Consider the following 170,313-nt stretch of genomic DNA (forward strand, 5'->3'; position numbering starts at 1 on the left):
CATTAGAAGTCCCACCTGGATTTCATTTAACACCACAAGAAGCAAGAACTGCCTATATGGAAGGTGGAGTAACCTATAATACTACAGTAGAAAGAATAAAAAAAGAATTTGATCCAAAAGTAGAAAAAGCGAAAGAAATAAATGAAAATTTTATAGAGTTGTATGAAAAGGTAAATAAAACCATTGAAGAAATGTTGGCAAATGATGCATATTTAAAAAGGGATTATGATTTATGGATGAAAGAGATGAAATAAAAACAGGAATAAAAGACTTATTAAAAGAATTTAATATAAATAATTTATCAAAATTGATTTAACTAGGAGCTGACTATTATAGTCAGCTTTTAGTTAAAATTGATAAAAAACTGGAGTATAAAAAGATTTCTATTTTTAATATTAATATAATTTAATGCTAGGAAGGTATAAAATGAAAAAGAGATATATTTTTGGGTTGATAATAATTTTAATATTTGGTGTTTTTATGGCTTTTAGTTTAAATGGAAACAGATAAAAGCATAAAGAAGAATTTAGAGAAAGACAAGAGAGGCTAGCTCTATATTTTGTAAATAATTTTGAATTAACAAATGGCGAGGAAATTGAAAAAATAAAAACTACAAGTTATAGAAAAAATTATATGACAGGATATTGGCATTGTGATTTTTTAATAAATGGAAAATATTATGCTACCATTTCAGAAATTTATGAAACAAAAAAATTGGTGTTGTTGGATATGAAGATGATGACTTCAAGGAAATTAAACCTTCAAAAAACAATACAAAATTAGAGGCAAATATAGAATATTTTGAGGATTAGATTATGAGTGATGTAAATATTACAGATTTAGTTTATGTGTATTTTTTTTATGCCTTTTATCTCACGTTAATTACATCACAACAAAAAATAGGTGATTTAAATTAGAATTAGTTGAAAATTTTAAAAAAATATGTTATAATAATTAAAAATATTCTTTCTAAACAAAGAGTGGGGCATCCCACTCTTTCGTTTTAGTTTAATTCATGATTGAAAGGAGACAAAATTGAAAAAAGAAAATGAATTATTAAAAATTATTGAAAAAACTTTTAAAAATATTTTTTTAGAAAATGGAATTTACTTTATAGGTGCAGAATATGTAAAAGAGCCTAAAGGAAATGTGTTAAGAATTTTTATCGATAAAGAAGGAGGCGTTGATTTAGATTCTTGTGAAATGGCAAGCAATATTGTCAGTGATTGGTTAGATGAAGTAGATCCTATAGAAGATTCATATTTTTTAGAGGTTTCATCTCCTGGAGTAGAAAGAGAAATTAAAAATGATGAAGAATTAGAAACATTTATTGGAAAAAGAATTTTGGTAAAATGTTATAAAAAGTTAAATAATGAAAAAGAGTTTATTGGAAATTTAAAATCTTTTGATAAAGAAAATTTAACTTTGATAATTGGAAAGTCAAATGTTGATTTTTTAAGAAAAGATATTGCAATAATTAAATCACAAATTGAAATTTAAGGAGAAAATGATGAAAGGAACAACGGATTTTTTAAGAGCATTAGATGAAATCGAACGTGAAAAAGGTGTTTCTAAAGAGATAATTTTTGATTCTTTAGAAAAAGCACTTTTAAAAAGTTATGAAAAAAACTTTGGAGAATATGAAAATGTAAAAATAAATATTAACAGAACTACAGGAAAAGTTGAGCTTTTTGCGATAAAGACAGTAGTTGAAGTTGTTGAGGATAATATAACAGAAATTTCTTTGGATGAAGCAAAAGGTATTAGTACAAAGTATAAATTAGGAGATGAAGTGCCTATAAAATTAAAAACTATGGATTTTGGTAGAGTTGCTGCTCAAACTGCAAGAAATATTGTTATTCAAAAGATTAAAGATGCTGAAAGAGAAGTAATTTATAATGATTTTCAAGATAAAGAAAGAGAACTTATCTCAGGACAAATTCAGAGAATAGATAGGAATAATTTATTTATTAATCTAGGAAAACTTGAAGCAATTGTAACTCCACCTGAACAAATAAAAAATGAAGTTTATCGTGTAGGAGAAAGATTAAAATTTTATGTTAAGGAAGTAAAGAATACCCCTAAAGGAGCACAGGTTTTACTTTCAAGATCAGATGTTAATTTTGTTTTAAGATTATTTGAATTGGAAGTTCCTGAAATACTAGACGGAACGGTCGAAATTCAATCTATTGCTAGAGAACCAGGAAGTAGAACAAAAATTTCGGTTTTTTCTAAAAATGATGATGTAGATCCTGTTGGAGCCTGTGTTGGATATAAAAGGTCAAGAGTTAGTTCAATTATTAAAGAGTTAAGAGGAGAAAAAATTGATATTATCGTTTATAGTAAAGATGTAAAAGAATATTTATCAAACTCCTTAAGTCCATCAGAAGTTGTAGCGGTATTTACTAATGAAAGTGAAAATAGAGCAAGAATAATAGTTCCAGATTCACAATTATCATTAGCCATTGGTAAAGAGGGACAAAATGCAAGACTTGCAGCTAAACTTACAAATTGGAGAATAGATATTAAAGGTTTAGAAAAATATAGAGAAGATGTTGAAAACGGCTTAATTGAAGTTGGTTTTGATGGAGAACAAGAATTTATAGATAATGGTTATGAGTTATAGGTGTATTTATGAAAATGAAAAAAATTCCTATGAGAAAATGTGTTGCTTGTGGGGAACAAAAGGAAAAAAAAGAATTATTGAGAATTGTTAATAATAAAGAAGAAGGCATTTTATTAGACATAACTGGAAAAAAAAATGGAAGAGGTGCTTACATCTGTATTTCAAATAAATGTGTTAATAAAGCCAAGAAAAATAAGAGATTAAATATTGCATTAGAATCAGAAATTAGTGGTGAATTTTATGATGAATTAACAAATTATGTAGATTCTATTGAATAGCAAAGGGGTGCTAGTATGAGTAAAGTTAGAGTACATGAACTTGCAAAGGGGTTAAATCTTCAAAGCAAGGAATTAATTAATATAATCACTGGATTAGGTGTAGAAGTGAAGAGTCATATGTCTATCCTTGAAGGAAAAGATTTAGAAATTGTAATTGGACATTTTAGAAAAATTGAAGCAGAAAAAAATAAAAAAGATGAGAAAAAAGTAGTTAAAACTGAAAATAAGCCTGATAAAAAGAAAAATAATGTTAATAAAGAAAGAAAAGATAACTTTAATAAAGATAATAAAAATTCAAAAGAAGGTTATAAAAAAGATAATAAATTATTCAATAAAGATAATAAAGGACATAAAGAAGGATATAATAAAGATAACAAACAAAATTTCAGTAAAGATAATAAGACATTTAATAAAGATAAAAAAGGTAATTATAGTAAAGATAAAAAAGAAGGTTTTAACAAGGATAAAAAACAAAATTTCAATAAAGATAATAAACCTTTTAATAAAGACAAAAAAGAAGGATTCAGTAAAGATAATAGAAACTTTGGAAGGGATAAAAAAGATTCCGGAAGAAAGTTTGCTGATAGAAATAAAGAATTTTTAGATGATGTTGTAGAAGTAGTTGATCCAGCTATTGAAAAAAGAGATGCAAGAAAAACACATTTACAAGGTCAAGAAAAAAATAAGAAAAATAAGTCATTAAACGAGCACAAAATGAGGGAAGATAGAAATCCAAATCTTATTTTAAAGCCTGCTAAGAAGAAAAATAAAGCTAATCATAAAACTAAAAGTGATAGTGATCTAGAATTTGAAAACAAGGTAGAAAATGTTGGAGAAATAAAAATACCAGAAAGTATAACAGTAAAAGATTTTTCTGAAAGTTTAGGAGTTAGTAGTTCTCAAGTAATTTCAAAATTAATTGCATTAGGTATAATGGCAGGATTAAATCAAGAAATTGATTTTGACTGTGCAAGCTTGATTGCAGAAGAGTTTGGAAAAACAGTTGTATTAGAAACACCTGAAATAACTGAAGAAAATGAAATTTTATCTTTAGATTATGAAGATAAAAAAGAGGATTTGATAACAAGACCTCCTGTTGTAACAGTAATGGGTCATGTTGACCATGGTAAAACTTCTTTATTAGACTATATTAGAAAGTCTAAAGTTACAACACAAGAAGCAGGTGGTATTACTCAACATATAGGAGCTTATACAGTTAATATTAATAATAGTAAAATAGTATTTTTAGATACTCCTGGACACGAAGCATTTACAGCAATGCGTTCTAGGGGAGCAAAAGTTACAGATATTTCTATTCTTGTAGTAGCTGCAGACGACGGTGTTATGCCTCAAACTATTGAAGCAATTAACCATTCAAAAGATGCGGGAGTTCCAATCATAGTAGCTATTAATAAAATAGACAAAGAAGGAGCTAATCCTGAAAGAGTAAAGACCGAACTTTCAGATAATGGATTACTACCTGAAGATTGGGGTGGAGATGTAATCACTATGCCTGTATCAGCTAAAACTGGAGAAGGAATTGATGAATTACTAGAAATGGTTCTAATGGTTGCTGAAGTTGAAGAATTAAAAGCAAATCCAAATAGAATGGCTATTGGAACTGTAATTGAAGCACAACTTGATAAAGGTAGAGGCCCAGTAGCAACAATCTTAGTACAAAAGGGTACTTTAAATTCTGGAGATATAGTTATTTCAGGAACTTCTACAGGAAGAATTAGAGCTATGTTTGATGATAAAGGAAAGAAAATTAAGAAAGCTACACCTTCAATGCCAGCTGTTATTTTAGGTCTTTCAGAAGTACCAGAAGCAGGAAGCTTTATATATGCAGTTAAAGATGAAAAAACAGCTAGAGGATATGCTCAAAGAATTATAAATGTTCAAAAAGAAAATATGATTTCATCTGGAAACAAAGTTTCTCTTGATGATTTATTTGATAAAATTCAAGATGGTAATTTAAAAGAAATTAAAATTATTATTAAAACAGATGTTAGAGGAACTGTAGACGCTGTTAAGAATTCTTTAGAAAAATTGAGTAATGAAGAAGTTAAAGTTAATATAATACATGGTGCAGTTGGAGGAATTAACGAATCTGATGTAATGTTGGCTGCTGCAAGTAATGCAATAATAATTGGATTTAACGTTAGACCTTCACAAGGAGCAATCGACTTATCAAGACATGAAAATGTTGATGTCAGAACATATAGAGTAATTTATGATGCAATTGAAGATATTAAATTAGCTGTAAAAGGAATGTTAGCTCCTACTTTTGTTGAAGAAGTAATTGGTAGAGCTGAAGTTAGAGCAACATTTAAAGTTCCGGGAATAGGTACCGTAGCTGGAGTTTATGTCTTAAATGGTAAAGTTACAAGAAATGCAAAAGTAAGACTTCTTAGAGATGGAATTATTTTACATGAAGGTGAAATTAGTTCGTTGAAGAGATTTAAAGATGATGCAAAAGAACTTTTAACTGGATATGAAGGCGGATTGGGAATTGCAAACTATAATGATTTAAAAGAAACGGATATAATTGAAGCTTATATTGATAAGGAAGTTGAAAGATAGAGGTTTTTTATGAATACAAAAAGACTTGGGAGAATAGAATCTGAAATTAATAGAGTTTTGTCAGATGCTATTTATAACGGAATTAAAGATAATAGAATAAATCCATCAATAACAAATATAACAAAAGTTAGCGTAACAAATGATTTAGGCATTTGTTACGTTAGCATTGGTATTTTTGGAGATGAAAAAACTAAAGAAAAAACTATGAAAGGTCTTGAAAGTGCAACTGGGTATATGAAAAAAAGAATTTCAGATGCATTAGATTTGAGACATACTCCAAAGTTAATTTTTAAATTAGATGAATCATTTGAAAAAACAGCTTTAATGAATGAATTAATAATAAAAGTTTCTAAAGAGGATAGAGAAAAGAGAGAATTATATGGTAATGTTGATGAAGAATAATAGTCCTGGTGATATTTTAAATGTAATAAAAGAATCTGAAAATATTGGAGTTATTTCTCATAAAAATCCTGATGGAGACAATATAGGATCCACAATATCTGTAATACTCGGAATTAGAGAGAATCTAAATAAAAATATATTTGGAATAAAAGTAGATGACTTTCCAAAAAGCTTGTTATTTCTTGAAACTATTGACAATATAAAAGAAGTTGAAGAACAAGATTTAGACTTATTGATTTATGTTGATTGTGGTGAGATAGACAGACCTGGAGATATTGGTGAACATTTTAGAAAAAGAGCTAAAAAAACTATAAATATAGATCATCATAAGACTAATGATTATTTTGGAGACTTAAATTATGTGTTTCCTAATATGAGTTCAACTTGTGAAATAGTTTATAATTTATTTAAAGAATTTGATTTTAAGATTTCAAAAGATATTGCTGATTCTTTGTTGGTAGGAATAAATACTGATACTTATAGATTTTTATATGAATCATCTACGTCTTCTACTTTAAGAGTATGTGCTAATCTTTATGATTTAGGTGCAGATAAAGATTATATTTATAAAAAACTTTATCAAAATAATGTTTTTGAAGTTGAAATGCTAAAAAACAAATTAATAAATAGAGCAAAATTATACTTTGACAATAAGGTTGCAGTAATAGGAATGTTTGAGTCTGATTTTGAAGGTACCGATTTAACAATGGATATGGTTGATGATATCGTAAATTATTATAGAGATATTAATGGATTTGAAGTTTCTATTCTATTTAAAGAAATGAAAGAAGATTTATTTAAAGGTAGTGTAAGAAGTAAAGAATTTGTAGATGTTTCTAAAATATGTAGTCATTTTAATGGTGGAGGACATACAAGAGCAGCTGGTTGTGTTATAGATGGTGATTTTGAATCCGTTGTTAATTTGTTTTTAGAAAAATTAAAAAGTGAGTATCCAAATGAATTTTAATGGTATATTAAATGTTTATAAACCAAAAGGATTTACAAGTAGAGATGTAGTAAATATTGTTAGAAAGTTATATAAAACTAAAAAGGTTGGTCATGCGGGAACGCTTGATCCTAATGCGACAGGGGTTTTACCTATTGCCATTGGAAATGCTACAAAGATTGTCGATTATATTCAAAGCATGGGGAAATGTTATGTTGGAGAAATGACTTTAGGAATAGAGACCGATACTTTAGATATTTGGGGGCAAAGTCTTAACTCTAAGGAAATTTGTTTAGATAAAAATCAATTTTTTGAAGTTGTAAAAAAATATGATAGCAAAAAAATTTGGCAAATACCTCCAATGTATTCTGCTTTAAAAAAAGATGGAAAAAGATTATATGAGTATGCGAGATTAGGTATTGAAGTAGAAAGAGAAAAAAGAGAGGTTGAAATTGATTCTCTCATAATTCTTAATTTTTATGATAATAAGATACGATTTGAAGTAAATTGTTCCAAAGGAACATATATTCGTACACTATTTAATGATATAGCTTTAGATACTGATAATTTTGCTTATATGAGTTCTCTTTGTAGAAGTAAATATGGAATATTTACAATTAAAAATGCTTTATCATTAGAAAGACTTAAAAAATTTGATGAAATGCAATTAAAAAATTCATTAATTAATGTAGAAGATGTTTTTGAATATGGAAGCATAAATTTTGATAAAAAATATTTTAAACATATTTCAAATGGGCTTAGAAAAACATTTAATATTGAACAAGAAGGAATATTTAAAATATATTGTGATGATATTTTTATTGGTATCGGAGAGCTTATTCCACAAGAAAATGGAAAATTGTTAAAAATGAGAAACATATTCTATAAAGTTGATGATATCTAGTATTTCAAATTTTTAATTGAATAATATTATATAATAAATTGAAAAAATCTAGTGACTAAACACTAGATTTTTTACTATATAATTTCTAATAATTTTCTATTCAGTTTTGAAATTGGAAGTCCAACGATATTAAAATAGTCACCATTTATATGTTTTATTAAAAGACTAGCACCATCTTGTATTCCATATCCACCAGCTTTATCGTATGGATTTTCATTTTTAATATAAGATTCAATTGTTTCTTTTTGAATTTCGTCCAAGTCATAAAATGATACATAACTTTTTTCTGAAAATGTTGAGAAAGCATTATTAAAGTATATTGTAACTGAGGTTTGGACAATATGTTCTTTTCCAGATAAATATTCTAACATATATTTTGCTTCTTCATAATTGTTTGGCTTTCCAAACAAATACATATCATCATAGACAATTGTATCTGCTGAAATAATTAAAGCACTTTTGTAATCTTTAGCTACATCTTTACATTTTTCAAAAGATAGTATATCACATAATTCACTAAATTTTGACTTGTCATCTTTAGATGTCTTACTTAAAAACTTTTGTTCTAAATTTCTCTCATCAATATTAGCAGGAATCACTTTGAATTCATTAAATATGAATTTTAAAAGTTCTTTTCTTCTTTGTGAATTACTAGCTAATATTATATCAAAATTATCCATAAAATTCTCCTAACAAATTTTTATAATTAAATTATATCAAAAATAAAAAAACATCTCAATATTTTACAATAGTAAGATGTTTTTTAATCCAGTATTACTCAACTTTTAATAGAATATAAAATTATTACTTAATAATTTATAATTTATATTAAATCAACTTTCCAGTTACTCCATACATTATCATGAAAAAACAAGACAAAGTGAAAGTTGTAAAAGATAATAGTAATTTCACCATTTCTAAAGTGTTGAACTCTGAATTTCTATTTTTTCTTTTTTGCATAATTCTTTCCTCCAATCAATAAATCACTTTTTAAGTTACTTTTATTATACAACACAAAAAATAACTTGTCAAGCTACTTTTTTTGAAAAAATTAAAAAAATTAGAAAATAAATTGCTTTTTAAGTTATTTTGTTGTATAATTATTATAGAATAGTAGAGGTGATAATATGACAACAGGAGAAAGATTAAAAGAGCTTAGACAAAAAGCTAATCTTACACTGCAAGATGCCGGTGAACTAATTGGCACAAGTAAACAAAATTTATTTAAGTATGAAAATGATATAATAACAAATATTCCAATAGATAGATTATTGAAGCTAGCAGAAATTTATAATTCAAGCCCAATAGAAATTTTAGGATGGGAGCATTATTCAAATACTCCTAATTCTACAAAGGCATCAATATATAATTATTTACCTTATGGTGTTTCTGCAGGGCTACCTGATGGACCTAACTATGATGTTGAGCTTGAAAAAATAGAAATAAGTGATTCTGTTATGGGACCTTATGCAAATGACGATGATATTCTTATAATGCATGTTAATGGAGAGAGTATGAATAAAGTAATACCAAATGGAAGTTATATTGCTGTTAAACTGAATTATCCAGTTTATAATTTAGAAGATGAAGATATTGTAGTCTTTTCTGAAAATGGAGAATATAGTTTAAAATTATTTTTTAGAGATGGGGAAGATATAATTTTTAGACCTTGTTCTACTTATCATTCATTTACGGATTTAAAATTTTCAAAAGATGATGAATTTAGCATTTTAGGAAAGGTTGTTATGTATTGTGTTAATTTATAGTAAAAAAATAATATAAATGTTAAATATAAAAAGTGTAGATATTTTATCAGTTTATCTACACTTTTTTATATTAAATATTAAATTTTTAGAATAGCTATAGCTAACATAAAATATATTATCAAACTGGTTGCATCCACAATAGTTGTTATAAGTGGTGCAGCTGCACTTGCTGGATCCATTTTTAGTTTCTTTGCAATTAATGGAAGTACTCCACCCGCTAGATTCGCAGAAATCAACGAAATTGCTATTGTAAGGCTAACCACAAAACTTATTGCAAAAGTTGTGCTTTTGGATCCGAAAATATATAATCTTATAAAATTAGTGATAAATAATATTAGTCCGCAAAGTAGTCCAACAGTTAATTCTTTTTTTAGAACAACAAAAAAATCTTTTATGTTTAAATCATCGACAGCAATTCCTCTTATTACCATAGTTGAACTTTGTGCTCCTGCATTACCAGCAGTCGACATTATAATTGGAATTGATGCTGATAAAATAGCTAATGCACTTAGTTTATCTTCAAAATATTGTAAAATATATCCAGTAAAAGTTGCAGAAATCATTAGAATTAAAAGCCAAGATATTCTTGATTTTACCATTTCCTTAATTCCTGTTTTCAAGTAAGATCCATCTGTCGGAACAATACCACTCATTTTATGAATATCTTCGGTTGCTTCTTCATTTAAAATATCCAAAACATCATCTGCAGTAACAATCCCAATTAGACAATTTTGATTATTTAATACACAAATAGTTGTTAAGTCATATTTACTCAATAAATGGGCAACTTCTTCTTGGTCTGTGTTTGTATATACATAATGAATATTTTTATCCATTATTTCTGAAATTAACTTATCATTTTTTGAAATAATGATATCTCTTAAATTTACTATTCCAACTAGAACTCTTTTTGTATTAATTACAAAGCAAACATTGACCGTTTCCGCAATTTCGGCTTGTTCTTTAATTTTTTTTATTGCTTCTTCAACTGTATCTTCTTCACAAAGTTCTACAAAGCCAGTACTCATTACAGATCCAGCAGTATTTTCTTCATAACTTAAAAGAGTATTTATTTCTTTTCGATGTTCTGAAGGTACATTGTCTAAAATGTATTTAATAACATTAGCTGGCATTTCTTCAAGAAAATCTATTATATCATCACTAAACATATTATCTAAAATACTTTTTACTTCCATAGATGATAATGCTGATATTAATCTTTCTTGATGCAATGAATCTAAATAAGTAAATAATTCAGCAGAAATGTCTTTTGGTAAGATTTTAAAAACAAAAATTGCTTCATCAAGTTCTAATTCACTAAATATTTCACTTAAATCAACTATATTATATTCATCAAAAATTTCTCTTATTAATAAGACTTTTTTTTCTTTTATTAATTCAGGAAGTAGGGAAGATAATTGTTCTTTACTATATTCTAAAAAATTATATTCCATAAATTCCACCTCCTAAAAATAAAGATGCAAGAGTAAAATATATTGTTAGTGAAATAGCATCACAAACTGTAGTCAAAATCGGGCCACTCATTGATGCAGGATCTTGTCTTAAAGTGCTAGCTAATAATGGTAAAATTCCACCAATTAAATTTGCAATAGTTATAATTATATAAATAGTTGCTGAAATTAGGATTGCTATAGACATAGAAATATTTGGCATAAAAATTAGAATTCTTAATATATTTACAGTAAATAATATCGCTCCTAAAATTAAAGAGTTTAAAAATTCAGTTTTTATTACATATTTAAAGTCATTTATATTTAAATTATCAATAGCAATACCTCTAACCACCATTGCACTTGATTGACTACCAGCATTTCCTGCAGTATCCATAAGCATTGGTATAAAAATTACTAAAGATGGAAATTTTAGTGTTAAGTCAGTATTTTTTGCAAGAATAAATCCAGATACTGTCGCAGAAATCATAAGTATTAAAAGCCAAGTGATTCTACTTTTTACCATTTCAATTATCGACATATTTACATAAGAACCTTCTATAGGTGTGATACCACCCATTTTTTGTAAGTCTTCTGTAACTTCTTCTTGAATAATGTCATACACATCATCAATAGTAATAATTCCAATAAGTCTATGTTGATCATTTACTACTGGTAGTACTAATAAATCATATTTTGTAAATATTTTTGCAACTTCTTCTTGATCTTCATCACATTCAACAGATATAACATCTGTTTCCATAATTTCAGAAATTAGCGTATTTGATGAAGCTAACAATATGCTTTTCATTGAAACAAAACCTAAAAGTATATGTTGATCATTAGTTATATAACAATAAGAAATAGTTTCAGCAAGTCTTTCTTTATCTTTAATCATTTTTAGTGCTTCATCTGCTGTGATTTCTGGATCTAGTTCAACATAATCAGTGCTCATTACAGAACCAGCACTATTTTCTTTAAAATTTAAAATCATATTTATTTCACTTCGTCTTTGATTAGAAGCTGAATCTAAAACTCTTTTAACAATATTTGCAGGAAGTTCTTCTAGAAAATCACTTATATCATCCGTAAACATATAGTCTAACATAACTTTTATTTCATGATCTTGTAATCCATTTATTACTTGTTGTTTCATATTTTGAGGAAGATAAGCAAAAATTTCTGCCGTTTTTTCTTTTTTAATAACCTTAAACATAAATAGAATTTCTTTAATCTCAAAATATTCTTCAAAAATATTTGCAAGGGTTACTTCATTTGTATCATAAATCAAATCTCTTAAATGAAAAATATTTTTTTCTTCTAATGAAATTCTTAATTCATTAGCAATATTTTTGCTTTTTTCTAAAGAATTTTCTTTTAAGTCCATATATCTCCTCCTTAATAAAAATTTGTAAAATACATTCAAATACATTATATCATATTTTACATTTTATAAAAAACTATTTTTAAAATAAAATTATTAATTGAAATTTAAAATAATTAAACTAAGTATTAATTGTATCTTTAAAAACTTCTAATAAAATGTTGAAAATATAATATTTTTATGGTACAATTTATTATGAATATATTTGTATTAATTATATTATTAATTAGTCATTTGATTTAAGTATAATTATTTTAAGATTAAGGTTGAAAAATGAGGATAGTATCTGGAAAAAAGAGAGGATTAAAATTATTATCTCCTGTAGATTATAGAGTAAGACCAACTACAGATAAAATTAAAGAGTCAATTTTTAATATTTTGTTTGAAATAGATGAAAATTCTATTGTGTTAGATTTATTTTCTGGTAGTGGTGCTATTGGAATTGAATTTCTAAGTAGAGGTGCAGATAAGGCTTATTTTTGTGATTTTTCTGATGACAGTATAAAAATTACTAGGCAAAATATTGAGAATGCTGAATTTTTGGAAAAATCAATTATTATAAAAAAAGATTATATGGAATGTTTAAATTATTTTTACAAAAATAATTTAAGATTTGATTATATATTTTTAGACCCTCCATATAGAAATGATTACATGAAAAACACTTTAGATTTCATTTGGAATTACAATATTCTAAATGAGGATGGAATAATCATTATAGAAACAGATAAGGATATAATTATTGAAGACTTTGATGTAATAAAAGAAAAAAAATATTCTAAGACTAGAGTGATATTTTTAGAAAGGAAAAAATAATAATGAAGGTAGTTTTTCCGGGTAGTTTTGACCCTTTAACTAATGGTCATAAAAATATTATTTTAAAAACTTTAAAAATTTTTAATTCTGTAGATATACTTATTTTAAATAATATGAATAAAAAAACACTTTTTACACTTGAAGAAAGACAAAATATTATTTCAAAGATATTTAAAAAGTATGATAATGTTGATATAAATATATATTCTGGGTTATTGAGTGATTATGTTAAAGATAATAATGTCAACATTTTAGTAAGAGGTGTTAGGAATACTTTAGATTTTGAATCTGAGAAGATTAATGCTAAAGTAAATCAAGAGCTTTGTGGGGTACAAACAATTTTATTATTTTCTGAATCTTCGGAAGAACATATTAGTTCAACTGTTGTTAAAGATGTATTCTTTAACGGTGGTAATATTGAACCATATGTAGATAAGGTTGTTTTAGATATATTAAGTGAAAAATTTAGGAGGAATGAATAATGGAAATTTTAGAATTAATTGATCGTATTGAAGACTTGGTGGAAGAAAGTTCAAGTTTACCTTTTTCAAAGAAAGTTATGGTAGACTCTGAAGCATTATTTTTCATACTTAAAGAAATGAGAGAAAATATTCCTGAAGAAATCAAACAAGCAGAGTGGGTTAATGCAGAAAAAGATAGAATTTTAAATGAAGCTACTAAAGATGCAAATCAAATTTTAGAGCAAGCTAATAAAGAAGCTTCTAAAATTAAATCCGTTGCTGAATTAAGATGTCAACAAATGATCAATGAAAGTGACGTAGTGGTTGCTGCTGAAAGTAAAGCAAATGACATATTACTAAAAGCTGAACAAAATGCAAAGACTATAAAAATGCAAACTAATACTTATGTTGATGATGTTTTATCTAAAACACAAGAAAGATTAAGAGATATAATTACTGTTTTAGATAATAACAGAAATGAAATTAGAAAATAATTGGAGAAATAATGAACAAAGTTACTGAAAATTTGATTTTAGATATTGAAGATATTAGGAATTTATTTGGAAATTTAGATTCTAATATAGATTTTATTTCTAAAAAATTTGACGTTTCTATAAAAAATAGTAATGAAGGCTTGTCTATAACTGGAGATGAAAAAATGGTTTTACTATGTATTAAAACTATTGAGTTTTTAGTTAGAGATAAGTCATTAGAAAGTTTGGATAAACAAAAAATTTCTTATGTAATTGAGAAAGTAAAAAGCGAAAATAAGGATATATTAAATGATTGGTTAGATTATGTTATATGTTTAAATGCAAAGTTAAAACCTATCAAACCTAAGACTTTAGGTCAAAGGAAATATATATCTGCAATAGAAGAAAATATAATTACTTTTGGTATAGGTCCTGCAGGAACTGGAAAAACATTTTTAGCTATTGCGATGGCTGCTAAGGCTTTAAAAAATAATTCTGTATCAAAGATTATTTTAACAAGACCAGCAGTTGAAGCGGGTGAAAACTTAGGTTTTTTACCTGGTGATTTACAAGAAAAAATTGATCCATATTTAAGACCATTATATGATTCGTTGTATAATATTTTAGGATATGATAATTTTCTTAGACTAAAAGAAAAAGGTATTATTGAAGTTGCACCTTTAGCTTATATGAGAGGACGAACATTAGATGATGCCTTTATAATTCTTGATGAAGCTCAAAATGCAACTAATGAGCAAATGAAGATGTTTTTAACGAGAATAGGATTTGAGTCTAAAGCTGTTATTACTGGAGATATTACTCAAATTGACTTAGGTAGAAGAAAAAATTCAGGCCTTGTTTCAGTAAGTAAAATCTTGAATAATATCAATGGAATAAATTTTAATTATTTTGATAGTTCCGATGTTGTAAGGCATAGTATAGTTATGAAAATAATAGATGCTTATACAAAATATGAAGATGGTTTAGTGGAGAAGAAATGATGAATGTTCTTTTTGATAATAGACAAGATTCTTTTGTTGTATCAGAAAATCTTAAAGCAAAAATAGTTGAATGTATTAAAACAGCTTTAAGAGTTGAAAATAGAGAAATAAGTAATGTTGAAGTTTCTGTATCATTTGTTACAAATGAAGAAATAAAAAATATAAATTCTGAATTTAGAAATATTAATAAAGAAACGGATGTGCTTTCTTTTCCAATGGATTTTGAGTTTTCAGAAGAAGGTATGCCTTATATTTTAGGAGATATTATTATTTCTACCGAAAAATCTATGGAACAAGCAAAAGAGTTTGGGCATAGTATTGATAGAGAAATATTATATTTAGTTTGTCATTCGGTTTTTCATTTACTTGGATATGACCATATTGAAGAGTCAGACAAATTAGTTATGAGAAATAAGGAAAAAGAAACTATGAAATTGATGGAAGTTTTTAAAAATGAGAAAGAATTCTAATTTTTTTGAAAGTTTTCTTTGTGCTTTCAAAGGAATAATATATATTTTTAAAACAGAGAAAAATTTTAGATTTCATATTGTATTTTCTTTGTTAGTATTGTTGTGTTCTTTAATTTTAAGTTTGTCGTGCGTTGAATTATCTGTAATATTGATTATGATAGCAGTTGTTTTGACTTTAGAAATTATTAATACTATCATTGAAAATATTATGGATTTTTTATGTAAAGAATATAATTTTAAGGTAAAAATTATAAAGGATATGGCATCGGGAACTGTTTTAGTTTCAGCTTTTATTTCTATGATAGTTGGTCTTTTAATATTTGTTCCCAAAATAATAGTTATGATTGGTGGTTAAATGAATATTTATAAAAAAATGATAGACTGTGCTTTAGATAGTCAAAAAAAAGCTTATACACCATATTCAAATTTTAAAGTAGGAGCTTGTGTATTAACTGATTCAGGAAAGTTATATGGTGGCTGTAATATAGAAAATGCATCATATACGCCTACAGTTTGTGCAGAAAGAGTAGCTATATTTAAAGCTGTATATAATGGAGAAAAAAAGATTACAAAAATTGCGGTTGTTGGAAAAGAAAATTCTTTAACATATCCTTGTGGAGTTTGTAGACAGGTTATAAGAGAATTTTGTTCTGATGATTGTGAGATAATTATAATAAAAAATGAGCAAGAATATAAGATAGTAAAATTTTCAGAAATTTTACCTTATAGTTTTGGTCCAGAGGATTTATAATATGGACAATATAAAATCAGGATTTGTTACAATTGTTGGAAGATCAAATGTTGGTAAGTCAACATTATTAAATAGAATAATAGGAGAGAAAATTTCAATTATTTCTAACAAACCACAAACTACAAGATCTAATTTAAAATTAATATATAATTCATTGGATTCTCAAATTATTTTCCTTGATACTCCTGGTATTCAAAATCCTAAAAATAAATTGGGAGAATTTATGTTAAAGGAAGCTAGAAGCTCTCTTAAAGATGTAGATTTAATTTTGTATATGGTAGATGTTAATTTTGAAATAAGAGAATTGGATAATTTAATAATTGATATGCTGAGGAAAATTAATCTTCCAAAACTATGTATTATTAATAAGATAGATACATTAAATGCAGATGAGCTTTGTAAACTTATTTCAAAGTATGAGGATATGGACTTGTTTGAAAAAATTATTCCAATATCTGCTTCAGAAGGTACTAATGTATATAATTTAATAGATAGTATAAAATCTTATTTACCTTATGGACCTAAATATTACTCAGATGATATGATTACAGACCAGTCTGAGAGAGAAATAGTAAGTGAAATAATAAGAGAGAAAGCTCTTAATTTTTTAAGGGATGAAATTCCACATGGAGTTAATGTATTAATTGAAAAATTTTCAATAAGAAAAAATAAGCCAATTATTGATATTGATGCAATTATTTGTGTTGAGAAAAAATCACATAAAGGTATGGTAATTGGTAAAAATGGAGATATGATATTAAAAATTGGAAAGTCTGCTAGACTAGATATAGAAAAGTTTTTAGATTCAAAAGTTAATTTAAAACTTTTTGTTAAAATTGATGACGATTGGAGAAACAAATCATTTAAGGTGAAAGAATTTGGATATTTTAGAAAATAGTATTTATAATAATATAAATGGCTTTGTTATTTCGGAAAATGCTTATTTAAATAATGCTAAAATATTTAGAGTATATACTGATGAGTTTGGACTTATCTCAATTTATACTAAAAATATTGAAATGTATTTATCCATGTACTCTAATTATAATTTTAAATTAAATTACCGAAACGAATTTTTCTATTGTAATGAATATGAACTACTAGAATTTTTTTCTTTTAAATCTAAAGAGCATATTTTGTTTTTGAATATTCTTTCAGAAATAATTTTAAAGACTAGTGTACCTGAATTAAAAAATATAGAAATATATGATTTAATAAATGAGGTATTAAGAATAAAGAAAATAGATTATAAGATAATATTAAGTTATTTTATAATTAAATACTTGCTTTTTAATGGATATCATATACTATTTGATGACGAGAAAAATATAAAAAATTATAATTTTGATATATCTGAATTACTTATAAATTCTAGCTTAAAGTATAAGGATAAATACAACTATATAATTAATGAACATGAATACAATTATATTTATTTGTTATACAATTCTAAAAATTTAGAAAATATTGATTTAAAGTGTATTAACTTGAATTTTTCAAGAATTCTTGGAATATTAATAAATGCATTCTGCTTAAATTTTAATATATATCAATTAAAAAGTTTTAACATAAGGTGATAGAAATGTCTTATATAAAGAAAGAAAAAATTGAAGAAATAAAAGAAAAATTGGATATAATTTCAGTTGTTAGTGATTATGTATCCTTAAAAAAAAGTGGAAGGTATTATATGGGAAATTGTCCTTTTCATAGCGAAAAGACACCTTCTTTTTTTCTTTATCCAGAAACAAATACTTTTCATTGCTTTGGATGTGGTAAACATGGGGATAGCATTTCATTTATTATGGAAATGGATTCATTAGATTATGTTAGTACTTTAAAAAAATTAGCTGAAAAGTTTGGAATTGAATTAGAATATGATAATTCTTTTAATACTAATAACAAAAAAAATCTTGATAAATATTATGAAATTAACGAATTTACAGCAAGGTATTACTATAAAAATATGATGGAAAATTCAGTTCCTAAACAATATCTATCAAAAAGAGGTATTAACCAAAAATCAATTAATCTTTTTTTTATTGGTTATGCTGATGAAAACTGGAAATCTCTTTATAATGAATTAAAATTAAAAAATATGGATATTGAAATCGCCGAAGAGTTGGGACTTATAATAAAAACTAAAACTGGAGATTATATTGATAGATTTAGAAATAGAATTATGTTTCCTATTTTAAATACAAGTAAAAAAATTATAGGTTTTGGTGGAAGGACTATTGTAGACGATAGTGCAAAATATTTAAATTCTCCTGAAAGTGTTGTATTTAAAAAAGGTGATAATCTTTATGCTCTTGATAAAATAATAGAAAATAATATTAGAAATAAAATTTTAATTGTTGAAGGATATATGGATGTGATATCTTTGTATCAAAGTGGTGTAAATTATTCTGTTGCAGGACTTGGAACTGCATTTACTGAAAGCCAAGCAAGACTTATTAAAAGATATTTTAGAAATAATGTATATTTGTGCTATGATGGTGATAACGCAGGAGCAAGTGCAACCGATAAAACTAATGCTGTATTTAATGAAATTTCAGTAAAACCTAATATAATAATGCTTCCGGATAAATTGGATCCAGATGATTATATAAAAAAATTTGGATTAGACGAGTTTAATAAGCTTATAGAATCTCCATATGATATTAATGGTTTTAACTATGAAATATTGAAGAAAAATAAAAAAAATTCTAATTCAATTACAGATAATTCAATTTTTTATGACTCGATATTAGATTTTTTAGTTAAGATTGATACTAATATACTAAGAGATTTATATATAAATAAAATTTCTAATGAATTTGGCTTAGATAGTAATTCACTTAAAGAAGATTTTTTAAACTATGATAAAAAAGAAAAAGTAGTTAAAAAAAAGGATGAAGAAACTGAAATAAATTATAAGACAGAGAATTTATTGTTAAATTCTGACAAAAAAGTTTTAATATTGGGTATCATACTACTAATGAGATGTGAAAATAACGTACTGAAGATTATTAATAAATTGGAAGAATTATCTAAAAATTCAAATTTATTTGAAATATTTAGTTATGTTAAAAATAATGCTGAAAATAATACTATAACTGTTCCATCTGTATTAATTGATGAATTTAAAAATAGTATAGAGAATTTAAAAATTGTAGAATATATAGTTAAATGTTATAATGAAAAGATAAAATTATCAGCATTAGATTATAATAGATTGCTTGATATAACTATTTTAAATTTTGAAATTAGAAAAACAACTTTAAATATTGAAAAATTAAAACAAATGGATAAAACTAATGAATCAGTAATATCGAATTTGAATTACAATATAGAAAAGTTGATGGAATTAAACAGGAATCTTAAAAATATTGAGAAAGGGGTTCATCATGAATAATAAATTAAATGATATTGAATATGATGAAGTAAAAATTCTAATAATAGAGGAACTTACAAAATATGCTAATGAACATGGCGGTTTTGTTAATAACAAGTATCTTGAATCTTTAGATTTGTTTAATTTAATAGATATTGATGATATTGAAGAAATAAAATCAAAATTAGCTGATAATCAAGTGGAGTTTATTGATGAAAGTGAAAATTTGGAGGATCTTGAAATTACAGATGATTTAATTGATTTAGAAGATGAAAAAGAAGATCCTGAAGATGAAGAAATTAAATTAGAAGATTTTTCTGACTTAAAGGGTTTTAATATTGATGATCCTGTTAAAATGTATTTAAAAGAGATTGGTAAAATACCTTTGTTAAGTGCTGATGAAGAAAGAATTTTAGCAGAAAATATGGAAGCAGGAGATATTGAAGCTAAGAAAAAATTAGCAGAAACAAACTTAAGACTTGTAGTTAGTATAGCTAAAAGATATGTTGGAAGAGGAATGCAATTTTTAGACTTGATTCAAGAGGGAAATATGGGTCTAATGAAAGCGGTTGAAAAATTTGATTTTAGAAGAGGCTTTAAGTTTAGTACTTATGCTACTTGGTGGATAAGACAAGCAATTACTAGATCTATAGCTGATCAAGCGAGAACTATAAGAATTCCAGTTCATATGGTTGAAACTATAAATAAATTAGTTAGAATAGAAAGACAATTAGTTCAAGAACTTGGACGAGAACCTACAAACGAAGAAATTTCAGAACACATGGGAATAGAAGTTGACAAGGTAAATGAAATAAGAAAAATTGCTCAAGAACCTGTAAGCTTGGAAACTCCTATTGGGGAAGAAGATGATAGCCATTTGGGTGATTTTATTGAAGATGAAACAGCCATTGCTCCAGATGAAGCAGCAAATTTTTCTATGTTAAAAGAACAATTAAATCAAGTTTTGAGTACTCTTTCAGATAGAGAGAAAAAAGTTTTAGAACTTAGATTTGGACTTAATGATGGTACACCTAGAACTTTAGAAGAGGTTGGTAAAGAATTTGAGGTTACTAGAGAAAGAATAAGACAGATTGAGGCTAAAGCACTTAGAAAATTAAAACATCCAAGCAGAAGCCAAAAATTAAAAGATTTCTTGGAATAGATATATGGCTAGTTTAAGATTAAAAAAGATTTGCAATTTAGTTGATGAAAATTCGATTGTTGCAGATATAGGAACTGATCACGGAATAATACCTATAGAATTATCGAAAAATAATATATCAAAAAAAATTATTGCAACTGATATTAGTAAAAGCTGTCTAGAAAAATTAGAACAAAAGCTAATATATAATAGCAACATAGTAAATATTGAAACTAGAGTATCTGATGGTTTAGATTGCTTTGATGAATTTGAAGTAGATACAATAATTATATCTGGTATGGGTGGAATTCTAATTAAAGAAATTTTAGAAAAAAATCTAAATGTTGCAAAATCTGCAAATAACTTAATTTTATCTCCAAATAATTCATTGGATATTCTTAGAAAATTTTTATTGCATAATAATTTTGTTATAGAAAGAGAAGATGATGTAATAGAAAATAAAAAATATTATCAAATTTTGAAGGTAAAAAGAGGTAAAGATTTTTACAGAAATGATTTTGAATACTTATATGGTAAGTTGCTTATAAAAAACAAATCTGAGAATTTAAAATTATTTTTAGAAAATGAACTAAAAAAATATACAGATATTGCAGATAAAATTAGTAAACAAAGTAAAAATAATGAAAGAATTATAGAAATTACTAATTTAATAAATGAAATTAGAGGGATTTTAGATGAATTTTAAAGTAAGTGATATTATAGAATTATTAGATACCGAATATTCATTTTCCTTACAAGAAGATTGGGATAATTCAGGATTTCAGATTGGGAATCTCAAAGCTGAAGTTAAAGGAATTTTACTAGCACTTGATATTACGATTGATTCAATTAATTGTGCAGTATCAAATAATATTAATTGCATTATCACACATCATCCTTTATTTTTTGAAAAAATTCAATATTTAAATGTGAATTCTGAATATTATAAAAAGCTTGAACTATTGATGAATAATAAAATTAATGTGATTTCTCTCCATACACCTTTAGATATTCATCCAAATGGAGTAAATAAATATTTGGCAGATAAATGTTTATTAAATAATCAAGAAGTTTTTGTTGATTATAAAGATGGTTATGGTTATGGAATAGTTGGAAGTATTGAAAATGATACATTCAAAAATTATCTTACAAAACTAAAAAATAATTTTGAAAATCCAATACTATATTTTGGTAATATTGAAAAAAGTATTTCAAAAGTTGCAGTACTAGGAGGGTCAGGAGCATTTTCTATTAAAAATGCAATTTCAAAGAAAGTAGATTTATTAATTAGTTCAGATTTTAAGTATCATGATATTCAATTAGCTTTAGAAAATAATCTAAATATTATTGACTTGGGTCATTTTGAGTCAGAAATTTCAGGCTTATTATCTTTAAAAGAATTTTTGATAAATAAAAATAGTAATTTAAAAATATTACTTTATAGAAATAATATTTTTAAAAGAAATATATTTTAATCTAATTAAGTAAAACAGATAATCGCGTGAGCTAATCACGAGGAAAGTCCGTGCACCACAGAGCAGGATGCTGGATAACGTCCAGTGGGGGCGACCCTAAGGCTAGTGCAACAGAGATATACCGCCATTTATAATGGTAAGGGTGGAAAGGTGAGGTAAGAGCTTACCAGCATATAGGAGACTATATGGCTATGTAAACCCCATTCGGTGCAAGATCAAGATTGAACTTTTGTAGCTGCTCGCTACGTTCATAGGTAGATTGCTTGAACAAATTGGCAACAATTTGTCTAGATAGATGATTGTCTAATACAGAACACGGCTTATAGTTTTGCTTAATATTTATAATTAAATATAAGGTATTACCTTATATTTTTTTACTTTTACATATAAGGAGATTTTAATGAATTTAGAAAAACAAGTATTAAATTTTATGAAAAAAAAGAATTATATTCCATTAACAAAGGAAGAACTAGCTGTAGCTTTAAATATTTCATTTAATAGTTTGAAGCAATTTTTTAAATTATTAGATTCTCTTGTTAATAATAAAAAAATATCATTAATTGACTATAAATATAGTATTTATCAAAAAAAGGAAATTTTAAAAGGTAAGATTTCTTTTACAACTAAAGGTAATGCATTTTTTATCTCTGAAGATGATATTGATGACGTTTTTATTCCAAAAAAGGAATTAAATCACGCTAATCATAATGATGATGTTGAAATAGAAATAATAAAAGAAAAGGGAATAAACTCGAAAGCTGAAGGTAGAGTTATAAATGTTTTAAATAGAAATAGCAATTTAATTGTTGGTACTTTTACAGAAAATAAAAACTTTGGGTTTGTAGTTCCTGATGATATTAAATGTAATTATGATATTTTTATAAAAAAAGGTGATAAAAACGGAGCTAGAACTGATGATAAAGTAGTTTGTAAATTAATTAAATTTCCGGATAAACAGAAAAATCCTGAGGGAATAATAATTGAAGTAATAGGAAATAAAAATGATAAAAACACTCAAATAATTTCTTTATTAAAAGATATGGAAATTCCATATAAATTTTCCAATAAGATTAATAAAGAACTAGAAGAACTAAAACAAATGGATATAAAAAAAGAAATTAAAAATAGAGTAGATTTTAGAAATTTATTTACTGTTACTATTGATGGAGCTGATGCAAAAGACTTTGATGATGCCATATCTATTGATAAAAAAGAAGATGATTATGTGCTCTATGTTCATATAGCAGATGTATCTCATTATGTAAAAAAAGACAGCAAGTTAGATAGAGAAGCCTATAAGAGAGGTAATAGTGTATATTTAATTGACTATGTAGTTCCTATGTTACCAGAATTACTTTCTAATAATCTTTGTTCTTTAAATCCTAATACTGATAAATTAGCTATTACTGTGAAAATGATAATTGGGGAAAATGGTAATGTTAAAGAATATAAATTTTATGAATCCGTTATAAATAGTAATTATAGGTTAGTTTATGATGATGTAACAGATTTTTTAGAGGGTAAAAAGCATTTTTATAATGATAAAACTTTAAAAGAAAAATTATTAGTTATGAAAGAATTAGATGATATTTTAACTAATAAAAGAATAAATAGGGGAACTATAGATTTTAATTTTCCTGAAATTGCAATTACTTTTGACAAAGATGGTAAAGTTGAAAATATAACAAAGAAAGAAAATGGGTTAGCAAATAGAATAATTGAGTCCTTTATGATATGTACTAATGAAGTAGTTGGAAAGCATTTTGGAGATTGTGATATTCCTATAATATATAGAATTCATTCTAAACCACCAGAAGATAAATTAGAAATCTTAAGAAATCATTTAAATCGTTTAAATATAGAAATGAAACCTATAGATATGATTTCTTCAAAGTATCTAAGTGAAATAATAGATCAATTTAAAGATACAAATAGATCTGATTTTATAAACTATTCTATTTTAAGATCTATGACTAAAGCTAGATATTCTCCAAATATTGATATACATTTTGGATTGGCAACATTTTTATACTGTCATTTTACTTCTCCTATAAGAAGATATGCAGATTTAACTGTTCATAGAACTTTAAAAAATTATTTGCATTCAAATATTGAAATACCAAAAAATTATATAAGCTACTTAGATATAACTTCTAATCATATAAATGATACTGAAGTACTAGCTATTGATGCAGAAAGAAAGTTAGAAGATATCAAAAAAGTGGAATTTATGAAAAATAAAATAGGTCAAGTTTTTAAAGGAATTATCGTTTCAGTTACTTCATTTGGACTTTTTGTGCAATTAGAAAATACTGTTGAAGGACTTGTTAAATATGAAGATATTATGAATGATTACTATGAATTTGATGAACAAACATTAACGGCTATCGGTAGAAGAACAAAAAGTGTATTCGATATTGGAATGGGAGTGGAAGTTATTGTTGCAAAAGTAAATGAAATAACTAATGAAATAAATTTTTATTTAAATAGGTGATATTATGAGAGATAAGACGACTATAAAAACAATAGCGAACAATAAAAAAGCAAGACATGATTATTTTATAGAAGATATCTACGAAGTTGGGATTTCTTTATCAGGAACTGAAGTCAAAAGTATTAGACAGGGAAAAGTTTCTATTAAGGAGAGTTATTGTTCAATTAAGAGTGGAGAAGTTTTTATTCTTGGAATGAATATAACACCTTACGATCATGGGAATATATACAATTTAGAACCTACAAGAGAAAGAAAATTACTTTTAAATAAAAGAGAAATTAATAAATTAATTGGACAAACTAAAGAAAAAGGTTATTCATTAATTCCTTTAAATGTTCATATTAAAAACGGATGGATAAAACTTGATATTGCACTCGCTCGTGGTAAAAAAAATTATGATAAGAGAGACAGTATGCTTGAAAAAGAACACGAGAGAAAGATGCAATATGCATTAAAAAACAAATACAAATAGAGGTGAATTTTTTGAGCAAAAAATATACGATTATAACTTATGGTTGTCAAATGAATCATCATGATTCGGAAAAAATATCATATTTATTAGAAACTTTAGGTTATACAAAAGAAAATGATTTAGAAAAATCAGATTTTATTATTTATAATACATGCTTAGTCAGAGAGAATGCAGAACTTAAAGTTTATGGGCAACTTGGTGCTTTAAAAAATTTAAAAAGAAAGAAACCAGAAATGATTATAGCGGTTTGTGGTTGCATGATGCAAACAGGTGATGCAAGAGCTACTATAATTTCAAAATATAAACATGTAGATATAATTTTTGGAACGAAAAATATCTCAAGATTGCCTTCTCTTATTTCTAGACATAGAAGCACGGGAGAAGTTGTCGTAGATATTGAAGAAGAAGATATACTTGATGATGAAACACCTATAAATAGAGAACATCCATTTATTGCTTATGTAAATATAATGACAGGTTGTAATAATTATTGCACTTTTTGTATAGTTCCATATGCTAGAGGAAAAGAGATTAGTAGAACACCTGAAAGTATTATTAATGAGATAAAAGAATTAGCAAAAAAGGGATATAAAGAAATAACATTACTAGGCCAAAATGTCAATTCGTATGGAAAAACATTAAGACCTAAAGTTACATTTCCAGAGTTATTAAAAATGGTTAATGAGATAGATGGAATAGAAAGAATTAGATTTTTGACAAGTCATCCAAAAGACTGTTCTGACGAATTAATAGATGCAATAGCTAATTTGGATAAAGTATGTGAAAATATTCATTTACCATTCCAGTCTGGTAGTAATAAAATTTTAAAAGATATGCATAGAGTTTACACCAGAGAGCATTATTTAGAATTAATTAGAAAACTAAAAGAGAAAGTACCTTATATTACGCTTTCTACTGATATAATTGTTGGATTTCCAGGAGAAACGGAAGAGGATTTTGAAGATACTTTAAGTATGGTAGAAAAGGTTGGATATGATCAGGGATTTACTTTTCTATATTCTATAAGAAAAGGGACAAAAGCTGCCGAAATGCAAAATCAAATTCCACATGAAGTAAAACAAGAGAGATTTCAGCGATTAATTGATTCTATGTATGAAATATTTTATGAAAAAAATAAAGAATGTTTAGGACAAACTCTTGAAGTTTTAGTTGAAGGAATTAGTAAAAATAATCCAGAAATTCTTACAGGTAGAACAAGAGGATATAAATTAGTACATTTTAAAGGTGGAAAAAGAAATATTGGACAGCTAGTTAATGTTAAAATAACTGGACATAATTCATTTGCACTTGAAGGAGAGATAGTTTAGTAAGGAGTTGTTATGAGCGATTTTACACCAATGATGAAACAATATCTAGAAATTAAGTCTAATTATAATGATTGTATTATATTCTATAGACTAGGTGATTTTTATGAAATGTTTTTTGATGATGCAAAAATAGTTTCAAAAATTTTAGATTTAGCTTTGACTAAAAGAGATTGTGGTGGTGGAAAAACTGCACCAATGTGTGGTATTCCATATCATGTTGTGAATCAATATCTGTATAAGCTAGTTTCTGAAGGTTTTAAAGTTGCTATTTGTGAACAAGTTCAAGATCCAAAACTTGCTAAAGGAATTGTAAAGAGAGAAGTTATTAAATTAGTAACTCCGGGAACTATTGATGAATTTGATGAATTAGCTATTAATAAAAATAATTATATTATGAGTATTTATATGGATTCAACAAATTTAAGTATCACATATTCTGATATATCAACAAGTGAAATATTTTGTACAAGTATTTTTGAAATGAATAGAGAAAATTTAATTACAGCTCTAGAGGAAGAGGTAATTCGTACTACACCTTCAGAAGTAATACTAAACTCAAATATATTAAAATCATTAGAAAAAAGTGTTGTTAAATTATTAAAAAATTTAAGAATTATTTATACAAAAGTAGATATCGATCAAGATTTTAAATCTTTAAGAGATAATAATGAAGAATTTTATTCTAATAATCTTAGTAATAAAATATTACTTTTTTCAATAGATAACTTTTATAAATATGTTTGTAGATTTAATGTTAAATTGAATGATTTTAAAAAGGTTAATTTGTATAAATTAAGCGATTATCTAAGAATTGATGCTAATTCAAGAATTAATTTGGAACTTAAAAAAAATAATTTTAGTAATGATATAAATGGCTCTTTATTATCAGTTATAAATTACACAAAAACTCCTATGGGTTTTAGATTGCTTAATAAATGGTTAGATCAGCCTCTTCTAGAAATAGAAAAAATTCAAAGGAGGCAATCTCTAGTTGAAGATTTAGTTTTAAATTCAAATTTAAGAAATGAATTGGAAGAATTATTAGGAAGTATTTCTGACATAGAGAGAATAAATTCAAAAATTTCTTTTGGTAATTGTAATGCAAGAGATTTAATTTATTTAAAAAATTCTTTATCAGCTATTCCAAAAATTAAAAGATTATTTTTAGATAGTAATACTTTATTTTCCAATATAGCTTTAAATATTCCCGATACCGAGTATATCTATAATCTGATAGATTCAGCAATTCTTGAAGATGTAGGAATTTTATTGAAAGAGGGAAATTTAATAAAGATTGGGTATGATGATGAACTTGATAAAATTAGAAATAATAAAATTGTTGGAAAAGAAAAACTAATTAAATATGAAGTAGATGAAAGAAATACTACTGGTATTAAAAATTTAAGATTAATATTTAATAAGAAAACAGGTTATTTTTTTGAAGTTACAAAGTCATATCAAAATTTAGTTCCAGAATATTTTGTATTAAAACAAACTTTAACCAATGCAAATAGATATAAAACAGATGAACTTATTAGAATTGAAAATATGATTTTTGGGTCTGAAAGTGATATTATAGAAAAAGAATATGAACTATTTATATCTATAAGAAATACTATTAAAATGAATATTAAAACATTGCAAAAATTATCAGACATTATTTCGTTCGTTGATTCAATTTATTCATTGTCCGTAGTTGCATTTAAAAACAATTATTGTAAACCGACTTTAAACTCAGAAGGAATAATAGATATAAAAAACGGAAGACATCCTGTTATAGAAAGTTTTTTAAGTTCTATAAATGAGTTTATTCCTAATGATACAAATATAGGGCAAAATGATAATTTAATTCAGATTATTACAGGACCTAATATGAGTGGGAAATCAACTTATATAAGACAGATTGCTCTCATAGTTATATTAGCTCAGCTTGGTTCATTTGTACCTGCTGATAGTGCAAATATTTCAATAGTAGATAAAATATTTACTCGTATTGGTGCTTCAGATAATCTATATAAGGGTGAAAGTACTTTTATGGTAGAAATGAAAGAAGTTAATAATATTTTAAGATATGCTACAAAAAATAGTTTGCTTATACTTGATGAAGTTGGAAGAGGAACTTCAACTTTTGATGGATTAAGTCTTGCTTGGGCAATCCTTGAGTATATTACAAAAAATATAAAATCAAAAACATTATTTGCTACACATTATCATGAATTGATTGACTTAGAACATACTTTTGCTTGCATTAAAAATAAACATATCCAAGTAATTGAAGACAAGGAAAATGATGAAATAGTCTTTTTAAGAAAAATAATGGATGGTGGAGCTAATAAGAGTTATGGGATAGCAGTTGCAAAGCTTGCAGGGCTTCCAATGGAAGTTATAAATCGTTCAAAAGTTATTCTTGATAGTATTGAAAAGAATGAAATGGAAATGGAAAAAGATATTATTGATAGCTCGAATGAAATAAAATCTAAATTTAATGATAAGATAATTACTAATCTAAATAGTATAAATATAGAAAAAATAAGTCCAATGGAGGCTTTTGGAATATTAAATGATTTAATAAATATCGCTAAAAGTGATAATGAATAGTTAGGAGATTAATATGTCTATAAAATTATTATCAGAAGATACAATTCAAAAAATTGCAGCAGGAGAAGTTATAGAAAATCCTTATTCTGTAATAAAAGAGTTGGTTGAAAATTCAATAGATTCAGGTGCAACTTTTATTAAAGTTGAAATTAAAAATGCCGGTAAAAAAGAAATTATGATTTCTGATAATGGATGTGGAATCGAAGAAGATGATATAGAGTTGGCATTCACCAAACATGCTACATCTAAATTAAATAATTTTGAAGATATATATTCAATTCTTTCTTATGGATTTAGAGGAGAGGCATTAGCAAGTATATCTGCAATTTCAAAAGTTGATATAAATACAAGAACTCAAAATAGTGAATTTGGAATTCACTGTTATCTTGAAAATAATAAAATTATTAGAAAAAATAAGATAGGGATGAACTTAGGAACAACAATTTACATTAGAGATTTATTTTACAATGTCCCTATTAGAAAGAAATTCTTGAAATCAGATGCGTATGAAAACTCAATTATAACAACATTAATGTACTCTTTTGCATTGGCTAATCAAAGAATATCTTTTAAATATATAAAAGATTCAAAGGTTATATTTGAAACAAGCGAAAGAAATACTCTAAAAGATAATATAAAATATATTTTTAAAGATGATTTTTATAAGAATTTAATCTCTATAAATATTGAGGATTCAGATTATAAGATTTATGGATATATTTCAAATAATCACTTTTATAAAGGTAGTAGAACATCACAATTTTTATTTGTTAATGGAAGATACATTTTTGATGAAAAGATTAGAAATATAATAGAAAAATCAATTGCTACATTAATACCAAAAGGAAAGTTTCCTTCTTTTGTAATATTTATAGAAGTAAATCCTAGTTTAATAGATATAAATGTTCATCCGAATAAAAGAAAGATTAAATTTATTTTTGAAGACAAGTTACTAAATTTACTGAATAATAATATTACTGATATTGTTCTAAAAAATACTACAAGTGATTTTATATCTGCTAAGGAAGAACAAAAAGAAAAAATCCTATACAACGAAGAAAAGATTAATAAAAACAATCAATCTTCAGAAGAAGATATTATTGAAACTATAATTTATGATGAAGATTATAATACACAAAATATTGTAAATAAATTTTCTTATGATGATTTATTTAAAGTAAATAAAAATGATATACAAATGATAAATGAAGAAGATAATATTGAAAATTATATTGTTAAGGACGAAAAAGTAGAAAATGCTCCAGTATTAGAACAAATAAAACTTGATGATAATACTGGAACTTCAAAAGACATTTCAGATTATGAAGTTATAGGTAAAATTTTTTCAAAATATATTCTATTGTCCGATAAGGATGAGTTTATTATTATAGATATATTAAATGCTAAATATAGACTTTTATATGAAAATTTATTGGATAATTACAATAATCACACTATTACAAAACAAATACTTTTATTTCCTATAATTTTGGAATTAAATGAATATAAATTGAGTGTGTTTAATACTATTAAAGATAAGTTGAATAATTTAGGTATAGAAGCTGATCTTTTTGATGAAAATTCTATAGCGATAAGAACAATGCCTAATTTATTAAATGATAATTTAGATAAAGAAGATATTAGAGAAATGCTTGATGAACTGTTATTTAAAGATAATAGAGTGTTTGAAGACTCATTATACAAAATGGTTTGTAAAAAACGAATAAATACTAGTTTAACAGATTTTGAAGTAGAAGAATTGTTGTCACAGTTATCAAAAATAAATCTAGATATAAATTTCTATGATAAAAAAATATTAAGAAAAATATCTGAAGAAGATTTTGATAAATTATTTTTTAAGGAATAAAAATGAAAAAAAAAATAATATTTATTGTTGGCCCTACATCTGTTGGAAAAACGAAATTAAGTGTTGACATAGCGAAAAATTTTTCAGGAGAAATTATTTCTTGTGATTCCATGCAAATTTATAAAGAATTTAATATTGGAACTGCTAAAATAACAGAAGAAGAAGTAAGAGGAATTAATCATTATATGATTGACATTTTAGATGGCAATCAAAAATTTAATGTTTCTGAATATAAAAAAATGGCAGAGAAGTACATTGAAGTAATATATTCTCATAATAATATTCCAATATTTGCCGGTGGAACAGGACTTTATGTAAATTCTATATTATATGATTTTAAATTTACCGATGCTGAACAATCAATGGATTTAAGAGAACGAATAACCAAATTTTACGAAAAAAATGGGGCAGATTTGCTTTATGATTTATTATTATATCTAGACTATTCAAGTAGAGAAAAAATTCATAAAAACAATATAAAAAGAGTAATTAGAGCAATAGAAGTTTGTTTAAATACAAAAAAAGGATTTTCTAAGCAATGCAAAGATTATGAAAATAATATTGGAAAATATGATTACTTAATAATAGGGCTAACTTTAGATAGAAAAATATTATATGATAAAATAAATTCTAGGGTTGATATAATGATTAATAATGGACTCATTGAAGAAGCAACAAGTTTATATGAAAAATATGGAGAGTATTCACAACCATTTACTGCTATTGGATATAAAGAGTTTATTCCATATTTCAAAGGAGAAGTTACTCTTGAATCGTGTATTGATAATATAAAACAAAATTCAAGAAAATACGCTAAAAGACAATTTACTTGGTTTAATAGAAATGAAAGTATACATTGGATTGATGTTGAAAATGGATATGATGAAGTTCTACTTAAATCTAAAAAATTAATAAAAGATTTTTTAACTAAGGGAGATTTATAAATTGGAAAAATATTTAGATACTGATTTTAGTTTTGATTCTAAAATTATTAATTTTGTAAACAAATGTTCTAAAGAAATAGAAATAGAATTTGAAAATCTAAAAGAAATTGAAGAATATAATCAATTAAAAATTTTAAATGCATTTAAAAAGCAAAAATTATCTGCTACTGATTTTTCTTGGACAACTGGATATGGATACGGAGACTTTGGAAGAGAGAAATTAGAAAGGATATATTGTGATATCTTTAAAGCAAAAGATGCCATAGTAAGGCAAGAAATAACTTGTGGAACTCATGCAATATCTTTAGCGTTGCAAGGAAATTTATTACCAGGAGATGAATTTATTTATATAACAGGAACTCCTTATGATACACTTTTAAAGGTTATAGGTATTACTGGAAATGAAAGGGGAACACTATTTGATTATGGAATAAAGTATGATAAGGTTGATTTAGTAAATAATGAAATTGATGTAGAAACTGTATTATCTAAAATCAATTCAAAGACTAAATTATTAGCTATTCAAAGATCTCCTGGATATAGCAGTAGAAGATGTATTTCAATTAGTGAACTAGAAACAGTTATAAAAAAAATAAAATCAAAGTTTCCAGATATTATTATAATGATTGATAATTGTTACTGTGAATTTGTAGAAAAAAAGGAACCAATAGAAGTTGGTGCTGATATAGTTGTAGGGTCATTATTAAAAAATTTAGGTGCAGGAATAACTTTAAATGGAGGATACATAGTTTCAAACTCTAATGATATTATAGAATCTATTTCTAATAGACTTACTTCTCCTGGTCTTGGAAAACATGTAGGTGTAAGTTTTGGTACTACAAGAGCAATAATTCAAGGATTATACTTTGCACCTCATGTGGTTTTAGAAGCGGTAAAAAGTGCAATATTAGTATCATATATTTTTGAAAAGTTAGGATATAAAACAATTCCTAAATATAATGAAAAAAGAAGCGATATTATTCAAGTAATTACTTTAAATGATGAGAACAAAGTTATAGATTTTTGCAGAGCTATACAAGAATTTTGTTGTGTAGATAGTCATGTTGTTCCTTATCCATGGGATATGCCAGGATATTCCGATAAAGTTATTATGGCTTCTGGAAGCTTTATAGATGGTTCAAGTATTGAATTAAGTGCAGATGGACCTTTAAGAGAACCTTATAATGTATATTATCAAGGAGGTCTAAATTTTTATCAAACTAAAACAGCATTAATTAATGTATTAAATACTTTTTATGGTAAAAAATACATAAAATTATAGAATTTTTAAAAATATTTTTAAGAATTAGCGTATTTTAAAAAAAATTATGGTATAATAGTTATAGTTTTACACTTTTTACAAAAAACTATAGCTATTAAATAATAAGATATTGGAGTGAATGTTTTGAAATGTTTATCTAAGGAAAAAATAAACATTGTAATGGAAAAATTAGAAAAATTATATCCTGATGCAAAACCAGAACTTAATTTTTCTAACAGTTTCGAGTTGCTGATAGCAACTATTTTATCTGCTCAATGTACTGATGTAAGAGTTAATAAGGTTACTGAAAAATTATTCAAGGATTTTAAGACTCCAGAAGAATTTTTAACTTTAGATGTTGATGGTTTGTCTAAATATATACATAGTTGTGGTTTTTATAATTCAAAAAGTAAAAATATTTTAGAAACTTGTAGAATTTTAGTTGAAAAATATAATTCTATAGTTCCAAGTGATATGGAATCATTAACTTCATTACCAGGAGTTGGAAGAAAAACTGCAAATGTAGTTAGATCTTGTGCTTTTGGTATTCCTTCTCTTGCTGTAGATACTCATGTGTTTAGAGTTACAAATAGAATAGGAATTATAAATGAAGGTAATGTTTTAGATTCTGAATTTGCATTAATGAAGAAGCTAAAGAAAAATACATGGAATAAAGCACATCATTTATTTATTTTTCATGGAAGAAGATTATGTAAATCAAGAAAACCAGATTGTAAAAATTGCATAATAAATTCCGAATGTTTATACTTTAAGAATTTATAGGAGGATATATGAAAAGATATATAAAAATATTTGCTGTATTAGGAATATTTTTAATAGTAACAATATCGGGTTATTTTTTGCTTAATAGAAATCCATTAAGTAATGCTACAGGACATACTAAAAATTTAAAGAAAGAAGAACTTTTAACATATGATAAATTCTATGAAGGAATTTATATTAATAATATTGATTTAAAAGATTTAACTAAAGAAGAAGCTTTAAATAAAATAAAACAAAGTTTAGAAATGGGTAGCGAGTTCACTTTAAAACATGGTAATTATGAAAAGAAGTTTCTTCCTAAAGATATTGACTTTTCATATAATTATGAAAATTTAGTTAATGAAGCTTTTAATATAGGTAGGTCAGGATCCGATGATGAAAGGATTGAAACTTTAAAAAATTTGATAAAAAATCCTAAAAAGTTTGATGTTAAGTCTACTTTTGATTTATCAAAATTAAATAGCATTATTTCAGAAGTATCTAAGAAATTAAATTCTGAACCAATAGATGAAAAGTTTTCTTATTCTAATGAAAAAGTATCTATACTTGATGGTAAAGTTGGTTTAAAAGTTGAAAAAGATAAAATAATAGAAAATTTTAAAAATTCTCCAGTTAAATTTAATTTCGAAATTCCAACTGAAGTCATTGAACACAAGAAAATTGATAAAAGTTTATTAACTTCAATAAAGGGAGTAATAGGGGAAGCTACAACAAAATTTGATAATCAGCCTAATAGAAATACTAATATAAGAATTTCTGCTGGCAAAATTAATGAATTTGTAGTAAATCCTGGTGAAACATTCTCTTTTTCTAAACAATTAGGTGAAATTTCATCAAATACTGGATATAAACCAGCTAGTTCTTTTATAAATAGTAAAATTGTTGATTCAATAGGAGGGGGAATATGTCAGGTTAGCTCTACATTGTATCAAGCTTTAGTAAAATCTGATTTAAAAATAGTTGAAAGAAATCAACATTCAATGAGAGTTCCTTACTGCACTATTGGTCTAGATGCTATGTTTTATGAAGGACAGAGTGATTTAAAGTTCCAAAACACTTTTGATTTTCCTGTAGTCATAATGAGTTATGTTTCTAATAAAGAAATAACTTTTAAAATTTTAGGCGATACTGATAAGAAAAATTATAACATAAAATTATTTACGTCTGATGTATCTAGAATACCAATGCCTATTGAGGAAATAGAAGATCCAAATTTACCTGAAGGCAAGAAAGTAATTGTCCAAAAGGGATTCCCTGGCTATAGAGGTTCTTCATATAAGCAAAAAGATAATGAAGATCCTGTTTTATTAAACAGCGATTATTATAAACCGAAAAAACAAGTTGTTAAGGTTGGAAAAAAGAAAGCCGTTACTGAGGAAACTGAAAAAAAAGATTAAAAACAAACAAAAATATGGATATTTTTGATATAATATGCTATAATATTTGTTGAGTTATTCATAAAATTAGGAGGAAAATTAATGATTTCAGCAGGAGATTTTAGAAAAGGCACTACATTTGAAATGGATGGCGATGTATACCAAATTATAGATTTTCAACATGTAAAACCTGGAAAAGGAGCTGCTTTTGTAAGAACTAAGATTAAATCCGTTAAAAATGGTGGATCTAGAGAGATGACTTTTAATCCAAATGATAAATATGAAGTTGCAAAGATTGAAACTAAAGAAATGCAATATTTATATTCAGATGGTGAATTATATTACTTTATGGATACAGAAACTTATGAACAATTACCATTGAACTTTGATGTTGTAGAGGAAGCTCTTTTATATTTAAGAGAAAATGACAATGCAACTATTAGATTTCATGATGGTAAAGCATTCCAAGTTAATGCTCCAAACTTTGTTGAATTAGAAGTTGTTGAAACTGAACCTGGTGTTAAAGGCGATTCAGCTACAGGTGCTAATAAACCTGCAAAAGTTGAAACTGGAGCAGTTATTACAGTTCCTTTATTCATAAACAATGGAGATAAAATAAAAATTGATACAAGAACAAATGAATATCTTTCAAGAGTTTAATATTAAAAAAAGACAAGTTCAAGCTTGTCTTTTTGCGTTTTTTACAATAAAAACATCATAAAATCCCAATTATCCGCATAAACACTGGAAGCATTACACCCTATCAAGGATAAAACCAATCAAATTACTACTGATTTACTACGTATGAATGAGCTTTGGTACGACGATTTTCCTTGAAAGGTGAAGATTAAAAAGGCACTTCCAATACAAATTGAATATTCAAAAGAGGTAGGCACTTCAAATATGAGGTGTCTATTTTTTTACTCAATTTGAAAGGTCGTGATAATGATGACAAGAAAAACTTATGAAAAGAAATGTCGCTCTCCCACGACAGGCATACTGAAAATATAAAAATCAATATATCACAGAAAGGACGAAAAATATGGAACTAAAATATGTTATTCCCAACATGGAAAAGACTTTTGGAAACTTGGAATTTGCCGGTGAGGATAAGGTCATACAAAGAAGAATCAACGGACAGCTTACCATCTTATCAAGAAGCTATAACCTCTATTCCGATGTGCAGAGAGCTGATGATGTTGTGGTAACACTTCCGGCAGAGGCAGGCGAAAAGAACTTTGCCTTTGAGGAAAAAGTAAAGCTCATCAATCCCCGTATCAGAGCAGAGGGATATAAAATCGGCACACGAGGTTTTACCAATTATATTTTGGAAGCAGACGACATGATAAAAGCATAGAAAGTGAGGAAAAGAAATGAGATTAGCAAACGGTATTGTTTTAGAAAAGGAAGCGACCTTTGGAGAGCTGAAATTCTCCGCACTCCGTCGTGAGGTACGCATTCAAAAAGAAGATGGCACACTTTCGGAAGAAATCAAGGAGCGTACCTATGACCTTAAATCCAAGGGACAGGGACGAATGATTCAGGTAAGCATTCCAGCCGGTGTTCCGCTAAAAGACTTTGACTATAACGCACATGTAGAGCTTGTCAATCCGGTTGCCGATACAGTAGCAACCGCAACCTTTCAGGGAGCAGAGGTGGACTGGTACATCAAGGCAGATGACATTGTTCTGGCAAAGGATACGGGAAATTTCAAAAAAGAAGCTCCTAAAAAAGAGCCTGCCATTGAAAAATAAGAGAAAGAGAAGAAATCGAAAGGAGAAATACGCACATGAAACAGTGGCTTTTTTCCGGTAAACGGATTCGAGTAAGCGATAAAGATTTGGTCTTTCATACAGCCATATCTATACTCCTGCCGGTGTTTATTCTTGTTGTATCCCTGTTTCATGCAAAAACTATCTTAGAGATAAACCGGCAGGATTTTCATTTACTAAAGGTAAGTGAAATCAATACTCTCTACCTTGCTTTAAGCTGTATCTTTTCCGGTATTGTTTGTCTGTCGCTGATTTTTGTGATTAGACGCTATCGTTATGACTGGATAAAACAACTCTACCATCGTCAGAAATTAGCCAGAATGATACTGGAAAATAAATGGTATGAAGCAAAACAGGTAAAATCAGAGGGTATTTTTGAAGATTCTTCCGGTCGGACAAAGGAAAAGATAAGCTACTTCCCAAAAATCTATTACCGCATGAAAGACGGTCTGATTCAGATACGTGTGGAAATTACGCTGGGCAAGTATCAGGAACAGCTCCTGCATTTAGAGAAAAAGTTAGAGAGTGGCTTATATTGTGAGTTGACCGAAAAAGAGCTGAAAGATTCCTATGTGGAATATACCCTGCTTTATGACATGATTGCCAACCGCATATCCATTGATGAAGTACAGGCAAAAAATGGAAAGCTCCGCCTAATGAAAAATATCTGGTGGGAATATGACAAACTCCCTCACATGCTAATTGCAGGCGGTACAGGTGGCGGTAAAACATATTTTATCCTGACACTCATTGAAGCCCTGCTCCGTACAAATGCAAAACTGTATATCCTTGACCCGAAAAACGCCGACCTTGCAGACTTAGGTTCTGTCATGAAAGATGTTTATTACCAAAAGGAAGATATACTTTCCTGCATTGACAGGTTTTATGAGGAAATGACGGAACGCAGTACGGCTATGAAAGAAATGGCAAACTACAAAACAGGTGAAAACTATGCCTATTTGGGACTTCCGGCTCATTTTCTGATTTTTGATGAATATGTCGCTTTTATGGAAATGCTTGGGACAAAGGAGAATACCGCTGTCTTAAACAAGTTAAAACAGATAGTCATGTTAGGTCGGCAGGCAGGTTTTTTCTTAATCTTAGCCTGTCAAAGACCGGACGCAAAATATCTTGGTGATGGTATCCGTGACCAATTTAATTTCAGGGTAGCTTTAGGTCGTATGTCTGAAATGGGATATGGCATGATGTTTGGAAGTGATGTACAAAAAGATTTTTTCTTAAAGCAAATCAAAGGTCGTGGTTATGTTGATGTGGGAACAAGTGTCATATCCGAATTTTATACACCACTTGTCCCAAAAGGACATGACTTCTTGGAGGAGATAAAGAAACTCACAGACGGCAGGCAGAACGCACAAAAGGCGTGCGAAGCGTAAGCCTTGCCGTGCGGACTGTTTGCCGGTTGGTGTGGCGACAGCCACGCCAACCATTCACCCCCCCGTATCTAACAGGGGGGTACAAATCGACAAAAAACAATCAATTTATAAGCGCTTAATCCCTTTTGGGCAAGGGATTATAAGAATCAAGGCATGTGTCAGATGAGCTTTCAAAGTTGACATGTGCTTTTTTAGACAGGAGGGATTTTACTGGAGAAAGAAAATCATATCGAAAAGTTAAAAGAAACCCGATTAGCTTATGGTATTTCACAAAGCCGTCTGGCAAGTGGTACAGGCATTACAAGGCAATATCTAAGCAATATTGAAACAGGAAAAGTATCACCGTCAAAAGAACTTGAGCAGTCGCTTCTTGAAACCTTGGAGCGTTTTAATCCCAATGCTCCCCTTGAGCTTATTTTCGACTATATAAGAATTCGCTTTCCGACAACAAAGGTTAGATACGTCATAGAACATATCCTGCGACTAAAGCTGTCCTATTTTCTTCATGAGGATTACGGATTTTACTCTTATTCAGAGCATTACGCTTTAGGGGATATATTTGTCCTCTGCTCACAGGAGCTTAACAAGGGTATTCTAGTAGAGCTAAAGGGGCGTGGGTGCAGGCAGTTTGAAGCCTATCTATTGGCACAGGAGCGAAGCTGGTACGAATTTTTCATGGACGCTTTATCGGCTGGCGGTGTGATGAAAAGACTGGATTTAGCCATCAATGACCGAACCGGCATTTTGAATATTCCTCTGCTTACCGAAAAATGCAGGCAGGAAGAATGTATTTCCGTCTTTCGCAGTTTCAAAAGCTACCGAAGCGGAGAACTGGTACGTAAAGATGAAAAGGAATGTATGGGAAATACGCTTTATATCGGTTCTCTTCAAAGTGAGGTTTACTTTTGTATCTATGAAAAGGATTATGAGCAGTACAAGAAAAATCATATTCCCATCAGTGAAGCAGAAGTGAAAAACCGATTTGAAATCCGTCTGAAAAATGAGCGTGCCTATTATGCCGTTCGTGACCTGCTTGTCTTTGACAATCCGGAACAGACCGCCTTTAAGATTATCAACCGCTATATCCGCTTTGTGGACAGGGACGATAACAGACCACGCTGTGACTGGAAATTAAATGATGAGTGGGCTTGGTTTATCGGCAATCACCGTGAAAGATTAAAGCTGACGACAAAGCCAGAACCCTATACCTATGAACGCACGCTGAACTGGCTGGCTCGTCAGGTAGCCCCGACCTTAAAGGTGGCACTAAAGCTGGACGAAATCAACCAGACACAGACGGTAAATACTCTGCTTGAGCATGCAAAGCTGACAGATAAGCACAGGCAGATTCTTAAACAACAGTCAGCAAATATCAAAGACGTAATCGTTTAGTATGATTACATTTTCAAAACAAACTTATTTTTTATCAGAGAGGAGAATATTGTAATGAACTTTGGACAAAATCTTTATAACTGGTTTTTATCAAACGCACAATCACTGGTGCTTTTAGCTATTGTTGTGATTGGCTTGTATCTTGGCTTTAAGCGTGAATTTTCCAAACTTATCGGCTTTCTTATCATTGCGATTATCGCAGTGGGACTGGTATTTAACGCAGCCGGTGTCAAGGATATTTTATTGGAGTTATTCAATAAAATCATCGGAGCTTAGAAAGGGTGTGAAGAAATGGACGATATGCAGGTATATATTGCCAACCTCGGTAAGTACAATGAAGGAGAACTCGTGGGGGCTTGGTTTAAGCTCCCCGTGGATTTTGAAGAAGTCAGAGAAAAAATCGGCTTGAATGATGAGTATGAGGAGTATGCCATTCATGATTACGAACTTCCTTTTGACATTGACGAATATACCCCTCTTGAGGAACTTAACCGTCTTTATGAGCTTGTATGTGACCTGCCAGAAGATTTGCAGTCAGAGCTTTCCGCTCTGCTTACGCATTTTTCAAGCATTGAGGAACTAAGCGAACATCAGGACGATATTATCCTGCATTCCGGCTGTGATGATATGGCAGATGTGGCACGTTATTACATTGAGGAAACGGGAATGCTTGGTGAAGTGCCGGCAAATTTACAAAACTATATTGATTATGAATCCTTTGGTCATGACTTGGAGCTTTCAGGAACTTTTATCCATACAAGCCGTGGGATTTTTGAAATCATCTACTGATGTCTGCCAATATCAACATTAATGGCAGATATTTTTATTTAAGGGGGTAGTTTTCGGACTATCCCTTTTCTATGAAAGGATAACAGAAATGAAAAAAATACGAAGCTACACAAATATCTGGTCGGTGGAAAAGGTACTTTATTCTATCAATGATTTTAAGTTGCCTTTTCCCATCACCTTTACGCAAATGACATGGTTTGTAGTGTCTGTATTTGCAGTCATAATCTTTGGAAATTTACCGCCATTATCTTTGATTGATGGGGCATTTCTAAAATATTTTGGAATCCCTGTCATCTTGACTTGGTTTATGAGCCAGAAAACATTCGACGGGAAAAAGCCTTACGGATTTTTGAAGTCGGTATTTTCCTTTTGGTTCAGACCAAAGCTGACCTATGCAGGTAAAACCATACAGCTAAGAAAAAGCAATATACAGGAAGCAATTACAGCAGTTAGGAGTGAATATGATGAAATATCCAATTAAATATATTGAAAATAATCTGGTCTGGAATCATGACGGGGAATGCTTTGCCTACTATGAACTTCTTCCCTACAACTATTCTTTTCTAAGCCCGGAGCAGAAATTACAGGTGCATGATTCTTTCAAACAGCTTATCGCACAAAATCGTGACGGGAAAATTCACGCTCTGCAAATCAGTACCGAATCAAGCATACGCTCCGTTCAGGGACGTTCCAAAAAGGAAGCGGTCGGAAAATTAAAAGAAGTTGCCGAAAAAAGAATTGATGAGCAGACAGAGGCTCTGATTTCCATGATTGGAGAAAATCAGGTGGACTACCGCTTTTATATAGGATTCAAGCTCCTTTCCGGCGAACAGGATTTATCTGTCAAAGGATTTACAAAAGAAGCTAAGAATGCGGCTTTGGATTTTATCTATGATGTCAACCACTATCTGATGGGCGATTTCGTCAGTATGAATAATGATGAAATTCTCCGTTACTCAAAAATGGAAAAATTGCTTTCAAACAAGATTTCCAGAAGATTCAAAATCCGACCGTTAAACAAAGATGATTTTGGTTACCTTATAGAGCATATTTACGGACAGACCGGTATTGCCTATGAAGATTACACCTACCATCTTTCAAAGAAAAAGACAGATGGAGAAACGCTGATTAAATACTATGACCTCATCAAGCCTACCCGTTGCCTGATAGAAGAAAAGCAAAGGTATTTGAAGATTGAGCAGGAAGAAAGAGAAGTCTATGTAGCTTACTTTACTATCAACAGCGTTGTCGGAGAGCTGGATTTTCCGTCAAGTGAAATTTTCTACTACCAGCAACAGCAATTCACCTTTCCGATTGATACCTCAATGAATGTTGAAATTGTAGCTAATAAAAAGGCTTTGGGGACAGTCAGAAATAAGAAAAAGGAGTTGAAAGATTTAGATAACCACGCTTGGCAAAATGACAATGAAACTAGCTCCAATGTTGCCGACGCTTTAGAAAGTGTAAGTGAGTTGGAAAGTAATTTAGACCAAAGCAAGGAATCCATGTATAAGCTCTCTTATGTGGTAAGAGTATCCGCTGATGATATTGATGAGTTGAAAAGACGTTGTGATGAAGTGAAAGATTTTTATGATGATTTAAGTGTAAAGCTGGTGCGACCGTTTGGCGATATGATTGGCTTACAGGGGGAATTTCTGCCAGCCGGCAAACGCTATATGAATGACTATATCCAGTATGTGACTTCGGATTTTCTTGCCGGACTTGGCTTTGGAGCAACACAAATGCTTGGTGAAAAAGACGGAATTTATGTCGGCTACAGTCTGGATACAGGAAGAAATGTTTATCTGAAACCGGCTCTTGCTTCACAGGGGGTAAAAGGCTCTGTAACCAATGCCTTAGCTTCTGCTTTTGTCGGCTCTCTTGGTGGTGGAAAATCCTTTGCGAATAACATGATTGTCTATTATGCGGTACTTTTCGGGGCACAGGCTCTTATCGTTGACCCGAAAGCGGAGCGTGGAAATTGGAAAGAAACCCTGCCTGAAATTGCTCATGAAATAAATATTGTCAATCTGACATCAGAAAGGAAAAACATGGGACTGCTTGACCCTTATGTGATTATGAAAAATCCAAAGGATTCAGAATCTCTTGCGATTGACATTTTGACCTTTTTAACAGGAATTTCTTCCCGTGATTCCGACCGCTTCCCTGTCCTTAGAAAAGCTATCCGTGCCGTAACAAATAGTGAAGAAAGGGGCTTATTAAAGGTCATTGAGGAATTGAGAGTTGAAGGAAGTACCACAGCCATCAGTATTGCAGAGCATATTGAAAGTTTTACCGACTATGATTTTGCCCATCTTCTCTTTAGCGACGGCGAAGTGAAACAATCCATCAGCTTGGAAGAACAGCTAAATATCATACAGGTTGCAGATTTGGTGCTTCCGGATAAGGAAACGGATTTTGAAGAATATACCACAATGGAGTTGTTATCCGTGGCAATGCTTATTGTTATCAGTACCTTTGCCTTGGACTTTATCCATACGGATAGAAGTGTTTTTAAGATTGTGGACTTGGACGAAGCATGGAGCTTTTTGCAGGTAGCTCAAGGCAAGACCCTGTCTATGAAATTAGTGCGTGCCGGTCGTGCCATGAATGCAGGTGTGTATTTCGTGACACAAAATACAGATGACCTTTTAGATGAAAAACTCAAAAACAATCTGGGATTAAAATTTGCTTTTCGCTCCACAGATATCAATGAGATAAAAAAGACTTTGGAATTTTTTGGTGTTGACCCCGAAGATGAAGTGCGACACGAAGTTGCATAATGAATTGCTGTAATAAACAGATACTCTATCCATTTGGAGTAATCCTACCATAGACCGCTTAACTGGTAACGGTTTCGTTGGTGAGCCTATGGGACAATACAGAAAATCTAACAGCCTAAGTTGGACGTACTGTTAGGATAAGAGTGCTATGGTGAACGTAAAGTGATTCATCGTAAGAGTCGTTACAGGGAATAAGTGAAATAAGGCTGATATACTTACACCAAAATGGTGCAGAGGTGGTTGTTGGAACTTTCAGCTTCTAACAACAAATGGACGAAAATCCTCTCGGCTCAAAGATGGCACCTAAGGCATTCATAATTATTCATTATGTAGAACGTGGTAAGCCCTATATGTTCCTTTTATAACAAAAGGTATGAAACTCGTAAGAGTAACAAAAGACATAGAGGGTAGGGGAAAAGATAAAAAGCGAAAGGTACTGCTGTAATGGCGGTGCATAGGGGTTCAAAATTTGCCCTGACTCGAAAGAGTGCAGACTTATCTTAGGTATTTTATGACAAGAAATGGAGGTAAACCTATGAAAGGTAATAATTCAACGACAGCGAAAGCTGAGAGATTGCCAAACAACAAAGAGCTTTCATATCAATGGAAAACTATTGACTGGAAGAAAGCTGAAAAAGAAGTGAATAGGCTACAAGTCAGGATTGTCAAGGCAACAATGGAAAAGAACTATTTCACAGTAAAAAGACTTCAACATTTACTGACACATTCATTTTATGCGAAAGCTATTGCCGTAAGACGTGTAACAACGAATAAGGGCAAGAAAACAGCGGGAGTAGATAAACAATTGTGGACTACACCTGCAATGAAAATGAAAGCAATGCTTTCATTAACGGATAAAGGCTATAAAGCCAAACCATTAAGACGTGTCTATATCGATAAGAAAAACAAGAAAAAGAAACGCCCTCTTGGTATTCCAACAATGTATGATAGAGCAATGCAAGCATTATATGCACTTGCGTTAGAACCGGTGGCAGAAGCAACTGCTGATACTAAATCATTCGGATTTAGAAAAAGTAGATGCTGTCAAGATGCTTGCGAGTGGATTTTTCACGCACTATCAAGGAAAACAAGCCCTAAATGGATACTTGAAGGCGATATAAAAGGCTGTTTTGATAACATAAGCCACGACTGGCTTATTGAAAATATTCCTATGGATAAGTCAATATTAAAACAGTTTTTAAAGGCTGGATTTATTTTTAAAGGGGAACTATTTCCTACAGAAGATGGAACGCCACAAGGTGGAGTAATTTCTCCAATCTTAGCAAATATGGCACTCGATGGAATGCAAAAAGTCTTATCTGACAAATTTCACACAAATAGGTTAGGAAAAATAGACCTAAGATTAAAAAATGTTCATAAAGTGAACTTAGTAAGATACGCTGATGATTTTATTGTTACAGCAGCAACTAAGGAAATCGCAGAAGAAGCAAAAGAACTAATTAAGAATTTCTTAACTGAAAGAGGATTAGAATTATCAGAAGAAAAAACTATTATTACACATATTGATGATGGATTTGATATGCTTGGTTGGAATTTCCGTAAATATAAGGGAAAACTAATTGTAAAGCCATCAAAGAAATCTATTCAAACAGTTGTAAGGAGTTTATCTGATACAATACTAAGACGAGGAAAAGCGTGGAATCAAGATGTGTTAATTATGAAGTTAAATCAACAAATCAGAGGGTGGACAAATTACCATCAATCAGTATGTGCAAGCGAAGCATTTGCTCACTTAGACTATATACTGTATGAATTACTATGGAGATGGGCAAAAAGAAGACACCCTAAGAAAGGCAAATGGTGGATATCTACAAGATATTGGCATAGAAAAGGAAGTCGTAACTGGGTTTTCAGTACGGACAAACACGAGCTTATACGAGTAGACCATACACCAATAGTAAGACACACAAAAATCAAACTTTCAGCCAATCCATACCTTGATACAGAATATTTTACAGAACGAAAATTTAATCAAGGAATGAAACGTCTTTCGGGTCGTTTTAAAATAATATGGAGAAATCAAAAAGGCTGTTGTTATCACTGTGGAATGCCACTTGAGGTTGCGGAAAATAGAGAGATATTCTTTAAAGTTCCAAAAGCTGATGGTGGAAAAGAGGAAGTGACAAACATGGCGTATGTACATGCTGATTGTCAACGAATATACATTGAAAGCCGCTCGAAAGAGTTATAAAATGCTTGAGCCGTATGAGGGGAAACTCTCACGTACGGTTCTTAGAGGAGAAAGCGGTAGTAATACCGCTGACTCACTCGACTATAACCAAAAACGTCTGCGTAACTTGGAAAACGGTCAATGTCTTATAAGTGATTTATATGGGCGTGTTGGAGTGATACAGTTTCACCCTGTATTTGAAGAACTGCTACATGCCTTTGATACCAGACCGCCTGCAAGAATCGAGGTGTAAGCATGGAACAAAAAAAGGACTTAACAAAAATACTCAAATGGATTGGTAAAGTCATACTGACAGCAGGTGCAATTATTATCATCAGCTTACTATTCCTATCTATGGTTGGAACGGTAGCACATGCCGCAGGATTGGTTGATGATACGGTAAACACAGCAAACGAGTACAGCAAATACCCACTATCAAACTACCAGCTTGATTTTTATGTAGATAACTCTTGGGATTGGTTGCCGTGGAACTGGATTGATGGAATTGGAAAACAGGTCATGTATGGACTATATGCGATTACCAATTTTATCTGGACAATCAGCCTGTATATTTCAAATGCCACTGGTTATCTGGTCAAAGAAGCCTATTCTCTGGATTTTATTTCTTCCACAGCGAACGCTATCGGAAAAAATATGCAAACTTTAGCCGGTGTTACTTCAAGTGGCTTATCATCAGAGGGATTCTATGTGGGTTTTCTTTTGATTTTCATTCTGATACTTGGTATCTATGTCACCTATACGGGACTTATCAAAAAGGAAACAACAAAAGCGATTCATGCGATTGTAAACTTTGTACTGGTATTTATCCTGTCCGCTTCATTCATTGCCTATGCTCCGGATTATATTACAAAAATCAATGACTTTTCATCGGACATCAGCAATGCCAGCTTATCACTGGGTACGAAAATTACCTTGCCGGATTCCGAAGCAAAAGGAAAAGACAGTGTGGATTTAATCAGGGACAGTCTGTTTTCCATTCAGGTCAAACAGCCTTGGCTGCTGCTCCAATACGGAACAACAGATATGGATAGTCTTGGAGCTGACCGTGTGGAAAACCTTTTGTCTACCAGTCCTGATTCCAATAATGGTGAGGATAGGGAAAAAATTATCAAAGAAGAAATTGAGGATAATAACAACACCAACATGACCATCACAAAGACAATCAGCAGGTTGGGAACGGTGTTTTTTCTGTTCCTCTTTAATATCGGCATTTCTATCTTTGTCTTTCTTCTGACCGGCATTATGATTTTTTCACAGATACTTTTTATCATCTATGCCATGTTTTTGCCCGTCAGCTTCCTGCTTAGCATGATACCGACCTTTGACGGTATGAGCAAAAGAGCCATTACAAAGCTCTTTAATACTATTTTGACCCGTGCAGGAATTACGTTAATTATCACGGTTGCCTTTAGCATTTCGACTATGCTATATACGCTGTCTGCCGGTTATCCGTTTTTTATGATTGCCTTTTTACAGATAGTGACCTTTGCCGGAATTTACTTTAAGCTGGGCGATTTGATGAGCCTGTTTTCTCTGCAAAGCAATGATTCACAAGGTGTCGGAAGCCGTATGATGAGAAAACCTCGTATGCTTATGCACGCACAAATGCACCGTCTGCAAAGAACACTAGGACGCTCTATGACTGCTTTTGGCGTAGGTTCTGCGGTTGCCGGTAAAAGAAACAGGGATACAGATGGCTCGGTACATTCTCCAAAAACACAGACCGACCACAGCAGACCGCAAAGCAAACAGGCTACTTCACTTGGAGCAAGGCTTGGACAAAGTGTCGGAACAGTAGCGGATACGAAAGATACGATAGCAGAATCTGTCAGCCAATTCAAAGAGCAGGTCGCTGACCTGCCGACAAACGCAAGATATACCATCTTTCAAGGGAAAAACAAAATCAGAGAAAATCTGAATGATTTTACCGGTGGTATCTCTAAAGCAAGAATAGACAGAGCAAACAAGCGTAAGCAGGAGCAAAAAGCAAGACGACAGACCATTGCCGACCGTCGTTTGGAAATGGAAATGGCAAAAATAGAGAAAAGACCTGTTTCATCTGTCCATGAAAGACCAACGACAGCACAAAAGCAAACTGTTCAAGGGCGAGAGTTGCAAAAATCCGTAAGAAAACCTCAATCAACAAATGTACAGGGGCGAACCATACAAAAGTCAGAGAAATCAAGAGAAAATCCACCACAATTTAGAATGACAAGAAAATCTCCTATTATTCAAAGAACGCAGACTGTGAATATTAAAAGCAGACCGTTAAAATCCGCCAGAATAAAAAAAGACCAAGGTAAGCCGTCATGAAATTAAAACATCTTCTCATCGGCTTTTCCGGTTTTTTCGTGTTTATCTTCTCTCTGCTCTTGTTTATCACAATCTTAGTTTCTGATGAACAGGACAGCGAATTTGGGAACGGTCAATTTGGCGGTGCGACCGTTTCTAAAGAGGTTTTGGCACACAAGCCAATGGTAGATAAATACGCAAAAGAATATGGCGTCAGTGAATATGTAAATGTATTGCTTGCCATTATACAGGTGGAATCCGGTGGTACGGTAAAGGACGTTATGCAGTCATCGGAATCGCTGGGACTTCCCCCGAACTCTTTGGATACGGAAAGCTCTATCAAACAAGGGGTAAAATATTTCAGTGAGCTTCTGGCAAGCAGTAAGCGTTTAGACGTGGATTTTGATTGTGTCATTCAATCCTATAACTATGGCGGTGGCTTCTTGGATTATGTTGCCCGTCGTGGGAAAAAATACAGTTTTGAACTGGCTCAAAGTTTTGCAAAGGAACATTCAGGCGGTACAAGGGTGAGCTATTCCAATCCTATTGCCATCTCCATCAACGGGGGCTGGCGATACAATTATGGAAATATGTTCTATGTGGCTTTGGTCAAACAGTACCTTGTAACAGCTAAATTTGATGATAAAACCACACAAGCGATTATGAATGAAGCTCTCAAATATGAGGGCTGGAAGTATGTATATGGCGGAGCTTCTCCCACTACTTCTTTTGACTGTTCGGGACTGGTGCAATGGTGTTATGGAAAAGCCGGTATTTCTTTGCCAAGAACCGCACAGGCACAGTATGACGCCACCCAACATATCTCATTATCGGACGCACAGGCAGGAGATTTGATATTCTTCCATTCTACCTATAATGCAGGAACATATATTACTCATGTCGGAATCTATATCGGAAATAACCGCATGTATCATGCCGGCGACCCGATAGGCTACACCGACCTGACAAGTTCCTACTGGAGGCAACATTTCGCAGGAGCAGGACGAATCAAACGATAAGAAAGGAATAAAAACATGAAATTCATCAATCATAAAAAAGATAAGAAACAGCTTTTAAAAACCAAGAAGCCCCGTATTCATAAGGTGAATCCTCGAAGAAAAATAGTGATTGCATTGTGGATACTCTTAGGAATCAGCTTTGGCTTTGCGGTATTTAAGCATTTCACAGCAATAGATACCCATACCATTCACGAAACCAAAATCATAGAAAAGGAATATATGGATACCCATAATGTAGAAAACTTTGTAGAGAAATTTGCAAAATTCTATTACTCATGGGAGCAAAACAGCTTCTCAATTGATAACCGAAACAAAACACTAAAAAACTATCTGACAGAAGAACTGCAAGCTCTTAACAATGACACAGTGCGAAAGGATATACCTGTATCTTCCGTACTTCAAGACTTTCAGATATGGGTGGTCAAAGATACCGGTAATAATACCTTTGATGTGACATACAGTGTAGAACAGCTTATTACAGAGGGAGAAAGCAAGAAAAATGTGCAATCCTCTTATTTTGTAAGTGTCTATGTGGACGCTTCCGGAAATATGGTGATAATCAAAAATCCTACCATCACCAGCACACCGGCAAAATCTTCCTATCAACCAAAGATGTTGGACAGTGACGGTACAGTTGATTCCGTTACCACAAATGAGATAAAAGACTTCTTAACTACATTTTTCAAGCTCTATCCTACCGCTACGCAAAAGGAATTGTCCTATTATGTAGAGGATGGAATCTTAAATCCGGTCGGTAAAGAGTATATTTTTCAGGAACTTGTCAATCCAATTTATAATCGCAGGGAAAATCAGATTACGGTATCTTTAGCGGTCAAATATCTTGACCCACAGACCAAGGCGACACAGGTTTCACAGTTCAGCCTGACGCTTGAAAAGAATGAGGGAAATTGGAAGATTGTGAAGTAAGTAGTCTTTAGAGTATCTATGTGTCAATCATTTTTGATTGGCACATGGACTACTTATTTTTACTTTTTTTGACAAAATCATATTCTAGTGATAGAATATATATAAAGAAAATAAATATCAAAGGAGGAAGTTGCCCATGGCTTATGACTTTAAAAAAGAATTTAAGGAGTTTTATCCAACTAAGACAAATCCGATGATTGTTAAGATTCCCAAAATGAATTTTTTAGCAGTTCGAGGTAAAGGAAATCCTAATGAGGAAGGTAGCCAGTATAAGCAAGCCATTAACTTACTTTACCCACTTGCCTATACTATCAAAATGAGTAAAAATACAGATTACCGAATGAATGGCTACTTTGATTTTGTTGTGCCACCATTAGAAGGTTTTTGGTGGCAGGAAGGTATTAAAGGTGTTGATTTTGAACGTAAAAGCGATTTTCGATTTATCTCTCTCCTTCGTCTGCCGGATTTCGTAAGTAAAGAAAATTTTGACTGGGCTATCCAGCAAGCGACAACTAAGAAAAAAATGGATTTTTCCAACGTGGAATACTTTACTTATGACGAAGGTCTATGTGTTCAATGTTTGCATGTCGGTTCTTATAATGATGAGCCTATAACAGTTGAACGAATGCATGCTTATATGGAAAATGAAGGCTATCAACTGGATATTACAGATGAACGTATGCACCATGAAATCTATATCAGCGATTTTCGTAAAACAGAGCCTGCCAAACTGAAAACTATTCTCAGACATCCGATTAAAAAGAAATAGGGAGAATAAAAAATGGTTATCAAGACATCATTAACAGAGGAGTTAATCCTCGGTATATTGGCAGAGCAACCGCATCATGGCTATCAGATTGAAAAACTTATTGTTGATAGAGGCATGAGAAAATGGACAGACGTAGGTTTTTCTTCAATTTATTATGTACTTGAAAAATTGGAGAAGAAAGGTCTGGCAAAGAGTGTACCGGCAAAGGGAAAAGATAAAAAAGAGTACAGCATTACAAAGCTGGGATTAACAGTTTTGATTGAAAAAACACGTCAGCGTTTAGTAGAACGACAGCCGACGAACTCACATTTTATGACTGCATTGGCAAATAGTCAGAATATGTCCTCTAAAGAATTATTGCAGGCTCTTATGAAACGAAAATATATTTTGAAAAAGGATTTGCAAGTTTTGAAGAATCAACAAGCAGGAGGACAATGTCTGCCAAGGTCTGCCAGACAGTTATTCAGTTTGGGTCTGACCATGCTTCAAGCAGAGCTAAATTGGTTAGAGTCCGAAATTCAAACTTTACAATCACAATGAAATCCAAAAAAATTTCAGAGGAGATGGTATATGAAGTTAGATATAAAACCGTTCATAGGACAGCACTGTGAATCTACCGCAACAGGAACTCTCTTGAATCAGCTTGGTGTTGAATTAAGTGAGCCGATGTTATTTGGTTTGGGAGAAGGTCTGGGATTTACTCTTTGGAATATGAAATCCATGAATATGCCGTTTATAGGCGGGAGAATTAAACCTGATTTATTAACACAAAATATCACAAAAAATTTAGGATTAAAACTTGATGTGAAGGAAACTTCTTCAAAAGATAAAGCATGGAAATCCGTCAAGGGATTGTTGGATAGAGGTAAGGCAGTTGGTCTGAAATTAGATTGCTATCACTTGGAATATTTTACTAATCCAATTCACTTTGTGGGACACTATGTCGCTATAATCGGATACGATGATAAAAATGCTTTTTTAGTGGATACTGCTCAACAAGGGTGTGAAGTAAGCAGTTCTTTAGAGAGTTTAGAGCAGGCAAGAAGTGAAAAAGGTTCTATGTCATCTAAAAACTTGTTTTATACAATTGAAAAAGAAACAGAAGTATTACCCATAAAAACGGCTGTTTTAACTGCAATACACAATAATGCAGTAACATATTTAAACCCGCCGATAAAGAATCTGACATATAAGGGCATTTATAAAGCAAGTGATGAAATCATCAGGTGGTTTGACAGTTCAAAGAGTATTGAAGAAGATTTTAAAATGACTGCTATGTTAATGGAAAAGGCAGGAACAGGTGGAGCAATATTTAGAAATCTATATCGTGATTTTCTAAAAGAAGCCTTTGACTTAACAAATAATGATAATATTAAAGTGGCTTACTTAACCTTTGTGGAGATTGCTAAGAATTGGGAAGAAGTTATTGCTCTATTTAAAAAAGTATCTGATACCAAAAACAGAAACTATATTTTAGAAGCTTCAAAAAAGATGAAAGAAATCTCGGTACAAGAAAAGGAAGCTATGCAGATATTAGAAAATGTGTACAGCTATAAATAAAGAAAGCATTGACGGATGGGTTGAAAAGTATTTTTATAAAATTCCAAGGAGAATTCATGGAGGTAATAATTGAATGCGACAGAATGGGTATTGTGTCCTATATGCAAAAGTAAAACTCGAATAAAACTACGAAAAGATACTGAATTAAAAAATTTTCCTCTTTATTGTCCTAAGTGTAAATTAGAAACTTTAGTCAATATAAAAGAATTAAAAGTAACCATAATTAAAGAGCCAGACGCAAAGACGCAGAGCCGATAATGTAAGATATAAAATCTTATGTTGTCGGCTCTTTTGTATAGGAGAATTGCTATGAAAAAAATATATTACAAGCCGATTTTACACGGCGATTATTTGCAAGGGTGACACACCACCATCTACACAAAATAATTCTCCGTGGTTTTTCGCTTTTCCCAATAATATAATTAACACTGCCAAGACACATGAACAGAGAGCAATCTGTTTGTGTGTTTTTTATTTATCTGAAAAGTTTTTGACCGGCAATGCAACAAATCCCCCTTTCACGTCGGGACTAAGAGTGAAAGGAGGCAAAGGAGCAAAACTCACTTCCTTTCAATCCAGAGAAAGGAGGTGAGAACATGAAACTATCATCTTTTCAGGCAACGATAGAAAATCAGTTTGACTATATCTGCAAACGAGCTATGGAAGATGAACGAAAAGACTATTTCAAACAGCTTTCCAGACTTGCAAAGCATGAAGTGTCCTTTTCGGAAATTGGCGATTATCTTGTTAGCCAGTTTGCAACAGCAGACAGTTATTCAACGGATTTTCAGATTTTCACACTGAACGGCATATCCATTGGTATTGAGAATGACCTGCTAAGCGAAGCACTGCGGAATTTACCAAGCAATAAACGGAATATTCTGCTCCTGTTCTATTTTATGGATATGAGCGATTCAGAAATTGCTGACATGCTGAAACTTAACCGTTCCACTGTTTACCGACACAGAACCAGCGGACTTGCCATGATGAAAAAGTTTATGGAGGAATTTGAAGAATGAAAAAGAATTATTCTCTTGTTCCCTTTCCTCTCATTGTAAAGGCTACTGACGGCAATGCGGAAGCAATCAATCAGATTATCCGGCACTATCGGGGATATATGACAAAACGCTCCCTGCGTCTGATGAAAGATGAATACGGAAATCAAAGCATGGTTGTTGATGAGGTTTTGCGTGGACGAATGGAAACAAGACTGATTACAAAGATTTTGTCATTTGAAATCAAGTGACACACGCTCTCTTTTCGTGGAAGCGTGATGATGTTTCTGTTTCCACGCTTCCCGACTGGAGAGGTTTGTTATTCTGCCAAAGCATATATCCTTTTATATGTTTTTGCAGGCGAATAAGCCCCTATGTTCTTTGAAAACTGAATAAAGCGGTTAAATACGTTGCGGTAAGAAGCGAGCTGATGGAACCGATACGCCATGACCTGTCAGAAATGACAGCGAGCGATTCCTACCGGCATTCCATAAATCATCATTAGCAAGATGATTGCCATGACTTTCTTATTGACATAATGATACTCCCGTATAGTCACAGTCCGAGCGTTAGAAGCGTCGCAGGCAATGAGTACGGCTACATGAGAACCATGCAGGGGTGAGATTCCCGTGAGCCTTGCTAAGGCTGTTTGACTGCTTGTAAAACAAAATTTGAAAGGAGGACTGATTTCATGAATCAAGTTGATGTTCCAATCTGGGAACGCTACACGCTGACGATTGAAGAAGCTGCTAAATATTTCCGTATCGGTGAAAATAAACTACGTCGTTTAGCAGAGGAAAATAAAAATGCAAGCTGGCTGATTATGAACGGAAACAGGATTCAGATTAAGCGAAAACAATTTGAAAAAGTAATAGATACATTAGATGTCATATAGTGTAAGGGTCTTGAATATGTATGGTATAATAGTATTAAGTCGTATCAAGGCTCTTTCCATACAGGAAAGGAGCAGATAGCATGTCACAAAAAAGGCGTGACCATAAAGGTCGGATTTTGAGGACTGGAGAGAGTCAGAGAAAAGACGGAAGATACTTATACAAATATGTAGATTCATTTGGAGAAACACAGTTTATCTATTCATGGAAGCTTGTGGCTACGGACAGAGTTCCAACAGGTAAACGGGATTGTATCTCATTACGTGAAAGAATTGCAGAAATACAAAAAGATGTTCAAGATGGGATTGATATTGTCGGCAAGAAGATGACACTTTGCCAGCTTTATGCTAAGCAAAATTTCCAACGTCCTAATGTAAAAGCAAATACAAAAAATGGGCGTAAATATCTGATGGAAATTTTGAAAAACGATAAGCTGGGAGCAAGAAGCATAGACAGCATTAAACCGTCTGACGCTAAAGAATGGGCTATCAGAATGAGCGAAAACGGCTTTGCTTATTCAACCATCAATAACTATAAGAGGTCACTGCGAGCTTCATTTTACATTGCGATACAAGATGATTATGTAAGAAAGAATCCCTTTGATTTTCAGCTTAATACCGTTATTGATGATGATACTGTTCCTAAAATGGTATTAACATCAGAACAGGAAACAAGACTGCTTGATTTTGCAAAGACCGATAAAATATATCAAAAGAATTATGATGAAATTCTGGTGCTATTAAAAACTGGACTTCGCATTTCAGAGCTATGCGGTCTGACTGTTTCAGATTTGGATTTTGAAAATCATCTTATCTCAGTTGACCACCAGTTATTAAGAAACACGGAACTTGGATATTACATCGAAACGCCCAAAACCAAAAGCAGTAAGCGACAAATACCAATGGTTGAAGCTACCTATCAGGCATTGAAAAGAGTATTGGCAAAACAAGGTGGCAGAAAGTGTGTTGAAATTGACAGATACAGCAATTTTCTTTTTCTCAACAGAAAAGGCTATCCTAAAACAGCATGTGATTTTAACGGCATATTGAGAAACCTCATTAAAAAATACAACAAATACCATGAGGAAAAATTGCCACATATCACACCGCACACACTTAGACATACATTCTGTACCAACTGTGCCAATGCCGGCATGAATCCCAAAGCCTTGCAATATATTATGGGACATGCAAATATAACTATGACACTAAACTATTATGCACATGCGACCTGCAATTCGGCTATGGAAGAAATGAAACGCTTGGAGAAAGAACAGCAAGCAAGGCATTTAGTCGCTTAGGAGAAATGAATTTACTACCCTTTTACCACTTTTGACCATCAATTCATAACAGATTATACAAAGAAACGTGAAGTATCTTCCTAAAGAAAAAACGCCCGAAAGCCTATACAACAAGGCTTTACGAGCATTTAAGAATATTCAAAATGATAATGGGAAATTTGTAATATGTTTAATTAAAAAATTAAATTTTTAATTTTGAAATTGGATTTTTTGAAATACCTTTTTTTATATCTTCATCATCTAAATGAGTATATATTTGTGTTGTCGCAACACTTGTATGACCTAAAATACTTTGTATTGTTCTTATATCTACATCCCCGTATTTATACATAAGTGTTGCTGCTGTATGCCTTAATTTATGAGGCGTATATATTTTGGGATCAAGTCCTGATAATTGTATATATCTTTTTAATCTTAATTGAATTGATCTATTTGAAATTCTTTTTTTATGTGAGCTCAAGAATAAGGCATTCGTATTTCTTGTAACTGGTCTAAGTTTTAAATAACTATTTATCGCATATAGACAATTTTCATTTAGAAATACAGTCCTTTCTTTATTTCCTTTACCAATGACACTTAATTTATCCTCTTTAATAGAATCGATATTTATTCCTGTAAGTTCAGAAATTCTAAGTCCGCAAGTTAAAAATATTAATATAATAGATAAATCTCTGGCTCTGTTAAACTCATTTTTTTCCTCTTTAATAGAATTTATTACCTTTTCTGACTCAGATAAAGTTAAATATACAGGATTTCTTTTTTCTAACTTTGGCAATTCAAATTTTTCTGAAGGATTTTTATCAATTAATTCAACGGTATTATACAAATATTTAAACCATGATTTTATTGCAGAAATTTTTCTAGCTTTTGTTTTAGTTGAATCGTTATAATTAGAATCACAAAAAGAAATATAAGCATGTAAATCTGTGATATCTATATCAGAAATATCTCTTTTATTAATTGATAATATCGATACAGAGTTTATGTCTGAATTTAAATTATATCCAAATAATTTTTTTCTCATAATAATAAATTTTAAAAATCGTTTTAAATCATAATAATATTCTTTAACCGTTAGATTAGAACGTCCTTTAATAGTTAGCAAATAATTTAAATAGTCATCTAATATAGTAGGGCAATCATCAAAATGTATCATATCATCTCTCCTTAGAAATACACATATACTATGATTAGATATATGTGCTAATAGACTAGTTTAAAAACATATCGTATAAAAGTATTTTTAAATAGTATTTTGTGGTATAATATATTATAACATATAAAAGAGTGATTTATTAATATATATTAAGAATTTATAGAATTAAATACCAAAGGAGATTAAAATGAGATTAAATTTTAGAAAACTTTTTGAATTAAAATCAATCAGATTTTTAGTTTTTATAATATTTTCTATAATTATTTTTGCATTATCACTATTATTTATAAAACATAACCTTCAAAAACGAGAAAAAGATAAAATTGAACAACAAAAACCTACAAAGAATAATGAAGAGGATACTAATAAAATGAATGAAAAAAAAGATAAAAAAACTAAAAATGGAGATAATACAAACTCTGATAGTTTAAAAGATAATAATTCAAATATAGAAAAAAATAAGATTGACCTAGATAAAAGAGAAATAGACAATTTTAAAGAAAATAACCCTAAGTAATAAATTATATAAAACATAATAGAATATAGTTTTGATTATTAAATTAAATATTTTTCTTACACTTATAATATAAAATTTTAAACTATTTTTTTCGCAAAACTATTATTTTGCGAAAATAATTATTAAGAATTAAAGCAAAGGTTAAAATTACACCTCTGCTCTATTTTTGTTTTAAACTTAAATAGTTTTACATATTTTATAAAAATTTTAAATTTACGCTAACTCATCTTTGTATAATTCTTGTAAATATAATATATCATTCATTATCGAATTATCTAAATCTTCGTACAATAACAATTTATCCATATCTTCTTTCGCGTTTTTGAATTTTTTTAGTTTTAATTCTAATATTATCTTATTAAATAGTAATTTTTCATCATCTATATATATAGACAGTCCTTTTTCGAAAATTTCAAGCGATTTTTCGATTTTTTGAGTTTTGTAATATAATAACCCTAATTCTATAAAAATATTCAAAAAATCGGCATTTAAATCCAATGATTTTTCATAATACTCAATAGATTTTTCGTTTTCGTTTAATTTATTATATATATATCCAATCCAATAAGAATCTTCTTTATCTAGATTAAAATTATCAATATTTTCTAATATTTTATAACAGTCTTCAAACTTAAATCTATCTACCAGTTGTAATAGCTCTTCAATTTTAACTTTTACACTAATATCTTGTATTTTTTTATTGATAATATTATCAATTTTCTTGTTTGAATTAGTTATAGCCTTTTTATAAAATATATTAGCTTTAATGTAAAATTTCTCGTTTACATATAAATCACCATAAAGCATATTTAGTAAAAAATCATCTTCATTTTTATTTTCTAGATTAGCCAAGAAAATTTTAATTTCATTAATAAATATATTATAATAACTGTTATCATAATTTAAAATCATTAAAAGATATTTAGTATATAATTTTAAAATAAAATCATCATTTTTTTCTAAATTAATTAATCCTCTAATAATTAATAAATTATATATTATGGTGTCATAATTATTATCATTAAAATCAATTTTCGATTTGACAAAATCTAACAAATTAATATTTTTTGAATTTATAAAATCATTTAAAAATTTAATATTATCAAAATTTGAATCTATTCCATTTAATAATAAAATCCCTTCAAAAAAATATGATAAATTAATATTTTCATTAAATTTATTATTTTTAATATTTTCTAAAAGAACATTTGAACTAATTGGAAAATCAATATTTTCATAAATTTTCTCATTAATTTCAATATTTTTCACTGTAAGAAAATATACTTTATTAGAAAATTTTCTAAAATAATTATATAAATTATCCATATTCACCTACATTTTTTTAGGAGTATCCATACCTAGAAGTCCTAATCCAATTTCAATAAGTAATCTTGTACAATATGTTAGTACAAGTCTAAATTCTTTAATATTCTCTTCTTGATTATTTATAGGACAAGAATTATAAAATTTATTAAATAATTTTGCAACTTCAGTTATATACCTTGCAAGTATTGAAGGTTCGTATTTTTTAGCGGAATCTAATAAAATATCTTCAAATTTATAAATTGACTTTATCAAAGACAATTCATCTATATTCATTTCATAATCTGAAACTTTAGAAATATCGATACTATTTAATTTTGAATAAAAATCATTCTTTTCCAATATACTATTAGCTCTTGCAGCAGAATATTGAACATATGGACCTGTTTCTCCTTCAAAGTTAAGAACATTGTTCCAATCAAAAGAATAATCTTTAATTCTGGTGTTAAATAATTCTTGAAATATAACAGCACCAATTCCTACTTGTTTAGCAATTTCTTCTTTGTTTTCAAGAGAACAGTTTCTTTCGTTTATAATTTCTAGGGTTTTTTCTACACTTTTTTCAAGTACATCATTTAAGAATATAACATTTCCTTCTCTTGTACTAAGTTTTGCAGAAGTTCCTAAAAAATCATCTTTTACACTTACCATGCCAAATGAAACATGAATACAATCTTTTGCCCATTCATATCCCATTTTTTCTAAAACAGCTTTTAATTGTTGAAAATGTAACTTTTGTTGAGTTGCAACTACATAAATATTTTTATAAAAATGATAGTCTTTTTTTCTAGTCAATGCAGTTGCAATATCTCTTGTTATATAAGTACTAGAGGAGTTGCTTTTTAAAATTAATGCTGGAGGCAAATCATATTTATCTAGATTAACAATTTTACATCCATCACTTTCAACTAATAAATTTTTATCTTCAAGTTCTTTAACAACATCATCAATAAATTGAGAATGATATGCTTCACCTCTGTATGAGTCAAATTCAACTTTTAATTTATCATAAACCTTTTGAAATTCCATTAAACTAATGTCTTTAAACCAATTCCAAAGTCTAATGGACTCTTCATCTCCATTTTCTAATTTATTAAAATAGTCTCTAGCAGTTTCTAACATTTTTTCATCAGTTTTGCATAGATTATTAAAATCGACATACAATTTTAATAATTGATTTATAGGGTCAGCATTTATCTCTTCATCATTCCCCCACAATTTGTATGCAGCAATTATTTTCCCAAACTGGGTTCCATAATCTCCAAGATGATTTACACCAACTGTATTATATCCTAGAAAATTATATATGTTTTTAATTACATTTCCAATTAATGTACTTCTTATATGTCCAATATGAAATGGTTTAGCTATATTTGTTGAAGAATAGTCAATAACAATAGTTTTATCTAAATTATCTTGTGAAGATCCATATTTTTCTTTTTTATCAAATATTTCTTTTATAACATTTTTAGAAAATTCTGAGTTTCTAACAAAGAAATTAATATAAGGTCCAACATTTTTTACATTTGAGAATATACTATCATCTATATTAATTCTATTTACCAATTCTTCAGAAATTATATTTGGTGCTTTTCTTAAAGTTTTAGATAATTTAAAACATGGAAATGAGAAGTCTCCCATTTCTGGATTAGGAGGAATTTCTATCAATTCTCTAATTTCTTCTTTATTTAAATTTATATCTAAATCAAAAATAGTATCTATAACTATATCCTTAAAGTTTATCATAATTTTCTCCTATTTTAGTTTTACAATAGTAGCTCCATCGCCACCTTCATTAAATTTAGCAAAGCTAAAAGACTTAACCAATTTATGTTTTCTCAAAAAATCTGAAATATTATTTCTTAAAACTCCAGTTCCCTTACCATGAACAATTGTTACTTCATTTAAATTAGCTATAAAAGAATCATCTAAAAATTTATCAATTTCATAAATTGCATCTTCTGTATTATATCCTCTTACATCTATCTTATTATTATACATTTTATCACTCTTAATAAAAGTAGCTTTAGAATGAGATATTTTTTCTTTAGAATTATCAATAACTTTTTCAATTCTAATAATATCACTAATATTTGCATTTACTTTTAAAATACCTATTTTAACTTGTAAATTTCCATTTTTATCTGGTAATGTCTGTACATATCCATTTTCATTTAAACTTAGAACTTTAACTTCTTCACCTAACATTAAAGGTTCATTTAATATATTAGATTCAGTTTCTTTTTTAATCATTTTAGAATGATTAATTTTATCCATTTTCTTTAATATTTCTTCAGAGATTTTTTTTAATTTAGTAGATTGTTCTTTTGATCTTGCTTTGTTTATATGATTAATTGTTTCTTTGCAAAATTTTTCAGTTTCATATATTGAATTTTCAATATATTCTTCTAATTTTTTTATCTTTTTTTCTTTTTGTTTATTAAATTTCTCAAGCTTTTCTTCATATTCTTCTTTAATTTTCTTATTAAAATTTAATAACTCTCTTTGCTCAATAATAAGCTCTTCATATTCTTTACGTCTACTATCAACACTACTAACTAACTTATCAAAAGATAACTCATTATTGGATATAAACTTTTTAGCATTAACAATAAAGCTTTCGTTAAGTCCTAATTTTTTAGAAATCTCAAACGCATTTGATTTTCCAGAAATGCCAATGATTAATTTGTAAGTGGGTTCTAGCTTTTCAACATCAAATTCCATTGCGGCATTTTGAACATTTTCAGTTGACATTGCATACATCTTTAATTGACTATAATGAGTTGTTGCAATAGTTCTAATATTCTTTTCTAAAAAATAATTTAGTATGGCAATTGACAGACCTGAACCTTCTTCCGGATCTGTCCCGGATCCTAGCTCATCAAATAAAATCAAGGAATTTTCTTTTGCTCTGTTTATTATTTCAATTATATTTTTCATATGAGATGAAAATGTGCTTAAGGATTGTTCTATACTTTGTTCATCACCAATATCTGCAAATAATTCATCAAATACAGCTACTTCTGAATTATCAGCACAAGGTAACATAAGTCCGTATTGAGTCATCAAAGTTAAAATACCAACAGTTTTTAATGTAACAGTCTTACCACCAGTGTTTGGTCCTGTAATTACTAAAGTATTAAAACTATTTCCAAGAGAAATATCAATTGGAACTACTCTATCTTTATCAATTAGAGGGTGTCTAGCCGATTTTAATGAAATTATGCCTTTATTATTTATTATAGGTTTAATAGCTTCCATATCGTATGCCAATTTTCCTCTTGAAAATATAAAATCTATATTGGCAATTACATTTAAGTTTGAAATTAATTCAGGTAAAATTTCTAAAACTCGTTTAGAAAATTCTATTAAAATTCTTTCAATTTCTTTTTCTTCATCAATTTCTAACTTTTTTAAATCATTATTTAAATCAACTACAAACATAGGTTCTATAAAAACTGTTTGACCTGATGCAGATTGATCGTGGACAATACCTTTAAAAGAATTTTTAAATTCACTTCTTACAGGGACTACATATCTGCCATCTCTCAATGTATAAATATTATCCATTAACTTGTCTGATGTTGAAATAAGTTGATTAAGTTTATCTCTAATTAAGTCATTTTTAGATTTTATCATTCGTCTTATTCTTTTTAAATCAGAACTTGCATCATCTGAAATTTCATTTTCAGATATTATAGAGATTTCTATATCTTTTTCTAATTGAGTAGCTATGTTCAAAGAATTTAAAAGCTCAAAAATATTTTTATATTCAGTTGATTCTTCTTCAGAAATTATATTTTTTAAAAATCTTGAAGTATTAAGAAGTTTCCAAACTTCTAAAAGTTTTCTAGGAGTAAAAAATTGTCCTATTTCTAAAAGTTTAAAGTCTTCTTCTAAGTCATCAATATTAGAAATTCCAGGTAATCCATATTTTATTATAAATCTATAGGCCTCGTCCGTTTCATTTAACAGTCTTTGTATCTTTATTATATCAAAAGAAACTTCTGTGTTTTTAATAATTTTTTTACCTATTATACTTTGAGAACGATCCAATAACTTATTTATAATTTTATAAAATTCTAAAGTTTTTAATACCTTATTGTTCATTATTATTTATTCTTCTCCATTTTTAATAATTTTTTTAATGTATTCATTTTTTACTTTTAAAATTTCATTTTGTAATTCTGTGATTGTTTCGTTTTTTACTCTTAATTCATTAAAGTTATCATAAGAAATTTTTTCTACATTTTCATATCTTTTCTCAAGTGTACTTATTGTACGAATTAAAACATTGTTCTTATTAGTTAATTCGTTTATAATCTGATTTAATTTTTCATTCTTACTTTCTAGTTTTTTCTGATTTTTAATAAGCTCTTCTTGCTTTTTAAAGGGATAATCACTATCTTCAGATAACAAAGTCAGCTCTTTTTTTACATCAAAATAGTCACTTGAAATATTTAATGCCACTAAAGTTGCAGCCATAGCTGAGTTTATTAAATAATTTTGAGAAGTAATTTTATTTATTTCTTCATTGACAAATTTTGCAACTTCCTCAACTTCTTCTTTAGTTTTTTCACTTACAATTGTGTAAACATTGCCAGCAATATTTACTTTAATTCTATTGGTATCCATAATATTCTCCTAATTAAAATCTTAAATATGCTCCTAATTCTTTTTTTAAATCAGTTAATATACTATCAATTATAGTATTAATATCCTCATCAACTAAAGTTTTGTCTTTAGATTGAAAAGTCAATTTATAAGCCATTGATTTTTTGTTTTTATCAATTTGATTTCCGGTATATATATCAAAAAGTTCAATATTTTTTAATATATTATTAGAATTATTTTTGAATATTCTTTCAATGCTTCCACTATCTACATCCTTATCAACTACTATTGCTAAATCTCTTTTAACAGCAGGATACTTGATTAATGGCTCATAGATTTTTGTTAAATTTGCTTTATCTCTAATTTTTTCGATATCTATTTCACAAACAAATATATTTTTCTTTATATAGAAATTCTTACAAACACCATATGAAACTTGTCCGATTTCTCCGATTTTTTCTTTGTTTATTAATATATCTGCACATATACCTGGATGAAAATATTCTATTGAACTATTTTTAACAAATTCTAAATTGTAAATGTTTAATGCATATAGTAAATTTACTATAATATCTTTAATATAATAAAAATCATATTTCCCATAACAGCCTATAACCACTTTTTTCTCTTCAATTGGTACTTTATCATTCGTAATAGTGTGAAATGTATTACCAAGTTCATAAACTAATAAATCTTCATTTTTATAATTCAAATTTTTGGATAAAACATCAATTACATTTGGTATTAAGGACTTTCTCATAATACTAAATTCTTCTCCCAGTGGATTTAAAATTTTAACTGTATTTTTAGTATTCATCTTTGCTTTTCCAATAATACTTCCACCAATAAATGAATAAGTTGTAATTTCAGATAACCCCAAATTTAATAAAATACTTTTAATCTTATCTTCAAAAATTCTTTTTTTACTTTTTCTACCAATTGTATTTGGAGCTAAAATAGGTTTAGGATTAAGATTAGAAAATCCATATAATCTACCAATCTCTTCTACAATATCTTCTTGAATAACTAAATCTGTTCTAAAATATGGAATAGTGCAAATAATAGTATTCCCCTTTACCTCCGTCTTTATTTCCAATAATTCTAAGTATTTTACAATATCAGATTTTTTTATATCAACTCCTAATAATCTTTTAGCTAGATTAGAGTCAAACTGAATTACTTTATTGACTGTTTTTTCTTTTTTTGCATCGAAAACAGAATCAATTTTACATTCAACATTTTTTTCAAGTAAACACAAAAATCTAGATAGAACTTTCATTGTATGATTAATAGTCAATCCTTTTTCATATCTTATTGATGCTTCAGATTTTAACCCCAATCTTTTTGATGTAGATTTAATAGCCTTTTTTGTAAAATAAGCAGACTCTATTAAAATATTTTTTGTATTTTCATCAATTTCAGAATTTTTTAAGCCCATAATACCAGCAATAGCAATAGGTTTTACATCATCACATATTAACATATCTTCACTTGAAAGAGTTCTTTCAACATCATCTAGAGTTACTACTTTTTCTCCTTCTATAGCGTTTCTAATAGCGATATTACCTTCTAATTTATCTAAATCAAAAGCATGTAGAGGTTGACCTAATTCCAACATCAAGAAATTTGTTAAATCTACAATATTGTTTACAGGTCTTATACCAGAATTTAATAGATAGTTTTGAACTTTTCTATCTGATTCCTCTATTTTTACATTTTTTACAATACTTGCAGAATATCTTCTACAATTTTCTGAGTGAATATTAATATTTAATTGACTTTTATTTTCAATTTTTTTAATATCAATAAAATTAATTGGCTTTAATTTTTTATTAAGACTTGCAGCTATTTCACGAGCCATACCAACGATAGATAGACAATCTGGTCTATTTGGGGTTATTTCAAATTCTACAATAATATCGTTTAAATCTAAAATATCTCTAATATCGGTACCTAAAACAATATTATCGTCAAAAATCCTAAGTACCCCATCCCTATAATCCTTTGGAATGATAGAATCTGGATAACCTAACTCTTTATAACTACAAAACATACCTTGAGAAATTTCTCCAGCCAATTTAGCCTCTTGAATTTTTGTATTATCAGCAAGAGTAGAGTTAACTTTTGCGACTGGAACAAAATCGCATTGTTTTAGATTTTGTGCAGCTGTAACAATTTGAACTATTTCATTTCCTAAATCAACTTTTGTAATCCATAATTTATTAGAATCCTCATGTCTATAAATATCAATAATTTTGCCTATTACTATATTATCAATGTTAGTTCCTAATTTTACAATAGATTCAACATGTGAACCTGTAAGTGTTACTTTGTCACATATGTCCATTATCTCATCATTAATGTCAACATATTCTTTTGCCCATTTAATTGGTAGTAACATATAATCCCCCTTAAAATTGTTCTAAAAATCTTTTATCATTATCATATAATAATCTTATATTATTTATTTTATGCTTTACCATAGTAATCCTATCAATTCCCATTCCAAATGCAAAACCTGAATATTTTTTTGAATCAATTCCACAAGCTTCTAAAACATTAGGGTGTACCATTCCACAACCTAATAATTCCATACTCCATCCTGTACCATTACAAACTGTACATCCTTTACCCTTACAATTAAAGCAAGAAACATCTACTTCTGCACTTGGCTCAGTAAATGGGAAATAATGAGGTCGATATCTTGTTTTCATATCTTCTCCAAAAAATTCTTTAATAAATGTATTAAGTGTGTCAATTAAGTTACTCATATTAATATTTTCGTCTACTACAAGTCCTTCAATTTGATGGAACATTGGTGAATGAGTATCATCAACTTCGTCAAATCTAAAAGTTCTACCAGCAGATATCATTTTTATAGGTGGTTTTGTTGTCATCATTGTTCTAATTTGAACTGGTGAAGTATGTGTTCTTAGCAATAAATCCTTATTGATATAGAAAGTATCTGACATATCTCTTGATGGATGATCCATAGGAGAATTTAGTTTATTAAAATTATTTTCTACTGTTTCAATTTCAGGGCCTTCAATTACAGAAAATCCCATTGAAATAAAGAAATTTTCTAAATCTTCCATAGTTTTATTTAAAGGATGCCTATGTCCTATATCAATGAATTTTTTGTTTATAGTAACATCAATAGTTTCTTCCTTTATTCTTTTTTCTAATTCAAGTTTATTATACATTTCAATTTTTTCATTTATTATATTTTCAATTTCTTGTTTAGTTAAATTTATAAGTTCTCCTATTCTTGGTCTTTCTACTTTTGAAACATTAGCCATATTTCTTAGAATACTTGTAAATTCACCTTTTTTACCTAAATACTTAATTCTAAGTTCTTCTAAAGAATTTTTATCTATACTATTCTTAATTTCATTTATTATTTTTTCTCTTAAATTACTAATTAATTCTTTCATACTTACTCCTATTTAACCTTGTAATTTTTTATAATAATAGCCTTCTCCCCATTTAGTTTGAATGTAGGTAACATCGCCTATATTTATCTTTTCTCTCAATCTCCTAATATGAACATCAATCTTTCTGTAATCACTAACATGTTCTTCTTTCCAAACGGTTTTTGCAATATCTTCTCTGCTAAAAATCTTTTCTGAGTTTATTGCCATTATATACAATATGTCAAATTCTTTTCCTGTTAAATCAACTTCTTCACCTTTGAGCTTTACAGTTCTACCCACTATATTAAATTCTAGGTCATCAGCAAAAATTAAATTATCAATATCTGTTCTTCTTTGACCAAATCTTCTCATAATAGCTCTAATTCTCGCTTTTAATTCAAGAATATTAAATGGATAAATTAAATAATCATCAGCTCCATATTCAAAAATTAAAATTTTCTGCATATCATCCTTTAAAGTGGTAGTAACAATAGTAGGAATATCACAAAATTCATTTAATTTTCTTTTAAGATCTAATCCTGTACCATCCTTAAAATTCATATCCATAATTATCATATCAAAATTTTTCTGGTCAGCTAAAATAATAGTATCTTCGATATTATTAGAAGTTGTTATTTCATAATTTTCATCTTCTGTCATCGAATACATTAAGTCATTTATTTGTGAATCCGTAGGTAAAGCCATTAATATTTTTAATTTCATAATCTTCTCCTATTTCACCAATATTCTTTCATTATCTTTTCTTAAAGTTATCTTTTCTTTATCTAAAAATTCAAGCAATTCCATAGTTGATTTTCTATTTGAATTTAATAAATCTCTTGCATCTGAAACGGAAATAGTTCCATTTTTTATAATAAATTCTCTAATCATATTTACAGCCAAGTCATAATTATCTTTAAGCATATAACCTGAATCTAATTTCACAACCTCTTTATTACCTATCAAATACAAAATAAGTTCTTTAAAATGTTCAATATTCATATTTAAACTAAAATCTTCAAAATTTACAATTGAAAATTTATTTGAATTAAATGTATGTTTTATATTTTGAACATTTTTAAAATCTTCATCATCTAGTAAAACATTAAAATCTAAAGTAGAAATATATTCATCTGAAACTTTGAATTTATCATAAATTAAGTAATTCATAAATTCATTTTTTGTTTTTCCATTTAATAAATCAAAAAATTTTGATTTTATTGTCTCTTTTGAAATCCCAATTCTTTTAGGATATTTTTCATGAAAATCTTTTATAAATTTAGTTATATTTTTAATTAATTTTTCAATAAATCTATCTGACAAAATTAGTCTATCAGAAGTATTTCCGAATGAAATAACTTTATTTTCATAAATTAGTTCATCAATGAGTTTTGAAATATTTTTATCTGAATCTGATAAAAAGTTATAATAATTTTTTTCAAAATAAAATTTATCACTAAATCTGTCGATATAATTATATATATATTCTTTAAAATTGCAATTATCAAGAGTTTTAATTTGCTCTATATCATAACTATTAAATCTTTTTTTCTTAGTAGCATTAGAATCAATTATATATCCCCCACCAACAGTATAAAGAGGTGAAAATAGTCTTAATATAAATTTATCATTTCTTTTACTAATAATAGGTTCTTCCAATCTTAATTGAACTATATATTCTTTATTAGATTCCAACTCTTCGTTTTCTAATAGGATTGCTCTACATAAAACCTCGCTTGACCCTAAGTACAAATGAAATCTTGTTCTATTAGTTATTTCAAAAGGTAGATTAATTGTCTTTAATTTAACATCTATAATACTACTTTCAGTAAAAGTGTTATTTGGAACTAGTACTGAACCCTTTGAGACATCTTCTTTTTTAATATTTGCAAGATTTACAGCAACACGCTGTCCAGAATAAGCAGTATTAACATTATTATCATGTACTTGTAAATTTCTTACCTTTGTTAATTTATTTGATGGATAAACCCAAATTTCATCATCAAGATTTAATATTCCTGAAATCAACGTTCCTGTAACAACAGTACCAAAGCCAGTTATTGAAAAGGACCTATCAACATATAATCTAGAATTTGTATTTAAATCTTTTTCCGGTAAAGTATCTACAATTCTAATTATTTCCTCTTTTAGTTTATCAATTCCTGTTTTTTCAGTTGAAGAAACTTCTATTATTTTAGCATCTTCTAAAAATGTTCTAGAAACTTCGTCAGCTATATCTAATTTAACAAGCTCTATCCAATCCTTATCAACTAAATCACATTTTGTTAAAGCAATAATTCCATTTTTTATACCAATTAAATTTAGAATATCCAAATGCTCCTTGGTTTGAGCCATCATTCCTTCATCAGCAGCTACAACTAAAATAATCATATCCATACCACAAACGCCGGATAACATATTTTTTATAAACTTCTCATGGCCAGGAACGTCAATAATTCCAACTCTAAGTTCATCAGTTAAGTCAAAATGAGTAAAGCCTAATTCAATAGATATACCTCTATTTTGTTCTTCTTTTAATCTGTCAGTATTTCTTCCAGTTAAAGCTCTTATTAAAGTTGTTTTACCATGATCTATATGTCCTGCAGTTCCAACGATAATATTTTTCTTATTATCCATATTATTCTCCTATTAATGAATTTAATGCATCTTTTATTATACAAAATTCATTTTCAAAAATAGTTCTCACATCAAAAATTAAGTTTCCTTTGTAAATTCTTGTGATTATAGGAATTTTATTATTTCGTAATTTTTCTTCTAATTCATTTTCAGTAAATGACTCTGAAATCAACTTTACAGCCTTAGATGGCAATTTTTGAGTTGGTAGTGAACCTGCACCAACTTCTGAATCAATATCTATAATTTCATAAGAAAATTCATTACTTTTTCCCAAACATTCTATAAGTTTTTGAGCTTTATTATATAGTTTTTCAACTTTTGCAGTTAACATATTTAGTGTTGGTATTTTTGCAATAGCTGATTCTTCGTCAATATAATATGAAAATACAGACTCTAGAGCTGATAATGTAAATTTATCAACTCTTAAAGCTCTAGTTAATTGATTCTTTTTCATCTTTTCTATATATTCTTTCTTTCCAACGATAATACCTGCCTGAACTCCACCCAGTAATTTATCTCCACTGAAACTCACAACATCAACTCCATTTTTAATACATTCTTGTACGGTTGGCTCGTAAGATAATCCATATTTAGATAAATCTATAAGCACTCCAGAACCTAAATCTTCAATAATAGGGATATTATATTTTTCTTTTAAACTATTTAATTCAAATGAAGACACAGATTCAGTAAATCCTAAAATTTTAAAATTACTTTGATGAACTTTAAATAACGCAGCTGTATTTTCATCAATTGCATTTTCATAATCACTAAGATGTGTTTTATTAGTTGTTCCTATTTCCTTGAGCACTGCCCCACTTTCTATGCAAACATCTGGAATTCTAAAAGAACCCCCAATTTCAACAAGTTCACTTCTACTTGTAATTACATTCTTACCTTTTGCCATCGTTGATAATATTAACATAACTGCTGCTGCATTATTATTTACAACCATGCAATCTTCAGCTCCAGTAATTTTCCTTATAATTTCACTTAAATGGGAATATCTTGATCCACGTTCACCTTTTTTCAAATCATACTCAAGATTGGAATATCCAATTGAAACTTTCTTAATATTTTCAAAAATTTCATCATTTAAAACAGATCTTCCTAAATTAGTATGAATTACAACTCCAGATGCATTAACAACATTTCTAAGGCTAAATATTTTTTTGTTCATTAAATTTTCCCTAATATTCTCAATTAAATTTTCAATCTTATTTGATATAATTTTTTCATCACAACCATTTGAAATTTTGCTTCGTATACTATCTAGTTCTTCATGAATTGACTCCATAACTAAATTTTTAGAATTTTCTTCTAAAAGAATTTTAATTAATTCATTATCTAAAATTTGGTCAACTTTTGGTATCATTTTGTATAAATTCATAATTTTCTCCATTATATAAATTATTTAATTATATCACAGTTAAATATTTTTCTGTTTTTTCAACAACTTTACCAACAACTGCAAATCTTGTTGGAATATCTTTTAAGTTATCTAAAATATCTTTAACTTCATTTTCAGGAACTGTAATTAGAAGTCCTCCTGAAGTTTCCGGATTAAACATTACATTTAAAAGTGCTTCATCAATATCATTTTCAACGTTATAATTATTTCCAACAAAGTTTTTGTTATCATAACATCCTTTAGGGATAAGTCCCATATTAGCATAATCAATCGCACCTTTTAATACAGGCAAGTTTGAACTATCAAGAATAAAAGTAGTATTAGATCCTTTGGCCATTTCATAACAATGACCCATTAATCCAAATCCGGTAATATCAGTACAAGAATTAATTGTATAATTTTCTACAGCTCTTTTCGCGTATTTATTAAGAGTTTCCATTGTGTTGACAGCATCTGCCATTTCTTCTTCAGTTGCAACCCCACCTTTTATAGCAGTGTTTATTATACCAAGTCCTAACGGCTTTGTTAAAATTAGAATATCACCAACTCTAGCCGAAGAATTTTTCCAAACTTTATTAGGATGGACAAAACCGGAAACACTTAATCCGTATTTAGGTTCGTCATCTTGTACTGTATGTCCACCAATAAGTAAACATTCTGCTTCTTTCATTTTTTCAAGACCGCCCTTTAAGATTTCTGTTAAAACCTTTGGTGGTAAACAATTTGGAAAACATACAATGTTCATAGCCATAGTTGGTTCTCCACCCATAGCATAAACATCTGAAAGAGAATTAGCAGCAGCAATTCTACCAAAAGTATAAGGGTCGTCAACTATTGGAGTAAAAAAATCTAATGTTTCTATTAATGCCATTTCATCATTTATTTTGTATACTGCAGCATCATCAGAAGTTTCTATTCCTACTAGTAAATCTTTATTATTTATAGAAGTTTTATTATCCAATCCAGATAACACCTCGTCCAGAATATCTGGACCAACCTTGGCAGCTCATCCTGAAGTTTTTGCATATGAAGTCAATTTTATATTTTTTATATCAATATCTTTCATTTATTTCTCCTAATCTACTGTTATATCATTTTTAATCTTTTCAAAAGTTTTCTTTCCTATACCTGAAACCTTTGTAATATCTTCAATTTTAGTAAACTTCTTTTTTTCTCGATACTCTATTATAAGTTTTGCTTTATTCTCCCCTATTCCAGTTAATTTACAAAGCTCTTCTTTACTTGCAGTATTAATATTAATTAATTTACTATTATTTCCGTCAGAGTTATCATCTTTTGATTCATTACTTAAATCACTATTAGTTTCTCCAATTTTTGAAATATGTATTTTCATTTCATCTCTTAGTTTTGTAGCCAAATTTATTCTGCCTTTATCAGCATTTTCAGTTAATCCTCCAGCTGCTTGAATTGCGTCATTAACTCTATCTCCTATTTTCATCTTATATACACCAGGATTCTTTACTTCTCCATCAATATGTACATATATTTCAGAGATTTGTTTGTTGTTTTCTGAAGAATCATCTTCCTTCTGTTGTTTATTCTCACTATTAATATTTTCTACAACTTTTTTCTGGCTATTAAATGTTAGATATTTATAACCAAATCCAAGAAAAGTTAATCCTAAAAACATACATCCAATTAAAATTATATCTTTTTTATTTTTTAACATAACACACCTCAATTATTGCAATTACGAAATAAAAATACATTATAATTATAACATATTATTACAAAAAAATCTAATTTTAATTACTAAAGATATAATATATTAAAAATTTTTAATATATTATATAATTATTATGATAACTATTCTTTATAAAATCATGTTATATAAGATTTATCTTACATATAATTACTAAAAATGAGATGCAAATTGCACCTCATTTCAACAAAATTGTTATATTAAAACTCACATAGACCAACTGTTCTTGGGAAAGGTAATACGTCTCTTATATTTTGCATTCCTGTTAGATACATTAACATCCTTTCAAATCCTAATCCATAACCACCATGTTTTGTTCCACCAAACCTTCTTAAGTCTAAATACCAAGAATAATCTTCAATATTCATATTTGAATCTTTCATTTTTTGTTCTAATATTTCAAGTCTTTCTTCTCTTTGACTTCCTCCTATTAGTTCTCCTATACCTGGAACTAACATATCTGTTGCTGCAACAGTTTTATTATCATCATTCAATCTCATATAGAACGCTTTAATTTCTTTTGGATAATCTGTTAAAAATACAGGACCCTTTACGATTTTTTCACAGATATATCTTTCATGCTCTGTTTTCAAATCAACTCCCCATTCAACTGGGTATTTGAAATTTTCTTTAGATGATTTTAATATTTCAATTGCTTCAGTATATGTCATAACCTTAAATTCTGAATTAACAACAGAATTTAATCTTTCGAGCAATCCGTTATCTATAAAATCGTTAAAAAACTTCATTTCATCAGGTGCATTTTCTAAAACAAATTTAATAATATATTTAACCATATCTTCTGACAATTTAATAACATCTGTTAAATCAGCAAAGGCTATTTCTGGTTCAATCATCCAAAATTCAGCTGCATGTCTAGTAGTATTTGAATTTTCAGCTCTAAATGTTGGTCCAAATGTATAAATATTTCTATATGCCATTGCAAATGCTTCGCCTTCTAATTGACCACTAACAGTTAAATTTGTAGGTTTTGAGAAAAAGTCTTGAGTAAAATCAATTTCTCCACTTTTTGTTCTTGGTAGATCATCTATATCTAAATTTGTAACCCTAAACATTTCTCCAGCACCTTCTGCATCACTTGCTGTTATAATTGGAGTATGTGCATAAACAAATCCTCTTTCAAAAAAGAACTTATGTAGAGCATAGCTTAAAATTGATCTAACTCTAAAAACGGCATTAAATGTATTTGTTCTTGGTCTTAAATGTTGTATAGTTCTTAAAAACTCAAATGTATGTCTTTTCTTTTGAAGAGGATACTTATCAGTGGATTCTCCTTCAATTACTATTTCAGAAGCATTAATTTCAAAATTTTGTTTTCCACCTAGACTTTTAACAACCTTCCCCTTAACTATAATTGCAGAAGGTAATAGTAATTTTGATATAGTTTGAAAATTGTCTAGTTTTGGTTCAATAACAATCTGAATACTCTTGAATGTAGTTCCATCATTAAGCTCTATAAACCCAATATTATTATTAAAACGACTATTTTTTATCCAACCCGCTACTTCAATTTCTTTATCAATATAATTTTCTTCATTTGCAAAAATATCTTTCAGTAAAAACATTCTATTCCTCCTCTAATTTATCAAAAAACTTTTTTTCATATCCAATATTTTTTGGATTATAAAATTTTAAATCTTTAATTTTTTCAGGTAAATATTCTTGACCTGTAACCATATTTTCATAGTTGTGAGGATACTTGTATTCCTCATTTTTCTTAGAGATTGTTCTTGAAGTTTGTAAAAAGCTAGGAACTTCTTCAAGTCCATTTTCTTTAATATATTTTAATGCCTTATCTATAGCTAAGTATGATGTGTTACTTTTTTCACTACAAGCAAGGTAAATAGCACATTGTGATAAAATAATCCTTGCTTCAGGCATTCCTATTTTTTTTACAGATTCTGCACAAGAATTTGCTAAAATTAATGCATTTGGATTTGCATTTCCAATATCTTCCGATGCAAAAATGATCATTCTTCTAGCAATAAAATTGATATCTTCACCAGATATTAACATTGATGCTAAATAATAAACTACAGCATCAGGATCTCCAATTCTCATTGATTTTATAAAAGCAGAAATAAAATTATAATGTTTATCTGAATTTTTATCATAATATACTTTTACCTTATCAAGAATATTCTTGATTTTATCTTCAGAAATAACTTTATCTTCAGATTCAATATTATCAATAATTAGTTCAAGATAATTTAAAGCAGTTCTCGCATCTCCATTTGACATTTTTATTAGATAGCTAATACCATCTTTGGTGTAGTTTATTTTTTTATTTTTTAAAATTTCATCATTTAAAATAGCATTGTCAATTATATCTTTTAAATTTTCAAAACTGAGTGCTTGTAATTCAAAAACAATAACTCTTGATAATAAAGCGTTATTTACTTCATAAGCAGGATTTTCCGTAGTTGCACCAATAAATACTATATCTCCCTTTTCAACAAATTCTAATAAAAAATCTTGTTGCATTTTATTAAATCTATGTATCTCATCTATAAATAATATAGTCCTTTTATTATACATTGATAAATTATCTTTTGCAAGTTCAATTATTTCTTTTATTTCCTTTGTCCCAGATGTAACCGCAGAAATTTTTACAAAATAATTATCAGTACTACTAGAAATAATATTTGCAAGTGATGTTTTACCCGAACCTGGCGGACCATATAATATCATTGACGAAAATCTATTATTTTTTATCATGTTTTTTAGCACAGAATTATTTTTTATTATATTATCTTGACCAATAAAAAAAGATAAATCATTTGGTCTCATTCTTTCAGCCAATGGTTTTGATAATTTAGAAAATAAATTGTAATTCATTTTAAATAAATCCATATTTTCCTCTTTTCTATAAAATTAGTACCTCGAAAACTCGAGGTACTTAATTTTTAATATTTCTTTAATTCTTTAACTTTTGAAGCTTTACCAACCCTATCTCTTAAGTAATATAATTTTGCACGTCTTACTTTACCACGTCTAATTACTTTTAAACTTTCAATTCTTGGTGAATGAATTGGGAATGTTCTTTCAACACCAACTCCTTGTAATACTCTTCTTACAGTAAAAGTTGCTCTTGATCCTTTTCCTTGTTTTTTAATTACAGTTCCTTCAAAAGCTTGAACTCTTTCTCTGTTTCCTTCTTTGATTTTATATCCAATAACAACTGTATCACCAACATTAAAATCAAATTTTTCTTGTCTTAATTGTTCATTTTCAATTTGTTTTATTATATCCACAATAATTCCTCCTAATATCAATGTTCTTAATTTATTTTATATAAACTAGCGGAACATCCTATTTCTTTTTTAAAATGTACTTTTCATATAAGTCAGGTCTTTTTTTCTTTGTATTTTCTAATGAAGATTCTTCTCTCCATTTTTCAATCTCTTTGTGATTTCCACTAAGTAAAACTTCTGGAACTTCAATTCCATTAAAATCTCGAGGCCTTGTAAAAACGTCATATTGTAACAAATTATTATAATGCGAATCCGTAGAAGCACTATCTGAATTACCTAATACTCCATCCACCATCCTACAAACAGCATCCATAAGTAACATAGCCGGAATTTCTCCTCCTGTTACAACATAATCGCCTACAGAAATTTCTTCATCTACATAATTATTTATAATTCTAGAATCAATACCTTCATAATGTCCACATAAAAATATTAAATGTTCTTTTTTAGATAACTCTTTACATTTATTTTGTGTTAAAACTTCTCCCTGCGGAGATAGAAATATAAGTTTAGAATTATCTTTTTTACTAAAGTTTATAGCATCGAAAACAGGTTGAACTGTCATCAACATACCTGCTCCACCACCATATATTTCATCATCAACTTTATTATGTTTGTCTTTAGAAAAATCTCTGATATTTAAAATTTCAAGTTCAATAATTCCCTTTTCAATAGCTTTTCCTAAAACACCATAATTTTTTATTGAATCAATAAACTCTGGAAACAAAGTTAAAATTGTAATTTTAATCATTTAACATACCATCTATTATATTTACTTTCATTATTGATTTATTAATATCAACATCTTTTATAAACTCTTTTACTGCTGGTACATATACATTTTTTCCATTATAATCAATTTCATAAACATCATTAGCCAATGTTGTCAAAACATTTTTTATTTTTCCAATAAATTTACCATCTTGATTATATACATCAATTCCTATTAGCTTGTATATATAATACTCATCTTCAGGAAGAGCTAATAAATCACTTTCTTCAATAAAAAGTCCTTTATTTTTAAATTCCAACACTTGATTTATATTGTCATATTCATTAAAAGTTAATAAAGCAAGATCAGTACTTAGTTCTTTTACAGATTTTATTGTAACAGTTATTTTTTTATCAATATAAAATGTACAATCAGCTTTAAATCTATCAATATCAAAAGTTAATAAATAAATTTTTACAGTACCTTTAATTCCATGAACATTTATAATTTTTGCAACTTCAATAAATTCCATAATACTAATTTATTTCTATTATTACCTTTTTACCTAACTTCATTGCAGAAGATCTAACAATTGTTCTAATAGCTTTAGCAATTTTACCTTGCTTACCTATAATTTTACCAATATCATTTTCATCTGCCTTAATAAAAATCTTCAATACTTCTCCTTCTTCTTCAGTAGTTATAACTAATTTTTCAGGATTATCAACTAAAGATTTTACTATAAATTCAACTAATTCTTTCATATATACAGTCCTTACTTATTCTCAGAATATATATTATTATTTTTAAATAATCTATTTACCGTATCAGTTGGTTTTGCACCATTTTTAATCCAAGTATTTACCTTTTCAGCATCAACTTTAATTTCTTTTGATTCTGTTAGTGGATTATAATATCCGATTTCCTCGATAAATTTACCATCTCTTGGTGCTCTTGAATCGGCAACAACTATTCTATAAAATGGCTTTTTCTTTGAACCCATTCTCTTTAATCTAATTTTAACTGCCATATTGTCCTCCTTAAAATTTATTTAAAAAAAGGTAAACCAAATTTGCCTTTTTTCTTAGCTCCTTTTGTCATGTCTTGCATTTTTTTCATCATTTTTTTACTATCTTTAAATTGCTTAAGCAATTTATTAAGATTTGTAATACTAGTTCCTGAACCTTTTACAATTCTTTGCTTTCTAGAATTGTCAATAATATCTGGATTTTCTCTTTCTTTTTTTGTCATTGATAAAATCATCGCTTCAATTTTGTCAAGTTCTTTTTCATCAATGTTAACATCTTTTAGCATTTTAGAGTTTACACCAGGCATCATTGAAAGCAAATCCTGTAATGGTCCCATATTTCTAACCTGTTGCATTTGACTTAAAAAATCATCCAATGTAAAACTTTGCTTTCTAATTTTTTCTTCAAGTTCTTTTGTTTGCTTCAAGTCAAATTGCTTCTGAACTTTATCTATTACGGATAGAATATCTCCCATTCCTAAAATTCTTGATGCCATTCTATCAGGATAAAATTGTTCTAAATCATCCAGCTTTTCACCTACACCTATAAATTTAATAGGTTTTCCTGTGATAGCCTTAATAGATAAAGCAGCTCCACCTCTAGCATCTCCGTCTAATTTAGTCATTATCACTCCGGTAATATCTAATTCATTATTAAAACTTTCAGCAACATTAACAGCATCTTGTCCTGTCATAGAATCTACTACTAATAAAATTTCGATAGGACTAACTGATGATTTAATAGATTTTAATTCTTCCATAAGTACATCATCTATATGTAGTCTACCAGCAGTATCTAAAATAACTATATCTTTTGAATTAGAATTGGCAAATTTAATTGATTCATTTGCTATTTTAGTAACATCTTTACAATCATCAATAGTAAATACTGGAACATCAACTGATTTACCAACAACTTGCAATTGCTTTATTGCTGCTGGTCTATAAACATCACATGCTACTAGTAGAGGTCTTTTATTTTGTTTTAAAAAGTATCTAGCAAGTTTTCCAGCATGTGTAGTTTTTCCTGCACCTTGTAAACCACAAAGCATAATAACAGTCGGAGGATTAGAGTCAATTTGAATTTTCTCTTCTTTTTTCCCCATAAGAGCAGTAAGTTCTTCATTTACAATTTTAATAACTTGTTGTGAAGGAGTTAAGCTCTCCATAACTTCCTTGCCAATTGCTCTTTCTTTTACATTATTTATAAACTGTTTAACAACTTTGAAATTTACATCAGATTCTAAAAGTGCAAGTTTAACTTCTCTCATTGCAAGGTCTACATCTTTTTCAGATAATTTTCCCTTACCTCTTAATTTATTCAATGCTCCTTGAAGTTTTTCAGATAAATTCTCAAATATCATTCCCATCACTTCCTATAAATCATTTTCTATAATTTCATTATTTTTCTTTTGAATAATATCCAGGATATTAAGCAAAGAGGAATCTTCTATTTTTGAATTTTCAATTAATAAATTAATTTCTTTTAGACTACTATTTATTTTATCGAATTTAGAAATTAATTTTAATTCATCTTCATAGAATCTTAATTTTTTTTCTGCTCTACTTAAAATATCTGATATACCTTGTTTAGAAATTCCATTTAATTCAGCAATTTCCCTAAGAGATAAATCTTCATTACAATGTTGATCAACAACATTATATTGCTTCTCGCTAAGAAGTTTACCATAATAATCAAATAGAACAGCTATCTCAACTATTTTTTCCATAATCACCTCTTAAATGGGTCAAGTTTTTTTCTTGACCTTTATATTATATCATTAAATACATATTTGTCAATACTTTTATTAAAAAATTTTTAAAAAAAATTAACGTATTTTTCAACGTTAATTTTTTTAATTAAATATTGCATTTACAAAGTCTTCATTATTATAATCTTGCAAATCATCTATTTGTTCTCCAATTCCTATTTGTTTAACCGGAATTTCCATTTCAAGTTGAATTGTGAAAACAACACCACCTTTAGCAGTTCCATCTAATTTTGTTAAAATTACACCATCAATATTTGCTGTTTCCCTAAATTCTTTAGCTTGAGTAATAGCATTTTGTCCAGTTGTTGCATCAAGAACAAGTGTTACTTCCTTATTTGCTTCAGGATATTCTCTATCTATTACTCTAGCAATTTTATTCAACTCATTCATTAAATTTTTCTTATTATGAAGTCTTCCAGCGGTATCACAAATTAGAATATCTATATTTTTACTTTTTGCACTTTGAATTCCATCATATACAACAGATGCTGGATCAGCCCCTTCTTCATTTGAAATTATTGGAACACCTGATCTATTAGCCCATTCAGTAAGTTGTTCAGTTGCTGCTGCTCTAAAAGTATCTGCAGCAACAAGCATTACACTCTTACCTTTTGATTTAAATTTATTTGCTAATTTTCCTATAGATGTTGTTTTTCCAACTCCATTTACTCCAACAACCAGTATAATTGTTGGTACACCATCTACAATATTGAAATAATGATTCAAATCTTTTGAAGCTAATTTTGAATTCATAAGCTCAATTAATTTGTCTTTAATTAAAGACGGCTCAGTAATTTTTTCCTTTTTTACAATTTCTTTTAAATCATCTATTAGTTCCATTGTAACATTTGCACCAATATCAGCAGAAACTAAAATATACTCTAATTCTTCAAATAATTCTTCATCAATTTTTTTTGACATAGATAGTAAATTATCTATCTTACTTGATAAATTATTTCTTGTATTTGTTAAGCCTTTTTTTAGTCTTTCAAAAAAACTCTGTTTTTTTTCAACAACTTCTTCTAATTCATTATCTTCTTTTTTCTTTCCAAAAAAATTAAACATATTATTCCTTCTCCTTATTAAAAGTCATAGAAACTATTTTACTAACTCCTTTTTGCTCCATAGTTACACCATAAATCATATCTGCCATTTCCATAGTAGGTTTTCTATGAGTTATCATTATAAATTGAGTTTCTGTTAAATAATTCTTCAAATATTCAACATATCTTAATATATTAGAATCATCTAACGCAGCATCAACTTCATCTAAAATACAGAAAGGTGATGGTCTTGTTTCAAAAATTGCAAATAATAGTGCTACTGCTGTTAGTGATTTTTCTCCTCCAGACATTAAAGATAAAGTCTGCATCTTTTTACCTACAGGTTTAGCTATAATATCTATTCCACAATTTAAAATATCTTCGCTATCAAGCTCAAGTCTAGCTTCACCACCATTAAATAAAATTTTGAAAATATTTGAAAAATTTTCATTAATACTTTTAAATTCGTTAATAAAAGTCTTTTTCATTGTGTTTTCTAATTTTAATATAATTTTATTTATGTCTTCTATAGAATTCTGTAAATCAACTTCTTGATTTCTTTGAAATTCAAGTTCAGTTTTTACTTTTTCAAACTCTTCTATGGAATCATAACTAAAAGAACCTAATTCTCTTAAATCTTCTTTTAATCTTTTTAATTCTTCTTTAGTAAAATGCTCACTCTTATATAATTCCATTTTTCTTTCACAATCTTCCAAATTTAAAGAATATTCATCACAAAGTCTATTGATTAAATTTGAAAATTGATCTTTTAAATTTGATATCCTAAGTTCATTTTTCTCAATTTCTTTTTCTAAAGTTAAAGATTTTTCGCTTAATTCAGAATATCTTTTTGAAATTTCTTCATTATCTAATATCAATTTTTTCTTTAAATCAATATTAAAGCCAATTGAATTAGTTAATTCCTCAATTTTAATATCTAAATCCTCATTAAGTTTTTTTATCAATTCTATTTCAGATAAATTATTTTTTAATTGTAGCTCAAATTCTATTAACTCTGTTTCCTTTAGATTAAGTTTACCTTCATTAGAATTCTTGTTTTCTAATAAAATATTTTTTGAATTACCTAAAATATTTATATCTCTCTCAATTGAATCTAAATTATTTATTACAACAATTTCTTCTTTTTCCAACTCTAAGATAAAATTCTTTAATTCATTTATTTCTAAATTGTATTTATTAATTTCATCATCTATAAGGATACTCTTTTCCTTATAAATAAGCAACTCTTTTTCTTTGTCTGGAGTAAAACCTTGATGATTTTCTTTATAACTATCAATTTCATCAATTTTTTCAGAAATTTTACTAATATCAAATTCATTTAAATAGATAAGTTTTTGTAAAGAATCAATTTTTAATTTTGCATTTTCTTTTTCATTTTTCAAATTATCTAATTTTTCTTTATTTAGCTGTAAATCAGTTTTTATTTCCGAAATTCTATTTTGATTATTACTCAAACTAATTTCTAAAGCTTTAATATCTGATAAAGCATTCTCTAATTGTTGTTTTCTACCTATTATAGAAAATGAGTTCTTACTTGATTTATAGCCACCAGAAATGGAACCCCAACTATTTATAACGTCACCATCTAGCGTAACTATTCTATATTTGTTTTTAAATTTATTAGATAGTTTTATAGCAATATCCATATTTTCGCATATTACAGTATTTGCCAAGAAATAATTAACTATATTTCTATAATCATCATTACAAGTTATTACATCATTAGCAAAGGATAATATGTCAGAATCTGTAATATTACTACGTTCCTTTTTAGATAATATTTTTGAAATAGGAAAGAAATTTAGTCTTCCAATTTTATTAGTTTTAATTTTCTCAATTATTTTTTTAGCTTCTAAATCATTATGAACAACAATACCTTGTAAATTTGAAGACAAAACAGTATCAATTGCCTTTTTATACTTTTCTTCAACAGAAATAAGTTCTCCCAAAGTTCCACAAATCATTGATTTTAATTCAGTTTCTTTTTCACAAAGTTTAAATAAGTCTTGAACTGATTTCCCATACCCTTCATAATTTCTAATATAGTTTTTTAACATAATAACTTCTTTATTTTTATAATTTATCTCATTATTTATATTAGAAATCTGATTATTTAAAGAAATAAGCTCATTTTCTAATTCTGATATAAGTTGTCTCTTTTCAAGGATAGTTAAATCAATATTTTGTACTTTTTGACTATTTGATTCTAAAAGTAATTTATTTTCAGATAATTTCTTTTCTATACTTTCTTTTTCAATATTTAATTTAGCAACTTCTTCAGTATTTTCTTCGATTTTTTTATTTATACTATCAGTTATAATTTCATTAGCTCTTTTTTCGGTTTCTAAATCATTAATTATATTTTCAATTTCCTCTTTTTCAAGAATAAATTTATCTATAATTTGAACCTTTGAATCTAAGAGTTCTTTATTTTTTAACAATTTACTCTTAACCTCATTTTTAGCATCATGATATTTTTTTAAAATCAAACCTTTTTCAGAAATTTTATTCTCTTGATCTGAAATTTCAAGATTTATTTTTTCTAAATTATCAATATACTCTTGTTTTAAATTTAAAGATTGGTCATTGTTTAATTTAATAAACTTATTTCTTTCAATTAAGATATCTTTCTTATTAGTTATATCATTCTTTTTATGGGTTAATTTATTTAATTCAGTGGAATCTTTTTCAATTATATTAGTTATATTATTTAGTTCCTCTTTTAATGGAGCAATTTTTAATTTTACTTCTTCAAATTCTTTATTTATATCAATTATTTCTTCTTTATTAATTTCTAAATTTTCAGAATATTTATTAAAATTACTATTTAAATTGTTATAATCTTTATATGAAATAGAAAATTCGGCTTTTTCAATATTCTCTAATAATGCAATACCTTTTTTAGCCTTAGTAGATTGTCCTTTTAAAAAACCATATCTATTTTCATTTTGGATAATTATATCTCTCAGTCTTGTTAAATTATCTTTTGCTCTGAATAACTTCTTTTGGGACTCATTCTTTTGATACTTAATTTTAGAAATACCTGAAGCTTCTTCAAAAATGGCACGTCTATCCTCAGATTTCCCGTTTATTATTTCTTCGATTCTTCCTTGACCAATTATTGAATAACCTTCTCTTCCTATTCCGGTATCTAAAAATAATTCTCTAACCTCTTTTAATCTAACATTTGATTTGTTTATAAAATAATCACTTTCTCCAGTTCTATATAACTTTCTTGAAATTGTAACTTCCTTAAAATCAATAGGTATTACATTATCTGAATTATCAAAAGTTATACTAACAGTAGAATAATTTTTTTTAATTTTATTATCTGTCCCAGAAAAAATAACATCTTCCATTTTGCTTCCTCTTAAAGTCTTAGCACTTTGTTCTCCTAAAACCCATCTAACAGCATCAGCAACATTACTTTTTCCACTTCCATTAGGTCCTATTATCGCGGTGATATTAGTCTCAAAATCCAATTTTATTTTATCAGCAAATGATTTAAAACCATTTATTTCAATACTCTTAAGTCTCATCAATTCTCCTTAAAATATTTTTATTAAAATAATAATCTATAAAATCATTTATATAAACTATATTTTTATTAAATATTAAAATATTTTTTTCTAAAGTAAGAGTTTTTATTTTTATATTAATATTATATTTTTCTTTAAAATATTTTATATTTAATCGTTTATTTCCTATAATTTTTGAAATTTCTGAATTATTACACTCAAGAATAAAATCATTTTTAATATCAAAAAAACTTATATAATACTCTATAAAATCTCTATAAATTGAACTTTCAACAAGTTCTCTAAAAGCGGGATGATATGGTCCAGCAACAACATCTCCATCTTCTGAAATATTATCACTACTTTGTAATCCAAGTCGGATTATAGGTATACTATAATATTTAAAAAGTATATAAATATGTTTACACAAATAAATAGAATCTTCAAGACTCATTGGCATATATTCTTTAGAATAGTAAAGTCTTTCCAATTCTGTATCTCTTATAGTAAGTGTAGGATAAACTCTAACAAAGTCCGGCTTTATTTTGCATAATTCAAAAGCGGTATTAATTACTGTATCTATAGTATCTCCATAGAGTCCTACCATCATTTGTAATCCTAATTTAATCTTATATTTTTTTATAAGTGAAGATGACTCATAAACATATTCTACATTATGACCTCTGTTATTTAAATCCAAAGTACTCTGAGTCATAGATTGGACTCCTAATTCAATTGTCTGAACTTTGTATTTGATTAAAATATTAAGAATTTCTTTACTAATGTAATCTGGCCTTGTTGATATTCTTATAGAATTTACAAATCCTCTATCAATATAATCATTTGCTATTTCAAGGTAACTAATCATTAAATTCTTATCTAATCCTGTAAAACTACCTCCATAAAATGCAATTTCTATAGGAATAGCTTTATTCTTAAAATATGAAATATAGTTTTCTATATTTTTACGTATATCAACTTCATCTAGAGCATCTTTAAAATTTGTTATTTTTCTTTGATTACAAAATATACAATCGTGTGGACATCCCATATGTGGAACAAAAATTGGAATTATATTACACTTATTCACTTATAGCTCCACTTTTTATTAAGGCATCTCTTGCTGCTTGTTGTTCGGCTTGTTTTTTATTTTTTCCAGTTCCGTAACCTTTGATAATATCATCAATGTTTACACACATATCAAATTCTTTATCATGATCTGGACCGCGTTCAGCAACAAGTGTATAACAGATTTTAGTTGTAGAATTTTTATGAAAATATTCTTGTAAATAACTCTTATAGTCTTTTATAAAAATATTTTTATTAATTTTATAAACTACAGTATCAAAAAAATATTTATTAGCAATTTCAGTAACTATTTCCATACCTCCGTCAAGGTATAATGCTCCAAACAGAGCTTCAAAAGTATCTGCTAATATACTATTCCTATCTCTGCCACCAAAATTATCTTCACCTTTTCCTAATAAAAGATATTTTCCTAAATTAAAAGTTCTAGCAGCATAAGAAAAAGATTCTTCGCAAACTACTTTGCTTCTAATTTTAGTTAAATATCCTTCATCAGAATTTGGAAACTGTTCATATAATTCAACACTAACAATAAAACCTAATACGACATCTCCTAAAAATTCAAGTCTTTCATTAGAAATTTTAACATCTTTATACTCATTAAGATATGATCTATGAACAAAAGCTAAATTTAATAAATCTAAATCTTTAAATTTATATCCTATTGAATTCATAAGTTCTTCAAGCAATTCTTTTCTTTCTTTAGTAATCATAAAAAATTACCCCTTAGATATTTTTTTCAATATATTCCACTAAATCTCTAACTGTAATAATTGAACGAATAGTATCTTCATCTAACTCAAGATTATATTCATCTTCAATATCCATGATAACACTTAGAACTTTAATAGAATCTGCTTGTAAATCTTCTCTAAATCTAGTATCTAAATTTATTTCTTTCCCTTTAAAAGCATTTTGTAAAAATTCTTTTACCTTTTCAAAAACCATCATTATTCTCCTCTCTCAATTTTTGCTTCAATTTTTGTATTTATATCTTTATTTATATAATCAACCATTGAAATTATACCTGAAACAACTGCTCTTTCATCACTACTACCATGTCCTTTAAATACAACTTTTTTTAATCCTAACATAGGACAAGCACCATACTCTTTATAGTCTAAAGTCTTTTTTAATTTTGTCATAGGAGACTTTATTAAAAGACCTCCAATCTTTCCTAAAAATGAAGACATTAAAGTTTTTTTCATATTAGTTAAGATGAATTTAACAGAACCTTCAATAGTCTTAAGCAAAACATTTCCATGAAATCCATCACATACTACTACATCAACTTCACCATTAAAAATATCTCTAGATTCAACATTCCCAACAAAGTTCATGTCCTCATCTTCTAAAACAGAATAAGTTTCTTTTAAAATTTTAGTGCCTTTACCATTTTCACTTCCTATATTTAACAATGCTACTTTTGGGCTTTCTTTATTTAATATTTCTTTAGCGTATATATTTCCCATTATCGCAAATTGCTTTAATATTTCAACAGTACATTCTATATTCGCACCAATATCTAATAATATCATTTTATCTTTATTAGTGGGTAATGTAATGGTTAAAGCAGGTCTTTCAACATTTTCCATTCTTTTTGCAATAAGAAGTCCTGAGACAAGAACTGCTCCAGTACTTCCAAATGAAATTAATCCGTCTGCCTCTCCTTTATCTAATAGTTTCATTCCTAATACTATTGAGGCATCTTTCTTCCTTCTCACTGCAAAAGTTGGTTCTTCCGTATTTAATATATATTCATTTGTATCAATTATTTCTAATCTATTTTTTAAATCACTATCAACATTAAATTTATCTACTATTTCTTTTGGACCAATAACTACAAAAGACAAATCTTTAAGTAATTTACTTGTTTCTATGACTCCATTAAAAATTGTTTCAGCACCTTTATCTGATCCTAATAAATCTACTATTATTTTCATAATTACCTCCAATAATAACACACTTCAGTATATCATATTTATAACTTTTATACAAATTTTTTATTATAATAACTCACTTTTAATATATTATTTAGTAATAACCTTAAATATAGTTTTCTACTATATAATACTAGCAATTATTAATGTTCACAATAAAAAACAGTAAATTTGTTAATTTATTAAAATTTACTGCTTTATTATTAATATGTTAATTAGTATCTAAATATTCTTTTACTGCCAAAATAAATAATTCATTATCCTCAGTATTTCTTACTGCTACTCTGATAAATTCTCTATTTTCTAAATTTATTTTTGAAGTTAAATCTTTTATAAAAATATTATAATGATCTAGCATTTTGGCACAAAACTCTTTAGAATTTCCCTTATTCAATTCAATAGTAAAATAATTTGCTTGAGATGGTATTACTCTGAATTCTTCAATTTTATTTAATTTATCTAAAAATATCTTTCTAGCATTTTTAATTTCTGTTAATGCATGAGTATATGCTTTTTTATATTTGTCATAAATTTGAAGATAATATTCCCCAAATGAATTTATATTCCAAATTGAAACATCTTTTTTAATCATAGAAATTAAATTCGAATTCGAAGTTGCAACAATTCCAAGACGAAGGCCTGGAACTCCATAAGATTTTGAAATACTTTTTACTACAATAAAATCTTCATATAAATTTAATAACTTATCATCTAAAAATGTTGAATTTTCTTCTTCTGCAAAGTCAACAAAACTCTCATCTAAGATAAATTTAATTTTTTTATCTCTAGCCCATTCAATCAAATCAAGAACATCTTTTTTACAAATATAATTACCAGTAGGATTATCAGGATTTATCAAAACTAACGCTTCTATATCTTTGTCAGAATAAAATTCAATTAAATCCTTAGCTGTATATGAAAAATTATCGTTTTTTGGAATGAAAACTATTGACTTTTCACTATTATGTCTATTAGGATATTCTTCAAAAGTTGGTCTGATAAATCCAATATTTCCATCAATTTTTTCGATTAGCGATTTTATTAGTTCAGCAGCTCCGTTTCCAACAACAATATTTTCTTTTTTTATATCAAAAATTTTTGCTACAAGACTAGAATTGACATTAAGTCCTGATGGATATTGTTCAAGTAAAACTTTGAAATTATATTTCAATTCATTTATCATCTTCTTAGGTGGAAAATATGGATTTACTAGATAACAAAAATCTAATAGTTTAGGATATCTCCAATATCCACCATACCTTATTTGATATTTTTCTAGCTTTTTATCTCCATCAGAAAAAATTGAAGAAGCAATATCAAGATCTTGCTCATCATCAATTTCATACCATCTAATATCATCTGAAATTACTTTTGCATATATATGATTCTTTCCTAAATCAATAATTATCTTTAAAACAGCTTCATAATAATCATTTTTTCCGTTTGCACTCATATATGCCTCTAAAAAAGGAAAATATATATTTTTAGAAAATTCTTTTGAAAATTTATATATATTTATAGTTTTATAGTAATCATATGCTTCTTTAAAATTAAAATCTTTTCCCGAGATAAAATCTAATATTTCTTCATCATCATTTATCTTTAGACAAGTTCCATCCATCCAACGTTCATATTTTGCAACTAAAGCTAAATTTTTACGTTTATCATCAATGACTTCTGTAATCATTTTATCATCAAATATTAAATCTGATTCTAATAAAATACTATCTTCTTTAACCATTTCATTTTTAGCAAGAAACATCGAATAAATATTATTAGTTTTATCATAAATTTCATTATTTATAAAAGTCAATTTAGTATTTATGTTTAAAGATTTTATATAATTAATAAAAAATTCACTCTTATATCCTGTAACAACAACTATATTTGAAAGAGATTTTTTATCTAATATCCTTAACATCCTCTCCATTAGAGAAATACCATCCACCTCTACCATAGATTTTGTATTATTTTCAGTTAATTTTTTTAATCTGCTACCAAGACCAGCGGCTAATATAACTGCTTGCATTTAAGCACCTCCTATTTATACTTTTTAAATACTAAAAATGATGGGAATTTTGGAATAAAAAATGTAGATTTTGGTGGTAGTATACAAACTTCATTAGCTAATTCCATAAATTCATCAACATCTAATGGACAAAGTTCAATTAATACATCATTTTTTCCAAGATTTTTCTTAGCAAATAAAATCTCATTATCTCCAATATATTCAACATTTGAAAAGTTTAAAATTCTAAAAGCTGTTGAAATAATTTGAGTATTCATTCTATATACATCATTGTTCCAAAATAAATCATTTTCTGTATCTTTTAACTTTACAAGGAAAGAATCATCTTGATATGATATTCTGACAAAACCTTTTTTTAACTCTCCATCATCAAAAACTTCCAAAAAACTGTCCATAAATAACTTTGCTTTCTCAAAAGAAGTAGCGTCAATATTTCTAATAACTCTATGTATAGGAGAGATTGTGACTTGAGAAAAGCTTAAAAAACAAGAAAAAACACTATCTTTATCTTTTAACATAGAAGAGGTGTATAATCTGTGATGTCCATCAGCTACATACATTTGTTTAACACTTGAAAAATTTTCTATAATTTCCTTAGCTTCATTATCAAAATAAACATATAAATCAATATTATCAAAATGATACTCTTTTATATACTTTTTATTTTCAAGAATTTTTTTGTAATCAATTTCTTCTTTATGTACAATGAAAACTGGAGCAGTTTCAGCATTATAGATATGATAGTTTGCAATCATTCCTTGAATAACATCTGGTAAAACTAATTCGTGGCATTTTATTTTTTCTGAAATATACTCTTCAATAGGTAAATCTGCAAGTAAACCATAAGAGTTAAAATATTTAAAAATATAAATACATTCTCTATTATTTTCTATAGGTTGAGAATTCAATTTATCTTTACTACTTTTAGAAAGAAATAATGTGTTATCATCAAAACATATTTTTTCATTGTTTATCTTTGCCAAATTAATAAAATCAGAATCATATATATTTTTAGAAATATTAACAAAACTGTTTTTTAATAAATCTATTTTCATAAAAAACCTCCATAAACTAAATAATATATTATAATAAAAATTGTAATATATTTTTATGATTTGGGATTAAACTAGACTTATTATATCATAATAATAAATAAAAATCATCTTACTTTATACATATATAAAAAGATGAGTAATTAATCTCATCTTTAATATAATAATATAATTTCTATTCAATAATTAAATCATCTAACAACAATTCTTCTGAGTCTTCGATTTCGTCATCAACCAAATTTGTTGTTTCAATTTCTTCTGGAACATCTTGCTTTTCATATTCAATTCCATAAGATTCATATATTTTTTCTTTTATTTCTTCTAAAAATGCAGGATGTTCTTCTAAATAAACTTTAGCTTTTTCTTTTCCTTGTCCAAGTTTAATATCTCCACAACTATACCATGCTCCTGATTTTTTTATAATATTTTTATCAGCTGCCATATCCACTATAATTCCAAGTTTTGATATTCCTTCACCAAATATAATATCAAATTCACAAGTTTTAAAAGGAGGTGCCATTTTATTTTTAACAACTTTTACTTTAGTTTTTGCACCATAAGGTTCACCATCTGCTTGTTTTAACTGCTCAGCACGTCTTATATCAATTCTAACACTTGCATAAAATTTTAACGCTCTACCTCCTGTTGTAGTTTCAGCTGGACCACCACCTGCATAAGGATTAGTTGAAATATTGGATCTTAATTGATTAATAAATACAACCGTTGTGTTTGATTTTGAAATTATACCAGCTAATTTTCTCAAAGCTTGACTCATAAGTCTAGCATGTAATCCCATATGAGAATCTCCCATATTTCCTTCTATTTCAGCTCTAGGAACAAGTGCCGCAACAGAATCTACTATTACCAAATCAATCCCAGAGCTTCTAACTAAAGCCTCAACAATAGCTAATGCTTGTTCACCAGTATCCGGTTGGGATATAAGTAAATTATCTACATCTACGCCTAGTTTTCTCGCATATTCCGGATCTAATGCATGTTCAGCATCAATAAAAGCTGCCACTCCTCCAGCTTTTTGTGATTCAGCTATTATATGCAATGTTAATGTGGTTTTCCCAGAAGATTCTGGACCATAGATTTCAACAATCCTTCCTTTTGGTATTCCACCAATCCCAAGTGCAATATCTAAGTTCATTGCTCCAGTGCTTATGGACTCTATATTCACTTTAGGAGCGTCTCCCATTCTCATTATTATCCCTTTTCCAAAATCTTTCTCAATTTTTTCAAGAGCAATAGATAAAGCTTTTTTTCTTTCATCCTTATCTTCAATTCTTTCAAATTTATCTGTTTTTTTAATAGCCATCATATCCTCCTATAATTATATATTTTTTAAGTCTAAAACTTTTATATTTTTCCAAATATAATCTACTGCAGAAATAACTGTGAATATAACAGATATATACCAAAGTAAAATATCTAAATTAAATGGTATATTAATTATTTCTGTAGAATTTAAAAGAATAAAACTTATTGCAAAAAGTTGCGTAATAGTTTTAATTTTTCCATAAATACTAGCTGATATAACTATTCCATTAGATGCAGCTACTAATCTGAATCCTGAAATTATAAATTCTCTGGCAAGTACAATACATACCATCCATGCCTCAACCTTACCAAACTGTACAAGCATAACTAGAGCAGAACAAGCTAGTATTTTATCTGCTAAGGGATCCATAAATTTTCCAAAGGTAGTAACTAAGTTACGACTTCTAGCTAAATAACCATCTAACATGTCTGTTAATGAGGCGATAGTAAAAATTAAAAAACCTAAAATATTATTTATTCCAAAAACTAACAAACATACTATAAAAACCGGTACTAAAAATATTCTAAATAAAGTTAATTTATTTGCTATATTCATCGCTATCCCCTTTCAATTTGTCCAAATAATCAAAACCAACTAAAATTTTTCTAGGTTTACTTCCCTCTTGTTTACCTACTATCATTCTACTTTCCATTTCATCAATGATTCTTCCAGCTCTAGCATATCCAATTTTCATTTTACGTTGTAATAGTGATATCGATGCAGAATTTTCTTCTAAAACAATTTTAACTGCATCATAAAATAAGTCATCAACCTCATCATCTTCACTATCCATATTTGAAACTTCTGATTCAATATTTTTAATTATTTCTTCATCATAAAAAACTTCTTGAGTTTGCTCTTTAATATTATTAACTACTGCTTCAACTTCACCATCTGAAACAAAACAGCCTTGAATTCTAATAGGTTTCGATAGCCCAGAAGGATTAAACAACATATCTCCTTTTCCTAATAATGTTTCTGCACCAGAAGAGTCTAGAATTGTTCTTGAATCAATCTGTGAAGAAACTTGGAATGAAATTCTTGATGGAATATTCGCCTTTATTGTTCCTGTTATTACATCAACTGAAGGTCTTTGAGTAGCAACTATCAAATGAATTCCACAAGCTCTAGCCATTTGTGCAAGTCTACAAATATAAGATTCTACTTCATTTGCACTCACCATCATTAAATCTGATAATTCATCTATTACTATAACTAGATAAGGTAATTTTTCTAATTCATCAGTTTTTTGTTTTTCATTATATCCTTTAATATCTCTAACTTGATTATCAGAGAATAAACTGTAACGTCGTTCCATTTCTCTTACAGCCCAGTTTAAGGCGGCACTAGCTTTCTTAGAATCTGTAACTACTGGAATAGCTAAATGAGGAATTTTATTATAGATTTTAAGTTCTACTACCTTTGGATCAATCAAAATCATTTTCACTTCTTCTGGTGAAGATTTGTACAGAATACTCATAATTAAAGTATTGATACAAACCGATTTCCCAGACCCAGTTGCTCCTGCAATTAACATATGAGGCATTTTATCTATTGAAGAAACTATAATTTCTCCAGATATTGTTTTTCCAAGAGCCATTGGCATCTTGGATGTGCAATTTTGATACTCTTTTGAAGATAATATCTCTTTTAGAGATACATTCTCCTTTAGAGTATTTGCAACTTCAATTCCAATTACTGACTTACCCGGAATAGGTGCTTCTATTCTTATGTCTGAAGAAGCTAATGCTAAAGATAAATCATCAGCCAAATTTACTATTTTATTTACCTTAACTCCCATATCTGGTTGTAATTCAAAACAAGTTACTGTAGGTCCTTTATTAATTCTAACAACTTTTGCTCCTACGCCAAAACTTTTTAAAGTTGATTCTATTTTTTTTGCTCTTTGTTTTAAGGTTTGTTCTGATTCTGTTTCTTTAGTTTTACTACCTTTTAATAAATTTAAAGGAGGTATTTTATACTCTATTTTTTTTACATCAGAACCATTCATATTTATATCTAAATTATCTGTTTTTATTTCCGATTTTTTTGACTTTGATTTACCTCTTTCTGAATTCTCATCAGGAAATAAATTAAAACTATCTAATATTTCTTCAATTTCTATTTCTGTATCTTGGTTAATATTATCATTATGATCTAAAACAACAATTTCGCTTTCTTCTAAATTATCAATATTTTCAACAATTGCTAAAGTTTCATTATCATTTTGTATATCTCCAGCTTTTTTTATTTCTTTTTTTTCTTTATACTCAGAATACTTTTCACTAATTTTTTCAAAAGCTTTTAAAATATTAAATTTAACAATTTTTAAGAAATCAAAAAAAGTTATATCTAAAAATGACAATACTAAAAACAACCCTATAATAAAAGTAAAGATATAAAGCCCTATTACTCCAATCATAGTATTGTAAAAATATCCAAATATAGCTCCTATATATCCACTTCCTTTTGGTGCTGTATTTTTAGCAATTTCTAATTTAACTGAGATAATATTTGAAGAATTAATTGCTAAGTCAACAATAGCCATATAGTTAAAAAATAACAATAAAGCCATAATACTACGGTTTCTATTCTTTTTATTTAATTTCCCAAGAAGAACTACTATATATATTATTTCCATAATTAATAAGAAAATAAAATAAGTCCCTCCAAATAAAGTATTAAAAATATTTTTAATAAAATTTCCCAAAAATCCAGTATTAGCAAAAAAAGAAAATATTATAAAAAAAGAATTCAATAAGAATAATCCTAAAATAACATTTTTTAAAATTTTATCGTTTTTATTTATATTTAATTTTTTTGTATTCGATCTAGTTTTTCTCTTATTATTCATTTTTTCCTCTACTAATACCCTGTATGTCCAAATCCACCTTTATCTCTAGTTGTATCAGATAGTTCTTCTACAAGTTTAAACTCTGCTCTCTCATATTTTGTAATTATCATTTGAGCAATCCTATCATTATTTTTGATAACATATTCTTTATCAGAAAGATTAACTATAAGAACTTTAATTTCTCCTCTATAATCACTATCTATTGTACCAACTCCATTAGCCATTGTTATACCATGTTTTAAACTCATTCCACTTCTAGCTCTTATTTGTCCCTCATAACCTAAAGGAATTTCTAAAAATAATCCAGTTGGTACAGCTACTCTTTCCAGTGGTTTAATCATTAAATCTTCATCTAAATTTGCTCTTAAGTCAAATCCAGAAGCACCCTCTGTGGCATAAGTTGGATTCTCATTTTTACTTCTATTTATAATTTTAACTTCCATTAAATTTTCCTCCAAAAAATACATTTTTAACAGTAATAGTATAACAAATTTATTGTATTTAATCAAACTACTTAACATCATTTTTTTCAATTTTCTCTAAGTAAAAATCATCGCTTATCTTTATAAATCTTGCAGTTACATCTAAAACTTCTGGTAAAAATTTATAATCACTTTTTAACTTACTTTTTGAAAATAAAACTCCTTCAAAAGCAAAATCAAACATATCTTTATCTGAATTATTAACAAAAACTCCTTGAACTTTAGGCTTCTTATTAATAACTATAATTTTACTTAAATTATAAATTTTAATATTACTATAAATATCTAATTCTTTATTTAAATCAAAAAATAGTTTATTTTTAACATCTATATTTATCACATTATATTTATAATCTTTAATATAATCTGAACTTTCTAATAGAAATGTTTTAATGAACTCATCTCTTGAACAATTTTTCAAGTTATCTATATCACATAAATTAAGATTATTATTTTTAAATTCAATACCTTTTTCTTCTAAATATTTACTTAGCAATTTTAGATATTGTTCATTATACATAAAGCATATTTTATCTTTATAGTCATATATTCTTAAATCATCAGAATAGGTACTTTGAATTTCATTGCTAAAAATTCTATCATACAATTTAGAAAAACCTTTATTTATGTCAAAGAAAAAATTATCACTTAATATATTAGTATTTCCATCAATAAATTTTTTTAACTGCAAATCAAATAAAAAATTTTCTATTCTATTTTTATCGACAATCTTATATTCAACTAATTCATTATTATTCTTTACCTCAATAAAAATTTCATATTGATTTACATTATACGACATATCACCATTCATTTTATTATTAAAGTTTATTTTTTTCTTGATTTTTTTACTATTTAGGGTTAAACTGTAATTTTCAAATTTTTTAGAATAATCATCAATATTATTAACTTTTAATAATTCTTTCATATTAATATTTAAAGAAAAATTTTCTCTATTATTTAATTTACTATTTATAAAATTTAACGTAGTCTTTGTACTTAGAATTTCTTCTATACTTATCTCTTCTAACTTTCTGGAAATAGATTTCTCTTTTGAAATTTTATGATTGTTTGTATTAAGTGTTCTATGATAAATTGATAAAAATGTAACTACAACTAAAGAAAATATCAATAAACTAATTGGCATAATATAAGATTTACGTTTCATATCAATTTTCTCCTGTCAAATATTTAAATTTCTTATTCTTAAAAAAAATATATTTACTATACTCTTTTCCATTAAAAGAAAATCTTAAAACTAAGTAATTATCAAAACTTTCCACTTCAAAAGAATCTAAATCTTTTATCAACAAATTATTTCCATAATATGTTGAATTTAAAATATCTTTAGATATTCTCCGTATTTCATATTTATCTCCATATTTTACTTTTTTATATATTATTTCATTTACTTTAGATATTGTATGATTTGATTTTTCACTCAAAAAAGAATTATATCTATATCTTTTTATCTCTATTCCATCTGAATTAACTCTGGTATCCGCAGAATCTGATATTTCATTTTCTATATAATCCATTGCATAATTTATCTGTTCTAATTTTGAATAATCCTTCCTTTGATTCAAATTTACAAAATATGTACCATAAAAAATATGTACACAACAAATAATGATAACACTTGAAACTGCAATTGTAATCAAAAGTTCTAACAATGTAAATGATTTTGATTTATTTGGATACATAAAATTCATATAATTTCTCCATATTATCTTTTAAAAAAATCTTTATATTATATAATTCACCTAAATCAGAAACTTTAACATCATATTTATTCATATCCACTTCATTTAAAATCGACCTATTAGTTTTTATATTATTTCTTATAAGTGCTATTGTATTTTCAATATCAGATAATTTTTTCACTTCTTTAATATTTTTATTTTGTATTTGCAAAAAATAATTAATTCCTGATATTATATATATACTAATAATTGATAAAATAAATACTGCAAAAATACATTCTACTAATGTAAATGCCTTATTTTTAAATAAATTAGTTTTCATTCTTAATCACATTAACAAAACCTGTTACCGGTCTTATCCTAATTTCATAATTTTCTTTTTCGTATGAAAATTCAAAAGTCTTCCCCTCACTAGGAATTCCATTAATATTTAATTCCAAATTAGTACTATTTAGTATATTCAAATTTTTACAATGTATCTTTTTTAATACATAGTCTCCTGATGAAATAGTAAAAATTTCATTTTCAGAATCAGATTTTAAAACAACAATTTTTCTATTTTTTATAGAAAAGACTTTTGCATTTTCAATACTTTCTACTATCAAATTTAATTCTTCATTAGCAATTGTTTTTTTATTATTTACAAAATTCACTCTAATAATCATAATCATAACAGAAATTATAGCCAAACATACTATTAATTCTATAAGAGTAAAAGACTTTTTCTTAATCATCTTTCTCCACTGCAGGTGTTACTATAACATCACCATTTTTTATTTCAACTTTATAAGCCGTTCCCTTTATAGACTTTGGCAATTTAGGAATTTCTTTTATATACTTTTTATTTACCAATTCTTCTGTTATATCCATATCAGATTCTACTTTTTCTTCTGATAAGTATCTAAGTCCTGCTACTTCCAAAACTTTAACATTTGCAGAATGTGCTGTTTTATCAGCTTTAACTCTTGAATTATTATATCTTGGTACTGCAATAAGAATTAAAATTGCAAGTATTGCTATAACAACTAAAAGTTCAATCAATGTAAATGCTTTTTTCTTTACATTACTCATAATATTAATCCTCCTAAAATAAATAATATATATTATACAAAAAAATTGCAGGAAAACTCCCGCAATTTTTTTAATTTGACCAATTACCGTTAGTAAATACAGGAATTTCTTCTCCAGATTCAGTTACTCCAACTATATTTAATGTTTCATCTCCAACCATAAAATCAACATGAACCAAACTATCATTAGCTCCTCTTTCTTTTAATTCTTCTTCTGTCATCTTTTCTCCATCCTTTAAACAAGTTGGATAGGCTCTACCTAAAGCTAAATGACAAGATGCATTTTCATCATATAGTGTTTCAAAAAACATTGTATTTGTATTTGAAATCGGAGAATCAAAAGGAACCAAAGCAACTTCTCCTAAAGACAAAGCTCCTTCATCGGTTTCTAATAAAGATTTTAAAACTTCATAACCTTTTTTTGCTTCATATCTAACAACTTTTCCATTTTCAAATTCTAACTTAAATTCATCTATTATATTTCCATTATAATTCAAAGCCTTTGTACTATAAACAACACCATTTATTCCATTTTTATGTGGAAGAGTAAATACTTCTTCTGTAGGCATATTTGCAGTAAAGCTTACTCCTTTAGCATTAAATCCACTACCTGCTGCATTCCAAACATGATTTTTTGGTAATTCAATAGTTAAATTAGTACCTTTTTTACTAGAATATTTTAAATATTTAAATTGCTTTTCATTTAAGTATTTTGCTCTTTTACTTAATTCACTAATATGCTCTTTCCAGCCTTTAACAGAATCTCCTTCCCCAATTCTTGCAGTGTAAAAAATTAAATCCCAAAGTTTTTCAATTGCTTCTTTTTCTGAAAGATTAGGAAATACAACTTTAGCCCACGCAGCAGTAGGCGCTCCTACAACACACCATGAATTTTTATCTGACATAAGTGAAGTTGAAAAATATTTCATTGCTTTTGAGTTAGCAATGCTATTAGCTTTAATTTTTTCAATATCTAGCCCATCAAATTTATTTGGATCATCACCAACTACAGAAATAAAAACAGCATTACTGTCAATATAATCTGTATATTGATCTACTGTCCATTGTTTTACTTCAGAAAGTGTTTCAATACTTGCATATTCAAACTTACGTCTTGTAATAATATCATCTCTCCAAACAACATTAACATCTCCAGCACCAGCTTTATAAGCTTCTTCTGTTAAAGAACGAACTAATTCTTTTGCTTCAATATTTGCTCTTATAACTACTAGTTGACCTTTTTGTACATTTGTTCCAACTTTAATGATTGTCTCAGAATATTTTTTTAATTTTTCATTAAATTCCATAACCTTCTCCTTATATTATACTATAAGTTAATTATACACTATTTTATTAAAAATGCAAACCTTAACAAAACTATCTCTATTTTTAATTAAAAATATATTTTATTACATCTATAATTAGAACTCCATTTATGATTAAATTACATATTAAATGAGCGGTCATGGGTACATAAATATTTCTTGTTTTTATATAAGAAACACTAAATGGTAAAGCCCAAATCATACATAAGAAAATACCCCACAATCTCAAAGAATGTTCTAAAGCATATAAAAACATTGATAAGAAGGTGGTAAATATCAGAATCTTATTATTTTTAAAAGAAATCAAATTCTGTCTAAAAAAGGTTTCCTCAATGATAGGTGGAAAAATAATTACTGAAAATAGAAATAAAATAAGTTTTAACCAATTATCAGCTCTCAATAAAATCATTCCCTTACTAAGATTAGGAAATATATTTTCCAAAATAATAGTAAAGTAAAATGCAATAGAAATAAATACTACTGTTAAAATTACTTGTATAAAAAATTTTTTGCCACTCTTGATAGCATTATACCACTCTTTTATAGAGAAATCTTTTCTTATATAGAAATAGATAGCTAATAACAAATAAAAGAAAAAATTTGTATAAATATAAAATTGTTTCTCTACAATAAAACACGATACTACAAATAAAAGTTCTATAAAAATAGGAAAAATATTTGACTTTATATATTTGTTTTTCATTATTATACCCCCCTTAAATTTTTAACTATTAAACAATAACATCAATTATAAAATTAACTACAATTGTTATATATATATACATTACTGCAAACAACTCTGCTCTTAAAAAATTTAAACTTTCTCCTATAGTATCTACGGCGTATTATTACTTGGTTATTTTGAATGGAAATATCTTTAATCTCTGAAATTCTGTAATCATGATAATATTTTTTCATAGTTAAAATAAATACAGTTTTTTCTTTAAACAGGAATACTACATCTAAAACGAATTATATCATTTTTTAATATTTTTTACCAATTACCATTTTTAGATAGCAATATATTGCACATATTAAGCACACCTTTTCTGGTTTTATCGTTATTACTATTTTAGGATATTTTTTAACAGGTGCAATTTTTTACAAATTAAAAGGCTGAGGATCTTTTACTCCCCAACCTTAATTACTAAACCTTGATTTTCGCAATATATGTCATAATCTGCAAAAATAATTTTTGATATCTTATCATAAAACATAGAGCTTTTATTCAACATTTCATCAACTCTTTCTGAGTGTTCTTCCCATACGAGACCATATTTCTTTTCATTAAGTGCATTTTCAATCTCCGTTATCGCACGGATATTTTCATCATCGTTGTTGATTTCTTTTAATTTTTCAAGATATTTAAGCATTTTTTCACGCTTAATTTTTGATAAATTAGTCATTCTATCCCTCTCTATATTACTAATTTTAAATTAAATAAGTAAAAGGTTCTATATTTGTTAAATTTATTATTCCCACTCGATATGTCCATTGATATCGATTTGTATAAATGACGTAAAATCAAGGTTTTTGATATCAAATTTAGCCTTATTATACATTTTATTTCTGGTTATTCGATTTTTTGCAAGCATATTGCAAGCACGCTTCATCTTCTACATGCTTATCTTAAATGTTCACAGTATATATCTTACCAACATCTAAAGTTTTTATCAGTTCTCCTTCATTTTCTTGTAGTATTCTTCTTGTATGATCAGCAATTTCTTCCCTAAGTTGTCCTGTTGCAGTATTTACTCCCAATGAAGTAATCTCTTCAGCTGTAGCCAATCTATATTTATCAGATGATTTATTTAACAACATTTTTAAATCTTCCATTTGTTCTACAGTCGGCAATAATTCTACTACATCAGCCAAAAGGATTTCATAAATTTGAAAATGTTCTCCAAAGTGAAGATTTGTCATATGTCTACCACAAAAACGATATGAAATCTCGTTCCAATTTATTATATTTTTTTCTATAAGTTCTTCCCTAAATTCACGACTTAAATTATCAACATTTTCTCTATTTGCTTTTTTATCAAAATGACTAATAAATTTCCTCAAGTATTTATTTTCCATTCTCAGCCTATAATCATTACGAGAAGATTCATCTATCGAAATCTTGTTATCATCCTTTACTTGAAATCTATTTTTAAGTTCTATTTTCTCATCTTCCTCAAATTTATAAACTCCTCCCACAGGTTGATATTTACCAGTTCCTCTTTCATTCTTAACTAATAGATATTTGTCCCCTATTTTTATTCTGTAGAGGTATGCAAAAGAAATTCGAATGATAGTATTGTCTGATATGAAACCGCCTCGTTTCAATTTTCTTTGAGACATCTTCCAATCTGTTGTATCTAAAACATCTTGGATCGAATGAAAAAGTGCTGGCAAAGAAAACCCAAGAAGTAAACCAGCAATACTGCTCCCTGCAGGCCATGATTTGATCTCAAAAATAACCATAGTTGCAATAAAGGATAGTGATATAACAAATATAATAGCACTTTTTATAATTTTCATAGTATCACACTCTACCAATCGGAATATTTATTCTCTCTTTTGCAACACACATATTATTTTTTATAATGTAACATTCAATATAATGATTACCGTAAAAGTTACTATGTTCAACTATTGTTTTTCCTTTTTCAACAATTTGCCCTCTAATTTGGTTCCTTCTTTCCGCTTCTGGACCAACATTTTTAACTTTCCAAAAGATTTTATATGGTTGAGGACAATCTGTATAATCCATAGTACAACGAATTTCAAAATTATGAGGCAAATAATGTCGTAATATAGATAAAAATTCAGTTAATAACTTTGGGCGCCATCCGTTTCCACTGACAATACACGACACCTTGCATCTGTACGATAAGCTTAATGGATATAATTCTTCAATATATTCTTCAGTATCAGCAAAAGAACAAATTGTTCTCAACACTGTCTTTGATTCATACTCTGCTATTTCCGTAGATTGCTCGCTCCAATAATCGTGATTGAAAAAACCATACCATGCTTGAATTGCATCAGCCTTTGAGCAATCATCTTTGAACAGAATCTCAAGATCCTCTAATTTACTCTTTAGACGATTTTTCCAATTGATCATTCGCTGAATATCACTTTTTCTTGAAGTTAAATCTCTCCCATTATCAACAGGTGCAGTAACACATGTATTTACTCCAAGACGCTCAACGATTGCCTTCATAGTATAATAGAATAATTCATCAATTCGTTCATATGAATCTTCTAATTTTTCCTCACACAAAACAGTTTGTAAGAGTCCACTAGGCATATTCTTCCAAGATTTTCTTGATTTACAAAACATTTTTGACAAGCGTAATATTTTTCTAAGCTTTCCCCCTGAATTGCTATTTTGAGTTATAAACCATTCGGATAATCCATTAAGCTCCCTTTCCGTCCAATCAGCTCCAGCATGTTCATAAACCCAACTATCGTTCCATTCATTATATTCTCGCCTATAAATTGCAAAATCTACATGATATCCATCTACATAATTCACACGTACACAACTCGTTTTGACTTCCGGTTCTGTATTAAACTGTTTCGTTCTTCTTTTAAGTGCATCTGCCACCATATTTCTTGTAGCCTGTGCTCCTTTATCTCCCAGCTCAGATTTATCAAAAACAATGGCAACATCAATATCATAATCATCATCTTCATTCTGTACAACAGTTGACATTGCAACACTACCTTGCACACACGTTTCTTTTATAGAATAGTATGTTTTATTTTCTTCATTATATTCTTTTAATCCATCTTTAAGTCGCTGAATGTTTAGTTCTTTTTTATTATACAGATTAGATTGTGCCTCTTGAGACAAAACAACATAGGAGTTATAAAATGTGTTAAATTTTGATGATAAGTCATACATCATCCTTATACCTCCCTTTTTAGATTATCAGAAATAAATCCTATATAATTCCCAAAACCAAGCATATATACTGCCATAGCAATTGCCATATCTTCAGAGTTGATATCCTGTTTAGATGCCATTTCTCTCAATTCATCAATAACTGTATCATGCGGTACAATCGTTCCTTCAAAGTACTTTACAGCCTTCTCAATAACAGATGGCAACACCATGCACATTTGATAAAAAGCATCCTCTTGTCCTGTCACAAGAGCATAAAATTGATCAAGGCTCACTCTACGAATTAATTTATGACCTACTTTTTTCTTATCAACGGTAGTCTCCCATTTAATATTTTGAGAGCGTTGTGCAATTGCTTCAACCAAAAAACAAGCACAATCATCGTCATTCAAAAGTTGATTTTGCATTTTGATAAATGTCTTACCCGCTGAAGCTGAGTTCATTGTGTTATGTTTGTTTTTCATTTCAACATACACTGTATGAACACTCCCTGCGTCAGGGATTTCAATTCCATTATCATTTTCATATATAATATCCCAACCACCTTCTTCACCATTAGGTGGAACATGACAATTTGCTACATACTGAAAAATCCTTTGATGAAAATATCCGATGTCATTATTATTTGATTTATCTCTTTGACGAAATATTTCGTTACTTACAATTTCTTCCCATGATGATTGATACACCGTCTTATCAAAAATAAGTTTTATCGGGTCAATAATATTTTTGTTGAAACGCTTTAGGTCGAAAGACTCCAGCTTTTCGCCATATTTTTCTATGGTTGATTTCACATGATTTGTAAAATCTTCTTCTGTTATAAAATTTAAATTCCACATTATAATTCCTCCAATGCTTCTTTTATTTTTAGAGCAATATCATATGCTAAATTTACAGGAACTGCATTCCCAACTTGCTTATACTGTTGTCCGATACTTCCACAAAATTGCCAGTCATCCGGAAAACTTTGACATCTTGCATTTTCCCTTATAGTAAATGGGCGTGGTTCTAAAGGATGACAACGATCCGTCTGTTTTTGACTTGGCGAAGTCAATACCGTAAGAGATGGCTCATCTAAGCTCAATCTCCTTAAGATACCTGTTCTCCCCCCTTCCATATACCAGCAACTTTTCATGTACTCCTTGGCTATATCCTCTGGAATATCTCTCCAGTAACCTCCTGGAGGAACCAATTCAAAAATTTTTCGCTTAGTTTCAGAATAACGTGTTCCTTCACTCTCAGGGCAATCCATTAGGATATCACGTAACACAGGTTTATATTTGTGCGGAATTGGAAAGTCAAAATGCATTTTATCAATCAAATCATTTCGTATTCCAATAGTAATAAGACGTTCTCTTTTTTGTGCCACCCCATAATCCCAAGCATTTAGTATACTTTTCTGAATTGTATATCCTGAATTTTCAAAGATATCTGTAATAGTTTTATATGTTCGACCTCTATCATGAGTAAGCAATCCTTTAACATTTTCAAACAAAAACATTTTGGGTTGGAGTTTATCCAAAAACTTTGCATAATGATAAAATAAAGTCCCTCTTGCATCCTCTAATCCCAATCTTTTGCCAGCGTAAGAAAAAGATTGACAAGGAGCTCCTCCTGATAACAAATCAAGCTCCCCCTTTTTTATGTCAAAATATTTCTCTAAATCCAAACACGATATATTAGCAATGTCATCATTTATAACTCTCCAATGAGGTCGATTACATTTCAATGTATCTGAAGCTGATTTGTCAAATTCTATCAATCCAATTGTATCAAATCCTGCTTTTTCGATGCCTAAAGCTAACCCTCCTGCACCTGCAAATAATTCTATTGTTTTGAAAGTTTTAACTTCAGCTTCTGTATTTTGAGCAACTGATATAATATCTCCTACATCACAATTCAATGCAGCACATATTTTTTCTATACTTTCAAAAGAAATAGTCTCATTTTTCCCCATGCGAGCCATCACATTAAAGCTTATTCCCGCAGCCTTCTTTAATTCAGTTTTATTCATATTTTTATCTATAAGCAATTTCCAAAGATTATTATAGCAAACCGCCACTTTAGCACCTCCAAAAAACAAACCACACAGAAATGGTTTGTTTCATTATAGCATAATCATGCAATTTATTCAACAATTCTCACGTTATCATTAGATATTCTCTCTTAATTGTCAAGACATATGTTACACTTTGAGAAATACTCGGATACTATTTCATTAGGACTTTTGAAATTAAGACTGGTCTTAGCTGTGCTGTTATATCTTTGCATATGCTTTTTGACAGCCGTTTTCAACTCTTTTTCACTTCTAAATATTTTTCTACCATAGAGTATTTTCCCATCTTCTCTATGACTACGTTCTACTTTTCCATTTTGCCATGGTGAATATGGTCTTGTTCTTTTTATCTTCATTCCCAAATACTCAGCAACTAATTGAAATCTTGTTTTTCTATTAGTCTTTTCTGCGTCATTTACGAATTCATATCCATTATCTACTTGTATTGTTTTTATCTTAAATCCCATATTCTTTTGTAATTCAAGCAAATATTTGCTAGTTTCATATGTGCTTTTTTCTTTGACTATTTTAAGCACCCTTTTTCTGCTATATTCATCTATTGCTGTTATTTGATAATATCTATCTCCATAGCTTGGAAATCTTACGCTTTCTTCCGGCACATATTTGATATCTACCTGTACTTTATCTCCGGGGTATCTACCATCCATTCTTTCATACTTTGTGTAGCTTTTACGATGTATTTTCGGCTTTATATAACCCCTCTTTCGTATTTGTTTACACATACTTCCAAAACTTCTTGTGTATCCATTACTCTTGCATCTCACATATACTTCTGCAAGTCCATATATACCATTACGCTTGAGCATACGCCGAATTAAGTCAAGTTCTTCCTCATTATGGGCATTTGGGTTGTTGTGCGGTTTTCTTGATTTTAACGCAAGACTTCGTACATCTCCATCATATTTTTTTAATTGACGATATACAAACTGCCTATTGGTATGATACTGTCTTGCTGCTTGTGTTACTCCATACTTAATAGCATATTCACATAAACGCTGGCGAAAACGCATTTCTTCTGTTATACTTTTCATGAGAAATACTCCTTTTTGATATTGTTTTTGTAGTTAAAAACTATTATATCAAAGTATCTCTCTTTTTTATTTGTTCCTGTAACATATGTCTTATCACATTACATCTCACGTTATCATTAGATATTCTCCTTATTTCATCTCATATAAAAAATCCGGTGCAGTCCTAAAGACCACACCGACCATATATTTATCTCTCAGCTTCCTTTGAAGCCTCTTTCGTTATAGTGGACTTTTTCATATCTTCATTCTGATGTTTCTTTATAGCGCCAATAACCGACTTCTTTTTCTTCTCTGTTTTATTTCTGCCAAGATAGTTATTCATATTTACTTTCAGATGTTCCAATTCGTCATACTCGGCTGATAATGAATTATGTTTCTTAATTATCTCCTCTTGTTTAGCTTGCAATTCTTTAGAATGCTGAAAAGATTTTTACTTGATTTTGTCTTTAACTCTCCTATTACAATATGTCTCAAGTGGGGAAATTGCTTAAGGAAAACATCTATTTCCTCATAAGATTTTTGATAAGCTTCTACATCTTTTCTGTTCATCATCATGTAAATTTTATCGTTCGGATTTTTGAGATAATCCTCATAATGTTCTTGCTTGCTTATACAGATTTGAATATGCTTAACAACTTCCTTTATCCTTTTTTGCTCCCATGACAGCTTGTCAAATTCTCATTTCAACTCGTTCTTTTCAATAGATATTATACTACTCCCACTCGATTGTTGCTGGTGGTTTGCTTGTTATGTCATAGACAATTCTGTTTATATTTTCTACTTCATTTACTATTCTTACGGAAACTCTGTCCAATACTTCATAAGGGATTCTAGCCCAATCAGCTGTCATAAAGTCTGTTGTTGTAACTCCTCTTAACGCTAGAGTGTAATCATATGTTCTAAAGTCTCCCATTACTCCAACTGTTTTGTTGTTTGTAATAACTGCAAAATATTGGCTTATATTTTTATCTTCTCCGGCTTTTGCAATTTCTTCTCTAAATATAGCATCGGCATTTCTTAAGATTTCCAATTTTTCTTCTGTTACTTCTCCCATTACTCTTATTCCTAAACCAGGTCCCGGGAATGGTTGTCTGAAAACTAAGTATTCAGGCATTTTAAGTTCTAAACCTAATCTTCTTACTTCATCTTTGAATAAATCTCTTAAAGGTTCTATTAAGTCTTTAAAATCCACAACATCCGGAAGTCCACCTACATTGTGATGTGATTTTATAACTTTTGCATCGCCAAGTCCTGATTCAATAACATCCGGATATATTGTTCCTTGTGCTAGGTAATCTACTTGACCTATCTTTTTAGCTTCATCTTCGAAAACTCTAATAAATTCTTCACCGATTATTTTTCTTTTTTGTTCAGGATCTGTAACTCCTTTTAAATTTTCTAAAAATCTTTCTTTTGCATTTACTCTTACAAAATTTAATTCATCATTTTTAAAAGCTTCTTCTACCTCATGGCCTTCGTTTTTTCTCATAAGTCCGGTATCAACAAATACACAAGTCAATTGGCTTCCTATGGCTTTTGAAAGTAATGATGCACAAACAGAAGAGTCAACTCCACCTGAAAGAGCTAATAAAACTTTTTTATCTCCAACAGTTTGTTTTATTTTTTGTATTTGTTCATTCATAAAGTTTTGTATTGTCCAATCACCACTTGCATTACAAATATCATAAAGAAATGATTTTATCAATTCTTTTCCTTCTTCTGAATGATTAACTTCCGGGTGATATTGAACGGCATAAATTTTCTTTCCTTCATTTTCTATTCCTGCATAAGGACATGTATCAGTATGTTGAATACATTCAAATCCTTCTGGAAGTTTTACAACTTGGTCTTGATGACTCATCCAAACTGTTGTTTCAGATTTCATATTTGAAATAAGTTTTGAATTTTTATCTTTTATACATAAAGTTTTCCCAAATTCTTTTTTGTCTGCTTTTTCTACAATTCCTCCAAATGTTTGAGAGATTAATTGCATTCCATAACATAATCCTAAAATTGGGATATTAAATTCAAAAATTTCTTTTTCAATTTTTGGTGCATTTTTATCATAAACACTATTAGGTCCACCAGTAAAGATTATCCCGATAGGTTTTTTTATTTTTATTTCATTAACTGCTTTATTGTAAGGAACAACTTCACAATATACATTAAGATCTCTTACTCTTCTAGCAATTAATTGGTTATATTGTCCTCCAAAATCAACAACAAGTATTAATTCATTTTTCATAAAATAGTCTCCTTAATTTTATTTAATAATAATATTATATAATAATAACAGCAAAAGGTAAATATTAATATAATTATTTTAATTGAAAAAGGAAGCTTTCGCTTCCTTTGGTTAATAATTTATTTTACTTCTGTAGGTACTGTAATTTTACCTTCAGCAATACTCTTCTTTAATTCTTCAATTTTTTGTTTTAATTCATTAGGAATTTTAATCTTTAATTGATCTTCTTTTCCATATGCAACGTCAACACCATTTGTTTTTAGTGAAAATTCAATAGTTTCTCCACCTCTGAATTTTCCTTCATATAAATCTTTACCAACACTCTTAATAGCTTCATTTACTTTTTTAATTGTAGAAGCTACAACATATTCCGGTGCTAAGTAAGATTGGTCTCTATCTACACCAAAAACGAATTTTTTGTTTTCTTTTGCTGATTCGATAACACCATTTCCTGTACCGCCTGATGCATGGAAAATCATATCAACTCCTGATGAGTACATACTATTTGCAATAGCTTTACCCTTAGTTGCATCTCCGAAACTTTCGGCATATTGAGCAACAACTTCTACTTTTTTATTCTTGTCTTTTGCTGCTTGTTCAACACCGGCTCTAAAACCTGCTTCAAATTTTTTGATTAATGGAGATGTAATACCGCCAATGAAACCAACTTTGTTTGAAGTTGTAAGTGAACCTGCTAAATATCCAACTAAGAATGAATTTTCATTATCTGCAAAAATTGTTCCAATAAGGTTCTTTGGAGTATTTTCAAAAGAAGAATCAATAATTACATACTTTTGATCCGGATTAGCTTTTGCTGCCGCTTCAATATCTTTTTTCAATGCAAAACCTATACCTGCAATTAAATCATTTTTAGAATCAAGTAAAGTTTCTAAATGTGTTTTATAATCAGAAGCTTGTTTACTTTCCAAATAAGTAGGTTTTTCGATTATACCTTCTTTTTGAAGTTCTTTTAACCCTTCATAAGCAGATTGGTTAAATGATTGATCGTTAACACCACCAGTATCAGTTACCATAGCATACTTAATTGGTTTTTTAGTATTTTCTTTTTTTTCTCCTGTTTTTTCATTAGGTTTAGAAGAACAACCTGTTAAAATCATAGCACCCACTAAAAGTGCTGCGAAAGTCTTTTTAAATTTCATATAAAACCCTCCTAAATTATCTAGTCTAGTACATTATATATCAAAATTACTAAAATTACAATACTTTTTTTAATCTCCAACTAAATTATCTCCACTATTGGAATTACTATTATTTTTTTTATCAGATTCAACATTTTCTCCTGATTCAGACTTATTATCTAGATACTGTCCAATAATATCTCTAACAATTGGGCCACAATATGCTCCAGCTCCTCCTTGGAATATTACAGTAGCAATAGCAATTTCCGGTTTATTATAAGGTGCAAAAGAAACGTTCCAAGCATAGTTATCATACGCTTGTCCAGTAACAGGATTTACTCCACTTTTTTGTGCTGTACCTGTTTTTGTTCCAATTTCTATTGGTAAATTTTTAAAAATTTTAGAGTTTTCAGAAGTTTTAGACGCCATGTTCATTCCTTCTAAAATGTATTTTAAATTTTTAGGATTAAAACTTGATTTTTCAGTTTCAGGATCGTTTTGGAATGAAACCTTATTATCATGACTTACTATTTTTTCAATAACAGATGTTTTTATCTTTTGTCCACCATTTGCAATCATAGCCATATATCTTGCCATTTGTATAGGTGTATAAGCATTTTGTCCTTGCCCTATTACAGTATTTAGTGAGTCAGCATTAGACCAAGAAGCTTGATTTAAATAGTCAAACTTTATCATATCTGCTAAAGTAACTTTTGAATTTCCAACTGCTTCTTCAGCTTTTAATTCCAATTTCTTCAATCTTTTAATTACTTCTGTTCTTGATAGAACTGTTTCTTCATCAGTCCAATTTACAATAGTATCAATTATTTTATTAAAGTCGTAATCTTCCTTATTTTTACCATCTAAAATATATTTATCAATTTCTTTCTCTAACTTTTGTTTTAACATGATTTTAGTTAGAGATTTTTTAGTATTTGAATCAGGAACAACTCCCTTGCTTTCTTTTGGAACATTTATTTCAATACCTGTTCTTTCTCCAAGCCCCAATTCTTTTACAGTTTTTGATAAATCTTCAATTGTAATTTTAGTACCTGTTTTTTTATTTGATTTAGGATTTTCTCCTAATGCTAAAGCATAAAAATAGTAGTTACAGCTATCTCTTAAAGCAGTTCTTAAATTTTCATTTCCGTGTGTTCTTTTATATTGATTCCATATCCAACAACCAAATTTAGTATCACCAACGTCCATTACACCTTGACAGTTAATATTTTCATTAGGATTCAATCCTTTTTCAAGAGCTGCGAGTGCACTTGCAAGTTTGAAAGTTGAACCCGGTTGTGAAATACTTTGAGTGGCTATGTTGTATAAAGGTCTAGGAGCAAGAAAATCTCTTGCATCTTCTGGAAATAAACTTATCCAATCACTATTTGAAATTCCTGTTACAAAAAGATTTGGATCATAAGAAGGATAACTTGCAAGTGCTAAAACTTTTCCCGTTTTAACATCAAGCACAACAACTGCTCCACTTGTTGCATTTTTATGACTTTCATTAGGTCTATAACTTCCCCACTTACTTTTATACTCACTTCCATTTCTAATAGATTCCAAAGTACGTTTTAAAGACTCTTCAGCTACCTTTTGTAAATTTGCATCTATCGATAAATATACATTTTTTCCTGGAACAGCCTGTGTTTCAGAAATTGTTTCTGTTCTATTTCCTCTATTATCGACCATTACTTTCTTTAAACCGTCTTTTCCTTTTAATGAAGCTTCTTGACTTTCTTCAACTCCTGTCTTTCCGATAAAACTATCTGAAGAATATCCCTTATCCTTACTATATTTTTCAATTTCATCTTGTTGCGAAATTTTCCCAATATATCCTAAAATGTGAGAAGCTAATTCCCCATTAGGATAATGTCTTATTGGTTCCATCGAAACAGTAAATCCCTTATTATTTTCAAATTTTTCCTTTATATGAGAAACACAAGATTCAGAAATACCATAAGTAAGAGTAATAGGAATATATGCCTTGTCTCCTTGTAATTCAACTTTTCTATTTAAAACTAAATAACTATAAGCATTATAATCATCCAAATTTTCAATGGAATATGTCTTTTTTAAAGTTGAGAATAAGCTTTCTGCTGTATAATCGTCTTTAATTTTATATCTATTTTTTATTTCTGTTCTGTTAATATTATAAACATAATCAAATGATTTACTTGTTATAGAAATTTTTAAAATAATATTATTTTCGGTATTTACTTCTTGAGCAACAGTTTTTATATCATCAGATAAAACAAAATCATAAAGTAGACCATTTTCTTCTGCAATGGAAATTAAATGAGTTAAAGGTTCAATATCTTTTTTCGCATTATCTTTATAATTAAATTGTACTTTTTCCTTATCTTTTTCATCTTTAACTAATGTATATTCAACATTTGCATCAATATTTTTTTCCTCTAATTTCTTTAATAAAATCTCAGCAGGAATAATCTTATTTCCTTTTTTATCAACTTTTACATAACTCAATAATTTATCCATGGTAAATTTTCTAACCATATTATAAAAATCATCTTTTGCACTAGTTTCTAGAGTTACCTTTGAATTTTGTCTATTTAATTCTGATTTTATTAGTAATAAATTATATCTATTCAAGTCAACCAATGGACTTAATTCTATATTTTTTAAAAGATTTTTTTTCTTTAATTCTTCATAAACTAATTTTCTAGCCAAAGGTTGATCTAATATTTTTCTTATTATTGACTTATCATCTTTTACTAAATCGGCAACATGTGAATAAATTCCCTTAGAAAGGTCTTTACCTTTTGCATATTCTTCATATTTTTTATCCTTAGAGAAACTTATATCTCCACTATCTACATCAAAAAAATCACTTGGAACATATATTCCTTTAAGTTGTAAATCTCTTATAACTTTTTTTATGATATAGTATGAAAATTTTGATGAAGAATTTTTTTCAATTCTAAGTTTTAAAATATCTTCTACCAATTTATTTTCTAAAATTATATCCAAAACTTTTTCTTTGGGAGATTTTTGTTCAGTAAAATAATCTACATCTGAAGAATATACAAAATAATTAATTCCTAAAAAATAATCATCAGTATCCCAACTTGCACCATCTTTATTAAGTATTCTGGTTAATTCTTCAATTTTACTTACTTTCTCATCTTTATTTAATCTATTAAATTCATCTTTTAAAATCTGAACAGCTGGACTCGTCTTTACTCCTGCTAATAATTTTCCATTTCTATCATAAATATTACCTCTAGGAGCTGTTATTTTCACATCTTTAAGTCTATTATTATCTGCTTTATCTCTGTAGTCATCACCATTTATTATTGTTAAATGAAATAGTTTTACAACAAGTGCAATCATTAAAATAAATAAAATGGAATAAACTATCTTATATCTTAATTGTCTATCATTAATCTTTTCTAATTTATTCTTGTCAAAAATTTTCATACATCTACACCCACTAAAATCTAAATTTTCTTTTCTTAAACACTTTTTTTATAACATAATTACATATCAAATATAATATAACATTTAAAATCATTTCAATAATTATCGGACCTTTTAAATATTTAATAAGACCTACTGAGGACGAATTTTCTAAAAACATATAAATTATTGTATTCATAACCCAATAAAACAATGTTGCAACAACTGTAATTATTGATCCTGAACGGATATCTCCTTTGTTTATAGAGTCCTCATTATATCCTACTATAAATCCAATCATATAATATATTAATGCTCTTATCCCAATTACTTTTGAAAACAAACTATCTTCAATAATACCAAGAACAATTCCTGAATAACCAGATACATAAGATCCAAAATTCATAGCGATAGCAACAACTAATGCTAAACTCATATTTGCCTTAGAACTAAATATACCAAAATTTGGTAATATGGCTGTTTGTATCATTATACTAGCAAAAAACATTAACACAACTTTTAATCTATTCATTGCCATCACCATTTCCTTTTAATACAAACACTCTAAATAAAGTTGTAAAATCAACTGGAGATTTCACACTTATCTTTTTTTCTAAACCATTTTCTGAAGTATTTACATCTGTAACTTCTCCAATATATAAATTTCTAGGAAATACACCACCTCTACCTGAAGTAACTAGTTTATCTCCAGCCACGACATCTGCATCTGATTTATACATAAATCCAGAAAGTAAATTGTTCTCTTGCCCATTTATTGCTCCATATGATTGCGTTCTTACCACATTAAATGAAACATTACTTGAAGAGTCAACTAAACTAGATACTTTACTCCAATTATATCCAACCTCTATTACTTTTCCAACAACTGCTTTAATATAAGTGTTTTCATTCTCTCCAACAGTTCCCTGAACTATAATATCTCCAACTTTAACTCCATCTTTACTACCTTTATTTATATTAAATCGTATAAGCAAACTATTGTTATCCAATGCAATTACATTTGCACTTAAAAGATTTTCTTTATTCTTTAAGTACAAATTGTATTCATTTTTTAAAAATTCTTCTTTTGCAATAATATTCTCCATACTTACATTTTTTTCTTTAAGTTCTGCATTTTCAATTTTTAATTTTTCGTTTTCTTCTCTAATTGCTTTTGATCCAAAAATACTTTTAAAAACCTCTTTTGAACTTGCGATAGAAGAATAAACAATTCTTGAAATTGAATTAGTTACGGTTCCTATAGCGTTTTCTCCAATATTCATAATAGAAGAATTACTACTGAAAAAAATTATAGAACTCAAAATTATTACTGTAGTGAAAAAAGAAATTTTCTTTTTTCTTGCTTTAATATTTCTAAATCTATTCATTATTCTTTCTCCTATTATTTTTCGCTCTTGCATTATTAGCCAATATACTTGCTCCAGAACAAGTGCAAGTCAATGGATTATCAACAACATTAATTGCTATTCTAAGTTCATTTTGCAAATATTCTACACAACCATTAATTTTAGAACAACCACCAGTTAAAAATATACCATTTCTTAAAACATTTCCTGTCATTGATGGAGGAGTTTTTTCCAAAATAACTTTTATCGCATCAATAACTGCGTTAAAAAGTGGGAATAATGAAGAAGTTATATCTTTTCCATATATTGTGGCATTTCTAGGCATTCCACTATTTACATCTCTTCCAAATATTGAAAGATTATTAGTAATATTACTAGTTATAAATGATGATAAATTAATCTTTATGAATTCAGCTGTTTCTTTATCTATCATTAAATCATATTTATTTTTTACAATATTTATGATATCATAATCTATTGAATCTCCACCAATATCTACAAATTTTGAAGCAACAACACCTCCCAAACTAACTAATGAAACATCAACTGTTCCTCCACCTACATTAGCTATAATACTTCCTGATGGCTCTAATGCAGGAAGCCCCATTCCAATCGCAGAAGCAACTGCACTTGGAATAAATTCAACACTTCTTGCACCAGAATAAATCACACAATCTTCAATAGCTCTTCTATCAACCTCAGATATTCCACTAGATATGGCAATATGTACCTTTGGATGAAAAACTGAAAATGTTGACTTTGCTTTTTTCAATAAATTTGTAAGCATTACCTGTGCTATTTCAAAATTTATTATTTTTCCTCCCTTTATAGGTGCTAATGTTATTATATTATCAGGAGTTTTCCCCTCCATACTTTTTGCTTTTTCTCCAACTGCAACAATTTCATAGTTATTTAAGTCAACTGCAACTACAGAAGGCTCCATTATCTTTCCATCTTTTCTTTTTGAGTAAATTAGAGTATTAGATGTTCCTAAATCTAAAGTTAAATCTTCCCCTAAAATCCACGAAAAACTCATTTTTTTACCTCTCTTATCTCATTAATCCTTTTTCTTTTAAACTTACATATTTATTATATCCAATTATAATATGGTCTAATAATCTAATTCCAACTAAGTCTCCTACATCTTCTAATCTTTTTGTTATATCTATGTCTTGTGAACTAGGAGTTGGATCTCCACTTGGATGATTATGCAAACAAATAATACTATTTGCTCCATATCTCAAAGCATATTTAAAAACTTCTCTTGGATGAACTATGGATGAGTTCAAATCTCCTTTGGATATTTCATTCCAAGATATTATTTTGTTCTTTGTATCTAGTAATAAAACATAAAAATGTTCTTTCATTTCATCTCTTAATATGTTCATAAAGATATCAGCTACACTTTTAGGTGAACAAAACGAAAAATTATCAACACATTCTCTCATATTCAACCTTTTAAAAAGTTCTAAAGCTGAAACCAAACTACATGCTTTAGACAAGCCAATTCCATCAATTTCCATCAAATCATTAATTGTAATCTCACTAATTCTATGAAATTTACTCATATATATCCATAGTTTTTTTGAAAGTGTTAACACATCTTCTTTTTTTGAACCACTTCGAATTAAAATAGCTAAAAGTTCATATTCTGATAAACTTTCAGGACCAAATTTATAAAGTTTCTCTCTTGGCTTATCTGTTTCGTTCAATTCATTTATTGAAATAGTAAAAGTTTCAATATCTTTATATTCGACATTTTTTAAGCTATTTACTTCATTAATTGTTTTATCACCAAAAGATATTTCTTCTTCTCTAATTTCTTTTTCAAATGATTTCATATCCTTTGTTTTTTCATTTTTTAAAAATACTTTTAAATCTTTTAAAAAATCATCATAATTATAATTTGACATAATAACCTCTTAAAATTTTATACATATAATTTGAAATAACACCAACTAATATGCCTGTAAAAATTCCAATCATCCCTAAAAAAGGAATAAAATTAACCAAAGTTTTTGTATTTAAAAGAATCATAGAAACTAGTATTTGAACCATAACATGGGAAACAGAACCTAAAACACTTATTCCTATTAAACTTAAAAATTTACTACAAAACTTATTTAATAAATACATAACAATAATACTTGTAAATCCTGCAGTAAAATTATATATAAAACTTATTGGATTTCCTAAAATCATTACCAATAAAATAGCCTTTAAAAATGAAATAAAAAATGCTTCCTTAAAACTAAATAATAAAATAGAATTTATTATTATTATATTTGACAATCCTAATCTCACATTTGGTATAGGAATAGGAATATAATATTCCAGTAATGAAACAATTAAAGCTACTGAAACAAATAATGAAATTAAAACTACTTTTTTTGCTTTCACTAATTTACCACATCCAAATCATTAGTTTTTCTCGATTTTATTTGTATTACAAGTCTATTAGGCATACAAATAATTGCTTGTCCAACTTTATTTATTTTACCAAATTTAACATCAAGTTTATCAGGACAACTTGCTTCTATTACTCTAACGCCGTCATTATCAACCTCTAGAATATTAAGTCCAAAAGAAGTTCTTATAGGATAAACTTTCTTTTCATTACCAAAAGTGATTTGTTTAATCTCTTCTCCGTTTACTTTAACACTAATATATTTATCTCCAGTTGTTATAAAACTATTGCTTATGTAGATAAATGAAAAGCAAAATATAACAATTAAAGTAAAGATAACAATAACATCTCCTTTTTTCATACACACTTCCCTATTAGTACTATAAAATATCAAGATTCCTAAATATACACAAATTCAATCAGGCTTGAATAAGTAATATTTTATCTCAGCATTAATTTTATCAAAAAATTATCTATATTTCAATGTTTTAAAAAATTTTTTTCAGGAAATAATTTATATGTTACTTAAAATAAAGAAAAAGTAGTATTGTAAAAATTTAAAAATAACTACTTTTTAACTTAATTTGATATTTAATAAAATTAGCTAACTGAATTAATATAATGACCTTTATAAGAATTTAATGAATCTATTTTCTTTGAGTATTTTAAACATTCTATACAATCATTTAGAATCCTATAAACAGTATTAGAATCCTCATAAGTAAAATCAAGTCTTACTCTGTCAACTCCTATTTCAAATATTTCTCTTATATTGTCTCTTAAATCAAGAGCAATATGATTTCTTATTTCAGTTCTACAAAACATATCTTGAAATAATTTAAATTCTCTATTCTCCATATCTTTTAAAATATAATCACTTCTTGCACATTCAGCACAAAGTCTATCTTTATGGCAATCTTTTGTCAAAACTCCCATTGCACAGTATTCTGTTAGCATTGATCTAGTATGACCGTATATTATCATGTCAACATTTGAATTTCTTTCTTTTGACTTATCCAATACGTTTTTAATTTCAAATTTATTTATTTCCTGTGAAATTGTTATATCTTCAGCATCAAAATATTTTTCGAAAAATTTCAACAAATATGAATTATAGATATTAAAATATGTATCTATATTGAATTTTTTTGTGCCAAATTTTGATTTAAAAAAGTTTTTTGAACCCCAAGTTGATATTTGAACTTTATTAAAAATTTCGCCATTTATTTTGGATAAATATTTTTCTAACACAGAAAACTCTTCATTTCTTATAACACCTAAAGCACTGTAAATTATATTTATCCCAAGAGTTTTAAATTTATTATAATATTTTTCAAGTAAAGTAAAATCTTCAGTATAAATTTCTTTTACAAACTCTGATACATTTGGATTTTCTAAAATTGTATCCAATTGAGAATTTTTATGTACTTTTAATGTAATTTTCCCATTAAAGACTTTTTCACCTTTTAGATAGCTAGAATCCTCATAAGGACAAATAATTCTATTTACTGAAAAATCCAATCTATACTCTTCATATTTTTCTATCGCTTTTCTTCTAAGATTATTTAATACCGAAACCGGAATAAATGCATCTTTATCTACAAATATATTATCAAAAATGAATTTGTAAGGAGTTCCACCAGTTTTAGACAATTTTTCAATAATCTTATCTATTTCAGCTTCTTTATTATTTGCTTTTTCTATTTTTTCGTCTGAATAAACTTCAATATTTTCTAAAACAAACTTTGCTTTCTCACCAACTTTAATAAAAATTTCACATTTTAAATTAATCTTTTTATTTTCAATTCCTTCTTTAAATGATTTATTAGCATTATCTACCAGTTGTTTATCTGATGTTTTATAAATTGGAGTTTTAGGTTTTATATTTTTCACGAAATCAATTTCTACAATTTCTCCTGCTAATCCACAGTCATAAATTTCTCCATTTTTAATTATTCTTCCAATATTTCCTCCACCTAAGTTAATTCCATCCCCCTTTGAAAGTTTACCGGATAATTTAATTTTTAATTTACTCTTTTTTGGATTGAAACTTAGAACTTCTCCAACTTTTACACCAACATTATTAGGCTTATCTAAATTGATAATATCCGAACCATTTTTACTCATAAGATAACCTGATGTAAATTTTCTATTAAAAATAGCTTCTAAATCTTCTTTTAAAGCCTTTTTATCATTTGTAACTTTATTATTTATGTAATTGTCTATAGCTTTTCTATATCTTGATGTAACAACTGCTACATATTCAGGTCTTTTCATTCTTCCTTCAATTTTTAAGGATTTAATACCTGTATCCAATATTTTTTCGATATTTTCAATACTACATAAATCTTTTGGACTTAATAAGTAATTACCATTTACATCAATAATTTTACCTGTTGTTTTATTTATTAATTTATAGCTTTGTCTACAAGGTTGAGCGCAACGACCTCTATTTCCTGAACGATCTCCAAGCATTGAGCTCATAAGACATTGACCTGAATAGCTTACACAAATAGCTCCGTGAATAAATACCTCAATGTCTATATCAATATTATCACAAATCTCCTTAATTTCTTCTATACTGAGTTCCCTAGCAAGAACTACTCTATCAAATCCAACTTTTTTTAATTCTAAAACGTCATTTAAAGAATGTGCAGATATTTGAGTAGACGCATGTAGTTCCATATTTGGATATCTTTTTCTTAAAACTTCTGCAACTCCGATATCGGACAAAATTATTGCATCCACACCAATTTTATATAAAAAATCTGTATAAGAAAGCAATTCTTCAACTTCAGTTTCTTTTATAGATGTATTAACCGTAACAAATATATTTACATTCCTAAGTTTTGCATATTTAACCGCTTCTTTTAGCTCATCATTGTCAAAATTCGTTGCAGAGGCTCTTGCTCCAAAACTGTTACCGCCTAAATAAATGGCATCTGCTCCATTTTGAATCCCGGCTTTTAAGGAGTCCATAGAACCCGCCGGAGATAAAAGTTCAAACATATTTTTCCTCACAATAAAAATAATATCTTTATAAAAATGTGTAAAGACATGTTTATTATACCACATTTTTTGCAATAAAAAAGGAGAATTTAAAATTTCTCCTTTAAAAATTAAATATACATATTTTTCAAAGTTCATAAGATAAATTTGTATAACGAAAAATATTTATAATGTTATTTCAAACTCTGAAAGTGAATTACCATATCTTAATTCTTTTCTTAAATTTTGTATAACATTATCCATTTTTTCAAGTTCTACAAGTAATTCTTTTTCTTTTTCGGTTGTCTCATGTATTGCTACAATGGCTCCATTATTTATTACAATTCTCTTATCAGCAATCAAAGCTAATATAGGGTCATGTGTTGCCATTAATACAATTTTATTTTCACTTACTAGTAAATCTAATGCTTTTTTTCTATCTATTCCTGCATTTTCAATCTCATCAATCAAAACAATCGGAGATGAACTTAAAATTGCTGTATCTGCAATCATTAACGCTCTAGACTGTCCACCACTTAATGAAGTTATAGGAGTATTTAAGTCAAATTTTTCTCCTGCAAGTTTATTTGCCTCTACAATTATTTTGTTAATTACTTCTTCTTCGTTTTCTACCATTCTACTTTTCGCGTGAAGTTCTATAAATTCATATGCTGATAAATCCATAACAAAATTCATATTTTGAGAAAGTTGAGATACTAATTTATTATTTGCACTTAATCTCCATTTTTTGTCTGCATCTTTTCCATTTATTAAAATTTTTCTATTAGTGGGAGTATCTCTGTCTGCTACCCATTCAATATCACCTAATAGTCTTGACTTTCCACTTCCTGTAGGTCCAACTATTGAAATTATTTCTGATTTATTAACCTTCAATTCATCATAATTTTCTTTATTTCCAAATTTATCTGTACCAGCAAGTAGAGTTATTGAATTTACTTCATCATCTTCAACTCCTAAAAAACTTTTCATTTGTTTTATATAAATTTCTAAGGACTCACAAAGCAGTTCTTCGTCTATTGCAAGTTCTTCTTTTTCATCTTCAGAAAAAGAATGTAAATATTCTGCAAATGACAAATGTTTACTATTTGAAATATCAAAGTTATTTTCTTCAAAGAAAACTTCAACAAAAGGATATTTTTCAATTAATTTTTCTATTTTTAAATTACGCATTTTTATCCTCCAATTTCATTTTTTTGATATTTCCCATTTGATATTTCGCCCCTATTTTCTTTTCTCCCAAGCAGTAAGAACATAATGCTGTTGGCATTGCAAATTTTAACTCCATACCATTAACTGTATTTATTGAATTATTTTCATCATACAATAAGGTACTTAATTCGTAAGTTCCTTGTCCTGTGAGACCATTTATATTCATAACTATAGCACTTGGATTAACAGATGCAACTCTTGATGAAAAAACTTCTCTTTCGGCCTGTGAAACAATATCTCCTTTTGTTATAACAACATAATCCGCACTTTTTAACATCGGACCTATTTTTTTAGGTGTATTTATACCTGATAAATTATCAATAACACAAACTGCTTTTATATTTTTTATATAGGGTGAACATCTATTACAAAGTCCTGCAGATTCCGTAATTAAAATATCTAAGTTATTGCTTATTCCCCATTGAACAACTTCTTCAATATTGGATACAAAAAAATGATCTGGACATAAAGCACCAGAAAGTCCTTTTCTAACTAAAATATTATTTTTTTCATATATTAAATTGTCATCAGTATATAAACAGTCAAATTTTACTACTCCTGCTTTAATTCCTCTATTTTTTAAATTTTCTATTGTCTTTACTATTACACTTGTCTTCCCTGATGAAGGTGGACCTGAAACTACTACCAAATTCATACAAACCTCTATTTTAAAATTTCTTCATTAAAAATCTTTTCAGACTCTTTCATAATTTCTACCATATTATTATTGTGAATATAATCCCAACCACAGAATAAAAATCCATGATCTTTATCCAACATATTATCTACACCATATACTGTAGTAGGAAATTTCCCATTTGAAGAAAGCAATTTTCCAACATTTTCATTTCTAAAAAATTCAACTACTTTTTTTGCTTTTTCATTATCTTTTTTAGCCATTATAAATACGGGACTAATAATTGCACCATCTTTAGGCCAAACAACTTTTAGTGCTGAACTTCTTGATACCATTTGTGTGAAAAAATATGGCGTGATACTAACAAGTGGATTATTTTTTGAATCTCCTTTTTTCTTAACCATTTCAGCTGGATGGAGACTCTTTTTATATATCTTTGCCAATGCCTTGATTCCTCTGATTCCCCATTTTGCGTAAATATTCACAACTAAAGCATTAAACATATCCAAATCAGATAATGGTATTGCAACACTATCTGTATACTCTCCACTAAAAAGTAAATCATCCCAAGAAGTAGGAATTTTTCTTCCATTAAGATTATTTTCATTAACTAAAAACACACAAGGAACTACAGCAATAATATTATAAATATTTTTTGGATCCCTTAAGCATATTTTTTCATTGTCAAAATCATCATTCATTTTTAAATTTTCAATAAAGAATTTTCCTTCATCAAAATATTTTCCAAATTTACTCTTATCAAAAAACAATTCAAATCCTGCAGAAATCATAATATCAGCAACTTTATCAATATTTTCTGAATCTATGTCATTTTCAATCCAATCAATACCTAAATTTGCTGATTTTAATTCGTAGCCAATAGTTAAACCCCTTGTTTTTTCTTCTTCAACAAATTTATCAAAAGCCTCAAGAATAGGAATTTTTAAAGGACATGGTAAAACACCTTTTACAATAACATCTCCTGATACTACTTTTTCTTCTTCAAGAGATTTATCAACAATGCTATGTTCATCATTCAAAAATAAATCTAATTTTTCTTCAAAAGCTACTTTATTTATTCCTCTAACCTTTAAAGCCATATTTAAAGAAACCATCTTACCCATGGTTTTTAACATTTTTTCATTTTTTAATTGATCAAAACCATTATTTATAAAAAACTGTAAAAGTTTTTCATTTCCATTTAAAATATTATATAATTTATCATCAAAATTTATTTTTTTCATAATTACCTCCTAATTGCATAATAATATTACAATAATTTTTTGATTATGTATGTTGCAAATGCAATATAAAGAAAAAAATCGAAAATAATTTTCGATTTTATCTTTTTCTTCTTTTTATTTTTTTATTTCTAAAGTACATATTTCTTAAATATAGTACTCCAACTATTTCTAAAATTCCTAATATGATGATTTCATAATTAGTATAAGATTTTGACTCTTTTTCACTAAGCCCTTTTACATATTTTTCCTTGTAAACTAAATTTGTAATAAGTTCAGTAGGAGCATTATTCAACGTTATTTCTGAACCATTTTTAGTATTATTATATTTAGTATTTGAATTAATAATATATTTATATTCTTTATTTCCAACTAGTTTATATTTAAAGTTCTTAAAATTATCAAATGTAGAAAATGGTGAACTTTCTAAATTCAACTTCATAACATTAATATTATTTACAGTTGTAAGTGTTGATGAAATAGGATATTCTACATTTAATTTTCTTTCAGTTTTTGAATCAACTTGAATTTCAAAGATTGCCACAATTTGTTTATCTGCTGTTGACTTAAGAACTCCTAAACTATCATAGCCACTACCCCCTAAAATCTTATCAAAATTTTCTACATATATTTCATATAAATTATCTTCTGAAAATCTTTGACGAACATTTTCTGGAACTTCACTCAAAAATATAGTCTTTAAGAAATTTTCAACATTAATAGATGATTTTTCTATATTTTCTTTAAATCCAGTATTTACTTGTTTATCTCCTGAATATACCTTGGTCGTTATACTTGCATCTTTTCCAATTGTATATAAAATAGGAGTTTTACTTTTTCCGCTAAACTCATGAGTTAAAACTAAAGTTTTATTATTCTTATTCTCTTCAATCTTGACATCTTCTCCTCCAGATAAAAATAATTTAGTATTATCAGTAGAATATTTTATTGTAATTTCATATTTTAAATTCTCTACATTATTAGATTCTAAATTAAATTTTCTCAAAGTCCCAACATCTTCTTTTTTAAAGTTTACTGGTTCATAAGTCGGAGAATCTACATTATTTATAATCTCTTTATAAAATTCAGTACCAGTTGGAGATTTAAATTTATCATTTAAAAACTTTAATGAATAGGGAACATCTGCTCCATCCATTTTAATTGAAAGTTTACTTAATTTTTCAATACTACTACTAAAAGTTATCCCCATCTTTACAGTTGAACTTTCATTATTTGTACTCTTTAGAGTATAATTAGCCTTATACATTCCATCTAATTTATTTTCATTTGTATTTGCATTAGAATAGTCTATTGTAGATTCACCATTTAGTTCTAAATTTTTAGTGTCAGACAAATTAAAAAGTTCATAAATTCTATAATTATCAGTTAAATTAGTCTTTTCTGCCTTAATATTATATGTATTGCTAAATAAAAAACAAAACAATAATAATATGAGTAAAAATTTATTTTTCATATTTTCCTCCGACTTTTTATATGTGCTATTATATCATTAATACATATTGTTGTAAAGATTATAATACTTTATAAAAAAATCACAGACAATATTATCTGTGATTTTAAATAACTTTATAATAATTCAATTGAATGTGTTTGTTTAATACTACTATCAACAGCTAAGTTCACAGTACAAATCCTTGATGCTAGAATAATCGCCTTCTTTATTTCTTCGATACTTGCATCTGTCTTTAGTGAGTACTTAGTCCTGATTTCTGAATATACTTGATTTTTAAAAGGAGTATTTTCGATATTATCAGTATTTACTACATCAGCTTCAACTTGAATACTTAAATCCTCAAATTTTATTTTATAAAATTTTGAAGATTTAATAAAAGTCAAGACTTTGCAACCAGCAAGAGCTCCCATAAACATAGCTCCTGGAGACATGTAGCCTGAATCCACTTCTTTACATTTTGAACTATGCGTTATTATCTCTTGGCCATTACTTGATAAAATCATTTCTCCATCTTTATCTAATCTTATACTACAAATCATAACTAGAACAACTTTAATATATTACCAATAAATACACCATAGTAATTACCAATAACATATCCTAGAATTCCAACTAGCATTGCAGGAACTACTAATTGATTCCAACCTCTTGCAATAGCAAGTGCTGCAGCGGTAGTTGGCCCTCCTATATTAGCATTTGATGCAATACAAACTTCCTCAATTGAATATTTAAAAATCTTACCAAAAATAAATGAAACAATCATATTTATAACTACTATAAGAACACAGAATACTAATAACCAAGGCGCTTTCATTAAAATAATTTCAATAGATGCTGGTGCACCAATTGCACCAAAGAAAATATGAATTAAGAATGTACCTATTTCTTCAGCACCGGAAACTTTAGCCAAAATTTTTGTGTATGTTGCTAAAATAACTGTAATAGTAGTCATTAATAGATATTTACTGCCTATCAACCCGAATATTAAATCAACAAAAAACTTTAACAATGGTCCCATAGTTTTAGTTTCTGGCTTAAATCCTGAAATAAATCCTCCTAATTCTGTTGAAATTGCAACTATTGCAAATGAAAAAGAAACAACTTTTGCAACATCCAACAGAGAAACATCCTTTTTAGTCCAGAATTGAGCTGCTTTATTTTCTCCTGCAGAACCCAATTTTTCCATTTCATCTTCATAAGGATGAGAGTAATGTTTTCTAAAAAATTTCATTGTAGGAATAATTGTTAAACTTACAAAGTAAATTCCCATAAACAAATTGTCGGCTACTACAGCTGAGCCAAGTAGTCCTTTATCGCCTAATGGAAATGCATCTGCCATAGCAGTTAAGTTCATACTACCTCCAGTATAAGTTCCTACCATCATTGCGCTTAGCTTATAAAGTTCTGGAATAAAGTTTCTTAATAAGAAAAATGCAACAAATGCTCCTAAAATTGTACCAAGACCACTAAGCAAATAAATTCCAATCAGTCTTCCTGATTCTTTCCAAACCTTCTTTAAGTTCGCTTTGAAAAGTAACATAGGAATTGCTAAAGGAACAACCCAACCCCATACTATATCATATGCCTTTGTATCTTCCGCTGGGATAATTCTAAAATTTGATAAAATCATGGTAAAAGCTAAAGCTAGAATACATCCAGTAATTTTACCTGCCCAGCTATAAGTTTGTTCAAGATAAATACTAAATGCAGCAATTGCACATAAAATAGCTAATAATACTAATGTGTTATCTATCCTGATAAGTGACCAATATTTTTGTTTTGACACTTCTTGAGCGAAATATAACATAAAGAATACCTCCTATAAAATATATGGAATGCTTTTCACAATCCTTATATATTATATACTTATCAATTATATTTGTCAAACTCATTTTTTTAAGACATACAGTATTCTATAGCTATTTTTACTATTGTTCTTAAAAGTTTCAAAATCTAAAATTTCTAAAATTTTAAAGTTGTTTTTAGCAATTGATTTTAGTATATCATTTTCCAAATGAATATACTGCCTTTGTCTTTCTTTAATTTTTTCATAGGTATTTTTTTCATTTTTTATAAAAAAATCAATTTCAAAATCAATATACTTTTTATAAAGACTATTTCTCCAAACATAAAATATATCTTCTTCTTCAACAACAAAAGTATTATTCCCTAAATATTCTTTTAATTTAAATTCAGAATTTATATCAAACATTAAAATTGAATTTTCATCCATTTGTCTCTTACAATTTTGTAAAAACAAATCTATTTCATTAATATTTTTCAAATAATTTAAAACATCAAAAAAACAACATATTAAGCTATATTTATTATTAGAAATAAAATTCCTAATATCTCCTTTTAAAATATTAACATTATTATAATCAATCAACTTATTATACGCAATAGATAACATATTTTCGGAAATATCAAAACCATCAACGTTAATTCCTCGTTTTAAAAATTGTGTAGTTAAATTTCCACTGCCCATTCCACATTCTAAGATGTTTTTTACTTCCACGTTATTATTTATACAAATTTGTATAACATTAGAGGCAAGTAAATTATAATCTACTTGCCTTTTCATTAATTCATCATAAATATAAGAAAATTTATCATACATATTTATTAATCCTCATAAGAAAAAATATAAGGAATATTTCTATACTTATTACCATAGTTAAGACCATATCCAACTATAAACCAATCTTCAATTTCAAAACCAAAATAATCAGGAACTATATCGACTTCTCTTCTACAAGGTTTATCAAGCATAACACAAGTTTTAATGCTTTTTGGATTTTTCTTTAAAAGATATTCTCTAATATTTTTTAATGTATTTCCTGAATCCATAATATCATCTACAATAAGAACATCTTTACCTTCAATATCTTCCCTGAAATCAGAAATAATATTAACTGTACCTGTTGAAATTTCTGAATGCTCATAAGAAGATGTAGTAATAAAATCAACAACTATAGGTTCATCTATCTCTCTGACTAAATCTGCAAGAAAAACAAAACTACCTCTTAAAAGACCAATAGCCACTAAATCTTTACCAGCATAGTCTTTTGAAATTTGTTTGCCAAGTTCTTTTACTCTATTGGCAATTTCTTCTCTTGAAAATCTAGTAACCTCTCTTTTGTTCATCAAAATAGTCCTCCTTTGGAATTTTTTTATCATTTTTATTTTTCTCAAACTCTATTTTCTTTTTCTCAGTGTCTTTAATTTCTTTTAAAATCATTAATATTTTATTTAAAGTATATTGAATACTAACAAGTATTATAATTAAAAAAGTCATAAATATTACATTAAAATCAATTTTCATATAATCACCTAATCATTCTTAATTTTCTTAATGCTCGATAAAATTTCATCATGAATATTTTGATATTTTTTCAACTTTTCTCTTTCTTCATTGACAACTTTTTCTGGAGCATTATTAACAAACTTTTCATTTGAAAGTTTAGAAGAAGCCCTTTTTATTTCACCTTCATATTTTTGTAAATCTGAATTTAATTTTTCCAATTCTTTTTCATAATCCACCAATCCATCTAACGGAATATAAATTTTTTGATTATTACAAATTACAACCATAGAATTTGCAATTTCTTCGTCCCTATCCATTACTATAACTCTAGAACAACATGCCAAGAATCTATATAAATGCTCTAATGTAGATGTATACTTTTTAGTTAATTCACTACTTGGAACAAAATATAAATCAGATTTTTTTGAAGGTGGAATATTTTTTTCACTTCTCTTATTTCTAATTGCTGTGATAGTTTCAATCAAGTTTTCAACTTGTCTTTCTTCTTCTATAAACATACTATTTTCATCATATATAGGAAAACTTGCATTGATAAGTTTTTCATTAACATTAGGCATAAAAGAATATATTTCTTCTGTTATAAATGGCATAAATGGATGTAATAATTTCAGAATATTATTCAAAACATATACTAAAACAGATTTTGCAACAATTTTTTTATCAAGATTATCTCCATATAATCTAGTTTTAGAAAACTCAATATACCAGTCACAAAATTCGTTCCAGATAAAATCATAAATTTTAGCTGATGCTAAGCCGAACTCAAATTTCGAAAGATTTTCTGCTAATTCTTCAATGGTTCTATTTAATCTAGTTAAAATCCACTTATCTTCAATTTCTATCTTACTAAAATCAATATTATAAACTTCTTCATCATTTAAGTTCATAAGAACAAATCTTGACGCATTCCAAAGTTTATTAGCGAAATTTCTATTGGATTCTACTCTTTTTTCATAGAACCTCATATCATTTCCAGGAGTATTTCCTCCAACTAATGTAAATCTTAAAGCATCTGCACCATATTTATCTATTATTTCAATTGGATCTATACCGTTACCTAATGATTTACTCATCTTTCTTCCAAGTTCATCTCTAATTAATCCTGTAAAATATACATTTTCAAAAGGAACTTCATTAAGATTGTATAAGCTTGAGAACATCATTCTAATAACCCAGAAAAATAAAATATCATATCCAGTAACCAAAGTATTAGTTGGGAAAAAATATTTTAAATCTTCAGTCTCATTAGGCCATCCTAAAGTTGAAAAAGGCCATAATGCGGAAGAAAACCAAGTATCTAAAGTATCTTCATCTCTTATAAAAGTTTTTCCTTCCTCTTTTGGGTCTGTTCTAGTTACAATTACTTCTCCTGTTTCTTCACAATAATATACAGGAAGTCTATGTCCCCACCATAATTGACGAGAAATACACCAGTCTTTAATATTATCTAACCAATTTATATAAACTTTTCCAAATCTCTCAGGAATAATATTTAACTTTCCATCTAAATATGCTTGTTTAGCAAGCTTTGCTAATTCATTCATTCTAACAAACCATTGTTTTGATATAATTGGTTCAATAATTGTCTTACATCTTTCACAATGTCCTACGGCATGATTATGTGGTTCAATTTTAATCAAATATCCAGTTTCTTTAAGTTCTTTTACAATTTCTTTTCTTGCAACTTCTCTTTCCAAACCAGAAAATTTTCCAAATCCTTTAGCAATTTTACCATCATGGTCCATAATAAGCTTTTGACCTAAATTATGTCTACTTCCAACTTCAAAATCATTTGGATCGTGAGAAGGTGTAATCTTAACACAACCTGTACCAAATTCCATATCAACATACTCATCTGCTATTAGTGGAATTTCAATATTTAAAATAGGTAAAATTAAAGTCTTGCCTACCTTATCCTTATATCTTTCATCATCAGGATGTACAGCAACAGCAAGGTCTCCAAGCATTGTTTCAGGTCTCGTTGTTGCAATTGTTAAATATTCCTCACTATCTTTAAAGAAATATTTAATATGATAAAAATTTCCGTCCTCATCAACATGTTCAACTTCAGCATCTGAAATAGCAGTTCCACAATTACAACACCAATTTACTATTCTATCTCCTCTGTAAATTAAACCATCATTGTACATTTTTATAAAGACTTCTTCTACCGCTTTAGATAAATTTTCATCTAAAGTAAATGCATCTCTTGACCAATCACAAGAAACTCCTAATGTTTTTAATTGATTTTTAATATTTCCCCCATACTTATCTGTCCAATCCCACGCTTCTTTTAAGAATCCATCTCTTCCAAGTTTTTCCTTAGAATTACCATCTTTTTTAATTTTTTCAACAACTTTCGCCTCTGTGGATATAGATGCATGGTCAGTCCCTGGAACCCAAAGAGCTTCATAACCACTCATTCTTTTCCAACGGATTACAATATCTTGAATAGTATTATTAAGTGCATGTCCTAAATGTAAATTACCTGTTACATTTGGTGGTGGCATAACAATAGTATATGGTGTTTTATCAAGATTTACGTGTGCAACAAAATCTTTATCTTCTAACCAACTACTATAAATTTTATTTTCAAAATCTTTTGGACTATAAGTTTTTTCTAAATTTTTCATAAAACCTCCTTATATAAAAATATAATGTAAATAAATGTAAAATTACTAAATTTTTCATCTAGTGACTTTCATAATTAATTTTTACCTAATAAGCTTGTTATCTTACAATTAAAAAAACTTCATCCTACATATAGGACGAAGTTATCGCGGTACCACCTAATTTTCATAAAAATGACTCTCTAAATTTATAACGAAATTACCCGTCTTTCAAAGCTAAAAAGCTACCTTCACAAAAAACAAATTGAATTTTTGCACCAAACAAATTCTCTCTAAAAATTTACTTTAAGTTACTCTTCTTTTATATGCCTATATTTAATTATCTATTTACATAAAAATATTAGATATATTATAACATGTAAATAATTAAATTTCAACATAAATAGTAGCCATAATTTAAAATTTGTTGTTAGGATTGAAAAAAAGACCGGTATTAAATTCCGGTCTAAATTGATTTATAATTAAATTTTACCAACTAAGTCTAGTCCTGGAGTTAGTGTTTCATCACCCGGTTCCCATCTTGCAGGACATACTTTATCTCCATGCTTGAAAACGAACTGAGCAGCTTGAACTTTTCTTAATAATTCTTTAGCATTTCTACCAATTCCATTGGAATTTACTTCGTAAAGAACTATTTCACCTTGAGGATTTACAACAAAAGTTCCTCTTAACGCTTGACCTTCTCCCTCAATTAAAACTCCAAATTGTTCTGAAAGAGCAAAAGCTCTATCTGAAATCATTGGATATTGAATTTTTCTGATTGTTTCAGAAGCATCCCACCATGCTTTGTGAACAAATTCAGAATCAGTAGACACTGAATAAATTTCACAACCAATTGCTTTGAATTTATCATAGCTCAATGCTAAATCTTCTAACTCAGTTGGACATACAAATGTAAAATCTCCTGGATAAAAGAAGAAAACACTCCACTTCCCTTCTAAATCTTTGTTTGATACTCTTATTATATCCCCATCATAATATGCAGGAACATCAAATTCTTCAATTTTTTTTCCAATTAAACTCATACTAATACCTCCTATATTTGCCTTTTTACTAAGACAGTTTAATTATACCACTTTTCAATATTTTCAAACAAAAAAGAGAGCAAAAGCTCCCTTTAAATTTTGTATTAAGAAATATATCCTTCTTTTGATAAGATTTCTTTTGATTTTTCAAGATTTGCATCATTAACCATTACAACAGGTCCAGTACAGCCCATTCCGGTTTTTGCAAATATATTATTTTTCCACAAAGCAACCTTAGCATCTTCAAGTTCAAGAATGTCAATACCACCAATTGTAGCAGTAGCTTGTTCTTCAGCAGGACATTTAACTTCTTCTTCTGATTCAGCTTTTTTAGCACCAGCAGAAGTTATTTTTTCTAAAATAGCCTTTAATCCTGCTTTGTTAGCTTTTTCAAATTCTTTCTTTGAAACTTCTTTGATATTTCCTTTGACTAATTGTCCAGCATAAGTCATAGCATTAGCGATTACAGGGAATCCAGAAGCTCTTGATACTATTAGAACTAATCTATCATATCCTTCACCAATCCCTGGACCATATCCATAACCCATCGCTTCAAATCCACCACCAGTAGTGTATGATGAGAATACCTTCATTAAAAGATTTCCCGTTAATGTATCATTAACCATAACATCTGGAACACCTTGTAATAAGTCATTTCCTCTCATTAATACTCCACCATCAGCTCTATTGGATTCAGCAAAGTTCATATCATATCCGTTTTCTTTTAATTCCTTAAATGCTCTTTCAACAGAAACTGCATTATCAACATTCAAAATACCAACTGTTGGATTTTGAATTCCTAATGCTTTAGCAACAATAACTCCATAGATACCATTTTTAACCATACCTTCTACTCTATGTGCAGAAGAAGTACCAGTTGTTGTTGCAATTATCATTTCTTTTGCAGCAGCCGGAGTAACAACTCTCCCTACAGTAGAAACTCCAATTGGGAAACTATAATGCATAGTAACGCAGCCATCAATTTCTCCACTATCTAAAAGTGATTCCATCTTTTTGTAACCTTCTTCTTCATTTTCAACAACATATTGTTTTAATGAAGTATTAACTTCAGGTCCAATTATACAATATTCTACACTTTTATCTCTTGATTGAGCAAGTTCAGCTCCTTTAACAACATTATCTAATCCATGTTCACTGCCTAAAGTTGTAACAGCAATTCTTGGTCTTGTTCCAAACGCCCCTGTTTCTAAACCGGTAGCAATTTCTTCAAAGACATTACCTATTACTTTTTTTATATCAGACATGAAATCACCTCTATTCTTCAATTAAAGAAGATGCAAAATTTCTCATTGCTTCAGCAACTAATTTCTTAACTTCTTCCTTAGAAACTCCAGAGTTGTCTTCTAATTTACCTGAATTTCTTTCTAAAACAATTGATACACCATCAAATAAGTTAGTCATTCTACCTAAGAACAATGAACCTTTACCAATAATCATAGCTCTATTTAGGTTACCTGAAGTTAAATCTTCACGACAGAATCCTAAATAAGGAACTCCTGAAGGAATATGTCCTTGAGTTGGAGCCCATCCTTCCATACCATGATCTTCAATAAAACTTGCAATTTCAGCTTTTTCTAATTGTTTTTTCATTACTCCTAATGCACCAATCATCTTAAAGTTTGCATTCGGAACATCTCCTGCTCCTGCAGGTTTAGTAATGTCAGGATTTTGCATTTCTGCTGAATATTTATCAACATCTTTAACTGTTAAATTAGCTTTTTCTAATGGAGCAGTAACTAATGATGACATTACAGCTTGTGGTGAAGATCCAGTTCCTACTGTATGTCTTCCAACTATATCAGTCCTTAATACTGGATTAACTCCATCATTTTCAGAAATTAATGCAGCAAATCCACCTATACAATCTTCTAATATAGGTAAGCCTTTTTTAAGGTGATCCTTACCATTCATACCTAATTTAGCAGTACATCCACCAGCTACAATAACAACATTCTTAAATGTTCCTGCATGGACATGGGAAGATGCTGTAATTAATGTATGAGTTGGAGCTGCACAGAATCCTCTTAAGTCAGAGCCTGAAGCGTTGTTAAATCCAGCCAATTCAGCTATAGATTTTGCGAAGTTACCACCACCTCTTTGATTCATATCTCCACATGCTTCTTCTGAACATTCAATAATATATTCAACATCATTAGGATCTAAATTATTTTTAGCAACTAAATGTAAAGCAGCTAATAATCCTGATGCCTTAGTAACTAGATTTTCTAACATAACATGAGCAGATAAGTTAACATCAACATCATGTGCTCTAGTAACAACACCTACTAATTTATCTTCAAAGTATAAACCTTCTGCATGATTTTCCATATGTCCTTCAAGAACAGATTGATCAACACCTTCTTTTAATCTAGCAACTAATCCATCTCCAATTAATGGGTGTTTTTCTAAATCGGATTTTACAGATTCAGTGAATTCTTTATTAAGATAAACTAAATCGAAAGCATCACAAATCTTCATAAGACCAATAAATTCATGTTCTGGCATTATTTCACCATATTTACCATCTCTTTCTGCTCCTGATAAATATTTATCAGCATCTGACCATGGTTGTGGTACATTCTTTAAATCTTCTGGTCTTTTGTTTCCAATATAAACTTGGTTTGGTAAATAATTTAATACTTCTTCATATTTTCTAATATGCTTTGGTATTTCCTTTAAATATTCTGAATCAGGATTTAAAGCCTTTTCAGTAGTTTGAGTTGTTCCATTTTGAATTATCATGTCTGGCGCATGAACTAATACGTAAGAAGTTCCTTTTAATACAGGAAAATTCATCTTAATTACCTCCTTTAATATAAAAAAACAGATAGCATAGTATGTATTCCATATAAGCCAACTACCCTCATCTAATAGAATACCATTAAATTAAAAAGGTGTCAATACCTGACACCTTTTTTATTTAAAAATTATTCAAATATTGTTTGTCCTTCAACTTCAGTTGATAAAGCACTTAATGCTTTCTTAACAATACCCATTCTTAAAGAATATTCTTCCTCAGCAGTCAATTTAGGATTACCTAATGGATGAGGAATTGCTATAGCAGGAACAATTCTATTAGCTCCTACTGTCATTGAAATTGGAGTTACAGTACATACATGCACTACTGGAATTCCAGCTCTTTCAATTTCTTTAACCATCGTTGCTCCGCAACGTGTACAAGTACCTCAAGTAGATGTCAATATAACTGCATCTACTCCATCAGCAACTAATTCTTTACTATATTTTTCAGCAAATGCTTTTGCAGAAGCTACTGCTGTACCATTACCTACTGTAGTATAGAAATATCTATGAAGACTTCCGATTTCACCTTTCTTTTCAAGCTCTCTTAAAACATCAACAGGTAAAACTCTGTCTGAATCTTGGTTAGCATAAACAGGGTCATAACCACCATGAGCAGTTTCCCATTCACCTTCTTTAAGATCCATTACACCATCAATATCATATTTACCATATTTTGAAGCTGATGAAGATTCAATATGATCTGGGTTTGCATGAGGAACTATACCACCAGATGTTACTAATGCTATTTTAGCATTTTTGATATCCTTAACAGCTGGATTTGGATCTACTCTATCAAAGTTTGGCATTGGGAATTCTGTTTCGAATTCTTCGCCCTTTAACTTCTTAATCATCATAGTTACAGCTCTCTTACCACCAAAATCTTCTCTAAAGATATTCTTTCTAATTCCTCTTTCAATGTAACCTTCTTCAGCAGGAGAACCAATTTCTTCGCCTCTAACAAGTTTCATTGCAAGTGGAACCATTTTGCTTACAGCATCTTTCATACCTGCAGCACTATTCTTAGTTGAAACTACATATACGCTCTTCTTGAACATATCTGCACCTGGGTTTTCAATATACATACCAGTTAAAGCTGGAATTCCTAATTCATTTTGAACAGCTTCAGTAATTGTTCCAGCAGCAACTCCATAACGACCAGCATTAAATGCAGGACCTGCTATGAATAAATCTGGATTGTACTTTTTAACCATTTCTAAAACTTCTGCTTTAGCTTGGTTCATATTTTCACCAAAATAGCTATCACCACAAATAACAGTAGCAACTATTTCAGCTTCACCATTAAAACCAGCATTTAATGCTAAACCAGGTCCGATTTTTTCTTCTCTAACTTCTGGTCTATAATCTGCCTTTTCTTCTCCACCGATACCAGCAAAGAATTGGTTTATATAGTGAACTACTCTTAATTTTTCCACACTAATCACCTCTCTATCATATATTTATATATGATTTTATCTTAATTACAAATTATAATGAGTTTCTAATTTCACTTACAGCTTCAATGATAGCATCACAGTCAAGAACCATTTCCATCATACCAATTTGGTCATCATAAACTGATTCATCAACTTCTGCTTTAAATTCAGGTTCAACTGCGTGATATACTTTAAGTCCTAACTGAACTCCTGCTAATGGACCTGCAAAAGTAGGGTCTCCTGTAGTAACAGTTTCACCAGCTAATGCTGCTGATTCTGCTTCAGATGCTCCTAAAAGAACTAAACAGTTTTCTGCTCCATATTTTTCTGCTAATTCTTTTACCCTTCTTTGATTTTCTAAGTCCATTGCTCCTGCTGCAGTTCAGACAAAACATTCAGTTGCTGAAAATACTATTTCTGCAGGAGTTGTAGCGACACATTCTTCCATAGCTGGTCCTGGTATACCATCTCTATCGCCGATTATGATTACTTTTGTGTTTTCTGTAAAAAGTGCCATATCGCTTACACATCCTTTCTATAATTTTTTATTTTCATGTAATTTTATATAATATTCCATTTTATTTAATAAATTCTAATAGCTAGTAGCTGATAATCTATTAAATCCTAATTCGTTTGTTGCACCTGTAATAGCTTGTAATTCAACCATAATTGAACCATCTTCTCTTAATGATCCGTCAAATCCACCAGCAATAATGTCAACATAATCTAAAGTTCCAATAACTTTGTCCATCTTAGGTAATACGATAGTTTCATTAGCATTACCACCAGTTACTACAGCATTTGCAGCAACATCAGCATCAGCTAAAGATTGACTTGCTCCATCTCTTCCAGCATACTCATCAGTAATGATAACAGTTTTTACGCCTTTACCTTCAATTTTCTTACAGTTCATAATTAAGTCTGTATCTGGGTTACCAAATCCTTCTTGTGATACGATAGCTCCATCAAGATTTAAAAATTCACATAATTTAGCAGTCCAGTTTGATGATCTTTCTTTATCTGCTAAGTATACATTTTCATTAGTGATAATAACACCAACAAAGTTAATTTCTTTTCCATGTTGTTCATACATTGCTCTAACAACAGGATTATTTAAGTGATGGTAAGTTGTATTCTTATCACAAGAAGATACACAGTTACCACTTAAGATAGCTCCATCCATTAATTCAGTTGGATATAATAGTGTTGGAACTATTTGTTTTGCATCTACACCGTAAACATATGTATCATGTAATAATCCTTGAGATTGTAACATTTGCACATAAGCTACCTTTGGTAAATGTTTTAATTCTTCAGCTTGTTCAAATAGTGGTTTAGTTTCAAATACTTCTACTTCATCTGGTTCAACTTCTTTACCAGCTAATCCCAAATAAGTAGCAGCTTTTAATCCAGCCATTCTAACAGCTTTTTCATAAGCGTGAGTAGCAACACCTTCAGCTGGTTCCACAATTAAAACTATATTATTAGTTTTTGAGAATGGAGTATATTCAGCTCCCGGTCCTTGCATATCAACAATACCTTCTTGGAAACCTACTATTTTACCAACTGTCATTACTGCTGCTCCCTTAAGAACATGAGTTCTTCCTGAACCAACTACATCAACTTTTGAAATCATTCCAGGGAATACTCCACCTGCTCCGTTAACCTTTACTCTTGGTTCTACAACATCCTTAATTGGAGTAATTCTTACACTTTCACCTGGTTTTGCAAGATCTACGTCTACTGATTTTAAGTGTTCATCATCCATTAAATGAGCAATTAATTCCTCTTTGTTAATGTATAAAACACCCTTGTCAACTTTTGTTTCTGAACAAAATTTAACATCGTTAATTAAGATTTTTCCTAATTCTAGACGCATATACTCACCTCCTTAAAATTTATATATTTAATCCTTTCGGAATTAAATTCATTTATTCTAAACTTTCGACATACTTCCTAGCATTTATGGCAGCTATAGCACCATCATTTACAGCTGTAACTACTTGTCTAAGTTCTTTTACTCTAACATCTCCAGCGGCAAATACACCTTCAACACTAGTTTTCATAGTTTCATTTGATACTATATAATTTCTATCAGTTTCAATTTTTCCTTCAATTAATGAGCTTTCAGGAATATAACCAACAAAAATGAAAACGCCAAAAATCATATCACCTTCTCTTGGAACTATCTTAGTTTTTTCTCCAGTTTTATTATTTACTATATTCATAGCTCCTAGTAAACCAGTTCCTTCAAAACTTTCTACCTCAACATTCCACATAATCTTTAATTTTTCACGTTTTAATGCTTTTGCTTCTATTGATTTAGCTACAGATAATTTATCTTTTCTTACTAATAGTGTAACATTTCGTCCAAATTTAGTAAGATACATAGCCTCTTCAACCGCTGCCTCTCCTGACCCTACAACATAAACATCTAAATCTTGAAAAAATGGAGCATCACAAGTCGCACAATATGCTATTCCTTTACCTGTAAATTCCTTTTCTCCAGGAACATTTAACAATCTCGGATTAGATCCTGTAGCAATTATTATAGACTTGCCTTCATATGTAGCATTTTCTCCATAAACTACTTTAGTAGTTCCAGACAAATCTACATTAACAGCAGTATCTATCGCAAATTCCGCTCCAAAAGATTTTGCTTGCTTGACCATTCTTTCAATCAATTCTGAACCTGTTGGCACATCTTCTGCTCCAGGATAATTCGCTATTTCATCAGTCTTAGCAATTAATCCACCGGGTGTTCCTTTTTCAATAATTATAGTTTTCATGCTAGCTCTTGCAGCATATATTCCTGCACTTATACCTGCAGGACCTGCTCCGATTATTATACAATCGTACATAGTTTACCTCCGTTTACAGTATCAAAATAATAAACTGTAAAGAAAACACACTCGTTTATTATTATATATTAAGTTTACCCAATTGTAAAGCATTTTTTGACAAAATCATAATAAAACTTTTTTATAACTTTAAGTATTTGTATATAAAATTCACAATCTTTTTAAAGTTCTTTTCCTAATGTGTAATTTGCAATATTGACACTATGGTCTGCAATTCTTTCGAAATTTGATAATATGTCTAGGAATTTGACTCCAGCATTTGTATCGCATATTCCTCTATTAATTCTATCCATATGATTTCTTCTATAGCTTTCTTCTAATATATCTACTTCTTCTTCAATATTTATACAATTTTTAGCTAACTCAAGATTATTATCTTTGTAAGCAATTGTTGTATCAACAACAATTTTCATAACATCAGAAGAAATTTTTTCATATTCATCAAAAGCTGTTTTACTAAAGACAGAATTTTCATCTTTAATTTCTTGAATTAATTCTATAATGTTCTCACAGTGATCTCCTATTCTTTCATAGTCATTTATTGCATACATCATGACAAAAACTTTATGTTTTTCTTCATCTGATAAGTTCTTATCAGCTAAAGGAACTAAGTAATCAATTATTTCTTTTTCTAATCCATTAATCATTTTTTCTCTGTTAAATACAAATTCTATATTTTTGCTACTTTTAGTCTTAAATGCCTCTATTGTCTTTTCAAGAGATTCAATTACAATTTCTCCCATTCTTGCAACCTCTTTTTGTGCTTGTATAATTGCAATACTTGGTGTTTCAAAAAATCTTTTATCTAAATTTTCAGAATAATGTTCTTCAACTACATCATCACCTTTGATAACTAATTGTGATATTTTAACTAAAAGATTAGAAAATGGTAATTGAATCAAAACATTTATTATATTAAAAAATGTATGAGCATTCGCAATTTGCCTTTGAACATTTCCGGGAGATATATATTCAACCAAATATTGAACTGGAATTCTCAAAACAGTTATAAATATAATAGTTCCTATTAAATTGAATAGAAAATGAATAAAAGCAGCTCTCTTTGCATTTTTACTTGCCCCTATTCCAGCAATCATAGCGGTTGTTGTTGTCCCAATATTATCCCCAAAAAGTACACCAAAGGCTTGATTTATATTTATCGCACCTTGCATACCCAGTGCTTCTAACAATCCTATTGAAGCTGATGACGATTGAAGCACTGTAGTTAATAAGAATCCTGCTAAAACTCCAATAAATGGATTATTTAATTTTACAAGAATATTTTTAAACCATTCTTCTTGTGCAAGAGGTGCCAATCCACTACTCATAATTGACATGCCTAAAAATAATATACCAAACCCAATTAATATCTCAGCTATATCTTTTTTTCTATCATTCTTTGCTCTCATCCACATGAAAACCCCAATAGCAATAACTAATGGTGCATATTTTGAAATGTCAAAAGCAATAATTTGTGCAGTAATAGTAGTTCCTACATTTGCACCTATAATTATTCCAACAGACTGGGCTAAAGTCATAAATCCAGCATTTACAAAACCTATAGCCATTATAGTAGTTGCAGAACTTGATTGAATAATCATTGTAACAAAAATACCAACCAATACCGCATATATCCTGTTTTTAGTTATTGCAGCAATTATTCCTTTTAATCTTTCACCACAAGACTTTTGCAGTCCTGCACCCATTAAATTCATTCCATATAAGAATAAACCTAAACCTCCTAAGACAGAAATGAAAACAGACATATTTCCTCCAAAAATTATTAAAAAAATCAAAATATTAGCTCATATATTATATATAAACTTACCAATAATAGTATACCATAAAATGAAATAAAAATGATATTTATTTCAAATAATTCTATAAATTAATCTTAAAATTTATATAAATAATGAGCTAATTAAAGATTATTATTATTTTCTATCAATATTATAGAATGCAGACAATCCTAAAAATTTAGAATTTTCTCCTAATCTGTCTTCAATTCTCAATAATTGATTATATTTACAAATTCTATCTGTTCTTGAAGCTGAACCGGTTTTTATTTGACCCGCATTTACTGCAACAGCTAAATCAGCAATAGTTGTATCTTCTGTTTCTCCCGATCTATGCGAAATTACACAAGTATAACCATGAGTTTTAGCAAGTTCTATTGCATCTAAAGTTTCAGTTATTGTTCCAATTTGATTTAATTTTATTAAAATTGAATTAGCGATTCCTTTTTCAATTCCTGTATTTAATCTTGAGTAATTAGTAACAAATAAATCATCTCCAACAAGTTGAATTTTATTTCCAATTTTTTCAGTTAAAAGTTTCCATCCATCCCAATCATCTTCAGATAATCCATCTTCAATTGAAATAATAGGATATTTTTCAACTAATTCACAATAATAATTTACTAATTCTTCTGAAGAATAAGTTTTTCCTTCTCCTTTAAAATTATATTTTCCATTTTCATACATTTCACTAGATGCTACATCTAAAGCTAAAAATATATCTTTTCCAGCTTTATAACCTGCTTTTTCAATGGCTTCCATAATTGTTTTTAAAGCTTCTTCATTAGAGTTAAGATTTGGAGCAAAACCACCTTCGTCACCAACAGCTGTATTATATCCTTTTGATTTCAATACAGATTTTAAGTTATGGAAAATTTCAGTTCCCATTCTAAGAGATTCTTTAAATGAACAAGCTCCTGCAGGCATAACCATAAATTCTTGAATGTCTACATTATTATCTGCATGTTCTCCACCGTTTAAAATGTTCATCATTGGAACAGGTAAAGTTTTTGCGTTAACTCCACCAATATATTCATAAAGAGGAGTATCTGATTCAATTGCTGCAGCTCTTGCCACTGCCATTGAAACTCCTAAAATAGCATTTGCACCTAGTTTTGATTTATTATTAGTTCCATCAATTTGGATTAATGCTCTATCAATTCCAACTTGGTCAAAAACATCAAATCCAATCAATTCTTCTGCTATAACATCATTAACATTATTAACTGCATTTAGAGTTCCTTTCCCCAGATATCTTGTTTTATCACCATCTCTAAGTTCAACTGCTTCGTGAACTCCTGTTGATGCTCCTGAAGGAACTATCGCACTTCCAACTATCCCATTTTCAGTTGTAACCTCAACTTCAACAGTTGGGTTTCCTCTTGAATCTAAAACTTCTCTTGCATAAATTTCAACTATTAAGCTCATAATATTCTCCTTATAAATTATAATTTATTAACGCACAAAAACTATCGCTCTCTAAACAAGCTCCACCAACCAAAGCTCCATCTACATTTTCTTTTTGCATTAAATCTTTTATATTATTCGGTTTAACACTGCCTCCATATTGAATTCTTACATTTTCAGATAAAATTCCATAAATATCATCTAAAATTTTTCTTATAAATTTAATCATGTTTTCAGCATCGTCAGAAGATGCAGTTAATCCGGTTCCTATTGCCCATACAGGTTCATAGGCAATTATTACTTTTTCAATATCAGTTTCACTAATACCATCTAGAGTATTTCTTATTTGTTTTTCAACAACTTCTTTTTCTATTCCTGAATTTCTTTCTTCAATAGTTTCTCCACAACATAATATTGGAATTAAGTTATTTTGTAATGCAGATTTTACTTTTTTGTTTATCATTTCATCAGTTTCAGTAAAAATAATTCTTCTTTCAGAATGTCCTAATATTACATATGATACTCCACAACTTTTCAACATTATAGGAGAAATTTCACCTGTAAATGCCCCTTTGTTTTCAAAGTACATATTTTGAACTCCTAAGCCTACATCAGTGCCTTTCAACAATTTATTTGCTTCTGTAACATAAATAAAAGGAACACATATTACCTTCTCTACACTATTATCCAACTTTTCTGATAAAATTTCTTTTACTAAAAGCTTGGCTTCATCCAAATCTTTGTTCATCTTCCAATTTCCAATAATAACAGGTTTTCTCATACTGCCTCCAATTATTTATTATCTATAGAATCAATTCCCGGTAAAATCTTTCCTTCTAAAAATTCTAGAGATGCGCCTCCTCCGGTTGAAATATGAGTTATTTTATCTTTATAACCGGATTTTTCAGCAGCAGCAGCACTATCTCCCCCACCTATAATACTAATTGAATCCGTTTCTGCAATCGCCTTTGCAATTTTAAATGTACCTTTTGCAAAATTTGACATTTCAAAAACTCCCATAGGACCATTCCAAACAACAGTTTTTGAACTTTTAATTTTATCGGAAAATAGTTTAACTGTTTTTTCACCAATATCTAGTCCCATATAATCATCTTCTATTGAATCTATATTAACTGTTTTAAATTCTGAATCATTAGAAAATTCTTTACTAACAACAACATCTTTTGGTAATAATATCTTAACATTTTTACTTTTTGCTTTTTCTATCAAGTCTTTTGCTAATTCAACTTTATCTTCTTCCAATAAACTTTTACCGACTGAATAACCTAAAGATTTTAGGAATGTAAATGCCATTCCTCCTCCAATTATTATACTGTCAACTTTTTCAATCAAATTTTCAATTACAGTAATTTTATCGGATACTTTTGCTCCTCCTAAAATTGCAACAAAGGGTCTTTCAGGATTAGAAAGAGCTTTTCCCATTATAGAAATTTCCTTTTCTACTAAAAATCCCACAGCTGATGGCAAAAATTTACAAAGTCCAACATTTGAACAATGCGCTCTATGACTTGTACCAAAAGCGTCATTTATATATAATTCACCTAGCTCAGCTAATTCTTTAGAAAAATCATCAATATTTTTTGTTTCTTCATTTCTAAATCTGGTATTTTCAAGTAAAACGACTTCTCTATCTTTTAATTTTAAAACTTCATTTTTTACATTATTATCTACTACTAAATTACTTTGTAAAAATTTAACTTCTTTATTTAAAAGTTTAGATAATTCTTTAGCTACGGGTTCTAATGAAAATTCTTTCTTAGCTTCACCCTTTGGCCTGCCTAGATGAGATAATAAAATTACTTTTGCATTATTTTCAATTAAATATTTAATTGTAGGTAATGCTGCTACAATTCTAGCATTATCAGTAATTTTACCTTCTTCAGTTTTTGACATAGGAACGTTAAAATCAACTCTTACAATAACTCTTTTTGAGCTCACTTCTAAATCAGTAATAACTTTTTTATTCATAATTACTCCTTACTATACAATATGAGGTGAAAATCTCCACCTCATATTATTATAAAATAATAAGATTCCAAAGCATCATTAGATACGAGTATAATTAAATTTTGGAAATTCTTATTTATAAACTATTTTGAAAGATTAACTAAATATTGGAAAGTACGAATTAAATTTGCAGTATATGACATTTCGTTGTCATACCAAGCAACTGTTTTAACTAGTTGCTTACCATCAACTTCAACTATTCTAGTTTGAGTAGCATCAAATAAAGATCCATATTTTATTCCAATTACATCTGTAGAAACTATAGGATCTTCAGTATATCCAAATGACTCACTTGATGCTTCTTTCATTGCATTGTTAATTTCTTCAACTGTAACATTTTTTTCTAAAACTGTTACCAATTCTGTTAATGATCCTGTAGCAACAGGTACTCTTTGAGCAGAACCATCTAGTTTTCCTTTTAATTCAGGAATAACAAGTCCAATAGCTTTAGCTGCTCCTGTAGTATTAGGAACAATATTTATTGCTGCTGATCTTGCTCTTCTCATATCGCCTTTTCTATGTGGAGCATCTAAAGTATTTTGATCTCCTGTATAAGCATGAATAGTAGTCATGATTCCTTGAATAATACCAAATCTATCTTGTAAAACCTTAGCCATTGGAGCTAAACAGTTAGTAGTACAAGACGCTCCTGATAAAATTTGTTCAGTTCCATCCAATATATTATGATTTACACCATAAACTACAGTTTTCATATCGCCTTTTCCTGGAGCAGATATAATAACTCTCTTTGCTCCAGCATCAATATGAAATTGCGCTTTTTCCTTTGCAACAAAGAAACCTGTACATTCCAATACTACATCTATATCCAATTCTTTCCAAGGTAAATTCTTAGGATCTGCATCTGAGAATACTTTAATCTCTTTGCCATCTATAGAAAAGCATCCTTCTTTTACAATTACTTCCTTTTCAAATCTTCCTTGAGTTGAATCATATTTTAACAAATGAGCTAACATATTTGCATCTGTTAAATCATTTATAGCAACAACTTCAACTCCTTCTAAATCGTGCATTAATCTGAATGCCAATCTACCTATTCTTCCAAATCCGTTAATCGCAACTTTCATTTCGATTCCTCCTTAAAATTTTATAAAAAGCTTTCGCTTATAATATATTTAAAATTCTTTTAGCTGTTTCTTTATCTGTAACTAAAGTCATATCTTTTCTGATATTACAAATAGAAACTATTGCCTTATACTTTTCACCATAACCTGCTATTGCAATTACTTCTTTAATTTTCAAATATTGTTCCATATCTAATCCTATAGTATTTGAACTGTATACTATATTTCCATCAATATCAAAGTAATTGCCAAACGCCTCACTTACTGCATTTTTTTCATTTAATATTTTTATTTCATCTTCAGTTAAAGAACGTCTTTTTGCCATAGCACCAGCTCGCCCTATTCCAAAAACTAATATTTTTATCTTGTTTAAATATTCAATTAATATTTTTACTTCTTCTAAATCCTTTAACCTATCAAATGTTAAATCATCTAAATAATCTGGTAAAAAAGTCCCAAAAAAATTTGCATTTAACTTTTTTGCTAAATTATTAGCAACAACATTTGACTGATATTCTAATCCATTACCTAAACTTCCTCTAGCTGGGATGACAGCAATTTTATTATAAAATTTTTTTACATTCATTATGTCTACAAATGACTTAACCGTTGTCCCACCAGAGATACCTATTACATCATTTTCAGAAATTATATTTAAAAAATATTCTGATGCTACTTTTGCAATTTGTTCCTTACCTAAAGACTCGTCATTATAAGAATCACAGACTATCACTTTTTTTATTCCTAATTTTAGCCTTAGTTCATCTGCAATATTTTGATTTTCATTAAAATTATTAATCAAATCCCTAAGTTCTATAAGTATAGACTCTCCAAGATAAGTAATAAAAGTTCCAGATTTAATTACTTCAACAAATTTTTCCTCAGTAAGAAATTCTAATTCATTTCTTACTAAACGCTCACCAACACCTAAATGTGATGAAATATTTCTTCTACCAACAGGAGCATTTATTGAAATATATTCTAAAATCTTATATCTAAATACAAATTTTTCTATTAAATCTGGAGCAAGCTTCTTTATATAATCTATATCATTCATTTTTGTCCCATTATATACTTTTTGTCCCTATATTTTATTTTTTATTAATTTTACAATATTTACATTATGATTATACTCTTATTTAATAAAAAATGCAATAACAAATAATAAAATTTTTTATATTATTCATACAATGATTGATCTGTTAAAATTAAAGGACCATCTTTTGTAATAACAAATGTATGTTCATATTGGCAAGAAAGTCCACCATCAATTGTTCTAGCAGTCCAACCATCATCATCAATTGTACATCTCCAGTCACCTGTATTAATCATAGGTTCAACCGTTATTACCATACCTTCAACAAGTCGCACTCCTTTAGTTGCAGTAATATAATGTGGAACTTGTGGATCTTCATGCATATCAACACCAATTCCATGTCCACAGAAATCTCTTACAATAGAGTATCCTTTTGGTTCAACATAGTTTTGTATTGCCTTTCCGATATCAACAATTCTATTTCCTATTACTGCAGCATCAATTCCTCTATACATTGCTTCTTTTGTTACATCCATAAGATTTTTTACCTCATCTGACACTTCACCAACGGCATAACTCCAAGCACTATCTGATAAATATCCATCTAAATCTACTACCATATCAACAGTAATTAAATCTCCAGATTTTAATATTTGTTTACTTGGAAATCCATGACAAATCACATCGTTAACCGATGTGCATGTTGCGTAAGGATATCCATGATATCCTATTTGTTTAGGTTTAGCCCCATTTTTTAACATAAAGTCATGACAAAATTTATTTATTTCTAGAGTTGTGATTCCAGGCTTTATAATATCTCTTAACCCTATATGAATTTTTGAAAGAATTTCTCCAGACTTTTTCATTCCTTCGATTTCTTGTTTACTTTTTATTGTTATCATAATTATCTCCTAATTTTTTATTTTTAACGAACACTAGTTATAAAATAGTCCACATTTGGATTCAATTTAAAAACACGATTGTATCACAACAAAAAGACATACCAAGTAGTATGCCTTTCTAAATTAATCTTCCAATTTAATATATGGAACTCCAGCAGAGGAAGGTCCTTTTGACTTTCCAACGAAGAAAATTAATACTAATAATGTACTAATATAAGGTACCATTGGTAAAATTGAATCTGGGATATTAATATTTAAACTAGGTAATAAAATTGCCAATTCTTGGGCAGCCCCAAAAAATAGACAAGCCCCCAATACCCCATATGGCTTCCACTTTCCAAAAATAACAGCAACCAATGCTATAAATCCATGCCCTGAAACTAAAGATTGTGAAAAGTTTGAAACAGTAGCTAAGCTCATAGTTGCTCCACCAAATCCTGCTAATAATCCAGATATTATTACAGCAAAATATCTATATAAATATACATTAACATTTAAAGTTTCAGCTGCTTTAGGATGTTCTCCTACAGCAATTAACCTTAAACCAAATTTTGTTTTGTAAAGATATATAGCCATTAAAATAACAAACCCTATAGCTATATATGTTGTAACATATTGTCCTAAAATTTTATCTATAAAGTCAACACCCGTTAAATTATCAAATATTTTAAGCATTTTGCCTTCACCTTCTGCAACAGGAATAGTTTGCTTAGCACCATCAAATAAAAGCGAACAGATGAACAATGCAACCCCTGGTCCTATAAAATTTATAGCAATCCCAGAGACAACTTGATCAGCCCCAAATGTTATACTAACAATCGCATGAATAAGAGCAACTAGGGACGCTGCTATACCACCTGCTAAAAATCCTAATAATGCACTTTTAGTAAAATACCCAACAGCTGCACCAGCAAATGCACCTATTGTCATCATTCCCTCAAGACCTATATTAGTTACTCCCGCTTTTTCTGTAAACATTCCACCCAAAGCAGTAAATAATAATGGAGTTGCAAATAATAATGTATCAGATATAAATAAAGCTATTTTCAATAAACTCATTACTTTTTACCTCCAACTTTTTTAAATTTACTTGAAATTATTTTTATAACTAATGGCATCGAAATAAACAAAACAATTATACCTATTATAATTTGAACAATTTCATATGGAACACCTAATAACTGTTGGACTCTAAATCCTCCTCTTCTTAATACACTAAAGAAAAATCCAGAAAAAATTGATCCAATTGGATGGCTATTCGCTAAAAGGGCAACAGACATAGAATCAAAACCATTCCCTTCAGCAACAGTAAGTCTTGCAACATTTCCTGCAAATCCAAGAACTTTAACAGCTCCTGCAACAGCACATAATGCTCCAGATAATCCCATTGATAAGACTAAATTTTTACCAACATTTATTCCACCAAACTCAGCAGCATTCGGATTTAACCCTACTGCTTTTAATTCATAACCTTTTGAAGTTTTATTTAATAAGTAATAAATTAAAAATGCTAGAATAACAGCTAATATAATTCCAAAATTTATATCAGCAGAAAAGAAATCTTTTACAAAAGGAATAGAAGAGTTTTTTAATCCTTGAAACATTTTTATACTTGCTGTAGATTGAATATCATTTGAAGTTTGTCCTGTTTCATTATAAAACTTCCCAAAAGTTACAACTAAATTAGAAAAATATAAAGCTATCCAATTTAGCATAATTGTAGTAATTACTTCATGAACTCCAAATTTGGATTTAATCCAACCAGCAAATCCACCCCAAGCCATTCCTGCTAAAGCAGCTAGTAAAATACAAACTATAGGATGAATAATTGGAGGTAATTTTAAAAAGTAACCAAAAAATGCGGCTGTTAAAGAACCAATTATAAATTGACCTTCTGCTCCAATATTGAAAGCCCCTGTTTTAAATGCTAACGAAACCCCGATACTTCCTATGATTAATGGTACTGCATCAATTAATGTTCTAGCAAAAAATTTTGGTCTTGAAAAAGTGGTTTCCATCATTATTTTATAGTAATTAATAGGATTAAATCCGGCAATCATAATAACAATAGATCCTACAACAAATCCAATCAATACAGAGAATAAAAGTAATAATATTTTTTTTCTACTGCTCATTACTAATAACACCTCCCGCCATCATAAGTCCTAATTCATTTTCGTTGGCATCTTTAGCTAATTTTTCTCCAACTATTTTTCCTTTGTAGATAACGGCGATTCTATCTGATAAATCCATTACTTCGTCTAATTCAAAGGAAATTAATAATACAGCTTTTCCTTTATCTCGTTGCTCTACAATATATTTATGGATTATTTCAATAGCACCAACATCTAGACCTCTTGTAGGTTGTGCAGCTATCAACAAATCAGGATTGTTATCAATTTCTCTTGCCAAAATTACTTTTTGTTGATTCCCACCAGAAAGTCCTCTAGCAGTGGCACGAATATCATTTGGTCTTATATCAAATTTATCAATCATTTTTTGTGTATATGATTCTATCTCTTTAAAATTTAAAATACCTTTTTTAGAAAAAGGAGTTTTTCCTCTTTTTTCTAAAATCATATTTTCAGAAACTGAAAAATCCAATACTAAACCGTGTTTATGTCTATCTTCAGGAATTGTGCTAATTCCACTTTCAATAATTTCATAAACTGATTTGTTTGTTATATCTTTTCCAAGAATGGTAATATTTCCTGATTCAACTTTTCTAAGACCTGTAATAGCCTCAATAAGTTCTGATTGACCATTTCCATCAACTCCAGCAATCCCTAAAATTTCACCTTTTCTAACATTCAAACTCAACCCATTTAAAGCAGGTAAATATCTGTTATTAAGAACATTAATATCTTTAACATCCAAAACAACATCTCCAACTTCTGCTTTCTTTTTATTTACACTGAAACTAACTTCTCTACCAACCATTTTTTCAGCAAGTTCTTTTTGTGATGATTCAGCAACAGTAACTTTATCAATAAACTTACCACGACGAATAATAGTACAGTAATCTGCCATTTTTTTTATTTCATCTAGTTTATGAGTTATTATTATTATTGATTTTCCCTCACTTCTTAAGTTATTACAGATATTTATAAATTCTTCTATTTCTTGTGGAGTAAGAACTGCTGTTGGTTCATCAAAAATAATAATTTCAGCGCCCTTATAAAGAGCTTTTAATATTTCTACTTTTTGTTGGGAACCAACTGTAATATCTTGAATTTTTTCATCCAAATTTATGCTAAATCCATATTTTTCAATAATAGAAAGAACTTTTTTACGTGATTTTTCGAGATCAATAAACAAACCTTTAGTATCTTCTGTTCCTAAAACAATATTTTGAATAACACTAAAAGGTTCTATTAACATAAAATGTTGATGAACCATTCCAATTCCATTTTCAACTGCAATCTTTGGTGTCATGTTTGTATATCGATTAGAATTAATGTAAATTTCTCCAGAGTTTGGTGAATATAAACCATAAAGAATATTCATCAAAGTAGTTTTCCCGGCACCGTTTTCTCCTAAAAGAGCATGAATTTCCCCTTTTTTTAATTCAAAGTCAACTTCATCTAAAACTTTATTTTTACCAAAAATTTTAGTAATGCCTTTCATAGCTACAATATTATCATTTGTTTTGTTATCAGACAAGTCAAAACCCTCCTCTAAGTAATATGCAATTATTATACCATTAATAGATATTATACAATAAAAATTATTTTAATACAAGGAAAAAAAGTGATAAAAATGTAAATTTCATAAAAAAATAAGATGTATATAAGCATTAGTTTAGAATATACATAAAAACGTTTATAAATTATTCAATAAATACTGAACAATAATTTTCTCCATTAATCTTAACAATACAATTATCTGATGTTTCATTAATCACAATATTTTTTAACATTTCAAAATTTTCTTTTTTTACAGACAAATTTATTCTAACTTTTTCAAGATATTCTATATTTAAAATTTCTAACCCAAAGTTTTTAAAAATATTTTCAATTTTCCCCCAAGAAACATAGTCTAAAATTATATCCATATTATAAAAAAGTTCTTTTTTTACAATTTTTGATTCTTCTAATACTCCAACTGTAGATTTAGTATATGCTCTTACAAGGCCACCCGCTCCAAGCAAAATTCCCCCAAAATACCTCGTAGAAATTACCAAACAATTAGTTATGTCTTTTTTCCTTAAAACTTCAAGCATAGGAATCCCTGCAGTTCCTGACGGTTCTCCATCATCAGAATATTTTTGTATTAACTTTTCTATCCCGATAATATATGCAAAACAATTATGCGTTGCGTTTTTATATTTCTCTCTTATTTCAGAAATATACTTTTCTGCCTCAGCAACACTTTCAACATAAAAAGCATGTCCGATAAATTCCGATTTATTTACTATAAAACTATATGATTGATTACTATGAATACTTAAAAAAATTTCGTTATTTTCCATTTACTTCATATCCTTTATAAATTGAATAGTCTTCTGCTTTTAAAAAAACTTCTAAAAAGCTACCATTTTCAACATGTTCAACAAACTCTGGTTTATAAGTATTTAAAATATTACTCATAATTTTTTGCTTATCATAAGGAATCAACAGTCTTGTTTTTACTAATGATGAAAACAAGTTTTTCTCAATTTCTTTTAAAAGTAAAACAATATCTTCATCCCTTTTTGCACTTATAAATAGCTTGTTTTCAATATTTGCGTATTGCAATTTAACATTTTCATCTGTTAATTTATCTACTTTATTGAAAACATAAATTACATTTTTATCCTCACATTCAAGTTTTTTTATCATATCATTGGTTATTTTTATTTGTTCATCAACATTAACATTAGAAATATCAACAACATGCAAAACTAAATCTGAATATTTTATCTCTTCAAGTGTACCTTTAAAACTTTCAACTAAATTGTGTGGAATATCAGAAACAAACCCTACAGTATCTACATACATTACTTTTGAATCATTTAAAAGTGAGCCTTCTCTAACAAAAGTATCCAATGTAGCAAACAACATATCTTTAACAAAAACTTCTTTAATTTCAGAATTTTCATCTTTACCATACGAAATCAACTTATTTATCAAAGTTGACTTCCCAGCATTTGTATATCCAACAAGAGAAACAATTGACTCTTTTGAATTAATTCTCTTTTTTCTAATTTCATTTCTATTTTTCTCAATCTCTTTAAGCTGTAAAGTGATACTTGCAATTTCTCTATTTATAGTTCTTCTATCTAATTCTAGTTGTTGTTCACCTATACCTTTACCACCAATTCCACCTTGTTGTCTTGAAAAACCGCTTCTAAGCACAGATAATCTTGGTAAAGTATATTTTAATTTTGCAAGTTTCACTTGTAGTTTAGCCTCTTTTGTCCTTGCTCTTTCATTAAAAATATCTAAAATTAAATTAGTTCTATCAATAACTCTAATTCCTATAATTTTTTCAAGATTTTTTACTTGAGAACCAGTTAATTCATTATTAAAAACTACAAATTCAGCATCCAATTTTTCGCAATAATCTTTAATTTCATTTACTTTTCCTTTTCCAACGTAAAAAGCCTTATCTACATAAGATTTATTTTGAGTCAAACTTAAAACTACTTCTCCATCCAAAGCTTGCACTAATTTTTCTAATTCATTAACTTTATCTTCTAAAGTCTTTTCATCCATATCTATATTTACAGTAACAGTAATAACTTTTTGATTCATAAAAACTCCTTTATTATTATTGTTTTAATTGTATCATAAATTAATATATAAAAACAAATAAGAACCCCACCCTTCCACGACGCTTCGCATCGGGTGGTTTGCCGGGAACCTTGTTGTTTCACAATAAAAGATATGTAACGAAAACATATCTTTTAAAAATAAAACAATTCTTCAAATTTTTTATCTAAAGTAACACACAAAATCAAGGCAAGTTTTGCAGTTGGATTAAATTGTCCCGTTTCAATAGAACTAATAGTATTTCTTGAAACTCCTATTAAATCAGCAAGTTTTTGCTGAGACATACCTTTTTCAGCCCTAACATTTTTTAAATTATTTTTTAATTTTAACTCTTCATCCATAAAAACCTCTTATTTTTATTAAATATAACATAACCAAGCAGATAATATAACTAAAAAAATAAAAAATAGAATTAAAATCAGGTCTTTGATTTTTTTATAATAATAGTATCTTATTAAAAGTTGTGAAGTAACTCCAATAAATAACAAAAATGAGAATAAATATGGATTTACAAATGAATTACCATAACAATTTGGTTCAATTGACGAAAATATAAATAAAATAATCAGTACAACTTTTAAAAACAAGTATCCATTTTCTTTCTCTCTACGATCAACATCTATTTTCATTTCATCAGCAATACAATTCTATTTTTTACTTTTTTTAGTATTTCTTCTTTATTCATATTTCCCTCCTATAAAATATTAACTTTCTTAAGCTCACTAACGATATATAATATTAGATAACTTAAAGATATTAATAAATAAACTCCAGAGAAATATAAATACATTTTCTTGGAATAGTACTTATACAAACTAAAATTTAAAACTACATGAATTGATAATAATATAGCAAATAACTCAAAATATCCCTTACAAATATATAAATTAAAGAATACTAACATTATACACAAACAAGAAACAATTATAGATTGAGTACGTAAATATTTATTTACAATACTATCAAAATATTCATTATTTTTCGAATTTCTGCTCTTTTTAAGTATTTCTTCTTTATTCATAGTTACCACTCCTTTTGCAAAGTTTTATTGTCAAGTAAATTATAGCATTGACAAGTATACTTGTCAATGCTATCAAAAAAAATGCACTCTATCGAGTGTCAGAGCATAGACAAACTATAACTTTTGTCTGTGCTTTTTTTATGTATTTTTGTTTTTATTAAATTATTTGACTATAGTCTAATTATTATACTACTTATTTTCTTTTTCTCCGTTAAAAAAGTGTCAACAATTGCTCATTGACACTTTGTCATCAGTCTGGCACTCTATCGAGTGTATTTTAATTAAAATATTTCACAATCAATATTGAAGAAAAAAATCTCTCCAAATTTTTTATTTAATGCTGTAGATAAGGTAAGAGCAAGTTTTATGTCCGGAATAAAACTTCCATTTTCTATTGAAACAACTGTTTCAGTTGAAACTCCAATTAAATTGGCCAATTCTCTTTGAGAAAGTTCCTTTTCAACTCTAAACTTTTCAACATTATTTTTCTCTGATAATTTTTTATTCATAAGCTCACCTCTTTATTATAAACAATATTCCAAATAAATAATCTAATTACAACCTAATTTTATCATTAAAAGTTTTAAAAGTCAATTTATTTAAATATCTTTATATTTATAAGCTAGAAACAAGAAGGAAAGTCCACTTAATGACAATGCAAAACCTAAGCCAGAATAAAAAAATTCAAAGAAAAAATTTGGTAAAAGTCCGCTAAATCTTAATATCATTCCAAAAGTCATCATAAAAAACATCAAAATATAACTTGATTTATCTAAAAACTCCCAAATTTTCATTAGCCCTCTTTTATCATTTAAAATCCTATTTTTGTGTTTATGTACATATTTAGAAAATATCATTATGTAAAATAGTAAAAATATAGTGATTGCTCCTAATAAACCAAATAAAAATATTTTATCATCATTAATTAGAAATGGTATCCAACATTCATAACCATTATTCCGGCAAATAGCCATAACAATCCAGCAATTATAAATAAATTTCTTTTTTTAGTATTCATTACTTCTCCTAACAATATTAACTGCTATTATTAAAATAAAAAAGGGAGATTTCTCTCCCGTTAATTACAAATTATTCTGCACTATATGGTAATAACGCAACTTGTCTAGCTTTTTTAATAGCTGCTGTAATTTCTCTTTGTTGTTTAGCAGTAGCACCAGTCACTCTTCTTGGTAAAATTTTACCTCTTTCACTAATAAATTTTTTTAGAGTGTTTACATCCTTATAATCAAGTGGTTTACTGTTATCTGAGAAATATGCAACAACTTTTTTTCTTGGTCTAAATTTTCTTTGCATATTTTTATCTCCTTTAATAATTAAAATGGAATTTCTTCATCTGATGCATCTTGAAAAGGTAAATCAAATCCATCATCCATTCCAGTATCAAATGAACCAAATCCTTGTGTTGCAGCAGGTTTTTGAGCTCTATCTCCCCAGTCAATAAACTGAACTCTTTCAGCCCAAACCTCTGTGACAAATCTTCTAGTCCCATCTTGAGCAGTGTAGCTTCCAGATTGAAGTCTTCCTTGAATTGCTACATTTCTACCTTTTTGCAAATATTTTTGACAATTTTCAGCTTGTTTACCCCAAACAACTATATTTATAAAATCAGCTGTTTGTTGACCTTTAGCTTCCAATTCTTGTTTCTTTTCTTTAGACATTCCCTTATCTACTGCAATGGTAAATCTGGCATAACTACTACCAGATGCTTGAGTATATCTTAATTCTGGATCCTTAATTAATCTTCCTATTAAAATTACACTATTCATAAAGTTCCTCCACTAAGCTTCTTGCTTAACAACCATGTATCTAATGATAGCATCAGATATTCTTGATCTTCTTTCTACTTCTGCAACTACTTCAACAGCTGCTTCAAAATTAACTATAATATAATATCCTTCTTTAATGTAGTTAATTTCATAAGCAAGTTTTCTATTTCCCCATTCGTTAATTTCAGTAATATTACCATTGGCTTCAATAGCTGCTTTAATCTTATCAAAAGCTTGATTTCTTACTTCATCTTCTAAATTTGGTTTAAAAATAAAAACTCCTTCATATTTTCTCATTAAATTCACCTCCTTATGGTCTCTGGCTCTTTTTATCGAGCAAGGATTTACCGGTACATTATATCATAAAAAAATATATATGTAAAGTTTTTTACATAATTTTATATTCTTCCAATATCTTTTCTATATTGTTTTGTTTCAAATGATATTTTTTCAATATTTCTATAAACTTTTTCTCTTATTTCATCATAACTAATACCAAGTGCTGTAACCGATAAAACTCTACCTCCATCAGTCAATAATTTACTTCCATTAACCTTAGTATTATTATGATAAACATAAATATCTTTGTCAACAGAATCTATTCCAAATATTTCTTTTCCCTTTTCATAATTTTTAGGATAACCTCTGGAAGTTAAAATAACTGTTAAACATTTTTCCTTTTTCCATTTTAAATCTTCTCTTTTTAAACTGCCATCTAGAGATTTTTCTATAGCTAAGAGTAAATCACTTTCCATTCTAGGTAAAATAACCTCTGTTTCTGGATCTCCAAATCTTACATTAAATTCTAAAACTTTAGCATCTTCAGAAATCATAAATCCAATAAAGAGTATCCCTGAGTATTCTAAATTTTCTTTTTTCAACCCATTTGAAATTTTTTCTAAAGTTTTTTCGATTTTTAATTTTAGTTCTTCATCAAACAATTCACTTGGCGAATAACAACCTACTCCACCTGTATTTTCACCTTCATCATTTTCAAAAATTCTCTTATAGTCCCTTGCACTTTCCATAGGAATTAAGTTTCCTTTAGATACAAAACAAAGTAAAGAAGCTTCCTTCCCTTTTAAAAATTCTTCAATAACAACTGTTGTCCCTTCTTTTCCAAAAATTTTGTCCTCAAAAAGTTCTTTGAAATACTCTAAAACTTCTTCTTTAGTATTGCAAATTCTAACACCTTTCCCCGCACAAAGTCCATCAGCCTTTATAACAATTGGATATAAAAATTTTTCAATAGCTTTTTTACCTTCTTCAATTGATTTAATAGTTTTGTATTTTGCAGTTGGAACATCATATTTTTTCATAAATTCTTTTGCAAAGTCTTTACTGCCTTCAAGTCTTGCACTTTTTTTATCCGCACCAAAAATTTTTATACTACTCCCTTTAAACAAATCAACAATCCCTTCACAAAGTGGAGCTTCAGGTCCTACAACTACTAAATCAATATTATGATTTTTTGAAAACTCTAAGATTTCTTTGTTAGTATTTAATTCAACATTTTTAGCATATCTAAGAGTACCTGCATTTCCCTTTGAACAAAAGAGTTCAGTACATTTATTACTTTCAGATATTTTTTTGCAAATAGCGTCTTCTCTCCCACCATTACCAATAACCAAAACTTTCATAAATTCCTCCTAATGTCTAAAATGCCTTGTAGATGTAAATACCATTGCTATACCATATTCATCACATAATTTTATTACATTCTCGTCCTTTATAGATCCTCCTGGTTGAATTACTGCTTTAATTCCATTTTCTTTTAATAATTCAACGGTATCTTCAAAGAAAAATGCGTCTGATGCCAAAACAGCATCTTTAATATTTTCTTTAGCTCTTTCTAAACCTTTTTCAACAGCCCAAGAACGTCTAACTTCCCCTTGACCTATCCCAATAGTAGCATTATCTTTTACGATTACAATTCCATTTGAAGCAACTGTTTTACAAGCATTAAACCCAAAAATTAAATTTTTCAATTCCTCTTCAGTTGGCTTTCTCTTTGTAACGAATTTTAAATTTTCTTTAAGTAAAATATCATCATATTCTTGAACAACAATACCGTTTAAAACCTCTTTAACTGTAGTTTTCGGAAGTTTAAAATCTGAAATATTTCCAACTTCAATTAATCTAATATTTTTCTTTTGAGTTAGAATCTCAAGGGCTTCTTTAGAAAATTTATTTGCAATTACAATTTCTACAAAAAAACTATTTATCTTTTCAGCAATATATTTTGTTACTTCTCTATTTAAAGCGATAATTCCTCCAAAAATCGAAATTGAATCACAAGTATAAGCCTTATCATAAGCATCATCAATATTTTCTGAAATTGCAAGTCCACAAGGATTATTATGTTTAACCGCGACTACACATGGGTCATCAAATTCTTTTACAATTTTAATAGCTGAGTACATATCCGTTAAATTATTATACGACAATTCTTTTCCATGTAATTGTTTAAATTCTGTTTTTTCATCATCTTTAACATATACTTTTTCATAAAAACAAGCATTTTGATGAGGATTTTCTCCATATCTTAAATCATTAAATTTTTTATAAGTCATTGTGAGTTTTTCCGGAAAATCAATATTTAATAAATCATTGAAATAAGATGAAATCAAGGCATCATAATATGCAGTATAATTAAAAGCCTTACTTGATAAATATAATCTAAATTCTTTATCCAATTTATCTTCCTTTAATCTTTCAATAATTTCAGAATAATCATTAGGATCAACAACAATAGATACATCATTATAGTTTTTAGCAGCCGCTCTAATCATTGAAGGTCCACCGATATCAATATTTTCAATTAAATCTTCATGTGTTTTATTTTTACTATTTAAAACTTTTTCAAAAGGATATAAATTGTTTACAACCATATCTATTGAAGAAATACCAAGTCTATCAACTGTTTCAATATGACTTTGGTCATTACGTTTATATAAAATTCCACCATGTATAAAAGGATGTAAAGTCTTGACACGACCATTTAGAATTTCCTTAAAATTGGTTACTTCATCAACTTCAATAACATCAAGTCCACTTTCCTTTAAAATTTTATAAGTTCCTCCGGTTGAAATAATTTCCCATCCTAATTTTACAAGTTCACTTGCAAACTCAACAATATTTTCTTTTTCAAAAACACTAATTAATGCTCTTTTTGACATCTTATTCCTCCACTATGAATGCTCTATTATCTTTAAAAACAATCTTATTATCACAAAATGCCTTTACTGTTTTTACCAATATTTTATGTTCTATTTCTAAAACTCTTTTAGCAACAGTTTCAAAGTCATCATTTACAAAAATCGGAACGATATCTTGCAAAATTATTGCTCCGGCATCTACATTTTCATCAACAAAATGTGTAGTAGCTCCGGTAAATTTGACACCTGATTTTATAACTGCTTTATGAACATTTTCTCCATAAAATCCATCTCCACAGAAAGAAGGAATTAAAGATGGATGAATATTAATAATTCTATTTGGATACTTTGAAACCAACTTTGAAGATAAAATATTCAAATATCCTGCAAGTACAATCAAATCAATATTTTTTCTATTCAGTTCTTCAAGTATTCCCTCGTCATATTCTTCATTGCTAAAAAAATTCTTTCTATTCAAATAAAATGTATCAATCTTTTCATTTTGTGCTCTTACTAGTCCATAAGCGTTTTTTCTGTTTGAAAAAACCAATTTAATTTGTCCATTAATTTTTTTCTCTTTTATTGCATCAATTATGGATTGTAAATTTGTTCCTCCACCAGAAATAAATACAGCTATATTTAACATAATTTACCGTCCCTCAAATTAATTATTTATTTTTCTTTCTAAAATGCTTCTTTGAATATCTGTTAAAGAATTTTTAAAATCTTCCTCATAATCATATAACCCTGCAGGATAATCTCCACTAAAACAGTCCATACATAAGCCGTTATATGGTTCATCAAACTTAAGACCTATAGAATCCACAAGTCCTTGTTCACTTAAATATCCTAATGAGTCAGCTCCAATTACATCCCTTATTTCTTCCAACGTCTTATTAGCAGCAATAAGTTCTCCAGAAGTAGAAATATCTATTCCATAAAAACTAGGAAAAGCAAGAGGTGGCGACGCAATTCTTACATGAACTTCTAAAGCTCCTGCATCTTTTAAAAGTTTTACAATTCTTTTACAAGTTGTCCCTCTAACTATAGAATCGTCAACCATAACAACTCTTTTCCCTTTAACAACTCCTTTTACTGCTGACAATTTCATTCTGACCCCTTGTTCTCTAAGCTCCTGAGCTGGTTGAATAAAGGTTCTAGCAATATATTGGTTTTTAATTAATCCCATTTCATATGGTAAACCACTTTCTTCAGCATAACCACTAGCTGCAGAAAGTGAAGAATTAGGAACTCCAACCACAATATCTGCATCAGTTGGGCATTCTATTGCAAGAGTTCTACCTGCATTTTTTCTTGCTGTATGAACATTCACACCAGCTATATTGGAATCAGGTCTAGCAAAATAAACATACTCCATTGCAGCAATAGAAATCCTATCAGGAGTAGTATAATTTTCAATTTTAAGACCATTTTTATCAATAATAGCCAATTGCCCAGCTTTTACATTGCAAACAAATTCAGCTCCTATATTGTCTATTGCACAAGTTTCACTTGCCATGACATAAGTTCCATTTTCTGTTTTACCAATAACAAGAGGTCTTAAAGAATTAGGGTCAACTGCACCATATAAAGTATCTTTTAATAAAACTAAATAAGTAAATCCTCCTTTAATTATATTTAAGCTTTCTTTTAACTTTTCTTTAAAAGTTTCTTTTGTACTCCTTCTGATTAAGTGAATTAATACTTCAGTATCTGATGAAGAATGAAAAATAGCTCCGTTCTTTTCCAATTTTACTCTTAAACTTTTAGCGTTTACTAAATTTCCATTATGACAAATAGCAACACTCATATCATAAAAATCAAATAAAAATGGTTGAATATTTCTTACACTATTGTCTCCTACTGTTGCATATCTTACATGTCCTATTGCAGAATTTCCAATTAAACCATATAGAAGATTTTTATCTTTAAAAACTTCAGAAACTAATCCTAAATTTCTATAACTATATAAATTTTCTCCATCAGAACTAATAATTCCTGCTCCTTCTTGCCCTCTGTGTTGTAAACTATGAAGTCCAAAATATGTTAACTTTGAAGCATCCTTATGATTCCAAACACCAAAAACTCCACATTCTTCATTAATTCTACGCATCTGTCATTCTCCTTAAAACTTTTTAATAATAATCAATTATTTCCTCACTGTTTTTACATTGAAATTATTTTTCTATACTCAAATATAAAAGTTTAATATCATTTATTTCCCTTGAAATAATTTACACCATTTTCAAAAATACTTTGAATTCCATTTATAGTTTTATTTTTATATAAACCTGTTCCATAACGCTCACTATGTCCCATTTTCCCCAAAACTAAACCATCTTTACTTATCATGCCTTCAATGGCATATAAAGAACCATTAGGATTAAATTTTCCATTGCAACTCGCGTTGCCACCAAAATCACAATATTGAAAAGCACATAAATCCTTAAATTTCTCAATATTCCTTCCAACAAGTTTCCCTTCACCATGACTGAACATAACTTCATGCAATTGTCCAATTTCAAAATTTTGAGTCCAGGGAGAATTTACATTTGCAACTCGAGTTATGGCACTTGTTGAAATATGATGATAACTATCATTTCTATACAATGTCAAATCATCTTCAGTTAAAGACTTTATTCTTCCATAAGGGATAAGTCCTGATTTAATTAACGCTTGAAATCCGTTACAAATACCTAAAATTAGTTTTTTGTCATCTAAATGTTTATGAATTGTATTTTTCACTTTTTCATTTTTCAAAACATTTACTATGAACTTTGCACTTCCATCAGGTTCATCTCCACTTGAAAATCCTCCTGGTATCATTATAATATGAGAATCTTTTATTCCATTTACAAAATCTTCAATTGATTTTTCAATGTCATCTTCTTTTTTATTTCTAAATATAACAATTTTTGTCGAAGCGCCCGCATCTATAAATGCTTTTTCTACGTCATATTCACAGTTAGTTCCTGGAAATACAGGAATTAAGACATTTACTTTTTCAACATATTCTTTATAATATCTTTTTTCAGTTTTGTCATTAGACAAATTTTCACAATTTGCACGATCTAAATTTTGATATAAAGGATAAATTTTATCTAATGTCTTCGTATAAGCATTATAAATTTCATCATATTCAAATTTAATTCCATTTATGGAAATTTTTTCACTGACCATTCCAATTTTTTCAAAAGGTAATTCATAATTAGATTCTACAATAATTGATGCAGGATCAAAATTTAAGATATTTTCCTTATTAACTGTGAAACCTAAACCATTTCCTACTGCCATTTTCACAAGAGAACTTACTACACTACCTTCTTCTTGAACATATGCAGATAAAATTTTCCCAGCTTTTATAAATTCATTTATCAGTTCATAATTTTTCAATGTTTCTTTAATTTCAGGATATTCTTTTGAATTTTTTACAACAGGAACATAATATAGATAGTCGCCAATTGTTTTTAATTCCGGAGAAATTACATTCTTAATTTTAACAGGAGTACATGCAAAAGATATCAAAGTTTCAACGACATTTAAGTCATTAAATGTTCCGGACATACTGTCTTTTCCACCGATACTTGGACATCCTATCTCATTTTGAGCATAGATAGTCCCAAGTAAACTTTGAGTAACTTTTCCCCATTTTTTACTATCTTTCCCAAGTTTTTCAAAATATTCTTGGAATGAAAAATATAAATTACTTTTATCTCCTCCAACAGCATAAACTTTAGCAACTGATTCTAAAACTGCATAAATAGCTGATAAGAACGGAGAGTAACGAGATATCTTTGGAATAAATCCGTAACTCAAAATTGTAGCTGTATCACTTGTTGAATGAATTGTAGGTAGTACCTGAATTCCCGCTTGAACAGGTGTTAATTGATTTTTACCTGAAAAAGGCATTAATACAGTTGTCGCACCAATTGATGCGTCAAACCTTTGAGCTATTCCTTTTTGACAAGTTACATTCAAAGAAGATAATTCATTTAATATATTTTCTTTAGAAATAACCTTATTTTCAAAAGGATTATCTCCACTATTGTCGCATAATACTGCTTTTGAATGTTGTCTTACTCCACTTGTTGCCAAAAAGTCTGCACTTAAATCTATAACCTTATCACCATAATAATACATTTCAAGTCTTCTTCTATCAGTTATAGTTGCTACTTTAGAATATTCTATATTTTCTTTTTCACATTCTTTTATGAAAATTTCATAATCACTTGGCGAAATTACGACTGCCATACGTTCTTGTGACTCACTAGTTGCAATTTCTGTCGGATTTAACCCTTCATATTTCAATAAAACTTTATCCAAATGAATTTCAATTCCTTCAGATAATTCTCCAATCGCAACACAAACTCCACCCGCACCAAAATCATTACATTTCTTAATCAATTTTGTCACTTCAGGTTTTCTAAATAATCTTTGAATCTTTCTCTCTTCAATTGCATTTCCTTTTTGCACTTGACTTGATGCTGTTTCAAGAGAATCATTTGTATGAATTAAACTTGAACCGCTTGCACCTTGAATACCGTCTCTACCTGTTCTTCCTCCAATAAGGATTACAATATCATCTTTAACGGGAGTTTCTCTTTTAAAGTCTCCATATCTAACCGCTCCAACAACTGCTCCAACTTCCATATGTTTAGCGACATAAGAATCATCATAAATCTCCTTTACAAAAGTTGTTGCCAATCCAATTTGATTTCCATAAGATGAATAACCGCTTGTAGCTTTTGTAGAAATATCAACTTGAGGTAATTTATGCTCCAAAGTTTCTTCTCTGCTTTGTAAGATATTTCCACAACCCGTTACTCTCATTGCTTGATAAACATAGCTTCTTCCTGACAACGGATCTCTAATAGCTCCTCCAACACAAGTACTTGCTCCACCAAAAGGTTCAATCTCTGTGGGATGATTATGTGTTTCGTTTTTAAATTGAATTAACCATTTTTCTGTTTTTCCGTTATTTTCAATATCAGTAAAGAATGAACAAGCATTAATTTCTTCACTAACTTCTATATTTTGATTATTTAATACTTTTTTATGATACTTACCGAATATACTTGCCATATCCATTAGAGTTATAGGCTTTGTAATATTTAATTCTTTTCTAATGTTTAAATAAGTATCAAAAGCACTTTGCATTTCTTTTTGGAAAAGATTAGATTCAATTTTAATATCGTCTAAAACAGTCTCAAAAGTTGTATGTCTGCAATGATCACTCCAATAACAGTCTAAAACATAAATTTCAGTTTCAGTAGGAGTTCTTTCTTCTTTTTTAAAATAATCTTGAATGAAAACCAAATCCTCAATATTCATTGCTAAAGACATTTCTTTTTTTAAGGCAACTAATTCATCTTCTGAAAAAGAAGAAAAGCCTGTTAAGTCTTTCATTTTTTTCATTTCTGAACTCATTGAAAAACTTAAAACATTCATATCTTTAACTCTTGATTCAATAGGATTAACCAAATATTTTTTTACTTTTTCCAATTCATCTTCATTTAAAACTCTATCAAAAATTATAAGTTTTCCGCTTCTTACAGTAATTTTTGAATTATTGTCTAAAAGAGATACACATTGAACAGCACTATCAGCTCTTTGATCATATTGAGCAGGTAATGTTTCATAAGCAAAATATTTTCCATCTTGAAGTAATATATCTTCAACTACTTCATCAATCATTATTTCTGAAAAAACTGAATTTTTAGCTAATTCATAAGTTCTTTCACTGACATTGTAAATATCGTATATAATATAAATCTCTAAATCTTTTATTCCTAAATTATATTCTATATTTAAATTATCTTTAAGATCCAAAGATTCCTTATTACATCCATCCCTCTTCTTAATAAAAATTCTCTTATCCATAATTCCTCCAAAATTTACTAACATAAAATAACTTTAGAATTTCCTTCTACAACTTCTCCAACTTCGTAAATTTCCTCATTCATTTCTTTAAATAAACATTTTATTCCTTCTACATCTTCTTTTTCTACAAAAATTAACATTCCTATTCCCATATTAAAGGTTCCATACATTTCTTCTTTTGAAATTTCTCCCCATTTTTGAAGAAGTGAAAATATTTCCTTTTGAGGAATATTTTTTTCAAAAATTTTAGCATCAACATCATATCCTAAAACTCTTGGTACATTTTCATAAAGTCCACCACCAGTTATATGACAAAGCCCATTAACATTATATTTTTCTAACAATTTAACTATTGCTTTTGCATAAATTTTAGTTGGAGTCAAAAGTTCATCTCCTAGCTTTTTACCAGTTTCAATAGTATCATTTAATGAAAAATTTTTATAATCAAATATTATTTTTCTTACCAAAGAAAATCCATTACTATGAACCCCAGAAGATGGTAGTGCTAAAATAACATTGCCTTTTTTTACATTTTTCTTACCATCAATTATTTTATTTTTTTCAACAACTCCTACACAAAAACCAGCAATATCATAATCTTCCTCTTTGTATATTCCAGGCATCTCAGCAGTTTCTCCACCAATTAAAGCACTTCCTGCTTGAATACATCCTTCAGCAACACCCTCAACAATACTTGCCATTTTTTCTGCAACAAGTTTTCCAGTAGCAATATAATCCAAGAAAAATAGAGGTTTAGCTCCTTGACATAAGATATCATTAACACACATCGCAACACAATCTATTCCAACTGTATTGTGTACATCCATCATTTGAGCTAATTTTACTTTTGTTCCAACTCCATCAGTTCCAGAAACTAAAACGGGATTTTTTAAATCTTTTCTAAGTTCAAAAAGTCCTGAAAAACCACCCAAATCTGAAAGAACTCCTTCTGTGTAAGTATTTTTTATAAATTTTTTAATCAAATTTACTTCATTATACCCTTCGTGTTTATTTACTCCTGCTGATTCATATGTTAATGCCATTAGAATATCCTCCATTTATATATCTAAATCATTGTCCATTTTTTTTACTTGTTCTTTTATCTCAAGCTTATATTCCTTAAGTTTAACTTTTAATTCATCATATTTCAATGAAAGAATTTGTGCGGCTAAAATACCTGCATTTTCTGCTCCATCTATTGCTACTGTCGCTACAGGCACTCCCTTAGGCATTTGAACAGTAGAAAGTAGAGCATCTAATCCATCAAGTGTTGAAGCTTTAACAGGTACTCCAATAACAGGTACAGTTGATATCCCAGCTAAAACACCAGCTAAATGTGCAGCCTTACCCGCAAATGCAATAATTAGTTCAATATTATTTTCTTCCATTTTATTAACAAAATCTATTGCAAAATCCAAAGAACGATGAGCGGAGATAACTCTTGCATCGTATTCTATTCCAAATTTTTTTAAAATATCACAAGTTTTTTTAGCAATATCTTTATCAGAAATACTACCCATAATAACAGCTACTTTCATAATTACCTCCAATAATTTTATTAATATACAAAAAGCCGGAAATATTCTTCCGGCTATACTTATTTAACCAAAAAAGAATATAAATCAGTTGGTGCAATAATTTTGTCTCCATTATAGACCCTCATATTTCCACCAGATATTTCATCAATCAGTACAACTTCTCCATTAACTTTACCAAATTCCAATTTAATATCGTATAAAGTAAGTCCTTTCTCTTTTAAAATATCTCTAATAATAGTACAAATTTCTTTAGTAAGTGCTACTAAATCTTCATATTCCTTTTCAGTTAATATATTTAACATAACAAGTGCATCCTTAGTAATTAAAGGATCACACCTTTCATCATCTTTTAGTGTAATTTCGACATAAGTATCCAAATCATCATTAGGTTTAGCGTATAAACCATATCTTCTTATAAAACTACCTACAGCTTTAAATCTACAAATCACTTCCAACCCTTTACCAAAAACTTCACAAGGCTTTACAGTCATTGTATTCTCGTTTAAATCACAATCTATATAATGAGTTCTAATTCCCTTTTCCTTTAAAATTTCAAAGAAAAATTTAGTAATCTTTAAACCTTCATGCCCTACACCCTCTATTGATAAGCCAACAGAATTAGCTCCAGGATCAAAAACCCCGTTTTCACCTGTAACATCATCCTTAAACTTCAACATATAATTTCCATCTTCGCTCTTGTAAATATCTTTTGTCTTTCCAGTGTAAATTTTTTCCATAAAATACCTCCTAAAATTAAACATAAGAAATAAATAAGCCCAGCAAAGTAGGCTTCAAGCGAAACCTACCTCCTGGGCTTTTCTCCCTTAGGTGTAATACTTAAAAAGTATTCGTATCGCTCGGACCAGCAAATAAATTCGGAACCCTAGATACTCTTTCTCTCATAGATTTTATTTCATTTAAGTTATCATAATTAACTTACAACTAAATGATAGCAAGAAAAATATATTTTGTCAATATGATTTTTAAAAAAATTTTTTCAAAAACTGTTCTACATAATTTATTATTTACAATACTTTAAATAAAATATACTTTCTTGAAATTCAGATAAAATTAGTTTAAATCCACATTCTTTTGCATAATTTTTTATCATATCAATTGTTTGGATGTCATTCCTTACTATTCCATAAGTTGTATGAACTTCGTTATTTTCAAAACAAATATCTAGTTCAACTAAAAATGATTTGGGATAAATGTTTTCTATCTCTGCATCCCATATACATAAAATACCACCTTTTTTTAATACACGAAACGCTTCAAATATAGCTTTTTTCTTAGTATCTTCATTCATATACATCATTGAATAAAAAAATATTACAATATCAAATGAATTTTCTTTAAACTTTAAATCTGTAACATCCATCAAGACTTTCTTGCAAAAATCAGGAACCTCATCAAGTTCATCTTGTCTATTATCTATTGAAATAACATGATTGGTATATAAACATCCTATTATTCCTTCCCTTCCACCACCAATATCTAAAATATTACCACTTAATTCTTTTTTCAAATTAATTTTCATAGTATCCTCTAATGAAATTATACCATAAATAAAATTTTAATACATTATTTACTTTATAATTATCTTTATTTATGGTATTATTATTTATATATTTTTTAGAAAGGAGATAATATGTTTAAACTCTTAAGGAAGAAAAGTTTTCAAAATTTATTAATTTTTGATTTATTATATCAGTTAGCTTTTATAATAATTTTATTGCCATTTGCAAAAGAATTTTTTTCATTTATTTTAAGATTAACTAAATTTGGTTTTTTATATATAGAGAGTCCTGGGATTTTTGCAAAATCACCTACAAAAATATGGTCCATTATAGTAATTATTTTTTCGTTTTCTATTGTTAAATTATTAGAAGTTAGTAGTTTTATATTTACTGCAAATCAAATTAGACTCGACAAAGAAGTTTCAGTTTTAGAGATTTTTAATAATTCTTATAAGTTGATAAAATCTAAAATTAAAAAATTTCAAAACTATTTAATTCTGATATTAGTAGCTGTAAATATTCCAGTACCTACGTCAATTCACAACGGAATTAAAATACCTACTTTTATTACAGATCATATTTTCAACTCAAAAAATGGTGCTTTAATTTTTCTTCTTATAATTATTATAGCAATAATATTTTCAATATTTTTACTTTTTGTTTATCACATATTTTTTTTAGAAAATAAAAATTTTATAGAAAGTATAAAAATTAGTTTTAAAAGAATCAAAAAAAACATTTTTAAAAGTATTAAAGTACTAATTGTAATAGGAATAAAAAATTTACTTATACAAATTATAAAATTTGTATGTTTAATTTCTATAATACTAATATTTTATATGCAAACAAGTAATAAAACATTGAGTAATATTGGAATAATGGCTTATTTAAGTATTGCAACATTTTTAAAAATTTTTACAAATGTATTAGCTAATACTATTACTTTTTATGACTTATCAAAATTTTACTTTAAAACTTCAAACAATATAGAATTTAGTAGAATAGTTTATCCTACTAATAAAATCAGATTAAAAATGTCTCTTGTAATGATATTTTTAATTTTTGCCGGAATTTTTAGTAAATATAGAAACTCTAAAGAAGAAATTAAATTTTATCACACTTTTAGAAGTCTAAAACCGGATATTATGGCTCATAGAGGAAGCACGAAGAAATCAGCAGAAAACACATTAGAATCTATAAATGAAGCGATAGAAAATGGAGCTGAATTTGCTGAAATTGATGTAGTATTGACTAAGGATAATGTTGTTGTCTTGTCTCATGATCATAATTTAAAAAGGCTAACAGGAAAAAAAGTGAATATTGAAGATTTAAATTTTGAAGAATTAAAAAATTACAAAATTATCGATTCAAAAAATTCAAATGAATATGATTTTGTAGACTTAAAAACTGTTATTGAAAAAACAGCCGGAAAAATCAAACTAAATATAGAATTAAAACCATTTAAGAATAATGACAAAAAATTAGCTGAAGAAGTTGCTAAAATAGTTAAAGAGTTGCCTTATGATGTAATTGTTTCTTCGTTATCTCCTAAAGTACTAAAAGACTTTAAAGACATTGAACCTAATATATCAACAGGTCTAATATTAGCATTTAGTTATGGTAATTTTTATAATGTTAAATTTGTTGATTTTTTTTGCATAGAAAAAGACATAGTAACAAATGAAATGATAAGAAAAATTCAAAAAAATGGAAAAAGAGTATATATTTGGACTACAAATACTCATGACGATATTGTTAAGGCATACTCTAGTGGAGCAGATGGAATAATAACTGATGAAGTAACTCTTTCAAAAAAAATTCTAGAATTAGAAAAAAATAATTTTAATTTTGAACAATTAATAATTAATAAAATAATATCTTTAATTCCATAAAAAAAACGTCAGTATATCAAACCTACGTTCAGACTGATGACAAAAGTGTCATTGAGCAATTGTTGACACTTTTTTAACGGAGAAAAAGAGAATAAGTAGTGTAATAATTAGACTATAGTCAAATAATTTAATAAAAACAAAAATGTACAAAAAAAGCACAGACAAAAATTATACTTTGTCCGTGCTCTGAACGTCAGTATATCAAACTGACGTTTTCTTTATATTATTCTAAATACTTAAAAAGAATTATTTTAAAGGAATTTTCTTAGTTAAGTCTTCAACTATTTTTAATGCCTTTACTTTACCTTCTTCTCCATTCTTTATTACTCCTGCAATTGCTTCAGCTATTAAGTCCATTTCTTCTTCTTTAAATCCTCTAGTAGTAATAGCAGGAGTTCCAAGTCTTATACCACTTGTAACAAATGGTGATCTAGGATCATTTGGAATTGTATTTTTATTACAAGTAATATGAACAGAATCTAATGCCTTTTCAAGTTCTTTACCACTCATATCATAATCTCTTAAGTCAACCAACATTAAGTGGTTATCTGTACCATTAGATACAAGCTTAATTCCTCTTTCCATTAGTCCTTTCGCCAATGCTTGTGCGTTCTTCAAAACTTGTTTTTGATATTCTTTAAATTCAGGTTCTAATGCTTGCTTGAAAGCGATAGCCTTTGCAGCTATTATGTGTAACAATGGTCCACCTTGTGATCCTGGAAATACTGCTCTATTAAAATTAAATTTTTCATTTGCAGCAGCACTTGCTAGAATAAGTCCACCTCTTGGACCTCTTAATGTCTTATGAGTTGTAGAAGTAACTACATCAGCATAAGGAATTGGTGATTCATGCAATCCTGTAGCAACAAGGCCCGCAATATGAGCCATATCAACCATTAAAACAGCTCCAACTTCATCACAAATTTCTCTAAATCTTTTAAAATCTATTTTTCTTGCATAAGCAGATGCACCTGCCAAAATTAATTTAGGCTTACATTCTCTTGCAATTCTTAGAACTTCATCATAATCTATAAATCCATTTTCATCCACTTCATAAGGAACCGGATTATATATACTACCTGAATAGTTGATAGGATTTCCGTGTGTTAAATGTCCTCCATGGTTTAAGTTCATTCCCATATAAGTATCTCCAGGTTTTAAGATAGCAAAAAATGCCGCAAAATTAGCTTGAGAACCTGAATGAGGTTGAACGTTTGCATATTCACAACCATAAAGCTCTTTAACTCTTTCAATTGCTAGTCTCTCTGCTTCATCTACAACTTCACAACCACCATAATATCTTTTTCCAGGATATCCTTCTGCATATTTATTAGTTAATATACTACCTGCCGCTTCTAAAATCGCATCATTTACCCAATTTTCAGAAGCAATTAATTCAATGTGACTATTTTGTCTTTCTAACTCTTTGTCTAAGATTTCAGCTATAGCTGAATCAACTTTTTTTATATTGTCGTTTGAAAACATTTCTAATACCCCCTAACAAAGATATATTATCATATTTTGTTTTTTTAGTCAACACGTTTCCTAAAAAAATCAAAATATAACTTACAAACATTGAATTTATAATATTTTTTAATAAAAAAAGGTTTTGTAAGTTTATAATATTTAATTTGTACATTTGTAAATGATGTGAGACCAAAAATTATAAAAAAATATAACCTGTATGTTAGAATTAAAGGAGAATTAATTC

Annotated in this window: 160 protein-coding genes, 1 other RNA gene, 4 pseudogenes and 1 other annotated feature; of the genes and pseudogenes, 56 read left to right on the plus strand and 109 right to left on the minus strand. The window is 28.4% G+C overall.

The window, feature by feature from the left end; all coding sequences use genetic code 11:
- From VJI93_RS02085 to truB, 8 genes are all read left to right on the plus strand, one after another.
- A partial coding sequence (locus tag VJI93_RS02085) for a hypothetical protein (protein ID WP_323998900.1) occupies positions 1-254 on the plus strand: 254 nt, incomplete at its 5' end.
- Positions 255-1,035: 781 nt separating this feature from the next.
- The gene (gene rimP / locus VJI93_RS02090; protein ID WP_323998901.1) at positions 1,036-1,500 is read left to right on the plus strand and encodes a ribosome maturation factor RimP; all 465 of its coding nucleotides are present in this window, start codon (positions 1,036-1,038) and stop codon (positions 1,498-1,500) included.
- 10 nt (positions 1,501-1,510) lie between these two features.
- The gene (gene nusA, locus VJI93_RS02095) at positions 1,511-2,626 is read left to right on the plus strand and encodes a transcription termination factor NusA (protein ID WP_323998902.1); all 1,116 of its coding nucleotides are present in this window, start codon (positions 1,511-1,513) and stop codon (positions 2,624-2,626) included.
- A gap of 8 nt (positions 2,627-2,634) precedes the next feature.
- On the plus strand, positions 2,635-2,904 hold the full coding sequence (rnpM, locus tag VJI93_RS02100) for an RNase P modulator RnpM (protein WP_323998903.1): 270 nt from the start codon (positions 2,635-2,637) through the stop codon (positions 2,902-2,904).
- A 15-nt stretch (positions 2,905-2,919) separates the two neighbouring features.
- Positions 2,920-5,487, plus strand: a complete 2,568-nt coding sequence (gene infB / locus VJI93_RS02105) for a translation initiation factor IF-2 (protein ID WP_323998904.1) — start codon at positions 2,920-2,922, stop codon at positions 5,485-5,487.
- 9 nt (positions 5,488-5,496) lie between these two features.
- Positions 5,497-5,889, plus strand: a complete 393-nt coding sequence (gene rbfA, locus VJI93_RS02110; protein ID WP_323998905.1) for a 30S ribosome-binding factor RbfA — start codon at positions 5,497-5,499, stop codon at positions 5,887-5,889.
- A complete protein-coding gene (locus VJI93_RS02115; RefSeq protein ID WP_323998906.1) occupies positions 5,867-6,856 on the plus strand; it encodes a DHH family phosphoesterase in 990 nt (329 codons plus the stop codon). The genes rbfA and VJI93_RS02115 overlap by 23 nt, the downstream gene beginning before the upstream one ends.
- Positions 6,846-7,739, plus strand: coding sequence for a tRNA pseudouridine(55) synthase TruB (gene truB / locus VJI93_RS02120; protein ID WP_323998907.1), 894 nt, complete (start codon positions 6,846-6,848; stop codon positions 7,737-7,739). The genes VJI93_RS02115 and truB overlap by 11 nt, the downstream gene beginning before the upstream one ends.
- A 74-nt stretch (positions 7,740-7,813) precedes the next feature.
- On the opposite strand, the gene VJI93_RS02125 is transcribed toward truB, so the two are convergent.
- Together VJI93_RS02125 and VJI93_RS02130 are read right to left on the minus strand one after the other, a co-directional pair.
- Positions 7,814-8,419, minus strand: a complete 606-nt coding sequence (locus tag VJI93_RS02125; protein WP_323998908.1) for a Maf family protein — start codon at positions 8,417-8,419, stop codon at positions 7,814-7,816.
- Between the two features lie 148 nt (positions 8,420-8,567).
- Complete coding sequence (locus VJI93_RS02130; RefSeq protein WP_323998909.1) at positions 8,568-8,699, minus strand: hypothetical protein; 132 nt, start codon at positions 8,697-8,699, stop codon at positions 8,568-8,570.
- Between the two features lie 167 nt (positions 8,700-8,866).
- Here VJI93_RS02130 and VJI93_RS02135 point away from each other — a divergent pair, with 167 nt between their 5' ends.
- A complete protein-coding gene (locus tag VJI93_RS02135; protein ID WP_323998910.1) occupies positions 8,867-9,505 on the plus strand; it encodes an XRE family transcriptional regulator in 639 nt (212 codons plus the stop codon).
- Between the two features lie 77 nt (positions 9,506-9,582).
- Here VJI93_RS02135 and mgtE (VJI93_RS02140) read toward each other — a convergent pair whose 3' ends face one another.
- Positions 9,583-10,959 carry a magnesium transporter gene (gene mgtE / locus VJI93_RS02140; RefSeq protein ID WP_323998911.1) on the minus strand — a complete coding sequence of 459 codons (1,377 nt, stop codon included), beginning with the start codon at positions 10,957-10,959 and terminating at the stop codon, positions 9,583-9,585.
- Positions 10,949-12,343: a magnesium transporter gene (mgtE, locus tag VJI93_RS02145; protein WP_323998912.1), complete on the minus strand. Its 1,395-nt coding sequence runs from the start codon at positions 12,341-12,343 to the stop codon at positions 10,949-10,951. Before mgtE (VJI93_RS02145) ends, mgtE (VJI93_RS02140) begins: the two co-directional genes overlap by 11 nt.
- Positions 12,344-12,613: 270 nt before the next feature.
- On the opposite strand from mgtE (VJI93_RS02145), the gene rsmD reads away from it, so the two are divergent.
- From rsmD to VJI93_RS02365, 45 genes and pseudogenes are all read left to right on the plus strand, one after another.
- Complete coding sequence (gene rsmD, locus VJI93_RS02150) at positions 12,614-13,156, plus strand: 16S rRNA (guanine(966)-N(2))-methyltransferase RsmD (RefSeq protein WP_323998913.1); 543 nt, start codon at positions 12,614-12,616, stop codon at positions 13,154-13,156.
- Positions 13,157-13,158: 2 nt separating this feature from the next.
- A complete protein-coding gene (coaD, locus tag VJI93_RS02155) occupies positions 13,159-13,638 on the plus strand; it encodes a pantetheine-phosphate adenylyltransferase (protein ID WP_323998914.1) in 480 nt (159 codons plus the stop codon).
- Entirely contained in the window at positions 13,638-14,111 is a 474-nt protein-coding gene (locus tag VJI93_RS02160) for an ATPase (RefSeq protein WP_323998915.1), read from the plus strand. The genes coaD and VJI93_RS02160 overlap by 1 nt, the downstream gene beginning before the upstream one ends.
- Before the next feature lie 11 nt (positions 14,112-14,122).
- A complete protein-coding gene (locus tag VJI93_RS02165) occupies positions 14,123-15,091 on the plus strand; it encodes a PhoH family protein (protein ID WP_323998916.1) in 969 nt (322 codons plus the stop codon).
- Entirely contained in the window at positions 15,091-15,561 is a 471-nt protein-coding gene (ybeY, locus tag VJI93_RS02170; RefSeq protein ID WP_323999114.1) for an rRNA maturation RNase YbeY, read from the plus strand. Before VJI93_RS02165 ends, ybeY begins: the two co-directional genes overlap by 1 nt.
- Positions 15,545-15,916, plus strand: a complete 372-nt coding sequence (locus VJI93_RS02175; protein WP_323998917.1) for a diacylglycerol kinase — start codon at positions 15,545-15,547, stop codon at positions 15,914-15,916. Before ybeY ends, VJI93_RS02175 begins: the two co-directional genes overlap by 17 nt.
- The gene (gene cdd / locus VJI93_RS02180) at positions 15,917-16,312 is read left to right on the plus strand and encodes a cytidine deaminase (protein WP_323998919.1); all 396 of its coding nucleotides are present in this window, start codon (positions 15,917-15,919) and stop codon (positions 16,310-16,312) included. It abuts the gene before it with no gap.
- A 1-nt stretch (position 16,313) separates the two neighbouring features.
- On the plus strand, positions 16,314-17,210 hold the full coding sequence (gene era / locus VJI93_RS02185; protein WP_323998920.1) for a GTPase Era: 897 nt from the start codon (positions 16,314-16,316) through the stop codon (positions 17,208-17,210).
- Positions 17,191-17,889, plus strand: coding sequence for a DNA recombination protein RecO (locus VJI93_RS02190; protein ID WP_323998921.1), 699 nt, complete (start codon positions 17,191-17,193; stop codon positions 17,887-17,889). The genes era and VJI93_RS02190 overlap by 20 nt, the downstream gene beginning before the upstream one ends.
- Positions 17,890-17,894: 5 nt before the next feature.
- Positions 17,895-19,706 (plus strand): DNA primase, encoded by a 1,812-nt coding sequence (gene dnaG, locus VJI93_RS02195; RefSeq protein WP_323998922.1) that lies wholly within the window; start codon positions 17,895-17,897, stop codon positions 19,704-19,706.
- Positions 19,699-20,847, plus strand: a complete 1,149-nt coding sequence (gene rpoD / locus VJI93_RS02200; RefSeq protein ID WP_323998924.1) for an RNA polymerase sigma factor RpoD — start codon at positions 19,699-19,701, stop codon at positions 20,845-20,847. Before dnaG ends, rpoD begins: the two co-directional genes overlap by 8 nt.
- A gap of 4 nt (positions 20,848-20,851) precedes the next feature.
- Positions 20,852-21,532 (plus strand): tRNA (adenine(22)-N(1))-methyltransferase, encoded by a 681-nt coding sequence (locus VJI93_RS02205; protein WP_323998925.1) that lies wholly within the window; start codon positions 20,852-20,854, stop codon positions 21,530-21,532.
- On the plus strand, positions 21,522-22,301 hold the full coding sequence (locus VJI93_RS02210; RefSeq protein ID WP_323998927.1) for a Nif3-like dinuclear metal center hexameric protein: 780 nt from the start codon (positions 21,522-21,524) through the stop codon (positions 22,299-22,301). Before VJI93_RS02205 ends, VJI93_RS02210 begins: the two co-directional genes overlap by 11 nt.
- Positions 22,302-22,307: 6 nt before the next feature.
- An RNA gene (gene rnpB / locus VJI93_RS02215) (RNase P RNA component class A) lies at positions 22,308-22,640 on the plus strand.
- A gap of 61 nt (positions 22,641-22,701) precedes the next feature.
- Entirely contained in the window at positions 22,702-24,795 is a 2,094-nt protein-coding gene (gene rnr, locus VJI93_RS02220; RefSeq protein WP_323998929.1) for a ribonuclease R, read from the plus strand.
- 4 nt (positions 24,796-24,799) lie between these two features.
- Positions 24,800-25,267, plus strand: a complete 468-nt coding sequence (gene smpB / locus VJI93_RS02225; protein ID WP_323998930.1) for an SsrA-binding protein SmpB — start codon at positions 24,800-24,802, stop codon at positions 25,265-25,267.
- Positions 25,268-25,278: 11 nt separating this feature from the next.
- Positions 25,279-26,595 (plus strand): tRNA (N6-isopentenyl adenosine(37)-C2)-methylthiotransferase MiaB, encoded by a 1,317-nt coding sequence (gene miaB, locus VJI93_RS02230; RefSeq protein WP_323998933.1) that lies wholly within the window; start codon positions 25,279-25,281, stop codon positions 26,593-26,595.
- Positions 26,596-26,607: 12 nt separating this feature from the next.
- The gene (gene mutS / locus VJI93_RS02235) at positions 26,608-29,193 is read left to right on the plus strand and encodes a DNA mismatch repair protein MutS (RefSeq protein WP_323998934.1); all 2,586 of its coding nucleotides are present in this window, start codon (positions 26,608-26,610) and stop codon (positions 29,191-29,193) included.
- A gap of 13 nt (positions 29,194-29,206) precedes the next feature.
- Positions 29,207-31,060, plus strand: coding sequence for a DNA mismatch repair endonuclease MutL (gene mutL, locus VJI93_RS02240; protein WP_323998935.1), 1,854 nt, complete (start codon positions 29,207-29,209; stop codon positions 31,058-31,060).
- Positions 31,061-31,062: 2 nt separating this feature from the next.
- The gene (miaA, locus tag VJI93_RS02245) at positions 31,063-32,004 is read left to right on the plus strand and encodes a tRNA (adenosine(37)-N6)-dimethylallyltransferase MiaA (RefSeq protein WP_323998937.1); all 942 of its coding nucleotides are present in this window, start codon (positions 31,063-31,065) and stop codon (positions 32,002-32,004) included.
- A 1-nt stretch (position 32,005) separates the two neighbouring features.
- The gene (locus tag VJI93_RS02250) at positions 32,006-33,286 is read left to right on the plus strand and encodes a methionine gamma-lyase family protein (RefSeq protein WP_323998940.1); all 1,281 of its coding nucleotides are present in this window, start codon (positions 32,006-32,008) and stop codon (positions 33,284-33,286) included.
- Positions 33,287-33,409: 123 nt separating this feature from the next.
- The gene (nth, locus tag VJI93_RS02255; RefSeq protein ID WP_293439756.1) at positions 33,410-34,048 is read left to right on the plus strand and encodes an endonuclease III; all 639 of its coding nucleotides are present in this window, start codon (positions 33,410-33,412) and stop codon (positions 34,046-34,048) included.
- An 8-nt stretch (positions 34,049-34,056) separates the two neighbouring features.
- Positions 34,057-35,445, plus strand: coding sequence for a VanW family protein (locus VJI93_RS02260; protein ID WP_323998942.1), 1,389 nt, complete (start codon positions 34,057-34,059; stop codon positions 35,443-35,445).
- 81 nt (positions 35,446-35,526) lie between these two features.
- Positions 35,527-36,084, plus strand: coding sequence for an elongation factor P (efp, locus tag VJI93_RS02265; protein ID WP_323998944.1), 558 nt, complete (start codon positions 35,527-35,529; stop codon positions 36,082-36,084).
- Between the two features lie 382 nt (positions 36,085-36,466).
- Positions 36,467-36,781, plus strand: a complete 315-nt coding sequence (locus tag VJI93_RS02270; protein WP_037619360.1) for a YdcP family protein — start codon at positions 36,467-36,469, stop codon at positions 36,779-36,781.
- Positions 36,782-36,797: 16 nt separating this feature from the next.
- Positions 36,798-37,178 (plus strand): YdcP family protein, encoded by a 381-nt coding sequence (locus tag VJI93_RS02275; RefSeq protein ID WP_037619362.1) that lies wholly within the window; start codon positions 36,798-36,800, stop codon positions 37,176-37,178.
- 35 nt (positions 37,179-37,213) lie between these two features.
- The gene (locus VJI93_RS02280; protein WP_037619364.1) at positions 37,214-38,590 is read left to right on the plus strand and encodes an FtsK/SpoIIIE domain-containing protein; all 1,377 of its coding nucleotides are present in this window, start codon (positions 37,214-37,216) and stop codon (positions 38,588-38,590) included.
- Between the two features lie 228 nt (positions 38,591-38,818).
- Positions 38,819-39,982 (plus strand): MobT family relaxase, encoded by a 1,164-nt coding sequence (gene mobT, locus VJI93_RS02285; RefSeq protein ID WP_442953993.1) that lies wholly within the window; start codon positions 38,819-38,821, stop codon positions 39,980-39,982.
- 54 nt (positions 39,983-40,036) lie between these two features.
- Positions 40,037-40,258, plus strand: a complete 222-nt coding sequence (locus VJI93_RS02290; RefSeq protein ID WP_006906978.1) for a hypothetical protein — start codon at positions 40,037-40,039, stop codon at positions 40,256-40,258.
- Positions 40,259-40,273: 15 nt separating this feature from the next.
- Positions 40,274-40,771 carry an antirestriction protein ArdA gene (locus VJI93_RS02295; RefSeq protein WP_323998955.1) on the plus strand — a complete coding sequence of 166 codons (498 nt, stop codon included), beginning with the start codon at positions 40,274-40,276 and terminating at the stop codon, positions 40,769-40,771.
- An 88-nt stretch (positions 40,772-40,859) separates the two neighbouring features.
- Positions 40,860-41,252 (plus strand): conjugal transfer protein, encoded by a 393-nt coding sequence (locus tag VJI93_RS02300; RefSeq protein WP_314882202.1) that lies wholly within the window; start codon positions 40,860-40,862, stop codon positions 41,250-41,252.
- A pseudogene (locus VJI93_RS02305) lies at positions 41,236-43,533 on the plus strand (ATP-binding protein); the annotation flags it as partial. The gene VJI93_RS02300 and the pseudogene VJI93_RS02305, both read left to right, overlap by 17 nt.
- 508 nt (positions 43,534-44,041) lie before the next feature.
- Positions 44,042-45,766, plus strand: coding sequence for a group II intron reverse transcriptase/maturase (gene ltrA / locus VJI93_RS02310; RefSeq protein ID WP_323998959.1), 1,725 nt, complete (start codon positions 44,042-44,044; stop codon positions 45,764-45,766).
- Positions 45,767-45,851: 85 nt separating this feature from the next.
- Positions 45,852-45,998: pseudogene (locus tag VJI93_RS09375) on the plus strand (ATP-binding protein); the annotation flags it as partial.
- Between the two features lie 2 nt (positions 45,999-46,000).
- Positions 46,001-47,944: pseudogene (locus VJI93_RS02315) on the plus strand (FUSC family protein); the annotation flags it as partial.
- 131 nt (positions 47,945-48,075) lie between these two features.
- Positions 48,076-49,077, plus strand: a complete 1,002-nt coding sequence (locus VJI93_RS02320) for a bifunctional lytic transglycosylase/C40 family peptidase (protein ID WP_323998961.1) — start codon at positions 48,076-48,078, stop codon at positions 49,075-49,077.
- 15 nt (positions 49,078-49,092) lie between these two features.
- On the plus strand, positions 49,093-50,004 hold the full coding sequence (locus tag VJI93_RS02325) for a conjugal transfer protein (protein ID WP_323998962.1): 912 nt from the start codon (positions 49,093-49,095) through the stop codon (positions 50,002-50,004).
- Between the two features lie 136 nt (positions 50,005-50,140).
- Positions 50,141-50,773, plus strand: a complete 633-nt coding sequence (locus tag VJI93_RS02330) for a GyrI-like domain-containing protein (protein ID WP_323998963.1) — start codon at positions 50,141-50,143, stop codon at positions 50,771-50,773.
- Between the two features lie 12 nt (positions 50,774-50,785).
- Positions 50,786-51,313, plus strand: coding sequence for a PadR family transcriptional regulator (locus VJI93_RS02335; protein WP_323998965.1), 528 nt, complete (start codon positions 50,786-50,788; stop codon positions 51,311-51,313).
- Positions 51,314-51,343: 30 nt separating this feature from the next.
- The gene (locus VJI93_RS02340; protein ID WP_323998967.1) at positions 51,344-52,333 is read left to right on the plus strand and encodes a BtrH N-terminal domain-containing protein; all 990 of its coding nucleotides are present in this window, start codon (positions 51,344-51,346) and stop codon (positions 52,331-52,333) included.
- 90 nt (positions 52,334-52,423) lie between these two features.
- Positions 52,424-52,591: a cysteine-rich KTR domain-containing protein gene (locus VJI93_RS02345; RefSeq protein WP_323999119.1), complete on the plus strand. Its 168-nt coding sequence runs from the start codon at positions 52,424-52,426 to the stop codon at positions 52,589-52,591.
- Between the two features lie 338 nt (positions 52,592-52,929).
- The gene (locus VJI93_RS02350) at positions 52,930-53,352 is read left to right on the plus strand and encodes an RNA polymerase sigma factor (protein ID WP_323998969.1); all 423 of its coding nucleotides are present in this window, start codon (positions 52,930-52,932) and stop codon (positions 53,350-53,352) included.
- A complete protein-coding gene (locus VJI93_RS02355; RefSeq protein WP_106083821.1) occupies positions 53,349-53,579 on the plus strand; it encodes a helix-turn-helix domain-containing protein in 231 nt (76 codons plus the stop codon). The genes VJI93_RS02350 and VJI93_RS02355 overlap by 4 nt, the downstream gene beginning before the upstream one ends.
- A 440-nt stretch (positions 53,580-54,019) precedes the next feature.
- Positions 54,020-54,223: an excisionase gene (locus VJI93_RS02360; RefSeq protein WP_323998970.1), complete on the plus strand. Its 204-nt coding sequence runs from the start codon at positions 54,020-54,022 to the stop codon at positions 54,221-54,223.
- A gap of 80 nt (positions 54,224-54,303) precedes the next feature.
- The gene (locus VJI93_RS02365; RefSeq protein WP_323998972.1) at positions 54,304-55,521 is read left to right on the plus strand and encodes a site-specific integrase; all 1,218 of its coding nucleotides are present in this window, start codon (positions 54,304-54,306) and stop codon (positions 55,519-55,521) included.
- A gap of 181 nt (positions 55,522-55,702) precedes the next feature.
- Here VJI93_RS02365 and VJI93_RS02370 read toward each other — a convergent pair whose 3' ends face one another.
- Complete coding sequence (locus tag VJI93_RS02370; protein WP_323998974.1) at positions 55,703-56,677, minus strand: tyrosine recombinase XerC; 975 nt, start codon at positions 56,675-56,677, stop codon at positions 55,703-55,705.
- Positions 56,678-56,864: 187 nt separating this feature from the next.
- Between VJI93_RS02370 and VJI93_RS02375 the strand changes: the two genes are divergently transcribed.
- A complete protein-coding gene (locus tag VJI93_RS02375; protein WP_323998977.1) occupies positions 56,865-57,194 on the plus strand; it encodes a hypothetical protein in 330 nt (109 codons plus the stop codon).
- 213 nt (positions 57,195-57,407) lie between these two features.
- Here the strand turns inward: VJI93_RS02375 and VJI93_RS02380 are convergent, their stop codons facing one another.
- From VJI93_RS02380 to VJI93_RS02890, 103 genes and pseudogenes are all read right to left on the minus strand, one after another.
- Positions 57,408-58,520 (minus strand): tetratricopeptide repeat protein, encoded by a 1,113-nt coding sequence (locus tag VJI93_RS02380; protein WP_323998978.1) that lies wholly within the window; start codon positions 58,518-58,520, stop codon positions 57,408-57,410.
- 6 nt (positions 58,521-58,526) lie between these two features.
- Positions 58,527-60,263, minus strand: a complete 1,737-nt coding sequence (gene argS / locus VJI93_RS02385) for an arginine--tRNA ligase (RefSeq protein WP_323998979.1) — start codon at positions 60,261-60,263, stop codon at positions 58,527-58,529.
- Between the two features lie 9 nt (positions 60,264-60,272).
- Positions 60,273-62,627 carry an endonuclease MutS2 gene (locus VJI93_RS02390; protein ID WP_323998981.1) on the minus strand — a complete coding sequence of 785 codons (2,355 nt, stop codon included), beginning with the start codon at positions 62,625-62,627 and terminating at the stop codon, positions 60,273-60,275.
- A 6-nt stretch (positions 62,628-62,633) separates the two neighbouring features.
- Positions 62,634-63,152 carry a cell division protein ZapA gene (locus tag VJI93_RS02395; RefSeq protein WP_323998983.1) on the minus strand — a complete coding sequence of 173 codons (519 nt, stop codon included), beginning with the start codon at positions 63,150-63,152 and terminating at the stop codon, positions 62,634-62,636.
- Positions 63,153-63,165: 13 nt separating this feature from the next.
- Positions 63,166-65,532, minus strand: a complete 2,367-nt coding sequence (pheT, locus tag VJI93_RS02400) for a phenylalanine--tRNA ligase subunit beta (RefSeq protein ID WP_323998984.1) — start codon at positions 65,530-65,532, stop codon at positions 63,166-63,168.
- Between the two features lie 10 nt (positions 65,533-65,542).
- Positions 65,543-66,565: a phenylalanine--tRNA ligase subunit alpha gene (pheS, locus tag VJI93_RS02405; RefSeq protein ID WP_324009203.1), complete on the minus strand. Its 1,023-nt coding sequence runs from the start codon at positions 66,563-66,565 to the stop codon at positions 65,543-65,545.
- 12 nt (positions 66,566-66,577) lie between these two features.
- Positions 66,578-67,267, minus strand: coding sequence for a response regulator transcription factor (locus VJI93_RS02410; RefSeq protein WP_323998987.1), 690 nt, complete (start codon positions 67,265-67,267; stop codon positions 66,578-66,580).
- Between the two features lie 9 nt (positions 67,268-67,276).
- Entirely contained in the window at positions 67,277-69,181 is a 1,905-nt protein-coding gene (gene selB, locus VJI93_RS02415; RefSeq protein ID WP_323998988.1) for a selenocysteine-specific translation elongation factor, read from the minus strand.
- Between the two features lies 1 nt (position 69,182).
- A complete protein-coding gene (gene selA / locus VJI93_RS02420; protein WP_323998989.1) occupies positions 69,183-70,571 on the minus strand; it encodes an L-seryl-tRNA(Sec) selenium transferase in 1,389 nt (462 codons plus the stop codon).
- A gap of 28 nt (positions 70,572-70,599) precedes the next feature.
- The gene (gene selD, locus VJI93_RS02425) at positions 70,600-71,658 is read right to left on the minus strand and encodes a selenide, water dikinase SelD (protein WP_323998991.1); all 1,059 of its coding nucleotides are present in this window, start codon (positions 71,656-71,658) and stop codon (positions 70,600-70,602) included.
- A gap of 9 nt (positions 71,659-71,667) precedes the next feature.
- A complete protein-coding gene (locus tag VJI93_RS02430) occupies positions 71,668-72,282 on the minus strand; it encodes a helix-hairpin-helix domain-containing protein (RefSeq protein WP_323998993.1) in 615 nt (204 codons plus the stop codon).
- Between the two features lie 233 nt (positions 72,283-72,515).
- Positions 72,516-73,901, minus strand: a complete 1,386-nt coding sequence (gene asnS, locus VJI93_RS02435) for an asparagine--tRNA ligase (protein WP_323998994.1) — start codon at positions 73,899-73,901, stop codon at positions 72,516-72,518.
- Between the two features lies 1 nt (position 73,902).
- Positions 73,903-75,189 carry a replication-associated recombination protein A gene (locus tag VJI93_RS02440; protein WP_323998996.1) on the minus strand — a complete coding sequence of 429 codons (1,287 nt, stop codon included), beginning with the start codon at positions 75,187-75,189 and terminating at the stop codon, positions 73,903-73,905.
- Positions 75,190-75,242: 53 nt separating this feature from the next.
- Positions 75,243-75,590, minus strand: coding sequence for a 50S ribosomal protein L19 (gene rplS, locus VJI93_RS02445; RefSeq protein ID WP_004833379.1), 348 nt, complete (start codon positions 75,588-75,590; stop codon positions 75,243-75,245).
- A 58-nt stretch (positions 75,591-75,648) separates the two neighbouring features.
- Positions 75,649-76,341 (minus strand): tRNA (guanosine(37)-N1)-methyltransferase TrmD, encoded by a 693-nt coding sequence (gene trmD / locus VJI93_RS02450; protein ID WP_323998998.1) that lies wholly within the window; start codon positions 76,339-76,341, stop codon positions 75,649-75,651.
- On the minus strand, positions 76,334-76,834 hold the full coding sequence (gene rimM / locus VJI93_RS02455) for a ribosome maturation factor RimM (protein ID WP_323999000.1): 501 nt from the start codon (positions 76,832-76,834) through the stop codon (positions 76,334-76,336). The genes trmD and rimM overlap by 8 nt, the downstream gene beginning before the upstream one ends.
- Positions 76,835-76,838: 4 nt before the next feature.
- Complete coding sequence (locus tag VJI93_RS02460) at positions 76,839-77,066, minus strand: KH domain-containing protein (protein WP_269752945.1); 228 nt, start codon at positions 77,064-77,066, stop codon at positions 76,839-76,841.
- An 11-nt stretch (positions 77,067-77,077) separates the two neighbouring features.
- Positions 77,078-77,332, minus strand: a complete 255-nt coding sequence (gene rpsP / locus VJI93_RS02465) for a 30S ribosomal protein S16 (RefSeq protein ID WP_041953914.1) — start codon at positions 77,330-77,332, stop codon at positions 77,078-77,080.
- 17 nt (positions 77,333-77,349) lie between these two features.
- On the minus strand, positions 77,350-78,693 hold the full coding sequence (gene ffh, locus VJI93_RS02470) for a signal recognition particle protein (RefSeq protein ID WP_323999003.1): 1,344 nt from the start codon (positions 78,691-78,693) through the stop codon (positions 77,350-77,352).
- A 12-nt stretch (positions 78,694-78,705) separates the two neighbouring features.
- Positions 78,706-79,059 (minus strand): YlxM family DNA-binding protein, encoded by a 354-nt coding sequence (ylxM, locus tag VJI93_RS02475; RefSeq protein ID WP_323999004.1) that lies wholly within the window; start codon positions 79,057-79,059, stop codon positions 78,706-78,708.
- Between the two features lie 126 nt (positions 79,060-79,185).
- A complete protein-coding gene (ftsY, locus tag VJI93_RS02480; protein ID WP_323999005.1) occupies positions 79,186-80,166 on the minus strand; it encodes a signal recognition particle-docking protein FtsY in 981 nt (326 codons plus the stop codon).
- Position 80,167: 1 nt separating this feature from the next.
- Entirely contained in the window at positions 80,168-83,704 is a 3,537-nt protein-coding gene (gene smc, locus VJI93_RS02485; RefSeq protein ID WP_323999006.1) for a chromosome segregation protein SMC, read from the minus strand.
- Positions 83,694-84,773 carry an elongator complex protein 3 gene (locus tag VJI93_RS02490; protein WP_323999007.1) on the minus strand — a complete coding sequence of 360 codons (1,080 nt, stop codon included), beginning with the start codon at positions 84,771-84,773 and terminating at the stop codon, positions 83,694-83,696. Before VJI93_RS02490 ends, smc begins: the two co-directional genes overlap by 11 nt.
- Positions 84,766-85,482 carry a ribonuclease III gene (gene rnc / locus VJI93_RS02495; RefSeq protein WP_323999008.1) on the minus strand — a complete coding sequence of 239 codons (717 nt, stop codon included), beginning with the start codon at positions 85,480-85,482 and terminating at the stop codon, positions 84,766-84,768. The genes VJI93_RS02490 and rnc overlap by 8 nt, the downstream gene beginning before the upstream one ends.
- 13 nt (positions 85,483-85,495) lie before the next feature.
- Positions 85,496-85,717 carry an acyl carrier protein gene (locus tag VJI93_RS02500; RefSeq protein ID WP_323999009.1) on the minus strand — a complete coding sequence of 74 codons (222 nt, stop codon included), beginning with the start codon at positions 85,715-85,717 and terminating at the stop codon, positions 85,496-85,498.
- Between the two features lie 2 nt (positions 85,718-85,719).
- Complete coding sequence (gene plsX / locus VJI93_RS02505; protein WP_323999011.1) at positions 85,720-86,712, minus strand: phosphate acyltransferase PlsX; 993 nt, start codon at positions 86,710-86,712, stop codon at positions 85,720-85,722.
- 208 nt (positions 86,713-86,920) lie between these two features.
- Positions 86,921-88,738 carry an aminotransferase class I/II-fold pyridoxal phosphate-dependent enzyme gene (locus VJI93_RS02510; RefSeq protein ID WP_323999013.1) on the minus strand — a complete coding sequence of 606 codons (1,818 nt, stop codon included), beginning with the start codon at positions 88,736-88,738 and terminating at the stop codon, positions 86,921-86,923.
- An 11-nt stretch (positions 88,739-88,749) separates the two neighbouring features.
- Entirely contained in the window at positions 88,750-89,793 is a 1,044-nt protein-coding gene (locus VJI93_RS02515) for a DUF1015 family protein (RefSeq protein WP_323999014.1), read from the minus strand.
- A 172-nt stretch (positions 89,794-89,965) separates the two neighbouring features.
- Entirely contained in the window at positions 89,966-91,111 is a 1,146-nt protein-coding gene (gene recA, locus VJI93_RS02520) for a recombinase RecA (RefSeq protein WP_323999016.1), read from the minus strand.
- A gap of 15 nt (positions 91,112-91,126) precedes the next feature.
- Positions 91,127-91,669 (minus strand): CDP-diacylglycerol--glycerol-3-phosphate 3-phosphatidyltransferase, encoded by a 543-nt coding sequence (pgsA, locus tag VJI93_RS02525; RefSeq protein WP_323999017.1) that lies wholly within the window; start codon positions 91,667-91,669, stop codon positions 91,127-91,129.
- On the minus strand, positions 91,653-93,968 hold the full coding sequence (locus tag VJI93_RS02530; RefSeq protein ID WP_323999020.1) for a DNA translocase FtsK: 2,316 nt from the start codon (positions 93,966-93,968) through the stop codon (positions 91,653-91,655). Before VJI93_RS02530 ends, pgsA begins: the two co-directional genes overlap by 17 nt.
- Before the next feature lie 11 nt (positions 93,969-93,979).
- Positions 93,980-94,411 (minus strand): dUTP diphosphatase, encoded by a 432-nt coding sequence (dut, locus tag VJI93_RS02535; RefSeq protein ID WP_323999023.1) that lies wholly within the window; start codon positions 94,409-94,411, stop codon positions 93,980-93,982.
- 67 nt (positions 94,412-94,478) lie between these two features.
- Positions 94,479-95,618 carry a hypothetical protein gene (locus VJI93_RS02540; RefSeq protein WP_323999025.1) on the minus strand — a complete coding sequence of 380 codons (1,140 nt, stop codon included), beginning with the start codon at positions 95,616-95,618 and terminating at the stop codon, positions 94,479-94,481.
- 1 nt (position 95,619) lies between these two features.
- Positions 95,620-96,162, minus strand: a complete 543-nt coding sequence (locus tag VJI93_RS02545; RefSeq protein WP_323999027.1) for a PulJ/GspJ family protein — start codon at positions 96,160-96,162, stop codon at positions 95,620-95,622.
- The gene (locus VJI93_RS02550; RefSeq protein ID WP_323999029.1) at positions 96,140-96,475 is read right to left on the minus strand and encodes a prepilin-type N-terminal cleavage/methylation domain-containing protein; all 336 of its coding nucleotides are present in this window, start codon (positions 96,473-96,475) and stop codon (positions 96,140-96,142) included. The genes VJI93_RS02545 and VJI93_RS02550 overlap by 23 nt, the downstream gene beginning before the upstream one ends.
- Positions 96,465-96,887 carry a type II secretion system protein gene (locus VJI93_RS02555; RefSeq protein ID WP_323999031.1) on the minus strand — a complete coding sequence of 141 codons (423 nt, stop codon included), beginning with the start codon at positions 96,885-96,887 and terminating at the stop codon, positions 96,465-96,467. The genes VJI93_RS02550 and VJI93_RS02555 overlap by 11 nt, the downstream gene beginning before the upstream one ends.
- Positions 96,880-97,224, minus strand: coding sequence for a prepilin-type N-terminal cleavage/methylation domain-containing protein (locus VJI93_RS02560; RefSeq protein WP_323999034.1), 345 nt, complete (start codon positions 97,222-97,224; stop codon positions 96,880-96,882). Before VJI93_RS02560 ends, VJI93_RS02555 begins: the two co-directional genes overlap by 8 nt.
- 70 nt (positions 97,225-97,294) lie before the next feature.
- Positions 97,295-98,530 carry an aminopeptidase gene (locus VJI93_RS02565; RefSeq protein WP_323999037.1) on the minus strand — a complete coding sequence of 412 codons (1,236 nt, stop codon included), beginning with the start codon at positions 98,528-98,530 and terminating at the stop codon, positions 97,295-97,297.
- Between the two features lie 82 nt (positions 98,531-98,612).
- Positions 98,613-99,251: a CPBP family intramembrane glutamic endopeptidase gene (locus VJI93_RS02570; protein WP_323999040.1), complete on the minus strand. Its 639-nt coding sequence runs from the start codon at positions 99,249-99,251 to the stop codon at positions 98,613-98,615.
- A 424-nt stretch (positions 99,252-99,675) separates the two neighbouring features.
- Entirely contained in the window at positions 99,676-99,954 is a 279-nt protein-coding gene (locus VJI93_RS02575; RefSeq protein ID WP_323999043.1) for a hypothetical protein, read from the minus strand.
- 223 nt (positions 99,955-100,177) lie between these two features.
- Positions 100,178-101,071 carry an SMODS-associated NUDIX domain-containing protein gene (locus VJI93_RS02580; protein ID WP_323999046.1) on the minus strand — a complete coding sequence of 298 codons (894 nt, stop codon included), beginning with the start codon at positions 101,069-101,071 and terminating at the stop codon, positions 100,178-100,180.
- Positions 101,072-101,075: 4 nt separating this feature from the next.
- A complete protein-coding gene (locus tag VJI93_RS02585; RefSeq protein WP_323999048.1) occupies positions 101,076-102,446 on the minus strand; it encodes a nucleotidyltransferase in 1,371 nt (456 codons plus the stop codon).
- A 2-nt stretch (positions 102,447-102,448) separates the two neighbouring features.
- Positions 102,449-103,282 (minus strand): Eco47II family restriction endonuclease, encoded by an 834-nt coding sequence (locus VJI93_RS02590; RefSeq protein WP_323999049.1) that lies wholly within the window; start codon positions 103,280-103,282, stop codon positions 102,449-102,451.
- Entirely contained in the window at positions 103,282-104,325 is a 1,044-nt protein-coding gene (locus VJI93_RS02595; protein WP_416384085.1) for a DNA cytosine methyltransferase, read from the minus strand. Before VJI93_RS02595 ends, VJI93_RS02590 begins: the two co-directional genes overlap by 1 nt.
- Positions 104,302-104,505, minus strand: a pseudogene (locus VJI93_RS02600) (helix-turn-helix domain-containing protein); the annotation flags it as partial. The pseudogene VJI93_RS02600 and the gene VJI93_RS02595, both read right to left, overlap by 24 nt.
- A gap of 104 nt (positions 104,506-104,609) precedes the next feature.
- Positions 104,610-105,551 (minus strand): DDE-type integrase/transposase/recombinase, encoded by a 942-nt coding sequence (locus VJI93_RS02605; RefSeq protein WP_323999050.1) that lies wholly within the window; start codon positions 105,549-105,551, stop codon positions 104,610-104,612.
- 187 nt (positions 105,552-105,738) lie between these two features.
- A complete protein-coding gene (locus VJI93_RS02610) occupies positions 105,739-105,957 on the minus strand; it encodes a hypothetical protein (RefSeq protein ID WP_323999051.1) in 219 nt (72 codons plus the stop codon).
- Between the two features lie 306 nt (positions 105,958-106,263).
- On the minus strand, positions 106,264-107,796 hold the full coding sequence (gene guaA / locus VJI93_RS02615) for a glutamine-hydrolyzing GMP synthase (protein ID WP_323999052.1): 1,533 nt from the start codon (positions 107,794-107,796) through the stop codon (positions 106,264-106,266).
- A 119-nt stretch (positions 107,797-107,915) separates the two neighbouring features.
- Complete coding sequence (locus VJI93_RS02620) at positions 107,916-108,956, minus strand: BMP family ABC transporter substrate-binding protein (RefSeq protein WP_323999053.1); 1,041 nt, start codon at positions 108,954-108,956, stop codon at positions 107,916-107,918.
- Between the two features lie 69 nt (positions 108,957-109,025).
- Positions 109,026-112,379, minus strand: coding sequence for a penicillin-binding transpeptidase domain-containing protein (locus tag VJI93_RS02625; protein ID WP_323999054.1), 3,354 nt, complete (start codon positions 112,377-112,379; stop codon positions 109,026-109,028).
- A 13-nt stretch (positions 112,380-112,392) separates the two neighbouring features.
- Positions 112,393-112,890, minus strand: a complete 498-nt coding sequence (mreD, locus tag VJI93_RS02630; protein WP_323999055.1) for a rod shape-determining protein MreD — start codon at positions 112,888-112,890, stop codon at positions 112,393-112,395.
- Positions 112,883-113,746: a rod shape-determining protein MreC gene (gene mreC / locus VJI93_RS02635; protein ID WP_323999056.1), complete on the minus strand. Its 864-nt coding sequence runs from the start codon at positions 113,744-113,746 to the stop codon at positions 112,883-112,885. The genes mreD and mreC overlap by 8 nt, the downstream gene beginning before the upstream one ends.
- Entirely contained in the window at positions 113,739-114,761 is a 1,023-nt protein-coding gene (locus VJI93_RS02640; protein WP_323999058.1) for a rod shape-determining protein, read from the minus strand. The genes mreC and VJI93_RS02640 overlap by 8 nt, the downstream gene beginning before the upstream one ends.
- Positions 114,762-114,774: 13 nt before the next feature.
- Positions 114,775-115,638, minus strand: coding sequence for a RadC family protein (radC, locus tag VJI93_RS02645; RefSeq protein ID WP_323999060.1), 864 nt, complete (start codon positions 115,636-115,638; stop codon positions 114,775-114,777).
- Positions 115,625-116,125, minus strand: coding sequence for a Gx transporter family protein (locus VJI93_RS02650; protein ID WP_323999062.1), 501 nt, complete (start codon positions 116,123-116,125; stop codon positions 115,625-115,627). Before VJI93_RS02650 ends, radC begins: the two co-directional genes overlap by 14 nt.
- Entirely contained in the window at positions 116,125-116,493 is a 369-nt protein-coding gene (locus VJI93_RS02655; protein ID WP_323999063.1) for a NusG domain II-containing protein, read from the minus strand. Before VJI93_RS02655 ends, VJI93_RS02650 begins: the two co-directional genes overlap by 1 nt.
- A 239-nt stretch (positions 116,494-116,732) precedes the next feature.
- Complete coding sequence (locus VJI93_RS02660) at positions 116,733-119,141, minus strand: peptidase U32 family protein (RefSeq protein ID WP_323999064.1); 2,409 nt, start codon at positions 119,139-119,141, stop codon at positions 116,733-116,735.
- 165 nt (positions 119,142-119,306) lie between these two features.
- Positions 119,307-120,311 carry an ATP-binding cassette domain-containing protein gene (locus VJI93_RS02665; RefSeq protein WP_323999065.1) on the minus strand — a complete coding sequence of 335 codons (1,005 nt, stop codon included), beginning with the start codon at positions 120,309-120,311 and terminating at the stop codon, positions 119,307-119,309.
- The gene (locus VJI93_RS02670) at positions 120,304-121,005 is read right to left on the minus strand and encodes a GTP-binding protein (protein ID WP_323999066.1); all 702 of its coding nucleotides are present in this window, start codon (positions 121,003-121,005) and stop codon (positions 120,304-120,306) included. Before VJI93_RS02670 ends, VJI93_RS02665 begins: the two co-directional genes overlap by 8 nt.
- An 8-nt stretch (positions 121,006-121,013) precedes the next feature.
- Entirely contained in the window at positions 121,014-122,231 is a 1,218-nt protein-coding gene (locus VJI93_RS02675; RefSeq protein WP_323999067.1) for an ABC transporter substrate-binding protein, read from the minus strand.
- A 97-nt stretch (positions 122,232-122,328) separates the two neighbouring features.
- Positions 122,329-123,702: a hypothetical protein gene (locus tag VJI93_RS02680; protein WP_323999068.1), complete on the minus strand. Its 1,374-nt coding sequence runs from the start codon at positions 123,700-123,702 to the stop codon at positions 122,329-122,331.
- 113 nt (positions 123,703-123,815) lie between these two features.
- Complete coding sequence (locus VJI93_RS02685) at positions 123,816-124,241, minus strand: OsmC family protein (RefSeq protein WP_323999069.1); 426 nt, start codon at positions 124,239-124,241, stop codon at positions 123,816-123,818.
- 2 nt (positions 124,242-124,243) lie between these two features.
- Positions 124,244-125,509 (minus strand): DUF819 family protein, encoded by a 1,266-nt coding sequence (locus tag VJI93_RS02690; RefSeq protein WP_323999070.1) that lies wholly within the window; start codon positions 125,507-125,509, stop codon positions 124,244-124,246.
- 81 nt (positions 125,510-125,590) lie between these two features.
- The gene (locus VJI93_RS02695) at positions 125,591-126,322 is read right to left on the minus strand and encodes a class I SAM-dependent DNA methyltransferase (RefSeq protein WP_323999071.1); all 732 of its coding nucleotides are present in this window, start codon (positions 126,320-126,322) and stop codon (positions 125,591-125,593) included.
- 5 nt (positions 126,323-126,327) lie between these two features.
- Positions 126,328-126,849, minus strand: a complete 522-nt coding sequence (gene hpt / locus VJI93_RS02700) for a hypoxanthine phosphoribosyltransferase (RefSeq protein WP_323999072.1) — start codon at positions 126,847-126,849, stop codon at positions 126,328-126,330.
- Entirely contained in the window at positions 126,827-127,027 is a 201-nt protein-coding gene (locus VJI93_RS02705) for a hypothetical protein (RefSeq protein WP_323999073.1), read from the minus strand. Before VJI93_RS02705 ends, hpt begins: the two co-directional genes overlap by 23 nt.
- 8 nt (positions 127,028-127,035) lie before the next feature.
- A complete protein-coding gene (locus VJI93_RS02710; RefSeq protein WP_323999074.1) occupies positions 127,036-129,663 on the minus strand; it encodes a valine--tRNA ligase in 2,628 nt (875 codons plus the stop codon).
- Positions 129,664-129,791: 128 nt separating this feature from the next.
- Positions 129,792-129,975 (minus strand) — a binding site (T-box leader).
- Positions 129,976-130,121: 146 nt separating this feature from the next.
- On the minus strand, positions 130,122-130,685 hold the full coding sequence (gene ahpC / locus VJI93_RS02715) for an alkyl hydroperoxide reductase subunit C (protein WP_323999075.1): 564 nt from the start codon (positions 130,683-130,685) through the stop codon (positions 130,122-130,124).
- Between the two features lie 104 nt (positions 130,686-130,789).
- Positions 130,790-131,950 carry a glycine/sarcosine/betaine reductase complex component C subunit alpha gene (grdD, locus tag VJI93_RS02720; protein WP_323999076.1) on the minus strand — a complete coding sequence of 387 codons (1,161 nt, stop codon included), beginning with the start codon at positions 131,948-131,950 and terminating at the stop codon, positions 130,790-130,792.
- Positions 131,951-131,960: 10 nt separating this feature from the next.
- Positions 131,961-133,502: a glycine/sarcosine/betaine reductase complex component C subunit beta gene (gene grdC, locus VJI93_RS02725; protein ID WP_323999077.1), complete on the minus strand. Its 1,542-nt coding sequence runs from the start codon at positions 133,500-133,502 to the stop codon at positions 131,961-131,963.
- Between the two features lie 131 nt (positions 133,503-133,633).
- Complete coding sequence (gene grdB / locus VJI93_RS02730; protein ID WP_323999078.1) at positions 133,634-134,941, minus strand: glycine reductase complex selenoprotein B; 1,308 nt, start codon at positions 134,939-134,941, stop codon at positions 133,634-133,636.
- Between the two features lie 52 nt (positions 134,942-134,993).
- Entirely contained in the window at positions 134,994-135,458 is a 465-nt protein-coding gene (gene grdA / locus VJI93_RS02735) for a glycine/sarcosine/betaine reductase complex selenoprotein A (protein ID WP_323999079.1), read from the minus strand.
- Between the two features lie 75 nt (positions 135,459-135,533).
- Positions 135,534-136,820 carry a glycine/sarcosine/betaine reductase component B subunit gene (locus tag VJI93_RS02740; RefSeq protein WP_323999080.1) on the minus strand — a complete coding sequence of 429 codons (1,287 nt, stop codon included), beginning with the start codon at positions 136,818-136,820 and terminating at the stop codon, positions 135,534-135,536.
- A gap of 52 nt (positions 136,821-136,872) precedes the next feature.
- Positions 136,873-137,802 (minus strand): NAD(P)/FAD-dependent oxidoreductase, encoded by a 930-nt coding sequence (locus VJI93_RS02745; protein WP_323999082.1) that lies wholly within the window; start codon positions 137,800-137,802, stop codon positions 136,873-136,875.
- A gap of 161 nt (positions 137,803-137,963) precedes the next feature.
- Positions 137,964-139,568, minus strand: coding sequence for a Na/Pi cotransporter family protein (locus VJI93_RS02750; RefSeq protein ID WP_323999083.1), 1,605 nt, complete (start codon positions 139,566-139,568; stop codon positions 137,964-137,966).
- 168 nt (positions 139,569-139,736) lie between these two features.
- The gene (gene eno, locus VJI93_RS02755) at positions 139,737-141,026 is read right to left on the minus strand and encodes a phosphopyruvate hydratase (RefSeq protein ID WP_323999084.1); all 1,290 of its coding nucleotides are present in this window, start codon (positions 141,024-141,026) and stop codon (positions 139,737-139,739) included.
- Positions 141,027-141,036: 10 nt separating this feature from the next.
- Positions 141,037-141,786 carry a triose-phosphate isomerase gene (gene tpiA / locus VJI93_RS02760; RefSeq protein WP_323999085.1) on the minus strand — a complete coding sequence of 250 codons (750 nt, stop codon included), beginning with the start codon at positions 141,784-141,786 and terminating at the stop codon, positions 141,037-141,039.
- Between the two features lie 11 nt (positions 141,787-141,797).
- Positions 141,798-142,994, minus strand: a complete 1,197-nt coding sequence (locus VJI93_RS02765; protein WP_323999086.1) for a phosphoglycerate kinase — start codon at positions 142,992-142,994, stop codon at positions 141,798-141,800.
- A gap of 122 nt (positions 142,995-143,116) precedes the next feature.
- Positions 143,117-144,118, minus strand: coding sequence for a type I glyceraldehyde-3-phosphate dehydrogenase (gene gap, locus VJI93_RS02770; protein ID WP_416384082.1), 1,002 nt, complete (start codon positions 144,116-144,118; stop codon positions 143,117-143,119).
- A 37-nt stretch (positions 144,119-144,155) separates the two neighbouring features.
- Entirely contained in the window at positions 144,156-145,172 is a 1,017-nt protein-coding gene (locus VJI93_RS02775; RefSeq protein WP_323999087.1) for a sugar-binding transcriptional regulator, read from the minus strand.
- Between the two features lie 122 nt (positions 145,173-145,294).
- Entirely contained in the window at positions 145,295-146,053 is a 759-nt protein-coding gene (gene map, locus VJI93_RS02780) for a type I methionyl aminopeptidase (protein ID WP_323999088.1), read from the minus strand.
- A gap of 123 nt (positions 146,054-146,176) precedes the next feature.
- On the minus strand, positions 146,177-147,112 hold the full coding sequence (locus tag VJI93_RS02785; RefSeq protein WP_323999089.1) for an ABC transporter permease: 936 nt from the start codon (positions 147,110-147,112) through the stop codon (positions 146,177-146,179).
- Positions 147,112-148,188, minus strand: coding sequence for an ABC transporter permease (locus tag VJI93_RS02790; protein ID WP_323999090.1), 1,077 nt, complete (start codon positions 148,186-148,188; stop codon positions 147,112-147,114). The genes VJI93_RS02785 and VJI93_RS02790 overlap by 1 nt, the downstream gene beginning before the upstream one ends.
- Positions 148,178-149,716, minus strand: coding sequence for an ABC transporter ATP-binding protein (locus tag VJI93_RS02795; RefSeq protein ID WP_323999091.1), 1,539 nt, complete (start codon positions 149,714-149,716; stop codon positions 148,178-148,180). The genes VJI93_RS02790 and VJI93_RS02795 overlap by 11 nt, the downstream gene beginning before the upstream one ends.
- 166 nt (positions 149,717-149,882) lie before the next feature.
- Positions 149,883-150,524: a YigZ family protein gene (locus tag VJI93_RS02800; protein ID WP_323999092.1), complete on the minus strand. Its 642-nt coding sequence runs from the start codon at positions 150,522-150,524 to the stop codon at positions 149,883-149,885.
- Positions 150,514-151,788: a GTPase HflX gene (hflX, locus tag VJI93_RS02805; protein WP_323999093.1), complete on the minus strand. Its 1,275-nt coding sequence runs from the start codon at positions 151,786-151,788 to the stop codon at positions 150,514-150,516. Before hflX ends, VJI93_RS02800 begins: the two co-directional genes overlap by 11 nt.
- Positions 151,789-151,940: 152 nt before the next feature.
- The gene (locus VJI93_RS02810; RefSeq protein ID WP_323999094.1) at positions 151,941-152,147 is read right to left on the minus strand and encodes a helix-turn-helix transcriptional regulator; all 207 of its coding nucleotides are present in this window, start codon (positions 152,145-152,147) and stop codon (positions 151,941-151,943) included.
- An 18-nt stretch (positions 152,148-152,165) separates the two neighbouring features.
- A complete protein-coding gene (locus VJI93_RS02815) occupies positions 152,166-152,435 on the minus strand; it encodes a hypothetical protein (protein WP_323999095.1) in 270 nt (89 codons plus the stop codon).
- A gap of 65 nt (positions 152,436-152,500) precedes the next feature.
- Positions 152,501-152,827 carry a DUF6442 family protein gene (locus VJI93_RS02820; RefSeq protein WP_323999096.1) on the minus strand — a complete coding sequence of 109 codons (327 nt, stop codon included), beginning with the start codon at positions 152,825-152,827 and terminating at the stop codon, positions 152,501-152,503.
- 281 nt (positions 152,828-153,108) lie between these two features.
- Positions 153,109-153,336 carry a helix-turn-helix transcriptional regulator gene (locus VJI93_RS02825; RefSeq protein ID WP_323999097.1) on the minus strand — a complete coding sequence of 76 codons (228 nt, stop codon included), beginning with the start codon at positions 153,334-153,336 and terminating at the stop codon, positions 153,109-153,111.
- Positions 153,337-153,426: 90 nt separating this feature from the next.
- Positions 153,427-153,621, minus strand: a complete 195-nt coding sequence (locus VJI93_RS02830; RefSeq protein WP_323999098.1) for a hypothetical protein — start codon at positions 153,619-153,621, stop codon at positions 153,427-153,429.
- Between the two features lie 295 nt (positions 153,622-153,916).
- Positions 153,917-154,141, minus strand: coding sequence for a 30S ribosomal protein S18 (gene rpsR / locus VJI93_RS02835; RefSeq protein WP_004833472.1), 225 nt, complete (start codon positions 154,139-154,141; stop codon positions 153,917-153,919).
- Positions 154,142-154,161: 20 nt separating this feature from the next.
- Positions 154,162-154,614, minus strand: a complete 453-nt coding sequence (locus VJI93_RS02840; protein WP_004833474.1) for a single-stranded DNA-binding protein — start codon at positions 154,612-154,614, stop codon at positions 154,162-154,164.
- A gap of 12 nt (positions 154,615-154,626) precedes the next feature.
- Entirely contained in the window at positions 154,627-154,911 is a 285-nt protein-coding gene (gene rpsF / locus VJI93_RS02845) for a 30S ribosomal protein S6 (RefSeq protein WP_323999099.1), read from the minus strand.
- Between the two features lie 101 nt (positions 154,912-155,012).
- Positions 155,013-156,254 carry a phosphoribosylamine--glycine ligase gene (gene purD / locus VJI93_RS02850; protein ID WP_323999100.1) on the minus strand — a complete coding sequence of 414 codons (1,242 nt, stop codon included), beginning with the start codon at positions 156,252-156,254 and terminating at the stop codon, positions 155,013-155,015.
- A gap of 9 nt (positions 156,255-156,263) precedes the next feature.
- Positions 156,264-157,793 (minus strand): bifunctional phosphoribosylaminoimidazolecarboxamide formyltransferase/IMP cyclohydrolase, encoded by a 1,530-nt coding sequence (gene purH / locus VJI93_RS02855; protein ID WP_323999101.1) that lies wholly within the window; start codon positions 157,791-157,793, stop codon positions 156,264-156,266.
- Position 157,794: 1 nt separating this feature from the next.
- Positions 157,795-158,418: a phosphoribosylglycinamide formyltransferase gene (gene purN / locus VJI93_RS02860; RefSeq protein ID WP_323999102.1), complete on the minus strand. Its 624-nt coding sequence runs from the start codon at positions 158,416-158,418 to the stop codon at positions 157,795-157,797.
- Between the two features lie 18 nt (positions 158,419-158,436).
- A complete protein-coding gene (purF, locus tag VJI93_RS02865; protein ID WP_323999103.1) occupies positions 158,437-159,885 on the minus strand; it encodes an amidophosphoribosyltransferase in 1,449 nt (482 codons plus the stop codon).
- Between the two features lie 98 nt (positions 159,886-159,983).
- Positions 159,984-163,652: a phosphoribosylformylglycinamidine synthase gene (locus tag VJI93_RS02870; protein WP_323999104.1), complete on the minus strand. Its 3,669-nt coding sequence runs from the start codon at positions 163,650-163,652 to the stop codon at positions 159,984-159,986.
- 17 nt (positions 163,653-163,669) lie between these two features.
- A complete protein-coding gene (purM, locus tag VJI93_RS02875; protein WP_323999106.1) occupies positions 163,670-164,695 on the minus strand; it encodes a phosphoribosylformylglycinamidine cyclo-ligase in 1,026 nt (341 codons plus the stop codon).
- Positions 164,696-164,710: 15 nt separating this feature from the next.
- Positions 164,711-165,190, minus strand: a complete 480-nt coding sequence (purE, locus tag VJI93_RS02880; RefSeq protein WP_323999107.1) for a 5-(carboxyamino)imidazole ribonucleotide mutase — start codon at positions 165,188-165,190, stop codon at positions 164,711-164,713.
- Positions 165,191-165,249: 59 nt separating this feature from the next.
- Positions 165,250-165,927 carry a phosphoribosylaminoimidazolesuccinocarboxamide synthase gene (locus VJI93_RS02885; RefSeq protein ID WP_323999108.1) on the minus strand — a complete coding sequence of 226 codons (678 nt, stop codon included), beginning with the start codon at positions 165,925-165,927 and terminating at the stop codon, positions 165,250-165,252.
- Positions 165,928-166,211: 284 nt separating this feature from the next.
- Positions 166,212-166,730 carry a class I SAM-dependent methyltransferase gene (locus tag VJI93_RS02890; RefSeq protein ID WP_323999109.1) on the minus strand — a complete coding sequence of 173 codons (519 nt, stop codon included), beginning with the start codon at positions 166,728-166,730 and terminating at the stop codon, positions 166,212-166,214.
- Positions 166,731-166,841: 111 nt separating this feature from the next.
- Here VJI93_RS02890 and VJI93_RS02895 point away from each other — a divergent pair, with 111 nt between their 5' ends.
- A complete protein-coding gene (locus tag VJI93_RS02895) occupies positions 166,842-168,602 on the plus strand; it encodes a glycerophosphodiester phosphodiesterase family protein (RefSeq protein WP_323999110.1) in 1,761 nt (586 codons plus the stop codon).
- 246 nt (positions 168,603-168,848) lie between these two features.
- On the opposite strand, the gene glyA is transcribed toward VJI93_RS02895, so the two are convergent.
- Positions 168,849-170,087, minus strand: coding sequence for a serine hydroxymethyltransferase (gene glyA / locus VJI93_RS02900; RefSeq protein ID WP_323999112.1), 1,239 nt, complete (start codon positions 170,085-170,087; stop codon positions 168,849-168,851).
- Between the last annotated feature and the right edge of the window lie 226 nt (positions 170,088-170,313).

It is taken from the genome of Parvimonas sp. M20, assembly GCF_035282425.1.
Taxonomy (GTDB): Bacteria; Bacillota; Clostridia; order Tissierellales; family Peptoniphilaceae; genus Parvimonas.

What these genes read in the sequence shown, in the direction of transcription:
- nusA (WP_323998902.1), top strand. Translation starts at nt 1,511, where the DNA reads ATGAAAGGAACAACGGATTTTTTAAGAGCATTAGATGAAATCGAACGT.
- rnpM (WP_323998903.1), top strand. Translation starts at nt 2,635, where the DNA reads ATGAAAATGAAAAAAATTCCTATGAGAAAATGTGTTGCTTGTGGGGAA.
- infB (WP_323998904.1), top strand. Translation starts at nt 2,920, where the DNA reads ATGAGTAAAGTTAGAGTACATGAACTTGCAAAGGGGTTAAATCTTCAA.
- rbfA (WP_323998905.1), top strand. Translation starts at nt 5,497, where the DNA reads ATGAATACAAAAAGACTTGGGAGAATAGAATCTGAAATTAATAGAGTT.
- VJI93_RS02115 (WP_323998906.1), top strand. Translation starts at nt 5,867, where the DNA reads ATGGTAATGTTGATGAAGAATAATAGTCCTGGTGATATTTTAAATGTA.
- truB (WP_323998907.1), top strand. Translation starts at nt 6,846, where the DNA reads ATGAATTTTAATGGTATATTAAATGTTTATAAACCAAAAGGATTTACA.
- VJI93_RS02125 (WP_323998908.1), bottom strand. Translation starts at nt 8,419, where the DNA reads ATGGATAATTTTGATATAATATTAGCTAGTAATTCACAAAGAAGAAAA.
- VJI93_RS02130 (WP_323998909.1), bottom strand. Translation starts at nt 8,699, where the DNA reads ATGCAAAAAAGAAAAAATAGAAATTCAGAGTTCAACACTTTAGAAATG.
- VJI93_RS02135 (WP_323998910.1), top strand. Translation starts at nt 8,867, where the DNA reads ATGACAACAGGAGAAAGATTAAAAGAGCTTAGACAAAAAGCTAATCTT.
- mgtE (WP_323998911.1), bottom strand. Translation starts at nt 10,959, where the DNA reads ATGGAATATAATTTTTTAGAATATAGTAAAGAACAATTATCTTCCCTA.
- mgtE (WP_323998912.1), bottom strand. Translation starts at nt 12,343, where the DNA reads ATGGACTTAAAAGAAAATTCTTTAGAAAAAAGCAAAAATATTGCTAAT.
- rsmD (WP_323998913.1), top strand. Translation starts at nt 12,614, where the DNA reads ATGAGGATAGTATCTGGAAAAAAGAGAGGATTAAAATTATTATCTCCT.
- coaD (WP_323998914.1), top strand. Translation starts at nt 13,159, where the DNA reads ATGAAGGTAGTTTTTCCGGGTAGTTTTGACCCTTTAACTAATGGTCAT.
- VJI93_RS02160 (WP_323998915.1), top strand. Translation starts at nt 13,638, where the DNA reads ATGGAAATTTTAGAATTAATTGATCGTATTGAAGACTTGGTGGAAGAA.
- VJI93_RS02165 (WP_323998916.1), top strand. Translation starts at nt 14,123, where the DNA reads ATGAACAAAGTTACTGAAAATTTGATTTTAGATATTGAAGATATTAGG.
- ybeY (WP_323999114.1), top strand. Translation starts at nt 15,091, where the DNA reads ATGAATGTTCTTTTTGATAATAGACAAGATTCTTTTGTTGTATCAGAA.
- VJI93_RS02175 (WP_323998917.1), top strand. Translation starts at nt 15,545, where the DNA reads ATGAGAAAGAATTCTAATTTTTTTGAAAGTTTTCTTTGTGCTTTCAAA.
- cdd (WP_323998919.1), top strand. Translation starts at nt 15,917, where the DNA reads ATGAATATTTATAAAAAAATGATAGACTGTGCTTTAGATAGTCAAAAA.
- era (WP_323998920.1), top strand. Translation starts at nt 16,314, where the DNA reads ATGGACAATATAAAATCAGGATTTGTTACAATTGTTGGAAGATCAAAT.
- dnaG (WP_323998922.1), top strand. Translation starts at nt 17,895, where the DNA reads ATGTCTTATATAAAGAAAGAAAAAATTGAAGAAATAAAAGAAAAATTG.
- rpoD (WP_323998924.1), top strand. Translation starts at nt 19,699, where the DNA reads ATGAATAATAAATTAAATGATATTGAATATGATGAAGTAAAAATTCTA.
- VJI93_RS02205 (WP_323998925.1), top strand. Translation starts at nt 20,852, where the DNA reads ATGGCTAGTTTAAGATTAAAAAAGATTTGCAATTTAGTTGATGAAAAT.
- VJI93_RS02210 (WP_323998927.1), top strand. Translation starts at nt 21,522, where the DNA reads ATGAATTTTAAAGTAAGTGATATTATAGAATTATTAGATACCGAATAT.
- rnr (WP_323998929.1), top strand. Translation starts at nt 22,702, where the DNA reads ATGAATTTAGAAAAACAAGTATTAAATTTTATGAAAAAAAAGAATTAT.
- smpB (WP_323998930.1), top strand. Translation starts at nt 24,800, where the DNA reads ATGAGAGATAAGACGACTATAAAAACAATAGCGAACAATAAAAAAGCA.
- mutS (WP_323998934.1), top strand. Translation starts at nt 26,608, where the DNA reads ATGAGCGATTTTACACCAATGATGAAACAATATCTAGAAATTAAGTCT.
- mutL (WP_323998935.1), top strand. Translation starts at nt 29,207, where the DNA reads ATGTCTATAAAATTATTATCAGAAGATACAATTCAAAAAATTGCAGCA.
- miaA (WP_323998937.1), top strand. Translation starts at nt 31,063, where the DNA reads ATGAAAAAAAAAATAATATTTATTGTTGGCCCTACATCTGTTGGAAAA.
- VJI93_RS02260 (WP_323998942.1), top strand. Translation starts at nt 34,057, where the DNA reads ATGAAAAGATATATAAAAATATTTGCTGTATTAGGAATATTTTTAATA.
- efp (WP_323998944.1), top strand. Translation starts at nt 35,527, where the DNA reads ATGATTTCAGCAGGAGATTTTAGAAAAGGCACTACATTTGAAATGGAT.
- VJI93_RS02270 (WP_037619360.1), top strand. Translation starts at nt 36,467, where the DNA reads ATGGAACTAAAATATGTTATTCCCAACATGGAAAAGACTTTTGGAAAC.
- VJI93_RS02275 (WP_037619362.1), top strand. Translation starts at nt 36,798, where the DNA reads ATGAGATTAGCAAACGGTATTGTTTTAGAAAAGGAAGCGACCTTTGGA.
- VJI93_RS02280 (WP_037619364.1), top strand. Translation starts at nt 37,214, where the DNA reads ATGAAACAGTGGCTTTTTTCCGGTAAACGGATTCGAGTAAGCGATAAA.
- VJI93_RS02290 (WP_006906978.1), top strand. Translation starts at nt 40,037, where the DNA reads ATGAACTTTGGACAAAATCTTTATAACTGGTTTTTATCAAACGCACAA.
- VJI93_RS02295 (WP_323998955.1), top strand. Translation starts at nt 40,274, where the DNA reads ATGGACGATATGCAGGTATATATTGCCAACCTCGGTAAGTACAATGAA.
- VJI93_RS02300 (WP_314882202.1), top strand. Translation starts at nt 40,860, where the DNA reads ATGAAAAAAATACGAAGCTACACAAATATCTGGTCGGTGGAAAAGGTA.
- VJI93_RS02320 (WP_323998961.1), top strand. Translation starts at nt 48,076, where the DNA reads ATGAAATTAAAACATCTTCTCATCGGCTTTTCCGGTTTTTTCGTGTTT.
- VJI93_RS02325 (WP_323998962.1), top strand. Translation starts at nt 49,093, where the DNA reads ATGAAATTCATCAATCATAAAAAAGATAAGAAACAGCTTTTAAAAACC.
- VJI93_RS02330 (WP_323998963.1), top strand. Translation starts at nt 50,141, where the DNA reads ATGGCTTATGACTTTAAAAAAGAATTTAAGGAGTTTTATCCAACTAAG.
- VJI93_RS02335 (WP_323998965.1), top strand. Translation starts at nt 50,786, where the DNA reads ATGGTTATCAAGACATCATTAACAGAGGAGTTAATCCTCGGTATATTG.
- VJI93_RS02340 (WP_323998967.1), top strand. Translation starts at nt 51,344, where the DNA reads ATGAAGTTAGATATAAAACCGTTCATAGGACAGCACTGTGAATCTACC.
- VJI93_RS02350 (WP_323998969.1), top strand. Translation starts at nt 52,930, where the DNA reads ATGAAACTATCATCTTTTCAGGCAACGATAGAAAATCAGTTTGACTAT.
- VJI93_RS02355 (WP_106083821.1), top strand. Translation starts at nt 53,349, where the DNA reads ATGAAAAAGAATTATTCTCTTGTTCCCTTTCCTCTCATTGTAAAGGCT.
- VJI93_RS02360 (WP_323998970.1), top strand. Translation starts at nt 54,020, where the DNA reads ATGAATCAAGTTGATGTTCCAATCTGGGAACGCTACACGCTGACGATT.
- VJI93_RS02365 (WP_323998972.1), top strand. Translation starts at nt 54,304, where the DNA reads ATGTCACAAAAAAGGCGTGACCATAAAGGTCGGATTTTGAGGACTGGA.
- VJI93_RS02370 (WP_323998974.1), bottom strand. Translation starts at nt 56,677, where the DNA reads ATGATACATTTTGATGATTGCCCTACTATATTAGATGACTATTTAAAT.
- VJI93_RS02375 (WP_323998977.1), top strand. Translation starts at nt 56,865, where the DNA reads ATGAGATTAAATTTTAGAAAACTTTTTGAATTAAAATCAATCAGATTT.
- VJI93_RS02380 (WP_323998978.1), bottom strand. Translation starts at nt 58,520, where the DNA reads ATGGATAATTTATATAATTATTTTAGAAAATTTTCTAATAAAGTATAT.
- argS (WP_323998979.1), bottom strand. Translation starts at nt 60,263, where the DNA reads ATGATAAACTTTAAGGATATAGTTATAGATACTATTTTTGATTTAGAT.
- VJI93_RS02390 (WP_323998981.1), bottom strand. Translation starts at nt 62,627, where the DNA reads ATGAACAATAAGGTATTAAAAACTTTAGAATTTTATAAAATTATAAAT.
- VJI93_RS02395 (WP_323998983.1), bottom strand. Translation starts at nt 63,152, where the DNA reads ATGGATACCAATAGAATTAAAGTAAATATTGCTGGCAATGTTTACACA.
- pheT (WP_323998984.1), bottom strand. Translation starts at nt 65,532, where the DNA reads ATGTTACTACCAATTAAATGGGCAAAAGAATATGTTGACATTAATGAT.
- pheS (WP_324009203.1), bottom strand. Translation starts at nt 66,565, where the DNA reads ATGAAAGAATTAATTAGTAATTTAAGAGAAAAAATAATAAATGAAATT.
- VJI93_RS02410 (WP_323998987.1), bottom strand. Translation starts at nt 67,267, where the DNA reads ATGAAATTAAAAATATTAATGGCTTTACCTACGGATTCACAAATAAAT.
- selB (WP_323998988.1), bottom strand. Translation starts at nt 69,181, where the DNA reads ATGGATAATAAGAAAAATATTATCGTTGGAACTGCAGGACATATAGAT.
- selA (WP_323998989.1), bottom strand. Translation starts at nt 70,571, where the DNA reads ATGAATTTATACAAAATGATACCAAAAGTTGACCAAATTTTAGATAAT.
- VJI93_RS02430 (WP_323998993.1), bottom strand. Translation starts at nt 72,282, where the DNA reads ATGTTAAAAAATAAAAAAGATATAATTTTAATTGGATGTATGTTTTTA.
- asnS (WP_323998994.1), bottom strand. Translation starts at nt 73,901, where the DNA reads ATGTTTTTACTGAAAGATATTTTTGCAAATGAAGAAAATTATATTGAT.
- VJI93_RS02440 (WP_323998996.1), bottom strand. Translation starts at nt 75,189, where the DNA reads ATGGATTTATTTAAAATGAATTACAATTTATTTTCTAAATTATCAAAA.
- trmD (WP_323998998.1), bottom strand. Translation starts at nt 76,341, where the DNA reads ATGATTAAAATTACAATTTTAACTTTGTTTCCAGAGTTTATTGATTCA.
- rimM (WP_323999000.1), bottom strand. Translation starts at nt 76,834, where the DNA reads ATGGAATTTATTGAAGTTGCAAAAATTATAAATGTTCATGGAATTAAA.
- VJI93_RS02460 (WP_269752945.1), bottom strand. Translation starts at nt 77,066, where the DNA reads ATGAAAGAATTAGTTGAATTTATAGTAAAATCTTTAGTTGATAATCCT.
- rpsP (WP_041953914.1), bottom strand. Translation starts at nt 77,332, where the DNA reads ATGGCAGTTAAAATTAGATTAAAGAGAATGGGTTCAAAGAAAAAGCCA.
- ffh (WP_323999003.1), bottom strand. Translation starts at nt 78,693, where the DNA reads ATGATATTTGAGAATTTATCTGAAAAACTTCAAGGAGCATTGAATAAA.
- ylxM (WP_323999004.1), bottom strand. Translation starts at nt 79,059, where the DNA reads ATGGAAAAAATAGTTGAGATAGCTGTTCTATTTGATTATTATGGTAAA.
- ftsY (WP_323999005.1), bottom strand. Translation starts at nt 80,166, where the DNA reads ATGTTTAATTTTTTTGGAAAGAAAAAAGAAGATAATGAATTAGAAGAA.
- smc (WP_323999006.1), bottom strand. Translation starts at nt 83,704, where the DNA reads ATGAGACTTAAGAGTATTGAAATAAATGGTTTTAAATCATTTGCTGAT.
- rnc (WP_323999008.1), bottom strand. Translation starts at nt 85,482, where the DNA reads ATGATTACTAAAGAAAGAAAAGAATTGCTTGAAGAACTTATGAATTCA.
- VJI93_RS02500 (WP_323999009.1), bottom strand. Translation starts at nt 85,717, where the DNA reads ATGGTTTTTGAAAAGGTAAAAGAATTTTTACAAAATGCTTTTAAAGGG.
- plsX (WP_323999011.1), bottom strand. Translation starts at nt 86,712, where the DNA reads ATGAAAATAATAGTAGATTTATTAGGATCAGATAAAGGTGCTGAAACA.
- VJI93_RS02510 (WP_323999013.1), bottom strand. Translation starts at nt 88,738, where the DNA reads ATGCAAGCAGTTATATTAGCCGCTGGTCTTGGTAGCAGATTAAAAAAA.
- VJI93_RS02515 (WP_323999014.1), bottom strand. Translation starts at nt 89,793, where the DNA reads ATGAAAATAGATTTATTAAAAAACAGTTTTGTTAATATTTCTAAAAAT.
- recA (WP_323999016.1), bottom strand. Translation starts at nt 91,111, where the DNA reads ATGGCTATTAAAAAAACAGATAAATTTGAAAGAATTGAAGATAAGGAT.
- pgsA (WP_323999017.1), bottom strand. Translation starts at nt 91,669, where the DNA reads ATGAATATAGCAAATAAATTAACTTTATTTAGAATATTTTTAGTACCG.
- VJI93_RS02530 (WP_323999020.1), bottom strand. Translation starts at nt 93,968, where the DNA reads ATGAATAATAAGAGAAAAACTAGATCGAATACAAAAAAATTAAATATA.
- dut (WP_323999023.1), bottom strand. Translation starts at nt 94,411, where the DNA reads ATGGAAGTTAAAATTATAAATAGAAGTAAAAATGAGAATCCAACTTAT.
- VJI93_RS02540 (WP_323999025.1), bottom strand. Translation starts at nt 95,618, where the DNA reads ATGAAACGTAAATCTTATATTATGCCAATTAGTTTATTGATATTTTCT.
- VJI93_RS02545 (WP_323999027.1), bottom strand. Translation starts at nt 96,162, where the DNA reads ATGAATTTTATGTATCCAAATAAATCAAAATCATTTACATTGTTAGAA.
- VJI93_RS02550 (WP_323999029.1), bottom strand. Translation starts at nt 96,475, where the DNA reads ATGAAAACTAATTTATTTAAAAATAAGGCATTTACATTAGTAGAATGT.
- VJI93_RS02555 (WP_323999031.1), bottom strand. Translation starts at nt 96,887, where the DNA reads ATGATTAAGAAAAAGTCTTTTACTCTTATAGAATTAATAGTATGTTTG.
- VJI93_RS02560 (WP_323999034.1), bottom strand. Translation starts at nt 97,224, where the DNA reads ATGAGTAATGTAAAGAAAAAAGCATTTACATTGATTGAACTTTTAGTT.
- VJI93_RS02565 (WP_323999037.1), bottom strand. Translation starts at nt 98,530, where the DNA reads ATGGAATTTAATGAAAAATTAAAAAAATATTCTGAGACAATCATTAAA.
- VJI93_RS02570 (WP_323999040.1), bottom strand. Translation starts at nt 99,251, where the DNA reads ATGAAAAACAAATATATAAAGTCAAATATTTTTCCTATTTTTATAGAA.
- VJI93_RS02575 (WP_323999043.1), bottom strand. Translation starts at nt 99,954, where the DNA reads ATGACTAATTTATCAAAAATTAAGCGTGAAAAAATGCTTAAATATCTT.
- VJI93_RS02580 (WP_323999046.1), bottom strand. Translation starts at nt 101,071, where the DNA reads ATGAAAATTATAAAAAGTGCTATTATATTTGTTATATCACTATCCTTT.
- VJI93_RS02585 (WP_323999048.1), bottom strand. Translation starts at nt 102,446, where the DNA reads ATGATGTATGACTTATCATCAAAATTTAACACATTTTATAACTCCTAT.
- VJI93_RS02590 (WP_323999049.1), bottom strand. Translation starts at nt 103,282, where the DNA reads ATGTGGAATTTAAATTTTATAACAGAAGAAGATTTTACAAATCATGTG.
- VJI93_RS02605 (WP_323999050.1), bottom strand. Translation starts at nt 105,551, where the DNA reads ATGAAAAGTATAACAGAAGAAATGCGTTTTCGCCAGCGTTTATGTGAA.
- guaA (WP_323999052.1), bottom strand. Translation starts at nt 107,796, where the DNA reads ATGAAAAATGAATTAATACTTGTTGTTGATTTTGGAGGACAATATAAC.
- VJI93_RS02620 (WP_323999053.1), bottom strand. Translation starts at nt 108,956, where the DNA reads ATGAAATTTAAAAAGACTTTCGCAGCACTTTTAGTGGGTGCTATGATT.
- VJI93_RS02625 (WP_323999054.1), bottom strand. Translation starts at nt 112,379, where the DNA reads ATGAAAATTTTTGACAAGAATAAATTAGAAAAGATTAATGATAGACAA.
- mreD (WP_323999055.1), bottom strand. Translation starts at nt 112,890, where the DNA reads ATGAATAGATTAAAAGTTGTGTTAATGTTTTTTGCTAGTATAATGATA.
- mreC (WP_323999056.1), bottom strand. Translation starts at nt 113,746, where the DNA reads ATGAATAGATTTAGAAATATTAAAGCAAGAAAAAAGAAAATTTCTTTT.
- VJI93_RS02640 (WP_323999058.1), bottom strand. Translation starts at nt 114,761, where the DNA reads ATGAGTTTTTCGTGGATTTTAGGGGAAGATTTAACTTTAGATTTAGGA.
- radC (WP_323999060.1), bottom strand. Translation starts at nt 115,638, where the DNA reads ATGTCAAATTATAATTATGATGATTTTTTAAAAGATTTAAAAGTATTT.
- VJI93_RS02655 (WP_323999063.1), bottom strand. Translation starts at nt 116,493, where the DNA reads ATGAAAAAAGGAGATGTTATTGTTATCTTTACTTTAATTGTTATATTT.
- VJI93_RS02660 (WP_323999064.1), bottom strand. Translation starts at nt 119,141, where the DNA reads ATGTTTGAACTTTTATCTCCGGCGGGTTCTATGGACTCCTTAAAAGCC.
- VJI93_RS02665 (WP_323999065.1), bottom strand. Translation starts at nt 120,311, where the DNA reads ATGCGTAATTTAAAAATAGAAAAATTAATTGAAAAATATCCTTTTGTT.
- VJI93_RS02670 (WP_323999066.1), bottom strand. Translation starts at nt 121,005, where the DNA reads ATGAATTTGGTAGTAGTTTCAGGTCCACCTTCATCAGGGAAGACAAGT.
- VJI93_RS02675 (WP_323999067.1), bottom strand. Translation starts at nt 122,231, where the DNA reads ATGAAAAAAATAAATTTTGATGATAAATTATATAATATTTTAAATGGA.
- VJI93_RS02680 (WP_323999068.1), bottom strand. Translation starts at nt 123,702, where the DNA reads ATGAAAAATAAATTTTTACTCATATTATTATTGTTTTGTTTTTTATTT.
- VJI93_RS02685 (WP_323999069.1), bottom strand. Translation starts at nt 124,241, where the DNA reads ATGATTTGTAGTATAAGATTAGATAAAGATGGAGAAATGATTTTATCA.
- VJI93_RS02690 (WP_323999070.1), bottom strand. Translation starts at nt 125,509, where the DNA reads ATGTTATATTTCGCTCAAGAAGTGTCAAAACAAAAATATTGGTCACTT.
- VJI93_RS02695 (WP_323999071.1), bottom strand. Translation starts at nt 126,322, where the DNA reads ATGTATGATAAATTTTCTTATATTTATGATGAATTAATGAAAAGGCAA.
- hpt (WP_323999072.1), bottom strand. Translation starts at nt 126,849, where the DNA reads ATGAACAAAAGAGAGGTTACTAGATTTTCAAGAGAAGAAATTGCCAAT.
- VJI93_RS02705 (WP_323999073.1), bottom strand. Translation starts at nt 127,027, where the DNA reads ATGAAAATTGATTTTAATGTAATATTTATGACTTTTTTAATTATAATA.
- VJI93_RS02710 (WP_323999074.1), bottom strand. Translation starts at nt 129,663, where the DNA reads ATGAAAAATTTAGAAAAAACTTATAGTCCAAAAGATTTTGAAAATAAA.
- ahpC (WP_323999075.1), bottom strand. Translation starts at nt 130,685, where the DNA reads ATGAGTTTAATTGGAAAAAAAATTGAAGAATTTGATGTTCCTGCATAT.
- grdD (WP_323999076.1), bottom strand. Translation starts at nt 131,950, where the DNA reads ATGTCTGATATAAAAAAAGTAATAGGTAATGTCTTTGAAGAAATTGCT.
- grdC (WP_323999077.1), bottom strand. Translation starts at nt 133,502, where the DNA reads ATGAATTTTCCTGTATTAAAAGGAACTTCTTACGTATTAGTTCATGCG.
- VJI93_RS02740 (WP_323999080.1), bottom strand. Translation starts at nt 136,820, where the DNA reads ATGCGTCTAGAATTAGGAAAAATCTTAATTAACGATGTTAAATTTTGT.
- VJI93_RS02745 (WP_323999082.1), bottom strand. Translation starts at nt 137,802, where the DNA reads ATGTACGATTGTATAATAATCGGAGCAGGTCCTGCAGGTATAAGTGCA.
- VJI93_RS02750 (WP_323999083.1), bottom strand. Translation starts at nt 139,568, where the DNA reads ATGTCTGTTTTCATTTCTGTCTTAGGAGGTTTAGGTTTATTCTTATAT.
- eno (WP_323999084.1), bottom strand. Translation starts at nt 141,026, where the DNA reads ATGAGCTTAATAGTTGAAATTTATGCAAGAGAAGTTTTAGATTCAAGA.
- tpiA (WP_323999085.1), bottom strand. Translation starts at nt 141,786, where the DNA reads ATGAGAAAACCTGTTATTATTGGAAATTGGAAGATGAACAAAGATTTG.
- VJI93_RS02765 (WP_323999086.1), bottom strand. Translation starts at nt 142,994, where the DNA reads ATGAATAAAAAAGTTATTACTGATTTAGAAGTGAGCTCAAAAAGAGTT.
- gap (WP_416384082.1), bottom strand. Translation starts at nt 144,118, where the DNA reads ATGAAAGTTGCGATTAACGGATTTGGAAGAATAGGTAGATTGGCATTC.
- VJI93_RS02775 (WP_323999087.1), bottom strand. Translation starts at nt 145,172, where the DNA reads ATGAATGATATAGATTATATAAAGAAGCTTGCTCCAGATTTAATAGAA.
- map (WP_323999088.1), bottom strand. Translation starts at nt 146,053, where the DNA reads ATGATAACAATAAAAAGTAAACAAGAAATCGAAGGAATGAAAAAGTCT.
- VJI93_RS02785 (WP_323999089.1), bottom strand. Translation starts at nt 147,112, where the DNA reads ATGAGTTTATTGAAAATAGCTTTATTTATATCTGATACATTATTATTT.
- VJI93_RS02790 (WP_323999090.1), bottom strand. Translation starts at nt 148,188, where the DNA reads ATGAGCAGTAGAAAAAAAATATTATTACTTTTATTCTCTGTATTGATT.
- VJI93_RS02800 (WP_323999092.1), bottom strand. Translation starts at nt 150,524, where the DNA reads ATGGAAAATAACGAAATTTTTTTAAGTATTCATAGTAATCAATCATAT.
- hflX (WP_323999093.1), bottom strand. Translation starts at nt 151,788, where the DNA reads ATGAATCAAAAAGTTATTACTGTTACTGTAAATATAGATATGGATGAA.
- VJI93_RS02810 (WP_323999094.1), bottom strand. Translation starts at nt 152,147, where the DNA reads ATGGATGAAGAGTTAAAATTAAAAAATAATTTAAAAAATGTTAGGGCT.
- VJI93_RS02815 (WP_323999095.1), bottom strand. Translation starts at nt 152,435, where the DNA reads ATGAAAATAGATGTTGATCGTAGAGAGAAAGAAAATGGATACTTGTTT.
- VJI93_RS02820 (WP_323999096.1), bottom strand. Translation starts at nt 152,827, where the DNA reads ATGAATAAAGAAGAAATACTTAAAAAGAGCAGAAATTCGAAAAATAAT.
- VJI93_RS02825 (WP_323999097.1), bottom strand. Translation starts at nt 153,336, where the DNA reads ATGAATAAAAAATTATCAGAGAAAAATAATGTTGAAAAGTTTAGAGTT.
- VJI93_RS02830 (WP_323999098.1), bottom strand. Translation starts at nt 153,621, where the DNA reads ATGAAAATTTGGGAGTTTTTAGATAAATCAAGTTATATTTTGATGTTT.
- rpsR (WP_004833472.1), bottom strand. Translation starts at nt 154,141, where the DNA reads ATGCAAAGAAAATTTAGACCAAGAAAAAAAGTTGTTGCATATTTCTCA.
- VJI93_RS02840 (WP_004833474.1), bottom strand. Translation starts at nt 154,614, where the DNA reads ATGAATAGTGTAATTTTAATAGGAAGATTAATTAAGGATCCAGAATTA.
- rpsF (WP_323999099.1), bottom strand. Translation starts at nt 154,911, where the DNA reads ATGAGAAAATATGAAGGAGTTTTTATTTTTAAACCAAATTTAGAAGAT.
- purD (WP_323999100.1), bottom strand. Translation starts at nt 156,254, where the DNA reads ATGAAAGTTTTGGTTATTGGTAATGGTGGGAGAGAAGACGCTATTTGC.
- purH (WP_323999101.1), bottom strand. Translation starts at nt 157,793, where the DNA reads ATGTCAAAAAGAGCATTAATTAGTGTTTTTGAAAAAGAAAATATTGTT.
- purN (WP_323999102.1), bottom strand. Translation starts at nt 158,418, where the DNA reads ATGTTAAATATAGCTGTATTTATTTCTGGTGGAGGAACAAATTTACAA.
- purF (WP_323999103.1), bottom strand. Translation starts at nt 159,885, where the DNA reads ATGCGTAGAATTAATGAAGAATGTGGAGTTTTTGGTGTTTGGAATCAT.
- VJI93_RS02870 (WP_323999104.1), bottom strand. Translation starts at nt 163,652, where the DNA reads ATGGATAAGAGAATTTTTATTAAGAAGAGGGATGGATGTAATAAGGAA.
- purM (WP_323999106.1), bottom strand. Translation starts at nt 164,695, where the DNA reads ATGGCATTAACATATGAATCAGCAGGAGTAAATAAACACGAAGGGTAT.
- purE (WP_323999107.1), bottom strand. Translation starts at nt 165,190, where the DNA reads ATGAAAGTAGCTGTTATTATGGGTAGTATTTCTGATAAAGATATTGCT.
- VJI93_RS02885 (WP_323999108.1), bottom strand. Translation starts at nt 165,927, where the DNA reads ATGGAAAAAATTTACACTGGAAAGACAAAAGATATTTACAAGAGCGAA.
- VJI93_RS02890 (WP_323999109.1), bottom strand. Translation starts at nt 166,730, where the DNA reads ATGAAAATTAATTTGAAAAAAGAATTAAGTGGTAATATTTTAGATATT.
- VJI93_RS02895 (WP_323999110.1), top strand. Translation starts at nt 166,842, where the DNA reads ATGTTTAAACTCTTAAGGAAGAAAAGTTTTCAAAATTTATTAATTTTT.
- glyA (WP_323999112.1), bottom strand. Translation starts at nt 170,087, where the DNA reads ATGTTTTCAAACGACAATATAAAAAAAGTTGATTCAGCTATAGCTGAA.